Below are 230686 nucleotides of genomic sequence, written 5' to 3' on the forward strand. Positions count from 1 at the left end.
CGCCGCCGAGCGCCGTCGTCCAATGCTGCAGATAGGCAAGATGCGTCACCAGCGGCAGCAGTTGCCCGATGACAAGCGCCAGCCGTACCTGCGTGCGCGACGACACATAGAGCCCGGAGGTGACTTCGTCGATGGGCAACACCAACAGCACAAGGCTGATGGCCAGCAGCACGTAGTTGTAGGCGGTGGCCACCCAGAACATGCGCCCGTGCTCGAACACTGCGCCCCGTATGCCGTCGATGACGACGAAACGCGCATCGAGCCATACCAGATGGTGCAACTCATTGGTGGCGACCAGCCCGATGAAGCCAGCGGCCACCAGCAGCGCCAGCACCCAGCCAACGCGCACCATCAGCAATGCATTGAGTTCTGGCCGTATGAGGCCCACGACCATGCGCAGCCATGCGGCCGGCACCATCATGATCCCGAGATAGGCGACCTTGGCCCAGCCCACGCGCACGGGCATGTCGAAGCTGACGACTTCCATGAGGCGCGCGCCGCTCCAGAGCGCGGTACCGAGCGCCAACAGCATGAAGGCGGAGACCTCCGTGTCATCGCGGCGGGGCCATGAGAGGCCAATCAGCGCGATCGAAACGAGTGCAGCGCAAGCCAGTGCAGCGATCAGCATGATCGGCACGTCCAGCGCGCATGGCGATGCCGGCGAATGACGACGCCAGCCTGTTGGTCCACGTGTATTCCCCGTTCGTCCGTTGTTCTTGCAGTGTATCGGCCACTGTTGCCGTGTGATTGACTGCGTGGTGCGCACCCGATCACCTTCCCCTCCCATCGGCAGGAAATGTAAAAACTGAAGGCCCGTGCGGCTTTGCGGCGCATGGCGCGGCCTGTGCGTGCTGAGAGGTGCATATCGAGCTGCCGAGGAATTCGTTTGCGCGGCGTAGAAATCACCTTCGCGCTGACTGCCGAAAAGCTCGGAGGTGTCATGCGCACCGTGTTTTTTGGGTATTGGGCGCGGAGGCCGTGCTGCGCTTTCCCGCGATGCAGAGGGGGATTGGAGCGTCGCAAAAATGGGGGCCGTCAAGCCCTCCGGACGACCCCTGCCACAGGCCGGCCGGGCAACGTTTTTGCCCTGGCGCGAACGTCCCGTTTCAGATGCCGTGACTTGAGCGACACCGCTATCTTGGCTTCACAAAACGTCGGTATCATCGAACACATGACCGATACCCGCGCCACAGCCCATCTCTATCCTGCGCACGACCTGGCGATCTGCACCGACGCCAACACCGCCGTCGAGCGCATCACCGCCATCTACGAGCGCTCCGCGCAAGCGATCCGCGATCGTTTCCACGCCTTTGCGCGTGGCGAGGATTGCAGCGAAGACCTCTCCGCCTGCTACCCCTACCTCGGCATCACCGTCGACCCGAAAACGCTGGTGAGCGACGCGCGGCCGGCGTGGGGCACGGTGGCGTATCCGGGCGTGTACGGTACGACGCTCACGCGGCCCGACCTCTTCCGCGATTACTACCGCGTGCAGATCGAACGGCTGCTGCACTATCACAACAGCCCCGTCGTGGTGGGCGTGAGCAACCGGCCGATTCCGCTGCCGTTCGTGGTGGAAGCGTCCACCGTGGATATCACGCCCGAACAGGCGCGTGCGCTGGGCGGTGCGTTTACGCTGCCCGACCTCGCGCAGATCGACGACTCCATTGCCAACGGCACGTACCGCCCCATCGGCGACGAACCGCAGCCGCTGTCGATGTTCACCGGCGAGCGGGTCGACCTGGCTCTGCAGCGCCTGTACCACTACACCGCCACGCACCCGAAACACTTCCAGCGCTTCGTGTTGTTCACCAACTACCAGCGCTACGTCGATGAGTTTGCCGCCCTCGGCCGCAAGCTGATGGAAGACGGCAACGACGAGGGCTACATCCGCTTTGTCGAGCCCGGCGACACCGAACACGAACTCGGCACGCCCGCGCCGGACGACTCGCACCGCATCAAGGGCCTGCCGCAAATGCCCGCCTACCACCTGGTGCGCGAAGACCGCCTGGGCGTAACACTGGTGAACATCGGCGTGGGCCCGTCCAACGCGAAGACCATCACCGACCATCTGGCCGTGCTGCGTCCGCACTGCTGGATGATGATCGGCCACTGCGGCGGCTTGCGCCGTTCGCAGCAGTTGGGCGATTACGTGCTCGCGCACGCCTATGTGCGCGACGACCACGTGCTCGACCAGGACCTGCCGCCGTGGGTGCCCGTGCCGCCCATCGCCGAGATTCAGGTGGCGTTGCAGGAGGCTGTGGCGCGCATCACGGGGCTGTCTGGCGCCGATATGAAATCGCGCATGCGCACCGGCACGGTGGTCTCTACCGACGACCGCAACTGGGAGCTGAAGTACCAGGCGCTGTACAGCCGCTTCAACCAGTCGCGCGCCATTGCCATCGACATGGAAAGCGCGACCATTGCCGCCAACGGCTTCCGCCTGCGCGTGCCCTACGGCACCCTGCTGTGCGTGTCGGATAAGCCGCTGCACGGCGAGCTGAAGCTGCGCGGCATGGCCAATCTGTTCTATCGCCAGCGTGTGAGCCAGCACTTGGACATCGGCATGGAGGCCGTGCGCCTGTTGCGCGAAAACGGCGTTGAAGCGCTGCACTCGCGCAAGCTGCGCAGCTTTGACGAGCCTGCGTTCCGATAGCGCGGGTTGGTGCGGGTTGGTGCGGGTTGGTGCGGGTTAGTGCGGGCGCTGCTCCGGCAGCGCTTCGCGCAGGAAGTCCAGAAAAACGCGCACCACCTCGGGCAACGTTCGGCCCGCCAGGGTCTGCAGCTCCACTGTTCGCCCACGCATGCCGCGCTCGCGAATCTCCGCGGCATGCAGCTCACCGCGCTGTACGCGCTCGCGCACCGTGATTTCCCCCGCGATGCCCAAGCCGCCGCCGTGCAGCACGAAACTCAACAGCCCATCGAAGCGATTGCTGACGAGCACCGGCTCGAACACGAGCCCGCGATGGCTGCAGCCCATGTCGAACAGTTGGCGCACCGTGTTGTCGGGCCCCGAGAGCGCAATCGGAAACGGGTGCATCTGCGCAAGCGTCACGCTGTTGAACTTCGCCAGTGGGTGATCGGGCCGCATGATGGCAAACACCGAGCCGCGCTGTTGATATGCCACGCAAATGCCCTGCACGGCGGCACGGCTGTACGTCAAGCCAATGTCAACGTCGCCACGCAGGACCGCTTCGGTCACGCGCATGGGCTCGTCCGCGCGCAGGTCGAACTGAATGCCAGGATGCCGCTCGCGAAACGCCACGATGGCGCGTGGAACAAACTCAATCGCAAACCCATCGGAGCACGCAATGCGCACGCGCCCGCGCTGCAGCCCTTGCAGGCCCTGAATATCAGAGACCACGCGCTCTGCCTCCAACGCCCCGCGCAGTGCATGCGCGGCAAGCAGCTCGCCTGCTGCACTGGGCGTCATGCCACGCGGTTGCCGCTCGAACAGCGGCACGCCCAGCAGCTCTTCAAGCATCGCCACTTGCCGGCTGATGGCGGATGCGCTGACGTGCAGGCGCGCGGCCGCCTCCGTCAATGAGCCGCTGCGCACAACCTCCAGAAAATAGCGGAGGGACGTCTCCTGCAGGCGATGAGATGGCATAGGCGACGTGGGCGCGAGGCCCTTTTGCTTTGCAGAAAACGCAAAGATATCCCAAGAAAATTCTAATGGTCAAAAAGGTAGGGCGTGCCCAGACTCATGCGAAACCGTTCGATCAGCGGAGTGTCCAGATGCACCTTCAGCTCGCAGCCCGTCAACCTGCCACGTCCCGCGCATCCCATCGCCTTCGGGCGCTGGTGCCGGCTCTCATGTTGGGTGCCGCCGGCTTGGCCGGTGCCGCTGAACTCTCTGCGGCAGACGCCGAACGCCATGCCCAGACAACCTACCGCGAATACTTTCAACTGCTCTCCCTGCCCAACGACGCCATCGCGCCGGAAGACGTTCGCAAGAATGTCGACTGGCTGGAGCAGGCGTTCCGCAAGCGTGGCTTCACGACCAAGCAATTGGCAAACAATGGCAAGCCAATGCTCTATGCCGAAATGCCGAACCCGGATGCTGCCCGGAAGACGGTGCTGTTCTACATGCACCTCGACGGCCAGCCCGTGATTCCCGCGCAGTGGGCGCAGAAGAGTCCGTGGACACCCGTGCTCAAGCACAAGACCGCTCAGGGCAATTGGGAAGAGATCGACTCCGCGCAGTTGTTCAGCGGCCCGCTCGATCCGGAATGGCGTGTCTTCGGCCGATCGTCTGCCGACGACAAGGGCCCGATCATGATGATGCTGGCGGCCGTTGACGCACTGAAGGCCAGCGGGGCCCAGCCCGCCGTCAACATCAAGATCATTCTCGACAGCGAGGAAGAGAAAGGCTCGCCGTCGATCAGCAAGGTGATGCAGGCAAACCGCGAGCTGCTGCGCTGCGACGCCATCGTCATCCACGACGGCCCCATGCACGCGAGCAACCGACCGACCCTGGTCTTTGGCAACCGCGGCGCGGCCGAAGCCAGGCTCACCGTCTATGGCGGCAAGGTGCCGCTGCACAGCGGGCACTACGGCAACTACGCTCGCAACCCGGCCCAGCAGTTGGCCAACCTGCTGGCATCGATGAAGAACGACGAGGGTCGGGTGACGGTGCCGGGCTATTACGACCACGTGAAGATCAGCGACGCTGACCGCAAGATCATGGCGGCCGTGCCCGACGACCAGGTGGCGCTCAATAAGCGCCTGGGCATTGCGCATGCCGACAAGGTCGGCGCCAATTACCAGGAGGCGATGCAGTACCCGTCATTGAACGTGCGTGGCATGGCGTCTGCGGCCGTGGGCGACAAGGTGGCGAACATCGTGCCCGACAAGGCCGTCGCAGAGCTCGACCTGCGAACCACGCCAGACTCCAGCGCGGCCTACCTCGGCAAGCTGATCGAGCAGCACGTCGAGCGCCAGGGCTACCACCTCGTAAAAAATGCCCCGACCGATGAAGAGCGCAGCCGCTACGACAAACTGGCCACCTTCACGTATCAGAGCGAAGGTGCAGACGCTGCGGGCTCACCGATCGACTCGGCAGTGGGCACATGGGCCTACAAATCCCTGACCGACACGTTTGGTGCCAACCCAGCGCCGGTTCGCATCCGCATGATGGGTGGGACCGTGCCCACCGCAGAAATCGTCGGCGTGCTGCAGGTGCCGTTCACGATCATTCCCCTGGTCAATGCCGATAACAACCAGCACGCTGCCAATGAGAACCTCCGGATGGGCAACTACGTCAGCGGCGTGCGCACGATCTACGGCCTGCTGACGCACCCGCTCTGACACGCCACCACGGTTAAGCCGCGCGAAACAGCCCATGCAGCCCGAGCGGCGCCACGCCGTTCAGGCTTGCCATGGCGACAGGGCCTGCGGCGACATTCTGTGCATCGAACGCCGTCAGTCTGGTACAGCCGGCGTCCACATCGAATACCGTGCCGATCAGCCAGCCTTCGCCTTCACGGGCGCTGGCCGAGGCCGGCACGAACACGTGTTCCTCCACCAGCGTGCGGTGCCCAAAACGGTACTGTTGCACCCGCCCCGAATCCGCATCGACGCGCATGACGGTGTCGAAACCGTTCAGCGACTGGGGGCTGCCGCTGGACGAAGGCGCCGTGTGGGCCACCATGAACAACGCGTGATGACGCTGCGCGGTGCGGCGTATGTCGATCTTGGGGAATTCGGCCACATGCTCGGTGCTGAACTGCTCGGTGCGGCCAGTGCGCAGGTTCAACTGCACTTGCGTAAGGCGAGCGCCGGGCGACGGACGAATCTGCCCGCGCATCAATTCACGCAGCGACGTGGTGACGACCGCGGCATCGTCCGAGCGGATGTAATCGAGATGAACCTCCAGCCCATCCGGCGACGACCATGCATTGCCGAGATGAAAGACGAAGCCCGCCGGCAACTGCAGCCAGCGCATGCGCGTGGCATCGTCCTTGTCGAGCACGAGCACACGCATGCCCAGCTCCGGCCGCCAGACATGGGAATCCAGAAACGACATGCCTGCTTGCGAGCGCTCCACGTCGTACACGAAGGGAGGCAGCAGAAACACCAGGTGGCGCTGCGTCACGGCAAAGTCGTGCACCATCGCCACGTGCGGAACCTTGACCGATTCCACGCGCTTGAGCGCCCCGTCCGCGCCCACGCAGTAGACGGTCAGCAGACCGGCCGCGCTGCTCACGCCAAAATTCCATAGCGTGCCGTCGGGTTCGACCTTGGGGTGGGCGGAAAACGGCATGCCCTTGTAGTCGTCGCGCCAGGTCTGCACGCCCAGCGTGCGCAGTGAATCCGGATCGACGCGCGTGGCCGAGCCACCTTCCCACAGCGCAAGCATCTCGTCGCCATGCATCACCAGGCTGGTGTTGGCCACATTGATGCTGTCGGGCGAAGCAACCGGCTCCATGTCGGGGTTGGCGGTGCCGAACGTCGCGCGCAACGGCCGGCCGGCGGCGGTGTCGGCGACAAACTTGTCAGTGCGCACGAACACGCCGCTGTGCGTTACGCCCTGCTCGCTGATGTCGTAACGCTGGATCATGCCGTCGCCATCGAACAGATGGTGGTAACGCACGCCGCCGATCTCATGCCGCGCTGGGCCGTTTCGATAGAACGCGCCGCGCAACGCGGGCGGGAACCTGCCTTCCACTTTCAGCGCGCGAGTCGGCATGTCGGCGCTGACGCCCTGATAACCCGCCAGCCACGGATACTGCGCGCGCGCCGCTGCAAACCCCGCAGCCCACGGGTCCGGGGTGGCGGCCATTACATCGGTCAGAGTCAAGCCAAACGGTGCGGCGCCCAAGGCCGCAATGAAGGATCGGCGTTGCATGACGGGGCCTCGCTCAACATCAATGCAAGTGAATCGTCACGCGCTGGTCGCCCTGCACGTCGATGGCAGCATCGTCAAATGCGGGCGGGCCGAAGCGGCCGCGTGCATCGCGGCTAAAACCGTAAGGCTCGACGGGAATGCCGGCCGGGTTGGTGCCGAGCTTCGCGTCGTTGTTGGCGTCATGGAAGACCGACAACGCGTAGCGCCCCGCCGGCAAATCCGGATACACGAAGGTGACGCTTGCGCCGGACACGCTATCGAGCGCGGCGATGTCCGCCCGGATGGCCGAATCGGGCTTGAGCCAGCCCGCAGCGTCGCGGAACATCGCCGCACGCACCGCGCCTTGGCGCCCTTGTGCGCCTTCCACCACCACAGTCAGGGTGGCGGCGGATGCACTTGCGGCAAGTGCTGTCAGCGTCAGGGCCAGCGCAAGGCGCGGCAGAGAAAACATGGCAGTCATGAGCGTCTCCTGAGGGGCCGGCGATGCGTTGGCAGGCCGGCGGTCAGGAGGCAATGTAGGCGCAGACTTCGTGGCAGTCAGCGCGGATGCGACGAAGTGCGAATACCGCGGCGCAAACGGGCGCTTGCGGGCGATGAGCGCATCACAGCAGCTTGGAGGAATCACGCCAGAGGTGCTGACCAAAACGCCCGCGGGGTCGGCGGGCGCTTTGTGGGTGGTGCTAATGCTGCAAGCTCGACAAGCGGTGCTCGGCAAGCAGCACACTCGCACTCAAGGCAAGCTGAGCGGAGATGAAGCCCTCCGGGATCTCAATGTCTTCCCAGTCACACACGATGTGGCCGGCGCGACAGACCTGGAAACGGGCCGTCCACCGATGATCGTCGCGTTGCAGCGGATCAACGACGATGACATGCGTTCCATGTGTCACTTCCTGAATCGCCATTGTGGTTCCCCCGTTCGTGATCGTTGGGAGACCACCTTAGCAAAGGCACGTGACACAAATCTGTCCGCCGCTCACCTACAAATGGGGGAGGGCGCACCTCAACCGACCAGCGGATCTGGCCGTGCAGACGAGCGCGTGCCAGGCAGCGGATGATTATCGGGGCCGTAGTACGTGAACACTGCCGAGAACTTGACGGCGCCTGTCTGGTTGGCGCGGGCCGCATGGAAGGTGTTGCAGTGGAAGAGCAGCACATCGCCGGGCAGCAGAGGCACGGGGCGCGCGGTGTCGATCAGCGCACGGTTTTCTGGCAGCTCCTGGCGCAGGAACAGCTTCGCGTCGAACCGGTCCGCAGGCAGCTCAAGCGTGTGGCTGCCGGGAATCACCCACAGGCAGCCGTTGTCGACCGTCTCTTCCACCAGGGCCAGCCACGACGACACCAGCTCGTTGCGAGCGAACGACCAGTAGCGGCTGTCGCGGTGCCAATGCGTGGCGGTGCCAAACGCGGGGTGCTTGGTCATCACGCAGTTGTGGTGCGCGAGAGAAAGATGCACGGGACTGCCAATCAGTTGCGCAATCGCGCCGGCCACGCGTGGGTCGCGCGCCCATTCCGTATAAGGTGTGCCGCGTGAATCGGCGTCGAGCAGGCGGCGCACGGTCTGGCCCCCCTCGGCGTCGCGCGAGAGCGGTGCCCCGGCATAGCCGACGTCGGTTTCCAGCTCCACCGGCGCTGCGGCGCGGGCCAGCCCGTCCTGCGCGGCCGCGAGCAACGCGGCGCTCACCTGCTGGCTCACGAAGCCGCGCAACACGACGTAGCCGTGCTCCTTGAAGAAGGCTTGCTGCTCGTCGGAAAGCGGGTGGGCGTGGGTAGCGGTGGGGGCAGACGCGGACATGGTGGAAAAAGCGTACGGAGACGGCGAAAGACAACGAGTGTAACGCGCCGCCGTATGCGTTGCAGACCCGCCCCACGACTGGCCTGCTCAGGATCAAACGCAATGCGCGTTGTCCTGGTCGGGCTTTACCAAAAGGCTTGTTGGCCCGACAGTCGGAAATATTTTGCGATCACCATCAAACCGAGCAAGCGCTCCTGATCGCGATTCATGAATTGCGCCACCCATCGATTGGCGTTGCGAACGATCGCCAGTGCATCGCCAGGGTGCTTCCGGTAATGCTCCATTTTTTCCTGAAGGTCAGAATAATCGTCCTTCAGCAAAATATAATGCACATCCGGAATCAGTCTCCCCTCCATGAACCACGTCTCATAACGAGGCCGCCTCATGAAGCAAAGCGAATTGGAGGACATGATCCATTTGAGATTCGTCGCAACATCGTTTCCCTCGACGCTCACAATGAACTTGTATTGCAATTGCTCGGCAATCGTCATGGGCGATTTGTAAGTCACCTTCCCAAGTTCCGATTTTCGAGTGTCGCCGATGTCAACGTTTGCCAAGTCGTGACAGCGCTCGACAAACGCTTTGCGATGTTCCTGATGGCAAGGGCCACGAAAAACCGCCATGGGCTTCTTGTCGTGGAAATCGATCGTGTCGCGTGCCAGCGAAAAATGCCGGATGGCGTCCAACTTCAAGAGAACCCCGTTATGGGAGCTGCTCTTGATGGGACGGCTCTTCACAAACGCCGGGTGATTCGGCTCGGCAGTGACGTCGCCGCAGTCGTAGTCAAAGCAATAGCCCGGACCAAAATAATCCATCAAGTCGACAAGATCATAAAAATAGGTGCTTCCTATTTCACAATCCTTGTCGACGATGGTGCTTGTTGAGGATTTCAACAAGAAGTTCGAATACTCCACGGCATTGCGGCTCGGGTCGAATGACTCCGAAATCGAGTTGTAATAACTCAATCGATCAATGACGTCCTGCATGCCCCCGTGGCCACCTTTTCTTTTCAGAAGCGCCTCAGCTCTTCCATTTTTGGTAGCGCGGGCCAGGAAATGGCTTGAAGCATTCGAAAAGTAATACCAGAATTTTTTTGCAGAGACTCTGCTCAAGCGGTATTTGAGATGACGCATGAACCAAAAGATGCCGCGGAAATTAAACCCAGGGCGTCGCTCTTCGAGCGAAATGTTTCAGCCCCCAACACGCAGATTCAAGTGGCGCACGATCCGCTTCCTGCTCGCCGCTGACGCACGGTACGGTCTATCGTGCATCTCCTATCAGGCAGCACATCGACTCAGCTTGCCACTCGCATCTGCAGCGGCCCTCACTTTACCGTAAGTATCTTTCAGCGCATTGTGTTTCTTGGCCCCGAGCCGCCCGCCCACGGCATCGATTGCGCGGGCAGACGGCAGTCCGCCCGCCTTCGTGTTACTGCGCGTCCAACGCCGTCACAGTCAATGCGCCGTTCACCTTCTCGGCGACAAAGCGCACTTTGCTGCCAACGTGCACTTTGGTCAGCGTGGCCGGGTCCTGCACTCGAAAGACCATCGTCATGGGTTCCATACCGAGGTTCTCAAGCGGGCCGTGCTTGATGGTCAGTTTGCCGGCGGCGGTGTCAATCTTCTTGATCTCGCCTTCTGACATTGGGGCGGCAGCGGTAGCCGCAGGGGCGGAAGGGGCATCTCCAGCCGCGTGAACAAACGGTGCACCGGCCAGCAGCGCGGTCAGCATCAGGGCATGACGAAACATAGTGGGCTCCTTGTCGAAAGACGTGGCTGGAGAGAGATCAGGATTTGTTGCCGCGCACCTGCACGGCGCCGCGCATGCCGGCTTCGAAATGTCCGGGCTGCAGACAGGCAAACTCAACGGAGCCGGTGCGCGTGAAGTGCCAGACGATCTCGCCGCGCTGGCCTGGGTCAACGGTGACGGCGTTGCCGTCGTCGTGCTCCATCTCGGGGTGCTTGCGCATCTGCTCGGCGTGGGCGACGAGGTCAGCCGGCGTGCCAAGCGTCATCTCGTGCCGCACCTGGCCGCTGTTGGCGACCTCGAAGCGGATTGTCTCGCCGCGCTGCACCGTGATCTGCGCGGGCGTGAAGCGCATGGTGTCGGTCATGTCGACGCGCACGGTGCGTGTGATATGGGCGGCGTCGCCGGGTTCACCGATGGCTGCGTCGCCATGGTCATGCCCGCCGGCGTGACTTCCGGATGCGTGAGCGATGGCGGCCGTCGACATCAGCACGGCCAGGAGGGTGGAGCGGATCAGATAGCGTTGCATGTTGGGGCTCGTATTGGATGTGGGTTCCGGCATTGCTCAGTCGTCGATGCCACTGCCGGTGTATTCGTAGGCGACAGTGCCCTTGGGGTGCTTGTACCAACCGGGGTCTGCATAGCTGTTGCGCGGCAGATCGCGTCGCACCTTCATCACCGTGAACATGCCGCCCATTTCGATGGCGCCGAATGGGCCCTGCCCCGTCATCATCGGCAGCGTGTTGTCGGGCAGGGGCATCTCCATCTCGCCCATGTCGGCCATGCCGGCCTGACCCATGCCCATGTAGTCGGGCACCAGCGCGTTCATCCTCTTGGCGAGATCCTTCTGCTGCACGCCGATCATGGTCGGCACGTTGTGCCCCATGGCGTTCATCGTGTGGTGCGACTTGTGGCAATGAAAAGCCCAATCGCCAGGGTTATCCGCGATGAACTCGATGGCACGCATCTGGCCCACAGCAATGTCCGTCGTCACCTCCGGCCAGCGCGCGCTGGGCTGGACCCAGCCGCCGTCGGTGCCGGCGACTTCGAAGGTGTGGCCATGCAGATGCATCGGGTGGTTCGTCATCGTGAGGTTGCCCATGCGGATGCGCACGCGATCGCCAAGGCGTACGGGCAAGGGGTCGATGCCGGGGAAGACGCGGCTGTTCCACGTCCACATGTTGAAGTCGGTCATCTGGGCCACGCGGGGCGTGTATGAACCGGGGTCGATGTCGTACGCGGCGAGCAGGAAGACAAAGTCGCGGTCTACACGATGCTGCGCCGGGTCTTTCGGATGCACGACGATAAAGCCCATCATGCCCATCGCCATCTGCACCATCTCGTCGGAATGCGGGTGGTACATGAAGGTGCCGGACTTCTTCATCTCGAACTCGTAGACGAAGGTCTTGCCGGGCGGGATGTGCGGCTGCGAGAGACCGCCCACACCGTCCATGCCGGCGGGCAGGATCATGCCGTGCCAGTGCACCGTGGTGTGCTCGGGCAGCTTGTTGGTGACGAAGATGCGCACGCGATCGCCTTCCACGCATTCGATCGTCGGGCCGGGGCTCTGGCCGTTGTAGCCCCACAGGTGGCCCGTCATGCCGGGCGCGAATTCGCGCTCGACCGGTTCGGCCACGAGGTGGAACTCCTTCCAGCCGCCGCGCATGCGCCACGGCAGCGTCCAGCCATTGAGCGTGACGACGGGGTTGTAGGGCCGGCCGTTTGGCGGCGCGAGCGGCGGCTGTGTGGCGGGCTTCGATTGCAGCGGCGCTTCAGGCAGCGAGGCCGCACCGGCGCGCGAGACCATCGCCGCGCCCAGCATGGCCGCGCCCGTGCCGCCGAGAAATTGACGTCGGGAAACCATGTTCAGTGTCCTTGAGGAGAGTTGGGCGCAGGGGCAGTCGCGTTTGCTTCGGCCGGCGGCAACTTGCCGCCCAGCGCCATCTGCAGATCGGTCTGCGCAATCCAGTAGCCGCGCAGCGCGTCGATATAGCCGTTGACGGCATTCACCTGCTCGCGCGCATCGGCCAACAGCTCGAACACGCTCACGAGCATGCCGTTGTAGCGCAGCAGCATCTCGTCGGAGATGGTCTTGCGCACGGGCACCACCTCGTCGCGGTAGTGGCGCGTGAGGTCATATGCCGTCTGATAGCGCACGTACGATTCGCGCACTTCGGAACGCGCACGCACCGCCGTGTCGGCAAGCTGATCGGCGGCCTGCATGTAGATCGACTGCGCACGCGCCACGCGGGCGCCGCCCCAGTCGAACAGCGGGATCTCGATGCCGATCTCGTAGCCCGTTTCGCGTGGCTCGTTCGATTTGCTGTTGCGCACGTAACCGAGGTCGAGCACGTTGATGAAGCGCGTTGCCTGTGTGAGCCCCAGCGACGACGCCAAGCCATCGACCTGCAACTTGCCCGCCTGGATGTCGAGCCGGTTGCGCAGCGCGTAGGCCTCGATCTGCTGCAGTTCGGGGCGATCCTTCGGCAGGTCGGGCAGCCGATCCGGCAACTGGAAGCCGGTATCTGCGCCCCACACCCCAAGCTGGCGAATCAACGCCTCGCGTTCGGCCTGCGCCTGCTGGCGCGTGCGCGCGAGGGTGGCAGTGGCTTCCGCATAGAAGGCCTGTTCGCGTGCCCGATCAAGCTTGCTGAAGTTGCCGGCCGAAGCCAGGCGCTTGGCGAACTCGGCACCGGCTTCGGCGGCTTGCTGAACCTGCTCGGCATAGCGCGCGGATTGCTCCGCCGCCACGGCATTGACGTATGCGCGGCGCGTATCGGCCGCCACCTGCAGCATCTGGTTGGCAACCAGCAGCTTGGTCTGCTCGAAGTAACGGCTTTCGATGCGCGTGGCCATCGGCAGCGTCAGCAGGTTCAGGAACGACAGCGAGAACGTGCGCTCGATCGACAGGTCATCACCGCTGCGTGTGCGCTTGAAGCTGAAACCGGGATTCGGCAGGCGGCTGGCCTGCACGAGCGCGGCTTCGGATAGACCCAGCTCCGCATACGAAGCCTGCAGGCCACGGTTGTTCAGCAGTGCGATCTGCACGGCGCTGTCCATCGTCAGCGGCTGGGCGAGCAGCTCGCGCGTGCGTTGCGCTGCGCTGTCGCGTGCTTCTGGTGAACGCTGCCACGTGGCGTCTTTGCCGAGCCTATCGCGCGCCACATCGGCAACGGTCTTGAACCCGCTGTCTTGCGTGATGGTGGCGCAGCCGCCCAGCAGCAGCGTGGCGGCCAGCGCGCACAGGGCGAGGCGGCGTGTGGATGGTTTGAGCACGGCGCCTCCTAGTGGTGGTGCATGCCGGGCATGGACCCGCCGGCAGGCTTGTTGGAGGTGGCGGCTGGTGCGCTCGCTGGCATGGCGTGCTCTGCGTGGCCGCCTTCCGCAGAAGCGTCTGACTTGGGGCTCACGGCAGCGTTGGTCTCGCGCCAGGGTGCGGGGCCGGTATCGCGATACGCGTGGTAGCTGTCGAATGTGCGCGGCGCGGCTACAACCGGCACAGCCGCGTCCGCATTCAGTGGATCAGCCGGAGGAGCTGCCTGCGCAGACGCCCCACCCTGCGCCAACACCCATGGCGGCGCCAGCGTCAGCGCTAGCAGTGCGGCGGCCAAGAACCATCGTGTGGAAAACATGAGAAACCTCGATCAAGCGTGATGACGTACGGCCGCGTGTGGTGCACGGAGCCGCAGAACCAGAGGCCAGCCCGTTCTATGGACGGACTGGTGGCGTCAAACGCGAATCGAGGGTGGACGTTGCAGCGCTTCGGGAATGAAGCTGCGGAAGGAAACAGCAAGGCCACGCGGCGCAGCGGCCGGCAGCTTGATCGGCAGCACGCCAAGACTGGCGGCCAGAGGGACGACCGAACCGAGCGAACAGGCCGCGCAGATCGGGCAGGTCTTGCAGTGCGACTGCGCCGGCGCATTCCGCTCGCTGTCGGCAGCCATGGCGTCTTCGTGCTCATGGCAGACGTCAGACATGACGGCGCCGTCATCCGGCATTGCCATGGCAACCATCGCATCGCCCATTGCACCGCCGCGCGCCATCATGGCCGTCGCGGCAAACCCTTGCAGGGGCAGTGCCAGGACAACCAGCCAGAGCAGGAGGCGGGTCAGCAATCGGTGCATGGGAAGACAGGACGGGCTGAAAATCGTTTGCCGCGGAAACCCGGTAGTGTAGCGCGATGCCATCAAATTTCGCGCAACGCAGCACAAGATGAGTCGAGCGCGGCACAATGACGGCCTGCTGCGTACCCATTTCTGCGCGCACTGCTTTCCCATCATTCCAGCATCAACGCCCCCATGAATACGCAATCCCACCAGCTCAGCATGACCGTGCTGATGACGCCCGACATGGCCAATTTTTCCGGCAACGTACACGGCGGCCACATCCTCAAGTTTCTCGATCAGGTTGCGTATGCGTGCGCGAGCCGCTACGCCGGCCGCTACGTCGTGACGCTGTCGGTGGACCAAGTGGTGTTTCGCCAGCCAATTCATGTGGGTGAACTGGTGACGTTCCTCGCGTCGGTCAACTACACCGGCCGCACGTCGATGGAAATCGGTATCAAGGTTGTGACGGAGAATATCCGCAACCAGGTCGTGCGTCACACCAACAGCTGCTACTTCACGATGGTGGCGGTGGATGACGAAGGCAAACCGGCCGACGTGCCGCCGCTGGCGCCCGCCAACACCGAAGAAAAGGAACGCTTCGAAGCCGCGCAGCAGCGCCGCACGCTGCGTCAGGAAATGGAAGCACGGCACAAGGCAATCAAGGCAACCTACAGCACGGCAGTTTCGAGCAACTGAGCTGCCTGCCTACGCAGTCAGCAAAGGACTGCGAACCGCGTAGTATCGCGATCGGGCATCGTTATCCACAGGCTTACCCACCGATTCTGTGGATAACGCGCGGCGCAGTGTTGCGCAAACGCGCCAGACCTCCACGTGACTCAGGGCAGAGGGAGTCCGTGCAGAAACGCCAGCACGGCGTCGTTGAACAACGCCGGCCGCTGCAACGGCGCGAAATGGCTCACGCCGGGCAGCAACACAAACTGCGCATCAGGAATGGTCCGCGCGAGATACTGCGCGTGCTCGGGCCGGATGAACTCGTCGTGTTCGCTCTGCACGATGGTCACCGGCACACGGGTCCCCGCCAACGCTTCGGCTGTTGCATTCGGCTGCGTCTGCATCATTTCGGTGACAGCCGCGACGAATGCATCAAAGTCGTGCGGCGTGGATGACAGCGCGGTGTAATCCTTTTGGTGGCGCGCAAAGCAGCGATCGATGACAGGCGTGGGCGCAAAGGGCTGGGCGCCACTCGGGTCCATGTTGCAGCCGAAGAAGAACACGCCCGCGGCGCGTTCCGGCGTCTGCATGGCCAGGGTGAGCGCAACGCAAGCACCGTCGCTCCAACCAATGAACGCCGCACGGTCAATCTGCAGCGCATCCATGACGGCCCGCACGTCGGATGCCATGCGCGTGTAGGCGTAAGGCTGTGCGTCGCGTGTGCTGCGGCCGTGCCCACGGCTATCAATGACGATTGGGCGGTAGCCCGCCCTGATGAGTGCCGGAACCTGATACCCCCAATTGCCGCTATGGCCAAGCCCGCCATGCAGCAGGATCACAGGTGTGCCGGCGCCGAAGGTTGCATACCAGATGCGGGCACCGTCGTGCTCGACATGGCCTTGCTCAACGGCGGCCGGCAGTGGTCCAGCACCGTGGGCGGCAAAGCGCGTCAGATCGTCGTCGAAGGCATCCATGTCGATCAGGTATCAGCTCGCATAGCCCAGCCCCGACTACCGCGCCTCTTCGATCTGGATACCGAGTTCATTGAGCACCTCACGCGCCGAACGAAACGCCTCGACGGCCGCCGGCGCGCCGGCATAGATGGCGCTATGCAGCAGCACTTCGCGAATCTCCACCGCCGTTGCGCCGTTGTTGATCGCGCCGCGCACGTGGCCCTTCAGTTCAGTGCTGCGGCCGAGCGCGGCCAGCATCGCGCACGTGCACAGGCTGCGCGTCTTGAGGTCGATGCCGTCACGCTGCCACGTGCTGCCCCAGGCGTGCTCGTTGAGCCAATCCTGCAGCGGTGCCGAGAACGCATCCAATCCGCTCATCGCACGTTCAACAAATGCGCCGCCCATCACCTGCGCACGGCGTGCGCGGCCGGCCTGCTTGTCTTGTTCCGACACGATGCCCTCCTCCGTTTTGAAAAACCAGGTCGATCAGGCTGGTTTGACCATCAACATCATCAGCGCCGTACCCAGCAGCACAACGCAAAACGCCAGCCGCAAACGCCGCGCTGAAAACCGATACGCCAGGGCCACACCCCACGACACGCTCACGACACCGCCGGCCGCCAGCGGAATGCCCGTACCCCAATCCACATGGCCTGCATGCGCGTACGTGGCAAGTGCGATCAGCGAGCCCGGCACCACCAGTGCGAGCGCCATGCCCTGGGCGCGTGTCTGCGGCATGCCGAAGAACGTCACCAGCGCCGGCACCACCACCAGCCCACCGCCCACCGTGAAGATGCCCGACATTGCGCCGCTGGCGATGCCCATCAATGGCAGCGCGGCGGCCGGCATGGCATGTGGGGCAGCGTGCGCGGCATTACCGGCATTCGGTTTCTCTTTGAGCTGCGAGGCAAAGTACACCGCCAGCACGATCAGGAACACAGCAAACGCCGTATGCAGCAGATGGGCGTCCAGCCCCGCCGCAAAGCGCGCAGCAACGTAGGTGGCCGCCATCGAGAACACGCAGATCAGCGCGACGGAGCGCAGATGCACCGGATGCCGCTGGTGATACCGCCAGAAGCCGATCAACACATTGGGCGCAATCATCACCAGCGCAGTGCCCTGTGCAAGGTGCTGGTCCAGCCCGTAGAGATAACCGAGCACAGGAATCGCGATGAGCCCCCCACCAATGCCGAGCAAGCCGCCCGCTACGCCAAGCCCCATACCGAGCAGCAAATTGATCAGGCCCGTAAGAACCGCGTGAGACGTCATGCCGACAAGAAGAAGAAAGCAGAAAGAAACGCGGCGGCGCGCTGTATCTGCTACAGCGCGCCGCCGGAGATGAATGTGAAATTGTAGCGCTTGCCGCGCCGGGCAAGGTCTAGGCGAGATGCGCAGCGAAGCCGGATTTCTCGGGCGCGATCTCGGCCCGCAGCGTAAGCGCCGGGATCTCGTATTCACCGGCATTCTGCTGGCGGAAAGGGATCGGCGCGGCGGTGAATAAGGTGTCGAGTCGTTCGCCCAGCGCCTGGGTGGTCTGCGTAAAGCGTGCCTCGTCCATGCGGCCGGTGCGGTAGCTCACGAATGGCGGCACCACATCAAAACCGGGGTAGTACAGGATGCCGTGCTGGATCGGGAACAAGATGTCGTCGACCGGGCCGTTGATGCCGCGCGGGCTGTAGTGGGACTCCCAGCCGCCCGTGGTGACGATGAGCATGGCGCGTTTTCCGGCGAGCTTACCTTCGCCATAGCGGTCGCCCCAGTGGGTGTCGGAGTGCTCGCCAACGCCGTAGGCAAAGCCGTACGCATAGACGCGCTCGACCCATCCCTTGAGGATGGCCGGCATCGAAAACCACCACAACGGAAACTGCAGGATCAAGGCGTCGGCCCATTGCAGTTTGGCTTGTTCGGCAGCAATGTCGTCGGCTTGCAGGCCGTTCTCGAACGCGTGCTTGGAATCGAGCGACGGGTGGAAATGCGGACCGATCGGCCCGACGGTGCTGTCGCTCGCATCGAGCGCGGCCTTCCATTGCATGGCGTACAAGTCCGATACCTGCACGGTGTGGCCGGCCGCTTCGAGGCGCTGGACGGCAAAGTCCTTGAGGGCGCCGTTGAGCGACTTGGGTTCGGGATGGGCGTAGACGATCAGGACATTCATGGTGGCAACTCCAAATAAGGAATAGCTCCAGAATGCGGCGCGCCCAGGTATATTGGAAATGAATTATCAATATTCCAGGCATAGCCATGAATAATCTCAGGCGGTTGGACCTGAACCTGCTGGTGACACTCGATGTGCTGCTGACCGAGCACAACGTCACGCGTGCAGCGGAGCGGCTGAACTTCTCGCAGCCTTCCGTGAGCGTGCATCTGGCCAAGTTGCGCGACATCTTTGGTGATCCGCTGCTACTGCCGGGCCCGCGCGGCATGCGCCCAACCGCGCGCGCTGAAAGCTTGCGCGAACCGCTGCGGCTGGCGCTGGAAGCGCTGGAACAGGCCGTCGCGCCCGCCAGCCCGTTCGACCCGGCCCGAGCCACTAACACCTGGCGCGTGGCCGCCACGGATTACGGCGAATCCACGATCGCGCTGCCGGCGCTGAACACCCTGCGCACAAGCGCGCCGGGCACACGGCTCGCCATGCTGGAACTGGTGCCCACGCGTATCGAGAAGCAAGCCGAGCAAGGGGAGATCGATCTCGCGTTCCACACCACAGACGGCGCACCACCCGGCCTGCGCCGTCGTGCGCTATTCACTGAGCGCTATGTGCTGATCGGCCGCGCTGGACACCCGCGCCTGAAACGCAAGCCGACGCTGGCGCAGTTCTGCATGCTGGATCACGTGATCGTGTCGCCCGATGGCGGTGGCTTCTTCGGCGTGACAGACGAAGCCCTGAAGGCGGCCGGTGCCGCCCGGCGCGTGGTGCTGTCGGTCCCGCACTTCCTTTTTGTGATGACCGCGGTCGCCAGCACTGACATGGTTGCCATGCTGCCCGAGCGGCTGGTGCGCGGGGCCAGTGCGCTACAGGTGGTTGAGCCGCCGGTGGACGTGCCCGGGTATGAGATGTCGATGCTGTGGCATGAGCGCATGCATCGAGACCCAGGGCACCAGTGGCTGCGAGACGTGATTGCGGGAGCGGTCTAACCGGCCGCCCCCAACGCCATCATGGAAAAAACTACAGCCCGACCTTGGGTGCAGTGAAGATCAGACGCAGCCCGAGCGCGCCGATCGCCACGGCCGCCACGCGATCGACCCAGGTCTTGGCACGCAGGTACATCTCACGCGGCACCCGGCTCGAAAAACACAGCGCGACGATGGTGTACCACCCGAACTCGACCAGGAACACCAGCGGCGGCAGCACGAAGTAGCACCACACCGGCGGATGCTGCGGCAGCAGCGCAGCAAAGATACTGCCGTACCAGATGGCCGTCTTGGGATTGCTCATCTGCGTGGTGATGCCGGTCCAGAACGACTTGCGCGCGCTGCCGGCTTGCTGCGTCAGGCGATCGTCCATCACCATGGGCAGCTTGGCGCCACGCCAGATCTTCCACGCCATGTAGGTCAAATACGCGCCACCGGCAATCTTGAGGCCGATGTAGAGCCACTCCACGGCTTGCAGCAACGTATAAAGCCCCGCCAGCGCCAGGCCACCGAAGAACAGGGCGCCCGCGCCCATGCCAAGTGCAGTGGCCAGGCCGTCGCGGCGCGATAACCCGATGGCATTGCGCGCCACCAGAACAAAACTCGGCCCGGGAATCATGGCGCCCAGCAACAGCGCAACGAGAATGGCAAATACGGCGGCAGATGCAGTCATCGGGAGTCTCCTTTTGTGGGCGCAGACGTTCACAGATGCAGACCGCGATTCTGCCACGCCGACGGGGCCAGCGTCGGCCTGGGCGGCAAGGCAGCGGCGGCACCTCTGCCGCCACCCGCCCTGCCCCTACTTGCACTGCTGCTTGTTGATCGACACGTCATTCAAGTCGGCGGCGGTGTATAGCGCCGGCACGTTAGGGTCGCCGGCACCCGTCATTGCCGCGTTCAGGATCGCCAAGGCCTGGAGGTGGCCAGCCTCGCCGCTTGAAAAGCGCTGCTGCGCCGATTTCGATGCGCCGTACATGCCGTTGCACAGGAGCGCCTTGCGGAAGATTTCCAAAACCGCGATCCGTGCAGAGTACGTCTCGCGCCGTTCGGCCGCTGTGGCGGGCGCGTGGTTGATCTTGGCGTAATGATTGGCGCACTGCGTGCCGAGAATCGGGTACGCATCCTTGATGCCTTCGCATGTTGCGACGGTCGCGGGCGGCGCAGCCAACGCGGCCGTGGCCACCAGCGAGGCGATCAGGGACACCACCGCCAACAGCACGATACGGATGACAAGCACATTCGAGCGGATGTTCATTGCAGGTTCTCCTCAGTCAGATACGTGGACAAAAAACACAGCGGCAACCGGTAGCGCTGCGTGGACTGACGATACGGGCGGGCTCTGCGGCGGCGGAATGCACCAGAGGTTCTGGCGCAAGTCAGGGGAAACGCGGCATGGGAGGAATGGCGACCAGACGCCCGTGCTTCACTGACGTCGACGGTTGATTGCCATGGCAGCGCGCAACGTGGGGTCCCGACAACGCTTCATGCGGCGGCCGGCGCGTTTGCGCAATCTCCGTTTGCCGGCCTGGCGCGGCCCCGGTAGAGTCTTTCCCCAATGGGTTCACACCCAGAGGTCTGGGCAAAACCGGAGTGATCCGGCGACGCAAAGCTACAGGGACTTCTCTAGACGAAGTCAGCCAGTTGCCCGCCAACCCACAAAGGGGCGCGGGCCTGATGTCACACGCAACAAACTGCGTGGTCGGGGGCACATAATGAAAACGATACAAACGGGGGGGCGTTTGCCCGCATCCGCCACGGTGGCCGTGGCATCGCAACTGGGCAACGCGAAGCGCAGGTTCGCGCGCGCAGCATGTGCGGCGTTCGCGCTTGTGTCCGGCGCGCTGATGGGTGCACCGCATGCCAGCGCTGAAGGGCTGCTGGTGCCGTCCTACATCTATCCGTCGGGCACGGGAGCCACGCAGTGGAATGCGCTGGCCACGGCGGCAACGTCGGTACCGACGACGGTCATCCTCAACCCGAACAGCGGCCCGGGCACGACACAGGACGCCAACTACGTTGCCGCCGTCGCCAAAGTGCATGCCGCTGGCGGCAAGGTGATCGGATATGTGTCCAGTTCATACGCAAACCGATCGTTGTCGGCGGTGGTGCAAGACATCAACACCTACCAGGCGCTGTATCAGGTCGACGGCTTCTTCATCGACGAGATGACCGCCGACAGCACAACCGCACACATCCAGTTCTACCAATCGGTCTACAACTACATCAAGGGGCTGTCACCCAACTACACGGTCACGGGCAACCCGGGCACCAATGTGCCGGAGATCTATGCCAGCCTGCCGGTGGCAGACCAGCTCGTCGTGTTTGAAGACAGCGCCAAGCACTACGCCAACTATGCGCCCCTGGCGTGGCAGGCCAGCTATCCGACCGCCCGGTTTGCGCACATCGTCTACGCTGCGTCGGCCACGCAAATGCAAACCTTCGTTCGCAACGCGTCGAGCAAGGGCGCTTCCACCGTGTTCATCACAAACAAGACGCTGCCAAATCCGTACGGCGCGCTGCCGACTTACTGGAGCCAGGAGGTGTCCGCCGTAGCGGTTGCCCCGTGACGGCGCTGGCATGACGCACTCCGCATGTGCGGGCTGATGCTCCGCACATGCTTTATATTCGGGCCACACTGCATCGACCCTTCGCCGCCCGCCGGCGTTGAGGCAACAACAAGGAGAACTCCGTGGCCCTCTCTTCCAACAAGCTGCCCCCCTGGACAATCGCTGCTCCGCTGCTGGCGTGGGTGGTCCTGGTTGGCGGCGCGTTCATGACGCCCCCCGGGTGGCTGATCGCGCTGATGGCGCTTGCGCTGGCCGGCGCCGTCTTTGCCGCCGTTCACCATGCCGAAGTCGTCGCGCACAAGGTGGGCGAGCCCTTCGGCACGCTCGTCCTGGCGATTGCCGTGACCGTGATCGAGGTCGCGCTGATCGTTTCGGTGATGCTCTCTTCCGGTCCGGAGAAAGCGGGATTGGCGCGCGACACCGTGTTTGCCGCGGTCATGCTCATTTGCAACGGAATCGTGGGCGCTTGCCTCTTCGTGGGTGGCCTGCGCCACCGCGAGCAAGCCTTCCAGGCGCCGGGCGCCACCGCCGCGCTGGCCGTGCTGGCTGCGCTGGTCACGCTGACCATGGTGCTACCCAACTACACGAGTTCCACGCCGGGGCCTGTCATGACCTCGTCGCAGCTGGGCTTTGCTGGGGTGACATCGCTGGTGCTGTACGGCTGCTTCGTCATCGTGCAGACCATCCGCCACCGCGACTACTTTCTCGTCGACAACGCTAACGAAGACGTACACGCCCCGCCGCCGCCCGCACGCGTGGCAGCGCTCAGCGGGGTCTTGCTGATGGTGTCGCTGGTGGCCGTCGTCGGTCTGGCCAAGGTGCTTTCGCCTTCTGTGGAAGCGGCCATCCTGAATGCCGGGGCGCCGCCCGCGACGGTCGGCATCGTCATCGCCGCGCTGGTGCTGTTGCCGGAATGCCTGGCCGCCCTGCGCGCCGCCAATGCAGACCGCATCCAGACCAGCCTGAACCTCGCACTAGGCTCGGCGCTGGCGAGTATCGGCCTGACCATCCCGACGGTGGCGGCCGTGTTCATCTGGATCGGCCGCCCGCTCGAACTGGGTCTGGGCCCGAAGGAAATGGTCCTGCTGTTCCTGACGCTGATCGTGTCGTCGCTCACGCTCGGCAAGGGCCGCACGACCATCCTGCAAGGGGTCGTGCATCTGGCCATCTTTGCGTCGTATCTGTTTCTCTCGATCGTGCCCTGAGCGGCACGCACGGTAGCGGGTCGAGGTTTGGGGGCGCCGCCGGGCGCCCTTTGTTTTTTGAGCGCAATGCCCGGCGTTATTGCACCGGCCCCATGCTCTGCAGCAACGTGGGAATCAGCTCCGACACCGTCGGGTGAATATGCATGGCGCGGCTGATGGTCGTGTAAGGCGCCTTGGCATACATCACGTCGAGGATCGAATGCACGGCCTCGTCGCCACCCACACCGAGGAGCGACGCACCCAGAATCTCGTGCGTCTGCGCATCGACCACCACGCGCATGAAGCCCTGGCTCTCCCCCTTCTCCACCGCACGGCCGACGCGTGTCATGGGGCGGTTGCCCACCAGCAGCTTGCGACCCGATTGCTTCGCTTCCGAAAGCGACATGCCGACGCGCGCAAGCGGCGGGTCGATGTACATGGCGTAGGCCTGGATGCGGTCCGACACCTTGCGCGGGTCGCGGTCGAGCAGATTGGCGGCCACGATCTCGTAGTCGTTGTAAGCCGTGTGCGTGAACGCGCCGCGACCGTTGCAATCGCCCATGGCCCAGATGCCGGGTACGTTGGTGCGCAACTGCTCGTCCACGCGGATATTGCCGCGCTTGTCGATTTCCACGCCGGCCTTGTCGAGCCCAAGATCGTCGGTATTGGGCACGCGCCCGACCGCCATCAGCAGATGCGAGCCCGACACCTCGCGTGCGCCGCTGCTGCAGTCCAGGCCAACCACCACGTTGGCGCCGTCACGCCGCACGCTCAGGCAATCGGCGTTGACCTGCACGTCGATGCCCTCGGCTTCAAGAATTTCGCGTACCGCCTGCGATACGTCTTCGTCTTCGCGGGCAATCAGGCGCGGCCCTTTCTCGACAATCGTCACGCGCGCACCGAAGCGGCGAAACATCTGGCCGAACTCCAGCCCGACGTAACTTCCCCCAATCACGACGAGGTGCTCGGGCAGAAAATCCACGTCCATCATGGTGGAGTTGGTGAGAAACGGCACCTGATCGAGCCCTGGCATTGGTGGCACCAACGCCCGGCCGCCCACGTTGATGAAGATGCGTTCGGCTTCTAGCAGTGCGTCGCCAACGCGCACGGTGCGCGCGCTCTCGAAGCGGGCGTGGCCCTGAAAAACGGTGCCGTGCTCCAGGCCGCGCACCCATTGCTCGACGCCATGGCTGGAGTGGCCGGAAATTTCATCCTTGCGTGCCTTGACGCGCTGCATGTCGACGGTGACGCCGCCGTTGATCACCACGCCGTATTCAGCCGCACGCTGCGCCATGCGCGCCGCATAGGCGCTGGCCACCATCGCTTTCGTGGGAATACAGCCGGTGTTGACACACGTGCCGCCAAAGCGGCCGCGCTCGATGATGGCCACCTTCATGCCGGCGCCGGACAAGCGCGCCGCCAGTGGCGGGCCGGCCTGTCCGGTGCCGATGATGATTGCGTCGAAGCGTTGCGTCATGGCGCTCTCCTTCGTGTGCGGGCCAATCGCGGCCGTCTCGGTATGGTAGGCGGCGCACGTGGCAACGGCGAGTCGCGGCGACAGGTTTTACCGACGCAGCGGGCGACGCACGCGGACAGCGCCGTCGCGGGAAGGAAAGCAAGAAAGCGGCCGTGGCGCTCAGTGGCGAGCGCAACGGCGCATCAGATCAATGGTGGTGATGGTGTTTGCCGTGGCGACGGTAGCCGCGGCCGCGGTCGTCGCGGTCGGAATACGAATTGCGCTGTACGTTGCCGCCGAGTGCCGCACCGGCGCCGCCACCCAGGCCCGCGCCAACGATGCCGCCCGTACGGCCGCCCATGGCATTGCCCGCAGCCGCACCCACGCCGCCGCCCAGCGCACCGCCCACGATGGCGCCCTTGCGCTCCCGGCCGTTGGCCGTCAATGCGCCGCCGGCGCCGCCGCCAACAGCACCGCCGATGACCGAGCCAGTCTGCCCGCCCAGCGCGCCGCCCACGGCCGCCCCGCCTGCGCCACCCAGCGCGCCGCCCAGCGCATTGCGCAAGTCATCCGCCGCAGCGGGCAAAGCCGTCAGGCCGGCGAGCGTTGCCACAATCAGGGCCGGTGCAATTTTCTTCAACATGGTGTTCTCCTATGCGCAAATGCAGGATACGGCACTCAAACCAGCACTGAGAGGCCGGTCCGGGCTCGATGAGTTCGGGGCGAAGAATACAAGTCACGCAGCAGGGCGGGTTAAACACATTCGTCAATCTCGTAACAGAATGTTGCCAATCCGAGCCCACCCCTAAGCCATTAATAAGACAGACAGAACAGGAGAACCCATGCCCAGCTACATCGCCTTCCTGCGCGCCGTGAACGTGGGCGGCACCGGAAAACTGCCCATGGCCGAATTGCGCGCGATATGTGAATCGATCGGCCTGAGCGGCGTACGCACCTACATTGCGAGCGGCAACGTGGTCTTTCAGAGCCGGCTGGCGGAAGCGACCGTCAAGGCGAAGCTGGAACGCTGCCTGGAGGATTACGCCGGCAAACCCGTGGGCGTGCTCGTGCGCACGGGCGCGGAATTGGCGGCGGTGCTGGAAAACAATCCCTTCAAGACCACCGCGCCCAACCGGACGGTCGCCATCTTTCTGGATACGCCGCCGCCAGCCGATGCATTGGCCGCCGCCACCGGCTGCCGGACGGAAGAGATGGCCCTGGGCACGCGCGAAATCTACGTGCACTACGGCGACGGCATGGCCGATTCCAAACTGAAGATCCCCGCCGCCAAGACGGGGACGGCCCGCAACATGAACACCATCGCCACACTGGTCGACTGGGCAGCCGACTAGCGCCGGTCATTGCGCTGCTGATTTGCGCTTGGTCATGTGGTGCAAGTACGCCAGCAGATCGTTGAGTTGCGCATCGGACAGCGTTTTCTCGTCGATGGCCGACATGCGGGCGTTGGGCCACCAGCGCAGCGATTGCGGATCGCGGATCAGGCGGCGCAACTTCTCATCGCCCAGGTATTCGACCGGGCTGTACGGCATGTTCAGGTCGGGTCCAAGGTTGGCATCGCCGGCGCGGTTGAGCGTGTGGCACGAAAAGCAGACGCGCTGGAAGGTGGCGAAACCGCGCATGACAGGGCCATCTGCGGGCAACCCCGCCGCGGGGCGGATGGCCGCAAAGCGCTCGCCGGGCAGCGCGGCAATGTCGATGCGCACGATGCTGTAAGTCCACAGGCTTTCATTCACCACCGATGCCTTGGCCGGCGGCGCCGTCCAGATCAGGCGGAACGGGCCGATGTCTTGGCCCTTGAGCGTCGGCCACGGCGAGGCCGGGTCTTCCACGGCCAGCCACGCGCGCGGGCCGTCGGCGCGATCCCCCAGTAGCAGGCGCATCGGCAAGTGCGAAACGTAGCCGTCGCTGGCGGCGGTGGTGGCGCTGGCATCCGGGCTGACAGTCTGCCCACGGAACAGCTCCGTCACCGGGATCGCCTTGAAGGTCAGGCGGCGCTTCAGGTTCTGGTCTTCCACCGTCACGCTGGTCAGGTGCGGATCGTTCAGCAATGCATCGCGCGACAACGTGCGGTGCTGCGTGCCGATGTTGACAGTCAGCGTCGTGCCGTCAGCGGCGGTGTCAGCCGCATGGGCGCCACCGCCGAAAGCTGCGCATGCGCAGAGCGCCCATCCGGCCATCGTTGCAAGCCAGTTCTTCATGAGGTCTCCTGTGGACAAATTGGGCCATTTCGTTGCGACGAGAGTGTAGGCAAGCGCACGAGGTTTGGCACGGTTTTCGTTATCGATACCGCTGTGCTTCCACGCGCTGCCTGACAGTCTGCAGCGCGGCATCGAGCCGGTCGAGCACGACGGAGCCCAATGCCAGCCGCAGCGCGTGCGGCACCTGCTTTGACGTTGCGAACGGCTCCGCGGTCGACACGGAGATGCCATCTTCCTGCAGCGCCACGGCCACGCGGTCGGCGCAGACCTCGGGCGGCAGCGCCAGCCAGACAAAGTACGACGCAGGATGCGTGACCAGCGTCAGGCCAACCAGCGCCTTGCGGGCAATCGTCTGGCGCCCGTCGGCGAGAAAGAAGCCTACGTGGAAAACGCCCTGCGCAACCTGCGGCCTCACCTGCCTGGCTGATCGCGGTTGCGTTGGCCAGCCGATAGACTGGACGGCCCCTTCACGCATCGCAGACACGCGATCAGGAGTCACTTCTTGAACACGCTGACGACACTGAAGACGCTGGCCCTTCCCGTTGCCGTTGCGCTGCTGGCACACAGCATCGGGGCGTTCGCAGCCGAAAGCCTGGCCAACGGCGTCAAGCGCCGCGCACCGCAGGGCATTTCCACCAAGCTCTATGCCTGCGTTGACAAGGCGCCGGACAATCCGGACGCAATCGGCGCATGTCTCTCCACAGAAAAGACCGCGCAGGACGAGCGCCTGAACCGCGCGTACCAAACGCTCTCGAGCAAATTGAACGGCAAGGCGAAAGACGCCCTGGCGAGTTCAGAGCAGGCGTGGCAGGATTTTCACACCAGAACGGCCGCCCTTGAGACCGCCATCTACGGCAAGGACAAGCTCGACGATCTGCAGCGCCTGGAGAACGAAGTCTTCCGCCTGAGCGAACGCGCCAACGCACTCGACAAGTATCTGGCCGCGAAGGGGCAATAACCGCTCAGGCCCCGGCGGTCGTCGACAGCCAGTTGCGCAGGATGGCCACGCTGTAGCGTGAATCCACCTGTGCGATGAACTGCGCGAAGTCCACGCTGGCCGCGTCATCCGCGCGGTCGGAAATCGTGCGGATGGCAGCAAACGGCACGCCCCATTCGTGGCACACCTGCGCCACGGCGGCGCCCTCCATCTCCACGGCCAGGGCGTCCGGCAATGCCGTACGCAACACGGCGCTCTCGGCCGAGGTGCAGACAAAGCGGTCCCCGCTGACGATGAGCCCACGATGCACCTGCGGCGCCGCAATTCCGAAGGCCCGCATGACATCTGGACCCAGCAGCGCGTGCGGGTCGGCCAGCACAGCACCGGCGCTTTCCAGCAGCCCGCCGGCGAGCGACACGTCGGCAGGAAAACGCGCCATGCCGGTCAACGGAATCTCCCAGCGCGGAAACAGCGGCGAGGCATCGACATCGTGCTGCAGCAATTCTTCCGACACCACGACGTCGCCCACGGCCACGCCCGGTGCCAATGCGCCGGCCACGCCAGCAAACACCACGGCGCGTACGTTGAACTGCGTGATCAGCACTGCGGTGGTGGACGCCGCTGCCACCTTGCCGACGCGCGACAGCACCACAACGACCGCGTGGCCGTCCAACTCGCCCGTCCAGAAATCGCGGCTGCCGATGTGGATGCACTGCGCGTCGGACAGCCACGTCAGCAGTTCGTTGATCTCTTCATGCAGGGCAGCAACGATGCCAATCGGGCCACGGGCGTTGGGCTGGGAAGACGGAGTGTTCATGCAGGATGCGGCGCCGGCTTGAGGCGTGGATACGTCGAAAGACGCCATTGTCGCCGCAATCCGGCGCGCGCCGGCGCCGTGGCTCAGAGGCGCTGCGCCGCCCGTTGCACGGCGTCGTGGCGATCCGCACGCAAACGATCGAGCCGCGACGTCACCGCTTCGAGAATCTCCGGTTCTGCGCGCTCGGGGCGGCCGCAATCGAACGGCGGCGCGGGAGCGTATTCGATACCGAGCTGCACGGCCTGCGCGTGTTCGACACCAGCAATGTCCGCCATGACCGTCAGCGCCATGTCGATGCCGGCCGTCACGCCACCGCCGGTGATGAGGTTGCCGTCACGCACCACGCGGGCTTCGTCCACCGTGGCGCCAAACGCCGACAGCAGGTTGCGCCACGCCCAGTGGCAGCCCGCGCGCTTGCCCCGCAGCAACCCTGCCGCGCCCAACACCAGAGAGCCAGTGCAGACTGAAGTGACATAGCGCGCGCCATCGGCCAGGCGCCGGACTTCGCGCACAAACTCGGCGTCTTCCATGGCTTCGATCACGCCAAAACCGCCGGGCACGCAGATGAGATCGGCATGCGGAATATCCACCAGCCGCTGCACGTTCGAGATGGTGAGGCCACCGTCGGCGTGAATCTCTCCGCCGGCCGCCGAGGCGACCACGCATTGTGCGCCGGGCAACCGCCAGAACACTTCGTGCGGGCCGGTGAAATCAAGCTGGGTGACACGGTTGTACAGCGCAAAGACAACGATGAACGGGGAAGTCGTCATGGTTAGGCTCTCCTGAGTGTGATGCGGTGGTGGGTTGACGCTTCACAGAATCGCGCTCTATCGTGTTGGCAGCAATGACCAGTCTCCCACTTTTTCTGCCATGGCCCATCGCATCGCTGTGCTCATCTTTCCGGATTTCCAACTGCTCGACGCCGCCGGGCCGGTGGCGGCATTTGAAGTGGCCAGCCGATATCGGGACGATCACTACGCGCTGCGCATGATTGCCGCCCAGGCCGGCCTCGTCCGCAGTTCTTCCGGTGTGCGCTGGGATGCCGACGCCCTGCCCCCGGCCAGCCAGGTCGACACGCTGCTCATTGCCGGCGGCGACGGCGTGGACGCCGCCATGGCCGATGCGCGCACGCGCCGCTTTGTACAGCGCTGCGCAGCGCGCGGCGCACGCGTGGCCAGCGTGTGTTCGGGCAGCCTGCTGCTGGCCGCCACGGGCTTGTTGAACGGCCGGCGCGCCACCACCCACTGGAGCCGCACCGAGCAGTTCGCACGCACGTTCACGCAAGTGCAGCTCGAACCCGACCACATTTACGTGAACGACGGCCCGATCTGGACGAGCGCCGGCATCAGCGCCGGCATCGACTTGGCGCTTGCCCTCATCGCCGAAGACCTGGGCGAGCGCCTGGCACGCGCGGTGGCACGGCAGCTTGTCGTGTACTACCGGCGGCCCGGAGATCAGTCGCAGTTTTCAGCGCTGAATGAGATGGATTCGGCACGCGGTCGCTTCAAACCGCTGCTGGATCATGTGCGCCGCAACCTGAGTGCACCGCATCGCGTAGGCGATCTGGCCGAGCACGCCTGCATGAGCCCGCGCCATTTCGCACGCGCGTTTCAAGTCGAAACGGGTCTCACTCCTGCAAAGGCCGTGGAAAAACTGCGCGTGGAGGCAGCCCGCGCCGCACTGGAAAGCGGTGCGGTTTCCATGCAGCGCGTTGCTACCGAGTGCGGTTTCGGCGATACCGAACGCATGCGGCGCAGTTTTCAGCGCCTGTTGGGCGTGCCGCCGTCTTCCCTGCGCGACCGGTAACACCATTTAACCCGCGTCGCTCCGCCATTTGCCCGTATTGGGCTCGAACTTTGCGTCCGCACCCCGACGCCGCCCGACACCAACAAGAGGGGGCCGAAACAAGGAACGTAAGGAACCAAGGAGGAGACGCGCATGGACACTCGGGAAATGCTGGCCATCGTGGGAGTTACGCTGGCCGTGATTACAGCCTATTCGCTTGCCCGCGATCTGACGGACGAGCCGCTGGGCCTGCTAGCGCCGCAAAGTGGCCTTGTGCACGTGCAAGCGCAGGTGAATGCGCCGCATCAGTGACGCGCAGGGCGCGCAAACGCCACCGCACCGCCCTGACCGAATGGCCGCCGCGTCTGATGGAAGACATCGCCCGCGCGGGGCACGGCAATGACCGTGCGCATCGGCATTTCAGGGTGGCGCTATGAAGGGTGGCGCGGCGCGTTCTATCCGGAAGACCTGGCGCAGCGCCGCGAGTTGGAATATGCGTCGCGCCGGTTCGACACCATCGAGATCAACGGGTCGCACTACTCGCCGCAATCGATCACGAGTTGGCAGGCCTGGCATGACACCGCGCCCGACGGCTTCGTTTTTGCGGTCAAAGGACCGCGTTACCTGACTCACATGCTGCGCTTTCGTGACGAGACGGCGGTGCCGGCGCTGGCCAACTTCTTCGCTTCCGGGGTGCTGGCGCTGCGGCCCGTGCCTGAGCGCTACCGCGTTCAGCCCGCTTTCGCCCGCTGGCGCTTCGTCTCCTTGACGGCCGTCGGGTGGACGACCACCGTATCCTCCGGAGCCAGCGCTCGCCCATCCTGCGCGCGGAGTTCAAGTCGCGGCACCGGCTTACCCGTTGCCTTCTCAACCAGCACAACGTGCGCCTCATCGGGCCCAAAGCAGAACGCTTCGCCCCATTGCCGCAGCGCCACCAGCAGCGGAAACAGCGCACGCCCTTTCTCGGTCAGCACGTAGTCCTGATACGCACTGCCGTCAGCCGCCGGCACCGTTTCGAGAATGTCGTGCGCCACAAGGTTGCGCAGCCGCACCGCCAGGATGTTCTTTGACAGCCCGAGACTGCGCTGAAACTCCCCAAAGCGGCGCAGGCCGTCAAACGCATCGCGAACAATCAGCAACGACCACCAGTCGCCAATGGCGTCCAGCGGCCTGGCAACGCCGCAAAGAGAATCCGCGTGGCTCGTACGTTTGACCATCTTTATCGCGCATACCGTGCGCCCTCACATTCAATGTGGTTGCAATATAAAACCCACTCGGTTATCCCGCAACGGGCGCATTGCGCAACAACTTACATGAGGACGAGGCAACGCATGTGCCAACTGCTACCCCCAGCGTTTCCAGCCCTTATTCGCGTGGTGCTGACAGGGCGGCCTGACCGAGCCTGACTTCCGCCACCAGCCCACCACCCTCGCGGTTGCGCAACGTAAGCCCGCCGCCTGCGGCCACTGCCAGCTGCTGGGCAATCGCCAGGCCCAGCCCCGTGCCGCCCGTCTCTCGGCTGCGTGAATTCTCCAGCCGCACAAACGGCTGCAGCACGGCATCGAGCTTGTCTTCGGGAATACCGGGCCCGCGGTCGCGCACTTCGATCACCACGGCTTCGCCGTCGCGGCGCACATCGACTTCCGCCGCGCCGCCAAACTTGATGGCGTTGTCGGCGAGGTTGGTCAGCACGCGGCGCAGCGCGTGGGGGCGCGTGACGATGGCGCCGGCGGCGTGCTGCTCCAGCGTGACGGGCTTGCCGGTGTCCTGGTAGTCGTACACAAGGCTTTCGACAAACGACCCGACGTCGATGCGCGAAGGCTTTTCACCATCACCATGCGCACTGCGCGCATAGGCCAGGCCCTCCCGCACGAGCGTTTCAATCTCGGCCAGATCGCTCAACAGCTTGCGCTTCTCTTCAGAGTCTTCCGCAATTTCTGCGCGCAGCTTCATGCGCGTGATGGGCGTCTGCAGGTCGTGCGAAATGGCGGACAGAATCTGCACGCGCTCTTCAACAAAGCGGGCAATGCGCTGGCGCATGGCGTTGAAGGCGTGTGCGGCGCGCGCCAGTTCGGTCGGGCCGGTCTCGTCCAGCGGCGGCGTCTGCGCATTGGGGTTGAGCGCATCGGCAGCGTCGGCCAATGCCACCAGCGGGCGGATCGACAATCGCACCGCAAACCAGCAGCACACGATCAGCAACAGCAATTGCACCACCAGCACATACGGCAGCCACTGCGCGATGGGCGTCATGCGCGGGTGCACATCAATGGTGAGCGTGCTGCCGTCGCTTAGCGTGAGGTGCGCCTGCAGTTGCTTGTCGTCGCCCGGTATCGACTCCACTGTCACGGGAAAACGGCCGCCGCTGGCCTCGCTGATGCGCGCGGCGATGTCCTTGCCGCGCTGCGTCATCTCGGGCACGCCCGGCGAACCTGGGCCGAGGATGTACTGATAGTTGCCGCGGTTCAGGCGCGCCAACCACTGCGGGCGCTCGTCCGCAGGCAGGCGGTCAAGGATGGCGATGGCCGTGGACACATCCGTCTCAAGCGTACCCAGCATGACCTCCCGCGCGCTCATGTAGCGCTCGGAAAACAGTACGGCAAACGACAGCGCATACGCCACCACCAGCCCCGCCAGCAGGATCACGAACAGGCGTGAGCCCAGCGTGCGCGGCCATGCCCAGGCACGCGCGCTCGTTGCTGTGTTCATTGGCGCGGCTCCTTGATCTCCACCGGCTTGGCAAAGACATAGCCCTCGCTGCGCACGGTCTTGATGTACGCCGGATCGCGCGCATCGTCATTCAGGCGCTGGCGCAGGCGGCTGACCAGCAGGTCGACGGATCGCTCGAACATCTCGGCCTCGCGGCCCTGCGTGAGGTTGAGCAGTTGATCGCGGTTGAAGACGCGCATCGGGTGGTCGACAAACACGCGCAGCAGGCGGTATTCCGCACCGCTCAGGGCGACGATGGTGCCCTCGGCATCGATCAGGTGGCGCGCGGTGGTATCGAGGTGCCAATCGCCAAAGGCCAGCATCTGCCCCGCTTCGGAAATCTGCAGGTTGGGCGGCAGCATGCGCGTGCGGCGCAGCACGGCCTTGATGCGGGCGAGCAGTTCGCGCGCGGCAAACGGCTTGGCCACGTAATCGTCAGCGCCCATTTCCAGGCCGATGATGCGGTCGGTCTCATCGTCGCGCGCGGTGAGCATCAGCACGGGCGTGGCCTTGTGCTTGCCAGCGCGCAGTTCGCGACACAGCACCAGGCCGTCGTCGCCGGGCAGCATCAGGTCGAGCACGATCAGGTCGACGGTGTTGGCCTCCAGAAACGCACGCATGTGGCGCCCATCGGGCGAGGCAGTCACACGCAGCCCGTTCTTGGTGAGATAGGTCGAAACGAGTTCGCGGATCTCGCGGTCATCATCGACGATCAGGATGTGGTCGACGTGGGCGTCCATGGGGGTGACCTCGGCACGATGGAAGGTGGAAGGAAGGCGCTATTTTGCGCCTCTCGGTGTGACGCAGCGGGCCCGTGTTGTATCGGAATGCATCTGGCGGACGCGTTTGTACAGTCCGATACAAAGTCGCCCCTGCGGTGATACAAGCCAGCTACGCGCGCGGCGTCTGATGGAGGCAATCCCGATCCCTTGCGAAGGAATGTCGATCATGAGCCTGCTGATACTCGCCTACCTGGGCGGTGCGCTGACCATCCTGAGTCCGTGCATCCTGCCCGTCCTGCCGTTTGTGTTGAGCCGCACCGGCCAGCCCTTTGTGCGCGGCAAGCTGCCAATGCTCGCCGGCATGGCGTTCACCTTTGCCGGCTTTGCCACGCTGCTTTCAGCCGGCGGTGCGTGGGCAGTGCGCGCCAACGAGGTCGGCCGGTTTGCGGCGCTTGCGCTGCTGGCGGTGTTCGGGCTGTCGCTGCTGTGGCCCAGGCTGGCCGATCTGATGGCACGGCCCGCCGTGGCGCTGGGCAACCGGCTGGCCGGGCAAGCGGCGACGGGCGGCACATCGGCCGAGCCTTCGGTAGCGGGCTCGCTGCTGCTGGGCGTGGCCACGGGGATGCTGTGGGCGCCCTGCGCCGGGCCGATCCTCGGCTTGGTGCTGACCGGCGTGGCGCTCAATGGGGCGAGCGTGTCCGGCGCGTTGGCCCTGACGGCCTACGCCGCGGGGGCGGCCACATCGCTGGCGGCAGCGCTGGGGCTGGGCGGGCGTGTATTTGCCGCCATGAAGCGCTCCATGGGCCTGGGCGAATGGGCGCGTCGCATCATGGGCGCAAGCGTGCTGGGCGGCGTAGCACTCATCGGGCTGGGGGCAGATACCGGTCTGCTGGCGCGCCTGTCTTCCGGCAGCACCACGCAGCTTGAACAGGCGCTGGTGAACGGGCTGGGCGGGCTGGGCGGCCCGGGCGTAAGCCGCCCTGCGCCGCAAGCGAACCTGAACGTGGTCTCCGAAGCCAACGCTGCACCCGTGGCCCTGCCCAGCGGCTTGCCCGTGGAGGGCCGCGTGGCGTCGTTCGACGGCGCGGTGCAGTGGCTCAATTCCGCGCCGCTCACAGGCGACCAACTGCGCGGCAAGGTCACGCTCGTCTATTTCTGGACGTACTCGTGCATCAACTGCATCCGCACGCTGCCTTACCTGCGCGCGTGGGCCGACAAGTACAAGGACCAGGGCCTGACCGTGGTGGGCGTACACACGCCGGAATTCGCCTTCGAAAAGTCACCCGAGAACGTCGCCCGCGCCGTCAGCGGCTTCCGCGTCAACTTTCCGGTGGCCATCGACAGTAACTACCGCATCTGGAACGCCTTCCACAACAGCTACTGGCCGGCCGCGTACTTTGTCGATGCCCAGGGCAACATCCGGCATCACCAGTTTGGCGAGGGCGATTACGCCGCCTCTGAACGCGTCATCCAGGCTCTGCTGGCCGAGGCCGGCAACAAGCAGGTGGCAGGCGGCGTGGTCGCGCCCGATGGCCCCGGGGCGCAGGCTGCACCAGACCTGGACAACGTCCGCTCGCCGGAAACGTACGTCGGTTATGCCCAAGCCGCACGCTTTGCATCGCCGGGCGGTGTGCAGATCGGCACGTCGCACGCATACAGCGTCGGCAAGCTCGGCCTGAACGACTGGGGCTTGTCTGGCCAATGGACCATCGATGCCGAGCAAGCCACGCTCGACCGCGCCGACGGCAGCATCGTCTACCGATTCCACGCGCGTGATCTGCACCTCGTGCTCGGGCCTGCTGCTGACGGCCGCGCCGTGCGCTTCACCGTCAGGATCGACGGCAAGGCCCCCGGCGACAGCCACGGCGCCGATACCGATGCCCACGGCAACGGCGCCATCACCCAAACGCGCCTCTACCAGCTCGTCCGCCAGGCCAGCACGGTGGGCGAGCACACGTTCGAGATCCGCTTTCTTGATGCGGGGGCACATGCCTACGCCTTCACCTTCGGTTGATGCCGCCGCCAACGCCGCTATGCGCGCGGCGTTTTTGTACGCGTTTGTATCCAGCCGCGACAGCGATACACGCCCAGACAGAAAGGCCCTTCCGTGCTACTTCGGGGATACGTCAGCCCTCTTTAATACGTCTCGTGGCCCCGGCAACAAGCCAACAACGCAAATCCAACCCCCAGTCTTTCCCCTTCATCAAAAGGAGATCACCATGACCCGCATCGAAAACGTTCTGTACACCGCCAAGGTCAACGTCACCGGCGGCCGCGACGGCCAGGCCCACAGCGACGACGACCGCCTGAGCCTGAAGCTGTCGCCCCCGGGCAGCAGCGGCCGCGGCACGAACCCCGAGCAACTGTTTGCCGCGGGCTGGTCGGCCTGCTTTATCGGCGCAATGGGCCGCGCGGCCAGCCAGATGAAGATCAAGCTGCCGGCCGACCTGTCGCTGAACACCGAAGTCGACCTGGGCACTACCGACGATGCGTTCTTCCTGCAAGCACGCCTGAACGTGAGCCTGCCCGGCCTGGACCGCGAAGTTGCGCAGGCCGTGGTGGAAGCGGCTCACCAGATCTGCCCGTATTCGAAGGCTACGCGCGGCAATATCCACGTCGAGCTGAACCTGGTCTGACGCTTCGCATGGCCCGCCGCCAGCGGCTGGCGGGCCCTCACCAGCAATCTTTCAGGGAACCCACATCATGCGCACGACCCTCCGCGCCGCCCTTGCGGCACTCACCATCGGCGCCGTCTACTTTGTCGGGACTGGCGCGCCCGCCTTCAGCCAGACCGCCGCGACCGGCGCGGCGGCACCCGAATTCACCGGCATCAATCAGTGGCTGAATTCGCAGCCGCTGTCGATGAAGGACCTGCGCGGCAAGGTCGTGCTGGTGGATTTCTGGACGTACTCGTGCATCAACTGCCTCAACACGCTGCCGCACGTGAAGCAGTGGTACGACAAATACAAGGATCAAGGCCTGGTCGTGGTGGGCGTGCACACGCCGGAATACGCGTTCGAAAAATCGACCGCCAACGTGCAGGAAGCGCTCAAGCGCCTGGACGTGCGCTACCCGGTCGCGCAGGACAACAGCTATGCAACGTGGTCGGCCTTCCACAACCAGTTCTGGCCGGCGCTGTACCTGATCGATACCGATGGGCGCATCGTCTATCAGCACTTTGGCGAAGGCCGCTACGCCGAGACGGAAGCCGCCATCCAGAAGCTGCTGGCAGACCGCAAGCCGCAGAAGCCTGCGTGATGAGGCTGCGGGAGAAGTCCCGCCCCGACGGCGCTTAAGAACGCCAGCGGGCGGGGCGTTTTTCCAGGAAGGCGTCGATGCCCTCGCCCGCGTCTTCTTCCATCATGTTGCGTGCCATGACATCGCCTGCGTAAGCATAGGCATCGGCAAGCGGCATCTGCCGTTGCCGATAGAACATCGCCTTGCCGTAGCGGATGGCGACGGGGCTCTTCGAGACGATGTCCGCCACCTTGCGAGCGACCACATCATCCAGCTCGGCAGCCGGCACGGCCTCGTTGATGAGGCCCCAGTCAGCGGCCGTAGCCGCATCGATAAAGCGGCCCGTCACCAGCATGTCGAACGCGCGCTTCGCAAGCACGTTGCGCGACAGCGCCACCGCAGGCGTCGAACAGAACAGGCCGACGTTGATGCCTGACACTGCAAACCGCGCCGCATCCGAGGCGATGGCGAGGTCACAACTGCCGACCAACTGGCAACCCGCAGCGGTTGCCACGCCATGCACGCGTGCGATGACCGGCACCGGCAGCGCCTGAATCGCCTGCATCACCACACTGCATCGCGCAAACAGCGCCTGGTAATACGCAAGCTCGGGCGTGCCGCGCATTTCACGCAGGTCGTGTCCGGCGCAGAAGGCCTTGCCCTCGGCGCCGAGCACCACGCAGCGCACCGCCGCATCTCGCGCAATGTCGTCCAACGCGCGCTGCAGCGCATCAAGCATGGCTTCTGATAACGCGTTGAACTGCAGGGGCCGATTCAGCCGCAGGGTGACAACGCCGTCGCGGTCATCGCGCAGGACGGGTGCCTCGGTGGCGGTGTTGGTGGTGGGGTGAGGTTGCATGCGCACTCCTTTGCAGGCTGGTGCCCTGGGGTGGGCACCAGTCTATCTCTGCTGGATGCGTGCCGCACTCAGGCGTTGCCAGTAGCTGCCGGCTGGCTGTCGGCCGCCACCCCGGGCCGGCGCGCCAGACCTGAAAGGCCTACCCCTTCGCCGCTTTGACATTGGGCAGGCTGCTGACTATCACGCGTCTATAAGACGTCAGCCATCGGCACCCCGCAAAAATGCGCCGGACGCACCATCGCGGGCCGCCGCCTGGCAGCACAATCGCATCGCAGTCGCACAGCAAGTCACACCACAAGCAAACGCGTGACACAGTCACCGCAAGGGGGCCAACGTGATGTCGGAAACGCTGGACATGCAGCGAGGCTTGTTGCTGAGCCTCTCTCCAGGACGCCGGACGTACTGGATGGCGCAAGCGGTGGCTTTGCTCTCGCTCGTGGTACTGGTGTCGGCCGTGCCGTTCGCCAAGGTGCAGTTGGCGCAACTTCCGTCGTTCGTGCCGATTTACGAGTCGGCCCTCATCCTCAATGACTTGATTACCGCGGCGCTGCTCTTCGGGCAGTTCGCGATCACGCGGTCGCGCGCGATGCTGGCGCTCGCCAGCGGCTACCTGTTCACGGCGGCCACGGCGGTGGGGCACTTGCTATCGTTTCCGGGGCTGTTCGCATCACGCGGCCTGTTGGGCGCCGGGCCGCAGAGCACTGCCTGGATCTACATGTTCTGGCACGCGGGCTTTCCGCTGTTTGTCATCGCTTACGCCGTGCTCAAGGGGCGGGAAGAGCGCGAGCCCGGCCGCTTCCCAATCCACACGCTGACGCGACAAACGGCGCTGGGCACCGTGGCGGCCGTGCTGGGCGCAGCGGCCACGTGCGTGGCGCTGGCCACCGCCGGCGAACATCTGCTGCCCGCCATCATGGCGGCCAACCGCTACACGCCCGTGATGGGGATCGTGGCGGGCGGCACATGGTGTTTTTGCGTGGTCGCGCTGGTCGTGCTCTGGCGCAGCCGCCCACACCTGACGCTCGACATCTGGCTGATGGTGGTGCTGTGCGTGTGGATCTGCGATGTCGCGCTCAGCGCCGTATTCAACGGCGGGCGATATGACCTCGGCTTCTATGCCGGCCGCGTGTTCGGGTTGTTGGGGGCGAGCCTTGTGCTGCTGCTGTTGCTGATCGAGAACACGGTGCTGCATTCCCGGTTGGCAGCGGCGCGGGCGGAACTCAGACGGCTGGCGGCGAGCAATGTTGGAGATCGGAAGGGCTGACGCGGTGATGCAGTGATGCGGTGACGCCGCGCTACACCCGCCGCACTTGGATGGCACTGCCCGGCATCGACATCGCCGCCACCCCCACGACCACACTCGCCAGCCCGATCCACGCCGAAGACGGCAACGATTCCCCCAGAAACACCACGCCGATCGCCACGCCAATCGGCACACGCAAATAGGCCTGCGCGGTGGTACCGATCGCCCCCAACGTCTGGATGAGCCGGAAGTAGATGGCAAAGGCCAGCGCCGTGGAGAACGCCGCCAGCGCCACCAACGCCATCAACGAACGCACGGAAGGCTGAAGCGCCCAAGGATGATCAACAAGCAGGCTCGCCGGCGTGAGCACCAACGCCCCCACCAGCAATGAGCCGGTAGCCGGCGCCGCAGGATGCAGCCCCTTGAAAGACCTGCCGTAGATCGCCGCACCTGCATAGCAGGCCGTGGCCGCCACGATAGCCAGTTGCGGAACAAGCTGCCCGCCCAGCCCATCGAGCGCGCTCGGGCCAATCACCAGACATGTGCCGACAAACCCGGCAATCACGCCGATCAGCTTGCGCAACGACACCGGCTCGTGCCGCGTGATGAACGCCGTCGCCACAAACACCATCACGGGCGACGTCGAATTCAGAATGGTCGCCAGACTTGCCCCAACCGAGCGCTCGGCCCACGCGATGAGCGTGAAGGGCACAACGCTATTGAGCAGCGCCTGCACGCCGAAGCGCATCCAGACTCGCCTGTCGCGCGGCATGCGGACGTTGCGACTGCGCATCCACAGCAACAGCAGCGTCGCTGCGATCAACGTTCTGGCGGCAATGAAAGTGAGCGGCGGAATGGTCTCCACGCCTATCCGGATGAAGGTGTACGACGCGCCCCACAGGGTCGACAGCGTGAGGAGCAGGGCCAGATCGGTAGCGTGGCCGGATGGGGGCGTGTCGGTGTGCGGCACGGAGTGCCCTCCTGTTTGGCGGCTGCAGCCGCAATTTCGTACCGGAGGATCGTAGCGGGGATGGGCTTTGGTCGTGCGGGAAACGGTTTGGTGTGGAGCGAAGTGTGGGTGGGAATGCGACGGAGCGCGTGGACAGCGCAGTGACACTTCAGTCCTACTTCATCCGCCGCTCCGCATACCCCCTAACCACCCCGCGCAACACCCCCACCATGTACTCCCGGTGCATCTCCTCCTGCGCAGGATTGCTCCAATGCGGCACCGGATACCGCTCGCCCTGCAAGGTCACGCCCTGTGCATCCGCCACCCGCTGCCGCCATTCCTGCAGCACCTGATCGAGCTGTGCATCGTCGTTCTGATACCAGGCCTGCACCACGCGATCGCCCAGCACGCGTTGCCGCAGGCGGTCGCGCTGTTCGCGCCAGATGGCGATGCGATCGATATCGACGGTGGCGGCCTGTATGTTGCCGTTCAGGTGCTGGGCAGCCAGCAGCTCGTCATGCGCCTGCATGTATGCCTGATACCGCGCGGCCAGTTGTACGGCTTCCGCAAGCGCGGTGGGTGGGAGTTTGCTTTTGAGATAGACCGCCAACTGTTCAGCGCGGTCACCGTCAGGCTTGAGCAGGAAGGTGTTGAACACGTTGAGCAATGCGGTATCCACAACCAGCGTTTGCTGCTCTGTGACAGCGAGCGCAGGAGCGATGCTCACGCGGGACGATGTTGTGCTCGGCGCGCTTGCGGGCTGGGCGGATAAGACAGCGGCGCTTGATGTGTGCGACTCAGCGGCAGCGGCGTTTTCCGATTCAGGCAGCGGCGTCGAGAACACGCCAATCGACAAGCCGATGACGGCCGCAAGGGCCGCAGCAGCGCACAGATACAGGCCTTGCCCGTCGCGCAGGGTTTCAGTTCGGATTCGCATTAACGGTGCCCCCGCCATGCAGGGCCGTACGGCGCCGCAGCATGGCGAGGTACGTGCAGCCGATCAGAACGAACAGCTCGGCACGCTGCCCGACATCGTGAAGCTCGACGTGGTCACGCCGGTGCCCGACGGCACATCATTGGACTTGTAGAGGCCGACATTGGCGTACTGGTCACCGCTTTGCGCCGTGGCATCCAGGCTGACGTTGGCCAGGTACGCATTGACCGGGAAGCTCGCGTTGCGGCCGTCGATCTTCGTGTACGCGCCCGACACCGATTGCGTGGAATACGCACCGTTGACGACGATGTTCGACAGCGACGGGCTGCCACCCGTGGTGCACGCGTTGTAATTGGTGTCCATCACGATCAGGTGCTTCACGCCGGTCATGCAGGTATTGACGTAGCTCACCTGCTTGACGGTGAGCGAGCATGGGCCCGTCTTGACGTTGATACCGTTGTTGTTGGTGGACTGCGTGCCGCTCAGGTCATTCCCGTACACGTAGTTGTTCGTGAACAGGATGTTCGACACGGTGTTCTTGTCGATGCTGCCCACGGACAGACCATGCGTGCCGTGCAGCCGCGTGTTCGACACCGTCACGTTGGAGATGTCGCCCGAGTTGGTCTTGACGGCAATGCCGTCGTCGCCGGCCTCGATATCGGATTGCGTGACGGTGGCGTTGGTCAGGCTGTCGATGTCGATGCCGTCTGCGTTCTTGCGCGTGGCCGGCGTGCGGATGGACACACCCCACGCGGTAAAGCCGTTGCCGCCTTCCACATACAGGTTCGGGTGCGCGGCCTGCGCCAGCGTGACGTTGTAGACGATGAAGTTGCTGATGTTGCTCGCCTGCACCAGGCGCGGCGTGCCGGAGATGATGTCGCCACGGCCATCCACCGTGCCCGGGCCCATGAGCGATGCATTGGTGCCCGTGAACGACAGCAGGTTGGCGTTGCCGCTGTAGCTGTCGTTGCCGAACAGCGTCACACCAGAATTGATGACCAGACCCGCCCCGCTGATGGACAGGCTGCCCGTGTAGAACGCGTCATTCGAGCCCGATGCGGCCAGCACCACGCTCTTGCCGGTGCCCTTGCAGTCGGTCAGAGCCTGCTGAATGACGCTGGTGTCGTCCGACGAAGACGACGGCGGCGACGCGCGCTGCGAGCTTGAATACCGCGCATTGATCGTCTTGCAGACGCCCGGATACGCCGGCTGCGTGACGGTGCGGCTATCGCCCGTGGCCAATGTCTGCGCCCCGGCGGAGCCAGCGGCCAGCAAGGATGCGGTCAGGATCAACCCGACCTTGGTTTGCATGTTCATCGATGTCTCACTCCTGTCTTGGTGTTCGGCACCGCAACGGCAGCGTGTCGGTGCCACCTGGGCAGACCGCACCCTCGGCTCAAGATATATCAGAGCAAACTAATTGGTATATCAGTGAGGAAAGTTGAGAATTCAGTCGAGGGGCCATCCGATCTGCGTTTCGCCGCCGAAGATGTGTCCGCAATTACGAATGCACAAAGCCGTATCGCCAGGCTGGAGGGTGACGCGGCGGCGGCGGTTACCTAAGATGCCGCCCTCTCGGCAGGTCGCTACAAGTGGTCATGCCGGGCCCGACGCTCATGCGCACCACCGCGTGCATGAGCGTCAACCCCTGACCGCCACTCAGTGCAATCCACTCCCGATGTCGAAGATCAGCAGCGCGAACGGTATCCCGCCACGGCATGACAGCCCGCCCGGCGGGCGGCTTGCAGGGCTGCCGGCGCGCGTTGCACCGTCACCCGACTGCGCACCCAGGGTGCCCGGTCCGGGTCTGGCGCAACTGCCTAAATCCACCGCTGCACGCCAGCCCGCCGCGCCAACCCGGGTCAAACCCTTGCGGACGCTGGAAACGCGGCAGCGCCTGCACCGCTTGCGCAAAGAACTCAGCAAGATTGACCCTCCACCGGCCTGTGCCGAAGACGCCCATGCCCACATCCTCGCGGCCATGGCGCGCGCCGGGTTGAGCGGCTGGGCGTTACCGGCACTGTCCGACCCCGCCAATGCACGCCATGCAGATGGGTCGGTAGTGGTGTCGCTGGTGTCTCACGCCATCGTCTTCAATGCGGGGGGCGCGTTCCGCATCTTCGATCTGCTGCCCCCGGGCAGCGTGTACTTTGAGTTGGCCGGGCACAACGGCGCTGCGTTTGTGCTGCCGTGCGGCTGCGCCCTCGTCGCGGCCCGTTAGCGCACGACACCACCGTCCGCAGCCCGCGCATCCGGTATCTCAAAAATTCTCGCCTCAGGGTTATCCGCCATTTCGGCCGGCGCTCACCTTTTCGACACTCCTGCCACACCACCAATAAAACAAGGGGCGGAGACAGGTATGGACCGGAGGCAATTCGTACGGAGTTCGGTAGCACTGGGCGGCGCAATGATGCTGTCGCCCATGGCGCGCGCGGCGGAAGCCGGCGTGTTTGCAGACAAGATCGTCTTTGGGCAGACGGTCGGGTTCGACAGCGTGTGGGGCGGGCTGTACAAGAACTACACCAATGGCCTGCTGGCCGGCTTCGAGCAAGTCAACGCCCAGGGCGGCGTGGCCGGGCGCAAGCTGGTCGTCAAGCGGCTGGAAGACAACTACCTGCCAGAGAAGGCCGTGGCCAACGTCAAGACGCTCATGCAGGAAGGCGTGTTCGGGCTGGTGTGCATGGGCGGCACCGGCAACACCATCGCCGCATTGCCGCTGCTGGAGCAATACCGCCTGCCGATGGTGGGCGCCATGACCGGCGCCACCGCAGCGCGCAAAGCCAGCGCACCGCTGTTCCATACGCGCGCCAGCTACGCCGACGAAGTCACGAAGATGGTGCAGCACGCCACCACAATCGGGCTCAAGCGCGTGGCCGTGGTCTACCAGGACAACCCATTCGGTTCCGGCAATGCCGACGCCGCCAAGGCTGCCGCCAGCAAGTTCGGCGCACAGATCGTCGCGCTCATCCCGCACAACGCCAAAGGCGACGACATCGACATGGTGGTCGACAAGATTGCCGCCGCCAACCCGCAGACCACGCTGCTGTTTACGTCGCCCACCTCCGTGGCCGACATGCTGATGCGCTACCAGGCCAAGCACGGCCCCGTGCCGTTGCCGCAGCCGTGGATCCTGTCCGTTACCACGCCCAAGACCGTGTTCGAGAAAGCCGGCACGCTGGCCCATGGCGTGGCTGTCACGCAGGTCATGCCCGGCCCCAACGTGCGGACCCAGCCGCTGGTGCGCGCGTTTCGCGAGGCCAATGACAAGTTTGGCGACCACAGCAACCAGACCTACGAAGCGGTGGAAGGTTTTCTCACCGCCCGCGTCATCGTGGAGGGCCTGCGGGCCTGCGGCAGCAACCCCACGCGCGACGCGTTCATCCAGGCGCTCGAAGGCTTCGGCACGCGCGACTTCGGCGGCGTGCGCGTCCATTACGACCGCAACAACCACGCCGGGCTCGACTACGTCGACGTCACCATGATCGGCAGCAACGGCCACCTGGTCGGCTGAGCCATGCGCGGCTTGTAAGCTCAACGGCTTGACGCCCGCCCGCCGCCGGAGACGTTCAATCCGGCGGCGGGCACATCGTTTTGGGTGACGGGCGTTGTAGGCCGATCGCCTCCCTCGGAAGAGTTACTCCCACACCGCCGCCAACGCGCGCTAAAGAACCCGCGCGCCACCGCCGTTACCTGATAGTGGAGACAATCTCGGCAGGCCAGCGCGCAGCGGGATTGATATATCAGAACGAATACAACACAAGAGGAAGTGCCCCCATGCCATGGTTCGCCAGTCTCAAATTGGGTCACAAGCTCATGGGCTTGTTGCTGCTCTGCGCAGCCACCACGGTGGTTGTTGGGGTGGTCGGTACCGTCAAGGTGCGCGAGCTCGCCACCATGCAGACCACGATGTATGAGAGCGAAGTCGTGCCCATCCGGCAGATTGGCACCGCCGCATGGCAAGCGGCTGCGCACTATCGGCGGCTGTACGACTACGTTGTGAAGACAGACCCGAAGGGCCGCGAAGACACGCTGGCCTTCAACAAGGGTGGCGAGGCCGCCATCATCGCCGCGTTCGACTATGAACGTGCGCACCCGTTTGACGATCGGCAAAGGCAATTGCTGGCGGATTTTGATGCCACCTGGCCGGTCTATCTTGCTTCCGTGCAGAAGGTGGAAACCCTGGCGCGCCAAGGCGACCAGCCCGCTGCGCTTGCCGAGATGCAAGCCAACACGGATGGCTTACACGTGAAGATCCGCAAGATCCTGATCGAATTCTCCAACCTGCGCGATGCCTCGGCCAAAACACGCGCCGAAGCGGGCGTCGCACTCGTTGCCGGGGTCACGCGCTGGATTGTGGGTTGCGCGGCGGTGGGCGTGGGTATCGCGCTTGCGCTGGGCCTGGCCGTTGCCCGATCGATCGTGCGGCAGATCGGGGGCGAGCCCGCGCAGGTTGCGCGCGTCGTTGCGCAAATTGCCGGTGGCGACCTGCAAACACGTGTCGATACGCGCGCCACCGACCGGCAGAGCATCCTGCATGCGGTCGTGCAAATGCAGGGCAGCCTTGCAGCGGTGGTCGGGTCAATTCGCACGAGCACGGAATCGGTGTCTGTGGCATCGCGCGAGATTGCCAGCGGCAACGTGGATCTGTCCTCGCGCACGGAGCAGCAGGCTGCCTCGCTTGAGGAAACCGCCTCGAGCATGACGCAGTTGACGCAAACCGTGAAGCAGAACGCAGACAACGCGCGCCAGGCCAATACACTCGCCGCACTCGCCACGGAAAAAGCAGACGCCGGCAACGACGCCATGCAAGGCATGGTCAGCACCATCGAAAAAATCAGCGGCAGCTCGACCAAGATCTCGGAGATCACCGGCGTGATCGAGGGTATCGCGTTCCAGACCAACATCCTCGCGCTCAATGCCGCGGTGGAGGCCGCGCGTGCCGGCGAGCAAGGCCGCGGCTTTGCCGTGGTGGCTAGCGAGGTGCGCAGCCTTGCGCAGCGCTCTGCGTCCGCCGCCAAGGAGATCAAGACATTGATCGGAGCATCCGTGTCGATGATTCAGGACGGCGCAACGCAAGCCTTGGCCGTCGGCTCCACCATCGGGCAGGTGAAAGACGCGATCAAACGCGTGTCCGACATCGTGGGCGAGATCACCGCCGCGTCGGACGAGCAGACGCGCGGCATTGAGCAAGTCCACACCGCGATTCATCAGATGGACGAGGTGACGCAGCAGAACGCCGCGCTGGTGGAAGAAGCTGCTGCGGCTGCGCAATCGCTGGAGGAACAGGCGGGCAAGCTGAAAGACGTCGTGTCGGTGTTCAAGCTGGTGGGGGCGGGCTGATAAAGTCACCGTCTCTTTCTTGAAGCTCACCGATACAACGCGATGACGGTATCCCTAAGCCTGGACCCGCAGTTCTTCAACCTGCTGGCCGATAGCCACCAGCGGCTCGTTGGCACGCCGCTGATCGACAACGGTATCGCGCCCGCCGATGCGGCCCGGTGGCTTTATGAAGACGCGCCCTTCTGCGTGCTGGCGCACAACACCGACGCCGACCCGCGCTTCATCTATGCGAACCGGGCTGCGCAGCGCTGCTTTGAATACGATTGGAATGGCATCACGGCGTTACGGTCGCGTTTTTCGGCAGAGCAACCGAACCGGGAGGAACGTGCGCAATTGCTTGAGTCGGTACGCACGCGCGGATTCGCCACCGGCTATCGGGGCGTACGCATCTCGCGCTCCGAAAGGCGGTTCTGGATTGAGGGCGGCACCGTGTGGAATCTGATCGACAGCGATGGCGTGTACCACGGGCAAGCCGCGACCTTCCACCACTGGCATGACGTGTGATTTGCGGGGCTAGAGCGCGGTCCGGGCTCGACGTTTTAGGCCTCGGAACCTCGCGCTTGGTATTCCAGGCCCGGCGTAAAATCCGTTCGCCAAGGAACCCGCCACGACCATGCTCGCTCGCACCATCGCAACGCTTTGCGCCATCGCGCCTCTCGCTGGGTGCGTCAGCTATCAAGACCCGCGCACGCCAGAACAGCAGAAGCTCGCGCTGCAGCGGGCCGCCAATGAACTGGCCGGCAGCTACACCATCACAGACAGCCGCAACGACGATGGCCGCCGCTATACGCAAGCCATCGTCAGCAAGCAAGACGGCTCAGACCAGCTCAGCCTGCAGTTGGTAGGCCCGGCCACCGGCGCAATAACGCTGGCCGGGTCCGACTGCCGAGGGTGGTACGCCGAGAACCAACGCTACACCGCCATGCAGTGCGATGCGTTGACGGGCGAGGTCAACTTCTTCTCTCTGGTGCGGCAGGCCAACCCAGACCCGGTGAACTCCGGCACCATGCCACCGTCGTTCACGACGATGGTGGTTCCGCAAGGCAGCTATCTCTTCGACATTGCTGACCGCAGCGGGCGGCATCACTATTACGTGTTGACGAAAACACCACTGCAGCAGATGCCCGAAACGCCCGGCGCAATGCGGCGATGGCCGGCACCGCGTTCGACGCAATAGACACCGCCGGCTGGTTCCGTCATATCGGCGGCTTAGCATTTACAACACAACAACGTACGTTCAGAAGGGGTAGGAGTTGTCGAAAAAGATCATCTCGCTGGTCTTGGCCTGCGCTTGCAGCATGAGCCAAGCGGCCTTCGGACAAATCTCAATGGAAGCGCCCCTGACAGACGCGCCGCAAAGCGAAGCGCTCCAGACGGAAGTCCTGCAAGCGGGCACACCTCAAGCGGAAGCGCCCATGCCGGAAGCCCCGCAAGCGGAAGCGCCTGCCCCCGAGCCCGCCCCAAGAGCGGAGCCCCTCGTCAAGGTCGAACAAAGCTATTGGGAAGCCGAAGGCCTGAGCGCGCGGATGCGCAAGGCGCGTGCGATCACGTTGTATTTGATGGACCCCGCCGTGGCATCGCTCAAGGCCGTGGACGAGGCCCAACTGAAAGACGCTGGCTGCGAATACAGCACCGAAGACGCCGCGCTCATCGCCAACTTTGCGGATTCCATCGAGCGCACCAGCGTGCGCAGCAACTCGTTCGTGCTGCAGTTCGAGCCTCGTGAGGCCATCTACATGGCGCTTGGCGGCGGCAGCGAGATGAAGCTGCTGTTTGAGAAGCCCTACCCGAATCAATCTGAGGTGCCGGGGCAGATCAATGGTCAACCGGTCACGGTCAGCAAGAGCCTGGTGGAAGGCCTGTACCGATGGGCCGCGAAGGTTGATCGCGTCCGTCGTTGCGAAAACTTCGTTGGCAAGTACCGGTAAGCCAGCGCGCCCCCGCCTTCAAAGCGCGCGTGCCAACGGCTGCAGGTTGGCATCCAGCACAAACTGCTGACACACGCTCGGCGCCAGCGGGCGGCTGAAGAAGTACCCCTGAAAACGGTCGCACCCCAGGGCCGACAGGCGCTTGAGCTGCTGTTCAGTCTCCACACCTTCGACCACCGTCGACAGGTTCAGCGTCCGGCTCAGGCTCGCGATGCTGCGCACGATGTGTTCGTTGATGCTGCCCGCGCTCACATCTGCCAGAGAGCGGTCGATCTTCACGGTGTCCAGCGGCAGCTCGCGCAAGTAGTGCAGCGACGTATGGCCCATCCCGAAATCATCGAGCGCGACTTTCACGCCGGCCTCACGCAGCCGCTTCAGGTTGCCGATGGCGTTGATGTCCGGCAGCAGCATCGTGGTTTCGGTGATCTCCAGTTCGAGCTGCGTTGGTGACAACCCTTCGCGGTGCAGGATGTCGATCACGTTTCGATGGAACGCATAGTCCAGCAACTGCCGTGGCGACAGATTGACAGCGACCACGAAATCGTCCGGCAAGACATCGCGCCACGCAGCGCGCTGCTGACACGCCAGCGACAGGATGCGCAGGCCCAGCTGGTCGATCTGGTCGATGTCATCGGCCAGCGCCACGACAATCGGCGGCGCCACGCGCCCCAGCACCGGGTGCTGCCAGCGCAGCAACGCCTCGGCGCCAAACACGCGCCCGGTTGCGCAATCCACCTGCGGCTGAAACTCCAGGAAGATCTGGCCTTCTTTCTTGATGGCGCCTTCCAGGTCGCTGGCCAGCGCCACCGCCATGCGGCCCTCGTCGCCGGGCAGGTCCAGACACCGCCGGCCCTTGAGGCTCACCTCGGGCGACTCGGCAATCTGCAGCAGAGAAGCCAGTACGTCCTGACTGCGCCGTGCGGACAAGACATCTGCCATGCGCACAAACGGAAGGTAGATTGCCGCCCCCACCACCAAGCCAATGAGCTGCACCACCGCGCCTGATACCGAGCCGGTGGCCGCGTAGCCGCTGAACAGCGCCGGCGTGGTCCACGCCACGCTGTAGCCGGTCTTGGGCATCAGGTCAGCAACGGTGGCCGCATAGGCGATCAGAATCTGCACCAGCGGTGTGAGCAGGAACGGAATCGCATAGACGGGGTTCAGCACCAGCGGCAGCCCGAACAGCAATGGCTCGTTCACGTTGAACAGCGCCGGCAACATGACGACGAGCGCCATCTTGCGCCCACGCAGCGTGCGCCTGGACATGAGCAGCGCCAGGATCAGGCTGAGCGTGCCGCCCGAGCCGCCCATGCGCGCGAACACCGCGAAGAAGTGGTACGTAAAGATGAACTGCGGCTGGCCACCGCTGGCAACCGCCGCCACATTGGCCTGCGTGGCGGGCTCCAGTATGTGTTGGTGAATGGCATACAGCGCGTTCGGCCCATGAATGCCGAACAGCCAGAGCACCTGCGCCGCGGTTTCGTAGCCCAGACCAAACAGCAGGCTGTTGGAGACCTCCGAATACGGCGCCTCCAGCCGCGTGCCAAATGCCGCCATGAGCTGCGGCCAACCCGCCCAGGCCATGGCGACCTTGAGCACCGCAAACGTCAAGATCGTCAGCATGCCGGCCGGCATGACCGACAGCACATCGCCCACCAGAAGATCGTTGCTCAGGTGATGGGACGGAATGCGCAAACGGCGGATGCCGCACAGCTTCAGAAACAGGCTGCCGCCCAGCGACGCAACCAGCAAGGCGCCAAACAGCCCGCGCCCCAGCGAAAGCGATGCCATCAAAGATGCATCCGCATCCGGCGCAATGAGCGTGAAGAAGCACGACACCACCACCACCGCCGCCACGGTCGGGTTGACCACGCGATGCCCGGCGCGCTGGTTGTACAGCTTCGCCAGCACTTCGGCAAACCCAAAGAGCGCGACCAGCGCGCCGATGCCGATCGTTCCGGCCAACACACTGTCGCAAAAGACATCCAGCCGCGTGCCAAAGGTATTCAGCAGCGCGTGGCGCATGCCGGCGGTGGGCGGGTTGCGCAAGAGCAGCGCCAGCGCGCCCACCATGATGAGCGGCAAAGAGAGCGCCAGCCCGCGCCGAACGGCAATGAAATACGGCCCGCGGTCGATGCGCTCGGCAGCGCTCAGCAACCTCAGCCAGGGCGATAGCGTCTGCGTCGTCATAAGACTGGATCTTGTTCGAGGTGGATCGGCAACATCCCGGGCAGCCCGGAGCGTTGCCTATCGGGCTATGCATCGTAATCGACACAATCTCGCGTGCTCTGAAGCGCCGCCCTTTACGCAATACGCAAAAAAGCTCACCCGCCCATGGCAAGCTTTGTGCAATACCTAGGGGAAACCCGAAGTCTTGACGCGCCACTTGCACCCGGCGCGCACCACAACAAGGCATCGGCACCAACGTGGCGCCCATCCTGGGGCCGTCGCGCCCTAGAATCTGCAACGATCTTGCTTATGTCGATTTCCATTCGTGCGCCCCGCACCGTGAAACTACCTGCCCCCTTCCTTTCCCTGCTCCGCCTCGTGCGCGACCCGCATCGGCGCTATCAGCATGCGCGGTACATCCATGCCACGCGCGTTGGCTTGGGCGTGCTGCTGTCGATTGCCGTCACGTCGGGCTTCGGCTGGCCGCATGGCGAGTGGGCCACCATCTCGCTGCTGATCGTCATTGCCGGCCTGCAGCACCACGGCAACATCCGCAAACGCGCGGCCGAGCGCGCCTGGGGCACCCTGATCGGCGCGGTGGCAGGCCTGTTGATCATCGTTCAGCAGACGTGGCTTGGGCACCTGCCGCTCACGTACGCGCTCACGGCCATCGCGTGCGGCATCTGCGCGTATCACGCCATCGGCAAGGGCGGCTATATCGCGCTGCTGGCCGCCATCACACTGGTCATCGTGGTGGGGCATGGCGACAACAATCTGCTCGACGGCGCCTGGCGCACGCTCAACGTGCTGGTGGGGATTGCGATAGCGCTGCTGTTCTCGTTTGCGCTGCCGCTGTATGCCACGTACTCGTGGCGCTACCGGCTGGCCGATGCGCTGCGGGAATGCGCCCGGGCATATGCCGGCCTCGGCCGCGCCGGTGAAGCCCCCGGCGAGCGCAGCAAGCACCTCGGCAAGCTCAATACGCTGCTGGTGCAGTTGCGCTCGCTCATGCCGTCCGTCTCCAAAGAGATTGACGTGCCCGTGGAGCGGCTGGAGAACATCCAGCGCAGCCTGCGCATCTGCATCAGCACGCTGGAACTGCTCAATGCAACGCAGGGGGCATTGGGCGCACCGAGTGCAGGCGCCCTGCCCGGCGTGGGCGCCCGGCGCATCCGTGACACGCTGATCGGCATGTCACGGGCATTGCGGTTCGGCACGGTGGCGCGCCTGGCACGACCGCGCGCGTCTGACCCCGCCGAGGTTAGCCCCACGGCCAGCTCGCCAACGGTGGAAAGCGCGCTTGCAGAGGGCTTTGCCAACGAGATCGAGAACCTCCGGCGGCAACTGCTGGCGATTGCGCCGCAGTGGAATATCGGGTGAAGCGAGGGGCGCTGCATCTGGTGAGGGCCGCGGCGCACGCATTGCTCAATAATTCTCACCAGCACTGCTGGTGTGAGGTCACGTGGGTAGACTGGCGCGTAGCCATGGTTCACGAGCCTTCGTGAAAAGATGGTCGGGAGCCCCGGGATTGACCACCTCGGGGCTTTTTTTCGTCAATGCGGAGCACCTTCCCATCGACTGGCCCTTCGGAGCAAGCGTCATGCGTTCGGGCGGGGGCACCCGGCGCTGCTGCGAATCCTTATGCTGAAGCGGTAGCGACATTGCGTACGTCGCCTGTCACGCTTCTTACGGCGTGATCGAGCCCACAACGCCACAGCCAGCCCGCATGAAGGTCAATCACACCAGCGCTTCCCACAGTGCAGCAGTGCCAACCAGCAGCGCCCCCAGCACCTCTGGTGCACCCGCTATCGGCGCACTGGATCGTCGGCGTAGAGCGCCTGCCGATGCCCCCGATATGCCGCCGCCTCGCAGGCAACGGCTGAATACGGCAACCGCTTCTGGAAAGCCGGAATTCCGCCGCGTTCAACTCGCCAGCGTTACCGCACCGGCCCGCAATGCTGCGGGCACTTCGGCTGCCACCGACGCCACCGAGCCCCTGCTGGACAATCGTCCGACATTGGAAAAAATGGGCATCGAGCACCCGTTGTTGGGGCACTCGTGGTACGGCGATCCTCCGGACACTGCCCGTGCCGCCGGCAAGCAGCCGGTCGTCCACGAGCGCGGCACGGGCCAGACAAGCCAGACTGCCAGCGGTCCCCAACTGACGCCGTCTCAAGAGGCCGCCATTGAGCATGCCCGGTCGCAGGTGCGCAGTACCCTGCAAGGGCCACTGACCAAGCTGCAGCAGGCGCTGGACAGAAATCTCGATTTGGAGATCGTCAAGTTCCCGATCAAGAAGGTGGACTGGGCGCTTGCGCCGCTGCTGATGGCGGCGGAAAACGCGCGCAATCCGGGGCTGAACCTCGTTGCCCTGCACATGGACACGGCAGAAGCCGGGTTCGATGACGACGAAGACGATCTGCCACCCCTGGTGAATTCACACAACTTCGGGGCCTTTATCGAGTCAGCGCCACCCGGGCGATACGGGGCCATCGTCAATGACGGCCCGCACACCAGAGCGGCCGATATCCGAAAAGACGCGCAAGGAACGACCGTGATCGTGGTCGACCCCTTACGCAAGGAAGAAGACGAAGCCGAGTACGATCAGTACGCAGACAACGTCAGCAGTGAAGCGGGTGAGCACGCCAAGTGTGCGTTCATCCCAGTGGACTTGCAGAAGTCTGCCTTTGGCTGCCGGATCTTCTCGATGTCGCTGGCCTTGAAAATGCACGCGCGCGAAGGCGACTTTTCGGCGCTGCATGATGCGTTGCGATCCGGGACAGACCCGACGCCGTTGGTGTCACGCGCAAAGACAACAGAAGAACTGGGTGCGTTGCTTGTGTTGGACGGGGCACCGCTGATCGACGCCAGGATGATGAAGCACAGCCATGCCGGCAGTTCGGTCGAGCGCTACGTTGCAAGTCATCCGGATCAGTCGATGACACCCGTCAACAAGCGCAACGAGACCCTGCAGAGCAGAACGAGCCGGCATCTTACGGAACGCGAGGTTCTGGCACGCGTAGACCCCAACGCAACCATGCCGGTCGCTCCGACGAAAACAGCACGATTGAGTACTTCGATCGAGCACAAGCGTATTTCGATGATCGGCCGTGCGATCGCCTATCTGGATGGAGCACCACCACAAGCCGTGGCAAATATGGCGCATCTCGTGTCGCGCGCCAGCCGGGAACTGGCGAAGCAATAGGGCCGGCCGGAGAAGGCTTTCTCAGCCCCGGTTATGCCTTCGACGCCATCGATTTGCTGAGGTAACGGGCACAGCCGAAGACACCATCAAGACCCCGCGACGAGCGGGCCGGCATGCATGCATGCGTCAGGCTGCCAGCTTCACGTTCGGGGCGAGGCTCTGCGGCTGCTCGCCTGCCGGCTGGACGGTCAACTGATAGCCGCGCGAGTAGACCGTCTTGAGTTCAACGCCGGTCGCTGGGCCGAAGCCCAGCTTCTTGCGCAGCTTGTAGATGTGCTGTTCGATCGAGCGCTCTGCAACGCTGGCTTCCGTACCCCATACCGCAGAGGCGATCTGCTGGCGCGACAGAAACGCCCCGGACGAAGAGAACAACAGCCAAGCCGTGGCGAATTCGCGAGCGGTCAGACGAATCGGTTCGTCGTGCAATGTCACCGTGCGGGTCAGCCGACATAGGCGGTAGGGCCCGGCCACCACCTGCGTATCGAGGGCAACCTGCGTCGACTTGCCGGCCCCGCGCAGGATGCGCCGAACGCGCGCACACAACTCCTCGGCGGTGAAGTGGCCGGAAATGATGTCGTCGATGCCGGCATCGAAAACACCAAGCATCTCGTGGCGGCCGGCAAAGTCGCCAAACACCAACGTTGGCCGGCACATATTGGCGTTGCGCTCGCGCCCCGTGAGCAGCAGTCGGGCGGCCGTACTGAACTGCTGCGCATCAATCATCAGCAACGCGAAGGCCTCGGTGTGCCCGGTGCGCATCAGGGCCAATGCGTCGTCGAATCGCACGCACGTCACGCCCTGCGCTGACAGGCAAGCCGCTACATAAGCAAAGCTCGCTGGGTTGGTGGTGAGTACGGCAAATTTCATGGCAAAGCACCCCGACGGCGCGGGGTCGATCAACACGTCTACCCCGCTTGTTATGTTTCGCAACAGCATAGCGTTCACAGTGTGTTCATCCATCGCTATGACTAGCGATGCGGCGACCGGGGGGCGACCGACCGCGCACAATCAGCGGCGGCACAGGTGACGCGGTCCGCAGGTAATGCGGTCGACACCACGCAGGGTCGGCCCGTGACATCGTTCAGGATGCGAAATCCGTGATCACCGTCACGCCGGTGCCTTCAAACCGGTTCATGTTCGTCAATGCCTCGATCGAGGCGCTGAGGCTGATTTCCCTGCGGACCATTCGCCCAGGCTGCAGCTTGCCCGTGCGGATCATGTCGAGCATGGGGCCATAGCGATGGGCCTGCATGCCATGGCTGCCCAGAATCTCCAACTCATGCGCAATCACCTTGCTCATGGGGACTGCGGGTGTCGTGTGATCACCCAGCATCAGGCCGACCTGCACATGCTTGCCGCGCCGGCGCAAATTGCTGATCGAGTTGAAGCATGTGGTCGGATGGCCCAGCGCATCGAGCGACACATGCGCGCCCCCTTGCGTGATGGCCTTCACCGCCTCAACCACATCAGACTCACGCGATGCGTTGACCGTGGCGACGGCCCCCAACGCACGCGCCAGCTCCAGCGCGCTGTCTGAAATGTCGATGGCCACGACATTCGCGCCGATGGCGTTGGCAATCATGATGGCCGACAGGCCCACGCCGCCGCATCCATGCACCGCAACCCATTGGCCGGCAGTGGTCTTGCCCTGGTCGACAACGGCACGAAACGCCGTCACGAAGCGGCAACCGAGGCTCGCCGCCGTGGTGAAGTCCAGGTCATCGGGCAAGCGCACGAGGTTCAGGTCGGCATAGCCAATGCCGACGTATTCAGCAAACGAGCCCCAGTGCGTAAAGCCAGGCTGGAACTGTTGTTCGCACACCTGTTGGTGCCCCGCGTGGCATTCGGGGCAGTGACCACAGCCGGCCACGAACGGCACCGTCACCCGGTCACCCACCCTCCAGCGCGTCACATCCGCACCGACCGCCGAAACAACGCCGGCCAGCTCGTGACCGGGCACGTGCGGCAGCTCGATATCGGCGTCGTGGCCCATCCAACCGTGCCAGTCGCTGCGGCACACGCCGCTGGCCATCACCTGCACGACCACGCCATCCGTTGCCGGAGTCGGGTCGGGAACGTTCATGTGCTTCGGCACGGCGCCGAAGGCTTCGTAGACTATGGCTTTCATGATTTCAACGCAGAGCGGATGAGCGTTGCAATATAAGCCGCAGTCGCCGAAAGTATCTTTCTATTTTCAGGGCGTTTCTGGAGTCTTTCGAAGCGCTCTTTCTGATTCAGACACGCCGTGGAAAGGAGATTTCATGGAAGCACTGGACACCATCGATCTGGGCCTTTTGGATCAACTCCAGCAGGACGGACGCGTCTCCAATGCCAAGCTGGCGGAGCGCTTTTCCTTGAGTGAAGCGTCATGCTGGCGGCGGCTCAAGCGCCTCGATGATGCCGGCCTCATCGAGGGCTATCACGCCGCGCTCGACCGGCGCAAGCTCGGGCTCGGCGTGATGGTCTACGTGCAGATCATGTGCACCCAACACACCGAGGAGGTCACGGCGGAGTTCGAACGGCTCATCCTGGCCAGCCCCAACATCCTGGCCTGCGACAACACAACCGGCGAAGCCGACTACCTGCTCCAGGTGGTCGCCAACGATCTGGACGACTACAGCCGCTTCGTGGAAAAGGTCCTGAGAAAACTGCCCGGTGTGTTTGGCATACGCTCGAATATTTCGCTTCGTCAGGTGAAGTCGACCAAGCGGTTGCCGATTGTTTGAGGCGGGCCAGACGGCCACACATCGCCGAACGATCGCGCCCCTCATCCCTGGCAATGCCTGCATCGGCGACCCCGGCGCCAGATCGGTATTCAAGATCCGAACGCCAAGCGGCCAACAACGGCGGTGATCACGGCAACAGTCCATGTTTGGACGCGCCTTCACCGCCCCACCGCGGAGCAACGCGGCAGTTCATCCGGACACGCCGAACGGCATCACACCACGGTGTCCTCTTCGGTTTCGTCATTGGACGGTGCTGGCACTTCCGCAACCGGCGGTTCCGCCATCGCGCTGTCCTCAGCCACTTCCTGTGAATCATCCTGCCCAGCAGGCGACTGCGACGGGTCTTCCAGACGCGCCTTCAGGCCTGCCAGGTAATTCTCGGCATGGTCCTGCGCCTCTGACACCCCCAGGTTGATGCCGGCGTTGATCGCTTTCTCGGCAACAATTTTGGTGATGCCCTCCTTCATTGCCAGCCGAACCTCCGGGCCGCCGATGTTGCCGATGGCTGCAGCCGCCAGGTTCAGGCCCGCCTCTTCCAGCGCCTTCTTCACGTTGCCGCCGCTGACCATGGCATGCAGGATGTTGCAGCCCTGGGACTCGGCCTCCAGCGCCGTGGATGCCGCGTCCGCAAGTTCGCCAATGCCTGGAATGAAGCTCAGCGCCCCGACCGCCATGGACGCCCAATCCAGCAGCTTGCCTTCCACCTTGAGGGCGGCATCGATGGCGTGCATCAGGAAACCGCCGTTGTGCTTGGGCGACTTGATCTCGGGCTGGTCGGCCGTGCCCATCAGCATGCATGCGACGGCCGTCTTGTCGGCATCGGTCTTGGGCGTGTGGGTCTGCGGCTTCTGAACGGTCTGGTTTGCCTGCGACAGGTTGCCGTAGAACTTCTGGAAATCGCGGCCCGCGATATTGCCGGAATCCACCGTATGGCCGCCGCCGAAATCAAAGAAGCCGTGGTGCGTTTTGTAACCCGTGATGGCGTTGTTCATCAGGCTGAACAACACCGGGTCTTGCAGCAGATGCGTTGCTGCCTGGCGAACGTTCGGGTCGAGCTGCTTGTTGTTGGCCATGCTCGTCAGCCTGTCTCGCGTGAGGTCGCCATCGCCAAAGAACGCCGCCTGGTTGCCGTTCATCGTCTTGAGCGTGTTCAGTTCGGTTTGCGTCAGGCTCATGGATGACGACGCGGCTTGCAGGAAGTCTGCCTTCTTGACCTCGCCACCGCCGGTCAGGCGGTTCCAGGCGTCCTGATGGTCGAGGAAGTACTGCGCCGCCGCGATGACTTGCGGGGGCGTTTTGCCCGTCTTGGCGTCACCATCAACAATTTGCTGGAACTCGTCTTTGCCAAGATTCTTCGTCAGGTTGTCGGAATACTTGTAGAGCTCGCGCAGAGCATCGCTTTCCGACATGACAGAAGGCTGACCATTTGTGTTGCCGTCAGACGGGACGTAGTTCTGCTCGAAGCTCTTGGCCTGCTGCTCGTTGAACGCGCTGACCTGCGCGTGCTCCGCAGTGAAGGCATCCAGATCCTTGGCCTTGATCTTGCCGCCGCAGCGGCCGTCACCTTGCGAGCCGATGGCGGTAAACAGGCGCTGGTCTTGTGCCAGCCCCTGCAGGGCTGCCTTCAAGTCCGGCGGCGTTGAAGGGTCGTTGATCTTGTCCTGAAGGCCATCCCAGCTGATCGGGCATTGGTCCTTATGCCGGTCCAGCACCGACACGATCTGCACTTCCGATTGGCTGAGCGTGCCACCGTTCCACGTCACGGTGGATTGCGGCGACTGGGCCTGCTGTGACGATGCCGCGTTGGACTGCGGGGGTGCCGCGTGGGGCTGCGCCGCCGCAGGGCGGTTGCCACTGTTCTGGGTGACGTCGTCGTCATCGTCATCATCGTCATCGTTGTTTTCTGACGCGAGCGACGCAGCCAGCTTGGCGCTGATCCCTTGGTATAGGCTCAACTGCGTTTCGTCTGTTGGGCCTTGTTGACCTTGCTGGCCTGGCAAACCGCCCATGCCGGCGATGGTCGTTGCGGTATCGACGGCCGCTTCGGCCATATCGCTCCGGCTTGCGTGCTTCGCCTCGCGGCTGGCAGTGTTAGATGAAGACATGTGAACGGACATACCTGCTCCACTTGAATGTGTCGTTGCGATCTGTGGCAGGGCCGATGTTTCGTGATCACGCGCGGATCCCGTGTGCCGTCAGCCATGTACGGATTGCGTTTCCCTTCAACCGCCCACCAACTCAACGCGGCAACGCAGCAACGCACCAGCGCTGGCCAAGTGGGCACGAGTGGCCCGTGCATTGCGCGCGGATGCCTGGAAGGCCAGCGTAAGAGTGGGAAACGTCGGGAGCGGCTGCCTGCCCGAAAACACGGCGCGGCATCCGAAGTGGTGAACCGTCAATTGCGGCTGAGAAGAGAACGCCAACGTGCTTGCAGCGATCTGCTTGTCTGACATGCCCTTGAGCACGCGGGCGATTCGCCCCAGAAGCGGAATCTTCGCATTGCTGTTCGGGGCTCGATTTTTTCTTCGATTAACTTTTAGCTCGATATAAAAGCTAAGAGTTTCTTCGATGCATACCAATTTAAATCCGTGGGATATGAGCGCCTTCAGCCAACAATATGGCGCCCTAGCGGAACACCCTCCAACGCAGACTCCCGACGGCAGCCCGCAAACGGAACGCTCCGCGCGATCGTCCTCTGCGCGTTCGGTTGAGATTCAGGAATTGAGAAACCTGCAGGAAACGCCCCCTGCCGCCATCTCCCGTTCACGCACCAGCGAGCATGGCCGCCAGCGGCGTTCTGCTTTGCCCAGTGGAGAAAGCGTGCGCCTGCGCTCAGAGCTGGCCGCTTGGTGCGAGCGGACTGAGACAAAACCCTCTCTTCTTGCCAAACTGGGCTGTTGCGCCGCACCTCCAGCGGTAGGTGGCCGCCGAGAGCAGCGCCGCGAAGCCATGGAGCGTGTTCTCCGTTGCCTGGATGCGGGAGAGGCGGGAACGCACCTAGCGCTTAAGAACCTGAACCTGTCGCAGTTGCCGCCCGGGCTGCATCGGCTTGCGCACCTGCGCAACCTCGACGTGTCAGGTAACGACAACTTGACGCGCCTGCCCGAAGATTTGAGTCTGTGCAGAAACCTTGAGCGGATCACCGCTGACGACTGCTCCATTTCTGCGCTGCCATCACAAATCGGCGCCCTCAAGAACCTGACAGAAATCTCTCTCGCGTTCAATGAACTGAGATCCCTGCCCGATTCCATCGGCCAGTGCAGCAGCCTGGCGTCGATTTCAGTACCCGGTTGCAAGATCAATAGATTGCCTGCCAGCCTTGCCAATCTGGCGCAGTTAAACAAGCTGGATGTTGCATCCAATCCGGAATTGCGCGAGTTGCCGCACCAGATCGACCTGGAACAGGTGGCTGTGTACAGCACGAATACACGGTTGGCTTTGATGAATCGCGTATTCAAGGCGCCGACATTCGACCCCGAGACCAGGCAGACGCTGTCCTACAACGCCGCTGTGCTGCGCGACCAATGGAGCGCGCTATCGCACCATCTATCGCCAAACGCACAAGCACGGGTGGATCAACTGCGTCAGGGCGCATCAACCACGCTCTCCAGTGAGGATCACGAGGCCTCGTCTGCGTGGAGAACCGCCGCGAACAAGGTCAGCAGCTGGGCGGAAAAAGGGGGGCCAATTACGCTTGACCGAATCTGCAAACTGAACCAGCTCCTGATTCCGGAAGACGATGATGAAGACGCAATCGGCGGCCAACTGCGCGAGGTCAACGTACAAGCTGCAGATGGCAACACATGGACGAACCATCGGTATCCGCCCCCAGAGAGCCTGAAGGACGAAATGGCGGCGTTTTCTGAATGGCTGGAACGTAGTGAGCAGCAATCGCATGGTCGTGATGCACTGGGCCATGTCGAATTTGCCGCCCAACTACACCAACGCTTGGCAAGCCTGCACCCCTTCCAGGACGCCAATGGCCGCACAGCCCGTCTTGCCATGGATTGGGCGCTGCAACGGCACGGATTGCCGCCTGCCCCGCCTGTTGGTGAGGCCAGTCGCCTTCCTGCGTCTTTCTTGGGAGGAAGGCGCGTCAGCCCGGAGAGGGTCGTAATCGAAGCTCTGGAGGGAATGGCAACGGTTGTGAATGAGGTACACCGGTAAACCTGCGTGCCTACGTCATACGTGATCGACGCAGTAGGCAGCAATCACCTATCGGCCGGGGTGGCGAACGAAGGGTTCGCCTCCTCACCTCCAGCGCGGGCCTGCGCAAATGGTTGTGTTCAAAGCGGAGGCGCCCATCACCGCCGCGCGACAGCGATCACACCAACCACGGTTACGCAAAGCCTGCATTGCCATGCGCGATTTCGCTTCGGTCCGCACGCTTTCTGGCGAACACCAGCAGGATTCCCCCGATCTTTTACGCTGCGTGCATTTGCACAAGTAACGGAAAGACCAACATGGGATGCTTTGTCTCCAAACATGCACCGCAGCACGGCCACACCGACTACTCAGCCACTCGAACCAACACGGCCCCGAGTTCGCCGGGTTCCACAAACTCAACCCCAGCGCGCGATCGCAGCCACGGGTTACGAGATCTCCCACAGCGGAATAGCGCCGCTACAAGAGGGGCCTCGCCCCTATCCAACCGCCGTCGCGCCACATTGCCGGGAACGAGTGCGGCATCACCGGCCCAAAGCATCAAGGTTGGCGGCCGACACTACCAATCCATTGATTCGGTAGATGCAGCCGTCAAGACAGCGCTGCTTGCAACCTATGACCCGGTGCAATCGCTCGGCCTGACCAATGACTCGCGTTTCTATCGTGTGACGGAGTCCAAATGGGTTGGTCAAGGCAGTATTCGCGGCAACCCGAAGTCCATGGCCTCCGTTCTGCATCACGAGGCAGTGGAGCCAAACCGCCATCACAACCCTGGTGTTGAGCAAACGGAGTACCTCTACAACATTGCGCACACGGTACAGCCCTACAAACCCGCTGAAATCCCGGCCAAGGATCTGGGGCATCCCACATTGAATGTGATGTGGGGCAGCGTTGCAGCACAAGGCGCGCTGCAGTATGCGCGGGATGGTCATGCTTTAGTCGAGATGACACTGGGCGACCTCCGTAGAGCCGGCGGCGGCAAAGTTTTCTTCGACGCGATACGTTCAGACGATGAAAGGTCGATTCCCTTGATCGTTACCCTGCCAAAAGGGACGGCGGTGCCGGTCAAGATCATCGATCCGGCGTCCATTGCATATTCAGACGAGGATTGACCGGCTCAGCGCCTAACGCTGCGGCACAGCATCAGCTCGCCGGTCTTTGGCAATGGCTCGCCCGAGGACCGGCGCACCGTCACCAGATCAACGTCTTTTCAGAACAAGCGATTTGAGGATGTTTGAAATTCGCGCAACGTAACCGTTGCCGGCGCGGCACAGATGGCCACGCGCGCGTGCATTACTTCAGCGATCCGCCAGCTTCAAGCGCGGCAAGGCCGATCGCACTGCGTGAGTCCACACCAATCTTTTTCATGATGTGCCTCACGTGGGTGCGCACCGTCCAGTAACTCATGTTCAGGGCCAGGGCGATCTGCTTGTCTGACATGCCCTTGAGCATGAGGTGGCAGACCTCCCCTTCGCGCACGGTCACGCCAAACTGCTGCTGGAACCAGGCCGATGAGCCCACGCCCCGTGCGACGAGGTGAATCCGGCAACCGAGCGCAGGGCCGTCGTGGGTGGCCAGTCGCTCCACGCAAAACCCGAAGCCTTTCCACTGCCCGTGGCGTGATCCGTTGGCCGCCTCTGTCAATTGCTGATAGAGCGCGTCACGCTCTTCCATGCAAAGCCCAATCACGATGGCGCGCGCCTTTGCGTTGGGCAGAGGCGGTGACTTGCCGTCCAGCATGAATGTCGGCACATGCGCACCGGCATCAGCAGCAGCGCCGACTTCCCCCACTTCCTGGATGACGCGAAGCTGATGCGCATTCAGCAGATGCGGCTTCAAGAGGCTGAGCAGCAATGTCTCTCGATCACCGAAACGCTTGTTTGGATCGCTGGTGCTGAACCGATAGTCCAGCAGCATCCCGTTGGCATCGGGCAGGCGCAGGCTGATGCCCGGATACGCCTTGTGCCGACAGAGAAAATCTGTGAAGTATTCAGACTTGCCCCATTCAGAGCGGCAGATCTTCCGCTCGATCACGACGGGTTCAAAGCTGCCCGTCAGGCACTGCGCAATCGAGTCGACCCCATGGAAGTACTGCTGATACTCACCGCGCATGGCCTGGTCTCGGCCCCACAGCGCGCTTGGCCGTGTCTGATGCCTACCGTCGCGCCCCCACTGGATATGCGCCGCAAGATCGAAATGCAGGAGTGACCCCAGCTTCTCGGCCACTTCCGGACGGTCGAGAACGCTGCTGCTCGATGCCTCATGCAAATGCCCGGTGATATCGAGCAGTGCGCGCAGTTCAGCTGTGGAGAGGTCCATCGATCGCTTGGGCGGCTCGCCACTGGTGTTGAGTCTGAAAATTCATCGTGGGGCTCCAGGCGCGCCAATCAATACAAATACAAACAGGTATATCGGCACAACGGCCCAGCCCTATAGCTGGTGCACTTGAGATTGGCCCAACCGCGTAACGCACGTGCACCGCACTGACCATCGCTATCCATAGCGATGGTTGCAGGCCGCCCGATTTTGCGATAGTGCGCCTGACAAAGGCTGGTTGCCGCGGCTGCGAGCCGTCATCACCGGCCACTGCCTGCCTTCAGTCAGGTTGCACCGTGCTTTTCAAAGAGGAACCCGCATGCCAGCGCGAACACCACCGTCGACCAGTCCGCCAGACATATGCCCTCCTGGCCTTCCATCGACCGCCATGGTTGCGCGCTGGGATGCTGCTGCCACATCGCTGGCCGTCATCTTTCTGGATACATCGCTGCTCAACGATTCCACCTGGCTGCCTTCGCAGCCCACGCTGCAGCCGATGGCGCTGGAAGACGTGCAGCAGATGCTGAGCGGCGCGTTGAAATCGCTTGAGCCGGCCAGCGGCATGGAGCCCAGCCCATCGTCCACCACGCCGGAGCCCAAGCCCCTCACCCCGCGCCAGTGCGACATCCTTAAAGAGGTGGCCTGCGGCCGGTCGAACTCCGAGATTGCAGAACGCCTGCATATCAGCGTCGAGACCGTCAAAACGCACATGCGCCAACTGCTCGTGCGAATGGGTGCACGCAACCGCACAGAGCTGGCCACGATCTACCAACGCACGCGCTAAGGCGCGCCAAGCGCCACCTGTATGGCGCGACGTTTCGCGTGCGATGCGTTTTGATGTAGAGCACAGCGCGGCCGCTGACGCTTAGTCCGGCCTGCTGGCAGGGTCATCACATGGCCGATTGCCGCATGTGACTCCATTGGGCGCTGCCCGAGCACCCAACGCGCGCCGATTCAACCAACACTGCCTGCACTGCGAGTGCACGCACCATGCGCGCACCCTTCGGGCTCGACGGGTTGTTCGGCAACCTTGCGAAGTGGCGTTACATCAGCGCGCCAGCGTCGCAACCTCCGCAGCACTCAATGCACCCGCCTGAACGCGGAAGCCCTGAATGTGCCCGTTGAACGATGGATGCGCCCAATTGCGGCCCAGGAAGGTGACCTGATCCCCCACCTGGCGCGGCGACAGCAGCATGTTGTCGTTCTTCCCCACCTCCGTGCCGTCGACGTAGAGGCGGCAGGTGTTGCCCTGCAGCGTGACCGCCACATGGACCCAGCGGCGAATCGGCAGAGGCCACGGCGCTTCCACAACCTGCGCATCATTGAACGTTGCGCCAAAGATCATGAAACGCAGTACACCCGAGCCGGACTGCGGTGCGATGGCCATGGCTGCATTCGCGTCCTGCCCAGCGAAGAACATGCAGCTATCCCAATGCAGCCCATTCGCGTAGGCCCAGAAAGAAATGCTGAAGTCGTCCAGGTCAGCAAACAGCCCCGACGGCAACTGCAGGCCTGCCTTCTGGCCATCGAACGCGATGGCCTTGTCGTTGACGCGCCCGTCGCCCCAGGTTGCGCCGTCCAGCAGCGTGCCCTGCACCAAGGCCGTGGTGCCTGCGGCGGTCAGCACCGCGCCAACTGTGCCGGTGCCGTTCGGGTCGTTCAGCGGCAATGACAGGCGCGTCTCTCCCGGCACGGCAATGCGCGCCACGTTGGAGCCCGTGTTCGGGGCACCGTTGCCCTGGGCGGTGATCTGATAGAACCAGATGCCGTTGGGCGGGGTATCGCTGTAGGTGAGCAGCTCGCTGGCCGAGACCGTGCCCAGCAGGCTGAAGGGGCCGTTGGCCTGGCTGGCGCGCTTGACCGCATACGAGGTGGCGCCCACGCTGCCCCACCACGACAGCACGACATGGTTGCCGCGCAAATGGGCCGTGAGCCCAGACGGCGGCTTCATCGGCCCGGCATAGGGCGAGAGACGCTGCGTGAGCGTGGGGTACATCACGTCGTCGCTGCTGCCGCCGTAGTTCGGCTCGCACCACGTCACCATGCGCGCGACGTTGGGCGCCGCCAGCCCCATGCGATTGACATAGTGGTTGTAGATGGGCTCCCACGCGTTGCGGCGGTGCTGGAACGACTGGTTCACCTCCGTCCACGGTGTCGGGTGCGGGGCGGTGGGGTTCTGCTCGCGCGCATAGGGCATCGCGTAGGGCTTGCCGTTCTCGTCCAGCAGGTTCGATCGCGCCACGTACTCGGCCGCCGAGAGGAAGCGGTTGTTATAGAGCCCGTAGAGATCGTCGCCCTGGTTCCAGGCCATCTCCATCAAGTCCCCACCCAGCGACATGCCCAGCGTGGAGTGGCCCTGGTCGCGGCCGCTTTCTTCCCACTGCCCGAAATGGCCCGGGTGCATGTAGTACACGCCGTGCACGATGGAGCCGTTGCCGAAATTGCGCAGCTTGCCGCGGTTGTTGCCCGCGTAGCAGTCGTAGGCCAGCCGGTACAGATCCGGCTGATCGCAGAACACGCCGATGGCCATGGCGCCTGCCATCGAAGCCATGTCCCAGTTGGCATGCGAGCCGATGCGCCCGTCGCTGAGGAAGTTCGAACAGATCGGCGCGAACACGTTGAGCAGCATGTCCTGAAAGCGCTTCAGGCTTGCGGGTGCCCAGCCGGGGTAGGTGCGCAGGACTTCACCAATCTGCGCCAACTGGTGGCCTTGTATGCCGGCCAGGATGATGAAGGTGTGGTCGTCATGGGCGGTCGAACCCGGCGGCACCGTTCCGATCACCTTCAAGGTGTTCGCCCACGCGTCCAGGAACTCCACTGCCTTGTCGGCATAGCGGTTGTCTTGCGGGTCGGACAACTTCCAGTGCAGCACCAGAGACCACGCGCGCCAGATATCGACGTACAAGTTGTTCTTGCTGCCATCGGCACGGTAGACGGCTGGCAGCGGGAAGGGCTTGGTGTCGAGCGTGCCGAAGCGATCGACGCCAAGCGTGTTCCACCAGTTTGTCCACGGCTGATCGCCAGCCTTGATATGCGCGCGGATGCGGGTGAAGGCGTCTTCAGTCACCAGCAGGGCCGGGTGGCGGAAGACGCCACTCTCATACGCCGACGCAGCCGTGGCAGGTGCTGAAGTGGCCGGAGCGGCCGGAGCCGTCTGGGCCGCGCCGCCTGTCTTCTCTTGCGGCTGGCCAAGCCCCGCAGCGGAGGCGTCTTCGACACCGCCGCCGCACCCCGGCAAAAACGGCAACAGGGGGAACAGCCCCAGACCCAATGACAATGCTCGACGCACAGGATTAGGCACCGCGTTGAGGCTCGCGCGCTCCACGGACTTTTTCATCATGTATTGACCCGACCATCTTTTTTTAATGGCGCAACCGTAGGTCAGCGCGCGAAGGCGCGTCAACGCAAATGGCCAAACGGTGAGAATTGTTGAGTGTTCGGGCGCAATGCCCTGCTGGCTTTGCGGATCGATTCGTTCGGCCGTGTGATTCTCAACACCGCCTTGAACACGGAAATCCTGACAGGCCCCGTTCGACTCTCCGAGGCCAACGTTCCATCCTCCGAGACTGACGTTCCACCCTCCGAGGCTGACATTCCACCCTCCGACACTGACGTTCCACCCTCCGACACTGACGTTCCACCCTCCGACACTGACGTTCCACCCTCCGAGGCTGACATTCCACCCTCCGACACTGACGTTCCACCCTCCGAGGCTGGCGTTTCACCCTCTAAGGCTGGCGCTCCACCCTCTGAGAGCGACGTTCCACCCTCTGAGGCTGGCGCCCGGCTCTCAAAGCTCCGACTAATTGGACCTCGGACATTGGCGCTTCGCCCTCTGGGGCTGGCAGTCGACAGTTTTAGCTCGGCAGTCGACCCTCTGACCTCGGCACGCGAGTGTTTCAGCTCGAAAATTTGAATGTCTGCGAGCGGCGCGTGGGTGTTGGCGCTCGGCGTTTGGGCCTCAGACCGTGGCGGTCGGGCCTTTGGGTGTCGTGCTCGGCCAGTTGGGCTCGGCACGTAGAGGGCTGGGCGTTGTGCCCTGGCCTGGCGCCCCCGCCCGTCGCGGGTTCGCTTTTACTGCTGTTTTTTTTATTTCTGCTTGTTCGCACGTGCCAGCACGTGCAGGACTTCCCACCGGTACAAGTCCACTGTCACACCATCCAGCGAGGTCAGCATGAAGGCGCCAATCGCATCGAGAAACCCGGCCTGGTATTCAAGAGCCTTGTCCTTGACGCGAATCTGATACTCCAAGCGCAACGTCTGGGGGTTGAACTGCCGCTGCACCTTCATGTTCATCTGCGTGCGCCGCAGATAATCCCGCGCGCTCAGGGCGCCTTGCGAGTACAGGATTTCGTCTTCAAGGCTCATTGGGCACCTCCTGACGGAGGACGCTGCACGATGCCGGGAAGGTGACAGATTGCGGGGCGACGCCCGCGTGGGATGGGTACAGCTTGGGTCGCTTGATCCATTGTCTTGCCTCTGGTTGAGTGAGGAGCCACCCACCGGTGAGGGTGGGCGGGCACACGACAAGGTCTGCAATACCGACAAGTGTTTCCAAGAACCGGCAGGGCCGAGGCCCTCCCTGCCGAGGCCCGCCCATAGGGGCGAACGACGACACGCGAGGGCTATATCGGCACTCACGGGAAATACTTGTTCGGGATTGCAGTCCCGGCTGCGGTTGTTGCCGCAGCGGGGGCAAGTTTAGCGGGGGGCTCAGACCAGAGCAAGAGCGACTTCATTATTAAAAAAAGCCACTTTGCGATTACCCCTAGGGCGAAGGATTTGCGTTGGCTCGTTTTTTTACGTACTCAAACACGGCCTGCAGTTCATCAATATCATTCAAAAGCTCATTCGGCGTCGGCGGCTGTATCGGGTTGCCGGCCGCAGGATCATGCGCATCAGTAATATCACACGCCCTCTGAAACAGAGCCCTAATTCTGTCATTTTCGCCCTTCGTAAATCCTACCACCCTGTGGAGGTTCTTTAAATTAATGTAGCTTCGAAAACGATATACGACATTTGCGAACACCTCTTGCTCAACGAGGCGCTCAACGGTTGCACGCAAAAGATTATATGCCTTACCTATCGATTCAATTTGCTCCGGGGTTGGCATGGGGGACCCCCAGTTCTCCTTTAATAATCCTTGGACCTTCCTAAGCTGATCAATTCGATCTGGAATGGATTTCATTAGCCACGGCAAACCTTCTGCCACGGCGCCAGGCTTCGTCATCCCACTCTCAGTCGTAAGCCCCCATTTTATTGTTCTAAATTCTGCGTCGCATTTTATGCGTTCCGCTCCTTCTTTAAGATCATTCACAAAGACAGCATCATGTGTAAAAACGACCACCTGTCTCGTCAATGCCTCTTTAGCTAAGCGCTGGGCAATTAGATATCTGTGATTTTGATCGAGCGAGGAAACCGGATCATCGAACACAAGTCCAGATTTATGGGAGGCAGCGGCTAACTCTGCCATAAATAGCGCGAGAGCCATACAACGCTGTTCGCCCTCACTCGCAATGTCTCTCAATGGCAAACCCTGCACTGCAGACGACAATCTCAAGCCAAAGCTGGTTTGTCCCTTTGCTCCTTGCACGCTTTTTAGCTCAACTGGGAGAGTCTTCATCCCTAGGGCCTTGAGTTCCTCACCAAAAGTCTTACAGAATTTATCTGTAATCAGTTGCCTCGTAAGCTCTGTACTTTTCTGAGTAATTGCTGATGTGCTTACCTCTTTAACAAGAGCGACCAGGCGATCTCTTTCGATAAAGCGATCTACCTGCTCCTCCGCTTGCTTAATGACTGTCGCCAACCACTGACGAGCTTCAATCTCCGATTTCTCTTGCTGTAGCTTGGCCCTGGTAGCTGGATCATCCGCGCCTTCCTCAGTCTTTGCGCGCGCCTCAAGACTATTTTCAAGATCCGACAGAACTTCCGTCGAGTATGACGACGGCTCGCCAACCAGAACTCCACCTGAAGCCGCGACTGCCGTCACTAAATTGGTCAAGTTTTTGTCAAGCCGTATCACTTCCGCGTCAAGCGCTTTGCGCTCTTCCTCATTCAGCAGAACCAAATCAGAATCGATAGCCTCGAAGCTCGGTTTAAGTGGGGAAATAGTTTCGTAACTTGCCCAGAGTTTCTGAAATTCAGCGGATGCCTTATCCGATTGGGCTTTGAGGTCATTCTTGTAGAACTCCTCGAATCTCAGCAATCGCGCACGTGCAGCTTCACCAAGGTTCTGCTGGCATAAAACACAGGCCGCGTCCTCAACGACATTTGGGAATTCAGTCTGAACGTATGCACTCTTGAGCGAGAACTCTCGGGCGGCCTCCCATAGCGCGACCCAGTAGGGCCCTCCGGTGCCGGAAAGCGCATCTGCCTCCTTCCAGTCTTTGGAGAAGGCTTCCGCCGCAGCGGCTGAAGTGCGGACTCGGTCTCGCGCGATGTTGAGTGCGGAAATTGTCGTCGGCGACAAGAGGGAGCTTCGCGTCTCCATGGCAACTCTGAAAGAACTCACCCTGGTTCGGCTCGCTCTCGTCGCACCGGCCTTCGCCTTTGGGTTCACCGTAAGGAGGACATTAAGTTCTGCCAGACGCTCCTTGTCTGCTGCGCCTGCCTGCGCGAGAGACTGAAGATCGGCCTTCTTTGTTGCCGGCCCAAGCTTAGCTAACGCAGCCCCGACTTTTGTGGTCTTGTGGCTTCCTTGCAAAACCTGTAACGCTTTGGTCGACTGCTCATCCAGAGCAGCTATGGACCCCTTTACCGATCTAGCTAATGCATCACACGCTGTTGACAACTTTGGCAGTACGTCAAGGCCGTATGGCGTGAACATGCAGGGACCATCGGCCGCTAGATAGTTCGATGCGGTCGCAGTATCGAACACGAAAATACGGCCCAAGCGAGAATCGGGGAGTCCGTTATCTAACCAAGCAATTTTTGCCTGCGCTCCGGAAGAGGAGGTAATCGCGATCTCACAACTTGCACGCGTACCCGCAGAAGGCGAGCTGGAGAATGCGTCTGTCTGCAAAGTAGGAGCAGCGCCCCGACTCTTGCACGCTCGCTTAATAACGCGTGCGTAGCCAGATTTTCCAGCACCGTTGTCCCCGTAAATGACGGTCAAATGATCACCGAACTTGATAGCTTGGCCTGCGAGTAGTCGGTTGACATTCTTGAGTTGCGATATTTCTCGTAGCGAGATTGCCTCTACCTCGGTCGACGAAGCGGGAATATTTTCATTGGCTAGAGGGATAGCGACGATTGAGGTGCCACTCGCTGTCTTCGCATTGACTCCATTGCGGAGAAGTGCCTCAAGTTCCTCCATATCGGATTGCCCCAAGGAGCCATTCACAACAATGCGCCGCAAAGCGTCTCTCTGCCACACGGGTCTCGCGATCGACCACGACAGAATGCTATGCAGTGCAGACAATTGACTTACCTGCTTTGCCAAGCTCCCGGATTCAACCGCCCCATTGAAAGGTTTTTCCACAGACTCCTCCCCGACTGAATTGAACTGCGCGCTGTCGTAAGCACGCACCACAAGCCGCGCTCGTCGTCGATTTACGCCCCCGACCTCGCACGAGCCTCACGCACCGTAGACGCAAATTCGGAATCCCGATCGGCCGTCATCAGCAACTCGTTCACTGCCCGCGTCATCCCGAAATACAACACGCGCCCTGCTCATTGGCGTCATGCTGACTTCAAGTGCCCCATCTGCAACGTATACCGACACCCCGTCCGGTAATTGCTACACCCCCAAAACGCCCCACTCCTCCCATTCCGCGCCACCAGCTTCACCCCACACGCCGGACACGAAGGCGTGCGGTAATCCCCCTCAAACACCTTCGCCAGCAGCGCGGCCTGCTTGTCTTCGGCCAGCGCGCGGATGCGCTCAAGCACCGCCGGCCCGTCCAATAGCTGGATACCGGCAAGCTCTGAAAACTCCTGCACCGGGTTGCCGACATAACCGGACAAAGACCAGAACACGCCCCGCTTGACCTTGTGCGCCAGCATGGAGCCGCCCAGCGCCCGCACCTGTTCCACCTTCACGGGCTTAGTCCACGCCTTGCACTGGACCACCGCCACGGGCGCGTCCTGGCCGGCCTTGTACAGCGTGGCGTCAATGCCGCCGTCTGCGCCGTGCGGCACCGTCTTCACCGCAAACCCCATCTGTTCGTAGTACTGCACGCACAGCAGCTCAAACCGCTTCCACTCAAGCGACTGGATGGCCTCCAGCGTCCAGCTCTGGGGCGTGGCGGGCTCTGCCGGTGTGGGGGCTTGCGGGGGTGTGGTGGTGTTGCGGGCGGGGTTGGGCGTGTTGCTGCCCGCTGCGTTGCGGGCGGGCTGGGGCGGTGCCTTCGGCGGGCGGGTGCGCCCAGTCGGTTCAGTGCGCGGGGGGCCGAGCCGGGCATCGGCCTGCTGGCTGCGCTCCCGCAGGTACGACAGCACGGCAAAGAAGGCGAGCAGCAGCGCGGGCATCCAGGCCAGCCCGCGCGCCAGCATTCCGAGGCCGCTCAAGATGGGGTTGGCCGCAAACGCGGCTGGGAGGATGTTGTGAAAAATCAGGTAGCTGGCTGCCGAGCCAATCGCCAGCATCCACCACGGCAGCGCCAACAGCACATCGCTGGTGGATGCTTGTTTTCTCCTCCGTCCCATTTACCGCCCCCGGCCTAATGCTTTTAGATATTTAGGACTAGGCGCTTTCTCTGATAATCCGATTCAAATCAGGGCGCCGGTTTTTAATTGGGAAACAGCATAGGCGATGCATCGGGATTGCGCTGCCCCCGTTGGTGGGGTCTTCGGAGGTTTTTTTGGGTGGTGGTTGATAAAGATCGAAACCGGGGTGCTGATTTATGTTTGACGAAAATCTGAATTAAGAGATGGGCATATCTTGGGCGCGGTGGTGGCGCGCGGCGCTGCGTGGCTGCGGGTACCGGTCCTTTTTGCACTTACTCACGAAAAGACTCTCCGGTACGATTCGGCACCTATTTCCCATATCGTCATGGCTCTCCCGCTCCATGAGAATCGCCGCCCTCTCCGATATTCACGGCAATCTGGCCGCGCTAGACGCCGTGCTGGAAGACATTCAGGCCCAGGGTGTCGATCTGATCGTGAACCTGGGCGATATTGCGTCTGGCCCGCTGCAACCGCGCGAAACGGTGGATCGGTTGATGGCACTGAACCTGCCAACCATTCGCGGCAATCATGAAAGGCAGGTTCTTGCTGGCGACCCGTCGCGCATGGGCGAGTCGGACCAGTATGCGTTTGAGCAATTGCGGCCGGATCAGCTCGCGTGGTTTGCCAGCCTGCCCGTGCTTCGGTACATCGAAGACGATGTGCTGCTCGTGCACGGGTCTGCAAAGCACGACCAGACCTATTTTCTGGAATCGCTTTCTGAGAAAGGATGCCGCGCGGCGACGCACGATGAAGTGCTATCCCGTGCCGAAGATGCCGACGCCAAGCTCGTGCTGTGCGGCCACACCCATATGCCACGCGCGATGAAGCTGATGGATGGCCGCTTTATCGTCAACCCGGGCAGTGTCGGCCTGCAGGCTTACAGCGATGCCCATCCTTTCGCCCACACGATTGAAACCGGCAGCCCGCATGCGCGCTATGCCATCGTCACTGAACAGGAAGGTGAATGGACTGCGGAGTTCCGTGCGGTTGAGTACGCGTGGGACGATGCAGCGGCAATTGCGAATCAGCGCGGCAGGCCAGATTGGGCAGTTGCGTTGCGCACTGGCAGGGCAAAAGACTAAAGAAACTCGATATGCGCCTCTACCAAAAACTCCTACTCGTATTCAGTGCTCTCGCCCTGCTTGCTGGCTGCAACCAGCAAACCATGCTCGAAAAGTTCGCCCCAAAAGAGGAATCCGCCATCGCTCAGCGCGCACTTTCTGAGCTGATCGCCAAAGACTTCGGCTCGCTCGATAGTCAACTCGATCCCAGCCTTCAAACGCCAGACACGCGAGACACACTAGAAAAGATGGCCAATGCGTTTCCATCGGCCCAGCCCAAGAGCATCAGCCTCGTGGGCACACAGACCAACATGCGCAACGGCGTCACGACCTACAACCTGACCTACGAATACGAGTACCCCAACGCGTGGATGCTCACGAACGTCATGCTGCAAAGGAAGGATGCGCAGCTCCGGATTATCGGCATGCATGCCTATCCCGAAAAGCAGTCACTGCGTGAGACCAATGCCTTCAAGTTTGCAGGTAAGGGGTTCCTGCACTATTTCGTGCTCGGGCTGGTGATTGGCATCGCGTTGTTCCAGCTCTACGTACTGGTGCTCTGCTTCCGCACACCGATTGCCAAGCGTAAGTGGCTTTGGCTGCTGTTCGTTGCGCTCGGCATTACGAGGTTCTTCTTCAACTGGACGACCGGCGACCTCAGCTTCCAACTCTTTAACCTCGCCATCCCAGGCGTCGGCGCCTTTGCGGCTGGTCCGTATGCGCCGCTGATCTTGACCTTCAGCATTCCGGTTGGGGCGATTGTGTTCTTGCTGCGGCGGCGGGCGTTGGTTGCAGCGGGCCATGCGAGTTCAACAGATGGCGATCAAACGCCGGTCGCTCCCTCTGCTCAATAGCTGGGAACCGCCAACTGGATCAGCTTTTTCATCATCGAAATCTTCACGTCGTATGAGACGTACGCAGCGCCGTACGAGAAATACGAGAAGAAAAGAACCTCTACAGGACGCTGTATTCTCCAGCACCAGTTGTGGCTCTCTACGACACTGCCGTTATTCAATTCACGCACTCACCGAATGTTCAAACACACCGTCGCCGGAATTTTTGCTCTGAGCTGTTATCTGCCCTGCGTCGCAGCCCCTTCTACAGGATGGGCGCCGGTACCTGTCAAACCCAGTCTCGAGTACCTCATAGACTCCGTGCACCGGATCGGGACGCACGTTTATCTCATGCATAGAGGGACATCCGCCTTGGTCCAAGGCGCGATGAAATATCAGACTCCAATCGAGTTCGACTGCGACGGCCACGCTCTCCGTTTTGCATGGACGGACGGAACGCTGGATGGCAAGCCCCTTCCTCGGGCGTATGGGATACCCGGTCGTGCATCCGGCCGCTACACCGCTACAGGGTTCGTGCCGACGCAAAACATGCCCGGTGCAGAATCCATATTGAACTGGGCGTGCCAACTGCCCGTTAAACCAGAACGCTTGGTGAACCTTCGTCGCGTAGACAAAGGGACGCTGATTCAAATGGACGCCAGCAGCTTCTCTAAGACGGGCACCACGGCATCGTTCTGGACAAGGTACGACTACCCAAAGATCACCTTTGACCCACCGTACAACGCTCCATACGATTCGAAGCGTGAATTTGTTCGGGTGAATTGCGCCGCAAAAACGTATGGCATCACAGTTGGCTACGACTTCACTCCAGAAGGAGCCATCACTGACGGAATCGTCGAGCAGAGCGACCTGGCAACACCTTTCGACTCCACTGATGACTACGCCATTGCCATCAGCGAGGTGGCATGCGGCAAACCGATCGATCAGGCCACCTACGCGGGGATCGGTGGAGAAACGCTCCGTATGAAGGCGCCCCTACAGCGGGATCTTGATATGGGCGATGTCACGACTCCGCCCGCCGTCCTAGCGATAGCGGAGAAGCTGGCGTCGGTTATGCCTAAGCCGCAAACTGTGTCGCTTGCAAGAATCACTGTTGCGGCCAAGCGCAACGGACAACCTCAGGAGAGCAGCGTCTATGAGGTTGAACCAAAGAAAGACGGCACAACACGAGTACGCGAGATCTACAGCTCAGATTTCACCGTCGATCGGGAAATGATGGGTATCGTTCAGCTGAAGTCAAAAATGCGCTCCGGTTTCGCAAACAGCCGAGATGTCACCGTCACAGAGTCGCTGGAAGTGGATGCGCCGAAATGGGCTCCGGGGGCGCGGCTGTCATACCACGCAGACATGCGCACAATCCCCACTCAGGAAATTCCGAGCCGGGTCGGGCACCGTTGCACAATCGGCCAACCCATTGAGGCAAGCCGAATCCACTCGGCATTCAGTGGGCGGGCATGGCCAATGGATTGTCTGAACGACAAAGGCGATCGGAACGTCGACTACTACATCGAAGAGCTTCGCTATCTCGTTGCCATTCACGCCGAATCCAAGGACTACGGCACGTGGGATTACACCGTCAGCGACGTGTCAATACAACGCTAGCCAGCAAGACCGCCGCCGACTGTCACTGCACCGGAACCGGGAGGGGTTGTTCCCACGCCCGTCCCGGTGCCTTGGCCAGTTTGCAACAGCGAATGACCGAGCACATGGCTGGGGTGTGTCCCGTCACCCGACAAACTTATAATGTCGCCCGGCCACCCGCCTACGCCGCCACCGCCCGCCGCGCACAAAACTTGCGCCGCACACGCAGTGGTGCCGCCGCCGCACCATCACCCGGCCGAGCCCTTTTGCCCAACGCCATGCCCTACCGCTTCCGTCCGTTGTCCGTTTTGTGCGCTGCTGCCAGCATCGCCGCCGCTCTGGCCGCGTGCAGCTCTGCGCCCACGCCGCTCTATCAGCAGGAGCAGTTTGATGCGGCGGCAAGCCCCTATGCGCGCACCTTCCACGCCAAGTCTGACGCGACGTGCGAGGCGGCGCGCCGGGCGCTGCTGAGCCAGGGCTATGTGTCGAGCTCACCCCGCCCCGACACGATCGACGGCAGCAAGAACTTCCAGCCGAGCAACGATTCGCACGTGGTGATCTCGTTCCACGTGGTGTGCGCAGAGGCCAATACCGAGGGCACGTCGAGCACGGCCTATGTGAACGCGGTGCAAGACCGCTACACGCTCAAGAAGACGAGCACGTCGGCAAGCGTGGGCTTGAGCATCCTGGGCTCGGTGTCGCTGCCCATCGGCTCGGGTGACGATTCGATGGTGAAGGTGGCAAGCGAGACGATTCCGGCCGGGGTGTTCTACGAGCGCTACTTCAACCTGGTGGACCACTTCCTGAAGATCGACCCCGCCCGCCATGACCGCAAGGTCGCCAAGGCGGCGGAGAAGGAACACGTGGCCCCGCTGCCCGAGCCCGCTCCCACGCCGCAGGGCGAGCCGATGAAGATGACCACGCCGGTGGTGCCCACACCAGCCGCGCCGCCTGTGCCGGTGGCGGCGCCGGCTTCGGCTCCGGCTGCTGCACCCGCTTCCGCGCCTGCAGCGGCGCCTGTGGTTGCGCCGGCTTCAAAGGCGCCGGCTGAAGCTGCACCGGCATCGGCCCCTGCAGCCACGACGCCGGCGCCGGCGCCGAACACCGCGCCCGCGTCTGAACCGGCTGGTTCGACAACGGGCGGCGCAAGCTGAACGCGACGCACGCGCCAATTGCCGCTACACAAAAAGAAAGCCGCCTTTGGGGCGGCTTTTTTGTTGGGGCGCTGTATTAGAGCGCTTCTGGCTTCTGCGGGCTTTCCGGATCGGCACTCACGTCCACCGGCTCAGGCGCTCGTGCCTTGGCCTCGCGGGGGGTCACCTTGCCTTCACGTTCTGCGGCAAGCGCGTCCATTCCCTCTTTCAGTTCAGCAAACAGGTTTCGTTTCGTGGCTACGAACTATACGTTTATTGCGTAGGGTTCCAGTTCGAGATCAAGGTGATCGCAAAGCTGCCCGAGCCGGCATGACGCATGCGTCAAACCTACGAGAAACAGTACCCGCCTCTGCCGTAGGAATGTGCGAGAGTGCAAGCCACGGCAACGGCATCCACGTCACATCACGGGCACGCGCAATCTGTGGAATGCCTCGACCGCACATGCCGATGCCCGCTCTTCAGGAGACACGCATGGTCAGCAAGAACACGATCTGTCTGTGGTACGACCGCGACGCGCTGGATGCGGCCAATTTCTACGCCAAGACCTTCCCAGACAGCAAAGTTACCGCTGTGCACCGCGCGCCCGGCAACTACCCCGCCGGCGAGGAAGGCGATGTGCTGACGGTGGAGTTCACCGTGGCGGGCATTCCGTGCCTTGGGCTGAACGGCGGCCCGCACGTCAAGCACAGCGATGCGTTCTCGTTCCAGATTGCGACAGACGACCAGGCCGAAACCGATCGGCTGTGGAACACCATCGTCAGCAACGGCGGCCAGGAAAGCGCCTGCGGCTGGTGCAAAGACAAGTGGGGGCTGTCGTGGCAGATCACGCCGCGCGCGCTCACTGCAGCATTTACTGATCCGGATCGCGCAGCGGCCAAGCGCGCCTTCGACGCGATGATGACGATGGGCAAGATCGACATTGCCACGATCGAGGCGGCGCGGCGCGGTTGAGCCTAGCTGGCCAGTGAGGGGATCGGCGCGCCGGTCAGCGTGCCGCTGCAAAGCCAGTGCGTTTATGCCGTTAGACGAGCGCGCTCACTGCGCGACTGGGCGCGGCACCGACGCACGAAACCGATGCGCAAGCGTGTGATAGAACGACGGCGTGAGCGCCTTGGATACCTGGCTGGACAACAACGCCACGGCCATGAGCGGCAAGACCATCTCGTGGCCGTCGATCATCTCCATCACGATCACAAACGATGTGATGGGCGACTGCGTGACCGCCGCCAGATAGCCGACCATGCAGAGCGCGGCAAGGCTGGGCAGCGGTATCGCCGATGTCACCAGCGACATGACGTTGCCCAGCCCCGCGCCAATTGCCAACGACGGCGCAAAAATGCCACCCGGAATGCCCGACAGGTACGACGCGATCAGCGCGCAGAACTTGAGCACCGCATAGAACGGCGAGAGGGCCTGATGGGTTTCCAGCAGGCCCCGCGCTTCTGCGTAACCGCTGCCGAACGTGGTGCCGCCTGAAACCAAGCCGATCAGTGCGATGGCGATACCGCACATGAAGGCAAACCACACCGGTTGCCCTTGTTTGATGTCAACCAGCCGCGCGGGCATCCAGCGGGGTATGTTGAGCAGCAGCCAGCAGAACGCACCGCCTGCCACGCCCGAGATGGCGCTCGCGGAAATCACCACAGGCACCAGCGCCAGATGAAACTGCCCAATGGCCTGGATGCGCCCGAAGTACAGGTAATTGCCTTGCAGGCCGAGGGCGACCACGCCGGAAAAAATGATGGCGGTGATGAGCGTGCCGCTGTTGCGCGCCACGAAACTGCGCGTCAGTTCTTCAATGGCAAACACGACGCCCGCCAGCGGCGTGTTGAACGCAGCCGCAAGCCCGGCCGCTGCCCCCGCCAGGGCGAGTTGCCGGTCGATGTGCTTGCTGCTTCGACGATAGCCCCGCCGCATGGCGTACATGAGCGATGCCCCGATCTGCACCGTGGGCCCCTCGCGGCCAATCGTAAAACCACAGAGGATGCCCAGGAACGAGACCACGATCTTGCCGAACATGATGCGCAGGGAGAGCAGCGCACTGGATAGCCGCCCGTCCTCCAGCGTCGCAATCACCTGTGGAATGCCGCTGCCCTCGGCACCGCGAAAAAACTGGCGCGTCAGCCAAATGGCAAGCGCCGCACCTACCGGTGTAATGACGATCGGCAGCCAGAACGCGTGCGACACCATGCCTCGAAAAAGCTCGAAGCCCAAATCGATGAGCTTGGCGTAGGCGACGGATACCAGACCCACGAGAACGGCACCGAGCCAGAAGATGCCGTAGTTTGCCCAGAGTCTCCTGGCCCGACGCACTGATTGATCTGCGATGTGGAGAGGAGAAAACATGGGGCTGGGGTGTCGGGTCCGGGAAGCGGAGATTATAGGACCCGACGTGAGTTGGCCTCTTTGTGCGGCCTCGTCTTGCGGCCTCATCTTGCGACCGTGATCGCACGCGGCAGGCGGCGATGCCGCGTGATAGAGTCGTCCGCCATCGCCTCCCGGTTCGTGTAGCCCTATGTCGACATTCGCGCTTGTTCCCGAGCAAACGGCGTTGTTGGTCATGCACTATCAGACCGACATCATGGCGTTGTTTCCGGCCGTCGCACCCACGCTGCTCTCCAACACCCGCACGCTGTGCGACGCCGCGCGGGCCAAGGGCGTGAGCGTCTATTTTGCGAAGTTCCACTTCAGCCCCGGCTATCCGGAAGTCAGCCCGTTGAACAAGAACGGACAAGGCGTCAAGAAACTGGGGCTGTTCGTTGAAGACCGCATCTCGCCGGAACTCGGCCGGCAGCCTGATGAGTCGATCGTCATCGCGCACCGCGCCAGCGTGTTCTACGGCACCGATCTGCAGGTGCGGTTATCCGCCAAGGGCATTGATACCTTGATCATGGTGGGCGTTGCGTCGACGGGCGTGATGCTGTCGTCCATTGCCCACGCGAGCGATGCGGACTACCGCCTGTTCACCGTGAAGGACTGCTGCTACGACCCGGACCCGATCGTGCACGACCATCTTTTTGCGACGGCGTTTGAATCGCGCACGACGGTGCTGTCGCTGGCAGAAGCGTTGTCGCTGCTGGAGTAATCACAGCAGGGGCTCGGCGTGCCTCAGGCGCTGACCACCTTGTTCTTGCCGGCGCGCTTGGCCTGATACATGCCGCGGTCGGCGCGATGGATGGCCGCCATGGGCGGTTCGTCCTTGCCGACTTCCGCCACGCCGGCAGAGAAGGTGATGAACAGCCGCGTGTCGCCCGCCGCAAAGAAGCGCTGCGTGAGCGCCCGCTGCAGGCGGACGATGGTCTGCACGCCCTCTTCCAACGGCGTGTCCGGCATCAGGATCACGAATTCCTCGCCGCCAAAGCGGGCGAGCGTGTCTTGCGGGCGCATCGATTCGCGGGCCACCTGGGCCAGGTGCGACAGCGCATCGTCGCCAAAGCCGTGGCCGTGCGTGTCGTTGATCGACTTGAAGTCGTCGATGTCCAGGAACGCGATGGAGAGCGTGGTGTTCTGGCGCGCGGCCCGGGCAACCTCGCGCTCCAGCGCCTCTTCCAGACCCTTGCGATTGAGCGCACCGGTCAGCAGGTCGTGGCGGGCTGAAGCGGATGCCATGTCGAGTGCCTTGCGCAGTTGCGCCACTTCGGCAGCAGCCTCTTCGGCCTTGACCTTCATCGCCGACAGCACGTCGCGATTGCGGGCCGACTCCACCGACATCCAGCGGGTGGCCGACAGCGCGTCCTGAATGGCCGGCGCGATCTCTGCGATGCTGTTGGCCGATTCGATCTTCTTGGCGCAGGCTTCCATCTGGCGGTGATGCTCGCCCGAGGTTTCGGCGGCAACGGACAGGCGCTCCATGAAGGCGGCCAGCAGCCGCTTCATCTCTTCCTGGGCTTCGATCGACTTCGACTTCAGCGAACTTTGCTTCTGGATCACCTCCATGAGGCGACGCCGCAGGTCATCCAGCCGGCGCAGGCTCACGGGGGCCTCGCTGGCTTTCATCAGGGCTTCGATCTGGCCGCGCAGCCAGTGGTCGTCCAATGACAGCTCGCCGATGTTCTCGAACACCAGTTGCAGCAGGCCCAGCAGCGCCCGGCGAATCTCGCCCTGGTCTTCGGCCGCGAGCGACAGCCTGTGGTTGAACGTCGAGAGCTTGACGTTCAGGTTGGCAAGGCTTTCGAATTCGGAGCGGCAGGCCCGGATCAGCGCCCACGCGGCGGGGCCGATGCTGGCATCGTCTTCACCGAGCACCGGAAGGCAGCATTCCACCGTGCGCGCGAGTTGTTCGCACAACTCCCGCACCAGTGCCATCCGATCGGCGTCCTGGGCGTCTCCGTTTGCGTTTGGCTTGCTGCCGGCGATTTCGTAATAGATCGAGGCAAAGTTGTCTGGCGTGGGCGCCAACCTGCGTGAGGCCAGCAGCTTGAGGGCGTGCCGGGCGGTCTCCGAGGGATTGTTTTCTGTCATTCCGAACTACAGGTTGGCGAGCAGGATTGGAGCGCGATTCTCCACGGTTCCGGCCCGACCGAAAAGCCGTCCAAAGGGTTGTGTGGGCTTTGCGCTGCACGGCTAAGGCTCGCCAAATTGGGTGTCGCGGCAAGCATCTACGCGAAGAGCGTGACCCCAATTGGCAGGATCGCCGCGCATGGCGTTTCGCCGAGCGGGCGTGCGCCGCCAGCAATGACGCGCTGCACCGGGCGCCGATTATCCAAGCGTCTGGATATACCTCAGGAATGAAGGGGATTCGCCTCGCGCTCCGTAGAACCGGATGACACCCGACACGTCGCCGTACTGCTGCACCAGGCCTTCTGCAGCAGCACGGACGCGTCGAACCTCGGACACCTTCTTCAGGAAACACTCGACCAGGGTCGGGTCGAAATACCCGCCGCTCTGCTCGGCCAGCACATCCAGCGCGTGGGCTTCGGCCATCCCCTGGCGGTAGACGCGCGGCTCCAGCATGGCGTCAAAGGCATCAGCAATGGCGACGATGCGCGCAGCAAGCGGGACATCTTCCCCCGCCAGGCCACCGGGATAGCCGCTGCCGTCAAAATGCTCGTGATGATGGCGGGCAACGCTCGCTGCCAATTGCAGGATCGGATCGGGCGTTCCGGCAAGCAGGTCGGCACCGATGTCCGAGTGCCGTTGCATGACCTCTTGCTCCGCGTCGGTCAGGGAGGCGGGCTTGAGCAGGACGTCATCCGGAATGCCCAGCTTGCCGATGTCGTGCACGGGCGCCACAAGATAGATGCGTCTTTGCTCGGCGTCGTCCAGCTCCAAAACGTTTGCCAGGTACGCCGCAACAGCGGCCGTCCGGACAAGATGGCCCAGAGCCGACGGATAGCGCGACCCGCCAGCAAGCGTCAGGCTGGCGAGGATGATGTGGGGGCGGCTTTGCTGTGCCATGGTGTTGACCTTCTTGGTAGCGCGCCTGCCAGCACGCAGGGAGGCTCGATGGAGGATTGCACGATAGTCAGCGCGCCAGTCGACCGCAACCACCTACGCGGGTCATTTTTGATCTACCCCGCCTGCAACCGCCGCCACAACGTCGTCTTGCTGATGCCCAATGCCGCACATACGGCGTCGCGATCGCCGTCGTGGGCTGCCAGTGCTGCGCGTATCTCTTCGGCTTCCACGCCACGGCTGCGCTCGCGCAGCGTCAATACCGCCGCTTTGCCGGGCGTGGCGCGGGCAAACACTTCCGGTGCAATCAGCCGCAGCACATCTTGCGTGACGGCGCTGGCGTCTTCGGTGTATGCCAGCTCCACGGCAATCCGTTCGACCACGCTCTGCAATTCGCGCACGTTGCCGGCCCAGGCGTAGCGCCGCAGCGGCTCGGCGACGCCGGCCAGCACGCGGGCAGCCTCCTCGGTATCGGCAATGCGCAGCAGCAGGCGCGGTTCGCGGCGGGCAGCTTGCACAAGCAGTTCAGCGGCCAGGGGCATCACGTCGTCGGGCCGTTCGCGCAGCGGGGGCAGCGCAATGCTGAGGATGTTGAGTCGGTAGTAAAGGTCCGCGCGGAAGGTGCCGGCTTCCACCGCGTCCGTCAGCGCGCGGTGCGTGGCGGCCATCACGCGGATATCGACGCGCGTGGGCTCGGTGGAGCCCAGCCGCACCACCTCGCGCTCCTGCAGCACGCGCAGCAGGCGGCTTTGCAGCGGCAGCGGCATCTCGCCGATTTCATCAAGAAACAGCGTGCCGCGGTGCGCGGCTTCAATCAGCCCGGTCTTGCCGCCCTTGCGTGCGCCAGTGAAAGCGCCCTCTTCGTAGCCGAACAGCTCACTCTCCAGCAGCGCCTCGGGAAATGCGCCGCAGTTGATGGCGACAAATGGAAAATCGCGCCGCGCGCTGAGCTGATGCATGCCCTGCGCGACCATCTCCTTGCCCGTGCCGGATTCGCCCAGCACGAGCACGGTGGCGTCGGATTTGGCATAGCGACGCACCAGCGTGCGCACGCGCTCCATCGGCAGCGATTCGCCCACCAGGTCTTCCAGCCGGTAGCGCGCACTGAACTGCTGCGGGCGCTGGCGTGAACGCAGCGTGCGGTCCAGCCGCTCCACCGCGCGGGATTCCTGGAAGGTGAAGACCGTGCCTTCTGTCGCGCCGGCGCCGGTGCTCGTCAGCGGGCCACGGTGGATGACGTAGTTCACGCCCCGCACGGTGCCCAGCGTGTCGCCGTCGGCATCGGGCAGCAAGCCCAGCAGGCTGGGCGCGATGCTGAGCAGCGGTTGCCCGATTGCCTGTTTTGCCTCGATGCCCAGTGCAGTGGCCAGCCGCTGGTTGATGGCCTCCACGCGGCCCTGCGCATCCAGCGCGACCACACCGTCACGCAGATGCTGCAGCAGGTTGTCCAGCCGCTGGCGGCGCAGCGTTTCACGGCGCGTGGCCTGCACGACTTCGAGCGCGGTATCGAATGCCGCACGCACGGAGTCACGCGAATACAGGAACACGGCGTTCATGCCCGCCTGCGTTGCCAGATCCGTCACCAAACCGGGGCCGACCACCACGCCCACGCCACGGTCGCGCAGGTCCAGTACGCAGCTCTCCGCGCCCTGGCGCGAGGTGTACGAGGCAAACACCACATCCATGCCATAGGCGGCGACAAAGCGGCGCACCTCTTCGGGCGTGTCGCCGTGGGTGACGAGCGCCACCGATTCCGCATCGCGCCGGGCGCGGGCCAGCGCGTGCATCACATCAAAACCCGTCGGGTTGATGACGACCACGGGCAGCGACAGACGCGGCTTCAGATACGCGCCGTTGGACCCGCCCGCCACCACCACGTCGGGCCGCTCTGTGCCGGCGGCCTCGATCTCGCGCACGATGTCCTCAAAGCCGCGCGTGATGACGCGCAGCTCGGCGCGGTCGTTGTACTCGGCGGCAATGTCGAGAAAGAGATCGCTCAGGCGGCTGATACCGCAGGCCCAGATGCGGGGGCGGTCGGTCAGCTCGGGTGCAGTGGGGCTCATGGTGCGGTGCGGCCAGAAAAAACAGCGGTCTCGACATTATGCGCCGAGCGTTTCCACATTGAAATTGAAAATTTCATTTCTGAAATGATGTGCGCGCGAGCGGTAAAGTCACATCCATACAAATCAAGGGGTTACGTCGGCTCGCACAGGTGGCCCGCTTCCTGCTCTTTTATGCCGTTCTTTCTGGAGCCTTCATGAGCACAACCCAACGACACCCGACCAGCGCCGGCGCCAAATTCCGTGCCGCCGTGGCTGAATCCCAACCACTGCAAGTGGTGGGCGCCATCACCGCCTACGCTGCCAAGATGGCCGAGCAGACCGGCTTCAAGGCCGTGTATCTGTCGGGCGGCGGCGTGGCTGCCAACTCGCTGGGCATTCCGGATCTGGGCATCAGCACGATGGAAGACGTGCTGATCGACGCGCGCCGCATCACCGATGCCGTGCAGATTCCGCTGATGGTCGACATCGACACGGGCTGGGGCGGCGCCTTCAACATTGCGCGCACCATTCGCTCGTTCATCAAGGCCGGTGTGGCCGCTGTGCACCTGGAAGACCAGGTTGGCCAGAAGCGCTGCGGCCATCGCCCGGGCAAAGAAGTCGTTTCCATCGACGAGATGGTCGACCGCGTGAAGGCCGCCGTGGATGCCCGCACCGATGACGATTTCGTCATCATGGCCCGCACCGATGCGGCCGCCTCTGAAGGCATCGACGCCGCCATCGAGCGCGCCGTCGCCTACGTGGAAGCGGGCGCCGACATGATCTTTCCTGAGGCGATGAAGACGCTGGACGACTACCGCCGCTTCAAGGCCGCCGTGAAGGTGCCCATCCTGGCCAACCTGACCGAGTTCGGCAGCACACCGCTCTTTACCACCGACGAACTGCGCAGCGCCAACGTGGATATCGCGCTGTACTGCTGCGGCGCCTATCGTGCGATGAACGCTGCGGCGCTCAACTTCTATCAAACCGTGATGCGTGACGGCACCCAGAAGGCGGCCGTGGAAACCATGCAATCGCGCGCCGATCTGTACCAATATCTCGGCTACCACGCGTACGAAGACAAGCTCGACGCGCTGTTTGCCGCACAGAAATAACGCCTACGAATTCAACGCATCCAAGGAGACCACACCATGAGCGAAGCCGATAACAGCACGCCGAACGCCGGCGCTTTCAAGCCGAAGAAGTCCGTGGCCCTGTCGGGCGTCACCGCCGGCAACACCGCGCTGTGTACCGTTGGCCGCACTGGCAATGACCTGCACTACCGCGGCTACGACATCCTCGACCTGGCCGGCGCGTGCGAGTTTGAAGAAGTCGCCCACCTGCTGGTGCACGGCAAGCTGCCCAACAAGGCAGAACTTGCTGCCTACAAGGCCAAGCTGAAGGCCCTGCGCGGCCTGCCCGCCAACGTGAAGGCCGCCCTGGAGTGGGTGCCCGCCTCCGCCCACCCGATGGACGTGATGCGCACAGGCGTGTCGGTGCTGGGCACCGTGCTCCCAGAGAAGGACGACCACGCCACCCCCGGCGCGCGCGACATCGCCGACCGCCTGATGGCATCGCTCGGCTCGATGCTGCTGTACTGGTACCACTACAGCCACAACGGCAAGCGCATCGAGGTCGAAACGGATGACGACTCCATCGGCGGCCACTTCCTGCACCTGCTGCACGGCGTGGAGCCGCCGAAGTCGTGGGTCGACGCCATGCACGTCTCGCTCAACCTGTATGCCGAGCACGAGTTCAACGCATCGACGTTCACCGGCCGCGTGATTGCCGGCACGGGCTCGGACATCTACTCGGCCATCACCGGGGCGATTGGCGCATTGCGCGGCCCGAAGCACGGCGGCGCCAATGAAGTCGCTTTCGAGATCCAGAAGCGCTACGACACCCCGGACGAGGCCGAAGCCGACATCCGCCGCCGCGTGGAAGCCAAGGAAGTCGTGATCGGCTTCGGCCACCCGGTGTACACCGTGTCCGACCCGCGCAACAAGGTCATCAAGGAAGTGGCGCGCAAGCTGTCGAAGGAAGCCAGCAACACCAAGATGTTCGACATTGCCGAGCGCCTGGAAACCGTGATGTGGGACATCAAGAAGATGTTCCCGAACCTGGACTGGTTCAGCGCCGTGTCGTACCACATGATGGGCGTGCCGACCGCGATGTTCACCCCGCTGTTCGTGATCGCGCGTACGTCGGGCTGGGCAGCGCACATCATCGAGCAGCGCATCGACAACAAGATCATCCGCCCGAGCGCCAACTACACCGGCCCCGACGACCTGAAGTTCGTACCGATCGGCAAGCGCCCGTAAGACCGCAAGAGAAGGAACGTCAACCCCAAACCGTAGATGGTGTGGCCGTTGACGTTCCTGCCCTAGATGGCGCCTTGAATTTTTGTAAGCGGGCGGAAAGAAGACGGGAAACTGTTTGAGCGAAGCGAGTTTTTCCCGTCTCCGCCCGGTTACATAAATTCAAGGGGAAGTCGCCATCTCGGGCGCGCCTTTCTTTTGCTTACTTTTCTTTGGCAAGACAAAGAAAAGTGAGTCGGCCCCGGCAGGGGACGATACCCGGGATGGACCACAACCGCCCGCCCCCGACAGGGGATGAAACAAGGGATGCACCCACACCATGAACACAGCACATCGCAAACCCCTCCCCGGCACAACGCTCGACTACTTCGACGCGAGAGAAGCCGTCGAAGCCATCCAAGCCGGCGCCTACGACAAGCTCCCGTACACCTCCCGAGTCCTCGCCGAGAACCTGGTCCGCCGCTGCGACCCAGCCACCCTCACCGACTCGCTCAAGCAACTGATCGAGCGTAAGCGCGATCTGGATTTCCCCTGGTTCCCGGCGCGCGTGGTGTGCCACGACATCCTGGGCCAAACCGCGCTGGTGGATCTGGCCGGCCTGCGCGACGCGATTGCCGACCAGGGCGGCGACCCCGCCAAGGTCAACCCGGTGGTGCCGGTGCAGTTGATCGTCGACCACTCGCTGGCGGTGGAATGCGGCGGCTTCGACCCCGACGCCTTCGCCAAGAACCGCGCCATTGAAGACCGCCGCAACGAAGACCGCTTCCACTTCATCGACTGGACGAAGCTTGCGTTCAAGAACGTCGACGTGATCCCAGCGGGCAACGGCATCATGCACCAGATCAATCTGGAGAAGATGTCGCCCGTCATCCAGGCGCACGACGGCGTGGCCTACCCCGACACCTGCGTCGGCACCGACAGCCACACGCCGCACGTCGATGCGCTGGGCGTGATCGCCGTCGGCGTGGGCGGCCTGGAAGCCGAGAATGTGATGCTCGGGCGTGCCTCGTGGATGCGCCTGCCGGACATCGTTGGCGTGGAGCTGACGGGCCAGCGCCAGCCCGGTATCACCGCCACCGACATCGTGCTGGCGTTGACCGAATTCCTGCGTAAGCAGAAGGTGGTGGGCGCATACCTCGAGTTCTACGGCGAAGGCGCATCCAAGCTGACGCTGGGCGACCGCGCCACCATCTCGAACATGGCCCCCGAGTACGGCGCCACCGCCGCCATGTTCTCGATCGACGACAACACGCTCGACTACCTGCGCCTGACCGGCCGCACCGACGAGCAGGTCAAGCTGGTCGAGACGTATGCCAAGACGGCCGGCCTGTGGTCCGACACGCTCAAGCATGCGGAATACGAACGCGTGCTGCGCTTTGACCTGTCGAGCGTGGTGCGCAACATGGCCGGCCCGTCCAACCCGCACGCGCGCGTGGCGACGACCGACCTGGCCGCCAAGGGCATCGCCGGCAAGTGGGAAGAAACGCCGGGCCAGATGCCGGATGGCGCTGTCATCATCGCGGCCATCACGAGCTGCACCAACACCAGCAACCCGCGCAACGTGATTGCCGCGGCGCTGCTGGCGCGCAATGCCAACCGCCTGGGCCTGACCCGCAAGCCGTGGGTGAAGAGCTCGCTTGCGCCGGGCTCCAAGGCCGTTGAGCTGTATCTGGAAGAAGCCGGCCTGAAGCACGAACTGGAGAAGCTCGGCTTCGGCATCGTCGCGTTTGCGTGCACCACGTGCAACGGCATGAGCGGCGCACTGGACCCGAAGATCCAGCAAGAGATCATCGACCGCGACCTGTACGCCACGGCCGTGCTGTCGGGCAACCGCAACTTCGACGGCCGCATCCATCCGTATGCCAAGCAGGCGTTCCTCGCATCCCCGCCGCTGGTGGTGGCCTATGCGATTGCCGGCACGGTGCGCTTCGATATCGAGCGCGACAGCTTCGGCACCGATGCCAACGGCAAGCCGATCCTGCTCAAAGACCTGTGGCCGACCGACGAAGAGATCGACGCCATCGTGCGTGCATCGGTCAAGCCGGAGCAGTTCCGCAAGGTGTACATCCCGATGTTCGAGCAGCGCAGCGAGTCCGTTGCCAACGTGAGCCCGCTGTACGCGTGGCGCCCGCAGAGCACGTATATTCGCCGCCCGCCGTACTGGGAAGGCGCGCTGGCTGGCGAGCGCACGCTCAAGGGCCTGCGCCCGCTGGCCGTGCTGGGCGACAACATCACGACCGATCACCTCTCGCCGTCCAACGCCATCCTGGCGAGCAGCGCCGCTGGTGAATACCTGGCCAAGATGGGCCTGCCGGAAGAGGACTTCAACTCGTACGCCACGCACCGCGGCGATCACCTGACCGCGCAACGCGCGACGTTTGCCAACCCCACGCTCATCAACGAGATGGCCGTGGTCGATGGCACCGTGAAGAAGGGATCGCTCACGCGCATCGAGCCCGAAGGCAAGGTCACGCGCATGTGGGAAGCCATCGAGACCTACATGGAGCGCAAGCAGCCGCTGATCGTGATTGCCGGCGCCGACTACGGCCAGGGCAGCTCGCGCGACTGGGCGGCCAAGGGCGTGCGCCTGGCCGGCGTGGAAGTCATCGTGGCCGAAGGCTTCGAGCGCATCCACCGCACGAACCTGATCGGCATGGGCGTGCTGCCGCTGGAGTTCAAGCCGGGCACCACGCGCCTCACGCTGGGCATCGACGGCACCGAATCCTTTGACGTGGTCGGCGAACGCAAGCCGCGCGCAGCCCTGACGCTCGTCATCCACCGCAAGAACGGCGAACGCGTGGAAGTGCCCGTTACGTGCCGCCTGGACAGCGATGAAGAAGTCTCGATTTACGAAGCCGGCGGCGTGCTGCAGCGCTTTGCGCAGGACTTCCTGGAATCGAACAAGGAGGCGGCATGAGCCACCCGGCGCAAGTGAAGATTCCCGCCACCTACATGCGTGGCGGCACCAGCAAGGGCGTGTTCTTCCGTCTGCAGGATCTGCCGCAGTCCGCGCAGCAACCCGGCGCCGCGCGTGACGCCTTGCTGATGCGCGTGATCGGCAGCCCCGACCCATACGGCAAGCAGATCGACGGCATGGGCGGCGCCACGTCCAGCACGAGTAAGACCGTCATCCTCAGCAAGAGCACGCGCCCGGACCACGACGTGGATTACTTGTTCGGCCAGGTCTCCATCGACAAGCCGTTTGTGGATTGGTCGGGCAACTGCGGCAACCTCTCCGCAGCAGTCGGGCCCTTCGCCATCAGCAACGGGTTGGTCGATGCGAGCCGTGTGCCGCAGAACGGCACCGCCATCGTGCGCATCTGGCAGGCCAATATCGGCAAGACCATCATTGCGCACGTGCCCATCACCAACGGCGCGGTGCAGGAAACGGGCGACTTTGAACTCGACGGGGTGACCTTCCCGGCGGCCGAAGTGCGGCTCGAATTCCTCGACCCGGCGGCGGAAGAAGATGGCGACGGCGGCGGCGCGATGTTCCCCACCGGCAACCTCGTCGACGACCTGGACGTGCCGGGCGTGGGCACGCTCAAGGCGACGATGATCAACGCGGGTATCCCGACGATCTTCATCAACGCAGAGGCCATCGGCTACACCGGCACCGAGCTGCAGGACGCCATCAACGGCGATGCGAAGGCGCTGGCAATGTTCGAGACCATTCGCGCGCATGGCGCGGTGCGCATGGGCCTGATCAAGAGCATCGACGAAGCTGCCACGCGGCAACACACGCCCAAGGTGGCGTTCGTTGCACCGCCAAAAGACTACGTGGCGTCGAGCGGCAAGAAAGTCGGCGCGGGCGATGTCGATCTGCTCGTGCGCGCGCTGTCGATGGGCAAGCTGCACCACGCGATGATGGGCACGGCGGCAGTGGCCATTGGCACGGCGGCGGCAATTCCGGGCACGCTCGTCAACCTCGCGGCTGGCGGCGGAGAACGTGGCGCGGTGCCTAATGCCGTGCGATTTGGGCATCCGTCGGGCACGCTGCGTGTGGGCGCGGAGGCCAAGCTGGTGGACGGCGAATGGGCCGTCACCAAGGCCATCATGAGCCGCAGCGCACGTGTGCTGATGGAAGGCTGGGTGCGCGTGCCAGGGGCTTGAGCCAGAGGGAGTAGGAAAGAAAAAGCCGTTCAGCATCGTGCAGAACGGCTTGGAGAATGGGCCAGCCTTGCTGGCCCATTTGCATTGCAGGAACGCAGTCAGTGCATCAGTGCGTCAGGGCGCCGCCTATGGTGGTGAGTGCGCCGCCCACCGTGCCTGTCACCGGTGCCAGCGGCGTGGTGGCGCCCGTGGACGTGACGGAGGTGCCCACACTGGTGACCAGCGAGCCGATCGGCGCCGTGCCGCCAGCGGTCGGCGTACCGCCCAACGCGCCGGTCACCGCACCCAGCGGGCTGCTGCCTCCTCCTACGCCGCCCAAGGCATTCGTGATCGGCGCCAACGGGCTACCCGATGCACTACCGCCAGACAGCGGGCCGCCCAGTGCTGCCACCGTGTTGCCCGTGGCCGTGACCACGCCGCCCAGGCCCGAGACGCCCGGGGCATTCGTGGCGGTCAGCGACGTACCGACGTTGGCCACACCATCGCCCACCGTCTCCAACAGGTTCTTGGCAGGCGCGCCCAGGCCGGTGCTGTTGCCCAGCGTCTGCGTGGCAGTGGTCACCTGCGAGGTGAGCGGCACCACAGCGGAACTGACCTGCTGCGTGACCTGCTCCACCGGCCCCGTCGACAAGGCCGTGCCAAGCGTGCCGCCCGCGCCCGCCACTGCCTGCCCAACCTGCGAAACCGCGCCACCCACCGGTGACGTGACCGGCGACAGCGGCTGCAACGGCCCGGAGCCGAGACTGCTCACGAGGCCACCCGTTGCATCGACGGTATTCCCGACCTGCGTCACCACGTTGCCGGTGCTCGACACCGTGGTGCCGACCGGGTTCGAGCTGGTGCCGATGCTACCCAGGCCCGATTGCACGCCCGTGCCGAGCGCCGACACCGTATTGCCCACGTTGTCGACCACGTTGCCCAGCGCCGACGCACCCGGCAGATTGCTGCCGCCCACCGTCGACCCCAGGCTGCTGATAGCGTCCCCCGTGGCCGTCACCACCCCGCCGCTTTTGTAGGCGATGTCGCCGGTGGGCGTGGTGGACGCAGTCGTTGTCGTACCCCCCGAGCCGTTGGAACCGGAGCCGCCGCCGTTGCTGGCAGAGCTGCCATCGCTGCCGGTGGTACCGCTCATGTCACCCGAGCCGGAGCTGGCGCAGCCGCCCAGCACAAGCAGACCTACCAAGGCCGCCGAAACCAGTGTTCCTCGTTGCAATGCCTTCATGTCTGCCTCCCGCTTTAAAAATGCGCTTGATAATGCGCGCTTTGCCTGATTCGATCCTTTATCGGTGCGCCATCCGAATCACTGGATAGCGCGTTCAAATTAAGTCTATTAACCGAGTCGATGGCAATTGCAAACATTGTCAAACGCCGGCGATCCCTGGTCTGAAGCCAACTAGGCCCAGGGGATCGCCGCCAGACGAAGTGCCACCGTGGCGCAAACGTTCGCCTTGCAGCAAGATTTCCGGATTATGTTTGGAGGCAACACTCCAAATTACCCAAAATGGGTTAAACGGCGAACACACGTTATCTGGCTGCGGTACGCAAAAATGGCAGGCGCGGCATGCGAAGCCCCGGAGCGCGCTGTGGCACGGTCGCATCAAAGTGATGGCGTTCGATCACGATGCCGCGCGCCGGCGCCGCCTCGATGAAGTGCTCGACCATCTCGCGCACGTCGGGGTCGATGTAATCTGCTCGGGCACCGTCGACGATGAGCGTGGCGTGGTCCGGCACCTGCGCCAGATAGCGCTTGAGCGGCACCTTGCCCATGAACGACACATCCTTGCGGAACGACAGCAGGAAGTGGTCGTGATGGCGCGCCATGACAATCGTGCGGCGCAGGTTGGCGCGGATCGCCAGCGCGATGCTCAGCGCAATGCCGATCACGATGCCGATCAGCAAGTCCGTCAGCAGCACCCCGACGATGGTGGCGATGAAGGGTGCAAAGCGATCCCACCCCTGCCGCGCCACCGCCACGAACAGCGACGGCTTGGCCAGCTTGTAGCCGGTGAAGATCAGGATGGTGGCCAGGCACGCCAGCGGAATCAGATTGACGATGGTGGTGAGCGCAAACACGCTCGCCAGCAGCAGCACACCATGCACGACGGCTGACCAGCGGCTCTGCGCGCCGGCGTGCACGTTGGCCGAACTGCGCACGATGACGGACGTGATCGGCAGCCCGCCAAACAGGCCTGCCACCAGGTTGCCCACGCCTTGCGCCTTCAGCTCGCGATCTGGCGATGCAGCACGTTTCTTTGGGTCGATCTGCTCGACGGCCTCCAGGCACAGCAGCGTCTCGAGGCTGGCCACGATGGCCAGTGCCATCGCTACGCGCCAGACATCGGGATTGCCCAGTGCCCCGAGTGCGGGCGACTCAAGCGCATCGAGAAACGCCCCGAACGAAGCCAGCGACGGTAGATCGACACGATGCTCGGCCGGCACTGCAATGCCCGGCGCCACCACCTCAAGGAGCAATGTCACGCCAATGCCGAGTGCCACCACAACCAGCGGCGAAGGCAGCGCGCGGACCAGCGTGAATCGCCGCAGCATCGGCGTATCCCAGCCGATGAGCACGGCGGCTGACAACAGCGTCACCAGCAGCGCCGTCAAGGACATCGACCCCAACGGCGTGGCGACCGTGCCCGCGCCGGCCGCACCATCGGCCCCTGCCAGCCCAAGCGCCAACGGCACCTGCTTGATGATCAGCAGCAGCCCGATCGCCGCGAGCATGCCCTTGATGACCGACGACGGCACATACGCCGCAAAGCGCCCGGCGCGCAGCATGCCGAACACAAACTGCAACGCGCCCGCCAGCGCCACGGCCATCAGAAACGCCGAGAAACCGCCCAGCTTGGCAATGCCGTCCACGACGATCACGACGAGGCCCGCAGCCGGGCCGCTCACGCTCAGTTGCGAGCCGCTGAGCAGCGCCACCACCAGGCCGCCGATCATGCCGGAGAGCAGCCCGGCAAGCGGGTCAACGCCCGATGCATTGGCAATACCCAGGCACAGCGGCAGGGCGACAAAGAACACGATAAGCCCGGCGAGCATGTCGCGCGGGAAGAATGCCGGTGAGGTTGGTGTTTGCATGGTTGTTGGAGTTGTATGAATTGCGCACGCGCGAACGCCTGCCTGCGGGCGGGGCACCGCCGGCATGCGTGAGGAGAGAAAACGTCGGGAAACAGCGGCGGCCGCAAACGCCGCCGCCGATCGGGTTAAGCGATGGCCTCGGCGGGCATCAGGATGTCGCCGCGGGTGGCGTGTTCCGCATCAGGATCGCCCGAAGCCAGCACGCGGATGTGCCCATCGGCCAGGCCGAAGATCCAGCCGTGTATGCGTGGCGGGCGTTCTGCCTCGCGCACGATGGCGCTCTCGCGCAGGCAGCGCACCTGTTCGAGCACGTTGAGTTCGGCCAGGCGATTGACGCGTGCATCCAGATCGGACACGGCATCAAGTTCTGTACGGTGACGGCCGGCCAGCGCGCACAGCGGCGCAATGCGGCGCGCCACGTGCGGCAAACCATCGGGCGGCGGCAGCAGCGATGCACGTACGCCACCGCAGCCGTCATGCCCGCACACGATCACGTGCGCGACCTTGAGCACGCGCACCGCATATTCCAGCACGCTCATCGTGTTGTCGTCCGCCGGACAAACAAGATTGGCGATATTGCGATGGACGAATAAATCGCCCGGGTTGGAATGCGTAATGGTTTCAGCGGGCACACGGCTGTCTGCACAGCCGATCCATAACACCTGGGGTTGTTGGCCTTGGGCCAAACGTGAAAAGAATCCGGGATCACGTGTGGCAGTTTCGTGCGCCCACGCGACATTCTCGACAAGCATGCGTTTCGGTCGATGCATTGGTATGGCTCCTGCGGAATCTGCGAGACCGCTGCAGGCCGGAAACCCAGTTGGGCGGGTGTTCGCGACAACGTTGCAGTGCAGCGGAAACGTTACGAAAACCATCGTATGAGAAAGGTTCCCGCTGTGCCAGTGAGGGTATCGACGTCAAATCGGATCGAATATGCACCGATAATGCGCACGCCCTGCGCGACTCTGTCGCACCGATTATCTGCAATCGGGAAACTGCGTGCAGTTATTCCACTGCCCAAGTTATCTATCCGAAATATTTAATTCTTGGATCGGAAAATATTCCATCACAGGTGAATGACCAGCACCCTCGATCAACCACGTGGGTGCCCGCATTTGGGGCACGTTTTCTAAGCCGATCAACAGCTTGCGCGTTAGCCCAGGCGAACTTGCGCAACCGCTTCGCGCCATTGCGTGAACCGCTGGGCACGCGCTTGCGCATCGCCATCGTCGCGTCCGTAGCGCAGGGCGACGTAACCGGCGGCTGCATTGCGCAACGCCTGAGCCGCGTGCGGAAACTGCGCGGCGGCACGCTCGGCATAGGCCGTCGGGCCCTCTGCCGGACCGCGCGCGCAACCATGCCTTGCCAGCCGGTCACACAGGCGCTGCCACTGGGCCTGCACCGGGTCAGGCTTGGGCTTGCGCTGCTGCCACAGCAGCGGCAGCGCAGCGAGCAGGAACAAACCCGACACGCCCCACAGCACCGCGCGGGGGTCCGCTGCATCCAACCCAAGCCACGCAAACAGCCGCGCCTGGCGGCTGCGGTCGTAGCCGAGCACCCAACTGTTCCAGCCGCTGATCAGGCCATCCAGCCCCCAGCGCACGCTGCGCAGCCAACCCGGTTCTTCTGCGCGGCGCGAGCGGAATTCGCTGGCGGGCACGGCGGCAGCCAAGCCACGTTCAACGCGTTGCGGCGCGACGGCGGCGGTTGGGTCCACACGCACCCAGCCGCGTCCGTCGAGCCACACCTCAGCCCAGGCATGTGCATCGGACTGGCGCACGATGATGTCGCCGCTCATGGCATTCACCTCGCCGCCGAGGTAGCCCACCACCACACGCGCCGGCACGCCCGCCGCGCGCATCAGGAAGACGAAGCTGCCCGCGTAGTGCTCGCAGAAGCCACGGTGCGTGCGGAAGAGAAAATCATCGATCTGCTGATCCTGCAACGGCTCCGGTTCAAGCGTGTAGGCAAAAGGTGCGCGGCCAAACAGCTTGAGCGCCGCCGATACGCGCTCAGGCGGCGGCAGCTCGGCCCATTGCGCTGCCAGCGCACGCGCTTGGCCGTTGCCCGGCGGCAACGCCAGCGCCATCTGCTGCGTAAGCGGGTCGAGCGGGCGGGCGTCGTCCGCGCGATTGCGCTCGGGCAGCCGCGAGCGCGCGTGATAGCGCACGCGCTGGTCGAGCGGTTGCGTGCTGATGAATTCGCCGTCGATGCTGCGGCCGGTGCCGTCTCGCGCCTCGATCGACTGGCCGCGATCGAGCGCAAACAGCCAGCGCTGGCGCGTCGGTTCCAGTGTGATGTTGTAGTCGAATACGCCCGGCGCGCCGCTCATTGCGTTCGCAGAATTGGGTACGCTTTCCGCTGCGGGACGTTGCCGCATCGACGCAGCCGTCCACGCTTGGCCATCAAAACGCCACAGCACCATGCCGCGCCAGTAGAGCGTGTCGAGCGGTGGCGGCACGCCGGCAAAATCGACACGGAAGGCAAGATCGTCGGAGAGGATCAGTTGACCGACGGAGCCGGGCGCCATGCGGTCAGACAGGCCGCTGACGGCGGTGTCGGCAGTTTGCGGCAGGCGCCACAGCGGATGATCCAGCCGGGGGAACAGCAGGAACAGCACCGCCGCGCACGGCAACCCCATGAGCACCAAACGCGCCAGCACACGCGCGGGGGATACGCGCGTACGCGCCTGCGGATGCAGCAGCAACAGCCAATTGCGCAACAGCAGCGCCACGGTCGCCAGCATGGTGGCGGCCAGCCAGGGCGGCTGGTCGAACAGCCCCTGCGAGAGCAGCAGGAAACAGCACAACTGCGTGACGAGCACGCCGTTGCGCACGGTGTGCGATTCCATCAGCTTGAGCACGAGAAACGCGCCAAGCAGCGCCACCGACAAGTCCCGCCCAATGTTTCCGCCGGTGCGCATGGCGAGTGCCAGCGTCACGACAAGGGTGGCCACGCCCGTCAGCCCCAACAACCACTTGCCCGGCAACGGCGCGCCCCGCACCCACAGCAGCGCGCGCCAGAGCAGCAGCACGCCGAACACGGCGCAGGTCACCAGCGGCAGCGCACGCAGCAGCGGCACAAGCACGACAGCAAGCTGCGCAATCAGCCAGCCGTGCTCGCGATGGGTCAGCGCGCGGGCCGAACCGAAGGCGGCCGCTTCGGTGCCGATGGTGGCAGTGGTCATGTGGCCACCTCCCCGCGCATGTCGATCATCCGAGCCGAGTGGTGTCGGTGGCCGGCGGCATTCGCGGCCGTGCGCATCCCCGCTGCGCGGGGCCCCTGCTTACTGCTCATGCCGGCCCCTCTTCCGGCATCGCAGGCTTACCCCACAACGCCAACGCACGCAGACATGCGTCCCGATGCGCAACACCCCGCGCCGGGCCAATGACAGTGCCCGGCAGGCTCAGCGTGTATTCGGGTTCATCGCCGGCGGGGGCGTGCTCGGCGGCCAGCACCCACGCGCACAGGCGCGACAGGCGTTGTTCCACGTTCATCGAGGGCGGCAGCGCTTCCCACGCGAGCACGCATTGCGCGTGGCGGACTTGCTGGCCGGTGCGGCTCATCCACGTGTCGAGCCGCGCGCTGTGCTTCCAGGCAATGCTGCGCAGTGCGTCGCCGGGGCGGTACGTGCGCAATTGGTCTGCGGCTTCTTCGACATGGGTGCGGGCGGCGCGCGTGTCGTCTTCGTCGCCAGGGTCGGGCGCAAAGCTGGCGGGCAGCGGCGGCGCGGAAGGTTCCGGTGCGGGATAGACCAACAGCGTGAGCGGCGCATCGGCATAGCTCCACGCGCGAAACAGGCCAAGCGGAAAACGCGTCGACACCGTCAGGCGCGGCAACTTGAACCAACCGCGCGGCTGATCGGCGAAAGACAACGCGGCCACGATGGCGTCTTGCGCGTCGAGCGATGTTTCCACCGCGGCGGCTTGCGCGGCGCTCACATCCACACCCACACGCGCCCATGGCGTGACATTGGCCAATGCCACGCCAACATTCAACGCATGTCCGGCAAACACGGCATCGCCCGCCGCGCCGCGCACTTCCAGATCAACGAGGTTGCGATGTGTCTGCCACATGGCGGACGCTGCCACGCCGGCCAGCACGAAGGTCAGCAGAAAACCGAGGCTCACGTTGTAGTTGAGCGAGGTGAGCAGCATCACGACCAGCAGCAACGCAAAGCCGCCGCCGGCCGCAGTGGGCAGGATGTAGACGTGATTGCGGTCCAGGCGGATGCGGCCTTCGCGCGGCTTGCGCGGCCGTTGCAGAAAGCGTTGCACACGCGAGCGCGCAAAGCGCACGCCGGGCAGCATCGCCAGGCCCGCACCGAGCACACGCAGCGGCGCCAACAGCAGAGACGTGAACCGCGCCATGACGCCGCGTACTTAGGGAATAGCGACCGTGTCGAGCAGCCGCTGCGCCAGCGCGGTGGCCGACAGCGTGCCGCCCGTGGGCAACAACCGGTGCGCCGCCACGGCCTTGAATACGGCTTGCACGTCTTCGGGCAGCACGGCGTCGCGGTCATCGATCAGCGCCCAGGCACGCGCCGCCGCCAGCAACGCCAGCCCGGCGCGCGGCGACAGACCCATCTGCACCTGTGCGTCGATGCGCGTGGCGTTCACCAGCGCGAGCACGTAGTCGACCAACGCCGGCGCCACGTGTACGGCATCGGCGGTCGTCTGCAAGGCGATGACCTGCGCGGCGGTCAGCACCGCTTCAATGTCTTGCGGCGCACCACCCCCAAGGTACAACGCACGTTCCGAACTTTGATCGGGATAACCCAGCGACAGCCGCATCGTAAAGCGATCCAACTGCGATTCCGGCAGCGGATGCGTGCCGATCTGGTTCAGCGGGTTCTGCGTGGCAATCACGAAGAACGGCTCGGGCAGCGGATACGTCGCCCCGTCATGCGTGACCTGCCCTTCGGCCATGGCTTCGAGCAGCGCGCTCTGCGCCTTGGGCGTGGCGCGGTTGATTTCGTCGGCCAGCACCACCTGCGCGAACAGCGGCCCGGGGTGGAATTCGAATGCGCCCTTCTCTTTCACGTAGATCGATACGCCGATCAGGTCGGTCGGCAGCAAATCGCTCGTGAACTGCACACGCTGGTATTGCAGCCCGAGTGTGCGGGCCAGCGCATGCGCCAGCGTGGTCTTGCCCACGCCCGGAAGGTCTTCCAGCAGCAGGTGCCCGCGTGCGATCAGACACGCCAGCGCCAGGCGAATCTGCAGCGGCTTGCCGAGCACGACGCGATCGAGCGCGCGTTGCGCCTGCGACAGCGCAGCCGGCAACGTGAGCAGCGTAGCGGGTGTCGTACGAACGGGAGACAGCGGGGCTTGGTTGGGCGTCATCAAGGTGCGGCCGAAGCAACAATGCCAGCGAGTGTAGCGGCATCGCACGACACCCGCGCGCCCATCTCTCGTGTGCGTGAGTGCGCTACAACATCAGTCCGGTTTGCGCGCGGGGATAGCCGCATCGAGCAACACGCGTGCCGTGCGCGGCAGGCTCTTGATGAGGCGCGGCGCATCGGTGCCGAAGGTCTGGCTGGCGGTGTAGGCGCCTTCGATCAGGAAGGCCAGGTCGTCGGCCAGCGCATCGGGATCGCTCGCACCGGCGGCTCGGGCGCGGTCACGCAGGCGGGTGAGCAGCAGCGCCTTGTTGCGCTGGACAAACTGCCGCGCCGGATGCGTCAGGTCCGGGAACTCCGCCGCCACATTCACGAATGGGCAGCCCCGGTAGCCGGGGCGCGAAGCGCGCTCGGAGACATCGATGAAGAACTGCAGCAATTGCGCTCGCGCATCGTCCGGGTGCTTGGCCACGCTCGCGTTGAAGTAGCCCCAGAAGCTCTCGTCGCTGCGCTCCAGGTAAGCGATGACGAGATCGTCCTTCGACTTGAACTGGCGGTACAGGCTCATCTTGTTGACGCCGGCCTTCTCCACCACGGCCTCGACGCCCACGGCCCGCACGCCTTCGTAGTAAAACAGTTGACGAGCCGCTTCGAGCAAGCTGGCGTGAGCGTCCTCACCGCTGATGCGACGCGGCGTCGGCTTGGGTTGCTCAACGGTGGTGGAAAGCGCGCGAGGTCCGCGACGATTGAGGGTGGCCATGGTGGTGCTCCTGCAAGCGCGGTGGGGCACAAACCCCCAGCCACGCCGGTGTCATTCGAATGCTGCTTGACATGTTACCGACCGGTACCTACTATCGCAACCACGTTGTTACCGACCGGTAACGAATGCGATATTGTCGCCCCAACAAGAATTAAGAATCGAAAGAATCGGACAGCCCATGCAGCGACTTGCCCGCCTCATCGCCCCCCGTTTTCACTACAGCTGGCTTGCGCTGGCGGTGGTGTTCCTGATCCTGCTATGCGCGGCTGGCACGCGCGCCACGCCCAGCGTGATGATGCTGCCGCTCGAGCACGAATTCGGCTGGAGCCGCAGCACGATCTCGCTGGCCATCTCGATCGGTATTGCCCTGTATGGGCTGACGGGGCCGTTTGCAGCGGCGTCGATGCAGTATTTCGGCATCCGCCCGACGGTGCTCGGCGCGCTGGCGGTGCTGATTTCCGGCACGGCACTCTCGGCGATGATGCACGAGCCGTGGCAGATGGTGCTGCTGTGGGGCGTGATGGTAGGCGGCGGCACGGGCGTGGCGGCCATCACGCTGGGCGCGACGGTGGTCAATCGCTGGTTCACTTCGCATCGCGGGCTGGCCATGGGCATCCTGACGGCCAGCTCGGCCACGGGGCAGCTTGTGTTCCTGCCGATGATGGCCGCAGTGGTCGAGAGCTACGGCTGGCGCCCGGTGGTGCTGATCGTGGCCGGCGCGCTGGCGTTGCTGTTGCCGGTCGTGTGGATGCTGCTGCCGGAATCGCCCAAGAGCGTCGGTCTGCGCACCTATGGCGAACCCTCCGATGCGCCGGAAGTCGATCCAGGCCCGCGCGCCAACCCGATCACCCTGGCCATGCAGACGCTCGTGCAGGCGGCCCGCAAGCGCGATTTCTGGCTGCTGTTTGCCAGCTTCTTCATCTGCGGTGCGAGCACCAACGGCTACATCGGCACGCACTTCATCGCCATGTGCGCAGACCACGGGTTCTCTGAAGTGAAGGGCGCGAGCCTGCTCGCGGCGATGGGGATTTTCGATCTGGTGGGCACCACGCTGTCGGGCTGGCTGTCCGACCGCTACAACAGCCGCGTGCTGCTGTTCTGGTACTACGGCCTGCGCGGCCTGTCGCTGATCTACCTGCCGTATGCGTTCGGCTTCGAGTTCTTCGGCCTGCCGGTGTTCGCAATCTTCTATGGTCTGGATTGGATTGCCACCGTGCCGCCCACCGTGCGCCTGACCAACGACGTGTTCGGCAAGGCCGCGGCGCCCATCGTGTTCGGCTGGATCGTCGCGGGGCATCAGTTAGGCGCGGCATTCGCCACGCTGGGTGCGGGCATGATGCGCGCTTCGCTGGGCAACTACACGCTCGCTTCCATGATTTCGGGCGGGCTGTGCGTGGCGGGCGCCTTCCTGGTGCTGCGCATTCACCGCACGCCCAAGCAGGATGCCGAGCGCGCGGGCCAGCCAGCTACCGCGTAATCAAGGTTTCAGGAAACCGTACTTGGCCAGCACCGCCTGGCCGGCGGGCGACAGCACATACGCCACGAAGTCGGCCGCCGGTTGCGGCTGCTTCGTGCCCGAGGTCACGGCGATCGGGTACGTGAGCGGTACATTCAGCGGCACGGGGCTCGCAACCTTCACCTTGTCAGCGGCGATGGCGGCATCGGTGGAAAACACCAGGCCGGCCTCAACCTCGCCTCGCGACACATAGTCCAGCGCCTGCCGCACGTTCTGCGCCAGCACGGCCTTGGCCTCCACCGGCTCCCACAGTTTGGCCGCTTCCAGCGCACGCTTGGCATAGCGGCCCACCGGCACCGACGCCGGATTGCCGATCGCCACACGTTTCACTTCGGGCCTCGTGAGATCGGCCAGCGCATGCACGGGCACCGTGCCCGTGGCGGGCACGATCAGCACGAGCTGGTTAGCGACAAAGTCGTGGCGCGTCTCGGCCTTGATGACTTTCTCGGCCACGGCCTTGTTCATCGCCTCCTGATCGGCGGAGGCAAACACGTCTGCGGGGGCGCCCTTCACGATCTGCTGCATCAGCACGTCCGACGCGCCAAAGTTGAGCACGACCTTGGTGTCCGGGTGCAGCACTTCGTACTGCTGCGCGATCGTCTTGAAGGCGTTGGTCAGACTGGCGGCCGCTGAAACAACCAGGTCCGCCGCATGAACGGGCGCGGCCAAACCCAGCGCCAGCGCAGCGACCAGACCAATGGCGCGCACGTGCGCGCGCAGCGAGAAGCGTTGCATGAAGAACCCGGGAAAGTGGATGGATGACCGGCCGTAATATACGAGTCGATATAACGCTCGGTCAATGCGCTACCTGAATGCCGGATATCACGCTCTGGTCATGCGGCTTCAGGTGCGATCGGCTCGCGCGGCTTCGCCAATGCAATCGGCAAGCCGCCCCGCAATGGGCTGGCGGCTGTGGCGGGGGCGTTCGATTAAACCGATCTCGCGGTAGAACGTGTCGTCGCCCAGGCTGATGGCACGTGTGCCGGACGGCCAGGTGGCTTGCGCGGCGGTCTGCGGGGCAAGTGCGACGCCCTGCCCGCGCGCGACGAGCTGGGTCATGCCTTGCAGCTCGTCGAGTTCGATCACGTCGCGCGTGGTGATGCGCTGGTCGCGCAGGAACTGATCGACGCGACGGCCGCCGAACGAGCGGCGGTCGTAGCGGATGAACGGTTCACGCGTGAGCAGCGCGCGCCAGTCGTCGCCGGGCATGCTGGCGGGCACCAGCAGCACGAACGGCTCGGCCACCAGCGTGCGCCATTCCAGATCGGCCGGTACCGCAAACGGAGGGCGGATCAGCACGGCCAGGTCGATCTCGCCGGCATCTACGAGGCCGAGCAGGTCAAGTGAGACACCCGGCAGGATGCGTGCGCGGCAATGCGGGAATTCGCTGCGAAATTGCACCAGCGCATCCACCAGGAACGACGTCTGCACCGAAGCAATCGCCCCGATACGCACAAGGCCGCGCTGCTCGTTGCCGCCGGCCTGGTCACCGAGACGGTCGTACAGCGTGACGATGTGCTCGGCCAGCGCCAGCGCATCGCGCCCCGCGGCGTTGAGCGTTGCCGAGCGGCCCGTGCGATCGAAGAGCGGGAAGCCGAGCGAGGCCTCCAGACGTTGGATCTGCGCGCTCACCGCCGACTGCGTCAGGCCGATGCGATCGCCCGCGCCCGCAAAGGTGCCGTGCCGGGCAACGGCGATGAAGGTCTTGAGTTCTCGAAGCATGGAGCGCGCGCGTCAATGGAGAAGCGCAAGGATACGCGCGCCGCGCCGGCTCACTTGGCAAACAGCGACGCCATGTTGGCAAACGCCTTGATCTCCATCGCGTTGCCCGACGGATCGAGAAAGAACATCGTGGCCTGCTCGCCCACTTCACCTTTGAAGCGGATGTGCGGCTCGATGATGAACTCGATGCCGGCGGCACGCAGCTTGTCGGCGGCAGCTTCCCATTCGGGCATCGACAGCACTACGCCGAAATGGCGCACGGGCACGTTGTCGCCGTCGACGGCGCTGGTCTTGCGATGGCCGATTTCGTCCGGCGCCAGATGGGCGACGATCTGATGGCCGTAGAAATTGAAATCCACCCAGTCCGGCGAACTGCGCCCCTCCGGGCAACTGAGGATGTCGCCATAGAAGGCGCGCGCCGCGGCAATGTCGTGTACAGGAAAAGCCAGGTGAAACGGGGCAAGCACGGGTGTGACGTCGCTCATGGTGTGGGGGCAAAGGCGGCAGTGATTGAACAAGGCGGCACCGGCACGCAGGTGGGGGGCACCCACGCACCAGGCCACGCGGATGAGTCTATGCGTATCCATTCATCCACAAAAGCGATGATTTTTCGCACTGAGCACCATCAATATCGATTGATTGACCAAAAAAAACGCCGCTCAACGGCGGCGAAAGAGACACACGGTAGGCGCGCCTGCATGGGGTGCAGACACGCAAAACTCGGACGATTCAGGCGAAAACGAACGGCGTCATGACCGCTTCAACATCGGCCAGCGGCAGGCGCACAGTGCAGACGGTGGCATCGCCCGGCACATTGGCAACGCGGAAACCCGCATCACGCGCCAGGCTGATCATGCGGCGGTTGATGGACAGCACCTCACCGAAGACCTCCCGCGCGCCGGACACCCGGGCCGCACGGACCAGCGTGGCGAACAAACGCCGCCCGACGCCCTTGCCCTGCCACGCATCGGCCACAAGCATTGCAAATTCGGCCACACCGTCTTCCACGACGAAGCGGCCATCGGCGATCAGGTCTTCGCCGGTGCCGTCGGGGCGCGCCACGCTCACGACCAGCGCCATGTGGTTCACGTAATCGATTTGCGTATAGGCGGCAAGCATCTCGTCGGTCAGCCGGCCCCCGCCCACCAGGAACCGCGCATAACGCGACTCGGACGACAGCCCTTCGACCAGAGCGGCCTCAAGGGGCGCGTCTTGCGGCAGAATCGGGCGCACGGTGGCGATGGAGCCGTCGTGCATGGTCCAGCGGTCGATCCATTCGGCGGGGTAACGGTGGATGGTGTAAAGCATGGGGATCTCCTCACGCGATGGATCGTTGTTATTGACCGCCAGCACGGGATCACCGCCTGACTTTCTAATTTGAAGCTAGATTAGCAGAAACCCTGACTTTTGCAAGTAAAGTCAGAATTGACTATGCTTTTGCCATGAGAATTCCGGAACCCTTCCCCGTCCCAGCGGCGTCGGAGCTTGTGACGTCGATGGAAGAGCCCTGCTCCATCGCGGCCGCCGTGTCGATCGTCGGCGAGAAATGGACGTTGCTCGTGCTGCGCGAAGCGTTCTCGGGCGTGACCCGGTTTGATGAGTTTTTGCGCCGCACGGGGTGCTCGTCGGCGATCCTGTCGTCGCGGCTCAAGGCGCTGGTGACGTACGGCATCCTGCGTCGCGTGCCGTATCAGGAACCGGGCGACCGCGTGCGCGATGCCTACCGGCTCACGCGGGCGGGCGTCGACCTGCTGCCCGCCATCGTCGCGCTGATGCAATGGGGCGACCGCTACCTCACGCCCGACGGTGAGGGCCCCATGCTGTTGCGCGACCGCGAAAGCGGCACGCCGATCCACGTGGCGCTGGTCAATGCGCTGGGCGAGCCCGTTGCACCCAAGAACTCGATGCGTGAGCGCAATCCCCGTTATGGGCAGGTGGGAAATCCTGCTGCCAAGGCCGCGGATACGCCGTCAGACAACGGGTAACACACAACTTTACAGGCCCGGAAAAACGCCCTATCGTCGCGGATGAATGGGCAAATGGCCGCGTTCGGCCCGGCTTTCCAACGCATCCCGCGCCTTGCCCCATCGCTTGATGGCCGCCCCTCCTGATTTCGCCCTCGACCTCGCTGCTCACGTCCGGAACCACGACCGCCATGCCTGATGCCGTGGTACCGCTCTACCACCAGATTTACGTCGTCCTGCGCCAACAGATTCTTGAGGGCCGGTTCAGTGACGGCCCGATGCCGGGCGAAATCGAGCTGGCCCGCCAGTTCGGAGCCTCGCGCGTCACGATGCGGCGCGTGTTCGACTACCTCGTCAAGGAAGGTCTGGTGCGCCGCCATCGCGGCATGGGCACGTTTGTCGTCAAACCCGATGACCCGCTGACGATGGGCGGCGGCGCCCAGACGCTGCTGCAGAACATCATCGACGTGGGCGAGCGCACCTCCGCCGTCGTCGTCGAATTTGAAGACGTGCTGGCCCCGCCCGACGAGGCCAAATGCCTGGAAATCGCACCCGGCACGCCGATCAAGAAACTCGTGCGCGTGCGCCACTTGGAAGACACGCCCATGGCGCTGATCACCACGTGGCTGCCGCTAGACGTAACAAGCAAGCTCACGCTGGACCGCCTGGCAAACCAGTCGCTGCTGCGGCTGATCGAGGGCTCGGGCGTGCGGATCGATCGTGCGTCGCAGGTGGTGTCTGCCCGTTTGGCCGATGTGGCGACGGCGCAATATCTGGATGTGACAGTGGGTGCGCCGCTGCTGTCCGTTCAGCGCATCGTGCGCGAGATGAGCGGGCGGCCCGTGCAACTGCTGCAGGGCCTCTACCGACCAGACCGCTACGAATACCGCATGGAGCTGTCGCGCGTGGGCGAAGACCGCGCTCGCCTGTGGATCGACAACGCCGGCCACGACGTGCAGGGCGGCCACAGCGAAGACGTGGAAGAGGCCCCTGCCTCAGCGCCCAACCCCGCCGGACAGCGCGCCTGACACCACCCCCAGCAAGGTTATTGGCCGCCAGCAAGCCCAGAGGAAAGTTGTTAGCATCGCCGCTTCGCTGCGATGCAGCAATTTCCTCCATGAGGTTTCCATGTCGACCTCGCCTGCGTCCCCAACGCCCGCCACCGCCGCCACCGCTCCAGCCGCACCTGACACCCAAGGGTTGATCCGCCTGCTCACGGCCGGTGCGGGCATCAGCGTGGCATGCATTTACCTGAACCACCCGTTGCTCGGCCTCATTGGCCGCGACCTTGCCATCGCGCCGCACGCGTTGGGCGTGTTGCCGACGCTCACGGCGGCGGGCTATGCCAGCGGCATCTTTTTCTTCGGCCCGCTGGGCGACCGGTACGACCGTCGCATCGTCATCCTGTGGAAGGCGGTGCTGCTCACGCTGGCGCTCATCGCCAGTTGCCTTGCGCCCAACCTGCCAGTGCTGGCTGCGGCGGGCTTTGCAGTGGGGCTGTCGGCCACCATCGCGCAGGACTTCGTGCCCAGCGCTGCGGCCATCAGCACTGACCACAACCGCAACCGCAACATCGGCACGGTGATGACGGGGTTGCTGATCGGTATCGTCAGCTCGCGCGTGTTCAGTGGCATCGTGGCGGACCACTTCGGCTGGCGCGCGGCATTTGGCGTGTCGGCGGTGGCGATTGTCGGGCTGGCGATTGCCGTGCGCGCCGCCCACTTTGGTGTGGCGCCGCCCTCCGCCACCATGCGGCAGCCGTACCTCACGCTTCTGCGCTCTCTCGGCACGCTGTTCGCCCAGCACCCGCGGCTGCGCGCATCGGCCATCACGCAGGCGTTCATCGGCATTGCGTTCTCGGGCTTCTGGTCGACCGTGACACTGCATCTGACGGGTTCGCTCGGCCTGTCGACGGGGCAAGCGGGTCTGCTGGGCCTGGCCGGCGCAGCGGGCGCGCTGGGTGCGAGCATTGCGGGGCGATTGTCAGGCCGCGTTGCGCCGGGCCACATCGCGGCGGGCGGCGCGTTGCTCATGGCAGTGACGTTTGCCGCAATGTCGCTGTTCCCGCAATCGCTCATCGCCATCGTGATCGGCACGCTCGTCTTTGACGTGGGCGTGCAGGCAGCGCTGGTGTCGCACCAGACCATCATCTATGCGTTGGCACCCGAAGCGCGCAGCCGCATCAACGCGGTATTCATGACGGCGCTGTTCATCGGCATGTCGGTGGGCGCGTATGGCGCGAGCCTGGCGTGGACAAGCGCGCGCTGGACCGGACTGATGGCGTTCTGCACGGCGGCTGCGTTGGTGGCGCTCGGGTTGCGCGTGGTGTTCAACGCGCGGCAGGGGGCGCGGTAAGCCGAATCGGCCGGGTACGCGCATTGAGCGTACCCGTTTCTGCGTAACCTCAGCACCCCCGTTCCACACCTCCCGCAACACACCATCTCATCCATCGGGGCAATTCCGGGGCGCGACAATCCGCGACATGTCGCTACAATTCTGAGGGTCAGCTTAGGCTGCCCACAGAACAACCACACCGAGACGCCCTCATGGATAGCACTGCAACCCCGCATGCGGTTGACCCGCACGACACACGCCGCCGCATCTTTGCCATCGTCGGTGCGTCGTCGGGCAACCTCGTCGAATGGTTCGACTTTTACGTCTACGCGTTCAGCTCGCTGTACTTTGCGCCGGCGTTCTTCCCCAGCGGCGACCGCACGACGCAACTGCTGAACACGGCGGGCGTGTTTGCGGCTGGCTTCCTGATGCGTCCGATTGGCGGCTGGCTGTTCGGCCGCATTGCCGACAAGCGCGGCCGGCGCACGGCGATGATGATCTCGGTGCTGATGATGTGCGGCGGCTCGCTGCTGATCGCGGTACTGCCAACGTACGCGCAGATCGGTGCGCTGGCCCCGTTCCTGCTGCTCGTGGCGCGGCTGTTCCAGGGCCTGTCGGTGGGCGGAGAATACGGCACCAGCGCGACCTACATGAGCGAGGTGGCGCTGAAGGGTCGGCGCGGCTTCTTTGCCTCGTTCCAGTATGTGACGCTGATCGGCGGTCAGTTGTGCGCGGTGCTCGTGCTGGTGATCCTGCAGCAACTGCTGACGACGGCCGAGCTGAAAGCCTGGGGCTGGCGGATTCCATTTGTGGTTGGCGCGCTGACGGCGCTGATCGCCCTGTACCTGCGTAAATCGCTGCACGAAACGCAGACCACCTCGGCACGCAAGGCCGAGCACGCGGGCACGATCCGCGGCGCCTGGCAGCACAAAGGTGCGTTCCTGCGCGTGCTCGGCTTTACCGCCGGCGGCTCGCTGATCTTCTACACGTTCACGACGTACATGCAGAAGTACCTCGTCAACACGGCGCACATGGACACCAAGACCGCCTCCAACGTGATGACGGGTGCACTGTTCGTCTACATGGTGCTGCAGCCGGTGTTTGGCGCGCTGTCCGACCGCATCGGTCGACGCAATTCGATGCTGCTGTTCGGGGCCCTTTCGGTGCTGGGGACGGTGCCGCTCATGAAGGCACTGGCCACGGTGTCGAGCCCGCTGGCGGCCTTCGGCCTCATCACGCTGGCGCTGGCCATCGTCAGCTTCTATACGTCGATCAGCGGGCTGATCAAGGCCGAGATGTTCCCGCCGGAAGTGCGCGCAATGGGTGTGGGCCTGTCGTATGCGATTGCCAACGCGGTGTTCGGTGGCTCTGCGGAATACGTGGCGCTGTGGTTCAAGCAGGCCGGCACCGAATCGACGTTCTACTGGTACGTGACGGCGCTGTGCGCGGTGTCTTTCGTCGTGACGTACTTCATGCCAGACCCGAGCAAGGAAGGGTATCTGCGCCACGAGCCGTGATGGCTCGTCGCTGATCGATGCACGCTGGGGCGCTCTGATTCGGTAGAGCGCCCTTTTTCATGTCCATTTCAATAAGCGGTCTTGCCCGTCGCCTGGCTGATTCGGCACGCAGCCCCTGGACAGGAAGTCGGCAAGCGTATTAGGGAATACCGACGCCGCAGATGCTGCGATGGGACGCTGCGTCCTACCCTTAGACGGCAGCGTGCGCACCAAACCGCTGGCGAATCAGCTCCGGCGGATAGCGATAATTCCAGCGCAACTCGGCACCGGCGGGCACGCGTTCTGTCGCAAAGAAGGCGCGGATGGAAAAGCGTCGTCCGCAACGCGAAGTCGCTTCAAACACCACAGCCTCCATGTTGTAGCCGGACTCCGCCTGCCGATCCGCCTTGCCGCGTTCGTAAGCAAAGATGGTGTTGGCCATCGCCAGGATGTTTTCACCGTCGACCCACGAATCGATGCCGCCAGCGCTGGTGCTCAGCACGAAGGAATCGTCGAGGCAGGTGTAATAAGTGGCAGGCGTCAGGAGCCGGCCACCGTAGACGCCAAGGCATTCGCCCACGGCAATGTCCCGGGCGGCAAATACACCACGCTCGCCAATGAGTGCCTCCTCGCGCGCGTCGCGTAGGTCAGCGCGCTGCATCCGCCGGCACACAAGCGTGCGTTGGTAAAGCGCGCCACGCAGACTGGGCACCACATCGGCCTGCAGATACGGCCATACGGCGTCTGCCGGGTAACGCTCGAAGCGGTCTCTGGATCGCCCGGTCGGTTCCAGCGTGGTGATGAGAACGGGCTGCTCCATTTCATCGCGAAACGGATAGCGGCAGTCGACCTCGGGCGAATACGCGAGTCGCGCAATGGCGTACGTCTGCTTGAATGCCTGCGTCTCCTCTCGAAAGGCCTGAGCGCACGTCAGCACGGCGAGGTCGTCCGGTTCTTCGGACACCAATTCCAGAATTTCGGAGCGCAGCGCCTGCGCGGCGTCGTAGAAGCGCTCGTGCCGCGCGGCAAGTCCGCTCGTCTGGGCTGCCTGTCGGAGTGACGAGCGAATACGATCGGTCAGCGCATCGGCAGAGCAAAACGTTGATGACAGCATAAGCACCACGGCGGAAGAACGAGTCACGGACGGCGACAACCATAGCGGCTGGCCGCCGCATGGCGGCGCCACGGCGCGAAACGAACCGTTGCGAGGCGAAACGGGTCTCGCCAATCGAATTCCTTTCGCAAAGGAAAAAGGTCGCCCGATCTGTCGCCGCGTTGAGCTGCGCCGAGGAACTGGCGTCAAGCGTCTCGGCAGGAATCCACCCCCCACTTCGGAGGGGAAACGTGGCACGGTTCCTGCGTAATTCGCGTCCGTTTCACGACAATAAAAATACGGGTGGGGTATGAACAAGAAGCGGATCCCGTCGATCGCGCTGGCGAAATGCGCACGCCAGTTCGGCATGGGTGTACTGAGACAGCGCGCAAGCCGTGGGGCGCATCCGCGCTCAACCGAGGCTTCTTTCCGGACACATCGCGGTACTGCCTTGACCGTAGCAGCGACGGCCTGCTCGACAGCATGTGCATCCATCGTGCCGCTCTGAGCGCCAGGCACATCGTGTCGCCGGTGAACGTCTGCTTTCGGGAGCGCGCTTAGCCGTCAGGTCCGCCCCCCCTTCTGCGATACCGCAGAACGCCCTGGAAATTCACGCGCAGGTTGCGCGGACGCGTTTCGTTCTCCGTCCTTTCCAGACCTTCGCCGCACAGTGACAGCGCTGTCCCTCATGACGCCCTTGCCTTTTACCTTGCTCCGCCTCCCTGGCCTGGCCGCCGTGCTGATCGGACTGTCGATGGCGCAGCAGGCGCATGCCTTGGCGGCTGACGAACCCCAGCGATTGCGTATCGAGCGATCAACGCTCGAGCATGTCCTGATGGAAATCACACGGTTGAGCGGCCAACCGGTGTCGTTCGCATCCAGCCTTGTGAAGGACCGCATGGCCGGCCCCATCGACGGCACGATGACGGCAGCAGATGCCGCCCGGCTGGCACTGCAAAACAGCGGGCTCGCGCTCTCCGTGCTGCCTGACGGCACGCTCACCGTCGTGGCGGCCGGCAACGCTGGCACCCCCGACTCGCAACCGCGCGACATCGGCTCGCTACCGCCATCGGAAGTCCATGGCGCAGGCGATACAGGGTTCGCAGTGCTCTCCAGCAGTGCCATCACCCGCGTGGAAATGCCGATGACGAGCATGCCGCACGCCGTCAATACGATCACGCGTGGTCTGTTGGCCAGCCAACAACCGACCTCATTGAATGCGGCACTGGCGCAGGCCGGCGTGGCATCGGTATTGGCTGACCCGACAGCACCGCCCCTCTACGCCATCCGCGGCTACCTGACCAACACAATTTCGGTGGATGGCCTGCCTGACAAGCTCGCCTCGCTGCGGCCCGTGGACGCACTGGAAGAGATCGACGTCATCAAAGGGCCGAACGCAGACGTGGCGAGCGTCACCATGGCTGGCGGCGCCATCAATGCCAGCCTGAAGGCGCCAACCGCCGTCGCGCAGCGCAGCATCGCCATGGAGATCGGCTCGCACACCGAACGTAAGGTGGTAGCCGACCTGGCCGGCGCTATCGGGGCCAACGGGTTGTCTTACCGCATCGTCGGGCTCAATGACACGACGGCCGACAGCGATGCCGGATACGCGGGCCACCGCGTCAGCTACGGCCACGCCGCGCTGGGCTGGAACGACAGCGCAACGAGCGTTACCGCCGGCATCGAATCGCTCACCAGCCGGCAGCCCGTGCCGCTCGCCACCTTTGCGCTGGGCGGCGCACCTGCTCGCGTGCCCGTGCAGCTTCCCTTCGGCAACGTAGACGACCGTGTGGAAGGCAGCGGCACGCGGGTCTACTACACGGCCTCGCGCAACTTGACCGATGACTGGGCCATCCATTCGCGGGCGAGCTATGAATCCGTGAGAGAGGAATCGGCCCAGTGGGACCTCGGATCGGCCTCGTCGTATAACGTCATGCCCAACAACACGATCTGCGGGCTGCGTCACACAGAGAGCCACCTCTGGGCCATGTCGAACGAGCTGACGGGCACCCTGTCGCACCACGCCGTGCGCCACACGTTCACCCTCGGCTGGGAAGAGATTCAGGAGCGGCAGAACCTGATCAAACCGGGGTCGGTCGCACAAGTCACGCAAGACCCTTTTGCGCCTGTACCGCTGCCGGCGGCAACGTTCATTCCGGGCAACCGGTTGTCGCAAACGTTGCGGCAATCGATCTTCCGGCTGCGCGACCACGTCTCCATTGGCGACAGGTGGGAAGTGTCGGGGTCCATCCGCGCGAACAACTACGTCGCCCTGCTGCCCCATACGCAATTGCGAGGGGTTGCCTGGACGCCCGCCGTGGGCGTGCTCTACAAGCTCACCCCCAGCACGGCGTGGTTTGCCGACTACATGCGTGGCTTCCAGATCAACACCGGCTACTTCTATGACGGCACCGGCACGCAACCCGAGCGCAGCCGCCAGGTCGAAACCGGCCTGCGGTGGGAAAACGCCCACCACACGCTGACGGCACAGGCAGCCCTCTACCGGATCGACGCAAAGAACGTGAGCCTGGCCGACGTGTCGCACCCGGGCTACTACACGCAACTGGCCGAACAAACCAACCAGGGCGTGGAACTGTCGATGCAGGGCACGGTGGCGCGCGGCTGGGAGGCGTCGCTGTGGTTGTCGGCCTCTCGTATGTCGGCAAGGCTACCGGGCGGCTACGTACCAGGCGTGCCAGCCCGAAACGCCTCACTCTGGACGACGTACACCATCCAAAGCGGCGTGATCGCAGGCGCCGGCGTGGGGCTTGGCATCAGCGCGCAAGGCCGGGCCGATGCCCATGGGGATGTCTCTTTCCGGGTGCCCGGCGCCGTGCGCGTCGACAGTAGTCTCTTCTGGCACCAAAAGGACTGGCGCATCGACGTCTTTGCCCGCAACCTGTTCAACGTGCGCACGTACGGCAACACGCTCAGCAGCAGCTACATCCCGATCCTGCCTGGCCGCACGCTGGCGCTGCGCGTCACGCACAACTTCTGAAACCCACTGTCGATTGGTCCGCCGCATGCCCTAACACGGCGGCGCGCGCGTGAGTTTTGCCTTCTCTCACCTCCCTCTGGCCTGCGATTTCGTCTCGGTGATCAGCGCTTCGGCCTTGCTGCATCGCCTGATGGCCGACATTCCCTAACGTTCCACCAAAGTCGCCCGACATGCCATTTCGCTTTGCGATCGGCGTGCCGGCACGCGGCTGCCCAGGGCTGCGCGGCCCGGCACGGGCAGAACGCGCAGGGCCATGCCGGCCCCGCGACCCGAACCGGAATCGGAAGCGATTGCCGTGCCGCCGTTTCTCTGCAGACGTCGGTCGTGCGGCGTTTCTCTCCTCTCTGTATCGGCATGCGTCCAGTCAGCGGCCTGGGCGGTGCCATGCATCACGCCTGCCCACTGAGGTGACACATGAATATGAAGGTCCAAGACAACGCTTCACTGAATATCTCGACCCAGCTCCAACTGGATCAGCCCGGCAAACAGAACCAGGCCGAAAGCCCGCTGCAGCATCTCGTGCAAGACATCCTGAAGGTGCTTGAAGCCATGCTGCGCAACGCCACCGCACAAGGCGGCGCCAATGCAGGTGCCGGCGGTGGCTCGGGTGGCCCAGCCGGCGGTGGCGCCCCGGGCGCGGGTGCTGCGCATGGCCCGTCGGCAAGCCAAGGTGCGCAAGGCGCCCAGGGTTCGCAAGGCGCGCAGGGTGCCAGCAAGGGCCAGCAAGTTGGCGATGACAACGGGGGCGACTCCGGTAGCCAGGACCCGATGCAAGCGCTCATGAAACTGCTGGAAGACCTGCTGAAGTTCATGAAGCTCAGCGAGCAGATGCAGCACAAGCTCGACACGGGCGAAGGCGCCAAGGGCGTCGATGGCGCAGGTGGTGCCAACGGCGGCAAGGGCCTCAATATGGACGACATGCTCCAGATGCTCGACGACGCGTTGCAACTGATGCAGCAGCAGATGATGACGAACGCGTTCGGTGGTGCCGATGGTGGTGCTGGCGCGGGCGCGGCAGGTGGTGCTGGTGGTGGTGCCGGCGCAGGCGCGGCAGGTGGTGCTGATGGCGGCGCCGGCGCGGGCGCGGCAGGTGGTGCCGATGGCGGCGCCGGTGCTGGCGACGCTGGCGGTGCCGACGGTTCCAACAGCACAGGCGATGCCGGTGGCGCCAACGGCGCTGACAACACGGGCGATGCCGGCGGTGCAAACGGTGCCGACGGCTCCAGCGCAGCCGATGGCGCAACGGGCGCGGACAACGCCAACGGTGCCGAGGCCAGCAGCCAGAAGAGCAACGACTCCATGATCGAACAACTGCTGAAGGTGTTGGACGATCTGCTGAAGATGCTGGCGCAACAACAGCAACAGGCGCTTGGCGGCGATCAGACGCAAGGCGGCGGCGCTGGCGCGGGTGGCGCAGGCAACGCTGGTGCGGCCGGTGGTGCAAACGGTGCAGGTGGCGCAGCGGGCGGCACGGCAGCCGGCGGGGCAAACGGCGCGTCCGGTGCATCCGGCACGCCGAACACCTCCACGACGGATGGCGCAAACGGCGCAGACGGCAGCAGCAATGGCACCAACAGCCCCATGGCCCGGCTCGAGACACTGCTCAAAGACATGATCAAGGTGCTGGAGCAACTGCAAGCCCAAAAAGCCGGCGGCGCGCAACAGCAGCAAAACCACGTGCAAGGCGCCTAAGGCCAGGCTCGTCAATCCGACGGCCGGCAACGGCCGTCATTTTTGCTATCCCAAGCAAGGAGACTCACCATGAGTATCTTCAGCAAAATCAAGCACGCCTTTCAGCACTTGGGCGATGACATCGCCAAGGTCGGCAAGGGCATCGCCCACGCCGCCGAGAGCGTAGGCAAGAACCTCGTCCACGACGTGGAAGCCGTTGCCAAGCAAACGGCAGCCATGACCAACGATCTGGTTCATCTGCGCATTCAAAAAGCGCTGCACGACGCCGTGGGCGTTGGCGAAGCCACCTTCAAGGGCTTGCGGGATCTGAATACCGCGGCCTTCGACGTGGCTGAAAAATCGCTGGAAAACGCCCATCTGAGCAAGGGGCTGGACAAGGCCCTGAGCAAGGTCGACAAGGCCCGCGGTTTCGTCAACGACATCGCCGACCGCACGGTCAAGGGCATCGGTGACAGCGTCAACGGTTTCGCGGACAGCAGCATTGCCGCCGCAAAAGCGGCTGCGCATGGTCACTTTGGTGAAGCGCTGGGCGATATCGGCTCAGCCGCTGGCAACGCCGCACAGTTGGCCTCGGACCTGACACCCGAGGGCCTCGCCGCCAGCGCTGCCGTGGCAACACTGCAGAAGACGCACCTGGGCGGTACGGTGGTCGACTCTGTGGTGGAAGGCGCTCTGACCGGCGGCCGCAGCGGCCTGAAGGATGCGGTCAAGCTTGCTGCCAAGGAAGGCACCAAGGCCGAGGCCGGCGTACAGGCACAGAAACTGTTCGACAAGGTGAGCGACAACGGCAATGGCACCGGCGGCATGCTGCTCGGCGCTGCTGCCGCGGGCGCTGGCGTGGCGGGAGACTTCCATGCCTCGCGCAAGACCCGTCACGCCATGCAACCTGAAGCCCACCACACCGGCACGCAACATCAAGCCGTCGCGGACGACCACGAAGGCGCCAGCCGCAAGGGCAAGAAGAAGCACGAGGCCGAAGTCGACTCCAGCAACGGCAACGGCAACGGCAACGGCAGCAACAAGGCTCAACCCAACGGCGCCGACCCCACCGGGCAGGATGCGCTTCTGGAGCTGCAACTTCTGCAACAGCAGTCCGCGCATCAACGCATGCTGAACGCCATCAAGTCGAACGGCAACGACGACGATGATGACGATGGCGACGACGTCACCTCCAAGGCCCCCGTATCGGCGCCGCAGTCCTCCGGCTCGAGCCAAGTGAGCGCTAGCGCCAACGTCAGCACGTCGACGCATAAGAAGGCCGCATAAGCCACCGCGTGCGTTTGTTTCACCTCGGCCCCACGCGATGTTGGCGTGGGGTCGTTGTTTTCCACCATCGGTGCGACGCCACTGTCGCGCCTCCCCGACTCGAATTTCAATGCCTTCGATCAATCCATTCCGCCGCACTTCGCAGGCTCCGGCCGCAGATTCCACTCCAGCGCGCAGCAACGTCCCTGCCTACGCCACGCCCCCGCGGCAAGAGCCGGCACGGCAGCCCCGGCGCGGCGGTATTGCCGGATTGTTCGGGCTGCGCCGCTCGTCTGCCAATGCCGGCGGGCCTCCCGCTGCACGCCCCAACATCAGTGCCGGCACACCAACTGGCGCATCGCGCACGGCGCCAAACAGCCCGCTCCATGCACGTGCCCCGGCACCCGAAATCCCGCTGCATGGTGAGGCCGCCGTGAATGCGCGCATCGCCGGTTCCGGTGTCCGCCAGGCCCTGGAAGCATGGCACGCGCAGATGCGTGCCCGGATAGCGGACTACCGCCCGGCAAATCCGCCTGCTCACTTCAATGCGGCACGACAGCTCGACGTTGCACTGACGCACATCGAAGACGTAGCGCGCGGGCGTCGTGACCCCGCAGACAAGATTGAACTGAAGACAACGCCCGTGCTCCATCTGCCGGATCTCGTTTCCGACATCGCGCACCTGAAGGCCCTTCACCTGTCGGACTGCGATCTGCGCGAGTTGCCGCATGATCTGGGCAACCTTGGCATGCTGGAGACGCTCAAGCTGCACGACAACCAACGCTTGCACGCAATGCCCGATACGCTGGGGCAATTGTCGAGCCTGAAACATCTTGAGATCGTGGGAAGTGGCGTGCGCGAGTTGCCGGCCATGCACGGTTTGGCGAACCTGGAGCACCTTGCCATCCAGCATTCACCGCTCACCCAGTTGCCGCGCGACATTGGCAATGCACGCAAGCTGAAAACGCTGTCTCTGGCACACACCTACCTGCGCGAGGTGCCGGGCAGCATCGGCAATCTGTCGAAGCTCACCGAACTGAACCTGCACGACAACGTGGGCCTGACTTCGGTACCCGATTCCATTGGGCAGCTGCGTCATCTGAAAACGCTCGACCTCTCGCACTGTCCGCAACTACGCGCCGTGCCGGCGTCCGTCGGAAACCTGCGCCAACTCAAGACCATCGATCTGCGTGGCTGCACGGGGCTCACGATGCAAGGCCTGCCAAAATCGCTCATCACCCCGATGCCCGGACGCAAGGTGCACTTTCCGGAACATCTGCGCACCGAAATCGGCAAGGTGCGTGAAGAATGGGCGATGAAAAACGCGCCTCGCCTTCAACTGCTGCACGCCGACATCGAGCGCAAGAACGAAGAGATGGAAAATGCCGTCTTCGGTTCGGCAAGCGGCATGAATGACGGCCAGTTGGTCTCGGTCGCGTTTCGACTGAAGAATGCCCATGACCGGCTACCCGAAGTAAGGAATCAGGCCCTGCGCAATCCGACGGCCGTGCAGGCCGAATCGTCTACCGCCATGCGGCAGGCATTGGCCAACGCGTTCAACGTGGAGCCCGATCGCGAGGTGTCCGCACGTTTGGCTACCGCCGCGCGTGCGCTGCCGCGCGCCCTGCAGCATGAACTTGCCGATCTGGTGGCCTCCAGCGCGGGGCGCCAGCTGGTGATCGCCATTGGCGAAGGCGCGTTCGGCGTGCGCGGGTCCAGCCGGCTGCAACACATGCTTCCGGCATTCGCGCAGAAGATTGCCAGCCACGCGCAGATCCAGGAGTTGCGCGAGCAGGCACGGCGCTATCCGTCGACCCACCCTTCGCACCAAGTCGCTGCACAGCTGGTGCCGATTGTTCAGCAGTTGTGGACCGCCACGCAGGCGCAAGCCACACTCACAGCGCTTGCACAGCCGTTGCAGACCGAACTGAAACCGCTGCTGGCATCAGAAGCTGGCCGCCAATTCGTATTGGACCTCAGCAAAGTGGCCGAAGGCGCCAAAGGAACGAGTACGCTCAGGCGTCTTCTGCCGCAATTGGCGACGCGGATTGCGCACGACCCGAATGCGCAGGCTCTCCACCGTTTGGCACGGCAGGATCAGCACGGCACCGCAGACGAACGCCGCGAAGGTCTTGCGCTGGCATTGCTTCCCATCGCCCAGCACCACTGGAATACGCTTGTGCAGGAAGGCACCGCGGGGCCGTCAAACCGCCCCTGACCGCGCGGCTGGCGGGCACGAATGACAAAGCCTCCCTTAGGGAGGCTTTGTCGTGACGACATCGGCAAAAGCACTACAGCGCCACCACGCGCGGTGTCAGCAGAAATAACCGCTGGAATCGCTGGCCCGTCGTCTGGTCATGCCGGAACAGCGCCCCCAGCAACGGGATCTTCGAAAGCCCGGGCACAGCATCTACGCCCTTGGTCTGCTGGTCTACCGAGTAACCGGCAATCAGCAGGCTCTCGCCTTCGTTGATGAGCGCCTGTGTGTTGATCTCGCTCTTGTTGACCACCGGCAGGTTACCCACCATCTGATTGGTGATCTGGCCATCCTCAATATGGATGTTCATGCGAATGCGCGAGGTGCCGCCATCGGTGACCACCATCGGCAACACGCGCAGCGACACACCCGCCGAAATGCTGTACAGATCCGCCGACTGATACCCCGCCACCGGCACATAGAAATTCTGCTTGCTGTCCATGATGGCCTCGGTGTTGTCGAGCGTGGCCACCTTGGGGCTCGCGGTAATGTGCGCCTGATTGGTCTGCTGCAGCGCGCTGATACGCGCCATCAGGTAACGCGATGCCCCACCGATCACAGCGGTCAACACACCACCCGTCGGCGTGGCGGCAATGGCAGCAGCGGCATTGGCCGTTGTGGATACCGCATCGAGCGAGCCCGGATTGGACAATTGCGTGTTGGTGCCATAACCGGTTTGCATGTCGACGTGGCTGTTGTGCAGACGCCAGTCAACGCCGAGGTCTTCCAATGCGCTCTCGCTGATCTCGATGATGCTGGCGCTGATCTCCAGCACAGCCGGGCGCGTGTCCAGCGATTCAATCAACGATTGATGGGCCGCCATGCGGTCTGCGCGGTCTCGTACGAGCACCGAATTGCTGCGCGGGTCTGCATGGATGATCGGGGCGCTGCCGCCGTCTTCCTGAAAAGCATCCGCGCGGTTGCGGCCTTCGCCGCTGGGCAGCGGTGCCACCGAACCGCCGCCGGCATATTGGCCGATACCGCCTGGCGGCAGCGGCGCTTTGCCACCATTGCGATCGTTGCCGTTAAGGCCCGACAGCGCGCGCGTGCCGGCGCGGCCTGCGTTGGACTCTCCGGGGGCGACGCTGTCGACACGGCGGTCACCGCTGCGCAGCGGCGTGTTCTCCGTGCTGGACGCGTTGTTGCCGTACATGCTGTTCAGGATGGATGCGACACCGCGAATGGTGATGGACTGGCCGTCCACCAGCATGGTGTGATCCGTGGCCCAGGCATAGCGCAGCGGGAAGGTGCGCACGACGGTGCGGTTGGCATCCTCGCGGCCACGATCGATCAGGCGTGCGATGTCCTGCACGAGCTCGACCAGGCGCGGCGGCCCGGATACGACCACGCTGCCCGTTTCGTCGTCGTACAGCACGGGAAAGCGCGGGTCGGTCACCCCCAGGCGCGTCAGCGCACGCTTGACCTGCGCGGTAGACGCGCGCTGCAGCGCGATGGTGGCGCTCTGCGCTTCGTTGGCGCCCGTCACACGCAACACGGCGCCGTCGTAGTACCAGGCAAAGCCGAACGTGGCGGCCATGCGATCGAGAAACCGCTGCGGCGTTTCATTGAAGTTGCCCGTCACGCTGCCCTCGACCTGCGGCGATATCCACGTCATGACGTGCTGGCTGGCGCCGAGGTCTCGCAAGACATCTTTCACGTCTTTGCGGTCGGCCACGTATTCAAATTTTTGCGACTGCCACGGGATCACCGCCGCAGCGGCACTTCCGGCCAGCGACAGCACCGCGATGGCCGCAGCCATCAAGCACCGGCACGCGGCCAGCACGCGACCCTTCCGGCCCGCAATTCGAGTCAGATGCATGGTTGCACTCGTGAGAATGAAGAAGACAGACCGCGCCAGCGCGCGGCCATGCGATACAGCGCCCGCGACTTAACGCCAGATGGTTTCCGAGGGCGCTTCGTTGAACTGCTTGCGATACCCCTTGACCAGCGCCGAGCGGCTGCGGATGCCCCAGCGCGATGCCGTATCGATGATGTTCGACGGCCCGCGCCCCTCGTCCAGCAGGTCGGAGCGGATGCCCTCCAGACGCAGGCGCCGGATGACCGAGCTGGGCGACATACCCACTGCGCTCTTGAACGCAAGTTGCAGCGCACGCTCCGTCACGTTGATGTGTGCGGCCACCTCACGCGTGGTCAGGTCGCTGCGTTCGATGTTGTCGAGGATGTAGTGATAGGCGCGGCGATACTTGGCAGACAGCCGCGCGCTCACATCATCCGACGCACGTGACGCAGCGGGCGTGGTCTGGCTGACGCGGCGCACGCCGGGCGATTCGGTGCGCAGGCAGCGCAGGGCGTCCTGCATATAGGCGGTGTAGTACTTGAGCGCACCAGCAGCATCGCCACGCTGCGCGGCCATCTTGGCGCGGCAGTAGAGGTAGTCGAAATTCCAGCGGCGCGCGCCGAAAGACGTATCGCGATTGCAGATCTGGTCATACACCTTGCCGGCCACGTCGTGCTGCTCGCCGCTGAGCGCTGCCAGCACTACCTCCACTTTCGTCTGCATCAACAGACGGCTGCCCATGCGGCGGGACTGCCCGATGATCGCCATGAGCGGGTCGATTGCAGCGCGATCGCCATCTGCCATGCGGCGCAGCAGGCTCAGATATTCGGCGCGGCGATGGATCATCGCGGGCACACTCGCATCGTGCTTACCGTTTGGGGCCCATCCGTCGCGGCCGCCATGGTGGTGCAGCATCGCGGCACCCACTTCGGCCGACTGCCAGAACGCGTGTTCCAGCAAGCGGTTGGAGCATCGGATGCCAGCCTGCACCGCAAACTCGTACACAACGAGATCCAGCGTAGTGACCCAGCCGGCATCATTGCGCTCCGTTGCAATGGCGCGGGCCGATTGCAGCGCCTCGTCTGCTGCGTCCTGCTGACCAAGCTGGTGGTGCACGAGGGCCAGGCCCATCATGCCTTCGACGCGCTGCAGCCATGTCGCGCCATCGTCTTCGGCCATGCGGGAGAAGCAGCCCGCAGCAGCCGAATAACGATCGCGCAGCAGCGATTGCCAGCCCATGTTGCGGCACGAGACCACGCGCAGTTGATCATCCGAATGGCGAATCAGACGCTGCGCGGTGCGGAACGCTTCTTCGGCGTCTTCATCGCACTCCAACAGCATCGATGCATCGGCCATGGCGAGCACGCCGGCGTAGTCGCCCGCCTCCTTGCCGTGCAGGCCGGCATGATCATCGACCAGTTGATACGCGCGGTCGAAATCCTCCGCGAAGACGGCCTTCGCATAGTCCGGCAGACGCTCACGCGCTGCTAATCCGGAGGCCAAGGCAAAGTAGATGTTTCCCAGCATGTCGACGCTCCCGTGTCAGAGATTGCGGCTGGCGAAGGGCTGGCCGCTTGGTGTTGGATTTCCTAAGGACATCCTAAGAAATCGCTGCACCGACAATCTCAACAAAGCTTCGTCAGGCGCTGAACAATCCTCACCGCATATTTTTCGGTTTTGACGACGTGCCATCGCCCACCAGTCCGTTCTTGACCCGCTGCAGCAACTGGCTATATGTAAGCGTGTCCCGCACCTGGGTGGACATGGCCACCACCAGCGCCGTGACCATGAGGATGGCCACCGCACCCTTGATGGGCTGGCCGAGCGACGCGGGCTCGAGCTTGTCTGCCGCGCGCGAGAGCAGCCCGATGCCGGCGTCGATGAGGAACAGCGTCATCATCACCGGCGCGGCCAGCTTGACGGCGGTGGAGAAGATGGAATCGGTTTGCTGCAGCAGAAAACTCTCGGCCACTGCACTCATGTCAGGCAGCGTGGCGCCCAGCGGCCACCAGTGGAACGACTCGAACACCACGCCCAGCAGGAACAGCATGCCACCCGCTGCATAGAACAGCGTCACGGCCAGATTCAGCAGCGTGTTGCCGATGGGCGTGTTCTGGTCACCCTGCAACGGGTTGCTCATCTGCACGTTGTTGAAGCCCGCCATGTTGTCGACGATGGTGCCCGCCGTCTGCGCCACCCAGAACACCGTGGACGCCGCGTAGCCAAGGCACGCACCCAGAAAAATCTCCTTGCCCGCCAGCAGGAACCACCGGGCCGCGCTCAGGTGTTCCGCCACGGCGGGTGGCTGCGCCGCCGCCACGATGATGGCGAGCGTGTAGACCACACCATTACGCGCGGTGCCGGGCACGGACTGGTCGCTCGTGGCCGGCAGGATCGCGAAGATAGTCATGATGCGCACGCACGACAGCGCGAGCAGCGCAAGGATGACCTCCGCGCTTTCATCAAGATCAAACCAGGCGTGCAGAACAGTATCGATAGCTTCCATATGAATGCGTGAATGTCGTCGGGATGTTTCGCCATCAAGCCGCTGCGCGTGGGCGCGGACGCGCCAGGATGGCCTCGACGGCTTCTTCCTCGGTGGCAAGCTCGCGCTCGGTGGCTTCCTGCTGGTCGATCCGCTCTGCAGTCTTGCGGCATTGATCGAGCATGGCATCGAGCCGCGCCAAGGCCTGGCGGCGCGCCTTGAGTTCGGCTTCGCGTTCGGCTACGGCGGCGTGCGCGGCCGCCACGTCGTGTTCGGCCTGCACAACCGCATCGTCCAGCTCGCCGCGAAACGCGTCGTAGCGCAGATACGCATCAGCCAGCAGCACGGGGGCGGCAATCAGCTCATCCATGCGGCCGATATGGCCGCGCAGCCGCCCGTGCGCGCGCTCGCACGCGTCTTCAGTGTCTTGCGCAGCAGCCTGTGCATCCGCCACGGCTTGCTGTGCGACGGCGATCTCCGCTTCGACACGACGGCGCTGGCGCGTTTTGGCTTCGATCAGCGTGTGCCATACCGCGGAGCGCTTGCGCTTCATGTCTGGCCCACCTCGCTCAGCAGCCGATACGTCTCATCCGGGCTGCACCACTCGTCGGTGCGCTGGCGCAGGAAGTCTTCCATCCAGCCGTTCCATTGCACGGCGGTGTCGGCCACGGCATCGCTGCCTTCCTTGTACTCGCCCATCTGCAGCAGGGTCTCGACCTCGTTGTACTTGGCAAGCAGTTGACGCATGCGGCCGGCAGCGGCGCAGTGGTCGGCCGGCGCGACTTGCGTCATCACACGGCTCAGGCTGTTCAGGATGTCGATGGCCGGATAGCGATTGCGCGCGGCAATGTCGCGCGACAGGATCAGGTGGCCATCCAGAATGCCCCGTACTTCTTCGGCCACGGGGTCGTTGCCGGATTCGTCTTCGGCCAGCACGGTGTACAGCGCGGTGATGGAGCCCGTGGCGCTCATGCCTGCCCGCTCGAGCAGGCGCGGCAGCTCAGCAAACACCGACGGTGGAAAACCGCGCCGCGTGGGCGGCTCGCCCGCGGCAAGGCCGATCTCGCGCTGCGCGCGAGCAAAGCGCGTGAGCGAGTCCATCATCAGCAGCACACGCAGGCCCTGGTCACGGAAATACTCGGCGATGGCGGTGCCGACGTGCGCGGCCTTGGCGCGCTCCACGGACGATCGATCGGACGTTGCACACACCAGCACGGAGCGGCGCATGCCTTCCTCGCCCAGGATCTGCTCGATGAATTCGCGCACCTCGCGGCCGCGCTCGCCAATCAGCACGATCACGTTGACGTCGCATTCGGTGCCGCGCGCCAGCATGCCGAGCAGCGTGCTCTTACCCACACCGGCCGGCGCGAAGATGCCCATGCGCTGCCCTTCCGCCAAGGTGGCCAATCCGTCGATCACGCGCACACCAGTGGCCAGCGGCTGCTCCACCAAGCGGCGCGACATCGGGTCAGGCGCCTGCGCGAACACCGGCACGTAGTCATACACATCCAGCGGCGGTCCGCCATCGGCGGGCCTGCCCAGGCCATCGAGCACGCGGCCGAGCAAGCCGGGCCCGATCCCGACCGAAAGCGTGCGCCCGCTCGGCACCACGCGGGTCGAGCGCGATAAGCCCACCACGCCGCCAAATGGCGCCAGCAATGCAAAGTGCTCGCTAAAGCCGACCACCTCGCCTTGCTGAAGCTCCGTTCCATCCGGTGTGGTCAAGGTGCACAGCTCGCCAAGCTTGACGTCCACGCCGCCCACACGCAGCAGGGTGCCCGTCACTTCCACGACCTTGCCCAGCCGCTGGACGGGCGCCACGCTACGGATCGCCTCGTCCATGGCGTCGATCAGCGCGGCCTTGGTCATGCCGCATCCTCGTCAAAGCCACCGTCGTCATCTGCAAAGTCTTCGTGCGGATCGGCATGTTCAAGAGGCTTGCGCCTGCGCGCTGAAAGCGCCTGACGCAGCGCCGCCAATTGCACGCGCAGGCTCGCGTCTGCCACGCCGTGGTCCCATTCGCATTGGCAATGTCCGGGCTCTGCGCGGTCGTCTGCCAGCACCTCGAAGGCGGCATTGAGCGAGCCCGTCTGCACGGCCTTGGCGAAGGCGGCACGGGCCGGTTCGATCTCGTCTGCGCACACGCGCACCGTCAGGCGCGCCTGACTTTGCAGCACGCGGCCGAGCGTGGCGGCCACGCGCGCGAACAACGCCTGGCGATCGGATTCCAGCACCACGTGCTCGACCGCCTGCATGACCGTGGCGATCAGGCGGTCTTCCTCGCGGCGCGTGGCTTCGTCATCGTCGTACGCGCGCGCGGCCATGGACGCGTGAAAGTCCTCCAACGCACGTCGATGACCAGCGGCATAGCCAAGCTTGGCGCTGCGCTGCGCGCGCTGCTCGGCTTGCCTGAGCAACTCATCTGCATTGGCCTGGGCTTGCGCCACGATGGCTTCAGCCTGGGCGTGAGCCTGCGCCAATGCAGCCTCGCGCGCTTCTTCCACGGCCTGCCATGCGGCATCCAGCTCCACCACGTGCCGGTAATCTTCGGCACGGATCACGTCCGAGCCAATGCCCAGCGGAGCATCGCGCCTCAACCAAATAACCATGACAACTCCGGAAAGAGAACAGGCAACGCAGCCATGAAGGATTCGGCTTGCGTTTCAGCGGTTGGCGTACCTGCGCACGGCGGCACGGCAGCCTGCATGCCGATCGTCAGGCACATCAGTTGCGCGAGCGACGGATCCGACACCGTACCGTCGGCAATCAGGGCATGCAGGCCGGCCTCGGCAAGCTGCGCCAAGTCGAGTGCGGGCAACGGCCCACCGGGATCTGGCGCCCAGTGTTCCCGTTGCGTCAATGCCGTGAGGGCTGCCTCCCCCAACAGACCGGCAACGCCGGCGAGATAAGCGCCGTCAATGCATCGCGCTAGCGCGGCGCGCCTGCCGATCAGCATGCGGGCGGCCAGCACGCGCTGGAGGTCGTCCTTATCCAGCACCGCCAGACGATGCGCATGCGAAAGCAATGTCGGCAAGCCCACCTGGCCCACACCAAGCGCGATACACACCTGCCGCCAGTCTTTGGCTGCGCCCGCCGGCACATCGGTTGCCTGTGCGGCCAGCCCCGATGCATCGCGCACGTGCGCAAGCCCATGCAGCCGTTCTTGATACGCGTGCAACATGCGCAGGATCATGGCGGCGGCCGGATCGGGGGCGGCGCTGGTGTGGTTCATGCTGTCGCGCGCTTCTTCCAGCGTGCCGGCAACTTGTCTTCCAGGCGCGCGCGCGCTGCGTCAAGCCGGGTCCGTACAGCGGACAGCCGGGTTGCGGCGCGCCACAGCAATACGATCACGCCCAGCGCACCCACCACGGCCGCGAGCGTGGCCCACGACACGCCGGCAGGCGTGCGGCTCGCGGCATCGGCGGTGGGCGCATCTACGCTGCCGGGCACCAGCGTGACGCTGACGTTCTCGTAGGTGAGCCCCTCCACGCTATGCACGACCAGGTTCTTGATGCTGGGGACCAGCGAAGACACGTTGGCGCTCGGGCGGTATTTGATGAACACCGATGCGCTGGATGGCTTGACCACGGTGGCCAGCGGATCGTTGTTGGGCAGCACGATCTGCACATTGGCCACGGCCACGCCATCAATGCGCGAGAGCGTTTGCGAAAGCTGCTGCGATACGCCGTAGATGAAACGCACCCGCTCTTCCGTGGGTGTAGAGATGAGCCCGTCTTTCTTGAAGATGTCGCCCAGGCTCGCGTACTTTTCATGCGGCAGGCCGTGGCTGTGCAGGACTTCCATCGCGCGGGCAAAGGCATCCTGGTCGACCATCACTGTCCAGGTCTTGCCGTCGTCTGGCGAATTCTTCTGCGCGTCGATGCCGGCCTGCAGCAGCACGGTCAGCATGTCGTTGGCGTCAGCCTCGCTCAGCTGCGCAAAGAGCTGCTTGTTGCAGCCCGCCAGCAGCGTGGTCAGCACAAACAGCAGTGCCAGCGCGCCGCGCCGCATGCGGCAGGAGGGAAGCGCGGTCCGCATCATTGGTTCCGCATCAAGGTCTGCACGGCGTTCTTGCCGGAATGCGCAATGGTGCTGCCCAGATGGATCTTCGTCATGGTGGCTGCGCACTCCATTTGCACGCGCACGCCTTCGGCCACCACTTCCTGCACCGACATGCCGCGTTCGGCCTCGGTCATGGCCTCCACACGCGCCATCGACGCCTGCACGGCGGCATCTTCCTTCTTGACCAGTTCGCCAACGGCCGAAGGCGCCTTGCTGTGGTGCTGACCGTGCTTGGCGTTCTGCAGCATGGATTCGAAACGAGCGACAAGCTCGGGCGCTGGCGTGGCGGCTTCAGCCGGTGCGATGCCGGTACCCGGCGTGCCGGCAGTCACCGGCGGAATGGCGGTCGGACCTTGGATCATGATGGGCTCCGGGCGGATGGTTAGGCGCGGGTGAAGTAATGCGCGCTGTGGTACGCGCTCAAATCCACGCTTTCTGCGGCGGGCGCCGCGGTGGGGGTGCCGAACGTGCCGGCATCCATTTCTTCCTGCACACCGATCAGCGTGCGCACCAGCGCGACGGAATCGGGGTCTTCGTCGCGCGCGAGCACCTCGTTGGCATACACGTGCCATTCCTGATCGCCCAGGGCGTTCAGGCACAGGGCCATCATGGCCGAGGCAAACGGCACCACGCTCTCGGCACGCTCGCCGTTGTGCAGTTCACGCAGGATGCGTGCGGCGTCGGCGTATTGATGCCGGCCTACCAGCAGCCAGCCTTCCACCAGGTCGAGTTCGCGAAAATTCGGGCGCAGCGTGCGCAGTGCAGTCAGCAGCGCTTGCGCGTTGTCGAACTGCCCGCTGCGCGTTGCGTACATCAGGACTTCGAGCAGCCCGCCCAGCAGGCGGTTGCTACATTGAATCGGTTCCATATCGCAGGGTTCTCCGTGTCGGGTCATGTCGATGCCGGCATTGGTGGACCGGCCGACCTCGGGTGGAACCATAGACGCCCGCATGCCGCGCGCCGGCCAGCCGCCCCGAAAAAGAGCGCCCGGCCCCGAAGTCGGCAAGGCCCTGTGCGCCAGTACGCACAAGGCAAAGCCGCCCGCTCTCGCCTCGCCCTCGTCCTTGCCCTTGTCCTTTGTTCCCGCGGTTTCGGAACGGCGCATCCGCCTTCGCCCAGGCGCCGAGCGCGTAGCGTCCGCGTCAGCACAATGCGTCGCATCGCTACGGCACCGTACGCCGCGGCCTCCTCCGTCGACACCCCCGGGGCACCGCCATGTCGGACGAAAAAACCGAAGAGCCCACAGACAAGAAACTCAGAGACGCGCACAGAGATGGCGAAACCGCCAAGAGTGCCGACCTGATCGCCGCCGTCGTGCTGCTGGCGGGCTGCCTGCTGCTTGCCATGACGGCATCGCTGCTGGGCGACCGCTGGCGGGCGCTGGTCGACCTTGCGCTGGATGTGAACAACAGCCGGCATCCAGCCATGACGCTCAAGCAGACACTCGGCCACGTCGCGCTTCAGCTGGCGCTGATGACGCTGCCGCTGAGCCTGGTGTTTGCACTGGTCGCATGGATTGCCACGTGGGGCCAGACGGGCATCGTGCTATCGACCAAGCCGCTCGAACTGAAGATGAGCGCCATCAACCCCGCGTCGGGTCTGAAGCGCATCTTCTCCATGCGCTCGATGATTGACCTGCTCAAGATGCTGGTGAAAGCGCTCGCCGTGGGGGCTGCGCTGTGGAAGCTGGTCCTGATGCTGCTGCCGACCATTGTGGGCACGCCGTATCAGCCGGTCATGGATATCGCGCAGATCGGCATGTCGATGCTGGTGAAGCTGCTGGGTGCGGGCGGACTGCTGTTCCTGCTGCTCGGCGCCGTGGACTTTGGCATCCAGCGCTGGCTCTTCATCCGCGACCACCGCATGAGCAAGGACGAAGTCAAGCGCGAGCACAAGAACAGCGAAGGCGATCCGCACATCAAGGGCCAGCGTAAGCAGCTCGCGCGCCAGATGGTGGACGAGGCCAAGCCCAAACAGAGCGTAGCCGGCGCACAGGCCGTGATCGTCAACCCCACGCACTACGCCGTGGCAATTCGCTACGCGCCCGAAGAATGCGGCTTGCCGTGCATCACCGCCAAGGGCGTCGACGACGAAGCCCTGAGGTTGCGCGAAGAAGCGCAGGCGCTGGGCATTCCGATCATCGGCAACCCGCCGCTGGCACGCGCGCTGTACCTCGTGAAGCTGAATGATCCCGTGCCCGAAGCGCTGTTTGAAACCGTGGCCGAAGTCCTCGCCTGGGTGGGCGAGATCGGCGCGAAAGACACCGGCGCCAGACACACCGGCGCAAGCCCTTCCATCTTGAACTGAGGCATCCGATATGGCCAAGAAGACCGCCGTCTCTGAATTCAGCGGCGAAATCGGCATCGCCGCGTTGGTGGTTGCCGTCATCGCGTTGATGGTGCTGCCGCTGCCCACCGTCCTGATCGATTCACTGCTGGGGCTGAACATCACGCTATCGGTCGTGCTGCTGATGGTGACGATGTACATCCCCGCGGCGACATCGCTGTCGGCATTTCCATCGTTGCTTTTATTCACCACACTGCTGCGGCTCTCGCTGAACATCGCGTCGACCAAATCGATCCTGCTGCACGCAGACGCCGGCCACATCATCGAGAGCTTCGGCAAGCTCGTGGTGGGCGGCAACCTGGTGGTGGGTATGGTGGTATTCCTGATCATCACCACCGTGCAGTTCATCGTGATTGCCAAGGGCTCCGAGCGTGTGGCCGAGGTCGGTGCACGCTTCACGCTCGATGCCATGCCCGGCAAGCAGATGAGCATTGACGCCGATCTGCGCGCCGGCCACCTGAGCGCAGACGAGGCCCGCAAGCGCCGCGCGCTGCTTGCCATGGAAAGCCAGTTGCACGGCGGCATGGACGGCGCCATGAAGTTCGTCAAGGGCGATGCGATTGCCGGTCTGGTCATCACGCTGGTCAACATCCTGGCCGGCATCGTGATCGGGATCACGTATCACGGCATGACGGCCGGTGAAGCTGCCAACCGCTTCGCCGTGCTGTCGATCGGCGACGCCATGGTGTCGCAGATTCCTTCGCTGCTGATCTCGGTCGCGGCCGGCGTGATGATCACGCGCGTGTCTGACGATGACCACGGCGCCAAGCCAAGCTCGCTCGGCAAGGAGATCGTGCGGCAGCTTTCAACCAGTGCACGGGCCATGTTCACCGCCAGTGCGTTGCTGGCAGGCTTTGCGTTGGTGCCGGGGTTTCCGTCGTTTCTGTTTATCGCGCTGGCAGGTGCGGTCTTCGCCTTTGGCTATACGTTGCGCAAGCGCCTGAACACGGGCAGCACAGCCGACACCGATACCCTGCCCGCGCTGCTGCGCGAAGGGTCCAAAGACAAGGCACCGACCATCGCCGACAAGGCCCCGTCATTCACGGCACCCCTGGGGGTTCGTCTGGGCACGCGGCTGGCAGAGGGACTCGACATTCCCAAACTCGATGCTGCATTCCAAAGCGGGCGGCACGCATTGGCTGAAGAGCTAGGCCTGCCCTTCCCCGGCATTGCCGTATGGAAGAGCGCCGCGCAACCCGAAGACGCCTATGAAGTGCTGGTGCACGACATCCCGGGTCAGCCGGTGGCGGTGTCCGACGGAAAAGTATCGGTATCCGACCTGCCGGAACCAATGCGCGCACAACTGGAGGCGGCCCCGGATACCGCGCCTCACGCTGAACAGGTGATTGCAGATCACGTCGTGCACGTGCTGCGCAAGCACGCGCATCTGTTCATCGGCCTGCAGGAAACGCAGTGGATCATGGAACGCGTGACCACCGAGTACCCGGGTCTGGTCACCGAGGCGCAGAAGGCCGTGCCCGCACAGCGCATGGCCGACGTGCTGCGCCGCCTGCTGGAAGAGCAGGTGCCCATCCGCAACATGCGCGCGATCCTGGAAAGCCTTGTCATCTGGGGCCCGAAAGAAAAAGACACGTTGATGCTGGTGGAGTACGTGCGCGGCGATCTGGGGCGGCAGATCGCACACCAGGCCACGTGCGGCTCACGCAAGATGCCCGCCATTCTGCTGGACCAATCGGTGGAGCAGACGGTGCGCCAGGCGATCAAACCCACGCCTGCAGGCAACTTCCTGACGCTCGATCCACAGCAGGTCGACACCATCGTCACGCGGCTGGAACACATGAGCCGCACCGCACCGCAATCGGGAGCAGCGCCGGCGGGTGCGCTTGCCATTGTCACGTCCATGGACATCCGCCGCTATGTCCGCCGCATGATCGAGCCGCGATTGCAGGCGCTGAACGTGTATTCGTTCCAGGAACTGGGCGCATACGTTGATCTGCAGCCCGTGGGCAAGCTCACGCTGTAAGCCGCCATGACCACACCCGTACGCCTGTGGCGAGCCCCGCCCATCGTCCATCCGACCACACCCGTCCGGCGCCCCGTAGCGCAACGCAGCGCAGACGGGCGAACCGGCATGCAGACCGAGTCCTGCGCGGGTGCAAGTACCGCCTGGATACCGCTCGATGCGTACAGCGACGCCGCATGCGAAGACACCGCCGAGCACGAGCCGCCCACGCACGACCACGCCGACGCCGACACGCAGCCCGATGATGCCCCGCCCGAGGCCCCGCCGCTTCACACCTCGGCCATGGCCAGCCGCCTGGTGCGCACGTGCTCGGAGATCAGCGTGGGGAGCACCGTGACGGAGCATCTCGCGCAGTTGCTTTCCAGGTTCTGCGGCTCCCGCGTTGTAAAGGCTAACAGCGAATGCTGGGAGGTCACGCTGGACCTCGACCCGCGCGTGCTGCCCGACACCCGCCTCACCCTGCGCCTTTCGCCCCACACGCTATGGCTTCGCTTCCTGGCGGCACACCCGCGGGCGCGCGACTTACTCTCCGAGCATGGCGATGCACTGCGCCAACGCATTCACGTTTTGCTGGAGCAGCGCATCGATATCGAACTCGAAGTGTGGTGACCGCTGCCACACCCCACCCGACACCTCCCGCCGACTCGCTATGAACACCGGGCTCACGCCATCCCCGCTCGATGCGCATCTGCGTGCCTTCACGCCGGCCCAGGCCGCGTTGACACGGCTGATCGGCACGCCGTTCCCGGATGACGATGACCGCCACTGGCAACTGCGCGCCGTAGACCACGCCGCGCCCATGCAGGCGCCCGTGCGACTGGGCATCCGTTCATCGCTGTGTGCGGTCGACGTTGTTGTTGAGGGCGCCAACCACCCCGCGCTCCACGCCATCGCGCACGAAGCTGATGCGCAACGCCGCACGGCGCTTGCCGGGCTTTGGTTGACGCCGATGCTCGATACGCTGTCTGCCGCCGGGTTGGGAGATGCCGCCCTGGCAACGTTCGCGCCCGAACGCAACGATGCGCAACGCAGCGGTCAGCAGGAACTGCCGATGAGGCTCGATGGGCCACACGGTGAAACGCCATGCCGCATCGCCGCGCTCGATTGGCTTGCCGCGCCGCCTGCACCGCCCGTAGCCGATCGCAACGCTGTGCTTGCACAACTCGGCGTAGTGGGCCTGCCGGTGGGCGTGCGTATCGCCAGCCGGCGGTGCGCAACAGACACCCTCTCTTCGCTTGCACCCGGCGACGTTCTGCTCGGCTGGGGCCAGCACGCCTATTGCCCCGACACCGATGCAGGCGCCGTACGCCTGACATGCGGCGACAGCCGGCGCGCCCACTTCACTGCCCATGCTCACTACAAGGAAGGCACCGTGACGATCCTCGATGTTCCTACGCTCACTGACGACGACACGATCGCGGCACGCGACACCACACACGACAGCACAGACGGCATCGCAGTGGAAGCACTGGAGGTACCCGTACACCTTGAGGTGGCCGTGATGAGCCTGCCGCTGGCCGAGCTGGCTGCGCTGGCTCCAAGCCATGTCTTGCAGTTGCCCGTCTTGCTGCGCGATGCCACGGTACGTCTGGTCTGCCACGGCCAGACGCTGGGCCACGGCCAGCTCGTGGCGGTGGGCGAGCATCTCGGCTTGCAGATCTCTGCCATGAGCGCGCGCCATGCAGAACATTGAATTTGCCTCGCTCATCATTGCGGCGGTTGCCATTGCGCTGTTGCCGTTTGCCGCCATGGTGGTCACGTCGTACACCAAGATCGTCGTCGTGCTCGGCCTGCTGCGCAACGCGCTGGGCGTGCAACAGGTGCCGCCCAGCATGGTGCTCAACGGCATTGCGATGATCGTGTCGTGCTTCGTGATGGCCCCCGTTGGCATGGAGGCCATGCAGCGCGCCCACATGCAGCTCAATGATTCCAGCGCGAACGTCAGTCAGGTCATGCCGCTGCTCGATGCCGCGCGCGAGCCGTTCCGGCAGTTCCTGGACAAGCACACCAACGCACGCGAGAAAGCGTTCTTCATGCGCTCTGCGCAGCAACTCTGGCCGCCGGCCAAAGCCGCACAGCTCAAGGAAGACGACCTCATCATCCTCGCGCCAGCCTTCACGCTGACGGAGCTGACGGCGGCATTCCGCATCGGCTTCCTGCTGTATCTGGTCTTCATCGTGATCGACCTCGTGATCGCCAACCTGCTGATGGCGCTGGGGCTGTCGCAAGTGACGCCCAGCAACGTCGCCATTCCATTCAAGCTGCTGCTCTTCGTGGTGATGGACGGGTGGTCTGTGCTGATTCACGGCCTGGTCAACACGTATCGTTAAAGGGGCCACCATGGACTACGACAACATCACGCGCCTGACCAGCACGGCGCTCATGCTGTGCCTGCTGGTGTCTTTACCCGCTGTGGCGGTGTCGGCCATTGCCGGGCTGCTGATCTCATTCGTGCAAGCCGTGACCTCGCTGCAGGACAGCAGCATCTCGCATGGGCTGAAACTCATCATCGTGTCCGTGGTGATTGTGGTGGCTGCTCCCTGGGGAGCCGCGTCGATCCTCCAGTTCGGCAACACGATCCTGCAATCGCTCTTCCAGTAGGACGGTGTCATGACACGCATCTCCGCCTCAACGCCCAACGTTCTCTCGTTGCCCGATCCGGTACAGGCACCGCAGAACACGGCTGCGCCGCACCATCGCAAGCATCATCGACATGGCGCGCATGGACACGACCATTGGGCCGAGCAGCTGGTAGAAGATCAACTGCATCATCACAAGCACGTCGCACAGGTTGCAAAACGCGTGCGCCGGCCGCGCACGGGCAAACGCACTGGTGCGGGCTCGCCCGAAGAGCCGATCACCGACAGCACGTTCGAGGAATTGCTCCTCATGCTGGAGGAGCATGCGCGCAAGGTCGAGCCCATGGTGATTGGGTTGCCGTCCCGGCAAGACCAACGCGACGGCGATGACGAACAGTCGCGAGACCACCGCAGCGCCCAGGGCCGCCGTGCCCTGTTGCTGCAGTACTTGCAGGAACAAGCCGCCGAGCCCGCCGCCGCCGCACCGCAGAAGGCCGCAGGCGCCGGGACCACCGCGTTGCCGGCCGACACGCTGCTGCCCGAGATGGAGTCGCCCAGCTATCAGCGGCTTGAACAGGAGTTGCTTGCCGTGCGGCACGCCATGCATACAGGCCACCCGATGCCGCTGCGCATGGCGTTCGACATCCTGCGCAGCTATCTGAAACAGACGCCGGTCGAAGGCACGCCAGGCACGCTGGCCGCTGTGAAAGACCGGCTGCTGGCAAACACCACGCCACAACACGCTGCCGCCCACGCACTGACCGATCGCGAAAAAACATTCAACCTGCTGTTTCCGCTCTTGCTGCTGAGTCCATCGCGGCCGCGCATTGGCCGCGAGCGAGCCGAAAGCATCGCACGCAGCAGCGCCGTCGCGCGCCGCTGGACAACCGAACTCTGGTCTTACCGGGCGGGGCTGGGTCTGGCCCTGCCTCCGCTTCCTGATCCTTCCCCGCAATCACCATGAATAAGCACATTCGCGTGTTGGCAGGCGCGCATGCCGGCGCATGCCTCGACCTGACTCCAGGCCGCTGGACGGTAGGCCCCGACGCACAAGCCAGCATCCGCATCTCCGATTGGGCGGGTGATCCGCTCGCGCTGCTTGTCGATACAGAACACGGCGTCCTGATCGAATCCGACGACGGCGGCAGCACCTGGGACGACCTGACCCCCCGCCGCTTTGGAGAGATCATTCTGTGCGTCGGCCCGGCCGGGGAGGCATGGCCATCCGACCTTGCACTCCTGGAGCGCGTGCTATCGCCCGCAGCCGCAGAGCCTGGCATCCACGGCGTTGCCGCCGCGCAAGCTCCTGCCGCCGACACCCCCACGCCCACCCGGCCCCGCGCACGCAAAGGCTGGATGGGCGTGACGGCAGTCGCGCTGCTGACACCGTGCGCACTGCTGCTGGCATCGACGCGCGAAACATCCTCCGCCGCGCATTCCGCCGCCACGGCACCGATACCGCTGCTGGAACGTGTGCGCACATGCCTGGCGCTGCACCGTATCGACGGCTTGCAGATCGAGCAGCACGACAACGAGATCGTCGTGCACGGCATCGTGACTTCAGCCGCCGAAGAGCTCGCCACCCTGCGCGATCTGCGCGCGGTGTCAGCGTCCGTCCACACCGATCTTTCAATCGCGCAGGAGGTCATTGAAAACCTGCGTGAATCGCTGCAGGAACCGGGGCTGCGCATCAGCTATCTGGGCAGCAACCGGTTCTCCATCACCGGACCAGCCATGCACCCGGAACGTGTTCGTGCAACGGCGGACCATGTGCGTAGCGACCTGGGCGGCAACATCAAAGACATTGCCTTGGACATCACGCAAGCACGCGTGCGCGACCCTAAAGCCGATGCCACGTCCGCACTTTCGGTTGACGAACTGAGCTACATCGAAAGCTCAGACGGCACAAAAGATTTTCTCGCTGCGCGGCGTTAACACGCCTGTACGTTCTTGCCATTCCCTCTTCTGGAGACCCACATGTTTGACCACTTCTCGCTCGACATCATCGAAACGTTTGACGGCATCCAGGCGTTTGCCAAACAGGAAGGCCCGAAGGACTTCGGCCCGCTGAACAAGGCCATTGAAGCGCTCAAGCACACCGCCATGGACATGGAACAGCGCGCCATTCGTGCGGTGGACGTCAACCAGCGCGAGCAGCTTCGCGTGCTGTCGCATGGTTTTTCCAGCGCGGCACAAGTGTGCTCGGGGTTGATCCCGGCATAACACGCGCAGCGCGCAGACGGGCTTCGCGAGACGACATCACATTTCGCCTCTTCGCCAGTCCAGCGCAGAGAAATCCACGATGATGACTTCACGGCGAACACAACAGCAGCACGTTCGCTAAACCGAATCAGCGACATCCCATACCGGGGTGTTGTTGAAAAACCCGGCTCTCACCCGAGACCATTCATCCACTGCAAAGGAGTTTTCCATGACCATTCAAACCACTGCCGCTGGCCTGGGCGACGCCGCTAGCCGTCTGTCGTTCAACGCTCAAAACGAAGCCGTCACCAAGGAAGGCGAGCAAGACATGCTGAACGCTGCCAAGCTGCAAAACGAACTGAACCGCGTCAACATGTTCGCCAAGCTGATGGAAGCGGGCCCGAAGGCCGCCAAGGACCTGATCTCGTAATGATCGGTTCCGGACGGCACACCGTGTGCCGCCAACGTTCGGGAACGGGGCCGCGCCGTTCCCGAGCGGTTTTTCAACGCACCGCCCGCGCGCTTCTGCTGTTCTCTGCACTCGGCCCATCGCGCCGCCGCCCGATTCACTGAATCCGACCCGCCACCGCGATCCCGACATGACACCGATCCACCGCAACGTTTCCGCAGTTCCGGCACCCCCTGCACCGGGCCAATCCGCGTCGCACCCCACCCACGCCCACGCCCACGCAGGTGCGCGCGCATCCGGCACGCTGCAAGCCGTGGTATCCGCCGGCACGCAAGACATGCTGAACGCAGCCCATCTGGAAGATGAACTGAACCGCACGCAAGCATTCTCCAAGCTGATGGAAGCCGGCCCGAAAGCGGCCAAAGACCTGCTGGTGTAAAGCATGAGCATGGAACGGCGCGACAGCCTCATCCGCGACATGTGCATGCATCTGCAGATTCCGGATGCCGATGCCATCATCGCCGCCGGCAGGCTCACGGTGGAGGGGTTCGAAGTCATCATCGATGCGGTCGAGGAAGACCTCGATGCGTTCTACCTGAACTTCGACTACGGCATCGTCACAGGCGGCCGCACGCTGCGCGTGTTCCGCCTCATGCTCGAAGCCAACGTCACCATCTATGCGCAAGACCATGCCCAGCTCGGGCTGGATGGCGATACAGGCGGCATCATCCTGATCGTGCGCGTGGCGTACGACCCCGACATCGACGGCGAACAGCTAGCCGAACTGCTGGGCCACTATGCCGAGCACGGCCGGTACTGGCGCGACAACATCCTGCAGACAACCGACGACATGTTCGAGAACCTCTCGAACGGTACTTACGTGTGGATTCGCGCGTAACGCGCAATGCGTGAGGGCACCGCGAACGCTTCCACCCGAGCGGCTTCGCAGCATCCGTGATGATTTCGTGAACGCGAACGTCCGCTGTCATATAACGCCGTACGCTCGCGGCATTACATGCGAAGGTGCTCGTTGAAGCTGACGTGTCGGCTGCTGGGGCATCGCCAATCCACGTTCATGTCCGCCTCACGCACACCGTATCTTCCGACCCTAGACGTACCGCTTCTGCGCGCCGATGAGTTCTTCCCGTTCGCGGCGCACCCCATCCACATCGGTACATATCAGCTCTGGTTCACGTGTGATGCCGACGCCGACCCTGAGTCGGTCACGGTTTGTATCGACCTCGGCAAGCCGCTCGAGATCAACGTTGACGAAGCACTGCACGTGATCCTCGGGCTCTGCCTCGGCCTGCCTGCTTCCTCGCGGGGCGTGGTGGCGCAGCAGGCGCACACCGGTACGCTGGTCTATCGCTTTGCTTACATGCTGCACGAAGACCCCACCGGCGCTCTGCTGGTTGACGCAATGTCCGGGCTTGCAGCATCAGCCATATCGGTCTCGAAGTGGTCGGTGCACTGACGGATTGCGCGTGGGCCGGTGGCATGCAACTTCGCCACCGTCACACCCCGTTCGCATTGCACGCGCGTTTGTCATTCGTCCGCATCAAAGTGGTATGCCGATTGACCACGCCAGTGCCTGAGCATTCCGAGCCATGCCACCTTCACGCCTGTTGCCCGTCAACGTGCCGACATCGCCGTCGGAGTACGAGACACTCCACGACTTCGCTGCGCGCACACCATCGCCCCCGCCCGAGGGCAGCGCTGCTCCGCAGCCTCGCAAGAAAGGTGGCTGGCTCGGCAACCTGAAATCGCGCGTGCGCGAAAAGCTGCCCAAGAGCGACGAGACAGAACTGGCCACACTGTTAAGCGACCGCAAGCGCTCCGGCGCGTCGTTCAATACGGTGGACAACTACAAGGCGCCCACGCGCGGCACGTTGACGACCACGCCCGAGACAACCCCGCAGGCCGCCGAAGGCACACCGCATCCTGCCACACCGCAGGTTCAGGAACATCACGAGACGCGCCGCGCGGCACGTTCCCAGCGCAAGACTTCAACCATGATGCAGCGCGCCGAACAGGGTGCGCAGCGCCTGCGCCAACGCGGAAAACCGCCGACGCCCCAAGCGGCAACATCGACCGCTGCGTTGACGGTTCCAGCGACGGCCGAAGCGTTCCGCCAGAGCGTTGCGCAGTTGTTCCGCACGGCGGGCAGCACAAGCGAACGAGAGCTGCTGGCCGATCGGCTCGGCGTCTTGGCGGCTCCAGCGCAGGGCACCTCGTCCGCAGCAGGCAACTACATCGGGCCGATGTTGGCAGCACGCGCGCTGGCGGCCACCAGCGGCGGCAATGCAGCCGATGCGCTGCGGGTGCTGCAGCACGTTTCGCATGCAGTGCACTTCGACGCTGCCGCCTTTGCCACGCCTGTACCGACGCCGAGCCATGACGGCTCAACACATTCCACGGGCAGCTCTTCGATGGGCATGGGCCGCCTGTTTGGTGAGACGGCATCGGCAGCAGTGTCGCATCGCTCCAGCGCGTCTGACCTGGGCTTGTCGCATCTGTTCGGTGCGGACGAAACGTCGTCACATGGTGCCGAAGCCAGCGGTAGCGAGACGGTTGATCAGGAAAGCCCGCGTTCGCTCTCCCGGCAATCCAGCCTGTCGGCCCAGTACGGCTCAAGCGGCTCCGGTGGCTCTTCACGCAGCCTGACGGTCCCGCCAATGCCGCAAGGCATGAGCGATGCGGGCGTGGCAAGCGCGGCGTGGCGCACGGCGCAGTTGCTCTCGCGCAGCCATCACGGCTTTGAAGCGCTGACCCGTCTGATGCAAGCTCCGCCCACCCCGGAGCAGGCGCACACCGCACGCGCCTTCTTGCAAGCGGCCGACCATGTTCATACGGCTGCCACTACGGCGGCCGACCCCACCGCCCTGTTGCACGCCCACCCGGCTGGCAGCGGCACCCAGGCCGAGTCACTCGCCGTCAACGTCATGCATGCCGCTGCGCTCAAGCTGCGCGGGGAGCCCGTCGGCGCGCAACAGACCGGTGTCCTTTTTGCGTGGCACCAAGGCTTTCGTGAAGACGGTCCGGGCTCGGATCTGGCCAGCACCAAGGCACGCCTGGCGAAGTTTGTCGGGCGCACCATTCCGCGGGTGGAAAAGCAAACCACGGGCAGCCATTTCTGGCAGATGATCGGCAAGAAGAAATCGCCGCTGTCATCGGCTGCGCTTGGCATGCACGGCGCACAGCGGCCTGGGCTCGTCAAGGAAATGGACACCTATACGGCGGCGCTGCGGACGATGATCGACACGCTCGCGCAGGCTGGCAATGCGCCTTCGCTGCACACCATCGCCCACCCAGGCGATCTTTGGCGCGGCGCGATCCTCGAGCACTGGGCCGGGCTGGCAGCCGCCAACGCGCCGTTGAGCGACTACGCGCTCACGGCAGAGAAGCTGCGTGCGCTGCAACCCGAAGTCGGCGCAGCAGTCAGCCGCATGCAGCGCGAGAACGCCGAGCCAACCGCTGTCGCCCGCACGCCGGGCAGCTCGCCGGCCCACCAGGAATTCGCGCAATTCGTGGCCCTGACCGGACTGACTGACGATGCAGACAGCCGAGCCTGGGCGCAAACCCGGCTGAATACGCTGACCCTGCCGCAAGTCAATGCCGCGCAGGCCCACGTGGCGCAGCTCATCGACCACGCCGGCCTGGTGGGCGAGCCGCCGGAATACCTGGTGGGGCTGCAGCCGTCGGCCACGCTGTTGCGCTACTGGAGTGCCCACGCGGGCGAGGCCGCCGAAGCCCCTGCATTCCGTAGCGCACTGGAGCGTGCCGACAAGCTCGAGCACCCGGAAGACCTCAAGATGCAGGCGCCCACCATCGAAGACGCGCGCAAGACCATCGAGACGCTGCTCACGTCCATGGAATCAGGCAACAAGGTGCGCCTGTCCAACGGAGGCTGGATTGGCGGCAGCACGACCGGCGTATCGACAGGCTTGTCGCACGTCGGCAAGGCGCTGCCGGTGCCCGTATCGGTACAACTGGACGCCAATTACGGCAGGGGCCGCCAGGCCGTGGTGGAAATCGGACGCAGTTCTCATGGGCGCGACGTGTTCGTCGGCACTGACCGCACAATGCGCGCCTCGGTCGGTGTGGGTGCCTCCGTTGGCTACGACCTCAAAACCTGGGGCAAGCGCCTGCGCGCCAATCTGCTCGCCGTCAAGGTCACGCCATTCGATCTGGAGACCGGTGAGCCGCGCGGCGTGGTCATCCGTGCCACGCGGCCCACGCAGCGCCCCGTAGAAGGCCACGACGACTGGGAACCCATCAAGTACGACGACAAAGCCGCTGCGGATGCCATCGTCAAGGCCACCAACCTGCTGTTCGAGCACGCGTCTGCCGCGCCCGAGCACCGACCCGATGCCGATACGCTGTGGAATACGCTGGCACAGCACTGTGGCGAAAGCGGTGGCAGCGGCGGCATTTCGATCAGTTGGGTCGACCAGACCAAGAAGCGCTGGCGCGCGTCGATGGACGCGAGCGTTGGCATGAACGTACGCGTGAGCAGCCCGCACACGCCGGTGCGGATCGGCCCATCAGCACGGCTGCGCGGCGAGAAGACGCTCAGCAACACGGCCACCCTGCAGGAGAAGACCGGCACGATGCGCATGGAGCAGTTCAGCGTCGCCACGGGGCACAAGGTGACGGCGCGCGCCGGCCTGGCGTTCTCGGTGGGCCGCACCTTCTACACGGCAGCCCCCGACGACAATGCATCGGCCAAGGCCGGCGAGAGCGGCAAGTTCACACAGTCGTTTACCGGCGGCATGCCGCTGGGGTTCAACTGGAAGCTGTCGGAAGGCGGCCACACGACGAAGGTGAAGATGGCTTATCAGAACGGCAAGATTGCCGATCGCGTCAGCTACTTCGACACCGAATACCGCAGCGTGCGCGAATACCTGGCTGTCGTGCGCAGCGACCGCGATGCGTGGATCAACATGCTTGCCCACAAGCCCGGCGGTACGCCGGAAAAAGCCGCACGCGAGTTCGAAGCCTACTGCGAGACCGTCGAAAAGCACGCCCGTCCCAACCAGCGCTACCTGCACCGGCATCGGCTTCGGCCGTCTGCCGCTCGCGAGATCGAGGGCCACCTGGCCTTGGCGGACCTGCACCGAAGCATCGACCCGAATTCTGCCGACGCACAAGCCTCCGAAGCGCTGGCGCAGGCGCTGCTGGAAGCGCCCACGTCGCGCCTGCCGGAAAAGCTCGCTATCGTCGAACAGGTGTCCACCAGCCGCAGCCGTGGCTTGACCAGCGCGCTACAGCTACGGGCCAGCAAGGAAGCGGAAGGCACGCGCGAACTCGCCGCCATCAAGTTCGGTTGAAGATCAATTCATCAGGTTGTCAGATAAGCCGGCGAATTAACGGTTTCGCCGGTTTTTTTATGTGCATATGCGCATAGTCGTTCACACAGAATGCGGCATTCGCATGCTCAAATGACGATTTCCAACTCAACAAAAAAAACTCAATCAGATCTAAACGCGATTTCACTCTTTATAGGGATGTGTGAGCAAATTGTGAACGTTATGCTTGGCCCCAGTTTGAAGCGCCATCTGCAAAGATTCCTCTGCGCGATGGCTTGAAATGGGGAAGCGCTATGAAGTTCGCCGTACTGACCTCCAACCCGTCCAGCTTTGCCTACGTGGCAAGCTGCCTATCCACGCAAGAGGCGGAGTGCATCCGCTTTGACGACGCCCTGTCGCTGCTGCGTGCGCGCCGCACGGAAACGTTTGATCTGTTGATGATTGACGCTCAGCACTTCCGTACGGCAGGGCAACTCGTGCTGTCGTGGCGGGAGTGCAATGCCGACATGTGCTGGCCCACCCTGGTGTTCGGGCAGTTTGTCGACCGGGGGGACATGGCGTCGGCCTTCGATGCCGGCGTGGACGACGTGCTGACCGGTCACTTCAGCGCTGAAGAACTGCAAGCCCGCGTGCAACGGGCGCTGCGCCGTGCCGAGCCAGTGCGCCAGAATGCCGGTATCCACGTCGTGGTGGGGCCGTACCGGCTTTGCCGCCTGACCCGCACCGCTACGGTCAACAGCGTCCCCATTCGCATGACCGCACGGGAATTTGCGACGGCATGGCTGCTGTTCTCTTCGCCCGGCTCGTTCCTCTCGCGCCAGCAGATTGCATCGGCCGTGTGGGGCGCAGACGCCAGCATCGTCGAGCGCTCGATCGAGCAGCACATCTACAAGCTGCGCAAGAAACTCCAGTTCGGCCCCGAGACCGGCGTGGAACTCAAGACCGTCTATGCACGCGGCTATCAGCTCGCCGTGCAAGCCGCCAGCAACGAGCCGGCAGGCCCCCAGGCGCGCACCGTCCTGGCCGCTTAGGCCGCTTAAGCGGCCTTTTTTGCGCAAACGATTGCGCGTCGCAGGGCCACTGCGCCCACAGCAAATTGTTTTAGCGTTTCTTAATAAAAACCTTCAAGGCAGATAATTTCAGTGCCGGCTTAAAAAACTCAGCGCCGGTTTAAAAAACATTGCCTTGTTAATGGTTATCGCGTTAATGATTCTCGTGCGAGCGGATTTCACCCGCGCATTGCTGATATAGCGCTGCCAATTCGGTCCGATTGCGTGCTTGTAAACGCATCAGGATTTGGCGCACGTGCGATTTCACGGTTTCTACGCCGATATGCAGTGTCTGCGCGATTTCCACATTGGATTTTCCCGAGGCCGCCTCACGCAGGATGTCGCGCTGGCGTGGCGTCAGCACGGAGAGCAAAGCCCCCTTGCTGGACGAACGGGCAGGCGCCTTCCGCCTGGATTCCAACATCCGCCCGAGCATCGCGTGCGCCTGCTCCAGCGTGACCGGCTGGGCCGGCGGGTCTTCGCCGGCGGCCTGGGCCAGTTCGGTCAAGTCGACCAGGATCCCAGAGTTCGGGGCGCGCGAGACCTGCCGAACCGCGATCGTAAGAGGCACCACCGCCTGCGCCCGCCAATCGGCTGCCGCAGGGAGAGGGGAGAAATACCGGCATTCTGCCGTGCTGTCGGCTGCGTGTAGCAGCACGTCGTTCTGGGCCCGGGCGTTCATGTCGTCCTTCGCTCTTGTGGAAGCTATTGCATCTGGATGCAGTGGCGTGCGCGGATGGGTATCGCGGCAGCCTCTTACTCTCTCTGTGCAACGAGGGAGAAAAACCGGAACCCCGATCGGAAAAAAATTTCGCGGCCGACGAACGCTCAGCGTGGGCCGATGCGCACCCACACGCCGGCAAGCTCCTTCACCTGGATGGGCAGCGTTTCGGCCAGCATCTGCAGGGCGCGGCAGCCGCCGAGGGGGAACCGCCCCGTCACGCGCAGGCCGGCCACCTCAGGATGCAGCTCGATCAGGCTACGGTGGTAGGGGCGCAATGCGTCGATCACATCGGCCAGCGGCTGGTGTTCGACCTCGACCATGCCGCGCGTCCAGGCGGCTACGTTGCGCGCCATGAGCGTGAGTTTTTCGATGCCGCCGTCGCCAAGACGCCGTACCTCGCCGGCATGCGCCGTGGACACCGCACCTGCCGGCGTCGACAACGCCGCGCTGCCTTCAAGCACGGCAACCTTCATTGCGCCGCCGGGCTCCAGCGTTGCGCAGATCATGCCGCCCGTGCATTCCACCGCGCCCGCGGCAGACCACAACCGCAACTGACCCGACGGCGACCCAGCGACGGCCAGCACGCTGCCGCTGCGCAGACGCACGTCGTAACCGCGCGCAAGCGCAGAGGCATCCACCGCGCTGCGCGCGTTCAGGCGTAATTGATAGCCGCCGGCCAGCGCGAAATCGCGGCGCTCCGAGGTGACCGTGCGCATGTCGGCAACCAGGTCGGCCAGCGGAATCTCTCTGTCAACGAGGGCGGCAACGCCCAGACCCAGCCCGCTGAAGATGAGCGCGCGGCGCACATGCCGTGTTGGCGAAGAAGGCGCATCAAGAAGCCGCCGCGCAGCGCGCCGATGCGGGTCTGCCACGGGGGGCAGTGCCACCGAACCCAACGCGCCTTGCAAACGCTGCACGGCAGCAGCATGCGCGGGGTCGGCTTCCTGCCAGGCGGCAAAGCGCTGGCGCTCCGTCTCGGAAGCTGTGCCCGAGCGGAGTACGACGAGCCACTGGATCGCCTGCTCGGCGATCCGATCGTCCAGCGCGTGCTTCACGACGATTCAGCCAGATAGCAAAGGCGCATGGCCTGCGTCATGTACTTCTGCACCATGCGAACGGATACCTGCAGGCGCTCGGCAATCTCAGGGTACGTGAGGCCATCGAGCTGGCTATAGAGAAAAGCGGCGCGCGCCTTGGCGGAAAGCCCATCGAGCATACGATCGATGGAGGTGAGGGTCTCGAGGATCAACGCACGGTCTTCGGGGGACGGCAGCGTTGCTTGCGGTTGCGTGGCGGCCCACGCCATGTAGGCCTCTTCCAGATCACGACGACGCCAGATGTCGTAGAGCACGCGCTGCGCAATCGTTGTCAGCAAGGCGCGCGGCTCGCGGGTGTCTTGCCACCCTGGCCTTTGCAGCAATTGCACAAACGCTTCCGCCGCGATGTCTTCGGCGCCAAAGCGGCAGCCCGTCTTGCAGCCCATACGACGGGCGAGCCACGCATAGTGTTGTCGGAACCAGTCAGAGGCCAGTTCGGTAACTGGCTGGCAGGTTTGCGTCACGGTACCCTCCGCGAAAATCTGTGCTGGCCGTTCCCCGGCAAACGACCCGACCCGGTATCGAGAAAACCCCACCCAGGTGTCGAGATTTTAACCACCGCTGATATTTCAGGTGGGCATTTTTTCGGCTTTTATCGCAGTTTTTCGGCACACCCGCCACATCCGGAAGCCCGTGCTGGCATCGTTCTGCGGTGCAACCCGGTTGCTGCAATGCGTTGCAGCGACAACCGCCACGGCGCCCGCCCATGCCCCCCGAAGACTTGCCCCACCCCCCGTTCGACGACGACGCATTGCCCGCGCATGCCCTGCGCATCGGCACCCGCAACGTCTGGTTGGCTTACGACGGCTACGCCGATCCCGACATGCTGACCGCGTACGTCGAACTTGGGCCCCGCGACACGTTGGACGTCGCGCTCACGCTCAATCTGCTGCTCGGCCTCTGCCTGGAAGTGGACGGTGCTGCACGCGGCAGCGTTGTGCAACACCCGCAAACCGGCCAGATGATCTATCGCTTCCGCTACGCGTTGGACGACGACCCGGAAGCGACCGATCTGCTCGATGCCATCGCTGCGCTCACGGCAGAGCTGGACAACGGCGCCGCGCCCGCACGGTACTGAGCCGCCGCGGGCGGTCGCTTCGGATGCCGACGCAGCACTTCGGTGCCAGTGACGTTCGTCGGCAGTGGCTGGCTACGCTTGCAAGGTTCAACTGTGCTCGGGCGAGTCCGCATTGCCCCGGCATGCCAACCTCGGAGCCCTCGCCCATCATGAAGATATTCTCCCGACACTCCAGCGCGACGCCTCCGGCGCAGACGTCGTCCAGCGCACCGGCCTCGCAATCCGCGCAGCCATCGATGCCAAGCGTGCGCAAGACTTCGCAGTTGCCCGGCGGCCTGCGCGATCTTGCCGACATGGTGACGGCGAACCGCCAGAAGAAAAGCGCTGCGTCCCTGACGAACGAGCAGCTCAAGGTTGCGCTGTCGAGCACCACGTTGAGCGGACGCGGAACGCGCGCCGCGCACCGGGAGGCCCAGAAGCGTATTCGCAACGGCAAGCTGCAGTGGCCGCCTCAACAGTCCGCACAGCCGCAAACCGCTGCGCCGCAGGCACAGGGGCACGCAAGCAGCACAACCGCAACGCCGCTTCACACCCCACACGCGCAAGCGAACCCGAACCCGAACCCAACGCCCACGCCGACGGAGCAGCCCCACGCCGAATCGTCTGGTACTGCCCACACCGAACACACCGAACACACAGAACACGCCGAACACACCGAGCATGGCACCCAGCAAGACCTTGCCATCGTGCTGCGGCCGCCGTCGCCCTCGTCGTTGTCTCCCTCATCCAGCGCGCACGCGCAGGGCCGCCACACGCCGCCGGATGCGCCCGTGTTCGATCCCGATACCGGCGCGCTGAACAAGCCCCAGTTGCGCCAGATGGCGCTTGCGCTCAAGGATGCGCTACCCACGGTGCCGGTAGCACTCACGCGCTCGCACCCGCACAGTGACGGGCTGCGCGCCAAGCTTCAGCATCAGTTGGGCACTATCCAGACGATTGCCGCAGACAACACCCGCAAGGCTCCGCACGAAGTCGGCATGGCCGTGCGTGATGCCTTTGCGTCGGCGGCCAAGACCGCGCGCCAGCTTGCCAAATCACTGGGTAACCATGATCCGGCCGACGCCTACAAGGGGATCGCGGCGCTGCTCACCGAGCTCAAGCGCACGCACCTGAGCGGCAGCGCGCACGAGGTCATGAGCCACTACGCCGAGAAGGAAACCGCCAACCTTGAAGCCAAAGCCCCCGGTATCAGCACGGCAAAGCCCGGCTCCAACGTGAGCACAGGCACGTCGGGCAGCGTGTCGATCTCGGCCTTCCCAACCAACCGCTATGCCGGTGCCCACTTATCGGTGGAAGCGGGTGGCGGCAAGGGCCGGCTGTACTTTGCCGATGATGACGGCGACGTCGACTACTGGCCCTCGGCACAGGCCTTCGCCAAAGTTGCGCTCGGCGGCAAGCTGGGCGAGTGGGCCGCCAAGCTGGCGGGCAGGCTGGACCTGTCCGGCGGCAATGTCTACCTCGAACACGATGACTTGCGCCAACTCGTCAAGCTCGTTGCCAACCACGATGCCAACCACGCCTGGGTCAAGTCTGCCGGCCCACATGCGCGCCAGGCGATGCAGCAACTGGAATCGTTGGCCAATCTCGTGTCTCACGCCATCGGCCGCAACTACACGGAAGCCGCGGGCAAGCCCTACTTCCTGAACGACGCCAAGATTGCCAAGGGTTTCAACACCTTGAAGATGACGCTGCTGGCCGGCGCGATCGACCAGCAAGTGGGCGGCGACCGCTTCAGCACGCTAATGAAGGCCGCGTACCCGCCAATCGCCGACGTGCTGACGGACCGCATCGGCAGCGGGCAGCCCATGCCGGCGCAACCGCGACGCGACGTGCCCGATTCCGTGGCCTATGGCGACCGCTTCCTGGCCTACCGCCAGGTGACCGGCAGCGTAGATGCCAACGTCGGCAACGAGACCCACGGCGGCACCAACCTGGAAGCCGGCGGGAGCTTTGATGTCAACGTGCGCGGCAACGTGGCGCAGTTCTTCACGGAAAGCGCTGCCGCACCGCACACGCTGCTGGACCCGGGCTATCACAAGGATTACCAGTCCACGTTCAAGCTGCATCAGCAGCTCGATGCCGCCTGTGCCGAGCCACCGCCCGCGCAGCTCCACCTGTACAACGAGACACGCAAGGCACTCACGCACGAACTGCACGCGGACCCCGCTCAGCCCTTTACCGAAACCGAGCGCCTGCACTACGGCGAGGAAGCCAACATCCCCGCGCAGTTCCACAACGCCATCACGCACGCCAGCCCCGAACAGCTCAATCACGCGACGGACCAGCTGGAGCATCTCATCGGCACCTATCTGCAATTTGCAGATCACGCCGGCGCCGTGCTCGCCAGGAACGATCGCTTCATGCCCGCCAAAGAGCGCGATACGCTGAACCAGCATCGCGAAGCGGCTTTCGCACAGATCAACCAGACCGTGTGGCATGGCCGCTATCCGCAGAAAGATGCGCTGGCCAACCCAGAGGCGTTCGTCGCCAAGAGCCATGCTGCGATCAGCTTGGCGCTGGGCTGTGTGGGCGCGCATATCTCTGTCGTGAAGCAGCAGATGGCGCAGCGCGACGAGCACGGCACGGCCGCCGCCGAAGCCATCCTGACGGCGGATTCGATGTACAAGACCGCGCGTGAAATGCTGGACAAGACGTACCTGCCGCTCAAGAACTACGACGTGCAGAAGAACGGCCCGCTGAAAGACAAATCGCTGTGGCAGCGTTGGGATACGGCACTGAAGGCGACGGTTTCCGGCGGCGCGCAAAGCAGTGCGCTCAACGCGATCCTCAACCGCTTCGGCCGGTCCACCGGCAAAGTGCAACTGGGACCGTTCACAGGTTCCATCTCTGTCGGCAACAGCGCGGGGCAAGTCTCGCTCACCGCCGAGGCGCGCCTGATGAACGCCAATCATCAGGTCAACCCCAGCCGTACGGGCAAGTTCTGGCAGTTCACGTTCACCGCGCAGGGCGGTGCGCCCATCACGGGCGCGATACTCAACAAGGCCATTGCAGCGGCTATCGAAAAGTTCGCGCCGAACATGCGGCTGCAGGACGACAAGTTCGATCCGCACGAGTTGATCCGCCAGACGCAGGGGCTGCTGCTCAACGTGACCGACGGCACCAGCCTGGTCGTCAAGTTGCGCCAGGCGCCGGACGTGCAGAACGCCCCGATGGAGCTGCAATACGCGCGCGTCCTGCGCAACAAGAACAGCGGCATGAGCCTGTCGCTAACAGTGCCGACGCCGCATGGCACGTTCACGCCGTCGGTCTCGCATACGGACAGCACGCAGAGCTACGCTGGCGAGGTAATGGGCTCCGACACGAGCTACCTCATCATGCAGCATCCCTTCCTCGCCAAGATCGTCGACGCGGAAGCCCACCGCGAAGATGCCGCGCTACGGCAGGCGTTCGATGCGAACCCGGTGCAACGCGATCGCTACCTCGCCAATCCGAACCTGATGGCCGATGTGGTGGCCAAGTACGCAGCGGCGACGCAGGAGATCAATGCCGCGGCTACAGAGAACCGCCCCGTCCAGATCAAGAACGAGTTCGTGCGCTACCACGCCGCAACACCGTTCGCACGCGCGGCACAGGTGTCGACGCAGGTGGCTGCGCACGCGCCGGGTTCGACCGCCAACGGAGAACAGCTGTTCAAGCTTGCCGAACCGTTGGCCAAGCCGATCGACGTGAGCCACCTCGACGTGGAAGCGATGCGTGCACGCCTGCAAGCCATGACGACCATCGAGGAACGCGCCGACTATCTGTGCGACTCCAGCCAGGGCCGCCCGCTGCTCGACGCGTTCTCGAAGATCATCGGCAACACGCGCGCCATCAACTCGGCCGCGCTGTTCCATACCGAGGAGCGCAACACCGGTATTCAGTCGCTGGTGCGCAACCCCAAGGCGCTGCAACGCGAGAATGACCGCACCCAGGCGGCCCTGCACGGCAAACCCCAACCATCCGGCACCATTGGTCAATTGCGCACACGCCTTGAGCCGGCCAAAGCATCGGTCAAGCAGGCCACCCTGGCGGATCTGCAGCAGCTCGCTGCCATGAACCTGCCGATCAGCCAACAGGCACAGCAGGAGCTGCAGCGCCGCAAAGCGCTGCTCGGCAACGCATTCCCGACTGACGAGGGCCAATCGCCAACGTAAAGCCCACTGACTTCACGCTCTGCCGCCAGCCCTGGATGCGCCCGGGCTGGCGTTTTTTTTGCCCCCTCGCAAGCATTCTTGTTTCGTTGCGTAGGCCCAGAAAGACAAAGGCCGGCATCAAGCCGGCCCATGGGAATACACGATTGAACGGCCCCATCAGCCGGCGTGCAGCCAGTCGCGCGCGACGGCAACGTGCCGCTGTGCCACGCCCTCGCCGGCCCTGACGTAGCGTGCAACGTAACTCTGCAGCGGCGTCCAAGCCGCGAGCTTCTGGACAGCCTCGTCAATCGACCCGCCAGCGGCGCCATATTCGAGCAACGCCGCAAAAGCCTCGGCGCGGACCATCCTGGCTGCCGCGTCTTCCAGCAACCCGGGCTCGCGCAGGCGCTCGCTCACCAACAGTGCCATCAGCGCATCAAGCGGCAGCGCCTCTTCGTCCAGGCAACCCAGCGCATAGCGCTCTTGGGCTCGTTGGAAAACCGCGCTGCGCAGCGCTGCCAGCTCGCACAGGCCATCCACCAGTTGGCCCAGACGGCGGCTGTCGCGGTATGAACGCACGGCGTCGGGCGCGATGGCGTTGATATAGCGCTCCATCCAGATGCACAAGGCGTCGCTGCCATATTCGGCGTCATAGGGCTGCAGGCGTGCGCGCCAGCCCTGGCGCAGCGCGATCCAATCCGGTGCAATGCCAGAACCGGCCGTCGCGATGGCGCCGGCTGCGGGCCGCAATTCGGCCAGCCGTGCAGACAGGTGCGCCGGCACATCGACACGGCAGGCGGGCGGCAGATCGCGCAGCGTATCGGGCAAGCCAGCCAAGGCGTAGCAGCCGCGCAAATCCAGGTGCGTCAGCTGCTTCAGATCGCCAACAGACTCGGGCAAGATGCGCAGCGATCCGCAATCGCGCAGGCGCAGCGTACGGAGTTGCGCGCAATGGCCAATGCCCTCCGGCACAGCCACGAGGTTCGACATGCCAGAGACGTCAAGATGCCGCAGCTTGCGCAGTCGGCCGAGTGACTCGGGCAGTGTCGTCATGGCGCTGTTCTCGCGCAAGTCCAACCGTTCCAGTTCGGCCAGGTTGCCCAAGGTATCGGGCAGCACAGAGAGCAGAGGATTGCCACGCAAGTGAAGCTCGCGCAACTGCGAAAGCTGGCCCAGGCTGATCGGCAGTTGGGCGAGCAGCTTGTTGGATGCCAGCGTCAGCGTTTGCAATGCGGCCAGCGTGCCAAGCTCAACCGGCACGATGCGCAGATCCGTGCCCTGCACAACCAGGCGCTCCAGCTTCGGCAGTTGAGACAACGACGAGGGCAGCGCGCGCAGCGGCGAATCCAGCACGACAATCTCCTGCAGCTGCAACAGCTTGCCGATCCGCCCCGGCAACGCTGTCAAACGCGGGTTGCGCGCGAAATGCAGCGCGCTCAGGTTGACCGGCAAACCGCCGGACGCCGGCCACTCAAAGAGATCGCAATCATGGACGGTCAGCCGCTCCAGCTCTTCGGCCAGGCACAGGGCGGCAGGCAGGCGCATCACCGGAATACCGTCGAGCACGAGGTGCCGACTTTTCTGCTGCATGGCCAGCAACATGCGCGTAGCAGCCAGGGCCAGACCCTGCTCGGTGGGTCGTGCGGTGTCGGTCAACAACGGGCCGCTGTAGCGGTGCAGGCGACGCGCCATCTCCTGCTGCCAACCCGCCACCGCCTCGCATACGGCCAGCCAGCGGCTGGCATCGGTGGGCGGAACGATGGCCCGTAGGCCGTGGCCCTGGGGCATGGCTTGCTGGATGCGCAGAGCATCGCGCGCCGCGCCTGCACGTTGTTGATGCTGCGTGCGTGAAGACGTCGGCGCTGCCTGTCGATCGTGATTCGGCATCGGCACGTGAAATCGGTTGGCGGCTGGCGACGGCTGGGTGTGCCCGGTCCGCACACGCTGCAGCACGCGCCGCAACGCACGCGACAGCTTGTTGGTCACCGAGACACCTGCATCCGCCGCACCCCAGTCGGCACGGCTCTGCGCGACGTTATCGGGCAGCACGGAGGCACTACCGTAATGTGATTGCATGATGGGCCCAAGAGAAGATGAAGTGGCAATAAGCGGCGGGCAACGCGCCCTCTCCGCCTGTTTGCTGATCGTATGGACCACCGCGCAACACGACCTGTGGCAGGACGAACCCGTTGCGCCCGCGGCGAACCGTCGTGCCCATGCACGCTGTTGATACGGTTTCGCTGCAAGCCCGGCAAATTCGCACTGTGCGTGCGCATCGCTCGGCGGGCATTTCTATGATGCGCGCATGCTCGTTACCGGAGATCCGCAATGCATGCCCCATCGTCTCGCATCATGGCTGCGCGGGAGCGTCGCGCAACCACCCATGCAGTACCGCCCACGCGTCGCGAAACCCATCACACCTGGCAGCAGCAGCGCCTGCAACAACGCCACCCCATGACGCGCGCCTGCGCCGGCAGGCAAGACCATGCGCGGGCGTAACCGGCTCGCCGTCGCGCTACGGCGGGGAGTGTTTTTCGTCATTGCCCTGCTGGGCTGCCTGCCCGCGGCGGTCCTGGCCGATTGCATCGACGATGCCGCCGCTTACCACGGCGTCAACGCACAAGTCCTGCGTGCCATCGGCTATCAGGAATCGCACCTGAATCCGCAAGCACACAACCGAAACCGCAACGGCAGTGAAGACCTGGGCATGTTCCAGATCAACACCATCCACCTGCCGGAACTGTCACGCTACGGTATCGGCCGCCAGATGCTCTATGACCCGTGCGTCAGCGCCTATGTGGCCGCCTGGCACTTGGCGCGAAAGGTGCAACTGCACGGCAACAGCTGGCATGCCATCGGCGCCTATCACTCGGAGTCCCCAGGGGAAAACGGCATCTATGCCCGTGCGGTGGAAGGCATTCTCACCCGCAAGCTGGCAGTACGCGCGCCGTTGCCGGTTGCCGGGCAAACGCGTGCACAGGAGTCGGCGCCGCAACCGATGCAGGATGGCGCCAAACCCATGCACCCCGTCGTTCTCAAACACGCGGCAGATCAGCCCGCCGAACACAGGATGCATGCATCGACCGTGCCGACGGCAGGTGCAGATGAACACTGGCTCGATGCCATGCTGGCCAGCCTGAACCAGAGTGCAAGCTTGCGGGATCGGTTCAGCCGGTAAGCCCGCGCGCTATCGGTTGTTTGCGGGGTCGCCCCCCATACCGCGTCGCGTCTTCGAACTCTGAATTTTTCTCAACTGCCCCGTCGTCAATGGCGGTCCGCTGACGAAACGCTCTATCCTTCCCGGCCACCCCCAAACCAATAAATCGGGTGTCAGCAATACAAGGGGAGCAAGCAAAATGAAAAAGCGATTTCGTGGAGGAATTGCACATCGGCCTATCCGCCGGTCACTGGTTGCAGGAGCGGCCGCCGCCCTGTGGGCGTGCATGCCGGCTGGGCACGCCGTCGAACTGGGCGTGCTACATCTGCATTCGAACATTGGCCAGCCGCTTGATGCGGAAATCGACTTGACGGGGTTGCGGCCACACGACGCACAAGCGCTGGTGCTGCAACCCGGCAACCGCGAAACCTACCTTGCCGCCGGCGTGCCTTACGGCGCGAGCGCGACTTCTCTGCGTACGACATTGGTACAGCGGCAAGACGGCGGCTATGTCGTTCGCGTGTACTCGACCGTCCCGCAGGTGGATTCCATCGCGGATATCGTCGTGCGCCTTGCTGGGCCAGGTGGAGACACGCTGGCGGCATATACGTTGCTGCTCAGCCCCCCAGGCACGGCAAGCGCCCCCACCACGTTCCTGCAGACGCAACGCAAACCGGCGCCTGCTTCGGGAGTGTCGGCGCCCAGTGAAGCACCAGCACAACGCGCGCAGACGCAAGCAGCGGCAGGCGCATCCACTCCCGCCGTACACGCGACGGCCAGCACTCAGCCGCGCGGCATGCGTCCATCGGCTGCGGCAACCGCCTCGTCTCTAGGTGAAGACGACGGACGTGCTGAAGCGGCCTATACCGTCAAAGCGGGCGACAGCCTCTCACGGATCGCGCTCAGCGCCGTGCAGGATCGGGCGGACGTTTCTGCCGGGCAGGCCGCGCTGGCGCTTTACCGGAGCAATTCGCACGCCTTCATTGCTGGAAACATCAACGGCCTGCGCGTCGGCGCAGCGCTACGCATGCCACCGGCAGAGGAAATAACCGCGGTGGCAAGAGGTGAGGCCGAACGCCAGATCCGCATGCTGACGCAGGCTGCGGCTACCGAGCGCACACGACCTGTGCCCGAGGCAAATTCCAACGCCGTCGCCGGCAGTCGGCCGCCTTCGGTGCCAGCCAATGCATCGGACAAGGACACATTGCACCTTTCCGCCACGGGCATGCGCGAGCGGGCAAACGTGGGGCAGCTCAACGAAGAGTTGGTTGCGGCCAGGCAGGCGATCCATGAACTCGAATCGCGCCTTGCGCAAGTTGAGCAGAATCTGGCCGATATGCGGCGGCTCGCAGCCTTGAAGAATGCCTCGGCACAGCCTGCCGCAGCAACGGCGACGGCGCCGTCCGGGGAAGAGGGCGATGCGCCAGACAGTGGTCTTGCAAGCCGCAGCCCGATTACCCCCGATGACCCGGCACCCTGGAAGCGTGCCCACATCATCGGCCCAGTCTTTGGAGTCTTGCTGGCTTTGCTGATAGCCGCGTCGATGTTCTACCGAATGCGCATGCGCAAGGTTCAATCTGCGCTGGCCGCGATCTACACCCAACACCACGATAACGGCGATCCACTGACCGAGCGCGGCCCTCGCGCCCCGCGCAATAGCCAGACTGTGTCACCACGGTAGAGCGATGACGGCGAGGAAGTTCAGCAGCAAGACGAGCGCACCGAGAGCCCGTTACGGCTGCGCCACTTGCCGCATGTCCGAGCCTGCGCGGGCCGGCAAGTGCAGGATCGTATGTATGGCGCGTTTTCTCATTCGACGCCTAAGCAGTGAAAACCCGCACGCAAACGTTTCCTTTTCGAGGCGCCGCTACACCTCCACGAGGACGTGCCGATTCAAGGCGAGCCCTTACATTTCCAGCGAAGCGTCAACCTCGCCCGGTCTGGCGTCATATCAGAGCTGGTCTATACGGCGGCGCAAAAGGCACATGCCCCGCGCCCCCGATCGCTGGAGTCGATGGCCCCATCCAACCTGATCGACGTTTGCCCAGCACCAAGCCATGTCCTCCGCGTGCCCTCCGCTTCTGAAAGCCATCCCGATTTGCCTGATCCTGACCGCATGCGGCGGTGGCGGCGATACGGCCACCACGCCGCCCCCCAGTGCAACGCAGCCGGGTGCGCCGATCGGAGCACCGGTCGGCCCGGTGGCCCCAACGGCTCCGGCCACTTACACCATTTCGGGAACGACCACGGGCTTGCTCGATTACGGCAGCCTCACGTTGCTTAACAACGGTGCAGATGCGATCGTCCAAGCCGCCGACGGCGGTTTCAGCTTTTCAGTTTCTGTAGCGGCGGGCAGTGCCTATGCTGTCTCCGTCAACGCCCAACCGCTTTGGCAGTCCTGCTCCGTGGCAAACGGCAGCGGGCTGGCCAACGGTAACGTCAATAACGTGAGCGTGAACTGCGCGGTCGCTCAGTCAATGGTGTCCACCATCGCCGGTTCCACCACTGCGGGGTATGTCAACGGCACTGGATCGGCGGCCTCGTTCCGACAGCCGAGCGGTATTGCGCGAGACGCCTCAGGCAACCTTTATGTGGCGGATTTCGGCAACCACGTCATCCGCAAAATCGCACCGGGCGGCGTCGTCACGACCCTGGCAGGCACAGGAAGCCCGGGCCACGTCGATGGCATGGCGGGCAGTGCCAAGTTCGCGACTCCGGTCGGCATTGCGGTGGCAGCCAGCGGCAACATCTATGTGGCGGAGTTCTACGGCAACGATATTCGCAAGATCACGCCAGGCGGCATCGTGACGACGCTTGCCGGTTCGGCAACTGCGGGCAGCGCCGACGGCATCGGCGCAAGCGCCTCATTCAACAACCCGCTCGGCATTGCAGTGGATGCCAACGAAAACGTCTACGTGGCGGATTACAGCAACAACATGATCCGCAAGATCACGCCAGCCGGCGTGGTGACCACGCTGGCCGGCACAACAACAGCGGGCAGCGATAATGGCGCGGCTGCGCTCGCCACCTTCAACGGCCCTTCGGGAATCGCGCTCTCTCCGTCTGGCACGCTGTATGTGACGGAGTGGTTCAACAGCGATATCCGGCAGATCTCATCGTCAGGTGTTGTCACGACACTGGCGGGCTCCGGCGCGACCGGCAGTGATGATGGAGTGGGTACCGCGGCAACGTTCTCGCTACCGGTGGGAATCGTGATCGGTACCAACGGCGTGCTTTATGTCGCCGACGACGGCAACAACTTGATCCGCATGGTGACCCCGGCGGGCGTGGTTGCCACCTTGGCCGGTTCCCTCAACGCGGGAAGCGCCGACGGCGCCAGTAGCACCGCGATGTTCAATCAACCATCCGGGATCGCGGTCGACACCAACGGCAACCTGTACGTCGCCGACCAAGCAAACAACCTGATCCGCAACGTCGCACCCAACCCATAGAGAAGCTCGGCGTACCGCTGCGCACGCCCGCCGCGACTTGGAAACGCGTCACGCCCGGCGTCGCTTGGCCACGCCGGGCGCTGAACCGCTCTTGAGACAAAGGCTGTCTCTGGCGGGCCCGTCACTTACTGCACGCCAACACCACCGTACGAAAGGTACTGCCCGAACAGGCGTGCGAACTGGCCGCCGTCGGTGTTGATTGACGTGGAATACGTGCCGCCACCGCTAAAGACGATGGCGAATGTGTGCATGGCGCCGTATTCCCACGGGTTGCGCAGCATGTAGTCGACGTGGTTGTCGCGGTAATGCCCTGGGGTGCCGCCCGGGGTGTCGGATGGAACACCCAGCGGTGTCTGCCACCACAGGATCGGCAGACCATTGCCCAGTGCATCGCGGTAGGCAGAGACGGCGTTCTGCTGCTGGTGGAAGTTGGGCGTCTGGACGTTGTTTTCGTCCAGGTAGAACGGGCCAGTGCGGCCGGTGCATTCGCCTACCGCTGCGGCTTCGAGGCAGCCGGCATCGCGGTCGCTGGTCTGGGCGACGATGAAGTCAGCCGTATTCGCGCCGACTGCCTGCATTTCCTTGCCGATCACGTCCGGCCCGGCATTCCAGAAGGCGGGCGGGAAGCCGAGCAAGGCCTTGGGCGCGTGCCACCGCCCCATCGATACGAGGCACATGCCGATGCCGGCGGCCGTATTGGGGAGCCAGCTGCATTCCTGCTGGTTGTTCACGGAGGCGGCAAGCTGCGCCGGATCATGGTTGGGCGCCTGCGCATACACATAGCCCCAGAAGTCGGGCTCCAGATTCACCAGCACCGACGTGTTCAGATCATTGATGCGTTGATACATCAAGCGCACCTGCGACCAGTAGTTGTTCATGAAATTGGCGTCGTTGATGCCGCTCAAGTTGCCATTACCGTTGGATGCCATCTGGTAGAGCGTGAACATCGGCGTTGCGCCGAAGCTTTGGACGCGCTGCGCGGTGTAAGTCACGTATGCACCGTCAGTGTTCCAGCTAGGCCAGGCGTTCTGCCCGACGCCAACCAGGTAGGTGTCGATGATGTCCGGGCGAATGCTTTGGGCCTTCATGTCATCGGTCGATTGCCCTGCACCCAGCCCAACCTGCAGGCGCGGCACCCGGCCCATCTTGTTGAGGATGGCGGTTGCGGGGGCGCTGTCGGTGCTCTGCGTGTGCTTGATGCCGTCCTGGCTGGTCTGCGTACCGACGGGCGCACTGGCGGCCGCTTGCGTGCCCGCGCTGCTGCCGGACGTCCCGTCACCTTCGCCACCGCAGCCGAATAGAGCAAGCGAAATCAGCGCAACTGCCGCATACCGCTGAGAAAACCGGCCGACCTTGCCGCGCGAATCTGCTGCAGCGGGCACTTCCCGCACATTGCTTGCACCACGTTCTGTTTTCATTATCCCGACCTCGTCAAATCTATTTAATGTTCAACACGGCGGTGCACATCTACGCCTTCCAAATTTTTACCAAAGACGGGAATAGACTGGTCTACAACGTATTGCACAACCGGTCATCTTCTCGATAAAAACCCTGATGGCGAATGCCAACCGCCAAGGCGAGACTACCATCGCTTTTCGAGCCCGAATGACGGGTGAGGTTAATTGAAGTTTTTTTGAATGAACCAAATCGATTTGTAAGTATTGATTTGTATTTCTTTCAAAAACTCTATTCACCGAAGTTGCAGCGGCAATGTTTGAGAAGGCAGGCGAGCGTTTCTCGCATGATTGACGTGGCGCTGAAGGCCAGAGCGGCGGGGCCATGCCCCATCAAAAAGAAAGCCCCAGGCAGCTTGTAACCGCCCGGGGCTTCTTGACCGCGCTTCACGGAGGCACGTGAATCATGGCTATCGGCAAGTTTATCGGATCAACGCCCTCCAACGAACGTTGATGAGATTAATTGAACAATGCGCGCATCACTGCCATAAAGTATTCATCTTTCAGTGCGCCAAGCGATTTAATAATGCGATCGCGATATTGAATGACCGTTGATCGAACAAGAAGAGCGCGTACCGAGGCCGGTCAATACGGAAGACGCCTGCGGCATTCGATGTGTTTTTCTCCAGTCAGGTGGACGATGTCTCGGATGCACGTGGCTTGGCGGCGGAGGTTGTCGCTGCGGTCGCTTCGGGCAGCACCGCCGCCTGCTGGTGGCTTGAGCCGGAGCCGGTGCTGACTGGCTGCTGCACACGCGGCCCGACAGATCGCGGCTTGGCCTTGCGCTGCCCAAACAGCTTGCTGGACAGACTGCCGGACTTTTTGGGAGCAGAAGCAATGCCGGCCTTCGCATCCATTTGCTGTTTCAGTCGCTCCAGATGCGCGCGGGTGTCGTCGGGTCGCGAGCGCGGCGGAGACATGGCCAGCATGTCGGCAAGCGACGGAGATCGCTGCTCGCGCGGCGGGACGGAAACCGGTTCGCGGTCAGCCTCTTCGTGCGCCGGCTCGATTTCGGATCGCGCACCTTGCACGCTCTGATACAGCGGCGTGCCCGATGACCCCTGGCGCTGCATCGGGCGAGGCGATGGAGGCACGCCGGTTGGGACATGAGTCGCCGCCGGGGGCTCTGGTGTGCTCTGATCTTCCTTCAACTGCGCTTCATACTCCTTGAGCAGCTTGGCGTCGATCGTATCGAACACGATCTGCCGCTCGACCTTGAGCCCGGTGTTCTGCGTCAAGCGCAGCCCCGCGTTGACGTTGAATCCGTCAGCCTCACTGTATTTTTCATAAGCGCGCAAGCCAATCGGCATCCAGGAGTTGGGGGCGTTGATCGTCTTGGTGTATGACGCGGCGAGCTGCTCGTGCAGCTTTGTCTCGCTTTGCGGCGTCACCAGCGAAAGCTGCTGCAGATGGTTGAGCGTTTTCGCGGCGTCCGCGGTGAGTGCCCGGCGCACAAAGAAGGCGTTGTATGGGGTGTCCAGCAGACGCGCGGTATCGAGATTGTCGTTGACGGCCTTGAGGCCCTTCGCTAGGCCGCCATCCGGATCGTTCCGGTGCGGATAGGCAAAGAACTTGACCCACTCCTGCTTGGTGGCTTCGACATACCGGGCGTAGTCGTGGAAGCTGTCGAATTCGAAATCGGCTACAGACTTTGTCGGCAGCACATTGTCCCGATCGATCGCCAGGCGCAGCTTCACGTTCGTGCCGCGCTCTTTGACCACCGCGCCACCACCGAACAGATCGGCCGAGGTGTTGCCGATCGTGCCCGTCACTGCTGACGTAGTGAGCCCAAGATTGATCTTGTGCCGGCTCAGTTTTTGCTCGCGCAGGTTAGCAATCCGGTATGTGCCGGTGGCGTCGAGCTGCTTGAATGTCGACAGCCATTGCTTCTCGAACGAGTAGCCGAGGCTTGTGCCGAGGGCGCCTGTCTCCTGCCTGCTCGCGCGGTGTTGGCTGGGGTTCAGCAACTTGCTGACGGATACGCCGATCCCCACCGACATCTCGCTGCGATGCGCGCGCGTCTTCTGGTTGATCCAACTGATCGAAAGATCCTTCTCGGCGTAGAACTCGCTGGCAAAGGCGTGGAAAAGCGCGTCGGCGTCGGGCATGCCCTCTGGCGAGCGGCGCCGCGCATCCGCGGCCGAGAACATGAAGTCGGTAACGCGCGAGAACAGCGCGCGGACCTCCGCATCTTTAGCCGCCGTCCGGCGCGGGATGCGGACCATGATGCCGGTGGCATCCGTGCGCTCGTGCTCGTACGGATTCACATCAACGTTGGCGCCGGTGCGGCAGCATTTAAACAGCTTGGCGCCAAAGAAGCACCCCGCGCCGATGCGCCCACGGTGGCGCTTTTCCGTGCCGATAAACAGCTCGGCGGCGTGGACGGGGTACGACATGGAGACCGCCGCTTCACGCCCCTTCTCATAGCGCAGATCGACACGGGCATTGCCGGCAACCGGAACGCCAAGCAACCGCTTCTTCGCGTTGACAAGCGCCTTGGTAATGCCCTTGGTACTGAACCCTCCGGTGGTGCCGCGGCTGAACCGGACGGTGTTGCCACCGGGAATCGTCTTCAGGTAGTCCACCAGCATGGCACGCACGCTGTGCTGTGATCTGTCAGGCGGGGAAAGCGGCGGCGCCGTGGCAATTTTTCGAGCGGCTTCCATTGCCTTCTGGAATGGCTCGGCCCGCTCGACGTTCAGGAAGTTCGCCAGCGCATGCAGGTCTTCAAAGCCAAGGCGGACATTGCCAAGATGCTGCCGGACGTTTGCAATCGCCTGTTCCAGGGCCTCCGGAGAGCCCGACGTCACCTTGTGTGCGGCGTCTTCAGTGAACTTGCGAATACGCTGCTCGACATCTTGCGGCAACGCTGCGGGCGAGAATTCGCGGCCGAGCACCAGTTGATGCCCCTGGCGTGCGGCCTGGTGTTCGGGCATCCAGTCATCAAGCGCGACCCGCAGGGCGATCCACTGGCAATGGGTGTCACTCAACGCATTCGGGCGATGGCCCCCCCCTTCTCCGGCGCCAGTCTCAGCGGGCGGGGTGCTACCGCAAAGGCGTTCCATCTCGACAGCGACGGCCTGCACCACCTCGTTGACCGCCGGTTTCGCGAGCTCGGCCATCAACGCTTTCTGCTCGTTCGCCAAGACAGCGCGATCGCCCTGCGCCATGCCATTGCGCGCGGCGGAGAGCGGCGATTTGTGGTTGCTTGGTAATGTCGCGTGCCGGTCGTCGTCCATGCGGTCGACCCATGCAAGCGACTTGAACAGGCGAGCCTTGAACTGGCTCAATTCGGAACCCGGTGCATCGTCGGTGAAGCCGTTGCGCCATGCGACCAGATCACTCTTGTCGGCGGCGCTCAAGGTTGCCGGACCTACACCGTGGATGAGCTTGGCGCTTGCGTCGCTGACGCGCTGGGCGAAGTTCGCGGCGCTCGACGCGGCCTCATGCGGAGCGAGCCGCGCAGCAATCAGCGCCTCCGGGGTCGGCTTGGCCTTCAGCGCATCGGCAATCACAGCGCCGGCCTGCAGATGGATTCGCAGGTTGCCTTGATCAGTGGCGCCAAGATTGCGGTTGCCCGTGGCGGCGAGCATGGCCTCGAAATTGCCGGTGGTTGCGGCATGCTGTAAAGCGCCCCACGCAACGGCCCGCCCCGATTCGGCATGCTTGAGCTGCTGGTCGTGTGCGTGCAGGTGGGCCGGCGTCGAAACAACCGAGATCATCGCCTCCTGCGCCTCGCGTATTTTCTCGACGGTGTGGGCGGAGACTTCAACCGCACCCTTTTGCCCGTGCGCAGGCGGTTGCGAGCCGATTTCATCGGCCACCGCTTCGAGCGTGGCCAGGCATGCGGCAGCCGCCTCGGCGTTGCGCGCATCGAACTGCGCGTGGCTGTCGCGCACACCCGGCCAATCGGCGAGGGCCTGCGGCGCATGTCGTGCCGCCCCGCGCATGGCGATGGGGAAATCGCGCACCGTCTGGATGAAAGCCTGCAGCGCCTTGACGTCGATCGCGTGTGACGGCACCGAAGACTCACCACCCGAACCTGCGGCCGTGGTGCACCGGTTTGCCATCAAGGCCTCGCGCGTCTGCTCCAGCGCGCCACGCAGGGCAAGGATATGAGTGTCGCGCGATGTCTCGGAATGCGTTTTCGCGTTACCGATTTCAGCGCCCAGGTCCGCATGCTTCAGGTAAGAAAAGACGTCGCCATTGAGCGTTGTGGCGTTACCCGGGTCGAGGCGTTCCTTGGCCGATACGAGCGCCAGCGATACCGCCATGGCGACGGCGGGCGAGTGTGCCGCAGCCATCTCCTGCACCCCCGCAACGAATGCCGCCGGTTCGCTGCTGACCTTCGCAGCCAGCGCTTGCCCTTGCGCAGACTCCCAGTAGGCAATGACATCATCGACGTGTTCCAGCGCCTGAGCCGGTTTCGGCTGGCCACCGTGGAGACTGGCGCTGGCATTGGTGATCGCCGAAATCTGGGTGCGCAGCCCTGACATGGCTTGATTGAGCGCCTGCTCCGTTCGACGTGCCGAACCCGAAGGACTACCGGGCTGCGGCGCGTCCTCGCGCGCGGCGGCCATCCGCTCCGCAGATTGCTTGACGTGCGCGAAATCACGCAACGTGGTCGGTCTGCCAGCCCGCGAGTGGGCGCTGAACGGCGTGTTCCAGTCGAGTCGGCTCGCGCCGTCCTTCGTTACGCAACTGAATGTGCTCTTGACTTGCGCACGCAATGCCTTACCTACCCGCTTCATTACGCCGACGTCAGCCTGCGGTGTGCCCGGCAGCGCGGGCGGGGCAGGCGGGGCCTTCTTCAAACCGGCAAGTTCGCCACGCTGGCGAGACGCCTGTCTGGCAGGTGTGGATGGCGTAGCCGTCTCGCCCGTCACCGCCTGTGACGACGAAGATGTTGAGGCAGGGGCGCGGGACGAGATGCGGGGCAGTTTGAGTGGCATGGGTCAGCAGAGCGCATTGAACCAGGTTGGAACGCGTTCAAGTCTGCTTGCACCAAGGTGAGGCCGGCGTACACCGTCCGAATATGCGGCATCGAAAGCGAAGTTTGGTGGGCTTACCGGCTGCCTCCAGGCTCGGTGAGCAGGTGCGTAGAACACACAAAAAAGCCGGTCCAAAATGACCGGCTATCGGGATCAGCGGCGGCAGAGCAAACTCCACGACGTCTATGTGGGGCTAACTGCAGACAAAAGAACCTGTACCAGAATCGCTGCTAAGCAATTGATCTTGTTGAGTCACGCAGAAAGTGGCAAGAGAAAAGTCTGTACCAACAAGACGCTTGAACAGACAAATGACGCACACAAAGTCTGGCCACCCGCATGGCGCCTAGTTTGCCAGGCATTCAGGTTCGTCAAAGAGGCTATCGAGCTCCGGCAACGCCCGAATCGGACGTGCGAAGAGATAGCGCGGCAAAAAGCTCAGGATCAAACCAGTTCGAGGACATCACCTGCACGATGCGACCGCAGTGCGACGCTGAACTGCGCTTGCAAGGACGGGCGATGCAGAAACCGTACTGGATCTTTGGCCATCTCCAACACTAGGCCCGCCCTCGGGGATCTTCGCTTGCTAGCGAAAGCACGAGGTCGATTTCGAACGCTATGCGGACAAACGCATAGACGTTGCGATGCATAAAAAGAGAGCGCCGATTTGCATCGACGCTCTAATCCAAAGCGCTCTCAGAGATAAAAGCGCCTAGAGACACAGCGGAATCTTCGCGATGGTCATCTGCCTACTCAACACGTACCCAATGCTGGTTGCGGGAAAAAAAAGATCTAGCCGCGCACTTCGAAAACGCTCCCCCGATCGAGAGGTTTGAGCCGAACACCGTAAACCTCGCCATTGATATGATATTTATCATATTTTGATCCAAAAAAAATGTACTCCCGTCCGTGCCGGCGCGCCTTGTTAGACATCGCCGGCAGAAGTGACTTGCTTCAATGCAGCCGCAAGTAGCGCGTCGGAGAGCTTTGGGTCGTCGACAGCACGTGCAAGCGTCAACGTGCCGACCATCAGCGCCACGGTGACCAGTGCATGTTCGTGCGCACTCGGTTGCCCCCAATCTGGCAACTGCCGGGCAACAAGATCGATCATCTCCTTGATGCGACGCGTTGCGGCACGCCGGACCTCTGGCGCCTGACGCGGCATTTCGGAGGCGAGCGCGGCGGTTCCACAGCCGGTTTCCACACCCTCAACATGCTCTTTCGAGAGATAAGCTTGCGCCATCGCCCGCAGCACTTCCTGAGGTGGCGTGGTGGCAGCGATGTGCTCCATGAGCGCCACGCCCTCTGCTCCCGCCTGGTCGGCTGCCTCTGCCAGCATCGCTTCACGGGATTCGAAGTGCGCGTAGAAACCTCCGTGCGTCAGCCCAGCATCCTTCATGATGTCGGCCACGCTAGTGCCGTTGTAGCCACTTCGTCTAATCGCGCGCGCGGCGGCTCCGACAATGCGCTGGTGGGTGACTTCTTTGGCAGTTGGGGTAGTTCTTTTCATATGATAAGCAGCATATTCGAATGCTGTGTCCAGTGCAAGCAGGCGTCTCGCTCGGCGCGGGCGACGTGGCCGCACGGAGATCGGCAAGCGAAGCCGAGCGCCCCACGCTTTGCTGCAAAGACGTGCATGTAGATGCGACCCGGGCAACGTTGACCACGCAATCGGCGCTTGGGCCCGTGACCAGCACAACGAAGCTCAAGATCAATCCCCTGATCTCTCTGCTGTCCGTCGGTTATGAGTTCTGACTGCTGCCTGGTATCGGGCCGGCGCGATGCCGGCCCAGCGCATTTCACCTCACTACCTGCCGGCTGAGGCACCAGCCGGCGGCAACAGGCATGCCCAGCACACTGCACCACAAACTCACCTTGACAGTCGATTATCCGAAACATATGATGATCATCATATTTACGGTGCCAATCAATGAAGCCCACGTTCAACAGCCGCAAGAAAGACACGCACGAGCGCATCGTGGCTGCGGCTGCACACGCCATCCGCAGCCACGGCTACGCTGGGGTGAGCGTGGCAGAAGTGATGAAGAAGGCGGGATATACGCATGGCGGCTTCTACGCGCATTTCAAATCGCGCGATGCGCTGCTTGTGGAGGCGCTTGACTGCGCTAGCCAAGACATTGCTGCCGAAGCCGCGCGTGTGGCTCGCCTGCGCGCTGGCACGGGCGCTAGCGAATTTCGCTGTCTTGTCGAAGCTTATCTGGCTGATCAATACCTTGGCACGTTGGAGAACGGCTGCCCGATCGCAGCGCTTGCCGCCGAAATGCCACGGCAGTCGCAAGCTGTGCGTGGAGCGTCTATGGCCAGGGTGCACCAACTCATCGCTGCAGTACGTTCAACACTTCCCGAATCGTACCGCGCGATGGCGAGCGTGATTACAGGCTCGCTGGTCGGCACGTTGCAACTTGCCCGTGCCCTGGGCGACACCCCGCAGGGGCGGGAAGTGCTCTCGGCGACCCGTGAATCGCTCCTCCGACTCTACGACACATCTGTACCTGCTCACTGAAATACTCGACCGTTTTCAGGGCAACATTTTTGCTCGCCCACGAATATGATAGTCATCATATTTGTGATCAATCCGGCTTACCAAAGGAGCCTCTCGTGAAAATTGAAAACGCTGTTGTTCTGATCACCGGCGCCAACCGCGGCATTGGTCTCGCCTTCGCGCGCGCGTTGTTGGCCCGCGGCGCCCGCAAGGTGTACGCCGGCGCGCGCGACCCATCGACGATCACACAAGCGGACGTGGAGCCGCTGCAACTGGATGTCACCAAGCCTGCAGAAGTTGCGGCGGCCGCTGCGTATGCCCGCGACGTGACGCTGGTGATCAACAACGCTGGCATTGCGCAACCGGGAGGCTTTCTCGCGCACGACAGTGAGGAAGTCTCTCGCCGACTGTTCGAGACCAACGTCTTCGGCATGCTGCGGATGAGCAAGGCCTTCGCACCAGTGCTCCAGGTCAATGGTGGAGGTGCACTTCTCAATGTGTTGTCTGTGGCTTCGTGGGTGAATAGGGGCGAGCTGGCCGCCTATTCGGCCAGCAAGTCGGCAGCATGGTCACTCACCAATGCGCTGCGTCATGAGTTGGCAGCGCAGAAAACGCAGGTCCTGGGCTTGCATATGGCCTACGTCGATACCGACCTCACACGCGGCATCGACAGCCCGAAGAGCAGCCCTGAGGACATCGTCCGGCATGCACTTGACGGCCTCGAAGCCGGCCTTGACGAAGTTCTGGCTGATGCGCTGACACAGCAGGTGAGGCAAAGCCTGGGGGCACCACGTCCCCTCTACCTTCCCCAAGCCTCCTAAGCCCCTGCCCCTCAATCGAAACAAAGGCTCATCATGCTTTTTGAACCGCTCACCGCTCCGTTCCTGAACCTGGGTAACCGGACCGTCATGGCACCGATGACGCGCAATCGGGCCGTCGAAGCCAATACACCCAATGCGCTGATGGCGGAGTACTACGCTCAGCGCGCGTCGGCCGGCCTGATCGTTACGGAAGGTACATCGCCATCGCCCAACGGTCTGGGCTACGCGCGCATTCCGGGACTCTTCAACGAGGCGCAGGTGCGCGGATGGCAGTTGGTCACGGACGCTGTGCATGCACGGGGCGGCAAGATCTTCGTGCAGCTCATGCACACCGGGCGCGTAGGCCATGTCGCCAACCTGCCGGTAGGCGCCGAAGTCCTCGGCCCGATGGGCAGTGCCTGCCCTGGTGAAATACACACCGATGCACAGGGTATGCAGCCGCATAGCACTCCGCGGGCAATGTCCCTCATCGATCTGAGCGCGGTGATCGACGAATACGTGCATTCGGCGCGGCTTGCCGTTGAAGCAGGTTTCGATGGCGTGGAACTGCACGCTGCAAATGGTTACCTGATCGAGCAGTTCCTGAACGGCAACGTGAACCAGCGCACCGATGCATACGGCGGCAGCGCTGGTGGCCGCAACCGCCTCGCACTTGAGATTGCACGCGCTACGGCAGACGCCATTGGCGCAGACCGCATCGGGATTCGACTATCCCCGTATGGTGTCTTCAACAGCACAGGTCCTTTCCCTGACGTAGACGCGCAGTATCTGGCGCTGGTTCGTGAGCTGTCGACACTCGGTCTGCTCTACGTACATCTGCTGGATCACTCCGCAATGGGCGCACCTGCGGTGCCTGCAGCATTCAAATCTCAACTGCGTAAGGCATTTGACGGCTTGTTCATTCTCGCAGGCGGATTCGATCGGGCCAGCGCCGAGAAGGCGCTCTCAGACAAGCACGCCGACCTCATTGCCTTTGGCCGACCATTCCTGGCCAATCCGGACCTGGTAGCCCGCCTGCAGGCTGCTGGGCCGCTGAATCCCGTCGACACGTCCAGCCTCTACACGCCCGGCGCTGAAGGCTATATCGACTACCCCACACTCGCTGGCTGATTGACCGGCAACGACCATGACCATAGCCAAGCAAACGCTCGCGCAGCATCACCCCGGAAACATGATGAAGGCATTTATCGTCGATCGATATGGGAGCAAGACCGGCCTGCGATTCGGCGAGGTACCGATTCCAGAACCGCGCGAAGACGAAGTTCTGGTCCAAGTTCATGCTGCGGGCGTGAACCTGCTCGACTCCAAGGTCGCAAGCGGAGAGTTCAAGCTCATCCTGCCCTACCGCCTACCGTTCGTCATGGGTCACGACGTCGCAGGCGTGGTGGTCAAAGTCGGGGCTCAAGTACGGCAGTTCAAAGTTGGCGACGAGGTCTACTCCCGGCCGGAGGATTTTCGAATTGGCGCCTTCGCCGAGTACATCGCGATTCGAGAAAGTTCGCTGGCGCTCAAGCCCAAGACACTCACCATGGAAGAAGCCGCTTCCGTTCCGCTGGTGGGGCTAACTGCATGGCAGGCGCTGGTCGAGAAAGCAAAGCTGAAGAAAGGGCAAAGGGTCTTCATTCAAGCGGGCTCGGGAGGCGTCGGAACATTCGCTATCCAGTTGGCCAAGCATCTTGGTGCAACGGTGGCGACAACAACAAGCACGGCCAATGTTGGGTTGGTGAAGAGCCTTCATGCAGATGTCGTCATCGACTACAAAAAGCAGGACTTCGAGAACATCTTGCGCGACTACGACGTGGTCCTGAACAGTCAAGACGGCAAGACACTCAGCAAATCCCTCCGCGTGCTCAAGGGCGGCGGAAAACTCATCTCCATCTCCGGGCCACCTGACCCGGAATTCGCCAAAGAAATTGGGGCGCCCTGGTTCGTCAAGTTGTTCGCGCGAATGCTCAGCGCCGGTATCAGACGAAAAGCGAAACGCCGCGGAATCAACTTTTCGTTCCTGTTCATGAAGGCAGCAGGAGACCAGTTGCGCGAGATCACGCGTCTGATTGATGCGGGGAATATCCACCCCGTGGTGGATCGAGTCTTTCCATTCGAGTCGACCAACGAGGCCATGGCCTACGTCGAAACCGGGAGAGCGAAGGGAAAGGTCGTCGTGAAGATCAAATAGCCGCCACTGCCCCGTTTCGAATGCCCGGATCCTGGAGATCAATGCAATGCGTCATCTACTGAAAACAAGCCTGCTCGGACTCGCTCTGGCAGCAACACTCATTTCATCCACGGCGAGAGCCGCTGATTCCCCGTCGGCCGGGGCGCAGATGACCCCGCCGCTGGCAATGCAGGCACAAGAGGTCAGTTGGAAGACGGTGCCAACGCAAACCATCACTGCAGGCGGAGTGGATTTTGCATACCGGGAGCTCGGCAGGCAGCACGGTGGCACGCCGGTGGTGTTTCTTGCCCACTTGGCGGCTGTGCTCGACAACTGGGATCCTCGCGTCGTAGACGGCTTTGCGGCTGCGCATCACGTTGTCACTTTCGACAATCGCGGGGTGGGGGCTTCCAGTGGCACGCCGTCGAAGTCGATTGAGGAAATGGCTGACGACGCCATCGCTTTCATCAAGGCGATGGGGTTCAAGCAAGTGGATCTCTTCGGCTTCTCGATGGGCGGGATGATCGCCCAGGAAATCGCGCTGAAGGAGCCCCAGCTCGTTCGTAAAATGATTCTCGCGGGCACAGGGCCCGCTGGCGGCGAAGGCATCAGCACGGTTTCCGGCGTGACGTTCTACGACATGGCGCGAGGCTTCTTCACCGGCCAGGATCCGAAGCAGTACCTCTTCTTCACCCGCACACCAAACGGCATCGAGGCAGGAACGGCATTCCTGGAGCGGCTGAAGGAGCGCTCGGAGAACCGCGATAAGGAGATCAGCGTCACTGCGTTCCTGGCTCAGTTGGAGGCACTGCGCGTCTGGGGGCTGAAAGAGCCAGCGGATCTGTCAGTCGTGAAGATTCCCGTGTTCGTTGTCAACGGCGAAAGTGACCGGATGGTACCGAGCAAGAACTCGCAAGACCTTGCACGGCGCCTACCGAACAGCAGCCTCCTCATCTATCCCGATTCCGGCCATGGCGCGGTGTTCCAGTATTACGCCGACTTTGTGCCCAAGGCACTCGAGTTTCTTGACAGCCACTGAAACCAACTCGCATTCCGGCTCGCAATCGCAGTGGTCGACCATGCCGAACACGCGGTCTTCCGATTCAACGCGGAGATACCAATATGACTGACACCCACCTCACCGCTCCTACGCGCTTCGTTGAGGTCGAAGGCGCTCGCTTCGCCTACCGCCGTTGGGGTAACCCGACGAGTGGCCAGCCGCCGCTATTCTTTCTCCAGCACTTCCGGGGCGGCATGGATCACTGGGACCCGCTCATGACCGATGGTCTGGCAGCAGGGCGCGAAGTCATCCTCTACAACGGTCGTGGCATCGCATCGTCTTCGGGCACGCCACGCACGCGAATTGAGCATATGGCCGACGATGCCGCCGCGGTCATACGCGCACTCGGCCTCGGTAAGGTCGATGTTCTGGGCTTTTCACTCGGTGGTTTTCAGGCTCAGGACCTGACGCGTCGGCATCCCGATCTGGTGCGCAAGCTCATGCTGCTCGGCACTGGGCCCCGCGGAGGAAATCCGGATTCAGATCCCCGTGTGCTGGAGGTTGCGCCGCGACCGGTACCCACGGTGGAAGACTTCCTGTTCTTGTTCTTCGGCCGGTCAGAAACGGCACAACAGGCCGGGCGCGATTTCTGGGAGCGCCGTCACCAGCGTGTGGACCAAGACCCACCCAGTTCCCCGGCAGTCACGCAGGCCCAAGTCGAGGCAAATATGTACTTCCTGCCAAAACTCGATCTCAACGCGCCCTTTGCTCACTTGCATGAGATCAAGCAGCCGACGTTCATCCTAAACGGCGCGAATGACGTGATGATCCCGACAATCAACTCGTGGCACATGGCTCAGAACATTCCGAACGCACAGTTGTTTATTTATCCGGACGCTGGTCATGCAGCCCAGTTCCAGTACCCCCACAGATTTCTGAAGCATGCCATCCAGTTCTTGGACGAATAATGCACGAAACGCGACATGGAACCCGCTTGACCATGCTTGGTTTCGCAAAAATAAGCAAACCATATCACCATGATTAAATTTAAATTCCTTCTGTGGGCACTATCGAGGCTGCTAAAGAGGGCCGTGAATAAAGACCCCGCGTGTGCCGACTACGTCAGCGCGAAAGATCTAACATTTCAGATCAGAACACTGGATGGGATCGGGCGTTATTTCATCATTAGGAATGGAAAAATCAATTCCAATTCAGGCTTAACCAACAGCCCGAAGTTCACGATGACATTCAGAGACGCCGCCAAAGGCTTTGCAATTCTCTCCGCAAAGGATTCGAAAGATGCATTTCTGACGGCGCTACACCGGCAAGATCTCGATATCAGTGGAGATTTTCTCGAGGTGATGTGGTTTCAGGGACTCACTGAATACCTGAAGCCCGCAAAACAGCCATAACGGCAATTAAAGCCCGGCCACACAGAGATGGCGCAAGCTATATCTTTTGCAAAGACTGATGAGAGGAGAGAACCTTGTCTAAGCTGGTAGAAAAAGATTGCGATGCAACGTATTCTGACGAGCAAGCGGACCTGTTCAAAAGCTGGGTCAAGCATTTCGGAGCGGTTGACGCAAAGGAACTCGACCTTGGGGTGCTAACCGCAATCCACGAGCTGGTCGTGAACCACTTGCCTCCGAGCACCCCTCCGGGCCAAGAGCTATCGTCCGCGTCTGTGGACTAGATCGAATCTTCCAACGCGAACTTCGCGAGAGTTCGTCGCACATAGTCACGAGGTGAGCAACGTTATGAACCGCGCAATGGCCGATCACATCAAAATCCTCGCTTTTGACGTGTTTGGGACAGTCGTTGACTGGCACCAAGGCGTTATGCGCGAAGTCCGCTCGATGAACCTCGGCGTGGACCCGGACAAGTTTGCGCTAGCCTGGCGCGCCGGATACATGCCGGCTATGCAGAAGGTAATGTCTGGCCAGCTCGACTGGACGTCGATCGACGATCTTCACAGAATGATTCTCGATGACCTTCTGGATACGTTTCATGTGACGCATCTGAACGAAGGTCAGAAGCGCTATTTGAACAAGGCTTGGCATCGTTTGGATGCGTGGCCGGATGCGGTGGCAGGTCTGACGAGACTGAAGTCGCGGTACACCATATGCACGTTATCGAACGGCAATATTGGATTGCTTGCCAATATGGCTAAACGCGCTGCACTGCCTTGGGATTGCATCCTATCGGCGGAAGTTTTTCGCAAGTACAAGCCCGATCCAGCGACATACCTAGGTGTCGCTCAAGTCTTCGATGTGACTCCAGACGAAGTCATGCTCGTGGCAGCCCACCAAGATGACCTGGCTCATGCCAGAGCGGCAGGGCTAAGGACCGCCTATATCGAAAGGCCGATGGAATATGGACCATCTCGGCAAAAGGATGTCTCCGCGCACCCGGATAACACCTTTCATGCCAAGGATCTGATCGAGCTGGCAAGCCTTCTCAACTGTTGAGCGGCGCCCTCAGCTGGCTCACAGATAAGATCGGCTCACGGCCGAGTGCGGACTTTTTTGTGTGCCGTCAGTGGTGCCAAAAACGACTAATCCGGCACCACCGCCGTCACCTCAATCTCTACCTTGGCCCGATCCTCCACCAGCGCCACCACCTCCACCGCCGTCATCGCAATGCTGAAGCTGCCGATCAGTTCTCGGAACGCCTTGCCGATCTCGGGGTAGGCCGCCACGTACGCCTTCTTGTCGGTCACGTACCACGTCATGCGCACGATGTGCTCGGGCTTGGCATCACCGGCGGCAAGTACCTCGACGATGTTCTGCAATGCCTGGCGGACCTGCCCGGCCAGGTCGTCCGTATGGAACACGCCCTGCGCGTCCCAGCCGATCATGCCGGCCACGAACACCATGCGCCCGCGCGCGGACACACCATTGGCATAGCCCTTGGGGCGCGGCCAGTTAGGGGGGAGGAGTACTTCCATGATGCGATTCCTTCTAGTTCGATTGCGACTGTTGAACGCTCGCCTCGATCGCCTGCCGCACATCGGACGGCATCGGCATCGCGCGATGCGTATTGAGATCGGTAAATACCAGCACCTGCTGTGAGCGCACGCGCTGTTCGTCACCCGCCCAGCAATCCAGGCCTAACGTGAGCGACGCATTGCCCAGCCGCTCCAGCTTCAACTTGAACTGCACGTCGTCGCCCATGCGGCTGATGGCGCTGAACTCGCAATGCAGCTTGACGATGGGCAGGCCGATGCGGCGCGGGCCCAGCATCTGCGCATACGAGATGCCCAGTCCGTCGGTAAACCAGTCTTCGACCAGCCCGTTGAACAGCACGAGGTACTGCGGAAAATAGACGATGCCGGCTGGGTCGCAATGCGCAAAGCGGATACGCGCGGCACGTTCGAAGTGGTAGCCGCTCATGATTTGTCGTGCTCGCGCAGGCGATAGCGCAGCAGCTTGCCGACTTCACTGCGCGGCAGGCTCGTACGAAACTCGATGGCGCGCGGGTACTTGTACGGCGCCACGGTCTGCTTCACGAAATCCTGCAGCGTCTTGACCATCTCCGGCCCCGCCGTGTGGCCTGGGTGCAATACAACGAAGGCCTTGACGATCTGCCCGCGCTCGTCATCGGGCTCGCCGATCACGCCGCACTCGGCCACAGCCGGATGCTGCATCAGCGCATCTTCCACCTCGGGCGCGGCAATGTTGTAGCCCGACGAGATGATCATGTCGTCGGTGCGCGAGTGGTAGTGGAAGTAGCCTTCCTCGTCCATCACGTAGGCATCCCCCGTGAGGTTCCAGCCGTTGCGCACGTAGGCGCGCTGGCGGTCATCGGCCAGGTAGCGGCAACCGGTCGGGCCCTGGACTGCCAGGCGGCCCACCGTGCCCGGCGGCACAGGGTTGCCGGCGTCGTCCACAACCTGCGCGACATAGCCGAGGACGGCCTTGCCGGTAGCGCCGGGGCGCACGTCGGCGTCAGCGGCGGAGATGAAGATATGCAGCATCTCGGTCGCGCCAATGCCGTCGATCAGCTCGATGCCGGTGGCGTTCTTCCACAGCGTGCGTGTGGCAACCGGCAGCGCCTCGCCCGCTGATACACAGCGGCGCAGCGGCGTGGCACGCAGCTCGTCTCCGCGCGCCGCGATGTTGCGGTACGTGGTCGGGGCCGTGAACAGCACCGTCGCGCCAAACGCGCGGATGCCATCGACCAGATCGTTCGGCGATGCCTTCTCCAGCAGCACCGTCGATGCACCCACGCTCATCGGAAACAGCAGCAGGCCGCCGAGCCCGAACGTAAACGCCATCGGCGGGCTGCCGATGAAGATGTCGTCCGCGCGCGGCTGCAGCACATGCGGCGGCCAGCACGCGCAAATGGCGAGGATGTCGCGATGAAAATGCATCGTCGCTTTCGGCACGCCCGTCGTGCCCGACGTGAAGGCGAGCAGGCATGTGTCATCTGCAGCCGTGTCGACGTTGGTGAAGGTGGCTGGCTGGCGCGCCATGGCGGCCTCCAGCCCTTCCGGCGTGTCATCGTGAAAACACAGCGTCTGCACGGGCTTGGCGGCTTGCGCTACGGCATCGCGTAGCTCGTCGACGAGCCGCGCATCGCACAGTGCGAAGCCGATCTCAGCCTTGCCCAGAATCTGCCCCAGCTCTTTGGCGCGCAGCAGCGGCATGGTCGTCACCGCAATCGCGCCCACCTTCATCACGGCAAACCAGCAGGCGGCCAGCATCGGGCTATTGGGCGAGCGCAGCAGCACGCGGTTGCCCGGCACCACGCCCATCTCGTTGACCAGCACGTTGGCGATGCGGTTGGCGTGCGCCTGCAGGTCGGCATACGTCCAGCGGATGCCGGGCGCCTGGATGCAGAGGCGGCCGCCCTCGCCTGCAGCAACACGGCGGTCGAGCAGTTCGGTTGCACAGTTAAGCTGCGGCGGAAACTGCAGCGCCGGCAGGTCGAAGCGGTACACCGGTTGCAGCTCCGCCGGCGGCAGCCGGTCGCGGGCGAAGGTGTCGATATGGGCGCTGGGCATGGAGAACTCTCCGTCTCTGTCGTGGACGTGGGCGTGTTCAGGGCTTGGGGGGCGCCGCCGCGCGCAGCAATTCGCGCGCGATGATGAGTTGCTGCACCTCGGTCGCCCCTTCATAGATGCGCAGCGAGCGGATCTCGCGATACAGGCGCTCCACCGGCTGCTCGCTCACCACACCCAGGCCACCCCACATCTGCACGGCGGCGTCGATCACCTGCTGCGCGTTCTCGGTGGCGGTCAACTTGGCCATGGCGGCCTCGCGCGTCACGTTGCGGCCCTGGTCGCGCTGCCATGCGGCGCGGTACGTCAGCAGCGCAGCGCTGTCGATGGCGGTCGCCATCTGCGCGAGCTTGGCCTGCGTCAGTTGGAAATCCGCCAGCACGCCGCTGAACATCTTGCGGGTGGTGGCGCGCGCGAGCGCTTCGTCCAACGCACGGCGCGCAAAGCCCAGCGCGGCCGCTGCCACCGACGTGCGGAACACATCCAGCGTGCGCATCGCCACCTTGAAGCCCTCGCCTGCCGCGCCCACGCGCTGGCTGGCCGGAATGCGGCAGTTGGTAAAACGCAGGCGCGCGAGCGGGTGCGGTGCAATCACGTTGATGCGCTCTGCAATCTCAAAGCCTGGCGTACCAGCCTCGACGATGAACGCACTGATGCCGCGCGAGCCCGGCGCCTCGCCGGTGCGGGCAAACACGACGTAGAAGTCGGCGATGCCGCCATTGGAAATCCACGTCTTCTCGCCGTCGAGCACGTAATCCGCGCCTTCTTCACGCGCGGCGCAAGCCATGGCCGCAACATCGGAGCCGGCATCAGGTTCGGACAGCGCAAACGCGGAGATGGCCTCACCACTCGCCACCTTCGTCAGATAGCGCTCGCGCTGCTCGGGCGTGCCGTGCAACGAGATGGCGCCCGAGCCCAGCCCCTGCATCGCAAAAGCAAAGTCGGCCAGGCCGGAATGGCGCGCCAGCGTCTCGCGGATCAGGCAAATGGCGCGCGTGTCGATAGTCTCACCCGCACCGCCGTGCGCCGTGCCGCCCACAGCGTGGCGCAGCCAGCCGGCTTGCCCGAGCGATTTGACCAGCGCGCGGCATTCGGCATCCACATCGGAGCCGTGGTCATGCGGGATGTGCTTCGTGGCCCAGGCGTCCAGCCCGGCTTCGAGCTGGCGGTGCTTGTCGTCAAAGAAGGGCCATAGCAAATAGTCCTTGTCGCTCATCTCAGTTGCCCTCGAATACCGGTTTTTGCTTGGCGACGAACGCGTGGTAGGCGCGCGAGAAGTCTTCGGTCAACATGCAGATGGCCTGTGCCTGGGCTTCGGCCTCGATCGCCTGCTCGATCGTCATCGTCCATTCCTGATGCAGCATCGTCTTGGTGATGCCGTTGGCAAAGGTCGGGCCGGCGGCCAGGTCGGCGGCCAAGGCTTGCGCTTGGCTCCGCACCTCGGCCGGTTCGCACAGACGGTTGAAGAAGCCCCAGCGCTCGCCCTCTTCGCCGCTCATCGAGCGGCCGGTATAGAGCAACTCGCTCGCGCGGCCCTGGCCGATGATGCGCGGCAGGATCGCGCAGGCGCCCATGTCGCAGCCGGCCAGGCCGACGCGGTTGAAGAGGAACGCCGTCTTGCTGCGCGCGGTGCCCAGGCGCAGGTCGGAAGACATCGCCAGGATGGCGCCTGCGCCGGCGCATACGCCGTCCACAGCGGCGACGATGGGCTGCGGGCACGCACGCATCGCCTTCACCAGCTCGCCCGTCATGCGCGTGAACATCAGCAGCTCGGGCGCCTTCAGTTGCACCAGCGGGCCGATGATCTCGTGCACGTCGCCGCCGGAGCAGAAGTTGTCGCCCGCGCCTGCCAGCACGATGGCCTTGACGTCATCCGCCCACTTGAGCTGATGGAACAGGTCGCGCAGCTCGGCATACGAATCGAACGTGAGCGGGTTCTTGCGTTCGGGCCGGTTGAGCGTGATGGTGGCAACGCCGCCTTCCACGCTCCACAGGAAATGCTTGGCTTGATAACCCGCCAGCGGGCGGCGGTTGCCGGCCAGCAGGGCCGGGTCAATGCGGTCGGTCATGGTTTGGTCGGGTTCGTTTGGGGTTGATCGTCGCGGGCGTCCAGCTCCGCCTCACGCTGTGCAAGGTGCACGCGCAGGTGGCCGAGCTGCGCATACAGCGCGTCTTTGTTGGCAACGCCAAGGCCATCGAACATCTCGATCAGCCAGCGTTCATGCTCGGCAGCCATTTCGGCAAAGTGGCGGCGGCCGGCGTCGGTCAGCAGCACGCGAAAGGACCGGCGATCATCCGGATCCGCCTCGCGTTTGACAAGCCCTTCCTTCTCCAACTGGTCGGTCAGGCCGGTGACGTTGCCGCCCGTCACCATCAGGTAGCGCGACAGCACGTTCATGCGCAGGCCGTCCGGATGCCGGTCGAGTTGCGCCAGATAGTCGAAGCGCGGCAGCGTGGTGTTGAAGCGCGTGCGCAGACGCTGGCGGATCTGCTGCTCGATCTGCGTGCTGCAGGCCAGCAGGCGCAGCCAGATCTTCACGTCCATGTGGTCGTCGACATGCGCGCGGGCCTCCAGGCCGATGCGTTCATCGCCCAGCGCTTGCGCCACGGCGTGGTAGCCGGAGGTACTGGATGGACGTACTGCGGCCAAAGCGGTCTTGCGCGGCTTGCTCACATCACCTCCCCGCCAGACACCGAGATCGCCTGCCCCGTGATGGAAGACGCGCCATCGGAGCACAGCCACGCCACGGCGTTCGCCACTTCGTCGGGCGTGATCAGCCGGCCTTGCGGGTTGCCCTTCACCAGCTCGGCCAGCGCTTGGTCTGCGCTGCGTCCGGTGCGGGCGACGATGCGGTCGATGCTCTCGCGCACGATGTCGGTTTCCGTATAGCCGGGGCACACTGCGTTGACGGTGACACCGCACGCCGCCAGCTCCAGCGCGAGCGAGCGCGTGAGCCCGATCACGCCATGCTTGGCAGCCACATACGCCGAGACATACGCATAACCGCGTTGCCCCGCCGTGCTGGCAATGTTGACGATGCGACCACGGCCCGACGCCTGCACATCTGCCAGCGCCGCCTGCGTGCACAGGAACGTGCCCGTCAGGTTGACGGCCAGCATGCGTTGCCATTGAGCAAGCGTGGTCTTCGCAAACGGTGCGCTCTCCGCCTGCCCCGCGTTGTTGACGAGGATGGAAATGGCACCAAGCCCTGCGCGCGCGGATTCGAATGCCGCTGACACACTCGCTTCATCGCTCACGTCGCACGTCACCACCTGTGCGCGGGCGCTGTCAGGCAACGTCCTGGCGGTGGCTTCCAGCACGTCGGGGTTACGGCCCATCAGCGTGAGTGTGGCGCCCTGCGCGGCCAGTTGTGTGGCAATCGCAGCGCCAATCCCGCGCCCTGCGCCGGTAACGACGGCGTGGTGTCCAGCGAGCATCGCAGGCATCGTCATCTCAGACCCCCTGCATGCGGTTGGCCTGCTCCAGCGGCGACAGCCCTGCCGCCTGCGCCGCCATTGCACGCTCGCGCTCCAGGTTGCGCTCCAACTGCAGCTTGCCCGCGCGGTACTGCTTGGGCCACGGCATGTCGAGATAGCCAATGCGGGCGGCTTCGTTCAGCGTCCAGGCCGGGTTGGCCAGGTGCGGACGCGCCACAGCGCACAGGTCGGCACGGCCGGCAGCGATGATGCTGTTGACGTGGTCCGCCTCGGAAATGGCGCCCACGGCAATGGTGGCGATGCCCGCCTCATTGCGCACGCGGTCGGCAAAGGGCGTCTGGAACATGCGGCCGTACACCGGCTGTTCTTTCTTGCTGACCTGGCCCGACGAGCAATCGATCATGTCCGCGCCTGCGGCCTTGAAGATGCGCGCGATCTCCACCGCATCGTCCGGCGTGATACCGCCTTCCACCCAGTCGTGCGCGGAAATGCGCACCGACATCGGCTTGTTGCTCGGCCACACCTCACGCACCGCGTGAAACACTTCCAGCGGAAAACGCAGCCGGTTTTCCAGCGAGCCGCCATATTCGTCGTTGCGCTGGTTCGTTAGCGGCGAGATGAACGACGACAGCAGATAGCCGTGCGCGCAGTGCAGCTCCAGCCAGTCGAACCCGGCGTCTGCCGCCAGCCGCGCCGAATGGATAAAGTCGTCACGCACGCGGTCCATGTCGTCACGCGTCATGGCGTGCGACCGCTGGCTCACGCCATCCAGATACTGCTGTGGCGATGCGGAGATCAGCGGCCAGTTCTGCCCGTTTTCCAGCGGAAGATCGATGCCCTCCCACGCCACGCGCGTCGAGCCCTTGGCACCCGCGTGGCCGATCTGGACACCCAGCTTCGCATCGCTGTTGGCATGCACGAACTGCACGATGCGCGCCCAGCCGTCGCGGTGTTCGGTGTTCCACAAACCCGGGCAGCCCGGGGTGATGCGCGCATCGGGCGATACGCAGGTCATTTCGGCCATCACCAGGCCCGCACCGCCCATGGCGCGGGCGCCCAGGTGCACAAGGTGGTAGTCCGCCGGTTGGCCGTCTTCGCACGAGTACTGCGCCATGGGCGACACCACCACGCGGTTCTTGAGCGTGACGCCACGCACCGTGAACGGCGTGAACATCGGCGGCACCGGGCCGTGCTGCGGGCCGCGCGGTGCGCCGGCCTGCTCGGCAATCCAATCTTCAAACGATTCGAGATAGCGCTTGTCACGCTGGCGCAGGTTTTCGTGGCTGATGCGCTGGCTGCGCGTGAGCAACGAATACGCAAATTGCTCGGTCGGCAGGTTGGCGTAGCGGTCTACGTTTTCAAACCACTCGGTCGAGTTGCGCGCCGCGTTCTGGATGCGCAGCACTTCCACGCTGCGCACCGCCTCGTAGTGCTCAAGCGCGGCACGCAAATCGCCAGGGTGCTGGCCGATGCTACGCGCCAGTTCAATCGAGTCTTCCAGCGCCAGCTTGGTCCCGGAGCCGATCGAGAAATGCGCCGTGTGGGCGGCGTCACCCATCAGCACCACCGGCGTGTTGTGCGCATTGGTATGCACCCAGTGCCGGCAAACCACACGCGGAAACCGAATCCACTGCGCCGAGCCCCGCAGGTGCGTGGCGTTGGAAATCAGCTTGTTGCCGTCGAGATACTTGGCGAAGAGGCGCTCGCAATAGGCGATGGCGTCCTCCTTCTCCATGGTCTCCAGCCCGGCGGCGCGCCATACCTCTTCGGGCGCCTCGACAATGAAGGTGGAGGTGTCGTCGTCAAAGCGGTACGCATGCGCCTGGAACCAGCCGTGCTCGGTTTCTTCAAACGCAAAGGTGAAGGCGTCGAACAGCTTGTGCGTGCCCAGCCAGACAAAGCGGCAGCGGCGCGTGTCGATATCGGGTTGATACGTGGCCGCGTACTTGGTGCGGATGCGGCTGTTCAGGCCGTCGCTGGCGATGATGAGGTCCGCATCGGCATAGGCGGTGTCATCTTGCACGTCGGTTTCAAAGACGAGCTTGACGCCCTCTTCCTCGCAGCGCGCCTGCAGGATGTTCAGCAGGCGCTTGCGCCCGATGCCGCAGAAGCCGTGGCCGCCCGAGCGCACCACCTGGCCGCGGATGTGGACTTCAATGTCGTCCCAGTGGTTGAAGGCGTCGAGGATCTGCGCGGCGCTCTTGGCGTCGGCGCGCTGCAGGTTGCCCAGCGTCTGGTCGGAGAACACCACGCCCCAGCCGAAGGTGTCATACGGGCGGTTGCGCTCCACCACGGTGATGTCGTGCGACGGGTCCTGCAACTTCATCAGCAGGGCAAAGTACAGGCCAGCCGGCCCACCACCAATACAGACAATCTTCATGACAACGGCTCCGCGTTCGATGCGGTATTACATTAGTCATGAATAGTTTAGTTGTAAAGCAATTTACTCAGCCGGCGCCCCGGGGTTTACACCGAACCGGGCGGCGCCAAGTTCACACCCGCATGTGAGTCCCCACTCAGCTCAGGCGGTGGCGGAAGAACACGAGGATCTCGTCGCGGGCGGCGAGCGTGGGCTCCCCGGCTGCGTCGATCAGGTGGGCGGTCACCACGCTATGCGGACAAGGCACATGCTGGGCGAAGAACGACGGCGGGCTCGGGTGCGCGGCGCTGTCGGGCAGCACGCGCGCCACAAAGCGGCTGCCCAGCGCATCCGCGTACGCGGCAAAACGCTGGGCGCGGCAAAAGCGGTCGCCCTCGAACCGGTAGGCCAACACGGTCAGGTCTTCCCGCTCCAGCCGTTGGCGCACGGCAGCGACGTCCTCCGGCGCAATCTCGATCCCGCCCGGCTCGTTCAACGGCAAAGATGGCTGGCACAGCACAGGCGCCAGCATGGCCGGCTCCAACATCATCGTCAGCGCAAAATTGCCCGTGAAGCACATGCCGATGGCGCCCACGCCCGGGCCGCCGCACTCCGCATGGGCCAGCCGCGCCAGCGCGCGCAGCCATTGCGTGACCGGGCTCGACTGGTTGGCCGCAAACGCGCGGAACTCCGCGCTCACGCACGCATGGCGGAACACCTCTGCGCCGGCATCCGCCTCGGGCACCGCGCCATCACGCCCGAACAACGACGGCATGTAGACCGTCAGCCCCGCATCGCGCACCCAGCGCGCAAACCGCGCCACGTGCGGGCTGATGCCCGGCATCTCGGCCATGACGATCACGCCCGGGCCCGCGCCGGCCACGTACACGGTTTTGGTGATGCCATCCAGCGTGATCTGGCGGCGCGTGAAGTCTTCCAGGCGATCATCCTGCTGCGGGGGCTGGCTTGTCATGCATGGGCTCCGTTGGAATGGCTTGGCTCAGGCGACGAGGTGCTGCAGGTGCGCATAACCCGCCGCCCTGGCGAAATCGGGCAGCGTCCACAGCGCGCCGTTCACGCCCCACGTACCGTCGGCCACGTCATGCAGCATCACGGAGGTCACCACGCGACGGGCATCGGCCGCCGGCAACGCCTGCGAGAAGGCCTCGTGCATCTGCTGAACGAAGCGCGCCCGCGCATCGGCATCCAGCACACCCGCAGGTACATGGGCGACGACCAGACACGGCACCATCTGCCTTGCCACGTCCACCCCGCCGCACCACCAGGAGGCGGCCGGCACGTCTTCCATCACCACCCAGGTTGTCGCGCGCCGGCGCGGATCATCGGGAATCTGCTCGGCCTGCGCGGCCGCCTCGGTGATGCGGCGTGCGAGCGCCGCGCGTGCGTCGCCGTCAAAGGTGTTTGCGGGAATCTTGACGAGTATGTTTGGCATGTGGGCAATCGTCGGCGTTATTGACATGCCTGCATTGAACCCTTGCAACCGCTAGACTGGCAGTGTCGATTTCGACATCTTTCGGGCAACTTCGGTCATGGCGGATTTCACCATCCTCGTACTCTCGGACGCATATGCCACCAGCGTGGCGGCCACGCTGGACATCCTGCAGGCCGCGTCGACACTGGCCCCGCGCATCAAAGCCGCACGCCCGACGTGGCGCGTGCTGTCCGCCGACGCGCCCAGTGTGCGGCTGAGCAACGGCATGCAGGTGGAGGCCACCACGCTGCCAAAACGCCCGCGCCCGGATGGCAGCACCTGGATCGTGCCCGGCCTGGGCCTGGACCATGCGGAAGTGATTGCCAAGCGCCTGGCGCAAGACGATGCCCAGCGGGCAGCGCGCGCCGTGGCCGCGCAAGTGGCGGCGGGCGGGCAGGTGGCAGCATCGTGCTCGGCGGTGTTTCTGTTGCAGGCGGCTGGGTTGCTGCCCGGGCGCCGCGTCACCACGTCTTGGTGGCTGGCCGCGACGTTGCGGCAGTGGGAACCCGCATGCACCGTCGATGCCGACCGCATGGTGTGCGCCGACGGCCCGGTCGCCACCGCCGGTGCTGCCTTTGCGCAGACCGACCTGATGCTGCACCTGCTGCGCACGCGCTTCGGTGTGGCGCTGGCCGATGCCGTGGGGCGCGTGCTGCTGATCGACGGCCGCCACGCGCAGGCGCCTTTTGTGGTGCCCGCCATGCTGGCCAACGGCAACGCGCTGATAGCCCGGCTGGTGGCGCGCATTGAAGCCGCCCTGCCCGACCCGCCCAGCGTGCAGACGCTGGCCGACGAACTGGCCATGTCGCAACGCACGCTGTCTCGGCACGTGCGCGAGGCCACCGGCAGAAGCACCCTGGCCCTGGTGCAGAGCGTGCGCCTGAACCGCGCCCGCATGCTGATCGAATCCAGCCGCATGACCATCGACAGCGTGGCCGAAGCCGTGGGCTACGAAGACGCCACCGCGCTGCGGCGCCTGATGCGCAAGGTGTCGGGCACCAACCCGAGCCAATACCGCCCGGCCGCCTAGGGGCCTAGGGTTACAGGCCGTTACACAAGAAGCTGCGGGACTTTAATTTTCGTTTAAGACTTGACGCCTAACTTGGTCACGTCGCACCCACCCAGACAGGAAACCACACCATGTCACCGCAAGAACAGCAAGCGCTGGAAAACTTCCTGGCCCAACTGACGCAAGCCCGCGCCGCAGCCAAGGACCCGCAGGCCGAAGCCCGCATCCTCGATGCCGTGGCACGCCAGCCAGACGCGGCCTATCTGCTCGTGCAGCGCGTCATGCTGCTTGACCAGGCGCTGGCATCGGCGCAAGCGCAAATCGCCGCGCTGCAAAACCAGTTGCAGGCGGCGCAAGCCGGCCGCAGCACGTCGTTCATGGACTCCGCCAACAACTGGGGCAGCCACGCCAACAGCCCCGCGCCCAACCCCGCCTACGCCCCGCAGCAGGCCGCCCCCATGCAGATGCCGCCGCAGGCGCAGCCGGCCCCGGCGCAACCCGCGCGCTCGGGCTTCTTTAGCGGCGGCCTGGGCAGCACGCTCGGCAGCGTCGCGACCACGGCAGCCGGCGTGGCCGGCGGCGCGCTCCTGTTCCAGGGCATCGAGAACATGTTCCACCACAACAGCGGCGGTGGCGGCTTCTTCGGCCAGCAGCCGGTAATGGGCGGCACCACCGAAACGGTCATCAACAACTACTACGACAGCGATAGCAACGGCAACAGCGGCAATACCAACACGGCCTCGCGTGACGACAGCCTTGGCCTGATTGATGACAGCGATCTGGGCGGTAGTGATTATTCGGATGACGATTCGATGTTGAGCTAGTCGCCACAGCTCAGGGCTCAAGCGCGAGCGTCGTCTCCTCAATTCGGAGGAAACGTCCGTCGGAGCCGCGCTTTGCGAAGAGAGACACCTCTTGGCAAAGCGGGGTGGCAGGACAGAGGGCCCGCAAGCACTCAATCAAGATAAGGCTTCAACACCCCTTCGATCCACGCCATAAAAGCCCGAACGCGCGGCGACAGGTTGCGCCGATGGGCCACGACGAGCGACGCGACCAGGGGTTCGGGGCGCAGGTCAGGGAGCACTTCCACAAGCGCGCCGCTTTCGATATGCGGCGCGAGCGCAGAATATCCCGCCTGAATCAGCCCAATGCCCGCGAGCCCGGCGGCGTGATAGGTCTGCACGCTGTTGACCTGCATGGCACTTGGCAGCGGCAGCCACGCATAACCGTCGCCGTCGGGGTATTCCCATCCGGCATGCCGGGCGCCGAGCGTGAGCGTGTAATGCACCATCTGATGCCCCTGGCTGCGCAGGTCTTCGAGCGTATGCGGGACGCCATACCGAGCCAGGTAAGACGGGCTTGCCGCATTCATCATGCGCAGCCTGCCAAGCGGCCGGGCAATCAGTGTTTCATCCGAGATCGGACCGAGACGGATCACACAGTCGAACCCTTCCTGAACCAGATCGACGCGGCGGTCCGTACTGGAGAGTTCCAGTTGCAGCTCCGGGTGCGCAGCCATCAGTTGCGGCAGCGCAGGGACCACGACACTGCGCGCCAACTCGGTGGGCATGTCGACGCGCAGCCGGCCGCGCAACGGCCCGCCGTTGCCCAGGAACATCGACTGCAGTTCCTGGGCTTCGGCCAGCAAGTCCCGCGCGCGTGCATAGAATTCGCGGCCGTCTTCGGTCAGCTGCACACTCCGCGTGGTCCGATGCAGGAGCGCGACGCCCACATCCCGCTCAAGCGTGCGGATCACCGTCGAGACACGTCCCTTCTGGATGCCGAGGCTTTCGGCCGCACGCGTGAAGCTCATCATTTCGGCCACACGCGCAAAGATCAACAGCGCGTCGAGGTTTTGCATTGTTCACCCGTGGAAGAACAGAACGTTCAATTTGGCGTCATTTATAACGCAGTCGCCGCTCGCTAAAGTGGCTTCCCATGTCGTCCACAGCGGACCACGTTCACGATAGGAAGCCACCATGACTGAAACCACCAACACGGCAAAAACGGCCGTCGTCTATCACTCCGGCTACGGGCATACCGCACGCATGGCAAGCGCCGTGGCGCAAGGCGCCAGCGCGGTGCTCGTTGCAATCGACGTCGAAGGCAATATCCCCGAAAACGCCTGGGCCACGCTCGCCGCAGCCGACGCCATCCTGTTCGGCTCGCCAACCTACATGGGTGGCCCCAGCTGGCAGTTCAAGAAGTTTGCAGATGCATCGTCAAAGCCGTGGTTCGAAGGCGCATGGCAAAACAAGGTCTTCGGCGGTTTTACCAACAGCGCGAGCATCAATGGCGACAAGCTCAACACGCTCGAATACTTTGTCCTGCTCACGGGGCAGCATGGCGGCATCTGGGTGAGCATGGATATCAAGCCTGCGAACGTAAAGGCATCGAAGCGCGACGACCTGAACCGCATGGGATCGTACATCGCGCCGATGGCACAGACCCCGGCCGATGCCTCGCCCGAAGAAATGTCGGCGGGCGATCTTGAGACGGCACGCCGCTATGGCGCGCGCGTGGCCGTGGTTGCGGCACAGCTCCGCGCGGGGCGGGCTCAAGCGCGCTGAAATGATGGAAGCACACCCGCCGCCGATGACGCGCTTTGGCGCGATCGGTGGGCGGTGGGCGGTGTGCGCCGGGCTACGGGGCAATTGGCATGGCGCTCACTCCTGGAGCCTCAAGCTCGACTCTCCGACACTCAACCCCCAGCCTCAAAGCCTCGCACCCGACACCCAGACACTCGTGTTCGACAGTGCGAGCGTCGAGCATCGCTTCCAGACAGTCGCGCTCCACAGCCTACCCCTGGCGCTCGACTCTTTGAGCTTCAAATTTTCGACCTCCGAGTGTCGCGTTCCAGTCTCAAACAGTCGATGGCCACGGGCGGAGGCTGGTGCTCGACAGCCCGGCCCTGGAGCACGACTCTCAGAGGTCGAAAATTTCGAGCGAAAACAGCGGCGCTCCACTGTTTGGGTACCGTGCGTGAACCTTCCACTGTGGAACACGAGCCTTTGAAACCCAAACGCCGCGCTCAAACCTCAACGCTCGGCTACGTGTCGGTGGTGATCCGCTCAAGCGCCATCATCGATTGCAGTGCGTGCTGCAATTGATCGAGCGTGTACGGCTTGCGAAGCGCCGTCCACTTGAACGCAAAGCTGTCGTGGTCTGGGATGGGGTTTCCAGAAGCGAAGACCACCCGTAGCGCCGGATCCAATTCAGACGCCCGCTGCGCGAGTTCAATGCCGGACATGTCAGGCATGACGATGTCCGTAAACAGAACGTCGACGGAGCCTGCACGCAGGGCTGCGAGCGCCTGCGCGCCGCTGGCCGCCTGCTGCGGCGTGATCCCGATAAGCATCAACAGCTCGCATACCGCGCCACGCAAGGAAGCGTCGTCCTCCACCACGAGGATGCGCAAGCGCGCCGGCTCCCAAACAGGGCCCGTGTTGAGATCGAGCCGCGTCTCTTCTACGTCGGGTCCGATCGCTTCCACCGCGTCGCCCCCCAGCACCTGGCGAATCTTGAATGCAAGCTGCTGGCGGCTGTAAGGCTTGCTCAGTAACTCGACACCGGGATCGAGCCGGCCGCCATGCACGATAGCGTTCTGCGTGTAGCCGGACGTGTACAGCACCTTCAGCGCGGGAAGCGTCTGAACCGCCCTGCGCACCATCTCCGGACTGCGCAGTGCCCCTGGCATGACCACGTCGGTAAAGAGCATGTCGATGTGCACGCCACTCTCGACCACGGCCAATGCCTGCTCTGCGTTGTTGGCCTTGAGCACGGCATAGCCGAGTCCGCCCAACAGATCGACTACGGTTTCGCGAACTTTTGCGTCGTCTTCCACGACGAGGATCGTCTCGTTGCCGTGCTTGAGCCCGCTGGCCTTGAGGCGTGAGGGCTCGACCGCCGTGCCGGTGGAGCGGGGCAGATAGACCCGCACGGTCGTGCCCTCCTCAACTTCGCTGTAGAGCCGAATATGACCGCCGCTCTGCTTAACGAAACCGTAGGCCATGCTGAGCCCCAGCCCCGTGCCTTCTCCCTCGGGCTTGGTGCTGAAGAACGGGTCGAACGCCTGCTCCAACACTTGGGGGCTCATGCCCGTGCCGGTATCCGTGACGGCGAGCATAACGTACTGCCCAGCCGACACATCGGGAACTGGCATCACATATTCGTCGTCGAGCGTGGCGTTGGACAGTTCGAGCGTGAGCTTGCCGCCCTCGGGCATCGCATCCCGCGCGTTGATCGCCAGATTCAGGATGACGTTTTCCAGGTGATGCGGATCGACCGCGATATTCCAGAGGCCGCCTGCGACCACCGATTCGATTTCGATCGCCTCGCCCAGCGCCCGCCGCAACAGATCATCCATGGCGCGCAGTTGCCGCGCTGGATTGATCACGACGGGAGCAAGCGGTTGCTGGCGACCGAAGGCAAGCAACTGAGCGGCAAGCGTGGCGCCGCGATCAACGGCATCGATGGCGTTACTGAGTCGCTCGGCGCTCCAGCCATCACGGCCGTGCCGACTTTCGAGCAGTTCGAGATTGCCCCGCAGCACCTGCAGCACGTTGTTGAAATCATGCGCAACGCCACCCGTGAGCTTGCCCAGCGCTTCCATCTTCTGGGCCTGGAACAGCGCCCTTTGCGTTTGCTCGAGCTGCTCGCTGGCACGCCGCCGTTCCGTGATGTCGCGGGTGATCTTCGCAAACCCGACCAACTCACCCTCTTCGTAGATGGCATCGATGATGACGTGCGCAAAGAAGCGGCTTCCGTCACGCCGCACGCGCCAGCCTTCGGCCTCGAAGCGCCCGTCGCGCCGGGCGGTCTCCAGGCCCCGGAACGGTACGCCCGCCGCAACATCCTCAGGCGTATAGAAACGCGAAAAATGTGAACCGATGATGTCGGACTCGGTATAGCCCTTGATGCGCCGTGCCCCCTCATTCCAGCTCGTGATGTGCCCGTCGGTCGACAGCATGAAGATGGCGTAGTCCGTCACGCCCTGAACGAGCAGGCGGAAGTTGCGTTCGCTCTTCAGCACAGCGTCGTGAGCGGCCTTCTTGTCGCTCACATCGCTGATCACGGTACCGAACCCGATCAACGCGTTGTTGCTGTCGCGAAGTGCCGTCATGGCGACGTTCGCCCAGAAGGGCGTGCCGTCCTTGCGCATGCGCCATCCCTCCTCGACATGCCGCCCTGTCTTGGCGGCGGCATGCAGCGCGGCCTCGGGCGCACCCGAGGCTCGGCCCTCCGGCGGATACAGAAGTGCGAACGGCTGGCCAATAATCTCGTCCGGCCGATAGCCGTGCATGCATTCGCCGCCCGGATTCCACGTTGAAACAATGCCCTGTATCGACAGCGCAAAGATGGCGTAATCGGAGGTCGATTCAGCCCACAGCCGAAGCCATGTAGGGCCGAACTCGGAGGGCGGAGAAGCGGCGTCGTTCATTCAGTTGGCAGGTAAGCGTGGAGCGCCGCAAGGGGGTACGTGCCAAGAGCAGCAACTGGTGTGCCCATGGCCGCCCGCTCGTGCACCCACGACGGTCTGCGGGTGCGAGTTGTAGAGGAATCTCCGCACCCAGCTAGCGACTGGAACGCAGTTTGCATACCTTGTAGCGGTAAAACGGGCAACGACCCTTTCCACCATGTGGGCAATGGCCTCGTTGTGCCCAACCTCCCGTCTCAACATGGCTTTCGCAACCGTCGAGGAAATCCATGACGCTATCTGACTTTATCCAGGCAAACCTCCCCGGCATCGTCGACGACTGGACGGAATACGCGCGCACGGTCAGCAGCGGCCGCGCCGGTCTTTCCGAATCCCAGTTGCGTAATTCGATTCGTGACCTTCTCGTCCGGATTGCCGCAGACATGCGCGAGCGGCAGACGCCCGAGCAACAGCGGGCCAAATCGCGGGGCGACCGGGCGCCTTCGGAGTCCGGCTTCAATGAAGCGGCCCACGAGCATGCCGACGACCGCCTCTCGCACGGTTTCGACATCAACGATGTGGTGGCGGAATACCGCGCACTGCGCGCCAGCGTGCTGCGCCGGTGGCAGCAGTTTGCGCAATCGGACCCGTCAGCCTTCCAGGAGATGATCCGATTCAATGAAGCGATCGATCAGATGCTCGCAGAGTCGGTGCGACAGCACGCGCAGCGAACGGAGCGCACGCGCGACCTGTTTTCCGGCGTGCTCGCGCATGACCTGCGCTCCCCCCTCGGCGCGATCCTGGCCTCCGCAGAAACGCTGCTGCACGACGAAGGGCTGTCGTCACGCAGCGTACGCGCGGTCGCATTCATACAGCGCGGTGCAATGCGCGTTCAACAGATGATCGACGATCTGCTCGTCTTCACACGCACCCGCTTGGGCGATTTCCTGCCCACGACTTTCAGCCCCCAGGATATGGGGCGGCTTTGCAGCGATGCCATCGACGAAGTGTGCGCGTCTTACCCCGATGCGCAGATCGATCTGCGCCTTGCGGGCGAACTTCGTGGCACCTGGGACGGGAGCCGGATCGGCCAGTTGCTGGTCAATCTATTGGCCAACGCGGTGCGTTACGGATCGGGGCGCGTCGCCATCGAAGCCGCTGGACGCGAGGGGCAGATGACGGTTGCCGTTTCAAACGAGGGCAACCCCATACCGCCCTCCGCTTTCCCAACACTGTTCGATCCGCTCACCCGCGCCAAACAGCCCGACCACAGCGGGAGCGCAGCCGGCATCGGGCTTGGCCTGTACATCTGCCGCTGCATTGTGCAGGCGCATCGCGGAACGATCGATGTGCAATCGTCCGAACACGGCACGACGTTCACCGTGCGGATTCCCTATTCGGTGGCTGCTTGAAACTTCCGGCTGCGGGCATGCCGGTCGCCCAGCGTTAAAGAAAAAAGCCGGCACCCTGAGGTACCGGCTCTTTCTCTTCCTTTTGCGAATCGCAGCGTCGATCAGCCTGCCTGACGCAGCGTAGCGGCTTCTTCCCCACGCTTGCCCATCAGCAACTGCACCACCACCGCAACGATGATGTTGAAGGCCAGTGCAGCCAGGCCCGTGTAGATGGTGTACTTGTCGCCGCCAATCACAAAGGTGTGCACGGGCTTGATGCCGTCGGAGAACGCCAGCCAGCTGCCGCCAATCATGCCCGCTGCCCAACCGGCCAGCAGCGCCGGTGCGCGGAAGCGGTTCGAGATGTTGAACAACCCGAACACGACCGACGGGAACGTCTGCACGATCCACACGCCGCCCAGCAGCTGCAGGTCCAGCGCGAACTTGGTCGGCAGGAACAGGATGAACACCAGGGCGCCCGCCTTGACGATGAGCGAGATCACCTTGGCAACCTTTTCCTCACCGGCGTGCGTGAGATCCGGGGCCACGTAGGGCTTCCAGAAGTTGCGCGTGAACAGGTTGGCCGCCCCGATCGACATGACGGCCGCCGGCACCAGTGCACCAATGGCGATGGCCGAGAACGCAAAGCCCGTGAACCAGCTCGGGAACAGCGCGTTGAACAGCGCGGGCACGACGTCGTTGTTGTTGGTGACCTTGATGCCTGCCGCATAGGCCATGAAACCCAGCAGCGCGATCAGGCCCAGCAGCACCGTATAGGCGGGCAGGAAGACGGCGTTCTTGCGGATGGTGTCTGCACTGCGCGCGGCAAAGATGCCCGTGAGCGTGTGCGGATACATGAACGCCGCCAGTGCCGAGCCAATTGCCAGCGTGGCGAACGGCAGGAACTGCGCAGGCTTGAGCGTGAGGCCCGTGGCGCCGCCCTTCAAGGCAAACGCATCATGCGCGGTGGCAAACACCGCACCGTAGCCACCCAGCTTGGCCGGCACCAGCACCACCGCCACCAGCACCACGATGTAGATCATGATGTCTTTGACGAAGGCGATGAGCGCCGGGGCGCGCAGGCCGGCGGAGTACGTGTACAGCGCCAGGATGACGAACGCGGCCGCCAGCGGCAGCTCGCCCGTCAAACCCAGCGCCTTGATCACGACTTCCATGCCGATGAGCTGCAGGGCGATGTAGGGCATCGTCGCCACCACGCCCGTGAGCGCCACCGCAAACTCCAGCGAGCGCGAGCCGTAGCGGCCGTACACGGCATCAGCCGCCGTGACGTGGCCATTGGCATGCGCCACCTTCCACAGCTTGGGCATGATCAGGAAGACGATCGGGTACACCAGGATCGTGTACGGCAGCGCGAAGAAGCCATACGCGCCCACCGCATACACGAGTGCCGGCACGGCGATCACGGTGTAGGCTGTGTAGAAATCGCCGCCCACCAGGAACCACGTGATCCAGGTGCCGAAGTTGCGGCCGCCCAGGCCCCATTCTTCAATGTGGGCACCCTTGTCGGAGTTGCCGCGCTGCCAGCGCGAGGCGATGAAACCCATCACCGTGACCAGCGCGAAGAAGAAGATGAAGACTGCCAGCGCAGTCCAGTTGATTTGTCCGCCCATCATTCTTCTCCTTTGCTCTGACCGTTCTTGAAGACGATCCAGATCAGCAGCGAGGTGATCGGCACCCAGAGGAACTGGTACCAGTAGAAGAACGGAAAGCCGAAGAGCGCCGGCATTTCCTGGTTGTAGAACGGCACCCACAGCAGGCCGATGAAAGGCAGTGCGAGCAAGAACTTCATGGGTTGTCTCCTAGTTCGGGGACTTCGGATTGTTGTTTTGAACAGGTGAGGTGCCACGCCCGATGCGTGGCCAGACGGATGTCTGAGGGAGTGCTTTCCGCCTTTGTTGTTATCCGGCGCACTCTGATCGCGCGCCCTCCGGAAAACCATCCGCACCTGTACGCAGCAGCCACACGTAGTACTACGTAGTAAGCGTAGGCTTTTCGCGTGAAATAACCAATCGCTAAGGTGGGCGCGGGTTTCCTAGGGTTTTCACGAATTCCTGTCATGACAGACAGCGGCCGATTGCGTGAGCAACACGCGTAAGCCGTTACGGCGTCGCATGGCACCAAGCACAACGGGGAGCCGCAATGGTTCCCCGTTGATTGTTGTGGCGCAGCATAAGCCCTAGCGTGTACAGGGTTTCTGCACCGTGCAGCGCTGCCGCGTTGCGGTCGGCTTACCCGTTCCAGCGCATGCCGAGCTTGCCGTCGTAGCCGTGAAGGGGGCCGTCCGAGTGCTTCGAGCGGAAACCCTCGGCGCTGAACCGACACATAAAGCCCCGAATTCTTGCCGGCGGACGCGCCCCGAAATTCGATCAATGTCGATCAATGCAAATGCCTGCTCATGCAGTGGTGTGCGTGCCGATGGGCTCCTGGCGTCCAACATATCCGGTCAGATCGACAATTCAATACGGAATTGATTGAATTAATTTTCCAATTCATTTCAATCCAATAAAGTCTTTTTCATTGGGGGTTTTTTAGCTTTTTTTACTTGAAAGGCACCGCCATTGAAATTCCTCTTTCAAGAGGAAATCGTTTGCCATCAACCCGCAAATGGCGCAGCCATCAGGAAAAACCCGCACACCGGTTGACATTCAAGCGCCCGTTTCTTTAGAGCAAATCCTCAAAAACGTGTTGTGTTTTAAATTTGTTTTCAATCTGATCAAAGAAAATCTTGTAAGGTGATTCTGTCTTATGCATTCACATCCCACTTAGCCCGGCAATCCCCTCGCCGGGTATTTTTTTGCGATGCGTCAGATGGCCTTGCCTGTTCCAATCCGGCGTAAAAGCGGCAGGGCATTGCAGCGCGCTCAGTGGCGCTCAGCGCCATGCCGCCACGCCACGGCGGCGCATGCGAGCTGTACCGCGCCACCGTACAACATGGCCACGCGCAGCCCCGATGCGCCGCTGCCGCACACGGCATACGCCGCCCCCAGAATTGCCACGCCCAACGTCGCCCCGGTCATGCGCGCCACGTTGACGAGCGCCGATGCCGTGCCGGAACGCTCCGGCCCCACGGCGCCTACCGCCGCGCCCATCAGCGGGCCGGTGGCAAAGCCCATGCCGAGCCCCGTGAGCGCCAGCCCGATGGCTGCCGGCACCACCGATGCGACACCTGCAAACGCGCCCACCGTGAGCAGCCCCAGCGCGATGATGCCCACCCCGCCCGCCGTGGCCAGCCGCACGCCGTGGCGGCGCGCCACCGTGCCCGACATGGGCGACACCGCCATGAAGACCAGCGCCATCGGCATCAGCGCAATGCCTGCACCAATGACGTTGAAGCGCCCGGTGCTTTGCCACATGAGCGGCAGCAAAAAGAGTGCGCCGTACATGCCGAACGTCATGCCCGCCGTGGCGACAATGGCGCCGCGAAACTCCCGCACGCGAAAGAGATCCAGTGGCACCAGCGCCTCGCCACCATGGCGCGCCTCTACGCGAATGAACCACGCCAGCGCGATGATCGCCACGGCCAGCACAGCCGCCGCCACAACGGGCGCGTGATGCGCTTCGATGGCGGCAAAGGCCAGACCGCCCAGCGTGATGGCGCCCAACACCTGGGCCAGCGCATCGAAACGGCGATGCGCGGCGTCGGACGATTCCGGTACCACCCGCACGGCCAGCACCATGATGGCCACGCTCACCGGCACCACCACCCAGAACACGGCGCGCCAGCCGAAGTGCGTGACCAGCACGCCGCCGGCCGTCGGCCCAATCGCCATGGCCAAGCCGTTGCATGCTGCCCAGACGCCCAGCGCATGCGCACGTTCGCCCGGGTCGCGCCACACCACCCGCAGGATCGCCAGCGATGCCGGCAGCAGCAACGACGCACCCACACCCGCCATCGCACGCGCCCCGATCAGCCACCCGATCGACGGCGCCAGCGCGCACAGCACCGATGCCACCGAGAACACCGCCGCACCCGACACAAACGCCCGCCGGCGGCCGTACAAGTCGGCCAGCAGGCCGCCGCTGAGCAGCAATGCGGCATAGGCGAGGTTGTAAGCGTCGATCACCCACTGCAGCGGGCCGACCTCCGCGTGGAAGAACTGGCCAATCGGGCGCACCGCCAGGTTGACGACGGCGGTGTCGATCTGCGCGACCAACACGGCCATCGACAGCACGCACAGCACCACGCGTTTACGTGTCGCGGTGCTGGCATGCGCTTGTTGCATCGTGATTCCATCCATCTCGGGGCCTTTAGCTTTTGGCTTTCGCAAGTGATGGCCCCAGCGTAGTGCCGGCATCGTGGGCAACGCTTCGATGCGTGTCGAAGCATCGCGGCGCGCGGCTCCCTAGAATGGCCACATGACAAGGAGTCGGACATGTCGCATCCGAACAGCTTTTCCGGCACGGCCTTCCTGATTGCTGACCCGGCACGGGCGGCCATGCTGACGGCGTTGCTCGATGGGCGCGCGCTGCCAGCGGGCGAGTTGGCGCATGCCGCGGGCGTCACCGCGCAGACGGCAAGCACGCATCTGGCCAAGTTGCTCGACGGTGGCTTGGTGGTGGTGGAAACCGAGGGGCGGCACAAGTACTTCCGGCTGGCCGGGGCACATGTGGCGCAAGCGCTGGAACACCTGGCGGCCATCACGCCCGCAGCGGCCGTGCGACGCGCCACACCCAGCCCGAAGGCGCGAGAGCTTGGCTTCTGCCGCTGCTGCTATGACCACCTTGCCGGGCAGGTGGGCGTGGCCGTCACGCACGCGCTGCAATCACGCGGCTATCTGCTGCCGATGCCAGACAAGCAATACGAGATCACGCCCGCCGGCATCACCTGGTTTGGCGACGTGGGGCTCGATGTGTGCGCCATTCGCCCGACGCGACGCGGGCTGGCGCGGCAATGCCTGGATTGGACGGAGCGCACGCATCACCTGGCGGGGCCGCTGGGGGTGCAGTTCCTGCGTCGCCTGTGCGATGTCGGCTGGATGCTGCGCGCACGCGATTCCCGCGCCGTGCTGGTCACGCCCAAGGGCTGGCAGGAATTGCATCAGCGCCTGGGCGTGGATGAAGCAACGGTGCGCAGCGCGGCCGAACACCGTCATGCATAACGCCGTCGATCAGTGCCCAGCAAAGGCCAGGACTTCGGGCAGGCGCGCAAGCAGCGCATCGCGCGAGCGTATGCCGCCCGACGTCGGCTCCACCTTGTCGTCCTGGATCAGGTTGGCAAATACGTACGTTTTGTCTCCCTTCTTGGCCCAGCCGACAAACCAGCCGTAAGCGTGCGCCTGATCCCACGTGCCGTCGGCTGACGTATTGCCCGGCGCCGGGCCGGCGGTGCCCGTCTTGCCCTGCACGGCCCAACCACCCGGCACCTGCCAGGTCTGCACGGTACGGTCGACCATCTCGTAGGTGCGCGCCGACACCGGCAACTGCCGATTGACGATCCTGCGCATAAAGTCGACCTGCTCCTCCGGCGAGATCTTCAGCGACGAGGTGATCCACGAGCGGTCCATGCCGTTGTTCTTGCCCGGGTCGCCGCTCACGTCCATGTTGCCGTAGCCGAGCTTGCGCACGTATGCCTGGAAAGTCTGCGCGCCCATCGCGTGCGTAATGCGCTGCGAATACCAGACCACCGAATATTTGAGCCACAGCGCCGGGTCGATGGGCTGGTGCCAGGCTTCGCCGCCCCAATCGGGGTCACCACGCTTGAAGTGCTCGACCGGGGTGTGCTCGTCTTTGAGGAAACCGTGGTCAAAACCCATGACGGCGAGTGCCAGCTTGAAGGTGGAAGCGGGGGTCACGCGCTCGTCGCACTTGCCTTCGTGCAAGACGGCCTTGCCTGTGGCGGCGTCGGCCACGATCGTGCAGATCGGGTGCTCGGCGTGGGCAAACGTGGCAAGCGCGGCCAGCAGGGCGCCGGTGGCGGCGTGGCGAAGTTTCCTCATCGATCAACCTCATGTTGGGGGGAATGCAAATGGCTGCGTGGCAGCGTAGCAGCGAGGTTGCCGTCCTGCTGACCCCTGCGGGCGTAACGGCTGTAACGCTGGCGGAATAGCCGTTCCAAAAAGAAGGGCTTGCAAATTTTTCGGCGGTCGGTAAAATGCGCGGCTCACCTAGCCCAGGTGGCGGAATTGGTAGACGCACTAGTTTCAGGTACTAGCGGGTAACTCCGTGGAGGTTCGAGTCCTCTCCTGGGCACCAAACACAGTCCCAAGCAGTTCAGGGGCGACAAAAAACCCGCGTGGCGATAAGCCTCGCGGGTTTTTTGTTGTCCGGACGAAGGCGAGATTCAAACCGTCCTGCATCGCCTCACATTGCTCTGATGACGCCCGGCACCGCCGATTCCATGCAAGGCAGAGCACGCGGCTCGGATCGTTGCTGGCTCCGGAAAGGGGTACGAAGGGGTACGAACGCGCCGTATCGGAATCTGGCGCTCGAATGCGCCCGCTGCATCAACGGCTTTGCAGTGGCAAGACGAGCCGAAAACACGTGCCCCGGCCAACGTCGCTACGCACGTCGATCTGGCCACCATGCTTGCGCACGATGCCATAAGAGACGGACAGGCCGAGCCCCGTCCCCAGGCCAACGGGCTTGGTGGTGAAGAACGGATCGAAGATGCGGCTGAGATGCTCGGGCCGGATACCGCCCCCGGTATCTTCCACCTCCACCCAGACGTTGTCCGCGTCGTGGCCGGTTCGCAGCGTGATGCGTCCGTGGTCCTGAATGGCTTGTCCGGCATTGACCAGCAGGTTCATGAACACCTGGCTCAGTTGGGTGGGCCTGCACTCGATGTCTGGGATTCCGCCATATTCGCGCACCAGCTCCACCTTGTACTTCAGCTCATTCCAGACGATCTTGATTGTTGTTTCCAGACACGCTTCAAGATTGGCAGGTTGCGGCTGCGCTTCTTCTACATGGGAGAAATCCTTAAGACCCTGCACGATCGTCTTGACCCGCTGCAGCCCCTCCTGGGACTCCGCCAACAGCCCCGGCACATCTTCGCGCACGTACTCGAGATCAGCCGCCAGCTTGACCTGCGCAAGCGCAGCCCGCGTGGCGGGCGCCAACTCTGCCTCGTGAGATTCGTAGGCTGACAGCGCGTCGAGCAATCCTCCAACGTATCGCTGCAAACTGCCCAGATTGGCTTTGACAAACGAGACGGGATTGTTGATCTCATGGGCCACGCCGGCAGCGAGCTGGCCGATCGACGCCATCTTTTCCGATTGCAGCAGCTGCCCCTGCGTTTGGGCCAGTTCGTGCAGCAGTTGCTCCTGGCGCGCACGCTCGGCCTGCAGTGCCTCGTGGGCCAAGGCAAGCTGCCATCGGTCACGCTGGAATTGCTCGACCGCGCGCGCCATCTGGCCGATCTCATCGTCGCCATCCACGGGTACCGCACTGGGCGCCCCGTCCGAGTGTCCTTCGCGCAAGCTGCGGCTGACCTGCAGCAAGCGCTGAAGCACATGGCGCCCGAGCAGTCCGTAAGCCGCCAGGCAGGCAAATGCCACGCTGGTGGCGAGCAGCGCTGTCACCCAGTGCTGATTGCGCTCGGAAACAACCGCCAACGCCTGCATCGCCTGCTGAAACGCCCGCGTGTGCTGCTCCGACACCTGCTGTGCCGAAACCACCATGGCGCCGGCTTGCATGTAAAGCGCATCCAAGGACCGGCGCCCGGCAAGGCTGCGTTCGGATGCCGGCGCCTGTGCAGCCGCGCCGGCAGTTCCGGCATGCTGCAGCTCGCTTTCCCACCACTGCGCGACGATATTGACGACGTTGCGAAACAGCTGAGTCGACTGATGCAGATCGAGCACTTCAATGTCGTCGTCGGTTGCAGCAAGCCGTTCGGACAACTGCTCGAACGCCTCCAGGTTGCGCAAGATCTCGGCATAGTGCCGGCGCAGGGCTTCCACCGACGAGGTCTTTTCCAACTGCGCCGATTCGCGCTCAATCAACAACGTGCGCTGAACGAGTTCCTGCGCCTCGCGCAATTGCATGAGCTGCTCGCTGGCGAGCCTGCGGGTGGCTTCCGCCGAGGTGCGCAGCGCATAGACCGCCGTGATGCCGCCTGCTGAGATCAGCAGCGCCAGCATGGCGACGACCAACATGAATTGACGCCCGAGCGATCTGGGCCACAGACCGTACCGCGGCATGCGCGCACAGCGGATAGCAGGGGCTGCGCTGAACATTCAACGGCCCCATATCCGGCGATACACGGCCCGGTAGCCGTTGTCCGGGTCGTATTGCCCGAGTGGTCCGCCATCGAAAGCGACGTTCTTGACCGTCACAAGGTGCACGGGGGCCACATACCCGGTGACCACATGATGGGTCAGCAGCCGGTTCACCTCGTCCACCAGTTGCCAGCCTTGCAGGTTCAACGGCTCGGCCACCGTGCTCGTCTGAAACGCTCCAGCCTGGATGCGCAGGAACGCCGCGGCGCTGCCGTCGCCGGCAGACAGCATGTGGATGCCGTCGGGCTTGCCGGCGCGGGTCAGCTCGGCGGCGGCGTAATCGAAGTAGATGTCGTTGATGGCCAGCGCATGCGTCCACACGCGGCCATACCGCTCCAGCAGACGTCGCATGACGGCGGGCATGGCCTGCGCACTGCCCGAGATAGGTACGTCCTCGACGGCCAGCAAGCGGCAGCCCTTGCATGCGCCGATCACCTCAGCCATCGCCGCAGCCTTTGCGCTGGCGATCTGGAAATTGGAGTCGGTAAAGATGACCACGTTGGCGTGGCCCGCCGATTCCACTACAGCCGCCATGGCCGTGAGCCGGGCAACTGCCATCGGGTCGGTGGAAACATTGATGGCGATGGGACTGCCCGTGATGGCGCCGGCCGTTGCGGCAACGTGCCAGCCGACCACGGGCCTGCCCTGCCGCACGAAGGGCAACAGCTCTGCCTGCATCTCGCGCGCGTCACCCCCGACGAGCACGACGCCGTCCGGTTGCAGCGCCCAGGCCGATGCAATCGCACGCTTGCGGCCCTCCGGCGTCCCGCCGGCGTCATAGACGCGGATCTTCCAGCCGATGGCTCCAGCGGCCTCCTTGATGCCTTTCGCAACACCAAGAATGCCGCCGTTGCGCAAGTCTTCACTCACGACGGCCAGCGTGATGCCGACCTGCGCACGAGGACCTGCCTGGGGACCATCCCAAGGGGCCCCGTGTTCGCTGGCGCGCGCGACGATCTGCTGCATGCTTGCGTCGTCGGCGATGCCGCCGGAGGCCATCGCCTGGCCTGCCATCGCTCCCCACCCGAATGCGCACAGCAGGGATGCCAGCATTCGCTTGCCGCTGCTTGGGACCATCGCCGCCTCCCGAAGGTCACCCTTCACGCTGCTGGTGGCACGTCGGCCGCATCCGTGGGATTGGGCAAAGGCGCATAGACAAGAATCGCGAACGGCACATCCTCATGGGTTTCGAAGCGCCTGATCTGCAAGACCTGATGCGCACTGACGATGCTGTCCCGTGTAATGAGCAGCACACCGCGTCGCGTGAGCAGATCGTCGGCCAACCGCATGCCCTCCCGCAGTTCGGCCGCAGCGATCTGCCGCACAGGCATCACCTCGCCCTGCTGTCTGAGCACGGCCACGAAGCGCACGACCACGTCGGGGTCATAGCGCAGGCCCGATTGCGCCTTGACCATCTCCAGGGCTTGATCGCCCGAGACGTGGTCCTTGATGATCTCGCCCGTCAGAAGCCCCTCGAAATCGCGAGCGACCGCCACGATGCGTGCGCCGATCGGGATCGCCGATCCTGCCAATCGGTCGGGAGTACCGCGGCCATTGAAGCGTTCGTACTGGTGCCGGATGATTTGGGCCACATGCTCGAGCTGCGGCACGGGTGTGAGCACCATCTGAGCACGCAGCGGATGCTGATAGAACTGCTGTGCCTGTTCAGCCGAAAGCCTGTCGAGCGACGTATTCAGCAGGGCATCGGGCAGCGACAACTTGCCAATGCCGTGCAGCAGGCCAGCGTGGAAGATGTCCTGCACCTGCAGCCCCGTCAACCCGCATTCAATGGCAATGCGGCGCGCCAGATCGGCCACGCGCAGCGACTGGCGCGCCATGGCACCACAGCGCATCTCGATCATGCTGGCGCATACCTTGACCATATTCGTGAAGTTCGCTTTCTGGTCACGTTGAGCACCCTCCAGGAACATCACGGTCTGGCGAATTTCTTCGGTGCGCGCCAGCACCTGGGTTTCCAGCCCGGCATTCAATTGCTGCAGCGTTTCGTTCTGCTGCTGCGTCAACTCGCTCAGGCGGCGCGCCTCGCATGCGAGCGTGCGCTGCTCGATCGCGTGCTTGACGGTGAGCAACAGGTCCTGGTCATCCCACGGCTTGTTGAGGTAGCGATAGACGCCGCCCTCGTTGATGGCACGCACAGCCGAATCGACTTCGGAATAGCCGGTCAGCAGGATCCGCATGATGTCCGGATAACGCTCACGAGCACGTGCCAGGAACTCGGCGCCGTTCATGCCGGGCATGCGCATGTCGGAAATGACCAGATCCACCGGATACACCGACAGCATGTCGAGCGCCGCCGCACCGCCCTCGGCGGTGATCACGCGGTAGCCCGTGGGCCTCAGCAGCCGGCGCAGCGACGAGAGCACGCCTGGCTCATCGTCCACCAGCAGGATCAACGGCGTGGCGTCCGCAGACGTTGCAGAAGCGGGCGCGCTTTCTGGCTGCGCGGCGGCTTTGATCTCGGGCGCGCTCGCTTGCGCGGTGTCTTCGTCGTAAACAAGCATGGCTGGCGTCTCACGGTTCGATGGCTGGCGGGGCGCGTCTCAAAGCGCCTGCAGGAATTGCTCCAGCGCGTGCTTCATTTTTCGGATGGCGGTTTCAGGTAACAACATCACCAACTGGGCCACAAAGCCGCCGCGCTCCAGGGTGAAGCGCACCTCCAGCAACAGCGCTACATCCCAACGATGGAACTGTTCGCCGGACAAGGCTTGCTGGAGCACCGCGGCCGGAACGAAGCTTGGCCGCGAGAACGACAGATTGCGACCGAGCTGCTCGAAGACGCTGCGCACACAAGCACCCACGAGCAAGTTGGCGATATCGGCCAGGGCTTCGCTTTCGCTGTTTACGTCGGCATCGCCGTAGCCCATCAGTTCTTCGAGTTCTTCGCGGCCGTCCTTGCCGAACAGCACGATCGCCTCGCCCGGAATGTCGGACTGAAACGCCTGCCGCACCGGCGAGGGCGCGTCGCCGGCCATGTCGCGGCCCAGCAGTTCGGCCTTCAGTTGTGCCGCGTTGACAAGCTTGATGCCCGGCACCGAGAGCGTCACAAAGGCGCCCAGCAGTTCGGCCAGTGCCGCCCCCGCTTTGCCCATCCCGATATTGGCGATTTCCTGCAGAGCGTCGCGCTGGTCTTCGTTCAGTGTCAGGTCATTCATAAAGACCGTACCCCCGCAGGATCGGAACAATGCGCTCAGCCGATACGGGCTTCGGAATGAAGCCGATGGCGCCGAGGTCCTTGACGCGCTCGACGGCACCCGACTGGATGTCGGCGGACACCACGATGACGAAGGCGTCGTCGCAGGCCTTGCGGATGTGTTCGAGCACCTGGAAGCCGTCCATGTCCGGCATGGTCAGATCGAGAAAAACGACCGTGCCCTTACCGGCACGAAACAGCTCCAGCGCCTGCGCACCGTTGGATGCCTGCGTAACCTCGACATCCCAGTCGTCAGGCAAGGCGTTGATCAGAAGCTTGCGCGCCAACGATGAATCGTCGGCAACGAGCACAGGTAGCGCCATGATGTGTCCCCCTTCAGGCGTAAAGCGTGAGGCTTACGTCATATAGCCAGCGCGGTAGCGGCCGGCGGTTGTTGTTCGACAGGCGGGGCTTCCGGCCTGCAACGTGGCAAGGTCACGCGAAAGGTCGTGCCCACGCCCACCGTGCTCGACACGTCGATGCGCCCGCCATGCGCCCTGACAATGCCGTAGGTGAGAGACAGGCCCAGCCCGGTGCCCTTGCCAACAGGCTTGGTGGTGAAGAAAGGATCGAAGATGCGCTTCAGGTTTTCGGGCGCGATGCCGCTGCCGGCGTCTGCTACCTCAAACCAGATCGATGCAGCGTCGGTCGCGTCAGTTCCGGTGCGGACGGTGATGGTGCCGCGCCCGCCGCCCTGCGTGCTTTTGCCCGCATACGACTGCGCCGCGTTGACCACCAGGTTCAGCACCACCTGATTGATCTGCGACGGGATGCAGGTCACGGCCGGCAGTTCGCTGTACTCGCGCACGAGGTCAGCCTGGTATTTGACCTCGTTGTGGGCGATGTTGAGCGTCGACTCGATGCAGCGGTGAATGTCCACCTGATCCCATTGGTGGGCGCTGTCGACGCGTGAGAAATCGCGCAAGTCCACCACAATGTCGCGCACCCGGGTCAGGCCTTCCTGCGATTCGGCCACGAGCGCTGGACCATCTTCGGCCAGGAACTCGATGTCGGCCGCCTGCGCAAGCGCCAAGAGCTGTGCGTCGAGTGACGGCGTATGCTGGCCAATCAGCTGATCCAGGCTGCGTGCGTAATCGAGCAGCGTGCTCATGTAGCGCTGCAAGCTGTTCAGGTTCGAGAGCACAAACCCCACGGGGTTATTGATCTCGTGCGCAATGCCGGCGGCAAGCTGGCCAATGGCGGCAAGCTTTTCAGACTGCAGCAGCTGCTGATGCGCCTGGGCCAGCTCTTCGTTCAGTGCGGAGAGTTGGGCGTTACGCACGGTGAGTTCCTGAAGCGCATCGGTTACGGTTTTTTCGCGCTTCTTCAGCTCGCCATATGCCAGGCACACGTCCGTCGCATCGAGCAACGTAATCCCCACCGCAATGACCACACCATTTCCATCTTCGATCGGAATAAAGCTGCAGTTCTGCTGCATCCATTCAATCGTGTCGGTAATGGGCCGCGTATGACGAAAACGAAACAAATACGGGCGGTGCTCCCAAGATGTGTACGCAGAGACACCTAGAATGAATACGCTCTCGATTTTCTTGCGCAGCCACTTCTCCGGCAACTCGGGAAACAGCGCAAACATATTCTTGCCGATCACTTCCTCGCCGGAAAAACCGCTGTGATATTGCATGAAGCGGTTCCACGACAGGATCTGCATCTGGCGATTCACAGAAAACACGCCACAACTTACCAATTCCGCAATGGCATCAGATAACAGGGGTTGGGTGACGTCTGCCATGTTTGGCATGCTTCCTGCGGGATAATGATGTTCGCTATCAGCCACTTGAGTTCCGTGGCCGTCTCTCTATCTATCGACCGGATTTTGCCCAGGCAAATGCGTATAAATCCCTATTAACCCCTGAATATCCGGATCGCCACGCTAAAACCGGATCTCATTTTTTTGATTTGGTAGTCTGGATAGAAGCAAAAGGCCCGCAAGTACGCTGCGGGCCTTTTGCTTTTCGGCATACCAGGTGCGCGACTCACCAGCCGTGGAACCGCCCCCACGTCTGCACCATGCCCCGCGACGACACCGCCTGGTACTCCGGAAACTGGGCCCCTGTCGCGCACGCATGGTTCGGCAGCACACGCAGCTTCGTGCCGACCGGAAATCGCGCCACCAGGTCGTCGCGTGCCGAGCCATCGCTGGCCGCCAGAATGCCGTGCTCCTGGTTCGCGCCGATCAGCATGAGCCCGTCGAGTGGCGTGCCGTCAAGCGCGCACGGCAGCCCGTAGCCGAAGTCATGCGACTGCTTGGCGGTGCCGCGGTCACGGCTCATCGCCATCCATCCGGCGTCGACAATCACCCAGCCTTTGTCGGGCTGATGGCCGATCACGGTGGTCAGCACGCTCAGGGCGATCTCGTCCAGCGCGCACACGCCCACGTTGTGCATGACCAGATCGAAGAACACGTAGACCCCCGCGCGCACCTCCGTCACGCCGTCGAGGTGTTCGGTGGCCAACGCGGTGGGCGTCGAGCCCACGCTCACCGCCGCGCACGGCACGCCGGCATCCCGCAGGCGCTGCGCGGCGCGCACGCAACCGGCACGCTCCTGCTCGGCCAATGCGCCCAGCGCGGCGCGGTCGTTCAGGTCGTAGCTGGAGCCGGCGTGCGTCATCACGCCGCCCACGTCGATGCCACCGCCTTTCAGGATGCGGCCGACTTCCAGCAGCGCCTCCTGCTCGGGCGTGATGCCGGAGCGGTGCCCATCGGTGTCGACTTCGATCCACACTTCACAGCGCTCACCGTGTACGCGGGCGTAGTCGACCACAGCGTGGGCGGCCTCTGCGTTATCGACCACGAGCTTCAGATCGCAGCCCCGCTTGCGCAGCGCCATCGCACGCGGCAGCTTGGTGGCGACAATGCCCACCGCGTACAGGATGTCCTTGATACCGGCGGCAAAGAAGGCCTCGGCCTCCTTCAACGTCGATACGGTGATGCCTTGCGCGCCGGCCGCCATCTGTGCGCGCACCACATCGAGGCACTTGGTGGTCTTCACATGCGGGCGGAATTTCACGCCCAGCGCGTTCATGCGGTGCTGCATCCGGGCAATGTTGTGCTGCATGCGCGGCAGGTCAATCAACGCAGCGGGCGTGTCGAGGGTTTCAAGCGTGTGCGTGTCAGGGGTCATGGTTGCATCCTCATGCGGCAAAGCGGCGGGCCCAGGGCAACAGATCGTCGAGCGTGGGCGAGGTGATTTCCGGCAACTGGGCGCCCTCCACCGGCGTCAGGCCGATGCGGTTATGCCAGTACGTGCGCAGACCCACGGCCGCTGTGCCAAACATGTCGTAACTGGAGCCCGCAACAAATGCCGCGTCGGCCGCGTCCACGCCAAGCTGTTCGAGCGCCATGCGATAGGGCTTCGGATCGGGCTTGTACACGCCAGCCTGCTCGGCCGTGACAACGACATCCCACGTGACGGGCAACAGCGCTGCGGCTTGCCGGCCCAGCCGTTCCGAACAGTTGGTGACAACGGCCAGTTTGCAGTGCGGCTGGAGCTGGGCCAGCGCTTGCGCAGCGCCGCTCCACGGTGCGAGGTGCAACCAGTTGGCTTCCAGCGCTTCAGGGGCAGAGGCCAATAAGCCGACGTTCTGCGCGGCCTGCCGAACCATCGTTTCATACGGGACGTATGCGCCGCAGCCGTACGTGAGCCGCAGATACTCGGCGCGCCACGTGCGGCCTGCCTGTTCGGAGCCAGCGGCGCGGTTCCACAACGACCACGAATCGAGCAGCGCGGTCAGCAGATCGAACAGGATGGCTTTGGGATAGCCGGTATCGGGAGAAACCGCGGAAGCATTCACGCTTGTCACCTGCAAATCGGTAGAGATCGATGCAGCCGATTGTAGGTACCGCGCACCGGCTTTCGGTGAAGCCGGTTTAAATCAAAGATTCAGTGAAGCTGCATCATCCGCGCCACGGCGGCTGCGGCTTGAAACGGCTCTGCAGCGCCTGCATGAAGTGACGCGTACGTTGAGGCAACCCGGCGCGGTTGTGCGTGAGGGCGATCACGTTGGCGTCCGGCGCCTTCCAGCCGGGCAGCAAACGCACCAGCCGGCCCGCGCGCAAATCATCGGCCACATCCCATTCGGAGCGAAGGATCACGCCACGCCCTTCGCACGCCCACTGGCGGATGACATCGCCGTCGTTGCAGATCAGTCGGCGCGGCACGCGCACGCTGCGGCTCGTGCGCCCCTTGCTGAAATGCCAGAGCGACACGTCTTCCTTGTTCTCGCGCAGCACGATGCAGGGCAGCGCGGCAAGGTCATCGGGGGTTTCCGGCGGGCCAAAGCGCTTCACAAACGCGGGGGAAGCGCAGACAAAGCGCGCATTCGGCGCAATCGCATGGCCGACAAGGTTCGACACCTGCAGCGCGCCAATATGCACCACCACATCAAAGCGGTCCGCCGCTTCGGTCAGGGGCGCATCGGACAGCGCCAGTTCGATGTCGACATCGGGGTGCTGCTGCTGGAAATCGGCAATGACGGGTGCCACGTAGCGTCGCCCAAACCCCAGCGGCGCATTCACCTTGAGCGTGCCGACCAGGCCGCCCCGGCGCGTGTGCAAATCCTCTGACAGTGCGTCGAGCTGGCGGATCAGCTCTGCCCCGCGCTCGCACAGCAGCATGCCTTCCTGCGTAAAGCGCAAGCTGCGCGCCGTGCGATCGACCAGCCGTGTGCCCAGCTTCTTCTCCAGCTGTTGCAGCCGCTGCGACACGGCCGATGGCGTCAGGTCCAGCGCCCGCGCCGTCGCCACCAGGCTGCCGTTGTCCTGGATGGCGAGCAGGAAGCGCAGATCGGCGGAATCCGTCATGGTTTACTTGCCGGCAAAGCGGTCCGTTGCGGCCAGCAGTTGATCGAGAATGCCCGGTTCGGACCACGCATGGCCGGCGCCTTCGATCAGGTGGAAGTCTGAATCCGGCCACGCCTGATGCAACGCATACGCATAGCGCGCGGGGCACGGCATATCGTAGCGGCCATGCACGATCACGCCGGGAATGCCCGCCAGCTTGTGTGCCTCGCGCAGCAACTGGCCCTCTTCCAGCCAGCACTGATGCGTGAAGTAGTGGTTCTCCAGCCGCGCGAAGGCCAGCGCGAAATGGTCGTCGGCGTGCTTGGCGCTATTGCTCGGGTCGGGCAGCAGCGTGATGGTCTCGCCTTCCCACACGCTCCAGGCGCGGGCGGCTTCGATCTGCCTGGCGGTGTCGTTGCCGGTCAGCACTTTGCGATAGGCCGCAATCATGTCACCGCGCTCGGCCTCCGGAATGGGCGCCTGGAAACGTGCCCATTTCTCGGGAAACATCTCCGACACGCCGTACTGGTAGTACCAGCGCAGCTCGGCCTGCGTGACGGTGTAGATGCCCCGCAGCACGAGTTCGCTCACATGCTGCGGGTACTTCTGCGCGTAAGCGAGTGCCAACGTCGAACCCCACGATCCGCCGAATACGAGCCAGCGCTCGGCGCCGGCAATCGCGCGCAGGCGTTCGATATCGGCCACCAGATGCCACGTGGTGTTGGCCTCCAGGCCCGCGTGCGGCGTCGACCGCCCGCAGCCGCGCTGGTCGAACAGCATCACGTCGTAGCGCGCGGGGTCGAACACGCGGCGGTGATCAGCCGAAACGCCGCCACCTGGCCCGCCATGCAGGAACACCGCGGGCTTGGCACCGGGCGTGCCAACGCGCTCGTAGTAGATCGTGTGGCCATCGCCCACGTCCAGTATGCCGGTTTCATAGGGCTCGATTGGCGGATACAGGGTGCGCAGTGCAGTCATGGTCGGTCCTGTCAAAAGGTTGCCGGGAGAATGGGCCGATTCTACAGAGGGGTTCTCGCTTGCACATATTTTTGAACGACGTATAAAATTGCACATCGTTTAAAAAAACAGCGGACCCACCATGTCGTCCATCCCGATCCCCATTGAAGCCGGCCGCCGCGAACGCAAGCGCAACCAGACGCTGGACCACCTGGCGGCCACCGCCTTCTCCCTGTTCGAGCAGCACGGTTACGACGCGGTGACGATGGAGCAGATCGCTGCGCAGGCCGATGTGTCCAAGGGCACGCTGTACAACCACTTTCCGGTCAAGGAAGCCCTGTTGGCACACCAGTTCCACGCCGAACTGGCGGCCGGCGGCGCGCAATTGCGCGCCCAGATCGAAGCACAGCCGGATTTCGCCTCCCGCCTGGCGGTGCTGCTTTCCGCCTCGGCCGATTGGTGCAACGTGCGCCGGCCCTACCTGGCCGCGTATTTCCGTTACCGCTTTGCCAGCGCCGACCTGGCTGCCCGCAACCGTGACGCAGACAAGCGCAGCGGGCTCGAAGCGGTGTTCATGATGCTCATCGATGCGGCGCAGCGCTCGGGCGAACTCGATAGCCGGCTCGATGCGCAGCACCTCGCGGTGCTGTTCGAGTACCTGTATCTCGGCGCACTGATGCGCTGGCTGGCACGTCCTGAAACGGACCTGCACGCGGGTTTCTCCGCCGTTATCGACCTGTTCCTGCACGGCATGGCCGCCAAGGAGGCGTGATGAACCCGCTCGTGCTCGATTGGCCGGCTGCGGCTGCGGCTGGTGCCGCAGTGGCGGGCGGCAAGGGCTGGCAGCTTGGTCGGATGGCGAGACTCGGCGTGCCGGTGCCCGATGGTTTCGTGCTGGCCGCAGAGGCCAGCCTCAGCCGGAATCACGGAGATGCGGTGCCCGATACGGTGCTGGCTGCCATCGCGCAAGCGCTGGCCGCGCGCGGCTGGCAAAACACGCCGCTGGCCGTGCGCTCGTCCGCACCGCAAGAAGATTCCGCGCGACGCTCGTTCGCGGGCATTCACGAAACGCGGCTGAACGTCATCGGCGCGCAGGCGCTGGCGGAAGCGGTGCGCGCCGTGTGGGACTCGGCGCACGCACCGCAAGCGTTGGCATACCGCGAGCGCTTTGGCATCGACACCTCCGATCTGGCGATGGCCGTGGTCATCATGCCGATGTTGCCGGCAGTGGCCGCAGGCATCGCGTTCACCGGCGACCCCCTGAGCGGCCGCGACGACCACATCGTCATCAACGCGCACTGGGGCCTGGGCGAAGCGCTGGTGGGCGGCCAAGCCGATGGTGACGTCGACCGGCTGGAAGTCGCGCCGCAAGACGACGCGCTGCGGGTGGTCCAACGCCAGATCGGCACAAAGCGCCGCATGACGCGCGCGCTGGCCGAAGGCGGCACCGCACTCGCCGATACCGCCACTGAAGATGCCCGCCACGCCGTGCTGGACGACGCCCAGCTCATTGCACTTGCCACGGTGGCGCGCGACACGGCACGCGCGCTGGATTTTGCGCAGCCGCGCTATGACATCGAATGGGTCTGGGACGGGCAGCGCTTCTGGATCGTGCAGGCTCGCCCGATCACCACGGCCGCCCGCCAGACTTACGCCGCACTCCAAACCCAGCCGACGTTCTGGACGCGCGGCAACACGCGTGAGGTGTTTCCCGCGCCGCTGTCGCCCATCGACTGGACGCTCTACGGTCACGCGGCCAATCGCATGCTGATGCTGGCCTACTCGCTGGCCGGCTACGCATTGCTGCCCGGGCTGGCGCGCGCCAAGTTGTTTGGCGGCTGCGTGTACCTCGACGTCTCGTTGATGCAGTGGGAGGCATTTGACGCGTTCGGCATTGCGCCGGATGCCATCAACCGCATGCTCGGCGGCACGCAGCCCGAGATTGCGCTGCCGCGCGCCACATGGCCGCAGCGGCTGGCACGCGGGGCGCGTCTCCTGCGTTATTTGTGCAGCGCCGGCGCCGCGCGCCGCCATGCGCAAAGCGATCTGAACCGCGCCCGCAAGCAAGCCGCGCAATGGCGTGAAGACGCGTGGCCGCAATCGACAGCGGAGCTGGCCGCCTGCCTGCGCGAACGCTTCAACACCGCGCGCCGCGCAGACGGCCTGTTCTTCCTGCAGGGCTCGGCGGGCGGCTCCGTTTCGGGCCTGGTCGACGTGATCGAAAAACACTGCCCCGGCGAGGGCCACGCGCTGGCCGCCGCGCTCATGGCAGGCGCAGAACCCAGCGTCACCGCGCAGCAGAGCTACGAATTGATGGCGCTGGCGCAAACGGCCGCCGCCGATGCCGAAGCCCTCGCCTGGCTTCGCGCCGACAACCGCGTCGGCACGCGATGGGCGCAGCAACTGCCGGCGCACAGCCCGTTCCGCCGGCACTTCAGTACGTTTCTGGAGCGCTATGGGCACCGCGCCATTGAAGAGAGCTACTTCCGCCGCCCGCGCTGGCGCGAGCAGCCCGACTATTTGCTCGACCTCATCGTCGGGCTGATCGACAGCGACGCGCACGCCGTGCGGCAAAGGCAACTGGCGGCGTCTGAGCGTGCGTGGGCGCGCCTGCCGTTCTGGCTGCGCCCGATTGTGCGGGGGATGCTCAAGGGTGCCGTGCGCGACAGCAACCAGCGCGAAGCCGCGCGCAGCGCGCTGGTGGCGTATCTGGAAGCGCTGCGCATCGGCCTGCTCAAGCTGGCTGACAGGCTCGTCGGCGAGGAAGGACTCGATGCGTCGGAAGACATCTTCAACCTGACGCTGGACGAATGCGTAGCCGCGGCCACAGGCGCATTACCCCTGCGCTTCGCCGCGCAGCGCGCGCGTGAACGCCGCCAACAGTTGGACGATTGGGCCGCTGCGCAGGAGCCGGACATCCTCATCGAACATGGCGAGGCACCGGTCGTGGCCAGTACGTCAGTCCCCCTCTCAGGAGATGCCTGGAGCGGCACCGCCGTGGGCGCTGGCTCGGCACAGGGGCAGGCACGGCTGGTCGATCACGCTGCCGCCGGCACGGCACTGCAAGCCGGCGATATCCTGGTCGCCCCCAGTACCGATCCCGCTTGGACGCCCCTTTTCCTGAAGGCCGGCGCGCTGGTCATGGAAACCGGTGGCTACCTCTCGCATGGCGCCATCGTGGCGCGGGAGTTCGGGATTCCGGCCGTGGTGAACCTGCCTGGCATCCGGGCACAGTTGAAAGATGGCGAGACGATCCGTGTAGACGGCAATGCCGGTACGGTCAGTAGAGTGGCGCATTAGGCACCCATATGTGGTGATGAGGCGACACTGGCGAATGCGGTTTTGCTGCGTCGCAATATTCGGACTAATATTCGGGTATTCCCTACTAGGGTTATCCCTAAATCAGTCCTCAGAAGGAATCGCCATGAACACCGTCGCTCTCAAAGCCGCCCCCGCCTCGCGTTTCGCCCGTTTCTGGCAAATCGTGCGCCGTGAAGCCAGCCGCGCCGTTGCACTGCACGTGGAAAGCTGCGGCATGATGGCCGAGCTGTATCGCCGTTCGGGCCACTGAGCCGAAGCGCACAGCAGGCTCACATCAGGTCTCGCTCCACTGCCGCATCAGGTTGTGATACACGCCGATGAGCGTGCGGCGCGCGGTGGCATCCGCGTCGGTCTGGTTGAGCGTCTGGATGGCGTTGTCCAGGTCGAACAACATGGCGCGCTGCGCGTCATCGCGAATCAGGCTCTGGATCCAGAAGAAGCTCGCCACGCGCACTCCCCGCGTGATGGGCGTCACCTGATGCAGGCTCGTTGCCGGGTAGATCACCAAATCACCGGCATTGAGCTTGACGCTGTGCATGCCATAGGTGTCTTCAATCTGCAGTTCGCCGCCGTCATAGCTGGCAGGGTCTGACAGGAACAGCGTGGCCGAGATGTCGGTGCGCAGCTTTGTGCCGTTGTGCGGGTGGATACGCACGCTGCCGTCGACATGCGCGCCGAAGGTCATGCCCTCGCCGTAGCGGTTGAACATCGGCGGGTACACCACGTTCGGCAGCGCTGCGCTGATGAAGCGCGGGTGCCGCTCCAGCACGCTCAGGATGAGCTGCTGGCACTGCAAGGCCACTTCCGCGCCCTCGTCAATCTGCTGGTTGACCTTGACCGGTGCCCCCGAATACCCGGCCGACACGCGGCCATCGACCCAGGCATCGCCCGCGCTATCGAGCAGGTCACGCAGCGCAGCCACCTGCGCGGCGTTGAAGACGTTGGGAATGCAGACAAGCATGGTGCGGGAAGGAAACGGGGATGCAGCCGAGGGCCCATCCCCCAGCCATTACATCCGATATACCACCGACAGCATCGCCGCACGGCCGGTACCCGGCACGGCGCGACCGCCATCGGACGGAATCAGCGCATCGTAATACGCCTTGTTGAACAGGTTGAACAGGTTCAGCCGCACGTCGTATTTCGGTTGGTGATAGGCCAGCATCGCATCCCAGCGCACGAAGCCACCCACCTGCACCGTGTCGGTGTTGTTGGCGTAGCGCTGCGACATGTAGAACGCGCCCGCGCCCGCCTCCCAGTTCGGCAGGAAGGTGTAGCTCGTCCACACCGTGGCAGCGTGCTTGGGCGTGTTGGCCGGCGTCATGCCCTGCGTGCCCGCGGCGATGCCATTGACGATCTGCGCATCCAGGTAGGTATAGCCCGCAAAGATCTGCAGCTTGTCGGTCACGTGGCCCGTGGCACCCAGGCGCGCACCGCGCACGCGGATCTTGCCTGCCGACGTGTACGTCGTGCTGTCGATCTGCGTGCGGGCGTTGTCCTTGGTGATCTGGAACAGCGCCGAGCTGACCGACAGATCGCCGTTGAGCAGATCCCACTTGCCGCCGGCTTCATACGACTTGTTCTTCTCCGGGTCCAGGTTCTGCTGGCCGGTGGTGCCCACGAGTTGCTCCAATGACGGGTTGAACGACGTGCCATACGACACGTAGTACGACTGCCAGTCCGTCGGCTGCCAGATGCTGCCCAGGCGCGTGCTGACAAAGTTCACGCTCTGCTGCGCGTACGGCAGCGCGGTGATCTTGGCCGACGCCGGCGTGTTCGCCGAATTCAGCGAGTTCGAAATGCTCGCAACGTAGCGGTCATAGCGCAGGCCGGCCACCGCCTTCCACTGCTTGGTGAATTCGATCGAGTCGTTGAAATACGCAGCCACCGTGTTGGCCGAGCCGCCCTGCAGGTTGCCCAGGCTGGACGGCGTGCTGGCCGGCGACGTGGTGTAGCTCGGGCTCACCAGCGGCTCGCACGAGACAAAGCCGCTCGTCATGCTCGACTGCGCCAGCGGCGTGCCATTGCACGAGCCGTTGCGGTAATAGTTCTGGTTGTCGTAACCGTCGTGGCCGAACTCGGTGCCAACCAGCAGCGTGTGCTTGACCGAACCCGTATCGAACTTGGCCGTCAGTTCGGTCTGGTTGAACAGCGAGTAATCGCGGATGCGGCGGTCATGGCTTTGCAAACGCACCGATAGCGCCGAGAGCGGCAGATTGCTGTTGGCGAGCGCCGTGAACACGCCCGACGAATTGACCGTACCCACAGCGTTGGGCGCCGTCTCCCGCGCGTCGGTCTGCACGTAGTTGAACTGCGTCTGGTTGCGCAGGCGCAGGTTGGGCGAGAACTTGTGATCGATATTGGCCGAGAACGACGCCACATCCTGCGTGGTGCGGTCATCGGTGTAGCCGTAGTACGTCTTGGGGCTCACGTTGACCGGGTGGCCGTTGAGGTTCGGCACGCCGTAGTCGGGCATGTCGCGGTTGTGCTGCAGCAGCGCAGACAGCGTCACCTCGGTCGGCGTACCGATGCCAAAGCGCCACGACGGCGCGATGCCGAAATCCTGCGCGGTCATCTCATCGCGCGTGCTGGTCTTGCCGTTCTGCGCCATCGCGGCGATGCGGAAGGCGGAGGTGTCGGACGTCGGCGTGTTGACGTCGGCGGTCGCGCGCACCAAGCCGTTGGTCGTGACCGAGCCGGTGATTTCCGTGGCCGCTTTCAGCTTCGGCTTCTTCGTCACCTGGTTGATGACGCCGCCGGTGGAGCCGCGACCGAACAGCATCGACGACGGGCCCATCAGCACTTCCACCGAATCGAGGGCGAACAAGTCGCGGTAGTACTGGCCGCGATCACGGAAGCCGTCGAGGTAGATGTCGGTACGCGCCGAGAAGCCGTTCAGGTTGATGTTGTTGCCAATCTGCCCACCTTCGGCCGTAGACCGTATTAAATCTGTCAACATTGCGACAGCAAAAGTGTCAACAAGGGGCACCGTTGCCTCCACGTCTCGACAATTCCTTGCAGGACAAGGCGTTCCGGGTTGCGAAGCAATGTGTCACCAGACGAACGGGCTCATCCCCGCGCAAGCGGCACCCTGCGAACTTCGGCCGTGAAGGCCGCAGCGCCTTGCCGGGCGCGAGCCGTGGCCGGCGCGATACGTCATGCCAAAGTGGCCACGCTGCTGCTTCCAGGCATCGGTACAACCCACGATCTGAAGAATGCCTACGCGGCGGGTGCGCGCGTCGTGCGCGTGGCCACTCACTGCACGGAGGCCGACATCTCTCGGCAACACATCGAGTGCGCCCGCGCGCTCGGCATGGACGCCGTGGACCCGGCGACTACACGCGCACCCAGAAGGCAGCACTGGGCCTGCGCTACCAGATTACGCCGGCCCTGCTGGCCCAGGCCGCGTACCGGTACAACAACAATGGCACGCGAGCGGCCAACACCGCTGCGCGCGACGATCTGTGGTGGATTGCACTGAACTACCAGGCCACCGGTGCCTTGCAGCTCACTGGCGCGTTCTACTACGACAACGTCAAGTCGCTGTACACGGCGACCAGCAAGACCAATCCGAGCAACCCGTGGCAGGTCACGCTGATGGCGGATTACTCGCTGTCCAAGCGCACTGACGTCTACCTCATCACGGCGTACACCAAGAATGCGTCGCTGAACTTTGAAAGCCTGAACGGCGCTGCTGCCATCTACCAGATTGCCAAGAACGAGAAGAACCAGTTCGGCGTGGCGATGGGCATGCGGCACAAGTTCTGAGTGCGCCGAGAGACCGGCAAGGAGTAGGTGGTTGTGCGCTAATTTTTTCGACCGGCGATCCAGATACCTGCGCGCCCCTCACTCACGCAGTCTGACGAGCAATGGTGACGATCGTATAGACAATGGCTTCCACCAGCATGGCGCCCGCTTGCGCCAGAGAGTATTTGGCCTCGCCGTGTGGCGGATTAAAGTGGAAATGATGAACAACGGGCTTCAATGACTTCCACTTGGCACTGCAACCCTCACATCTTGCAGATTAATGGAACAGGCGGCGCAGCAGATCAGTGGCAAGTTGCACCGGTCGCATCACCAGATCAGATATGCCCAAGTCCACGCGCATCGTGTTGGCTGCGGCAAAGATCAGGGCAGCTAGCATAGCCAATACCGTCAAGCCGAACTTCAAGTCATCGACGTCCTTCGTGAGTATTGGTACGCAACCGACCATGGCTTGGCACGACACGGCGGCTTCATCCTCATCAGTCGGGCCGCTCCCATGATAGGTTGTGAGCGTGGCAGAGTAGGATGTGCCATTCTGTGCGCCACAGATCGCGCCGCGCGGCTTTCCCTCTTGTCGAAGGCCAAACGCGATCGTGGGTGTCGATACCAGCCACGATCCGCACGAAGCGGGAGATCGCACTGTGAACGGGTGGTCGTGGTCGAGGGGTGCCGCAGGTTATCGCGCTCGGCGCTCAGCTCGACGCCCTCGGCGAGTGGCGCATCCAGTGCGGCGTGGCGCGGCGGAGCTTTTTGGCCGGGGCCGCATGGGCCTTCATTGACCGCTACGCTTCCGGCTTTTAGCCGGAAGGGAGTATAGTTCGACCCCGCGCCAGGCAGTGGCTCCTTTACGTAGTGCGTCGGCACCTTTCCCAGCGCAGTTATCAGTTCGGTTCCTCTGACCTGGAAGTCCTCGACCTCCTTTTAGCGCAGTGTCAATGTCGGCCAACCCAGACTTGGTGCGCTTTGGCCGCTTGACAGGAGAAACCCATCATCCGTTCAACCAACGAGACGGCTGCTGTTGGCGGAAGGGGCACGCCACGTTCAAATCTCCAGTGCCTCCAGTACTTGGCCCTTGGTTTCGACCCCTAGAAAATGCACCGTAATGGTCGTCAGTAACGAAACCATTGCGAGCGCATAGAAAGCGCTGCTCAAATTGCCACTGCCAATGGTGCTGGCGATTAACCCCGGAGCGAAGATCGCGGCCATTTTTAGCCACGCTCCACTCACGCCACAGGCCATGGCGCGAATGCTGGTGGGATACAACTCCGGCGTATAAACATAGGCGGTGATGAAGCCGCTTGAAAGGAAGGCCATGGCCAACGCGCAGAACGTTGCCACTACGTACACCGTACTGTCATGGAACACGCCCGCGAGTGCCAGCGCCAGCGCGCAAAGTGCAAACGAAACATTGATCACCGGCTTGCGGCCTACCTTATCAACCACTAGAGCGCAAACCACTGAGCCCACCACGCCAAGGGCCGACGCCGCGGCGGCCAGATTCAACGCGACCTGCAACGGAGCGTGGTAAACGGTCTTGTAGATCGTGGGCAGCCATGTCGACAGGCCGTACTGGACGCAGCCGCCAGCGGCCCACAGCATCCACACCGCCAGCGTACGGGCGAGATAGGTCTTGCTGACGAGGTCGCGCATGCGGCGCTTCGGATGGTGGCCGAGCCGCTCGAAAGCCGACACGTCGCCCAGCGGCTCCAGCGGCTGACGTGCGCGGGCCTCGAACGCATTCACCGCGGCGTCGGCCTCGGCCATCCGGCCCTTCTCGGCCAGCCAGCGCGGCGATTCCGGAATGACGTGCTTCAGGATGAAGAACAGCACCAGCGGCACGCCGCCGATGAAGTACATAACCTCCCAGCCGTAGCGCGGCACGAGGAACGCGCCGGCGGCGTTCGACACCATCAGGCCGATCGGGAACACGATCTCGTACAGCAGCACGAAGCGTCCCCGGCCATGCGCGCGGGTAACTTCGTTGATGTACGTAGCCGCCACCGGCAGTTCGCCGCCGAGTCCCAGCCCCTGCACGATGCGCAGGAGCGCGAAGATCTCGAAAGCGGGCGCAAAGCCGCAGGCGATGCTCATCACGCCGATGATGCCGGCGCTCCAGCCGATGGAACGCCGACGGCCGAAGCGTTCGGCCAACGCAGGGAACAGCAGCGCGCCGATGAGCTGACCGATCGACGGCGCAGCGATCAAGAAGCCGATCTGGCCCGGCGTCAGGTGCCACGTGGCGATCAGCACCGGCAGCGTCGCTGCGATGGCGATGACGTCGAAGCCATCGAAAAAGGTGGCCAGGCCGATCAGCAAACGGGCGCGAACGTGCATGGCGTTGCCGGGCATGCGCTCGATGCGGGCAACGATTTCGCCGCGGGTGATGTTGGTACGGGCGCCGGTGGTGACGTCATCGGCGGTTAGGCCTACTGCGGCGTCGTTGGATTGCAACAGCATGCGTGGTCTCCAATGAGTTTATTGTCTTGCCAGGCGACAAAAGCCAAGCATATTTCATTTGCGAGCGAATTATAGATTTGAGAAAATCCTGTTGTCCATCCATTAAGAGTCAGCGAGGCACATTTATGACAAGCAAGGCACTCGGTACGCGCAAAAAGCGCGAACGACAACAGGGACGGCCGGACTCCACTGGCAGTGTCGGCAAGGAAGCGCTGCTAGAGGCCGCCATAGAGGTCCTGCGCAGCGTGCGCCCTGAGGCCATGACGATGGTCGATGTCGCCGAACGTGCACAAGTGCATCCTGCGCTGGTCAGGTATTACTTCGGGTCGAAGGATGGGTTGCTTCGTGAAGTCGCGCGCATACTGGTCGGCACTGAGCAGGAGGTCATGCAGCAGGCAATGGATTCTGACGCGACACTGGGGGAGAAGCTGGAGAAACGATTGCTTGGGATGATCAATCTCGTCGAGGCGAATCCAAATTTCCATCGCCTGATTCTTGACAAGATCTACGGCGAACCGGAAGAAGGCGCCGATATCCTTGCTCGAATGAGCGCGAACGGACTCAGGTTGACCCTGGCACTTCTGCATGACCGGAGCGGCATGCCGTTGCGCCCTGTCGATCCGCGCTTGCTGCATATCGCGATGGTGGGCGCGTCGGAGTTCTTTGTCGCAGCAAAGCCTCTGCTGCTCGAATTTTTCGGCCACGATGTCAACCTAGGAGACCTGAAGATTCGTTACGTCGAATTGTTGCGCGACTTGCTCTCGGGCGGCCTGACAAACACTACCAGTGCTGCCGCGCCGGATCATCGCGCAACACGAACAGACGCTTGACCGCGTGTTTAGCCTGCCGGGGCAGCGAAGGTGGCGAGGATCCGGTGCGCAATATTGACCGCGAGATCCGCTTTCAGCGCCATGTCCCGCGCGCCGTTGTTCCAACGACGCATCGCCTGCTGCGCCTCGGCAATTTCCACATCCTCCTGATGCACCTGGCGCGCATCTCCGTCGAGCTGTCTTGACAGTGCCTCGTCGCCAACGCGAAAGTTGCGCGACAGAGCGATGAAGTAATGGTGCGATTCCGGCGTCTCCGGAGTGATCAGGTGATCGGCTCGCAAGTCAACCTGTGCTTCCTCATTTTCGTTGCGGACGAGCACATTGACGTTGCCAGGCAACTGCCATTGCGCCATCTGGATCCTATCGAGCGGTTGACTCAATGACCGCCATGCCTTGTGCGCTGGAGCCTGGAACGTATTCCTGAAGATCCGCCGAGTAGTCACACTACGCTCGTCGCTGAACACTTCCAGCGGGTCGTCGCCCAGTCGCTGCGGATCGAATCCAATCGATGATGCATGCAGGAAGGCGACATGCGACAGGTCGAGCAAATTGTCGCTCATCAGTGTGTGCGCGGCGCGCACATGAAAATACTGGATGATGGAGGTATCCCATTGCGGATCCTCCCGCCATGGCAGTTGCGGCAATGTCGTCTCGCCGGCTAGCGCCGGGTCACCTGGCCACACCCAGACGAAACCGTACCGCTCCACCACCGGGAAGGAACGGATATGCGCGCGTGGCGGAATATTGCTTTGTGATGGAATATGGACGCAATGCCCCGCACCGTTGAATTCCATGCCGTGGTAGCGGCACTGCAGATGATCGCCCTTGACGGCCCCCATCGATAGCGGCGCCTGCCGATGTGGACACGTGTCCCGTACTGCTGCCACGGAACTATCAGTCCGGCGAAACAAGGCGACGGGCTCCGCACAGATGATTCTGCCAAGGGGGCGATCTTGGAGGTCGGCGCTGGCGCAGGCTACGTACCAATGGTTAATCAGCATGGGGGTCTCCTCTGTCAGATTGATCATGATCACTAATTCGTTTGTGAGCGAATTATAGTGAAAAAAATTCGCGCATGGGTGGATCGCTCAAAGACAATTCATCGCGATGGGGCCTAAAGCACTGTCGAGCTAGAATCTCTTAGCCCTCTCGCCTCACTTTCCTGACAATGAATCCTGGACAGCGTGACGTCCTGAGCCAAATCCTTTCCGCATGCAAGGCCGAACGTGCCGTAACGGCAAGATTCCGCCTCCACGCGCCGTGGGCGTTGCACTCGGCAGGCACCGAGGGCACGCTGATCCGCATGTGTACCGGCCCCGGGTACTGGATCTGCACCGATGGCGGCACACCTGTGGAGATTGGTCCGCGCGATATCGTCATGCTGCCGCGGGGCATCCCGCACACGGTGTCATCGACACGCGACCCCGATGATGACGTCGTGCCCTTCGGCGATCTGCTGAAAGCGCACATGATCGGCCGCCATGGCGACCATCCCATCGAACTGGCATACGGCGCCGGCGACACAGGCGACTCGGGTGCCCCAGCCACGCACTTGTTCTCCCTGCACCTCTGGATGCCTGCGCTTGACGTCGGCGCCATCCCGGCGGAATTGCCATCGCTGATCGTGCTGCGTGCTGACAAGCTTGCGCTGGCGCACACGCTGGCAAACACGATGGAGCTACTTGTGCAGGACTCACTGGCCCAACGTCAGGGCTGGCAGTTGTCCGCGGCACGGATGGGGGACCTGCTACTCGTGCATATCCTGGGCGAGTACCTATGCACCCCGGCGGTCGCTCGCCAAGGCACGTCAAACGTCCTCGACGACCCAGGAATCGCGCGCGCGATCGTTGCCATGCAAGAAGCGCCTCATCAGGACTGGACCATCGCTCAGCTTGCCGCCTTGGCGTACCTGTCGCGCACAGTTTTCACCGAGCGCTTTCGTGCGCTGTTGGGCGTACCGCCGATTCAGTACCTGAGCGCCTATCGCATGAACTTGGCCGCGGAGAGGCTACGCCATCCGCGCGCACGGATCATTGATGTCGCCGAAGCCGCGGGCTATGCATCCGAGAAGGCCTTCTCACGCGCGTTCCAGCGCTGGATTGGCCTATCGCCCACCCAATACCAGCGCGATGCATCAGTGCCCTAAAGGCTTCCGCACGCTGCCAATCCGGACGACTGGTGCCCGAATACGGCGTTTCGGAGGTTGAGCCTGGCATGGCCACCGCCCAATAATTCCGCTCAACGCCCCGCAGGCGAACAAGGAGACAAGAGCATGAAACAAGTGGAACACGCGCTGATCGTTGGGGGGGGCATCGCTGGCTGCGCGGCGGCCATTGCACTGGCACAGGCCGGCGTGCGTGTGACGCTGCTGGAGAAGCAGCGGCAATGGAGATTCCAGAGTTCCGGCATTTTCATCTATCACAATGGACTTGCTGCGCTTGGCAGCCTTGGGGTGCTGCCCCAAATCCTGTCGGGCGGTTTTGCCATTGCAGATGGTCGGAATATCTACCTGGACGAGCGCGGCGAACCGATCACTTCTACGTACTATCCGTCCCGGCACCCGGACATTCCGCCGATCGTCGGCATTCGTCGGGCCGAGATGCATCGCATCCTCGCCAGCCGACTCGATGCCCTGCGCGTCGATATTCGCCTGGGCATCACTGCCGTCCAAATCGACCAAGACACGGCAGAGTACGTCACGGTAGCGCTATCCGATGGCACCACGGACCAGTATGACCTCGTGGTCGGCGCGGACGGCATTCGCTCAGAAGTTCGGCGCCTAGTCGCAGGTCCGCTGGAACCAGTCTATACGGGACTCGGCGTCTGGCGCAGTGTACACACGCGACCGAAGGATCTCACCGCGAAGATCATGATGATGGGTACCGGCAAGCGGCTCGGCATTATGCCGATCAGCGATGACCAACTGTATCTGTTCGGCACCCTGCCCGAGCCCGCTGGGCAATGGCATGAGCGCGCCGATTGGCCGGCACTAATGCAAGTCCGCTTTGCGGAGTTCGGCGGCCCGGCGCGCCAGTTCCTGGACACGCTCTCGGCTGACGCTGAAGTGCTCTACACCGCCGTGGAGGAGGTCGCTGCGCCACTACCCTGGCACCGTGGCCGGGTGATCATGATTGGTGACGCCGCACACGCCTCTACACCTTTCATGGGACAAGGCGGCGCGATGGCGCTCGAAGACGCAGTGTTGCTGGCGCAAATGCTGGCGCGCGTTGTCGATGTGGAGGCCACGCTGCGAGCCTTCGGTGAGGCACGCTATCCCCTGTGTAAGTTCGTTCAGGACACCTCGCGTAAAGTCGGGGAGGCCGGAGCGCAGGAAGACGCAACCATCCTGAGGAGCCGCAACGAGACGATGCTTCGCACCGCACAGCGGCAGGTTGACGACTTCTACGCACGGATGGATGCGCTACGTTATCAATTGCCCGTGGCATAGCGCCGCTGACAGGGCAGTGCATCTTCTGTTGCTGTCGACGCTCACATGACCGTTCTTTCGTCCCCTACTGCCTTTCGGCCTGGCCACGCAATTCCTCGCGCAGGAAATGCCCCGACGCTTGCCCACGCCAGAAGGCGTCCCAGACGCCGCCGCCCTCGGGCGCTGCGCGCACGGCACGAAGGCGCTTCCTCGCGGCAGGCTGCCGAGCGCTACCTGCCGGACCAGTTCAGCGATGGCAGCCGCAACAACTCCCTATTCTCGACCTCCGTCGGCAGCGCAAAGGCCAACGCAAGCCTCTACTCGCTCATCGATACCTGCCGGGCCAATGGCATCGAGCCAAATCGTTATCTGAACTGACTGTTCCAGCAGCTTCTCGCTCACACAGACTGTGACAACTACGCGGCGCTGCTGCCGTGAAACATGCCTGCTGCGCCCCACTGAGTCTTGCGTCTCACGCTGCAACTCTGAGGGGCGTCGTTAGAAGACCGCTTACCGTTCAGGGTCCGCGGCTTCCCAGCTTACGTAGTTCTCGCCGCTGCCGTTGAGGATTTCCGGTTACTTGGCAGTGAGTGATTGCGCCCAGTCGATTTGCATGTCTAATTCCTGATCGGCTTGAAATTCGCATTAAAACTTCTGGCGCATGCCCAGCGCAAGGCTGGTGCCGCTGCCCTTTCCGGTCACCTTGTCGAACATCGTCACAACGTATAGGTCCGTCCGCTTCGACAGGGCGTAGTCATAACCGCCGGCAAGTCCGTGGCGACGATAGTTCGGCACGGCATCGCCGCGCACGCGCGAAGACACCGCAGAGACCAGGATCTTTCCGCTGCCGGCCGGAATCTGTGCACCCACTTGCAGCGTATCGGTCGACGTCGAGGCACCACTCGTGCTGGTGTGGGCATACTCGGTCAGCAGCTTGACGGCCTTGAAGTCATAGGACAAGCCTCCGACCATTGCAGTCTGCGCCCAGCTTCCCGCGGGAAGCCCGGGGCCGAGCCGGGTCCTCTGGATGGCGAGACTCGCCGACAATGGCCCGCGCTCATAGAGAAGCATACCGACAGCATTGTTCTGCGAGTTCGTACCCGCTTGCTCGCCAAGGCTATACAAGCCGCGGAAGGAAACCCCGGCGAAATTCGGAGAGTAGTAACCCAGCGCGTTGTTCCATACGGTGTCGCCAGCAATGTATCGGCCTTGCTGAGGCGCCCACAGTACGCCCACGATCGGCGAAAATCTGGTCGACCCGGAGAACACATCAAAGAGCACGGAGGTCAGAAAAGTCGGATTGGCGAGCCGGCCGAGGCGAACTTCGCCAAAGCCATTCTCCAATCCTACGTAGGCGTTTCGGGCGAACAGGCCATCGGTGGGCGAACGCCCGTTGGCACCCGTGTCCGTTTGGAAATATCCCTCGAGGCGGTAGTTTGCCGTGAGCCCGGCACCCAGGTCTTCGCTCCCTGTCATCCCCCAGAAGGACGCCTGCAGACCACCACTTTCCACGCCAATTGCAGAACGCTGCCCACTGAGATGGGTAACCCCGACATATGCATCCGCAAGGCCGTATAGCTGTGCGCTAGTTGCAAGGGCTGTGCAAGGCAGTGCGATGATCGCCAGCGCATACCACCTCACCATCGACTGCGGGTTTCGTAAGTCCCGAGGCGTGCTGCGAGCCCCACCATAAAGGGCACAACATGTTTGTCGTTCCTTGTTCAAATTGATCTCCTCCGTTGTTTCTATTCGGTCCCTTCAAAAAGGGACAGCGTTCTTCTCGTTGCTCGGTGTTGCGGCCGCGTTGGACTTCTCGATCGGCGTCAAGCCGTCCAATGGCTTGCGGCCGGCATCGTCACGGCTGCCAACCCATGCAGGACAGACTCAAGGCTTTCCTGCGCGCCATGCGCTGGCGCTGATGACCAGGCGGAAGCCGACGTTTGAGGAACTGCTGTCGGGATCCTGACCCTGTCGCGCGCTGACCCGATACCCTTCGCAATAGGCCTCACTGCACAGGAAGGAGCCGCCACGGATCACCCGCTTCGGGGCATCGACGCGAATGCCCTCGGGATCGAAGGAGTCGGTCGGTCCGGTCGGATTGACTACGTCCGTTGCCGTGGTGGCTTGGCGGCCAAACGCATCGGCCCGGTACCAGTCGGCCACCCACTGCCAAGCGTTGCCGGCCATGTCATGCAGGTTGTAACCATTTGCCGGGAACGAACCGACGGGCGCCGTGCCAGGGTGTACTTTTGGCGTCTGCGATTGGACTGGAAACGGCGCCCCGGCATCATCCCAGGTCTTTCCCATGTCCTCGCCTCTTGGCTTGAACCGTTCCCCCCAGGCATACGTCGCCTGGTCCAAGCCCCCCCTGGCCGCGTACTCCCACTCCGCTTCGGTGGGTAGACGCTTTCCGATCCATTTTGCGTAGGCGAGTACATCCACGTACGACACTTGAACGACCGGGTGATCGTCCTGGCCCTCAATGCTCGAACCCGGTCCGTTGGGGTGCCGCCAGTTCGCGCCGGGCACGTAGCGCCACCACTTCGAATAATCCCCCAGCGAGACCGGCTTGCTCGTTCCAACGAACACGACACCTCCCGGCACGAGCATCGAGTCTGCAGGCCTCGGCGTGCCAGGCGGGAGTTGTGCTTGCAGCGACTCCCACATGGGTCGCCGTTCGGCCGTAGTGACGTAGCCGGTCTCACGCACGAAGGCGGAAAATTCCCTGTTCGTCACGTGGAACCGGTCCATCCAGAATCCCGCAAGTCGGACAGTGTGCGCCGGACGCTCGTTCTGACGCGCCCGTGCGCTGCTGCTGCCCATCTGAAAATCGCCAGCAGGAATCCAGACCATGCCAGCGGGCCCAATGACGCCATCGCCAATTTGGCCGGCCTTGAGTTCGCTCGGCCTGAACGCGACATACAGTCCGGCACCCACAGCCAGTGTCAGAAGGACGGCACAGCCGTGCAGGAAGGCAACTCGTTTCATTGGTTTCCCCGATCTCGGATTTTGCCTTTCTAGTCCCGATCCACGATTTGCTTCGGAATTCCTTTGCGCCAGTCAAAGTAATCGAACAGATTGGCGAGGTTCTGATAGTCCCAATTGACCACCTTGTTCTCCTGGGCCCACTTTCCATACTTGCTCACCATGGCCGCGACCAGTTCCGGGTGTTGTGCTGCCAGGTCCTGCGTCTCACCTCGGTCTTCCTGGGTATCGAACAATTGCCAGCGCTCCTCCCCATAAGGCTTGGGCAGCCAACTGATCTTCCACTTGCCCTGCCGATAGGCCTTATTGCCGAACAGTTCCTCGCCGCGCTCGAAGTTGCCGTTGCGCGCTGCCTTTGCCGTGCCATCGATGACATGAACAAAGGACTTGCCCTTCAGGGGCTCAAGCGGAACACCGTTGCGCGTCGAACCCCGTTCGGCCTTGGCCAGTTCCAGCACAGTCGGGAAGATGTCCTCTACGGCCAGGAAGGAATCATTGAGCGAGCCGGGCTTCTTGACCATTGGTGCCTTGACAATCAGGGGCGAGATGGTGCCTCCTTCCGTCAGGAACATCTTGAACAGCTTGAACGGTGCAGAACTCGCATACGCCCAGCCCGGCCCCAATCCCGCAAAGGACTTGGGCGCGCCCAAGTTGTCAAACGACGTATCGAACTCTTTCTGAATCCACTTGCCGTCCGCGTTCCCGGGATAGAGCCCCATGTAGGCTGCCGATGGGCCATTGTCCGAAAAGAAGAAAATGACGGTGTTGTCGTAGGCGCCGGATCGTTTGAGCTCGGCAACCACGCGGCCGATGTTGGCATCCAGGTTGTCAAGCATGCCTGCGTAGATTTCCATCAGGCGTTCCTGCTCCTTGCGCTCCTCGGCGGAAAGCTCTGCCCAGGGCTTGAACAGCAGCGCAGGATCCCCCATCTTCGTCCCCGCCGGGATCACGCCGAGCCGCTTCATGTTCGCAAACAGCTCCTGCCGGTGCTTGTCGTAACCGTCGGCGAACTTGCCCCGATACTTCTTGATGTAGTCAGCCGGCGCGTGCAGGGGATCGTGGACAGCTTGGAACGCCAAGTAGCCCAGGAAGGGCTTGCCTGCCGCCTGAGCCTCTTTCATGTAAGACAAGAACTTGTCCGTGTATAAGTCGGAGGAAAACTCTCCTGTGGCGCGGTCGACATGCTTGCCGTCTTCCATGAACCGGGACTTCGGTGCAAGCGCAAGCAAACCTCTTCCGTCCCAGTGACTACCGCCACCATCGAGCAGCACGAACGACTTCTCGAACCCCTTTGCCGGGGGCAAATACTCGTCTTTGCCGCCCAGATGCCATTTGCCGGACATGAAGGTCGCATAACCACGGTCCTTGAGGACCTCGGCGAACGTCTTGACCCGGTCGTTCATAGCCCCAATATAGTTGCCAGGGTACTTCTCCATCTCCGGCGTGTGGTACTTGCCCATTGCACCCATGCCGGCCAAGTGATTGTCGACGCCAGTAAGCATTTGCGCGCGGGTCGGCGCACATGCGGCATGCACGTGAAAGTTGGTGAAGCGCATGCCCTCATTTGCCAGCGCCTTGAGCGTCGGGGTCTTGATGATCGACTGTCCGAAGGGCTCGATATCATTGAAGCCCATGTCATCGGCCAGAATCACGAGGATGTTCGGGTCGCGATGGGTCCCTGATTGAGCTGCGGCCATTGCAGCACCATGCGCAAGCGCGGTCGTGATTGCCAGCAGAACGAATTTGCTTTTCACCTTGTCTCCTTGTCAAAATACAACGCATAACCAAGCCGCGCGCCCTGCTTGGCGCAAAGAGCGGTGTCATGTCCACAACTTGTACCAAAGCGAGGAAGCACCGCTCGCGGTGGATCGATGGTGGCGCCAACGTTCCTCACGTATTCGACGCCAGTGCCCACCACGCCAAACATGGTGACGGACGACTGGGCACCAGCCAGCAGGGGCGCGGCAGCGAGCAGGCCCGCCGCAATCTTTCCGATCTTCATCTACCGTTTCCTTCTCCTAGTTCTGTCTTGTGGGCTCGATGGGGGCTCTTTGAGCGCTTCCGCCGGCAACGGTATGAGGGCTGCCGCCACTTTCTTGTGCTTTCTGGTAAAACACTGAACTACATAGGAAACGCGTAGGGCAGAACTCACACCCAACCGCATCTCGGCGCTTGAGCTCGCGGTCTCGCGCCACAGTCAATCCAACGGGCCATCATCGCCGTACTGGCACCGGTCACCGAACAAATTAAGCCGTGAGATGCTCGCGAAAAGTTTGGCCGCCTGACGAAAACGGCTTCCCCAACATTTGCACGCTCTCCTTCACGGCTCGCATGAACCGCGATCTTCAACAAGTCCAGTGTGAGCGACAGGATTCTCGGCTTTAGAAAATGTGCTTGATGCCGACCATAGAGCCCCACTGGTTCTCGCCCGGACGCGGGTTCGAACCGGGCGAGCCGCCGCTCACCGACATCGCAAGCTGGCCGCCGTTGTTGATGAAGCCGGCGGTGGCATACACCGAAGTGCGCTTGCTGAAGCTGTACATTGCACGCAGCGTAAAAAGCTTGGCCTGGTTGTCGCTGCCGTGATAGTTCAGGAAGTAGACCTGGCCGGCCAGGTTGACCGCGGGCGTGATGTCATGGGACACGCCGGCGTAGTACAGGTCGCTGATCGGGGTCCGGCTGCCTTCGTTGTCGCGGCGGATCCAGCCGGCGCCGATCTTGGTGCGCGACAGCAGCAAGTAGCCGCCGACCGCCAGGCGATCGTCGGTCAGGTTGCTATTGGTCAGGCCGCCGAAGGCGCCGGGGCCGCCGCGCAGCGAGTCGTACGCGGCGGTCACGCCCCAGGTCTTGCTGTCATAGCCGATCATGGCCGACCACTCGCGGCAGGCCTTCTTGTCAGCCGGGTTCTCGCCGGCGCAGTTGGTGCCGGCCGGGCTCGGGCCGGCATTGACCGTGTCGCGACCGAAGCTGTAGGTGGCGCCGACAACAAAGCCGCTGAAGTTGGCCCTGTATGACACCGCGTTGTCGACGCGGGCGTTGGGCAGGTAGCTGTCCAGCGAGCCCGAGCCGTATACGTTGGGGCCCAGGGTATCGCTGTCGAGCGTGGCCCAGAACAGCATCGTGTACTGGCGACCGAACGACAGCTGCCCATACTGGTTGGTCAAGCCGACCAGCGCCTGCCGCCCGAACAGGCGGCCGCCTTGGTTGGAGGTGCCCGAGTCAGGCGAGAAGCCCGACTCCAGCACGAAGATGGTCTTCAGGTCGCCGCCCAGGTCTTCGGTACCGCGCAGTCCCCAGCGCGACGGGACCGTCGCGGTGTTGTTGGGGACGCGCACCAGGCCGTTGCCATTGACACCAACGTTGCTCACATATTCGACGCCGGTGTCGACCACGCCATAAAGCGTGACCGACTGCGCCGAGGCCAGCATGGGGAAAATTGCGAGCATGCCCGCAGAAGCCGCAGCAAAGCGTGCAAACGCCATCTGATATCTCCTTCTTTGTATTTTTTCTATTCGATTTCTTTGGATCGCAGGAATCTGCGAGTACCCATTTGCGAAAGCGCTCAGGAACGGCTAAGACCGGCGTCATGTCTGCGACGCCTCGTCACGTCTTAGAGACTGTTTCAAAAAGAGAAGTTGGGTACTGTTAACCGCAAGACGAACCTGTTAACCTCGTCCGTAGTGACAACAGGACAGAGGAGATGGGAAAGCCAATCATCGATGACGAATTGTGGGCACTGATCGAACCGCTTCTGCCTCCGGCCAAGCCGCGGCGATTCCGGTATCCGGGTCGCATGCCGGTGTCGGATCGGGCCGCATTGACCGGCATCCTGTTTGTGCTGAGAAGTGGCATTCGCTGGAACGAACTGCCCAGCGAAATGGGCTGCGGCTCTGGCGTCAGTTGCTGGCGCCGGCTACACGACTGGCAAAGCGCGGGGGTATGGGATCGCCTGCACGAGATCTTGTTGGCAAAGCTACGTGCAGCGGATCGCATCGATTTCTCGCGCGTCATCATCGACTCCTCTTCAGTTCGAGCGGTTGGGGCGAGCCAAAAACGGGACCGAGCCCCACCGATCGTGCGCGACCCGGTTCCAAGCACCACGTCGCCACCGACGCCAACGGCACGCCAATCGCGGGCATCCTGACCGGCGCGAACCGCAACGGCATTACCCAGCTCCTGCCCCTGGTTGAAGCGATTCCCGCTATCCGGGGATGCCGAGGCCGTCCCTTGCGCAAGCCAGGTCGGATCGACGCTGACCGCGCCTGCGACCACGACAAATATCGTCGACCGCTTCATGCTGCCGGCATCCCGACCTTGATCGCCCCGCGTGGCCAGCCTCACTGCAGTGGACTCGGGAAGGTCCGTTGGGTCGTCGAGCGAACTCATGCCTGGCTGCATGCATTCCGTCGTCTGCGCACCCGCTTCGAGCGGCGCGCCGACATTCACGAAGCTCTCCTCAAGCTGGCTTGTTGCCTCATTTGCTAGCGCACCCTTCAGCGTGAGGAGAGTTCATTTTGAAATGAGTTCTTAGGCACGAAAATCGCCGGGATACTTACTGGTCCATCGCTTGAACACCCGCCGGCAGTTCACGGGTTCACTAAACCCGGCGAGGACGGCGATGCACGGCATCACTCCGCGCGAATGTTCAGCTCCTGGATCAACTTGCCGTAGCGGCTGAAGTCTGCTGCGTTTATCTTCTCGAGCTGCTCCGGCTTACCGCCCGCTGGGAGCATGCCGATCGCTGCCAATTTCGCAACGGTGTCCGGATCCTTCAGGATGGCATTGACCTGCATGTTCAGCACGTCGACCACAGGACGCGGCAGCCCGCGCGGGCCGAACAGCCCGGTCCATGCCTTTACTTCAGTGTCCTTGTAGCCAAGCTCGCGCAGGGTAGGTACATTCGGCGCGAGTGGTGAGCGCTCAGAATCGGCGAGGGCGACCGGGACCAGTTTCCCGGTAGACAGGTAAGGCAAGACTGGCCCCAGCGTAATGAAGGTAATCGGTACATGCCCGCCAAGGACGTCGTTGATCGCGGGTGCGACCCCCTTATATGGAACGTGGTTTAGCTTGATGCCGGCGGCTTTGTTGAACAACTCCCCGGCAATATGCATGGGCGACCCGCTGCCGGGTGTTGCATATCCCAATCCGCCGGACAAGCGAGCCTTGGCGATGATGTCAGGTACCGTCTTCGCGGTGGTACCGGGCCCGGCAATCAGTGCCAGTGATTGACTGCCGGTCTGAATAATCGGCGTAAAGCCATTCATGACGTCGTAGCGCGTGCCAGGCGACGTTGTGACCACAAACTGCGCGATGCTGAACGTGCTGGGCGCCAGCAGCAATGTATAGCCGTCGGGCGCCGCCTTGGCAACGTGCGCAGTACCGATGATGCCGCTGGCCCCAGGGCGGTTGTCAACCAAAACCGGCTGGCCAACTCGCGCGCTGAGCTTGTCCGCGATTAGCCGTGCCAGAGCGTCCGCGTCGCCGCCAGCGGGATAGGCGACAACAATGGTGACCGGCTTGGTCGGGTATCCGCCTTGCGCCAAGGCGGGCTGGCATGCAGCGGCGGTTGCGCAGACTGTTGCAATTAGGGCGAAGTGTAAGCGCGAGTTCTTCATGGGATGGTCCGATACGTGGGGGCGGAAGTTGCGGATCTTTAATTCACTCACGAACGAATTATAGATCTGCGAGAATTGGCATGTCCATCTTTTGAATCAGAAAGGCATAGTTAATGACGGCAAAGTCACTTGGCGCCCGCAAGAAACGCGAACGACAGCAAGGGCGTCCCGACGCAACAGTCAGAGTTGGCAAGGACGCTCTACTCGCAGCAGCGATTGAAGTTTTGCGAACCGTTCGCCCCGAAGCCATGACGATGGTGGACGTGGCCGCGCGCGCGCAAGTCCATCCTGCTCTAGTCAGGTATTACTTCGGGTCGAAGAACGGGTTGCTGCGCGAAGTTGCGCGCACGCTTGTCGGTCGGGAGCAGGACGTTATGCAACAGGCAATGGATTCCGAGGCCACGTTGGAAGATAAGCTCGAGAAGCGACTGCAGGGCATGATCAAGCTGGTCGATGCGAATCCCAATTTCCACCGTCTGGTACTAGACAGAATATATGCCGAGCCAGACGAGGGCGGCGAGATCCTCGCGCAGATGGGTGCAAATGGGCTCAGGCTGACCTTGGCCCTGCTGCACGATCGAAGTGGGAAGCCGTTGCGCCCCGTGGATCCGCGCTTGCTGCATATCGCCATGGTAGGCGCGTCTGAATTCTTTGTTGCGGCCAGGCCGCTGCTGCGCGAACTGTACGGCCAAGATGCCGACATGGAACAATTGACGGAGCGCTACGTCGCGCTGCTGCGCGATCTGTTCGCGGGGGGGCTGCAGGTCGGTACCGAGATGGCGCCGCCGGCCCCCGGCCGCGCAATTCGCTGAAACGACGCGGGGTTGGCGTGAAGAGAAATTTTACTTCGCGCAATGAGAGAATACCAAGATTACTACTGGCAAGATGAGAGCGTGCGAACGTTCCAGAGGTCGATTTCGTCAGGCGCCCCGACTGTTTATTTGGTGTTGCAGAACGTTATTTCCGCCAATGGTGCGCACTATTTCCGCCAATATAGAAATCTAGGGCTGCGGGCTGGCCACGGCCCAGTCCACCGCCGCATCGAACAGCATGAGGCCCGGTTTCGACAGGTTGATAAAGGCGTCGTTGGCGAGGAAGAACATCACCCGGCGCGCGGGTGCCAGCGATTCATAGTCCATCGTGGCGCCTTACCCTTTTCGTAGGCGAAGATCGCAGCCTTCTCCGGCTGCCCGTAGCTTGGTATAGAGATAAGCTTTATTATCCTTGTACTATCATTTCGGTACGAAACTCGCTTTCGTCGAAATGCCCCGACACCTGCCCACGCCGGAAGGCTTCCCGGACACCGCTGCCCTTGCGGCGCTGCGCGCCTGGTACGAGGGCGCCTCGTCGCGGCAAGTCGCGGAGCGCTACCTGCGCGATCGCCTCAGCCATGGCCAATCGGCCCGCAGCATCATCGGCCAGGTGTGCCAGCAGCTGGCCTTGTACGCCATTCACCGCCAGCGTCCCGACCTGGCGGCGCTGTTCCGGTGCCCCGCCGATCAACGCAGCCGTCATGCCAGGGCTGTCACCCAAGCCGTCGAGCTGCTGCGCGCGATGCCGGTCCCCACGCCGCAGATCGCCGACGCTATCGCGCTGTGGCTGCCGGAGCGAGTGGTCCGCGTGCTGCACGCCGTCGGCATGCGGACCTTGAGCGACCTTACCGTGCGGATTCCGCGCCGGCGGCAATGGTGGACCGCCATCCCGGGACTCGGCCCCGCCAGCGCCCGCAAGATCGAAGCCTTCTTCGCCGCGCACCCGGCGCTGACCGCGCGGGCGCGTGCCCTGATCGTCGCGGAGTCACCGCCGATCGTGACGCCCTGGGAACAACTGCGGCTACCTCACGATGTCGACGGCTCGGCCGGCGCCTTCCGCGCGCCGGCGGCGACCTGCATTCTCGGCGTGGACAATGACGATGACGCCATCCAGGCCTGGCTTGGGCTGCATGAGTCCCCGGCCACCCAGCGCGCCTACCGCAAGGAGGCCGAGCGCCTGGTCCTGTGGGCCATCGTCACGCGGGGCAAGGCCCTGTCGTCGCTGACCACCAAGGATGCGACCGAATACCGGGCGTTCTTGCGCAAGCCGGCGCCGCGTGAGCGGTGGGTCGGTCCGCCGCGTCCGCGCACGGCCTCGGATTGGCGCCCGTTCGTCGACAACCTGTCGCCCCGCTCGGTGGCTCATGCGCTCGCCGTGCTTAGTGCCATGTTCCGCTGGCTGATCGAGCAGCGCTATGTCGTGGCCAACCCCTTTGCCGGCATCAAGGTGCGCGGCAGCCAGCGCGCCATGGCCGTCGAGACTACGCATGCCTTCACCGAGGGGGAGTGGCTGCTGGTGCGCACCATTGCCAACGGGCTCGAATGGTCTTACGGCTGGCAAGTCCCGGCCGCGCAGCGGCTGCGCTTCCTGCTGGACCTTGGCTATGCGACCGGACTGCGGATCAGCGAACTGGCCAACGCCACGCTGCGCAATGTTGAGGTCGATGCCGCGGGCGATCACTGGCTGCATCTCGTTGGCAAAGGCGGCAAGCCCGCCAGGGTCACCCTGACACCGCTGGCGCGCGTGGCGCTGGATCGTCATCTGCAGGAGCGGAGCCTGCCCGTCAGCCGTGCCCGCTGGGAACCGGCCACGCCCTTGATCTGCAGTCTGGACGACGCGGATGCCGGCATCACGCCGCTGCGCCTGTGGGAGATCATGCGTCGGTTCTTCGCCCTCGCAGCCGATATCATCGGCGACGATCATCCGGCCCTGGCCGAAAAGTTGCACCGGGCCACGCCGCACTGGATGCGGCACACCC

201 protein-coding genes, 1 tRNA gene, 7 pseudogenes and 1 riboswitch (2 of these 210 running past the window's edge) are annotated in these 230686 nt (G+C 63.6%); of the genes and pseudogenes, 94 read left to right on the plus strand and 115 right to left on the minus strand.

Annotated elements, in window-relative coordinates; translation table 11 throughout:
• A protein-coding gene (locus DOD19_RS24135) for a diguanylate cyclase (protein WP_024978264.1) crosses the window boundary here: on the minus strand, positions 1-628 show its 5' end (the start). 1022 nt of this gene lie to the left of the window's left edge; 628 of the gene's 1650 nt are visible here — the first part of the coding sequence; it begins with the start codon at positions 626-628; the stop codon falls past the left edge of the window.
• 543 nt (positions 629-1171) lie between these two features.
• Here DOD19_RS24135 and DOD19_RS24140 point away from each other — a divergent pair.
• On the plus strand, positions 1172-2653 hold the full coding sequence (locus tag DOD19_RS24140; protein ID WP_024978263.1) for an AMP nucleosidase: 1482 nt from the start codon (positions 1172-1174) through the stop codon (positions 2651-2653).
• A 36-nt stretch (positions 2654-2689) separates the two neighbouring features.
• Here DOD19_RS24140 and DOD19_RS24145 read toward each other — a convergent pair whose 3' ends face one another.
• Complete coding sequence (locus DOD19_RS24145; RefSeq protein WP_024978262.1) at positions 2690-3607, minus strand: LysR family transcriptional regulator; 918 nt, start codon at positions 3605-3607, stop codon at positions 2690-2692.
• A 65-nt stretch (positions 3608-3672) separates the two neighbouring features.
• Here DOD19_RS24145 and DOD19_RS24150 point away from each other — a divergent pair, with 65 nt between their 5' ends.
• The gene (locus DOD19_RS24150) at positions 3673-5307 is read left to right on the plus strand and encodes a M20/M25/M40 family metallo-hydrolase (protein ID WP_112188607.1); all 1635 of its coding nucleotides are present in this window, start codon (positions 3673-3675) and stop codon (positions 5305-5307) included.
• A 13-nt stretch (positions 5308-5320) separates the two neighbouring features.
• Here DOD19_RS24150 and DOD19_RS24155 read toward each other — a convergent pair whose 3' ends face one another.
• The 11 genes from DOD19_RS24155 to DOD19_RS24205 form a co-directional block, all read right to left on the minus strand.
• Positions 5321-6847, minus strand: a complete 1527-nt coding sequence (locus DOD19_RS24155; protein ID WP_112188609.1) for a carotenoid oxygenase family protein — start codon at positions 6845-6847, stop codon at positions 5321-5323.
• A 19-nt stretch (positions 6848-6866) separates the two neighbouring features.
• Positions 6867-7307, minus strand: coding sequence for a DUF2141 domain-containing protein (locus DOD19_RS24160; RefSeq protein WP_112188611.1), 441 nt, complete (start codon positions 7305-7307; stop codon positions 6867-6869).
• Between the two features lie 220 nt (positions 7308-7527).
• Positions 7528-7749 carry a hypothetical protein gene (locus DOD19_RS24165; protein WP_024978258.1) on the minus strand — a complete coding sequence of 74 codons (222 nt, stop codon included), beginning with the start codon at positions 7747-7749 and terminating at the stop codon, positions 7528-7530.
• 98 nt (positions 7750-7847) lie between these two features.
• Entirely contained in the window at positions 7848-8639 is a 792-nt protein-coding gene (locus DOD19_RS24170) for a phytanoyl-CoA dioxygenase family protein (protein WP_024978257.1), read from the minus strand.
• Positions 8640-8764: 125 nt separating this feature from the next.
• Positions 8765-9772 carry a glycosyl transferase family 90 gene (locus DOD19_RS24175; RefSeq protein ID WP_112188613.1) on the minus strand — a complete coding sequence of 336 codons (1008 nt, stop codon included), beginning with the start codon at positions 9770-9772 and terminating at the stop codon, positions 8765-8767.
• A 295-nt stretch (positions 9773-10067) separates the two neighbouring features.
• Positions 10068-10388, minus strand: a complete 321-nt coding sequence (locus tag DOD19_RS24180; RefSeq protein ID WP_024978255.1) for a copper-binding protein — start codon at positions 10386-10388, stop codon at positions 10068-10070.
• Positions 10389-10425: 37 nt separating this feature from the next.
• A complete protein-coding gene (locus DOD19_RS24185) occupies positions 10426-10914 on the minus strand; it encodes a cupredoxin family protein (RefSeq protein WP_112188615.1) in 489 nt (162 codons plus the stop codon).
• Positions 10915-10950: 36 nt separating this feature from the next.
• Positions 10951-12249 carry a copper oxidase gene (locus DOD19_RS24190; protein ID WP_112188617.1) on the minus strand — a complete coding sequence of 433 codons (1299 nt, stop codon included), beginning with the start codon at positions 12247-12249 and terminating at the stop codon, positions 10951-10953.
• A 2-nt stretch (positions 12250-12251) separates the two neighbouring features.
• Complete coding sequence (locus tag DOD19_RS24195) at positions 12252-13661, minus strand: TolC family protein (RefSeq protein ID WP_112188619.1); 1410 nt, start codon at positions 13659-13661, stop codon at positions 12252-12254.
• Positions 13662-13669: 8 nt separating this feature from the next.
• On the minus strand, positions 13670-14017 hold the full coding sequence (locus DOD19_RS24200) for a hypothetical protein (RefSeq protein ID WP_112188620.1): 348 nt from the start codon (positions 14015-14017) through the stop codon (positions 13670-13672).
• A 96-nt stretch (positions 14018-14113) separates the two neighbouring features.
• On the minus strand, positions 14114-14509 hold the full coding sequence (locus DOD19_RS24205) for a DUF2946 family protein (RefSeq protein WP_112188622.1): 396 nt from the start codon (positions 14507-14509) through the stop codon (positions 14114-14116).
• Between the two features lie 174 nt (positions 14510-14683).
• Between DOD19_RS24205 and DOD19_RS24210 the strand changes: the two genes are divergently transcribed.
• A complete protein-coding gene (locus DOD19_RS24210) occupies positions 14684-15187 on the plus strand; it encodes an acyl-CoA thioesterase (RefSeq protein ID WP_024978249.1) in 504 nt (167 codons plus the stop codon).
• A gap of 140 nt (positions 15188-15327) precedes the next feature.
• Here the strand turns inward: DOD19_RS24210 and DOD19_RS24215 are convergent, their stop codons facing one another.
• From DOD19_RS24215 to DOD19_RS24230, 4 genes are all read right to left on the minus strand, one after another.
• Positions 15328-16137, minus strand: coding sequence for an alpha/beta hydrolase (locus tag DOD19_RS24215; protein ID WP_112188624.1), 810 nt, complete (start codon positions 16135-16137; stop codon positions 15328-15330).
• 36 nt (positions 16138-16173) lie between these two features.
• A complete protein-coding gene (locus DOD19_RS24220; RefSeq protein ID WP_112188626.1) occupies positions 16174-16569 on the minus strand; it encodes a carboxymuconolactone decarboxylase family protein in 396 nt (131 codons plus the stop codon).
• A 33-nt stretch (positions 16570-16602) separates the two neighbouring features.
• Positions 16603-17385 carry a sulfite exporter TauE/SafE family protein gene (locus DOD19_RS24225; RefSeq protein WP_112188628.1) on the minus strand — a complete coding sequence of 261 codons (783 nt, stop codon included), beginning with the start codon at positions 17383-17385 and terminating at the stop codon, positions 16603-16605.
• 109 nt (positions 17386-17494) lie between these two features.
• A complete protein-coding gene (locus tag DOD19_RS24230) occupies positions 17495-18271 on the minus strand; it encodes an NAD(P)H-dependent oxidoreductase (RefSeq protein ID WP_112188630.1) in 777 nt (258 codons plus the stop codon).
• An 86-nt stretch (positions 18272-18357) separates the two neighbouring features.
• On the opposite strand from DOD19_RS24230, the gene DOD19_RS24235 reads away from it, so the two are divergent.
• Positions 18358-19251 (plus strand): LysR family transcriptional regulator, encoded by an 894-nt coding sequence (locus DOD19_RS24235; RefSeq protein ID WP_112188632.1) that lies wholly within the window; start codon positions 18358-18360, stop codon positions 19249-19251.
• Between the two features lie 31 nt (positions 19252-19282).
• On the opposite strand, the gene DOD19_RS24240 is transcribed toward DOD19_RS24235, so the two are convergent.
• Positions 19283-19921, minus strand: coding sequence for a LysE family transporter (locus tag DOD19_RS24240; protein WP_024978243.1), 639 nt, complete (start codon positions 19919-19921; stop codon positions 19283-19285).
• Between the two features lie 126 nt (positions 19922-20047).
• Positions 20048-20503 carry a hypothetical protein gene (locus DOD19_RS24245; protein ID WP_024978242.1) on the minus strand — a complete coding sequence of 152 codons (456 nt, stop codon included), beginning with the start codon at positions 20501-20503 and terminating at the stop codon, positions 20048-20050.
• 313 nt (positions 20504-20816) lie between these two features.
• A riboswitch (cyclic di-GMP riboswitch) is annotated at positions 20817-20897 on the plus strand.
• 63 nt (positions 20898-20960) lie between these two features.
• Between DOD19_RS24245 and DOD19_RS24250 the strand changes: the two genes are divergently transcribed.
• Both DOD19_RS24250 and DOD19_RS24255 read left to right on the plus strand, forming a co-directional pair.
• The gene (locus tag DOD19_RS24250) at positions 20961-21815 is read left to right on the plus strand and encodes a spherulation-specific family 4 protein (protein WP_024978241.1); all 855 of its coding nucleotides are present in this window, start codon (positions 20961-20963) and stop codon (positions 21813-21815) included.
• Between the two features lie 122 nt (positions 21816-21937).
• Positions 21938-23020 (plus strand): ionic transporter y4hA, encoded by a 1083-nt coding sequence (locus tag DOD19_RS24255; RefSeq protein ID WP_112188634.1) that lies wholly within the window; start codon positions 21938-21940, stop codon positions 23018-23020.
• A 76-nt stretch (positions 23021-23096) separates the two neighbouring features.
• Here the strand turns inward: DOD19_RS24255 and DOD19_RS24260 are convergent, their stop codons facing one another.
• Together DOD19_RS24260 and DOD19_RS24265 are read right to left on the minus strand one after the other, a co-directional pair.
• Entirely contained in the window at positions 23097-24476 is a 1380-nt protein-coding gene (locus DOD19_RS24260) for an FAD-containing oxidoreductase (RefSeq protein WP_112188636.1), read from the minus strand.
• A gap of 187 nt (positions 24477-24663) precedes the next feature.
• On the minus strand, positions 24664-25098 hold the full coding sequence (locus DOD19_RS24265) for a hypothetical protein (protein ID WP_024978238.1): 435 nt from the start codon (positions 25096-25098) through the stop codon (positions 24664-24666).
• A 199-nt stretch (positions 25099-25297) separates the two neighbouring features.
• Between DOD19_RS24265 and DOD19_RS24270 the strand changes: the two genes are divergently transcribed.
• On the plus strand, positions 25298-25807 hold the full coding sequence (locus DOD19_RS24270) for a DUF1697 domain-containing protein (RefSeq protein WP_112188638.1): 510 nt from the start codon (positions 25298-25300) through the stop codon (positions 25805-25807).
• Between the two features lie 6 nt (positions 25808-25813).
• Here DOD19_RS24270 and DOD19_RS24275 read toward each other — a convergent pair whose 3' ends face one another.
• Positions 25814-26674, minus strand: a complete 861-nt coding sequence (locus tag DOD19_RS24275; protein WP_112188640.1) for a cytochrome c — start codon at positions 26672-26674, stop codon at positions 25814-25816.
• A 79-nt stretch (positions 26675-26753) separates the two neighbouring features.
• Positions 26754-27032, minus strand: a pseudogene (locus tag DOD19_RS27590) (PLP-dependent aminotransferase family protein); the annotation flags it as partial.
• A 144-nt stretch (positions 27033-27176) separates the two neighbouring features.
• On the opposite strand from DOD19_RS27590, the gene DOD19_RS24285 reads away from it, so the two are divergent.
• A complete protein-coding gene (locus DOD19_RS24285; protein ID WP_112188642.1) occupies positions 27177-27632 on the plus strand; it encodes a lysozyme inhibitor LprI family protein in 456 nt (151 codons plus the stop codon).
• A gap of 4 nt (positions 27633-27636) precedes the next feature.
• On the opposite strand, the gene DOD19_RS24290 is transcribed toward DOD19_RS24285, so the two are convergent.
• The gene (locus tag DOD19_RS24290) at positions 27637-28428 is read right to left on the minus strand and encodes a 5'-methylthioadenosine/adenosylhomocysteine nucleosidase (protein ID WP_112188959.1); all 792 of its coding nucleotides are present in this window, start codon (positions 28426-28428) and stop codon (positions 27637-27639) included.
• An 83-nt stretch (positions 28429-28511) separates the two neighbouring features.
• Positions 28512-29198, minus strand: coding sequence for a DJ-1/PfpI family protein (locus tag DOD19_RS24295; RefSeq protein ID WP_024978232.1), 687 nt, complete (start codon positions 29196-29198; stop codon positions 28512-28514).
• 100 nt (positions 29199-29298) lie between these two features.
• Here DOD19_RS24295 and DOD19_RS24300 point away from each other — a divergent pair, with 100 nt between their 5' ends.
• The 3 genes and pseudogenes from DOD19_RS24300 to DOD19_RS24305 form a co-directional block, all read left to right on the plus strand.
• Entirely contained in the window at positions 29299-30234 is a 936-nt protein-coding gene (locus DOD19_RS24300) for a GlxA family transcriptional regulator (protein ID WP_112188644.1), read from the plus strand.
• A 132-nt stretch (positions 30235-30366) separates the two neighbouring features.
• Positions 30367-30525: a hypothetical protein gene (locus DOD19_RS27760; protein ID WP_200869058.1), complete on the plus strand. Its 159-nt coding sequence runs from the start codon at positions 30367-30369 to the stop codon at positions 30523-30525.
• Positions 30526-30612: 87 nt separating this feature from the next.
• Positions 30613-30921 (plus strand): annotated as a pseudogene (locus DOD19_RS24305) (DUF72 domain-containing protein); the annotation flags it as partial.
• A gap of 23 nt (positions 30922-30944) precedes the next feature.
• Here the strand turns inward: DOD19_RS24305 and DOD19_RS24310 are convergent.
• The 3 genes from DOD19_RS24310 to DOD19_RS24320 all read right to left on the minus strand — a co-directional run bounded on the left by DOD19_RS24310 (position 30945) and on the right by DOD19_RS24320 (position 33659).
• A complete protein-coding gene (locus tag DOD19_RS24310) occupies positions 30945-31430 on the minus strand; it encodes a helix-turn-helix domain-containing protein (protein ID WP_204360099.1) in 486 nt (161 codons plus the stop codon).
• 148 nt (positions 31431-31578) lie between these two features.
• Entirely contained in the window at positions 31579-32919 is a 1341-nt protein-coding gene (locus DOD19_RS24315) for a HAMP domain-containing sensor histidine kinase (RefSeq protein ID WP_112188648.1), read from the minus strand.
• Positions 32916-33659, minus strand: a complete 744-nt coding sequence (locus tag DOD19_RS24320; protein WP_112188650.1) for a response regulator — start codon at positions 33657-33659, stop codon at positions 32916-32918. Before DOD19_RS24320 ends, DOD19_RS24315 begins: the two co-directional genes overlap by 4 nt.
• Positions 33660-33867: 208 nt before the next feature.
• Between DOD19_RS24320 and DOD19_RS24325 the strand changes: the two genes are divergently transcribed.
• From DOD19_RS24325 to DOD19_RS24335, 3 genes are all read left to right on the plus strand, one after another.
• Positions 33868-35655 carry a cytochrome c biogenesis protein DipZ gene (locus DOD19_RS24325; protein WP_112188961.1) on the plus strand — a complete coding sequence of 596 codons (1788 nt, stop codon included), beginning with the start codon at positions 33868-33870 and terminating at the stop codon, positions 35653-35655.
• 205 nt (positions 35656-35860) lie between these two features.
• Positions 35861-36277 carry an organic hydroperoxide resistance protein gene (locus tag DOD19_RS24330; protein WP_024978226.1) on the plus strand — a complete coding sequence of 139 codons (417 nt, stop codon included), beginning with the start codon at positions 35861-35863 and terminating at the stop codon, positions 36275-36277.
• Positions 36278-36344: 67 nt separating this feature from the next.
• Entirely contained in the window at positions 36345-36899 is a 555-nt protein-coding gene (locus tag DOD19_RS24335) for a thioredoxin family protein (RefSeq protein ID WP_024978225.1), read from the plus strand.
• Positions 36900-36933: 34 nt separating this feature from the next.
• Here the strand turns inward: DOD19_RS24335 and DOD19_RS24340 are convergent, their stop codons facing one another.
• Complete coding sequence (locus tag DOD19_RS24340; protein ID WP_024978224.1) at positions 36934-37737, minus strand: enoyl-CoA hydratase; 804 nt, start codon at positions 37735-37737, stop codon at positions 36934-36936.
• Positions 37738-38074: 337 nt separating this feature from the next.
• On the opposite strand from DOD19_RS24340, the gene DOD19_RS24345 reads away from it, so the two are divergent.
• On the plus strand, positions 38075-39001 hold the full coding sequence (locus DOD19_RS24345) for an MASE4 domain-containing protein (RefSeq protein ID WP_037032106.1): 927 nt from the start codon (positions 38075-38077) through the stop codon (positions 38999-39001).
• A 31-nt stretch (positions 39002-39032) separates the two neighbouring features.
• Here the strand turns inward: DOD19_RS24345 and DOD19_RS24350 are convergent, their stop codons facing one another.
• From DOD19_RS24350 to DOD19_RS24360, 3 genes are all read right to left on the minus strand, one after another.
• Positions 39033-39950, minus strand: coding sequence for an EamA family transporter (locus DOD19_RS24350; RefSeq protein WP_112188652.1), 918 nt, complete (start codon positions 39948-39950; stop codon positions 39033-39035).
• A gap of 154 nt (positions 39951-40104) precedes the next feature.
• Positions 40105-40866: a hypothetical protein gene (locus DOD19_RS24355; protein WP_112188654.1), complete on the minus strand. Its 762-nt coding sequence runs from the start codon at positions 40864-40866 to the stop codon at positions 40105-40107.
• A gap of 63 nt (positions 40867-40929) precedes the next feature.
• On the minus strand, positions 40930-42180 hold the full coding sequence (locus tag DOD19_RS24360; protein ID WP_024978220.1) for a glycosyl hydrolase family 28 protein: 1251 nt from the start codon (positions 42178-42180) through the stop codon (positions 40930-40932).
• Between the two features lie 361 nt (positions 42181-42541).
• Between DOD19_RS24360 and DOD19_RS24365 the strand changes: the two genes are divergently transcribed.
• From DOD19_RS24365 to DOD19_RS24390, 6 genes are all read left to right on the plus strand, one after another.
• Complete coding sequence (locus DOD19_RS24365) at positions 42542-43084, plus strand: hypothetical protein (RefSeq protein WP_112188656.1); 543 nt, start codon at positions 42542-42544, stop codon at positions 43082-43084.
• Between the two features lie 138 nt (positions 43085-43222).
• A complete protein-coding gene (locus tag DOD19_RS24370) occupies positions 43223-44374 on the plus strand; it encodes an ABC transporter substrate-binding protein (RefSeq protein WP_112188658.1) in 1152 nt (383 codons plus the stop codon).
• Between the two features lie 263 nt (positions 44375-44637).
• Positions 44638-46203 carry a methyl-accepting chemotaxis protein gene (locus DOD19_RS24375; protein WP_112188660.1) on the plus strand — a complete coding sequence of 522 codons (1566 nt, stop codon included), beginning with the start codon at positions 44638-44640 and terminating at the stop codon, positions 46201-46203.
• Positions 46204-46245: 42 nt separating this feature from the next.
• Positions 46246-46707: an MEKHLA domain-containing protein gene (locus tag DOD19_RS24380; RefSeq protein WP_112188662.1), complete on the plus strand. Its 462-nt coding sequence runs from the start codon at positions 46246-46248 to the stop codon at positions 46705-46707.
• A 109-nt stretch (positions 46708-46816) separates the two neighbouring features.
• Positions 46817-47380, plus strand: a complete 564-nt coding sequence (locus tag DOD19_RS24385) for a hypothetical protein (protein ID WP_112188664.1) — start codon at positions 46817-46819, stop codon at positions 47378-47380.
• Between the two features lie 151 nt (positions 47381-47531).
• Positions 47532-48131, plus strand: coding sequence for a hypothetical protein (locus DOD19_RS24390; protein ID WP_112188666.1), 600 nt, complete (start codon positions 47532-47534; stop codon positions 48129-48131).
• 18 nt (positions 48132-48149) lie between these two features.
• Here the strand turns inward: DOD19_RS24390 and DOD19_RS24395 are convergent, their stop codons facing one another.
• A complete protein-coding gene (locus DOD19_RS24395) occupies positions 48150-50321 on the minus strand; it encodes an EAL domain-containing protein (protein WP_112188668.1) in 2172 nt (723 codons plus the stop codon).
• Positions 50322-50609: 288 nt separating this feature from the next.
• On the opposite strand from DOD19_RS24395, the gene DOD19_RS24400 reads away from it, so the two are divergent.
• A complete protein-coding gene (locus DOD19_RS24400) occupies positions 50610-51680 on the plus strand; it encodes an FUSC family protein (protein ID WP_112188670.1) in 1071 nt (356 codons plus the stop codon).
• Positions 51681-52026: 346 nt separating this feature from the next.
• Entirely contained in the window at positions 52027-53505 is a 1479-nt protein-coding gene (locus DOD19_RS24405) for a YopJ family acetyltransferase (RefSeq protein ID WP_112188672.1), read from the plus strand.
• Between the two features lie 126 nt (positions 53506-53631).
• On the opposite strand, the gene DOD19_RS24410 is transcribed toward DOD19_RS24405, so the two are convergent.
• The gene (locus tag DOD19_RS24410) at positions 53632-54372 is read right to left on the minus strand and encodes a response regulator transcription factor (RefSeq protein ID WP_112188965.1); all 741 of its coding nucleotides are present in this window, start codon (positions 54370-54372) and stop codon (positions 53632-53634) included.
• A 214-nt stretch (positions 54373-54586) separates the two neighbouring features.
• Positions 54587-55633 carry a zinc-dependent alcohol dehydrogenase family protein gene (locus DOD19_RS24415; protein ID WP_024978209.1) on the minus strand — a complete coding sequence of 349 codons (1047 nt, stop codon included), beginning with the start codon at positions 55631-55633 and terminating at the stop codon, positions 54587-54589.
• A gap of 133 nt (positions 55634-55766) precedes the next feature.
• Here DOD19_RS24415 and DOD19_RS24420 point away from each other — a divergent pair, with 133 nt between their 5' ends.
• Positions 55767-56231 carry an Lrp/AsnC family transcriptional regulator gene (locus DOD19_RS24420; RefSeq protein ID WP_024978208.1) on the plus strand — a complete coding sequence of 155 codons (465 nt, stop codon included), beginning with the start codon at positions 55767-55769 and terminating at the stop codon, positions 56229-56231.
• Between the two features lie 212 nt (positions 56232-56443).
• On the opposite strand, the gene DOD19_RS24425 is transcribed toward DOD19_RS24420, so the two are convergent.
• Together DOD19_RS24425 and DOD19_RS27595 are read right to left on the minus strand one after the other, a co-directional pair.
• The gene (locus DOD19_RS24425) at positions 56444-58336 is read right to left on the minus strand and encodes an HrpF/NolX family T3SS translocon protein (protein WP_162634458.1); all 1893 of its coding nucleotides are present in this window, start codon (positions 58334-58336) and stop codon (positions 56444-56446) included.
• A 117-nt stretch (positions 58337-58453) separates the two neighbouring features.
• Positions 58454-58810, minus strand: coding sequence for a hypothetical protein (locus DOD19_RS27595; RefSeq protein WP_162634460.1), 357 nt, complete (start codon positions 58808-58810; stop codon positions 58454-58456).
• Here DOD19_RS27595 and xopAC point away from each other — a divergent pair.
• Together xopAC and DOD19_RS24435 are read left to right on the plus strand one after the other, a co-directional pair.
• Positions 58800-60398: a XopAC/AvrAC family type III secretion system effector gene (xopAC, locus tag DOD19_RS24430; protein ID WP_112188676.1), complete on the plus strand. Its 1599-nt coding sequence runs from the start codon at positions 58800-58802 to the stop codon at positions 60396-60398. The genes DOD19_RS27595 and xopAC overlap by 11 nt on opposite strands.
• 500 nt (positions 60399-60898) lie before the next feature.
• Positions 60899-61507: an AvrPphF family type III effector gene (locus DOD19_RS24435; RefSeq protein WP_162634462.1), complete on the plus strand. Its 609-nt coding sequence runs from the start codon at positions 60899-60901 to the stop codon at positions 61505-61507.
• A 181-nt stretch (positions 61508-61688) separates the two neighbouring features.
• On the opposite strand, the gene DOD19_RS24440 is transcribed toward DOD19_RS24435, so the two are convergent.
• Positions 61689-62714, minus strand: coding sequence for a LuxR C-terminal-related transcriptional regulator (locus DOD19_RS24440; RefSeq protein ID WP_112188682.1), 1026 nt, complete (start codon positions 62712-62714; stop codon positions 61689-61691).
• Positions 62715-63099: 385 nt separating this feature from the next.
• Here DOD19_RS24440 and DOD19_RS24445 point away from each other — a divergent pair, with 385 nt between their 5' ends.
• Positions 63100-63495: a response regulator transcription factor gene (locus DOD19_RS24445; protein WP_239498093.1), complete on the plus strand. Its 396-nt coding sequence runs from the start codon at positions 63100-63102 to the stop codon at positions 63493-63495.
• Between the two features lie 264 nt (positions 63496-63759).
• Here DOD19_RS24445 and DOD19_RS24450 read toward each other — a convergent pair whose 3' ends face one another.
• From DOD19_RS24450 to DOD19_RS24465, 4 genes are all read right to left on the minus strand, one after another.
• On the minus strand, positions 63760-66051 hold the full coding sequence (locus DOD19_RS24450; RefSeq protein ID WP_112188686.1) for a LamG-like jellyroll fold domain-containing protein: 2292 nt from the start codon (positions 66049-66051) through the stop codon (positions 63760-63762).
• Positions 66052-66800: 749 nt separating this feature from the next.
• Positions 66801-67079, minus strand: coding sequence for a hypothetical protein (locus DOD19_RS24455; RefSeq protein ID WP_024978201.1), 279 nt, complete (start codon positions 67077-67079; stop codon positions 66801-66803).
• Positions 67080-67479: 400 nt separating this feature from the next.
• The gene (locus DOD19_RS24460) at positions 67480-70239 is read right to left on the minus strand and encodes an AAA family ATPase (RefSeq protein ID WP_162634464.1); all 2760 of its coding nucleotides are present in this window, start codon (positions 70237-70239) and stop codon (positions 67480-67482) included.
• A gap of 152 nt (positions 70240-70391) precedes the next feature.
• Positions 70392-71357, minus strand: a complete 966-nt coding sequence (locus DOD19_RS24465) for a restriction endonuclease (RefSeq protein ID WP_112188690.1) — start codon at positions 71355-71357, stop codon at positions 70392-70394.
• Positions 71358-71719: 362 nt separating this feature from the next.
• On the opposite strand from DOD19_RS24465, the gene DOD19_RS24470 reads away from it, so the two are divergent.
• The 4 genes from DOD19_RS24470 to DOD19_RS24485 all read left to right on the plus strand — a co-directional run bounded on the left by DOD19_RS24470 (position 71720) and on the right by DOD19_RS24485 (position 76028).
• A complete protein-coding gene (locus DOD19_RS24470; RefSeq protein WP_112188692.1) occupies positions 71720-72460 on the plus strand; it encodes a metallophosphoesterase family protein in 741 nt (246 codons plus the stop codon).
• An 11-nt stretch (positions 72461-72471) separates the two neighbouring features.
• Complete coding sequence (locus DOD19_RS28030) at positions 72472-73293, plus strand: hypothetical protein (protein ID WP_239498094.1); 822 nt, start codon at positions 72472-72474, stop codon at positions 73291-73293.
• Positions 73294-73659: 366 nt separating this feature from the next.
• Positions 73660-74895 (plus strand): hypothetical protein, encoded by a 1236-nt coding sequence (locus DOD19_RS24480; protein ID WP_162634466.1) that lies wholly within the window; start codon positions 73660-73662, stop codon positions 74893-74895.
• Positions 74896-75152: 257 nt separating this feature from the next.
• Positions 75153-76028: a DUF2242 domain-containing protein gene (locus DOD19_RS24485; protein WP_112188966.1), complete on the plus strand. Its 876-nt coding sequence runs from the start codon at positions 75153-75155 to the stop codon at positions 76026-76028.
• 76 nt (positions 76029-76104) lie between these two features.
• On the opposite strand, the gene DOD19_RS28210 is transcribed toward DOD19_RS24485, so the two are convergent.
• Positions 76105-76227, minus strand: coding sequence for a hypothetical protein (locus DOD19_RS28210; protein WP_275426896.1), 123 nt, complete (start codon positions 76225-76227; stop codon positions 76105-76107).
• Between the two features lie 272 nt (positions 76228-76499).
• Between DOD19_RS28210 and DOD19_RS24490 the strand changes: the two genes are divergently transcribed.
• On the plus strand, positions 76500-76979 hold the full coding sequence (locus DOD19_RS24490; protein ID WP_112188696.1) for a VOC family protein: 480 nt from the start codon (positions 76500-76502) through the stop codon (positions 76977-76979).
• Between the two features lie 84 nt (positions 76980-77063).
• Here the strand turns inward: DOD19_RS24490 and DOD19_RS24495 are convergent, their stop codons facing one another.
• The gene (locus tag DOD19_RS24495; protein WP_112188698.1) at positions 77064-78374 is read right to left on the minus strand and encodes a chloride channel protein; all 1311 of its coding nucleotides are present in this window, start codon (positions 78372-78374) and stop codon (positions 77064-77066) included.
• A gap of 169 nt (positions 78375-78543) precedes the next feature.
• Here DOD19_RS24495 and DOD19_RS24500 point away from each other — a divergent pair, with 169 nt between their 5' ends.
• On the plus strand, positions 78544-79113 hold the full coding sequence (locus DOD19_RS24500) for an isochorismatase family cysteine hydrolase (RefSeq protein WP_112188700.1): 570 nt from the start codon (positions 78544-78546) through the stop codon (positions 79111-79113).
• Between the two features lie 23 nt (positions 79114-79136).
• On the opposite strand, the gene DOD19_RS24505 is transcribed toward DOD19_RS24500, so the two are convergent.
• The 3 genes from DOD19_RS24505 to prpR all read right to left on the minus strand — a co-directional run bounded on the left by DOD19_RS24505 (position 79137) and on the right by prpR (position 83485).
• The gene (locus DOD19_RS24505; protein WP_112188702.1) at positions 79137-80489 is read right to left on the minus strand and encodes a GGDEF domain-containing protein; all 1353 of its coding nucleotides are present in this window, start codon (positions 80487-80489) and stop codon (positions 79137-79139) included.
• Positions 80490-80726: 237 nt separating this feature from the next.
• A complete protein-coding gene (locus DOD19_RS24510; protein WP_112188704.1) occupies positions 80727-81425 on the minus strand; it encodes an HD-GYP domain-containing protein in 699 nt (232 codons plus the stop codon).
• Between the two features lie 113 nt (positions 81426-81538).
• The gene (prpR, locus tag DOD19_RS24515) at positions 81539-83485 is read right to left on the minus strand and encodes a propionate catabolism operon regulatory protein PrpR (RefSeq protein ID WP_024978189.1); all 1947 of its coding nucleotides are present in this window, start codon (positions 83483-83485) and stop codon (positions 81539-81541) included.
• Between the two features lie 194 nt (positions 83486-83679).
• Between prpR and prpB the strand changes: the two genes are divergently transcribed.
• The 4 genes from prpB (at position 83680) to prpF (ending at position 89892) form a co-directional block, all read left to right on the plus strand.
• Positions 83680-84576 carry a methylisocitrate lyase gene (gene prpB / locus DOD19_RS24520; RefSeq protein WP_112188706.1) on the plus strand — a complete coding sequence of 299 codons (897 nt, stop codon included), beginning with the start codon at positions 83680-83682 and terminating at the stop codon, positions 84574-84576.
• A 36-nt stretch (positions 84577-84612) separates the two neighbouring features.
• Complete coding sequence (gene prpC, locus DOD19_RS24525) at positions 84613-85782, plus strand: 2-methylcitrate synthase (protein WP_027679536.1); 1170 nt, start codon at positions 84613-84615, stop codon at positions 85780-85782.
• A 316-nt stretch (positions 85783-86098) separates the two neighbouring features.
• Entirely contained in the window at positions 86099-88696 is a 2598-nt protein-coding gene (gene acnD, locus DOD19_RS24535) for a Fe/S-dependent 2-methylisocitrate dehydratase AcnD (protein WP_112188708.1), read from the plus strand.
• Complete coding sequence (gene prpF, locus DOD19_RS24540) at positions 88693-89892, plus strand: 2-methylaconitate cis-trans isomerase PrpF (protein WP_112188710.1); 1200 nt, start codon at positions 88693-88695, stop codon at positions 89890-89892. Before acnD ends, prpF begins: the two co-directional genes overlap by 4 nt.
• A gap of 106 nt (positions 89893-89998) precedes the next feature.
• On the opposite strand, the gene DOD19_RS24545 is transcribed toward prpF, so the two are convergent.
• From DOD19_RS24545 to DOD19_RS24575, 7 genes are all read right to left on the minus strand, one after another.
• Positions 89999-91114, minus strand: coding sequence for a collagen-like triple helix repeat-containing protein (locus tag DOD19_RS24545; protein ID WP_112188713.1), 1116 nt, complete (start codon positions 91112-91114; stop codon positions 89999-90001).
• Positions 91115-91416: 302 nt separating this feature from the next.
• The gene (locus DOD19_RS24550) at positions 91417-92979 is read right to left on the minus strand and encodes a SulP family inorganic anion transporter (RefSeq protein ID WP_112188715.1); all 1563 of its coding nucleotides are present in this window, start codon (positions 92977-92979) and stop codon (positions 91417-91419) included.
• 125 nt (positions 92980-93104) lie between these two features.
• Positions 93105-93749 (minus strand): carbonic anhydrase, encoded by a 645-nt coding sequence (locus DOD19_RS24555; protein ID WP_112188717.1) that lies wholly within the window; start codon positions 93747-93749, stop codon positions 93105-93107.
• A 383-nt stretch (positions 93750-94132) separates the two neighbouring features.
• Positions 94133-96166, minus strand: coding sequence for a DUF3488 and DUF4129 domain-containing transglutaminase family protein (locus tag DOD19_RS24560; protein WP_112188718.1), 2034 nt, complete (start codon positions 96164-96166; stop codon positions 94133-94135).
• A gap of 106 nt (positions 96167-96272) precedes the next feature.
• The gene (locus DOD19_RS24565) at positions 96273-97349 is read right to left on the minus strand and encodes a DUF58 domain-containing protein (RefSeq protein ID WP_024978180.1); all 1077 of its coding nucleotides are present in this window, start codon (positions 97347-97349) and stop codon (positions 96273-96275) included.
• A 12-nt stretch (positions 97350-97361) separates the two neighbouring features.
• The gene (locus tag DOD19_RS24570) at positions 97362-98324 is read right to left on the minus strand and encodes a MoxR family ATPase (protein WP_112188720.1); all 963 of its coding nucleotides are present in this window, start codon (positions 98322-98324) and stop codon (positions 97362-97364) included.
• Between the two features lie 93 nt (positions 98325-98417).
• Positions 98418-99080: a TetR/AcrR family transcriptional regulator gene (locus DOD19_RS24575; protein ID WP_112188722.1), complete on the minus strand. Its 663-nt coding sequence runs from the start codon at positions 99078-99080 to the stop codon at positions 98418-98420.
• Between the two features lie 178 nt (positions 99081-99258).
• On the opposite strand from DOD19_RS24575, the gene DOD19_RS24580 reads away from it, so the two are divergent.
• The gene (locus DOD19_RS24580; protein WP_024978177.1) at positions 99259-100557 is read left to right on the plus strand and encodes an MFS transporter; all 1299 of its coding nucleotides are present in this window, start codon (positions 99259-99261) and stop codon (positions 100555-100557) included.
• On the opposite strand, the gene modA is transcribed toward DOD19_RS24580, so the two are convergent.
• From modA to DOD19_RS24600, 4 genes are all read right to left on the minus strand, one after another.
• The gene (gene modA / locus DOD19_RS24585) at positions 100558-101331 is read right to left on the minus strand and encodes a molybdate ABC transporter substrate-binding protein (RefSeq protein ID WP_112188724.1); all 774 of its coding nucleotides are present in this window, start codon (positions 101329-101331) and stop codon (positions 100558-100560) included. It abuts the gene before it with no gap.
• A 108-nt stretch (positions 101332-101439) separates the two neighbouring features.
• On the minus strand, positions 101440-102318 hold the full coding sequence (locus DOD19_RS24590; RefSeq protein WP_024978175.1) for a LysR family transcriptional regulator: 879 nt from the start codon (positions 102316-102318) through the stop codon (positions 101440-101442).
• Positions 102319-102368: 50 nt separating this feature from the next.
• Positions 102369-102803 (minus strand): VOC family protein, encoded by a 435-nt coding sequence (locus DOD19_RS24595; protein WP_112188726.1) that lies wholly within the window; start codon positions 102801-102803, stop codon positions 102369-102371.
• Positions 102804-103047: 244 nt separating this feature from the next.
• Positions 103048-103626: a GNAT family N-acetyltransferase gene (locus DOD19_RS24600; protein ID WP_024978173.1), complete on the minus strand. Its 579-nt coding sequence runs from the start codon at positions 103624-103626 to the stop codon at positions 103048-103050.
• A gap of 134 nt (positions 103627-103760) precedes the next feature.
• Between DOD19_RS24600 and DOD19_RS24605 the strand changes: the two genes are divergently transcribed.
• From DOD19_RS24605 to DOD19_RS24620, 4 genes are all read left to right on the plus strand, one after another.
• Positions 103761-104303 (plus strand): helix-turn-helix domain-containing protein, encoded by a 543-nt coding sequence (locus DOD19_RS24605; protein ID WP_024978172.1) that lies wholly within the window; start codon positions 103761-103763, stop codon positions 104301-104303.
• 170 nt (positions 104304-104473) lie between these two features.
• Positions 104474-105310: a GntR family transcriptional regulator gene (locus tag DOD19_RS24610; protein WP_024978171.1), complete on the plus strand. Its 837-nt coding sequence runs from the start codon at positions 104474-104476 to the stop codon at positions 105308-105310.
• A 100-nt stretch (positions 105311-105410) separates the two neighbouring features.
• Complete coding sequence (locus tag DOD19_RS24615; protein WP_112188728.1) at positions 105411-106637, plus strand: MFS transporter; 1227 nt, start codon at positions 105411-105413, stop codon at positions 106635-106637.
• Between the two features lie 191 nt (positions 106638-106828).
• On the plus strand, positions 106829-108133 hold the full coding sequence (locus DOD19_RS24620; RefSeq protein WP_024978169.1) for an MFS family transporter: 1305 nt from the start codon (positions 106829-106831) through the stop codon (positions 108131-108133).
• Between the two features lie 190 nt (positions 108134-108323).
• Here DOD19_RS24620 and DOD19_RS24625 read toward each other — a convergent pair whose 3' ends face one another.
• A complete protein-coding gene (locus tag DOD19_RS24625; protein ID WP_239498095.1) occupies positions 108324-109574 on the minus strand; it encodes a type III effector protein in 1251 nt (416 codons plus the stop codon).
• Positions 109575-109893: 319 nt separating this feature from the next.
• Here DOD19_RS24625 and DOD19_RS24630 point away from each other — a divergent pair, with 319 nt between their 5' ends.
• The 4 genes from DOD19_RS24630 to DOD19_RS24650 all read left to right on the plus strand — a co-directional run bounded on the left by DOD19_RS24630 (position 109894) and on the right by DOD19_RS24650 (position 117358).
• Positions 109894-112203: a TonB-dependent receptor gene (locus DOD19_RS24630; protein WP_112188732.1), complete on the plus strand. Its 2310-nt coding sequence runs from the start codon at positions 109894-109896 to the stop codon at positions 112201-112203.
• A 414-nt stretch (positions 112204-112617) separates the two neighbouring features.
• Positions 112618-113895: a hypothetical protein gene (locus DOD19_RS27600; protein WP_162634468.1), complete on the plus strand. Its 1278-nt coding sequence runs from the start codon at positions 112618-112620 to the stop codon at positions 113893-113895.
• Between the two features lie 69 nt (positions 113896-113964).
• Positions 113965-115161: a hypothetical protein gene (locus DOD19_RS24645; protein ID WP_112188736.1), complete on the plus strand. Its 1197-nt coding sequence runs from the start codon at positions 113965-113967 to the stop codon at positions 115159-115161.
• A 109-nt stretch (positions 115162-115270) separates the two neighbouring features.
• Entirely contained in the window at positions 115271-117358 is a 2088-nt protein-coding gene (locus tag DOD19_RS24650) for a leucine-rich repeat domain-containing protein (RefSeq protein ID WP_162634470.1), read from the plus strand.
• Between the two features lie 73 nt (positions 117359-117431).
• Here the strand turns inward: DOD19_RS24650 and sctC are convergent, their stop codons facing one another.
• The 10 genes from sctC to DOD19_RS24700 form a co-directional block, all read right to left on the minus strand.
• Positions 117432-119216 carry a type III secretion system outer membrane ring subunit SctC gene (sctC, locus tag DOD19_RS24655; RefSeq protein ID WP_239498096.1) on the minus strand — a complete coding sequence of 595 codons (1785 nt, stop codon included), beginning with the start codon at positions 119214-119216 and terminating at the stop codon, positions 117432-117434.
• A gap of 69 nt (positions 119217-119285) precedes the next feature.
• Positions 119286-120722: a helix-turn-helix transcriptional regulator gene (locus DOD19_RS24660; protein ID WP_112188742.1), complete on the minus strand. Its 1437-nt coding sequence runs from the start codon at positions 120720-120722 to the stop codon at positions 119286-119288.
• A 130-nt stretch (positions 120723-120852) separates the two neighbouring features.
• A complete protein-coding gene (gene sctT, locus DOD19_RS24665) occupies positions 120853-121701 on the minus strand; it encodes a type III secretion system export apparatus subunit SctT (protein ID WP_024978160.1) in 849 nt (282 codons plus the stop codon).
• Positions 121702-121735: 34 nt separating this feature from the next.
• Complete coding sequence (locus DOD19_RS24670; RefSeq protein ID WP_112188744.1) at positions 121736-122233, minus strand: type III secretion protein HrpB7; 498 nt, start codon at positions 122231-122233, stop codon at positions 121736-121738.
• Positions 122230-123549, minus strand: coding sequence for a type III secretion system ATPase SctN (sctN, locus tag DOD19_RS24675; protein ID WP_045205528.1), 1320 nt, complete (start codon positions 123547-123549; stop codon positions 122230-122232). Before sctN ends, DOD19_RS24670 begins: the two co-directional genes overlap by 4 nt.
• A complete protein-coding gene (gene sctL, locus DOD19_RS24680) occupies positions 123546-124289 on the minus strand; it encodes a type III secretion system stator protein SctL (RefSeq protein ID WP_112188746.1) in 744 nt (247 codons plus the stop codon). Before sctL ends, sctN begins: the two co-directional genes overlap by 4 nt.
• The gene (locus DOD19_RS24685; protein ID WP_112188748.1) at positions 124274-124912 is read right to left on the minus strand and encodes a type III secretion protein HrpB4; all 639 of its coding nucleotides are present in this window, start codon (positions 124910-124912) and stop codon (positions 124274-124276) included. The genes sctL and DOD19_RS24685 overlap by 16 nt, the downstream gene beginning before the upstream one ends.
• Positions 124909-125691, minus strand: coding sequence for a type III secretion inner membrane ring lipoprotein SctJ (gene sctJ / locus DOD19_RS24690; RefSeq protein WP_112188750.1), 783 nt, complete (start codon positions 125689-125691; stop codon positions 124909-124911). Before sctJ ends, DOD19_RS24685 begins: the two co-directional genes overlap by 4 nt.
• Before the next feature lie 26 nt (positions 125692-125717).
• Positions 125718-126104, minus strand: coding sequence for a type III secretion protein HrpB2 (locus DOD19_RS24695; protein ID WP_024978154.1), 387 nt, complete (start codon positions 126102-126104; stop codon positions 125718-125720).
• 20 nt (positions 126105-126124) lie between these two features.
• Entirely contained in the window at positions 126125-126610 is a 486-nt protein-coding gene (locus DOD19_RS24700) for an HrpB1 family type III secretion system apparatus protein (RefSeq protein WP_024978153.1), read from the minus strand.
• 347 nt (positions 126611-126957) lie between these two features.
• Here DOD19_RS24700 and sctU point away from each other — a divergent pair, with 347 nt between their 5' ends.
• From sctU to DOD19_RS24775, 15 genes are all read left to right on the plus strand, one after another.
• Positions 126958-128049: a type III secretion system export apparatus subunit SctU gene (gene sctU, locus DOD19_RS24705; protein WP_024978152.1), complete on the plus strand. Its 1092-nt coding sequence runs from the start codon at positions 126958-126960 to the stop codon at positions 128047-128049.
• A 10-nt stretch (positions 128050-128059) separates the two neighbouring features.
• The gene (locus DOD19_RS24710) at positions 128060-130072 is read left to right on the plus strand and encodes an FHIPEP family type III secretion protein (RefSeq protein WP_037032104.1); all 2013 of its coding nucleotides are present in this window, start codon (positions 128060-128062) and stop codon (positions 130070-130072) included.
• 6 nt (positions 130073-130078) lie between these two features.
• Positions 130079-130681 (plus strand): type III secretion system protein SctP, encoded by a 603-nt coding sequence (gene sctP / locus DOD19_RS24715; RefSeq protein ID WP_112188753.1) that lies wholly within the window; start codon positions 130079-130081, stop codon positions 130679-130681.
• 40 nt (positions 130682-130721) lie between these two features.
• Positions 130722-131765: a type III secretion system cytoplasmic ring protein SctQ gene (sctQ, locus tag DOD19_RS24720; RefSeq protein ID WP_024978149.1), complete on the plus strand. Its 1044-nt coding sequence runs from the start codon at positions 130722-130724 to the stop codon at positions 131763-131765.
• Complete coding sequence (sctR, locus tag DOD19_RS24725) at positions 131752-132402, plus strand: type III secretion system export apparatus subunit SctR (protein ID WP_045205537.1); 651 nt, start codon at positions 131752-131754, stop codon at positions 132400-132402. Before sctQ ends, sctR begins: the two co-directional genes overlap by 14 nt.
• 10 nt (positions 132403-132412) lie before the next feature.
• A complete protein-coding gene (sctS, locus tag DOD19_RS24730; protein ID WP_024978147.1) occupies positions 132413-132673 on the plus strand; it encodes a type III secretion system export apparatus subunit SctS in 261 nt (86 codons plus the stop codon).
• A gap of 9 nt (positions 132674-132682) precedes the next feature.
• Positions 132683-133615 carry a type III secretion protein HrpV gene (locus tag DOD19_RS24735; protein WP_112188755.1) on the plus strand — a complete coding sequence of 311 codons (933 nt, stop codon included), beginning with the start codon at positions 132683-132685 and terminating at the stop codon, positions 133613-133615.
• Complete coding sequence (gene hrpD5, locus DOD19_RS24740) at positions 133612-134586, plus strand: HrpD5 family protein (protein WP_112188757.1); 975 nt, start codon at positions 133612-133614, stop codon at positions 134584-134586. Before DOD19_RS24735 ends, hrpD5 begins: the two co-directional genes overlap by 4 nt.
• Positions 134587-134628: 42 nt before the next feature.
• Positions 134629-134874 carry a hypothetical protein gene (locus DOD19_RS24745; protein WP_024978144.1) on the plus strand — a complete coding sequence of 82 codons (246 nt, stop codon included), beginning with the start codon at positions 134629-134631 and terminating at the stop codon, positions 134872-134874.
• A gap of 208 nt (positions 134875-135082) precedes the next feature.
• Positions 135083-135283: a hypothetical protein gene (locus DOD19_RS24750; protein ID WP_024978143.1), complete on the plus strand. Its 201-nt coding sequence runs from the start codon at positions 135083-135085 to the stop codon at positions 135281-135283.
• 169 nt (positions 135284-135452) lie between these two features.
• Positions 135453-135701 (plus strand): hypothetical protein, encoded by a 249-nt coding sequence (locus DOD19_RS24755; protein ID WP_024978142.1) that lies wholly within the window; start codon positions 135453-135455, stop codon positions 135699-135701.
• Positions 135702-135704: 3 nt separating this feature from the next.
• A complete protein-coding gene (locus DOD19_RS24760; RefSeq protein ID WP_024978141.1) occupies positions 135705-136160 on the plus strand; it encodes a hypothetical protein in 456 nt (151 codons plus the stop codon).
• A 177-nt stretch (positions 136161-136337) separates the two neighbouring features.
• Positions 136338-136736 carry a hypothetical protein gene (locus DOD19_RS24765; RefSeq protein ID WP_152543726.1) on the plus strand — a complete coding sequence of 133 codons (399 nt, stop codon included), beginning with the start codon at positions 136338-136340 and terminating at the stop codon, positions 136734-136736.
• 133 nt (positions 136737-136869) lie between these two features.
• Entirely contained in the window at positions 136870-140592 is a 3723-nt protein-coding gene (locus DOD19_RS24770) for a hypothetical protein (protein WP_112188759.1), read from the plus strand.
• Between the two features lie 272 nt (positions 140593-140864).
• A complete protein-coding gene (locus DOD19_RS24775; protein ID WP_024978138.1) occupies positions 140865-141602 on the plus strand; it encodes a response regulator transcription factor in 738 nt (245 codons plus the stop codon).
• 172 nt (positions 141603-141774) lie between these two features.
• Here the strand turns inward: DOD19_RS24775 and DOD19_RS27765 are convergent, their stop codons facing one another.
• The 3 genes from DOD19_RS27765 to DOD19_RS24790 form a co-directional block, all read right to left on the minus strand.
• Entirely contained in the window at positions 141775-142302 is a 528-nt protein-coding gene (locus tag DOD19_RS27765; RefSeq protein ID WP_204360101.1) for a helix-turn-helix transcriptional regulator, read from the minus strand.
• A 146-nt stretch (positions 142303-142448) separates the two neighbouring features.
• Positions 142449-143399 (minus strand): DUF4880 domain-containing protein, encoded by a 951-nt coding sequence (locus DOD19_RS24785; RefSeq protein ID WP_024978136.1) that lies wholly within the window; start codon positions 143397-143399, stop codon positions 142449-142451.
• The gene (locus DOD19_RS24790) at positions 143396-143905 is read right to left on the minus strand and encodes a sigma-70 family RNA polymerase sigma factor (RefSeq protein ID WP_024978135.1); all 510 of its coding nucleotides are present in this window, start codon (positions 143903-143905) and stop codon (positions 143396-143398) included. The genes DOD19_RS24785 and DOD19_RS24790 overlap by 4 nt, the downstream gene beginning before the upstream one ends.
• Before the next feature lie 242 nt (positions 143906-144147).
• On the opposite strand from DOD19_RS24790, the gene DOD19_RS24795 reads away from it, so the two are divergent.
• Positions 144148-144519 (plus strand): hypothetical protein, encoded by a 372-nt coding sequence (locus DOD19_RS24795; RefSeq protein WP_112188761.1) that lies wholly within the window; start codon positions 144148-144150, stop codon positions 144517-144519.
• A 149-nt stretch (positions 144520-144668) separates the two neighbouring features.
• A complete protein-coding gene (locus tag DOD19_RS24800) occupies positions 144669-148673 on the plus strand; it encodes a type III effector protein (protein WP_239498097.1) in 4005 nt (1334 codons plus the stop codon).
• 156 nt (positions 148674-148829) lie between these two features.
• On the opposite strand, the gene DOD19_RS24805 is transcribed toward DOD19_RS24800, so the two are convergent.
• A complete protein-coding gene (locus tag DOD19_RS24805; protein WP_112188765.1) occupies positions 148830-150728 on the minus strand; it encodes a leucine-rich repeat domain-containing protein in 1899 nt (632 codons plus the stop codon).
• Between the two features lie 409 nt (positions 150729-151137).
• Here DOD19_RS24805 and DOD19_RS24810 point away from each other — a divergent pair, with 409 nt between their 5' ends.
• The 3 genes from DOD19_RS24810 to DOD19_RS24820 all read left to right on the plus strand — a co-directional run bounded on the left by DOD19_RS24810 (position 151138) and on the right by DOD19_RS24820 (position 155261).
• Positions 151138-151830 carry a lytic transglycosylase domain-containing protein gene (locus DOD19_RS24810; RefSeq protein WP_112188767.1) on the plus strand — a complete coding sequence of 231 codons (693 nt, stop codon included), beginning with the start codon at positions 151138-151140 and terminating at the stop codon, positions 151828-151830.
• Between the two features lie 265 nt (positions 151831-152095).
• Positions 152096-153490, plus strand: coding sequence for a FimV/HubP family polar landmark protein (locus DOD19_RS24815; protein WP_162634473.1), 1395 nt, complete (start codon positions 152096-152098; stop codon positions 153488-153490).
• A gap of 571 nt (positions 153491-154061) precedes the next feature.
• On the plus strand, positions 154062-155261 hold the full coding sequence (locus tag DOD19_RS24820; RefSeq protein WP_162634475.1) for an NHL repeat-containing protein: 1200 nt from the start codon (positions 154062-154064) through the stop codon (positions 155259-155261).
• A gap of 125 nt (positions 155262-155386) precedes the next feature.
• On the opposite strand, the gene DOD19_RS24825 is transcribed toward DOD19_RS24820, so the two are convergent.
• Both DOD19_RS24825 and DOD19_RS24830 read right to left on the minus strand, forming a co-directional pair.
• Positions 155387-156679, minus strand: coding sequence for a hypothetical protein (locus DOD19_RS24825; protein ID WP_239498098.1), 1293 nt, complete (start codon positions 156677-156679; stop codon positions 155387-155389).
• Between the two features lie 665 nt (positions 156680-157344).
• Entirely contained in the window at positions 157345-160230 is a 2886-nt protein-coding gene (locus tag DOD19_RS24830) for a hypothetical protein (protein ID WP_162634477.1), read from the minus strand.
• Between the two features lie 147 nt (positions 160231-160377).
• On the opposite strand from DOD19_RS24830, the gene DOD19_RS27605 reads away from it, so the two are divergent.
• Complete coding sequence (locus DOD19_RS27605) at positions 160378-160731, plus strand: hypothetical protein (protein WP_162634479.1); 354 nt, start codon at positions 160378-160380, stop codon at positions 160729-160731.
• A 123-nt stretch (positions 160732-160854) separates the two neighbouring features.
• Complete coding sequence (locus DOD19_RS27610; protein ID WP_162634480.1) at positions 160855-161208, plus strand: hypothetical protein; 354 nt, start codon at positions 160855-160857, stop codon at positions 161206-161208.
• 1420 nt (positions 161209-162628) lie between these two features.
• Here DOD19_RS27610 and DOD19_RS24835 read toward each other — a convergent pair.
• On the minus strand, positions 162629-163213 hold the full coding sequence (locus DOD19_RS24835; protein WP_024978126.1) for a TetR/AcrR family transcriptional regulator: 585 nt from the start codon (positions 163211-163213) through the stop codon (positions 162629-162631).
• A 134-nt stretch (positions 163214-163347) separates the two neighbouring features.
• On the opposite strand from DOD19_RS24835, the pseudogene DOD19_RS28035 reads away from it, so the two are divergent.
• From DOD19_RS28035 to DOD19_RS24885, 9 genes and pseudogenes are all read left to right on the plus strand, one after another.
• A pseudogene (locus DOD19_RS28035) lies at positions 163348-163458 on the plus strand (OmpW family protein); the annotation flags it as partial.
• Between the two features lie 175 nt (positions 163459-163633).
• The gene (locus tag DOD19_RS24845; RefSeq protein WP_112188775.1) at positions 163634-164227 is read left to right on the plus strand and encodes a TetR/AcrR family transcriptional regulator; all 594 of its coding nucleotides are present in this window, start codon (positions 163634-163636) and stop codon (positions 164225-164227) included.
• Positions 164228-164322: 95 nt separating this feature from the next.
• Entirely contained in the window at positions 164323-165027 is a 705-nt protein-coding gene (locus DOD19_RS24850) for an SDR family oxidoreductase (RefSeq protein WP_112188777.1), read from the plus strand.
• A gap of 33 nt (positions 165028-165060) precedes the next feature.
• Positions 165061-166137 carry an alkene reductase gene (locus DOD19_RS24855; RefSeq protein WP_112188779.1) on the plus strand — a complete coding sequence of 359 codons (1077 nt, stop codon included), beginning with the start codon at positions 165061-165063 and terminating at the stop codon, positions 166135-166137.
• Positions 166138-166201: 64 nt separating this feature from the next.
• Positions 166202-167203 carry an NADP-dependent oxidoreductase gene (locus DOD19_RS24860; RefSeq protein ID WP_112188973.1) on the plus strand — a complete coding sequence of 334 codons (1002 nt, stop codon included), beginning with the start codon at positions 166202-166204 and terminating at the stop codon, positions 167201-167203.
• A gap of 46 nt (positions 167204-167249) precedes the next feature.
• On the plus strand, positions 167250-168221 hold the full coding sequence (locus DOD19_RS24865) for an alpha/beta hydrolase (protein ID WP_112188781.1): 972 nt from the start codon (positions 167250-167252) through the stop codon (positions 168219-168221).
• A gap of 83 nt (positions 168222-168304) precedes the next feature.
• Positions 168305-169150 (plus strand): alpha/beta hydrolase, encoded by an 846-nt coding sequence (locus DOD19_RS24870; protein WP_112188783.1) that lies wholly within the window; start codon positions 168305-168307, stop codon positions 169148-169150.
• Positions 169151-169273: 123 nt separating this feature from the next.
• Positions 169274-169594, plus strand: coding sequence for a helicase (locus DOD19_RS24875; protein ID WP_235193222.1), 321 nt, complete (start codon positions 169274-169276; stop codon positions 169592-169594).
• A gap of 345 nt (positions 169595-169939) precedes the next feature.
• Positions 169940-170650 carry a haloacid dehalogenase type II gene (locus DOD19_RS24885; RefSeq protein WP_112188787.1) on the plus strand — a complete coding sequence of 237 codons (711 nt, stop codon included), beginning with the start codon at positions 169940-169942 and terminating at the stop codon, positions 170648-170650.
• A gap of 86 nt (positions 170651-170736) precedes the next feature.
• Here DOD19_RS24885 and DOD19_RS24890 read toward each other — a convergent pair whose 3' ends face one another.
• The 10 genes from DOD19_RS24890 to DOD19_RS24935 form a co-directional block, all read right to left on the minus strand.
• Positions 170737-171129: a RidA family protein gene (locus tag DOD19_RS24890; protein ID WP_024978115.1), complete on the minus strand. Its 393-nt coding sequence runs from the start codon at positions 171127-171129 to the stop codon at positions 170737-170739.
• Between the two features lie 13 nt (positions 171130-171142).
• Positions 171143-171574, minus strand: a complete 432-nt coding sequence (locus DOD19_RS24895) for a thioesterase family protein (RefSeq protein ID WP_112188789.1) — start codon at positions 171572-171574, stop codon at positions 171143-171145.
• Positions 171571-173187, minus strand: coding sequence for an AMP-binding protein (locus DOD19_RS24900; RefSeq protein ID WP_024978113.1), 1617 nt, complete (start codon positions 173185-173187; stop codon positions 171571-171573). The genes DOD19_RS24895 and DOD19_RS24900 overlap by 4 nt, the downstream gene beginning before the upstream one ends.
• A gap of 37 nt (positions 173188-173224) precedes the next feature.
• Positions 173225-174400 carry an acyl-CoA dehydrogenase family protein gene (locus DOD19_RS24905; protein WP_112188790.1) on the minus strand — a complete coding sequence of 392 codons (1176 nt, stop codon included), beginning with the start codon at positions 174398-174400 and terminating at the stop codon, positions 173225-173227.
• A gap of 1 nt (position 174401) precedes the next feature.
• Positions 174402-175253: an enoyl-CoA hydratase family protein gene (locus DOD19_RS24910; protein ID WP_024978111.1), complete on the minus strand. Its 852-nt coding sequence runs from the start codon at positions 175251-175253 to the stop codon at positions 174402-174404.
• Positions 175250-175858: a MarR family transcriptional regulator gene (locus DOD19_RS24915; protein ID WP_024978110.1), complete on the minus strand. Its 609-nt coding sequence runs from the start codon at positions 175856-175858 to the stop codon at positions 175250-175252. Before DOD19_RS24915 ends, DOD19_RS24910 begins: the two co-directional genes overlap by 4 nt.
• Positions 175855-176637, minus strand: a complete 783-nt coding sequence (locus DOD19_RS24920; protein ID WP_112188792.1) for an SDR family NAD(P)-dependent oxidoreductase — start codon at positions 176635-176637, stop codon at positions 175855-175857. Before DOD19_RS24920 ends, DOD19_RS24915 begins: the two co-directional genes overlap by 4 nt.
• Position 176638: 1 nt before the next feature.
• Positions 176639-179002, minus strand: coding sequence for a bifunctional salicylyl-CoA 5-hydroxylase/oxidoreductase (locus DOD19_RS24925; RefSeq protein WP_112188794.1), 2364 nt, complete (start codon positions 179000-179002; stop codon positions 176639-176641).
• Between the two features lie 136 nt (positions 179003-179138).
• Positions 179139-179954 carry a dienelactone hydrolase family protein gene (locus tag DOD19_RS24930; RefSeq protein ID WP_112188796.1) on the minus strand — a complete coding sequence of 272 codons (816 nt, stop codon included), beginning with the start codon at positions 179952-179954 and terminating at the stop codon, positions 179139-179141.
• Positions 179955-179981: 27 nt separating this feature from the next.
• A complete protein-coding gene (locus DOD19_RS24935) occupies positions 179982-180434 on the minus strand; it encodes a tautomerase family protein (RefSeq protein ID WP_024978106.1) in 453 nt (150 codons plus the stop codon).
• A gap of 97 nt (positions 180435-180531) precedes the next feature.
• On the opposite strand from DOD19_RS24935, the gene DOD19_RS24940 reads away from it, so the two are divergent.
• Together DOD19_RS24940 and DOD19_RS24945 are read left to right on the plus strand one after the other, a co-directional pair.
• Positions 180532-181503: a helix-turn-helix domain-containing protein gene (locus DOD19_RS24940; protein WP_112188798.1), complete on the plus strand. Its 972-nt coding sequence runs from the start codon at positions 180532-180534 to the stop codon at positions 181501-181503.
• 110 nt (positions 181504-181613) lie between these two features.
• On the plus strand, positions 181614-182306 hold the full coding sequence (locus DOD19_RS24945) for a DUF2076 domain-containing protein (RefSeq protein ID WP_112188800.1): 693 nt from the start codon (positions 181614-181616) through the stop codon (positions 182304-182306).
• A 131-nt stretch (positions 182307-182437) separates the two neighbouring features.
• Here DOD19_RS24945 and DOD19_RS24950 read toward each other — a convergent pair whose 3' ends face one another.
• Entirely contained in the window at positions 182438-183343 is a 906-nt protein-coding gene (locus tag DOD19_RS24950; protein ID WP_112188801.1) for a LysR family transcriptional regulator, read from the minus strand.
• 118 nt (positions 183344-183461) lie between these two features.
• Here DOD19_RS24950 and DOD19_RS24955 point away from each other — a divergent pair, with 118 nt between their 5' ends.
• A complete protein-coding gene (locus tag DOD19_RS24955) occupies positions 183462-184052 on the plus strand; it encodes a flavodoxin family protein (RefSeq protein ID WP_112188803.1) in 591 nt (196 codons plus the stop codon).
• A 479-nt stretch (positions 184053-184531) separates the two neighbouring features.
• On the opposite strand, the gene DOD19_RS24960 is transcribed toward DOD19_RS24955, so the two are convergent.
• Positions 184532-186922 (minus strand): PAS domain S-box protein, encoded by a 2391-nt coding sequence (locus DOD19_RS24960; protein ID WP_112188805.1) that lies wholly within the window; start codon positions 186920-186922, stop codon positions 184532-184534.
• 266 nt (positions 186923-187188) lie between these two features.
• Here DOD19_RS24960 and DOD19_RS24965 point away from each other — a divergent pair, with 266 nt between their 5' ends.
• The gene (locus DOD19_RS24965; protein WP_112188807.1) at positions 187189-188310 is read left to right on the plus strand and encodes a sensor histidine kinase; all 1122 of its coding nucleotides are present in this window, start codon (positions 187189-187191) and stop codon (positions 188308-188310) included.
• Positions 188311-188411: 101 nt separating this feature from the next.
• Here the strand turns inward: DOD19_RS24965 and DOD19_RS24970 are convergent, their stop codons facing one another.
• The 3 genes from DOD19_RS24970 to DOD19_RS24980 form a co-directional block, all read right to left on the minus strand.
• On the minus strand, positions 188412-189920 hold the full coding sequence (locus DOD19_RS24970) for a sodium:solute symporter family protein (RefSeq protein WP_112188809.1): 1509 nt from the start codon (positions 189918-189920) through the stop codon (positions 188412-188414).
• Positions 189920-190099: a DUF3311 domain-containing protein gene (locus DOD19_RS24975; protein WP_024978098.1), complete on the minus strand. Its 180-nt coding sequence runs from the start codon at positions 190097-190099 to the stop codon at positions 189920-189922. The genes DOD19_RS24970 and DOD19_RS24975 overlap by 1 nt, the downstream gene beginning before the upstream one ends.
• A 1072-nt stretch (positions 190100-191171) precedes the next feature.
• Positions 191172-192533 carry an MFS transporter gene (locus DOD19_RS24980; RefSeq protein WP_235193221.1) on the minus strand — a complete coding sequence of 454 codons (1362 nt, stop codon included), beginning with the start codon at positions 192531-192533 and terminating at the stop codon, positions 191172-191174.
• A gap of 150 nt (positions 192534-192683) precedes the next feature.
• Between DOD19_RS24980 and DOD19_RS24985 the strand changes: the two genes are divergently transcribed.
• Entirely contained in the window at positions 192684-193409 is a 726-nt protein-coding gene (locus tag DOD19_RS24985) for a winged helix-turn-helix domain-containing protein (protein WP_024978096.1), read from the plus strand.
• A 9-nt stretch (positions 193410-193418) separates the two neighbouring features.
• Here DOD19_RS24985 and blaOXA read toward each other — a convergent pair whose 3' ends face one another.
• Positions 193419-194246 (minus strand): OXA-22 family class D beta-lactamase, encoded by an 828-nt coding sequence (gene blaOXA, locus DOD19_RS24990; RefSeq protein ID WP_112188811.1) that lies wholly within the window; start codon positions 194244-194246, stop codon positions 193419-193421.
• 171 nt (positions 194247-194417) lie between these two features.
• Here blaOXA and DOD19_RS24995 point away from each other — a divergent pair.
• Positions 194418-194502: transfer RNA gene (locus tag DOD19_RS24995), tRNA-Leu, on the plus strand.
• Between the two features lie 251 nt (positions 194503-194753).
• Here DOD19_RS24995 and DOD19_RS25000 read toward each other — a convergent pair.
• The 10 genes from DOD19_RS25000 to pip form a co-directional block, all read right to left on the minus strand.
• Positions 194754-196403 carry an ATP-binding protein gene (locus DOD19_RS25000; protein ID WP_112188813.1) on the minus strand — a complete coding sequence of 550 codons (1650 nt, stop codon included), beginning with the start codon at positions 196401-196403 and terminating at the stop codon, positions 194754-194756.
• 81 nt (positions 196404-196484) lie between these two features.
• Positions 196485-197492 carry a substrate-binding domain-containing protein gene (locus DOD19_RS25005; protein WP_239498106.1) on the minus strand — a complete coding sequence of 336 codons (1008 nt, stop codon included), beginning with the start codon at positions 197490-197492 and terminating at the stop codon, positions 196485-196487.
• Positions 197493-197626: 134 nt separating this feature from the next.
• A complete protein-coding gene (locus tag DOD19_RS25010; protein WP_112188815.1) occupies positions 197627-199048 on the minus strand; it encodes an HD domain-containing phosphohydrolase in 1422 nt (473 codons plus the stop codon).
• A 39-nt stretch (positions 199049-199087) separates the two neighbouring features.
• Positions 199088-199699 (minus strand): chemotaxis protein CheC, encoded by a 612-nt coding sequence (locus DOD19_RS25015; protein ID WP_024978091.1) that lies wholly within the window; start codon positions 199697-199699, stop codon positions 199088-199090.
• On the minus strand, positions 199692-200060 hold the full coding sequence (locus tag DOD19_RS25020) for a response regulator (protein ID WP_024978090.1): 369 nt from the start codon (positions 200058-200060) through the stop codon (positions 199692-199694). The genes DOD19_RS25015 and DOD19_RS25020 overlap by 8 nt, the downstream gene beginning before the upstream one ends.
• Before the next feature lie 38 nt (positions 200061-200098).
• The gene (locus DOD19_RS25025) at positions 200099-201487 is read right to left on the minus strand and encodes an ATP-binding protein (RefSeq protein ID WP_024978089.1); all 1389 of its coding nucleotides are present in this window, start codon (positions 201485-201487) and stop codon (positions 200099-200101) included.
• Between the two features lie 244 nt (positions 201488-201731).
• Positions 201732-202880 carry a DSD1 family PLP-dependent enzyme gene (locus tag DOD19_RS25030; protein WP_112188817.1) on the minus strand — a complete coding sequence of 383 codons (1149 nt, stop codon included), beginning with the start codon at positions 202878-202880 and terminating at the stop codon, positions 201732-201734.
• Between the two features lie 10 nt (positions 202881-202890).
• Positions 202891-203559, minus strand: coding sequence for an HAD-IA family hydrolase (locus DOD19_RS25035; RefSeq protein ID WP_112188978.1), 669 nt, complete (start codon positions 203557-203559; stop codon positions 202891-202893).
• Between the two features lie 94 nt (positions 203560-203653).
• Entirely contained in the window at positions 203654-204559 is a 906-nt protein-coding gene (locus tag DOD19_RS25040) for a LysR family transcriptional regulator (protein ID WP_024978086.1), read from the minus strand.
• Between the two features lie 3 nt (positions 204560-204562).
• On the minus strand, positions 204563-205516 hold the full coding sequence (pip, locus tag DOD19_RS25045; protein ID WP_112188819.1) for a prolyl aminopeptidase: 954 nt from the start codon (positions 205514-205516) through the stop codon (positions 204563-204565).
• Positions 205517-205637: 121 nt separating this feature from the next.
• Between pip and DOD19_RS25050 the strand changes: the two genes are divergently transcribed.
• The 3 genes from DOD19_RS25050 to DOD19_RS27775 all read left to right on the plus strand — a co-directional run bounded on the left by DOD19_RS25050 (position 205638) and on the right by DOD19_RS27775 (position 209066).
• Positions 205638-206267 carry a TetR/AcrR family transcriptional regulator gene (locus DOD19_RS25050; RefSeq protein ID WP_112188821.1) on the plus strand — a complete coding sequence of 210 codons (630 nt, stop codon included), beginning with the start codon at positions 205638-205640 and terminating at the stop codon, positions 206265-206267.
• Positions 206267-208795, plus strand: coding sequence for a PEP/pyruvate-binding domain-containing protein (locus tag DOD19_RS25055; RefSeq protein WP_112188824.1), 2529 nt, complete (start codon positions 206267-206269; stop codon positions 208793-208795). Before DOD19_RS25050 ends, DOD19_RS25055 begins: the two co-directional genes overlap by 1 nt.
• A gap of 124 nt (positions 208796-208919) precedes the next feature.
• Positions 208920-209066, plus strand: coding sequence for a hypothetical protein (locus DOD19_RS27775; protein ID WP_175537079.1), 147 nt, complete (start codon positions 208920-208922; stop codon positions 209064-209066).
• A gap of 24 nt (positions 209067-209090) precedes the next feature.
• On the opposite strand, the gene DOD19_RS25060 is transcribed toward DOD19_RS27775, so the two are convergent.
• Together DOD19_RS25060 and DOD19_RS25065 are read right to left on the minus strand one after the other, a co-directional pair.
• Positions 209091-209777: a Fe2+-dependent dioxygenase gene (locus DOD19_RS25060; RefSeq protein ID WP_112188826.1), complete on the minus strand. Its 687-nt coding sequence runs from the start codon at positions 209775-209777 to the stop codon at positions 209091-209093.
• Positions 209778-209825: 48 nt separating this feature from the next.
• Positions 209826-211865: a TonB-dependent siderophore receptor gene (locus DOD19_RS25065; protein ID WP_275426897.1), complete on the minus strand. Its 2040-nt coding sequence runs from the start codon at positions 211863-211865 to the stop codon at positions 209826-209828.
• 87 nt (positions 211866-211952) lie between these two features.
• Between DOD19_RS25065 and DOD19_RS27780 the strand changes: the two are divergent.
• Both DOD19_RS27780 and DOD19_RS25075 read left to right on the plus strand, forming a co-directional pair.
• Positions 211953-212135, plus strand: a pseudogene (locus DOD19_RS27780) (4-hydroxy-2-oxovalerate aldolase); the annotation flags it as partial.
• On the plus strand, positions 212111-212584 hold the full coding sequence (locus DOD19_RS25075) for a porin (RefSeq protein WP_239498100.1): 474 nt from the start codon (positions 212111-212113) through the stop codon (positions 212582-212584). The pseudogene DOD19_RS27780 and the gene DOD19_RS25075, both read left to right, overlap by 25 nt.
• A gap of 256 nt (positions 212585-212840) precedes the next feature.
• Here DOD19_RS25075 and DOD19_RS27615 read toward each other — a convergent pair whose 3' ends face one another.
• From DOD19_RS27615 to DOD19_RS25080, 3 genes and pseudogenes are all read right to left on the minus strand, one after another.
• Entirely contained in the window at positions 212841-212987 is a 147-nt protein-coding gene (locus DOD19_RS27615; protein ID WP_162634483.1) for a hypothetical protein, read from the minus strand.
• 242 nt (positions 212988-213229) lie between these two features.
• Positions 213230-213336 (minus strand): annotated as a pseudogene (locus DOD19_RS28215) (site-specific integrase); the annotation flags it as partial.
• A gap of 286 nt (positions 213337-213622) precedes the next feature.
• Entirely contained in the window at positions 213623-214930 is a 1308-nt protein-coding gene (locus DOD19_RS25080) for an MFS transporter (protein ID WP_239498107.1), read from the minus strand.
• Between the two features lie 233 nt (positions 214931-215163).
• On the opposite strand from DOD19_RS25080, the gene DOD19_RS25085 reads away from it, so the two are divergent.
• Complete coding sequence (locus DOD19_RS25085) at positions 215164-215868, plus strand: TetR/AcrR family transcriptional regulator (RefSeq protein WP_112188830.1); 705 nt, start codon at positions 215164-215166, stop codon at positions 215866-215868.
• A gap of 8 nt (positions 215869-215876) precedes the next feature.
• Here DOD19_RS25085 and DOD19_RS25090 read toward each other — a convergent pair whose 3' ends face one another.
• The gene (locus tag DOD19_RS25090; protein ID WP_162634484.1) at positions 215877-216869 is read right to left on the minus strand and encodes an aromatic ring-hydroxylating dioxygenase subunit alpha; all 993 of its coding nucleotides are present in this window, start codon (positions 216867-216869) and stop codon (positions 215877-215879) included.
• 167 nt (positions 216870-217036) lie between these two features.
• Here DOD19_RS25090 and DOD19_RS25095 point away from each other — a divergent pair, with 167 nt between their 5' ends.
• A complete protein-coding gene (locus DOD19_RS25095; protein ID WP_112188834.1) occupies positions 217037-218014 on the plus strand; it encodes an AraC family transcriptional regulator in 978 nt (325 codons plus the stop codon).
• A 126-nt stretch (positions 218015-218140) separates the two neighbouring features.
• Positions 218141-219316, plus strand: coding sequence for an FAD-dependent oxidoreductase (locus DOD19_RS25100; RefSeq protein WP_112188836.1), 1176 nt, complete (start codon positions 218141-218143; stop codon positions 219314-219316).
• 624 nt (positions 219317-219940) lie between these two features.
• On the opposite strand, the gene DOD19_RS25105 is transcribed toward DOD19_RS25100, so the two are convergent.
• From DOD19_RS25105 to DOD19_RS25125, 5 genes and pseudogenes are all read right to left on the minus strand, one after another.
• The gene (locus DOD19_RS25105) at positions 219941-221020 is read right to left on the minus strand and encodes a porin (RefSeq protein WP_112188838.1); all 1080 of its coding nucleotides are present in this window, start codon (positions 221018-221020) and stop codon (positions 219941-219943) included.
• A gap of 159 nt (positions 221021-221179) precedes the next feature.
• Positions 221180-222283 carry a formylglycine-generating enzyme family protein gene (locus tag DOD19_RS25110; protein ID WP_112188840.1) on the minus strand — a complete coding sequence of 368 codons (1104 nt, stop codon included), beginning with the start codon at positions 222281-222283 and terminating at the stop codon, positions 221180-221182.
• Between the two features lie 29 nt (positions 222284-222312).
• Positions 222313-224034 (minus strand): arylsulfatase, encoded by a 1722-nt coding sequence (locus DOD19_RS25115; protein ID WP_239498101.1) that lies wholly within the window; start codon positions 224032-224034, stop codon positions 222313-222315.
• A 122-nt stretch (positions 224035-224156) separates the two neighbouring features.
• Positions 224157-224282, minus strand: a pseudogene (locus tag DOD19_RS25120) (porin); the annotation flags it as partial.
• A gap of 379 nt (positions 224283-224661) precedes the next feature.
• On the minus strand, positions 224662-225762 hold the full coding sequence (locus tag DOD19_RS25125; protein ID WP_112188842.1) for a porin: 1101 nt from the start codon (positions 225760-225762) through the stop codon (positions 224662-224664).
• Between the two features lie 218 nt (positions 225763-225980).
• Between DOD19_RS25125 and DOD19_RS25130 the strand changes: the two genes are divergently transcribed.
• A protein-coding gene (locus tag DOD19_RS25130) for an IS5 family transposase (protein WP_112188844.1) occupies positions 225981-226765 on the plus strand; the annotation gives its coding sequence in 2 pieces (ribosomal slippage) (positions 225981-226329 and positions 226329-226765; 786 coding nt in all).
• A 143-nt stretch (positions 226766-226908) separates the two neighbouring features.
• Here the strand turns inward: DOD19_RS25130 and DOD19_RS25135 are convergent.
• On the minus strand, positions 226909-227895 hold the full coding sequence (locus DOD19_RS25135) for a tripartite tricarboxylate transporter substrate binding protein (RefSeq protein WP_112188846.1): 987 nt from the start codon (positions 227893-227895) through the stop codon (positions 226909-226911).
• 113 nt (positions 227896-228008) lie between these two features.
• Here DOD19_RS25135 and DOD19_RS25140 point away from each other — a divergent pair, with 113 nt between their 5' ends.
• Positions 228009-228707 (plus strand): TetR family transcriptional regulator, encoded by a 699-nt coding sequence (locus DOD19_RS25140; RefSeq protein WP_112188848.1) that lies wholly within the window; start codon positions 228009-228011, stop codon positions 228705-228707.
• A 189-nt stretch (positions 228708-228896) separates the two neighbouring features.
• Here the strand turns inward: DOD19_RS25140 and DOD19_RS25145 are convergent.
• Positions 228897-229108 (minus strand): annotated as a pseudogene (locus DOD19_RS25145) (hypothetical protein); the annotation flags it as partial.
• 50 nt (positions 229109-229158) lie between these two features.
• Here DOD19_RS25145 and DOD19_RS25150 point away from each other — a divergent pair.
• Positions 229159-230686, plus strand: partial view of a site-specific integrase gene (locus DOD19_RS25150; protein ID WP_112188850.1) — the 5' portion only. Its footprint extends 146 nt past the window's final position; only the first 1528 of its 1674 coding nucleotides appear in the window; the start codon lies at positions 229159-229161; its stop codon lies off the right edge, out of view.

The sequence above is a fragment of the Ralstonia sp. GX3-BWBA genome (genome assembly GCF_003290055.1).
Taxonomy (GTDB): domain Bacteria; phylum Pseudomonadota; class Gammaproteobacteria; order Burkholderiales; family Burkholderiaceae; genus Ralstonia; species Ralstonia holmesii.

Bases quoted from the DNA above. Each gene is read 5' to 3' on its own strand.
- DOD19_RS24395 (WP_112188668.1), bottom strand. From the start codon at position 50,321: ATGACGACGCAGACGCTATCGCCCTGGCTGAGGTTGCTGAGCGCTGCC.
- DOD19_RS24445 (WP_239498093.1), top strand. From the start codon at position 63,100: ATGGTTGCGCGCTGGGATGCTGCTGCCACATCGCTGGCCGTCATCTTT.
- blaOXA (WP_112188811.1), bottom strand. From the start codon at position 194,246: ATGAGGAAACTTCGCCACGCCGCCACCGGCGCCCTGCTGGCCGCGCTT.
- DOD19_RS24510 (WP_112188704.1), bottom strand. From the start codon at position 81,425: ATGGCACAGCAAAGCCGCCCCCACATCATCCTCGCCAGCCTGACGCTT.
- DOD19_RS24925 (WP_112188794.1), bottom strand. From the start codon at position 179,002: ATGAAGATTGTCTGTATTGGTGGTGGGCCGGCTGGCCTGTACTTTGCC.
- DOD19_RS25040 (WP_024978086.1), bottom strand. From the start codon at position 204,559: ATGACGGATTCCGCCGATCTGCGCTTCCTGCTCGCCATCCAGGACAAC.
- DOD19_RS24340 (WP_024978224.1), bottom strand. From the start codon at position 37,737: ATGCAACCTCACCCCACCACCAACACCGCCACCGAGGCACCCGTCCTG.
- DOD19_RS24985 (WP_024978096.1), top strand. From the start codon at position 192,684: ATGTCGCATCCGAACAGCTTTTCCGGCACGGCCTTCCTGATTGCTGAC.
- DOD19_RS24895 (WP_112188789.1), bottom strand. From the start codon at position 171,574: ATGAGCGGCTACCACTTCGAACGTGCCGCGCGTATCCGCTTTGCGCAT.
- DOD19_RS24970 (WP_112188809.1), bottom strand. From the start codon at position 189,920: ATGGGCGGACAAATCAACTGGACTGCGCTGGCAGTCTTCATCTTCTTC.
- DOD19_RS24695 (WP_024978154.1), bottom strand. From the start codon at position 126,104: ATGATCCAAGGTCCGACCGCCATTCCGCCGGTGACTGCCGGCACGCCG.
- DOD19_RS24190 (WP_112188617.1), bottom strand. From the start codon at position 12,249: ATGGTTTCCCGACGTCAATTTCTCGGCGGCACGGGCGCGGCCATGCTG.
- sctQ (WP_024978149.1), top strand. From the start codon at position 130,722: ATGAACACCGGGCTCACGCCATCCCCGCTCGATGCGCATCTGCGTGCC.
- DOD19_RS25025 (WP_024978089.1), bottom strand. From the start codon at position 201,487: ATGGCAGACGTCACCCAACCCCTGTTATCTGATGCCATTGCGGAATTG.
- DOD19_RS24770 (WP_112188759.1), top strand. From the start codon at position 136,870: ATGCCACCTTCACGCCTGTTGCCCGTCAACGTGCCGACATCGCCGTCG.
- DOD19_RS24480 (WP_162634466.1), top strand. From the start codon at position 73,660: ATGAAATATCAGACTCCAATCGAGTTCGACTGCGACGGCCACGCTCTC.
- DOD19_RS24215 (WP_112188624.1), bottom strand. From the start codon at position 16,137: ATGGATGCCTTCGACGACGATCTGACGCGCTTTGCCGCCCACGGTGCT.
- DOD19_RS28030 (WP_239498094.1), top strand. From the start codon at position 72,472: ATGCGCCTCTACCAAAAACTCCTACTCGTATTCAGTGCTCTCGCCCTG.
- DOD19_RS24355 (WP_112188654.1), bottom strand. From the start codon at position 40,866: ATGCGAATCCGAACTGAAACCCTGCGCGACGGGCAAGGCCTGTATCTG.
- DOD19_RS24150 (WP_112188607.1), top strand. From the start codon at position 3,673: ATGGTCAAAAAGGTAGGGCGTGCCCAGACTCATGCGAAACCGTTCGAT.
- prpR (WP_024978189.1), bottom strand. From the start codon at position 83,485: ATGAGCCCCACTGCACCCGAGCTGACCGACCGCCCCCGCATCTGGGCC.
- DOD19_RS24320 (WP_112188650.1), bottom strand. From the start codon at position 33,659: ATGGACGCCCACGTCGACCACATCCTGATCGTCGATGATGACCGCGAG.
- DOD19_RS25135 (WP_112188846.1), bottom strand. From the start codon at position 227,895: ATGAAGAACTCGCGCTTACACTTCGCCCTAATTGCAACAGTCTGCGCA.
- sctJ (WP_112188750.1), bottom strand. From the start codon at position 125,691: ATGCGGCGCGGCGCGCTGGCACTGCTGTTTGTGCTGACCACGCTGCTG.
- DOD19_RS24165 (WP_024978258.1), bottom strand. From the start codon at position 7,749: ATGGCGATTCAGGAAGTGACACATGGAACGCATGTCATCGTCGTTGAT.
- DOD19_RS24185 (WP_112188615.1), bottom strand. From the start codon at position 10,914: ATGCAACGCTATCTGATCCGCTCCACCCTCCTGGCCGTGCTGATGTCG.
- DOD19_RS24330 (WP_024978226.1), top strand. From the start codon at position 35,861: ATGACCCGCATCGAAAACGTTCTGTACACCGCCAAGGTCAACGTCACC.
- DOD19_RS24390 (WP_112188666.1), top strand. From the start codon at position 47,532: ATGGAAGCGCCCCTGACAGACGCGCCGCAAAGCGAAGCGCTCCAGACG.
- DOD19_RS24335 (WP_024978225.1), top strand. From the start codon at position 36,345: ATGCGCACGACCCTCCGCGCCGCCCTTGCGGCACTCACCATCGGCGCC.
- DOD19_RS24565 (WP_024978180.1), bottom strand. From the start codon at position 97,349: ATGGCGCGGTTCACGTCTCTGCTGTTGGCGCCGCTGCGTGTGCTCGGT.
- DOD19_RS24885 (WP_112188787.1), top strand. From the start codon at position 169,940: ATGAACCGCGCAATGGCCGATCACATCAAAATCCTCGCTTTTGACGTG.
- prpF (WP_112188710.1), top strand. From the start codon at position 88,693: ATGAGCCACCCGGCGCAAGTGAAGATTCCCGCCACCTACATGCGTGGC.
- DOD19_RS24485 (WP_112188966.1), top strand. From the start codon at position 75,153: ATGCCCTACCGCTTCCGTCCGTTGTCCGTTTTGTGCGCTGCTGCCAGC.
- DOD19_RS25030 (WP_112188817.1), bottom strand. From the start codon at position 202,880: ATGACCCCTGACACGCACACGCTTGAAACCCTCGACACGCCCGCTGCG.
- DOD19_RS24950 (WP_112188801.1), bottom strand. From the start codon at position 183,343: ATGCAAAACCTCGACGCGCTGTTGATCTTTGCGCGTGTGGCCGAAATG.
- DOD19_RS24455 (WP_024978201.1), bottom strand. From the start codon at position 67,079: ATGAGCCTTGAAGACGAAATCCTGTACTCGCAAGGCGCCCTGAGCGCG.
- DOD19_RS24910 (WP_024978111.1), bottom strand. From the start codon at position 175,253: ATGACCGACCGCATTGACCCGGCCCTGCTGGCCGGCAACCGCCGCCCG.
- acnD (WP_112188708.1), top strand. From the start codon at position 86,099: ATGAACACAGCACATCGCAAACCCCTCCCCGGCACAACGCTCGACTAC.
- DOD19_RS24550 (WP_112188715.1), bottom strand. From the start codon at position 92,979: ATGCAAACACCAACCTCACCGGCATTCTTCCCGCGCGACATGCTCGCC.
- DOD19_RS25000 (WP_112188813.1), bottom strand. From the start codon at position 196,403: ATGTTGGTCGTCGCCATGCTGGCGCTGCTGATCTCAGCAGGCGGCATC.
- DOD19_RS24605 (WP_024978172.1), top strand. From the start codon at position 103,761: ATGAGAATTCCGGAACCCTTCCCCGTCCCAGCGGCGTCGGAGCTTGTG.
- DOD19_RS25055 (WP_112188824.1), top strand. From the start codon at position 206,267: ATGAACCCGCTCGTGCTCGATTGGCCGGCTGCGGCTGCGGCTGGTGCC.
- DOD19_RS24600 (WP_024978173.1), bottom strand. From the start codon at position 103,626: ATGCTTTACACCATCCACCGTTACCCCGCCGAATGGATCGACCGCTGG.
- DOD19_RS24225 (WP_112188628.1), bottom strand. From the start codon at position 17,385: ATGACGTCTCACGCGGTTCTTACGGGCCTGATCAATTTGCTGCTCGGT.
- DOD19_RS24575 (WP_112188722.1), bottom strand. From the start codon at position 99,080: ATGGCCACCCTCAATCGTCGCGGACCTCGCGCGCTTTCCACCACCGTT.
- DOD19_RS24360 (WP_024978220.1), bottom strand. From the start codon at position 42,180: ATGAACATGCAAACCAAGGTCGGGTTGATCCTGACCGCATCCTTGCTG.
- DOD19_RS24960 (WP_112188805.1), bottom strand. From the start codon at position 186,922: ATGAACGACGCCGCTTCTCCGCCCTCCGAGTTCGGCCCTACATGGCTT.
- hrpD5 (WP_112188757.1), top strand. From the start codon at position 133,612: ATGAATAAGCACATTCGCGTGTTGGCAGGCGCGCATGCCGGCGCATGC.
- DOD19_RS24235 (WP_112188632.1), top strand. From the start codon at position 18,358: ATGAATAATCTCAGGCGGTTGGACCTGAACCTGCTGGTGACACTCGAT.
- DOD19_RS24140 (WP_024978263.1), top strand. From the start codon at position 1,172: ATGACCGATACCCGCGCCACAGCCCATCTCTATCCTGCGCACGACCTG.
- DOD19_RS24825 (WP_239498098.1), bottom strand. From the start codon at position 156,679: ATGAAAACAGAACGTGGTGCAAGCAATGTGCGGGAAGTGCCCGCTGCA.
- DOD19_RS24855 (WP_112188779.1), top strand. From the start codon at position 165,061: ATGCTTTTTGAACCGCTCACCGCTCCGTTCCTGAACCTGGGTAACCGG.
- DOD19_RS24805 (WP_112188765.1), bottom strand. From the start codon at position 150,728: ATGCAATCACATTACGGTAGTGCCTCCGTGCTGCCCGATAACGTCGCG.
- DOD19_RS24145 (WP_024978262.1), bottom strand. From the start codon at position 3,607: ATGCCATCTCATCGCCTGCAGGAGACGTCCCTCCGCTATTTTCTGGAG.
- DOD19_RS24505 (WP_112188702.1), bottom strand. From the start codon at position 80,489: ATGACAGAAAACAATCCCTCGGAGACCGCCCGGCACGCCCTCAAGCTG.
- DOD19_RS25085 (WP_112188830.1), top strand. From the start codon at position 215,164: ATGACAAGCAAGGCACTCGGTACGCGCAAAAAGCGCGAACGACAACAG.
- DOD19_RS24265 (WP_024978238.1), bottom strand. From the start codon at position 25,098: ATGTTGAAGAAAATTGCACCGGCCCTGATTGTGGCAACGCTCGCCGGC.
- DOD19_RS24835 (WP_024978126.1), bottom strand. From the start codon at position 163,213: ATGAAAAGAACTACCCCAACTGCCAAAGAAGTCACCCACCAGCGCATT.
- DOD19_RS24170 (WP_024978257.1), bottom strand. From the start codon at position 8,639: ATGTCCGCGTCTGCCCCCACCGCTACCCACGCCCACCCGCTTTCCGAC.
- DOD19_RS24260 (WP_112188636.1), bottom strand. From the start codon at position 24,476: ATGACGCAACGCTTCGACGCAATCATCATCGGCACCGGACAGGCCGGC.
- DOD19_RS24870 (WP_112188783.1), top strand. From the start codon at position 168,305: ATGACTGACACCCACCTCACCGCTCCTACGCGCTTCGTTGAGGTCGAA.
- DOD19_RS27760 (WP_200869058.1), top strand. From the start codon at position 30,367: ATGGACACTCGGGAAATGCTGGCCATCGTGGGAGTTACGCTGGCCGTG.
- sctU (WP_024978152.1), top strand. From the start codon at position 126,958: ATGTCGGACGAAAAAACCGAAGAGCCCACAGACAAGAAACTCAGAGAC.
- DOD19_RS24155 (WP_112188609.1), bottom strand. From the start codon at position 6,847: ATGCAACGCCGATCCTTCATTGCGGCCTTGGGCGCCGCACCGTTTGGC.
- DOD19_RS24625 (WP_239498095.1), bottom strand. From the start codon at position 109,574: ATGCCGAACTGGCGTGCGCATTTCGCCAGCGCGATCGACGGGATCCGC.
- DOD19_RS24660 (WP_112188742.1), bottom strand. From the start codon at position 120,722: ATGCTGGGAAACATCTACTTTGCCTTGGCCTCCGGATTAGCAGCGCGT.
- DOD19_RS24975 (WP_024978098.1), bottom strand. From the start codon at position 190,099: ATGAAGTTCTTGCTCGCACTGCCTTTCATCGGCCTGCTGTGGGTGCCG.
- DOD19_RS27610 (WP_162634480.1), top strand. From the start codon at position 160,855: ATGCGTTTTCGCGTTACCGATTTCAGCGCCCAGGTCCGCATGCTTCAG.
- DOD19_RS24615 (WP_112188728.1), top strand. From the start codon at position 105,411: ATGTCGACCTCGCCTGCGTCCCCAACGCCCGCCACCGCCGCCACCGCT.
- DOD19_RS25100 (WP_112188836.1), top strand. From the start codon at position 218,141: ATGAAACAAGTGGAACACGCGCTGATCGTTGGGGGGGGCATCGCTGGC.
- DOD19_RS25140 (WP_112188848.1), top strand. From the start codon at position 228,009: ATGACGGCAAAGTCACTTGGCGCCCGCAAGAAACGCGAACGACAGCAA.
- DOD19_RS24570 (WP_112188720.1), bottom strand. From the start codon at position 98,324: ATGACGCCCAACCAAGCCCCGCTGTCTCCCGTTCGTACGACACCCGCT.
- sctN (WP_045205528.1), bottom strand. From the start codon at position 123,549: ATGACCAAGGCCGCGCTGATCGACGCCATGGACGAGGCGATCCGTAGC.
- DOD19_RS27605 (WP_162634479.1), top strand. From the start codon at position 160,378: ATGCTTGAGCTGCTGGTCGTGTGCGTGCAGGTGGGCCGGCGTCGAAAC.
- DOD19_RS24415 (WP_024978209.1), bottom strand. From the start codon at position 55,633: ATGAAAGCCATAGTCTACGAAGCCTTCGGCGCCGTGCCGAAGCACATG.
- DOD19_RS24920 (WP_112188792.1), bottom strand. From the start codon at position 176,637: ATGACGATGCCTGCGATGCTCGCTGGACACCACGCCGTCGTTACCGGC.
- DOD19_RS24315 (WP_112188648.1), bottom strand. From the start codon at position 32,919: ATGAACACAGCAACGAGCGCGCGTGCCTGGGCATGGCCGCGCACGCTG.
- DOD19_RS24290 (WP_112188959.1), bottom strand. From the start codon at position 28,428: ATGAACACTCCGTCTTCCCAGCCCAACGCCCGTGGCCCGATTGGCATC.
- DOD19_RS24685 (WP_112188748.1), bottom strand. From the start codon at position 124,912: ATGAACCACACCAGCGCCGCCCCCGATCCGGCCGCCGCCATGATCCTG.
- DOD19_RS24980 (WP_235193221.1), bottom strand. From the start codon at position 192,533: ATGCAACAAGCGCATGCCAGCACCGCGACACGTAAACGCGTGGTGCTG.
- DOD19_RS24555 (WP_112188717.1), bottom strand. From the start codon at position 93,749: ATGCATCGACCGAAACGCATGCTTGTCGAGAATGTCGCGTGGGCGCAC.
- DOD19_RS24300 (WP_112188644.1), top strand. From the start codon at position 29,299: ATGGCCCATCGCATCGCTGTGCTCATCTTTCCGGATTTCCAACTGCTC.
- DOD19_RS24800 (WP_239498097.1), top strand. From the start codon at position 144,669: ATGAAGATATTCTCCCGACACTCCAGCGCGACGCCTCCGGCGCAGACG.
- DOD19_RS27775 (WP_175537079.1), top strand. From the start codon at position 208,920: ATGAACACCGTCGCTCTCAAAGCCGCCCCCGCCTCGCGTTTCGCCCGT.
- xopAC (WP_112188676.1), top strand. From the start codon at position 58,800: ATGCATACCAATTTAAATCCGTGGGATATGAGCGCCTTCAGCCAACAA.
- modA (WP_112188724.1), bottom strand. From the start codon at position 101,331: ATGCAACGCTTCTCGCTGCGCGCGCACGTGCGCGCCATTGGTCTGGTC.
- DOD19_RS24930 (WP_112188796.1), bottom strand. From the start codon at position 179,954: ATGACAAGCCAGCCCCCGCAGCAGGATGATCGCCTGGAAGACTTCACG.
- DOD19_RS24620 (WP_024978169.1), top strand. From the start codon at position 106,829: ATGGATAGCACTGCAACCCCGCATGCGGTTGACCCGCACGACACACGC.
- DOD19_RS24410 (WP_112188965.1), bottom strand. From the start codon at position 54,372: ATGAAATTTGCCGTACTCACCACCAACCCAGCGAGCTTTGCTTATGTA.
- DOD19_RS24860 (WP_112188973.1), top strand. From the start codon at position 166,202: ATGAAGGCATTTATCGTCGATCGATATGGGAGCAAGACCGGCCTGCGA.
- DOD19_RS24745 (WP_024978144.1), top strand. From the start codon at position 134,629: ATGTTTGACCACTTCTCGCTCGACATCATCGAAACGTTTGACGGCATC.
- DOD19_RS24750 (WP_024978143.1), top strand. From the start codon at position 135,083: ATGACCATTCAAACCACTGCCGCTGGCCTGGGCGACGCCGCTAGCCGT.
- DOD19_RS24905 (WP_112188790.1), bottom strand. From the start codon at position 174,400: ATGAGCGACAAGGACTATTTGCTATGGCCCTTCTTTGACGACAAGCAC.
- DOD19_RS24270 (WP_112188638.1), top strand. From the start codon at position 25,298: ATGCCCAGCTACATCGCCTTCCTGCGCGCCGTGAACGTGGGCGGCACC.
- DOD19_RS24775 (WP_024978138.1), top strand. From the start codon at position 140,865: ATGAAGTTCGCCGTACTGACCTCCAACCCGTCCAGCTTTGCCTACGTG.
- DOD19_RS24815 (WP_162634473.1), top strand. From the start codon at position 152,096: ATGCCGGCTGGGCACGCCGTCGAACTGGGCGTGCTACATCTGCATTCG.
- DOD19_RS24380 (WP_112188662.1), top strand. From the start codon at position 46,246: ATGACGGTATCCCTAAGCCTGGACCCGCAGTTCTTCAACCTGCTGGCC.
- DOD19_RS24345 (WP_037032106.1), top strand. From the start codon at position 38,075: ATGTCGGAAACGCTGGACATGCAGCGAGGCTTGTTGCTGAGCCTCTCT.
- DOD19_RS24175 (WP_112188613.1), bottom strand. From the start codon at position 9,772: ATGCGTCATCTCAAATACCGCTTGAGCAGAGTCTCTGCAAAAAAATTC.
- DOD19_RS25005 (WP_239498106.1), bottom strand. From the start codon at position 197,492: ATGCAGCAGATCGTCGCGCGCGCCAGCGAACACGGGGCCCCTTGGGAT.
- DOD19_RS24420 (WP_024978208.1), top strand. From the start codon at position 55,767: ATGGAAGCACTGGACACCATCGATCTGGGCCTTTTGGATCAACTCCAG.
- sctC (WP_239498096.1), bottom strand. From the start codon at position 119,216: ATGCATCTGACTCGAATTGCGGGCCGGAAGGGTCGCGTGCTGGCCGCG.
- DOD19_RS24500 (WP_112188700.1), top strand. From the start codon at position 78,544: ATGTCGACATTCGCGCTTGTTCCCGAGCAAACGGCGTTGTTGGTCATG.
- DOD19_RS25080 (WP_239498107.1), bottom strand. From the start codon at position 214,930: ATGCCCGGCAACGCCATGCACGTTCGCGCCCGTTTGCTGATCGGCCTG.
- DOD19_RS24900 (WP_024978113.1), bottom strand. From the start codon at position 173,187: ATGCCCAGCGCCCATATCGACACCTTCGCCCGCGACCGGCTGCCGCCG.
- sctT (WP_024978160.1), bottom strand. From the start codon at position 121,701: ATGGAAGCTATCGATACTGTTCTGCACGCCTGGTTTGATCTTGATGAA.
- DOD19_RS24710 (WP_037032104.1), top strand. From the start codon at position 128,060: ATGGCCAAGAAGACCGCCGTCTCTGAATTCAGCGGCGAAATCGGCATC.
- DOD19_RS25015 (WP_024978091.1), bottom strand. From the start codon at position 199,699: ATGAATGACCTGACACTGAACGAAGACCAGCGCGACGCTCTGCAGGAA.
- DOD19_RS24610 (WP_024978171.1), top strand. From the start codon at position 104,474: ATGCCTGATGCCGTGGTACCGCTCTACCACCAGATTTACGTCGTCCTG.
- DOD19_RS24275 (WP_112188640.1), bottom strand. From the start codon at position 26,674: ATGAAGAACTGGCTTGCAACGATGGCCGGATGGGCGCTCTGCGCATGC.
- DOD19_RS24440 (WP_112188682.1), bottom strand. From the start codon at position 62,714: ATGGACCTCTCCACAGCTGAACTGCGCGCACTGCTCGATATCACCGGG.
- DOD19_RS25110 (WP_112188840.1), bottom strand. From the start codon at position 222,283: ATGAAACGAGTTGCCTTCCTGCACGGCTGTGCCGTCCTTCTGACACTG.
- DOD19_RS24810 (WP_112188767.1), top strand. From the start codon at position 151,138: ATGCGCGGGCGTAACCGGCTCGCCGTCGCGCTACGGCGGGGAGTGTTT.
- DOD19_RS24470 (WP_112188692.1), top strand. From the start codon at position 71,720: ATGAGAATCGCCGCCCTCTCCGATATTCACGGCAATCTGGCCGCGCTA.
- DOD19_RS24560 (WP_112188718.1), bottom strand. From the start codon at position 96,166: ATGACCACTGCCACCATCGGCACCGAAGCGGCCGCCTTCGGTTCGGCC.
- DOD19_RS24325 (WP_112188961.1), top strand. From the start codon at position 33,868: ATGAGCCTGCTGATACTCGCCTACCTGGGCGGTGCGCTGACCATCCTG.
- DOD19_RS24955 (WP_112188803.1), top strand. From the start codon at position 183,462: ATGACTGAAACCACCAACACGGCAAAAACGGCCGTCGTCTATCACTCC.
- DOD19_RS24645 (WP_112188736.1), top strand. From the start codon at position 113,965: ATGAGTATCTTCAGCAAAATCAAGCACGCCTTTCAGCACTTGGGCGAT.
- DOD19_RS24295 (WP_024978232.1), bottom strand. From the start codon at position 29,198: ATGACGACTTCCCCGTTCATCGTTGTCTTTGCGCTGTACAACCGTGTC.
- DOD19_RS24365 (WP_112188656.1), top strand. From the start codon at position 42,542: ATGTCGAAGATCAGCAGCGCGAACGGTATCCCGCCACGGCATGACAGC.
- DOD19_RS24160 (WP_112188611.1), bottom strand. From the start codon at position 7,307: ATGACTGCCATGTTTTCTCTGCCGCGCCTTGCGCTGGCCCTGACGCTG.
- DOD19_RS25010 (WP_112188815.1), bottom strand. From the start codon at position 199,048: ATGCTTGTTTACGACGAAGACACCGCGCAAGCGAGCGCGCCCGAGATC.
- DOD19_RS24795 (WP_112188761.1), top strand. From the start codon at position 144,148: ATGCCCCCCGAAGACTTGCCCCACCCCCCGTTCGACGACGACGCATTG.
- DOD19_RS24310 (WP_204360099.1), bottom strand. From the start codon at position 31,430: ATGGTCAAACGTACGAGCCACGCGGATTCTCTTTGCGGCGTTGCCAGG.
- DOD19_RS24965 (WP_112188807.1), top strand. From the start codon at position 187,189: ATGACGCTATCTGACTTTATCCAGGCAAACCTCCCCGGCATCGTCGAC.
- DOD19_RS24670 (WP_112188744.1), bottom strand. From the start codon at position 122,233: ATGAAGCGCAAGCGCTCCGCGGTATGGCACACGCTGATCGAAGCCAAA.
- sctS (WP_024978147.1), top strand. From the start codon at position 132,413: ATGGACTACGACAACATCACGCGCCTGACCAGCACGGCGCTCATGCTG.
- DOD19_RS24845 (WP_112188775.1), top strand. From the start codon at position 163,634: ATGAAGCCCACGTTCAACAGCCGCAAGAAAGACACGCACGAGCGCATC.
- DOD19_RS25090 (WP_162634484.1), bottom strand. From the start codon at position 216,869: ATGCTGATTAACCATTGGTACGTAGCCTGCGCCAGCGCCGACCTCCAA.
- DOD19_RS24250 (WP_024978241.1), top strand. From the start codon at position 20,961: ATGAAAACGATACAAACGGGGGGGCGTTTGCCCGCATCCGCCACGGTG.
- DOD19_RS24375 (WP_112188660.1), top strand. From the start codon at position 44,638: ATGCCATGGTTCGCCAGTCTCAAATTGGGTCACAAGCTCATGGGCTTG.
- DOD19_RS24385 (WP_112188664.1), top strand. From the start codon at position 46,817: ATGCTCGCTCGCACCATCGCAACGCTTTGCGCCATCGCGCCTCTCGCT.
- prpC (WP_027679536.1), top strand. From the start codon at position 84,613: ATGAGCGAAGCCGATAACAGCACGCCGAACGCCGGCGCTTTCAAGCCG.
- DOD19_RS24370 (WP_112188658.1), top strand. From the start codon at position 43,223: ATGGACCGGAGGCAATTCGTACGGAGTTCGGTAGCACTGGGCGGCGCA.
- DOD19_RS24590 (WP_024978175.1), bottom strand. From the start codon at position 102,318: ATGCTTCGAGAACTCAAGACCTTCATCGCCGTTGCCCGGCACGGCACC.
- DOD19_RS24935 (WP_024978106.1), bottom strand. From the start codon at position 180,434: ATGCCAAACATACTCGTCAAGATTCCCGCAAACACCTTTGACGGCGAC.
- DOD19_RS24595 (WP_112188726.1), bottom strand. From the start codon at position 102,803: ATGAGCGACGTCACACCCGTGCTTGCCCCGTTTCACCTGGCTTTTCCT.
- DOD19_RS25020 (WP_024978090.1), bottom strand. From the start codon at position 200,060: ATGGCGCTACCTGTGCTCGTTGCCGACGATTCATCGTTGGCGCGCAAG.
- DOD19_RS24580 (WP_024978177.1), top strand. From the start codon at position 99,259: ATGCAGCGACTTGCCCGCCTCATCGCCCCCCGTTTTCACTACAGCTGG.
- DOD19_RS24865 (WP_112188781.1), top strand. From the start codon at position 167,250: ATGCGTCATCTACTGAAAACAAGCCTGCTCGGACTCGCTCTGGCAGCA.
- DOD19_RS25095 (WP_112188834.1), top strand. From the start codon at position 217,037: ATGAATCCTGGACAGCGTGACGTCCTGAGCCAAATCCTTTCCGCATGC.
- DOD19_RS24490 (WP_112188696.1), top strand. From the start codon at position 76,500: ATGGTCAGCAAGAACACGATCTGTCTGTGGTACGACCGCGACGCGCTG.
- DOD19_RS24450 (WP_112188686.1), bottom strand. From the start codon at position 66,051: ATGATGAAAAAGTCCGTGGAGCGCGCGAGCCTCAACGCGGTGCCTAAT.
- DOD19_RS24240 (WP_024978243.1), bottom strand. From the start codon at position 19,921: ATGACTGCATCTGCCGCCGTATTTGCCATTCTCGTTGCGCTGTTGCTG.
- DOD19_RS24755 (WP_024978142.1), top strand. From the start codon at position 135,453: ATGACACCGATCCACCGCAACGTTTCCGCAGTTCCGGCACCCCCTGCA.
- DOD19_RS24205 (WP_112188622.1), bottom strand. From the start codon at position 14,509: ATGCACCGATTGCTGACCCGCCTCCTGCTCTGGCTGGTTGTCCTGGCA.
- DOD19_RS24405 (WP_112188672.1), top strand. From the start codon at position 52,027: ATGAAGGTCAATCACACCAGCGCTTCCCACAGTGCAGCAGTGCCAACC.
- DOD19_RS24425 (WP_162634458.1), bottom strand. From the start codon at position 58,336: ATGTCTTCATCTAACACTGCCAGCCGCGAGGCGAAGCACGCAAGCCGG.
- sctR (WP_045205537.1), top strand. From the start codon at position 131,752: ATGCAGAACATTGAATTTGCCTCGCTCATCATTGCGGCGGTTGCCATT.
- sctL (WP_112188746.1), bottom strand. From the start codon at position 124,289: ATGGTTATTTGGTTGAGGCGCGATGCTCCGCTGGGCATTGGCTCGGAC.
- DOD19_RS27765 (WP_204360101.1), bottom strand. From the start codon at position 142,302: ATGAACGCCCGGGCCCAGAACGACGTGCTGCTACACGCAGCCGACAGC.
- DOD19_RS24945 (WP_112188800.1), top strand. From the start codon at position 181,614: ATGTCACCGCAAGAACAGCAAGCGCTGGAAAACTTCCTGGCCCAACTG.
- DOD19_RS24200 (WP_112188620.1), bottom strand. From the start codon at position 14,017: ATGTTTTCCACACGATGGTTCTTGGCCGCCGCACTGCTAGCGCTGACG.
- DOD19_RS24230 (WP_112188630.1), bottom strand. From the start codon at position 18,271: ATGAATGTCCTGATCGTCTACGCCCATCCCGAACCCAAGTCGCTCAAC.
- DOD19_RS24940 (WP_112188798.1), top strand. From the start codon at position 180,532: ATGGCGGATTTCACCATCCTCGTACTCTCGGACGCATATGCCACCAGC.
- DOD19_RS27600 (WP_162634468.1), top strand. From the start codon at position 112,618: ATGAATATGAAGGTCCAAGACAACGCTTCACTGAATATCTCGACCCAG.
- DOD19_RS25060 (WP_112188826.1), bottom strand. From the start codon at position 209,777: ATGCTTGTCTGCATTCCCAACGTCTTCAACGCCGCGCAGGTGGCTGCG.
- DOD19_RS24465 (WP_112188690.1), bottom strand. From the start codon at position 71,357: ATGGGACGGAGGAGAAAACAAGCATCCACCAGCGATGTGCTGTTGGCG.
- sctP (WP_112188753.1), top strand. From the start codon at position 130,079: ATGACCACACCCGTACGCCTGTGGCGAGCCCCGCCCATCGTCCATCCG.
- DOD19_RS24210 (WP_024978249.1), top strand. From the start codon at position 14,684: ATGAATACGCAATCCCACCAGCTCAGCATGACCGTGCTGATGACGCCC.
- DOD19_RS24545 (WP_112188713.1), bottom strand. From the start codon at position 91,114: ATGAAGGCATTGCAACGAGGAACACTGGTTTCGGCGGCCTTGGTAGGT.
- DOD19_RS24495 (WP_112188698.1), bottom strand. From the start codon at position 78,374: ATGTTTTCTCCTCTCCACATCGCAGATCAATCAGTGCGTCGGGCCAGG.
- DOD19_RS24630 (WP_112188732.1), top strand. From the start codon at position 109,894: ATGACGCCCTTGCCTTTTACCTTGCTCCGCCTCCCTGGCCTGGCCGCC.
- prpB (WP_112188706.1), top strand. From the start codon at position 83,680: ATGAGCACAACCCAACGACACCCGACCAGCGCCGGCGCCAAATTCCGT.
- pip (WP_112188819.1), bottom strand. From the start codon at position 205,516: ATGACTGCACTGCGCACCCTGTATCCGCCAATCGAGCCCTATGAAACC.
- DOD19_RS24650 (WP_162634470.1), top strand. From the start codon at position 115,271: ATGCCTTCGATCAATCCATTCCGCCGCACTTCGCAGGCTCCGGCCGCA.
- DOD19_RS24765 (WP_152543726.1), top strand. From the start codon at position 136,338: ATGTCCGCCTCACGCACACCGTATCTTCCGACCCTAGACGTACCGCTT.
- DOD19_RS24245 (WP_024978242.1), bottom strand. From the start codon at position 20,503: ATGAACATCCGCTCGAATGTGCTTGTCATCCGTATCGTGCTGTTGGCG.
- DOD19_RS24180 (WP_024978255.1), bottom strand. From the start codon at position 10,388: ATGTTTCGTCATGCCCTGATGCTGACCGCGCTGCTGGCCGGTGCACCG.
- DOD19_RS24760 (WP_024978141.1), top strand. From the start codon at position 135,705: ATGAGCATGGAACGGCGCGACAGCCTCATCCGCGACATGTGCATGCAT.
- DOD19_RS25050 (WP_112188821.1), top strand. From the start codon at position 205,638: ATGTCGTCCATCCCGATCCCCATTGAAGCCGGCCGCCGCGAACGCAAG.
- DOD19_RS24735 (WP_112188755.1), top strand. From the start codon at position 132,683: ATGACACGCATCTCCGCCTCAACGCCCAACGTTCTCTCGTTGCCCGAT.
- DOD19_RS25125 (WP_112188842.1), bottom strand. From the start codon at position 225,762: ATGGCGTTTGCACGCTTTGCTGCGGCTTCTGCGGGCATGCTCGCAATT.
- DOD19_RS24400 (WP_112188670.1), top strand. From the start codon at position 50,610: ATGTCGATTTCCATTCGTGCGCCCCGCACCGTGAAACTACCTGCCCCC.
- DOD19_RS24890 (WP_024978115.1), bottom strand. From the start codon at position 171,129: ATGGAAGTACTCCTCCCCCCTAACTGGCCGCGCCCCAAGGGCTATGCC.
- DOD19_RS24700 (WP_024978153.1), bottom strand. From the start codon at position 126,610: ATGGAACCGATTCAATGTAGCAACCGCCTGCTGGGCGGGCTGCTCGAA.
- DOD19_RS28210 (WP_275426896.1), bottom strand. From the start codon at position 76,227: ATGGACGCGCTTGCCGCAGAACGTGAAGGCAAGGTGACCCCCCGCGAG.